The sequence below is a fragment of the Arthrobacter sp. ISL-72 genome (assembly GCF_018613755.1).
Lineage (GTDB): Bacteria > Actinomycetota > Actinomycetes > Actinomycetales > Micrococcaceae > Arthrobacter.
Genome location: NZ_JAGGPP010000006.1, coordinates 276,557 through 454,876 on the forward strand (window position 1 = coordinate 276,557; position 178,320 = coordinate 454,876).

181 protein-coding genes, 1 tRNA gene, 4 pseudogenes and 2 riboswitches are annotated in these 178,320 nt (G+C 65.0%); of the genes and pseudogenes, 87 read left to right on the plus strand and 99 right to left on the minus strand.

Translation table 11 applies throughout. The features are described 5' to 3' along the window. Positions 1-534 precede the first annotated feature (534 nt). Both J7I92_RS23765 and J7I92_RS24525 read left to right on the plus strand, forming a co-directional pair. Positions 535-741, plus strand: a pseudogene (locus tag J7I92_RS23765) (ATP-binding protein); the annotation flags it as partial. 36 nt (positions 742-777) lie between these two features. Further along, positions 778-963 carry a hypothetical protein gene (locus tag J7I92_RS24525; RefSeq protein ID WP_396020359.1) on the plus strand — a complete coding sequence of 62 codons (186 nt, stop codon included), beginning with the start codon at positions 778-780 and terminating at the stop codon, positions 961-963. 109 nt (positions 964-1,072) lie between these two features. Here the strand turns inward: J7I92_RS24525 and J7I92_RS06655 are convergent, their stop codons facing one another. The 4 genes and pseudogenes from J7I92_RS06655 to J7I92_RS06670 all read right to left on the minus strand — a co-directional run. Beyond that, positions 1,073-2,047: an ABC transporter substrate-binding protein gene (locus J7I92_RS06655; protein ID WP_214838717.1), complete on the minus strand. Its 975-nt coding sequence runs from the start codon at positions 2,045-2,047 to the stop codon at positions 1,073-1,075. Continuing rightward, positions 2,044-4,128: a proline/glycine betaine ABC transporter permease gene (locus J7I92_RS06660; RefSeq protein WP_214838719.1), complete on the minus strand. Its 2,085-nt coding sequence runs from the start codon at positions 4,126-4,128 to the stop codon at positions 2,044-2,046. The genes J7I92_RS06655 and J7I92_RS06660 overlap by 4 nt, the downstream gene beginning before the upstream one ends. Continuing rightward, on the minus strand, positions 4,125-5,159 hold the full coding sequence (locus tag J7I92_RS06665) for a glycine betaine/L-proline ABC transporter ATP-binding protein (protein WP_214838721.1): 1,035 nt from the start codon (positions 5,157-5,159) through the stop codon (positions 4,125-4,127). Before J7I92_RS06665 ends, J7I92_RS06660 begins: the two co-directional genes overlap by 4 nt. 455 nt (positions 5,160-5,614) lie before the next feature. Further along, positions 5,615-6,405: pseudogene (locus tag J7I92_RS06670) on the minus strand (VIT1/CCC1 family protein); the annotation flags it as partial. A 760-nt stretch (positions 6,406-7,165) separates the two neighbouring features. Here J7I92_RS06670 and J7I92_RS06675 point away from each other — a divergent pair. Further along, on the plus strand, positions 7,166-7,369 hold the full coding sequence (locus J7I92_RS06675; RefSeq protein ID WP_214838723.1) for a cold-shock protein: 204 nt from the start codon (positions 7,166-7,168) through the stop codon (positions 7,367-7,369). Between the two features lie 24 nt (positions 7,370-7,393). Here J7I92_RS06675 and J7I92_RS06680 read toward each other — a convergent pair whose 3' ends face one another. Next, the gene (locus J7I92_RS06680; RefSeq protein ID WP_251039536.1) at positions 7,394-7,663 is read right to left on the minus strand and encodes a hypothetical protein; all 270 of its coding nucleotides are present in this window, start codon (positions 7,661-7,663) and stop codon (positions 7,394-7,396) included. Positions 7,664-8,391: 728 nt separating this feature from the next. On the opposite strand from J7I92_RS06680, the gene J7I92_RS06685 reads away from it, so the two are divergent. Continuing rightward, complete coding sequence (locus J7I92_RS06685) at positions 8,392-8,643, plus strand: hypothetical protein (protein WP_214838725.1); 252 nt, start codon at positions 8,392-8,394, stop codon at positions 8,641-8,643. A gap of 152 nt (positions 8,644-8,795) precedes the next feature. Next, on the plus strand, positions 8,796-9,170 hold the full coding sequence (locus J7I92_RS06690) for a hypothetical protein (RefSeq protein WP_214838727.1): 375 nt from the start codon (positions 8,796-8,798) through the stop codon (positions 9,168-9,170). Between the two features lie 6 nt (positions 9,171-9,176). Here the strand turns inward: J7I92_RS06690 and J7I92_RS06695 are convergent, their stop codons facing one another. From J7I92_RS06695 to J7I92_RS06735, 9 genes are all read right to left on the minus strand, one after another. Then, a complete protein-coding gene (locus J7I92_RS06695) occupies positions 9,177-9,593 on the minus strand; it encodes an MFS transporter (protein WP_214838729.1) in 417 nt (138 codons plus the stop codon). Continuing rightward, positions 9,547-10,428: an MFS transporter gene (locus tag J7I92_RS06700; RefSeq protein WP_214838731.1), complete on the minus strand. Its 882-nt coding sequence runs from the start codon at positions 10,426-10,428 to the stop codon at positions 9,547-9,549. The genes J7I92_RS06695 and J7I92_RS06700 overlap by 47 nt, the downstream gene beginning before the upstream one ends. A gap of 20 nt (positions 10,429-10,448) precedes the next feature. Continuing rightward, positions 10,449-10,826 carry a CrcB family protein gene (locus J7I92_RS06705; RefSeq protein ID WP_214838733.1) on the minus strand — a complete coding sequence of 126 codons (378 nt, stop codon included), beginning with the start codon at positions 10,824-10,826 and terminating at the stop codon, positions 10,449-10,451. After that, complete coding sequence (locus J7I92_RS06710) at positions 10,823-11,431, minus strand: CrcB family protein (RefSeq protein ID WP_214838734.1); 609 nt, start codon at positions 11,429-11,431, stop codon at positions 10,823-10,825. The genes J7I92_RS06705 and J7I92_RS06710 overlap by 4 nt, the downstream gene beginning before the upstream one ends. Further along, entirely contained in the window at positions 11,431-11,982 is a 552-nt protein-coding gene (locus tag J7I92_RS06715; RefSeq protein WP_214838735.1) for a universal stress protein, read from the minus strand. The genes J7I92_RS06710 and J7I92_RS06715 overlap by 1 nt, the downstream gene beginning before the upstream one ends. Positions 11,983-11,993: 11 nt before the next feature. Further along, positions 11,994-13,292, minus strand: coding sequence for a phosphopyruvate hydratase (gene eno, locus J7I92_RS06720; RefSeq protein WP_311380180.1), 1,299 nt, complete (start codon positions 13,290-13,292; stop codon positions 11,994-11,996). A 20-nt stretch (positions 13,293-13,312) separates the two neighbouring features. Then, complete coding sequence (locus tag J7I92_RS06725; RefSeq protein ID WP_214838736.1) at positions 13,313-14,068, minus strand: 2,3-bisphosphoglycerate-dependent phosphoglycerate mutase; 756 nt, start codon at positions 14,066-14,068, stop codon at positions 13,313-13,315. A gap of 21 nt (positions 14,069-14,089) precedes the next feature. Beyond that, positions 14,090-14,180, minus strand: a riboswitch (Fluoride riboswitch). Between the two features lie 42 nt (positions 14,181-14,222). After that, the gene (locus J7I92_RS06730; RefSeq protein ID WP_214838737.1) at positions 14,223-14,381 is read right to left on the minus strand and encodes a hypothetical protein; all 159 of its coding nucleotides are present in this window, start codon (positions 14,379-14,381) and stop codon (positions 14,223-14,225) included. A gap of 8 nt (positions 14,382-14,389) precedes the next feature. Further along, positions 14,390-15,091, minus strand: coding sequence for a hypothetical protein (locus J7I92_RS06735; protein WP_214838738.1), 702 nt, complete (start codon positions 15,089-15,091; stop codon positions 14,390-14,392). A gap of 13 nt (positions 15,092-15,104) precedes the next feature. Beyond that, a riboswitch (Fluoride riboswitch) is annotated at positions 15,105-15,187 on the minus strand. 179 nt (positions 15,188-15,366) lie between these two features. Between J7I92_RS06735 and J7I92_RS06740 the strand changes: the two genes are divergently transcribed. Then, the gene (locus tag J7I92_RS06740; RefSeq protein ID WP_214838740.1) at positions 15,367-15,990 is read left to right on the plus strand and encodes a hypothetical protein; all 624 of its coding nucleotides are present in this window, start codon (positions 15,367-15,369) and stop codon (positions 15,988-15,990) included. A gap of 442 nt (positions 15,991-16,432) precedes the next feature. On the opposite strand, the gene J7I92_RS06745 is transcribed toward J7I92_RS06740, so the two are convergent. Further along, the gene (locus tag J7I92_RS06745) at positions 16,433-16,855 is read right to left on the minus strand and encodes a GNAT family N-acetyltransferase (protein ID WP_214838742.1); all 423 of its coding nucleotides are present in this window, start codon (positions 16,853-16,855) and stop codon (positions 16,433-16,435) included. A 164-nt stretch (positions 16,856-17,019) separates the two neighbouring features. Next, a complete protein-coding gene (locus J7I92_RS06750) occupies positions 17,020-17,442 on the minus strand; it encodes a DUF3592 domain-containing protein (RefSeq protein ID WP_311380191.1) in 423 nt (140 codons plus the stop codon). 1,466 nt (positions 17,443-18,908) lie between these two features. On the opposite strand from J7I92_RS06750, the gene J7I92_RS06755 reads away from it, so the two are divergent. Beyond that, entirely contained in the window at positions 18,909-19,136 is a 228-nt protein-coding gene (locus J7I92_RS06755) for a hypothetical protein (protein ID WP_214838746.1), read from the plus strand. A gap of 487 nt (positions 19,137-19,623) precedes the next feature. Here the strand turns inward: J7I92_RS06755 and J7I92_RS23775 are convergent, their stop codons facing one another. The 3 genes from J7I92_RS23775 to J7I92_RS06770 all read right to left on the minus strand — a co-directional run bounded on the left by J7I92_RS23775 (position 19,624) and on the right by J7I92_RS06770 (position 21,639). After that, entirely contained in the window at positions 19,624-19,908 is a 285-nt protein-coding gene (locus J7I92_RS23775; RefSeq protein ID WP_251039537.1) for a hypothetical protein, read from the minus strand. A gap of 480 nt (positions 19,909-20,388) precedes the next feature. Beyond that, entirely contained in the window at positions 20,389-21,180 is a 792-nt protein-coding gene (locus J7I92_RS06765; protein ID WP_214838747.1) for a hypothetical protein, read from the minus strand. 45 nt (positions 21,181-21,225) lie between these two features. Next, positions 21,226-21,639, minus strand: a complete 414-nt coding sequence (locus J7I92_RS06770) for a hypothetical protein (protein WP_214838748.1) — start codon at positions 21,637-21,639, stop codon at positions 21,226-21,228. Positions 21,640-21,732: 93 nt separating this feature from the next. Between J7I92_RS06770 and J7I92_RS06775 the strand changes: the two genes are divergently transcribed. The 4 genes from J7I92_RS06775 (at position 21,733) to holA (ending at position 24,155) form a co-directional block, all read left to right on the plus strand. Further along, positions 21,733-22,011 carry a hypothetical protein gene (locus J7I92_RS06775; protein ID WP_214838749.1) on the plus strand — a complete coding sequence of 93 codons (279 nt, stop codon included), beginning with the start codon at positions 21,733-21,735 and terminating at the stop codon, positions 22,009-22,011. Between the two features lie 9 nt (positions 22,012-22,020). Continuing rightward, positions 22,021-22,188, plus strand: a complete 168-nt coding sequence (locus J7I92_RS24530; RefSeq protein ID WP_396020360.1) for a hypothetical protein — start codon at positions 22,021-22,023, stop codon at positions 22,186-22,188. Positions 22,189-22,482: 294 nt separating this feature from the next. Continuing rightward, positions 22,483-23,205, plus strand: a complete 723-nt coding sequence (locus J7I92_RS06780) for a ComEC/Rec2 family competence protein (protein ID WP_311380181.1) — start codon at positions 22,483-22,485, stop codon at positions 23,203-23,205. Continuing rightward, positions 23,139-24,155, plus strand: a complete 1,017-nt coding sequence (holA, locus tag J7I92_RS06785; RefSeq protein ID WP_214838750.1) for a DNA polymerase III subunit delta — start codon at positions 23,139-23,141, stop codon at positions 24,153-24,155. The genes J7I92_RS06780 and holA overlap by 67 nt, the downstream gene beginning before the upstream one ends. Positions 24,156-24,304: 149 nt before the next feature. Here holA and rpsT read toward each other — a convergent pair whose 3' ends face one another. Further along, complete coding sequence (gene rpsT, locus J7I92_RS06790) at positions 24,305-24,565, minus strand: 30S ribosomal protein S20 (protein WP_011692086.1); 261 nt, start codon at positions 24,563-24,565, stop codon at positions 24,305-24,307. A gap of 202 nt (positions 24,566-24,767) precedes the next feature. Beyond that, positions 24,768-25,355, minus strand: coding sequence for a type II toxin-antitoxin system PemK/MazF family toxin (locus tag J7I92_RS06795; protein ID WP_214838751.1), 588 nt, complete (start codon positions 25,353-25,355; stop codon positions 24,768-24,770). A 195-nt stretch (positions 25,356-25,550) separates the two neighbouring features. Here J7I92_RS06795 and lepA point away from each other — a divergent pair, with 195 nt between their 5' ends. Next, on the plus strand, positions 25,551-27,404 hold the full coding sequence (lepA, locus tag J7I92_RS06800; protein WP_214838753.1) for a translation elongation factor 4: 1,854 nt from the start codon (positions 25,551-25,553) through the stop codon (positions 27,402-27,404). Between the two features lie 36 nt (positions 27,405-27,440). Beyond that, complete coding sequence (hemW, locus tag J7I92_RS06805; protein WP_214838755.1) at positions 27,441-28,670, plus strand: radical SAM family heme chaperone HemW; 1,230 nt, start codon at positions 27,441-27,443, stop codon at positions 28,668-28,670. Between the two features lie 52 nt (positions 28,671-28,722). Here hemW and J7I92_RS06810 read toward each other — a convergent pair whose 3' ends face one another. Both J7I92_RS06810 and J7I92_RS06815 read right to left on the minus strand, forming a co-directional pair. Then, the gene (locus J7I92_RS06810; protein WP_214838758.1) at positions 28,723-29,142 is read right to left on the minus strand and encodes a DUF4870 domain-containing protein; all 420 of its coding nucleotides are present in this window, start codon (positions 29,140-29,142) and stop codon (positions 28,723-28,725) included. Between the two features lie 133 nt (positions 29,143-29,275). Next, positions 29,276-30,127, minus strand: a complete 852-nt coding sequence (locus J7I92_RS06815; protein WP_214838760.1) for a DUF3097 domain-containing protein — start codon at positions 30,125-30,127, stop codon at positions 29,276-29,278. A gap of 233 nt (positions 30,128-30,360) precedes the next feature. Between J7I92_RS06815 and hrcA the strand changes: the two genes are divergently transcribed. The 3 genes from hrcA to J7I92_RS06830 all read left to right on the plus strand — a co-directional run bounded on the left by hrcA (position 30,361) and on the right by J7I92_RS06830 (position 33,369). Further along, entirely contained in the window at positions 30,361-31,374 is a 1,014-nt protein-coding gene (gene hrcA / locus J7I92_RS06820; protein WP_214838762.1) for a heat-inducible transcriptional repressor HrcA, read from the plus strand. Between the two features lie 94 nt (positions 31,375-31,468). After that, positions 31,469-32,596 (plus strand): molecular chaperone DnaJ, encoded by a 1,128-nt coding sequence (gene dnaJ, locus J7I92_RS06825; protein WP_214839079.1) that lies wholly within the window; start codon positions 31,469-31,471, stop codon positions 32,594-32,596. 2 nt (positions 32,597-32,598) lie between these two features. Beyond that, entirely contained in the window at positions 32,599-33,369 is a 771-nt protein-coding gene (locus tag J7I92_RS06830) for a 16S rRNA (uracil(1498)-N(3))-methyltransferase (protein ID WP_214838765.1), read from the plus strand. A 41-nt stretch (positions 33,370-33,410) separates the two neighbouring features. Here the strand turns inward: J7I92_RS06830 and J7I92_RS06835 are convergent, their stop codons facing one another. Then, entirely contained in the window at positions 33,411-34,373 is a 963-nt protein-coding gene (locus J7I92_RS06835; RefSeq protein WP_214838767.1) for a GerMN domain-containing protein, read from the minus strand. A gap of 385 nt (positions 34,374-34,758) precedes the next feature. Here J7I92_RS06835 and J7I92_RS06840 point away from each other — a divergent pair, with 385 nt between their 5' ends. From J7I92_RS06840 to J7I92_RS06865, 6 genes are all read left to right on the plus strand, one after another. Further along, on the plus strand, positions 34,759-35,847 hold the full coding sequence (locus J7I92_RS06840; RefSeq protein WP_214838769.1) for a PhoH family protein: 1,089 nt from the start codon (positions 34,759-34,761) through the stop codon (positions 35,845-35,847). Next, a complete protein-coding gene (gene ybeY, locus J7I92_RS06845; protein WP_214838771.1) occupies positions 35,844-36,317 on the plus strand; it encodes an rRNA maturation RNase YbeY in 474 nt (157 codons plus the stop codon). Before J7I92_RS06840 ends, ybeY begins: the two co-directional genes overlap by 4 nt. Further along, on the plus strand, positions 36,314-37,657 hold the full coding sequence (locus J7I92_RS06850; protein WP_214838782.1) for a hemolysin family protein: 1,344 nt from the start codon (positions 36,314-36,316) through the stop codon (positions 37,655-37,657). Before ybeY ends, J7I92_RS06850 begins: the two co-directional genes overlap by 4 nt. Next, positions 37,641-38,600 carry a GTPase Era gene (gene era / locus J7I92_RS06855; RefSeq protein WP_214838784.1) on the plus strand — a complete coding sequence of 320 codons (960 nt, stop codon included), beginning with the start codon at positions 37,641-37,643 and terminating at the stop codon, positions 38,598-38,600. The genes J7I92_RS06850 and era overlap by 17 nt, the downstream gene beginning before the upstream one ends. 232 nt (positions 38,601-38,832) lie before the next feature. Beyond that, positions 38,833-40,407, plus strand: a complete 1,575-nt coding sequence (locus tag J7I92_RS06860; protein ID WP_396020361.1) for an LCP family protein — start codon at positions 38,833-38,835, stop codon at positions 40,405-40,407. Between the two features lie 24 nt (positions 40,408-40,431). Next, entirely contained in the window at positions 40,432-40,962 is a 531-nt protein-coding gene (locus J7I92_RS06865; protein ID WP_214838786.1) for an ATPase, read from the plus strand. 60 nt (positions 40,963-41,022) lie between these two features. Here the strand turns inward: J7I92_RS06865 and J7I92_RS06870 are convergent, their stop codons facing one another. The 3 genes from J7I92_RS06870 to J7I92_RS06880 all read right to left on the minus strand — a co-directional run bounded on the left by J7I92_RS06870 (position 41,023) and on the right by J7I92_RS06880 (position 42,807). Further along, positions 41,023-41,421 carry a nuclear transport factor 2 family protein gene (locus tag J7I92_RS06870; RefSeq protein WP_214838788.1) on the minus strand — a complete coding sequence of 133 codons (399 nt, stop codon included), beginning with the start codon at positions 41,419-41,421 and terminating at the stop codon, positions 41,023-41,025. Positions 41,422-41,542: 121 nt separating this feature from the next. Next, positions 41,543-42,070: a DinB family protein gene (locus J7I92_RS06875; protein WP_214838790.1), complete on the minus strand. Its 528-nt coding sequence runs from the start codon at positions 42,068-42,070 to the stop codon at positions 41,543-41,545. Continuing rightward, on the minus strand, positions 42,067-42,807 hold the full coding sequence (locus J7I92_RS06880; protein ID WP_214839083.1) for an MIP/aquaporin family protein: 741 nt from the start codon (positions 42,805-42,807) through the stop codon (positions 42,067-42,069). Before J7I92_RS06880 ends, J7I92_RS06875 begins: the two co-directional genes overlap by 4 nt. Positions 42,808-42,853: 46 nt before the next feature. On the opposite strand from J7I92_RS06880, the gene J7I92_RS06885 reads away from it, so the two are divergent. Both J7I92_RS06885 and J7I92_RS06890 read left to right on the plus strand, forming a co-directional pair. Beyond that, positions 42,854-43,528 carry an ArsR family transcriptional regulator gene (locus J7I92_RS06885; protein ID WP_214838793.1) on the plus strand — a complete coding sequence of 225 codons (675 nt, stop codon included), beginning with the start codon at positions 42,854-42,856 and terminating at the stop codon, positions 43,526-43,528. A gap of 75 nt (positions 43,529-43,603) precedes the next feature. Further along, positions 43,604-44,026, plus strand: a complete 423-nt coding sequence (locus J7I92_RS06890; RefSeq protein WP_311380182.1) for a low molecular weight phosphatase family protein — start codon at positions 43,604-43,606, stop codon at positions 44,024-44,026. Positions 44,027-44,040: 14 nt separating this feature from the next. Here the strand turns inward: J7I92_RS06890 and J7I92_RS06895 are convergent, their stop codons facing one another. Further along, positions 44,041-45,993, minus strand: coding sequence for a M13-type metalloendopeptidase (locus tag J7I92_RS06895; protein ID WP_214838797.1), 1,953 nt, complete (start codon positions 45,991-45,993; stop codon positions 44,041-44,043). Positions 45,994-46,247: 254 nt separating this feature from the next. Between J7I92_RS06895 and leuA the strand changes: the two genes are divergently transcribed. The 3 genes from leuA (at position 46,248) to J7I92_RS06910 (ending at position 49,713) form a co-directional block, all read left to right on the plus strand. Next, a complete protein-coding gene (leuA, locus tag J7I92_RS06900; RefSeq protein ID WP_214838799.1) occupies positions 46,248-47,987 on the plus strand; it encodes a 2-isopropylmalate synthase in 1,740 nt (579 codons plus the stop codon). 92 nt (positions 47,988-48,079) lie between these two features. Next, complete coding sequence (gene recO / locus J7I92_RS06905; protein ID WP_214838801.1) at positions 48,080-48,835, plus strand: DNA repair protein RecO; 756 nt, start codon at positions 48,080-48,082, stop codon at positions 48,833-48,835. Positions 48,836-48,837: 2 nt separating this feature from the next. Next, positions 48,838-49,713, plus strand: a complete 876-nt coding sequence (locus tag J7I92_RS06910) for an isoprenyl transferase (RefSeq protein WP_214838802.1) — start codon at positions 48,838-48,840, stop codon at positions 49,711-49,713. Between the two features lie 90 nt (positions 49,714-49,803). On the opposite strand, the gene J7I92_RS06915 is transcribed toward J7I92_RS06910, so the two are convergent. After that, positions 49,804-50,814 carry an alpha/beta hydrolase gene (locus tag J7I92_RS06915; RefSeq protein WP_214838804.1) on the minus strand — a complete coding sequence of 337 codons (1,011 nt, stop codon included), beginning with the start codon at positions 50,812-50,814 and terminating at the stop codon, positions 49,804-49,806. A gap of 125 nt (positions 50,815-50,939) precedes the next feature. Here J7I92_RS06915 and J7I92_RS06920 point away from each other — a divergent pair, with 125 nt between their 5' ends. Beyond that, positions 50,940-52,013 (plus strand): quinone-dependent dihydroorotate dehydrogenase, encoded by a 1,074-nt coding sequence (locus tag J7I92_RS06920; RefSeq protein ID WP_214838807.1) that lies wholly within the window; start codon positions 50,940-50,942, stop codon positions 52,011-52,013. Positions 52,014-52,091: 78 nt separating this feature from the next. Here the strand turns inward: J7I92_RS06920 and J7I92_RS06925 are convergent, their stop codons facing one another. Further along, positions 52,092-52,694: a DUF3043 domain-containing protein gene (locus J7I92_RS06925; RefSeq protein ID WP_214838809.1), complete on the minus strand. Its 603-nt coding sequence runs from the start codon at positions 52,692-52,694 to the stop codon at positions 52,092-52,094. Between the two features lie 129 nt (positions 52,695-52,823). Between J7I92_RS06925 and J7I92_RS06930 the strand changes: the two are divergent. The 5 genes and pseudogenes from J7I92_RS06930 (at position 52,824) to J7I92_RS06950 (ending at position 57,994) form a co-directional block, all read left to right on the plus strand. Continuing rightward, positions 52,824-54,253: pseudogene (locus J7I92_RS06930) on the plus strand (dipeptidase). A 163-nt stretch (positions 54,254-54,416) separates the two neighbouring features. Next, positions 54,417-54,800 (plus strand): iron-sulfur cluster assembly accessory protein, encoded by a 384-nt coding sequence (locus J7I92_RS06935; RefSeq protein WP_214838811.1) that lies wholly within the window; start codon positions 54,417-54,419, stop codon positions 54,798-54,800. 185 nt (positions 54,801-54,985) lie between these two features. Then, on the plus strand, positions 54,986-55,858 hold the full coding sequence (gene coxB / locus J7I92_RS06940) for a cytochrome c oxidase subunit II (RefSeq protein ID WP_214838813.1): 873 nt from the start codon (positions 54,986-54,988) through the stop codon (positions 55,856-55,858). A gap of 10 nt (positions 55,859-55,868) precedes the next feature. Continuing rightward, entirely contained in the window at positions 55,869-57,596 is a 1,728-nt protein-coding gene (ctaD, locus tag J7I92_RS06945) for a cytochrome c oxidase subunit I (RefSeq protein ID WP_214838815.1), read from the plus strand. Beyond that, positions 57,593-57,994, plus strand: a complete 402-nt coding sequence (locus J7I92_RS06950; RefSeq protein WP_214838817.1) for a cytochrome c oxidase subunit 4 — start codon at positions 57,593-57,595, stop codon at positions 57,992-57,994. The genes ctaD and J7I92_RS06950 overlap by 4 nt, the downstream gene beginning before the upstream one ends. A gap of 144 nt (positions 57,995-58,138) precedes the next feature. Here J7I92_RS06950 and J7I92_RS06955 read toward each other — a convergent pair whose 3' ends face one another. Then, positions 58,139-58,432, minus strand: a complete 294-nt coding sequence (locus J7I92_RS06955) for an HPr family phosphocarrier protein (protein ID WP_214838819.1) — start codon at positions 58,430-58,432, stop codon at positions 58,139-58,141. Positions 58,433-58,591: 159 nt separating this feature from the next. Between J7I92_RS06955 and J7I92_RS06960 the strand changes: the two genes are divergently transcribed. Then, the gene (locus J7I92_RS06960; RefSeq protein ID WP_214838821.1) at positions 58,592-59,386 is read left to right on the plus strand and encodes a GntR family transcriptional regulator; all 795 of its coding nucleotides are present in this window, start codon (positions 58,592-58,594) and stop codon (positions 59,384-59,386) included. Between the two features lie 66 nt (positions 59,387-59,452). Here the strand turns inward: J7I92_RS06960 and J7I92_RS06965 are convergent, their stop codons facing one another. From J7I92_RS06965 to J7I92_RS06980, 4 genes are all read right to left on the minus strand, one after another. Further along, positions 59,453-61,132: a cytochrome bc complex cytochrome b subunit gene (locus tag J7I92_RS06965; protein ID WP_214838823.1), complete on the minus strand. Its 1,680-nt coding sequence runs from the start codon at positions 61,130-61,132 to the stop codon at positions 59,453-59,455. Beyond that, positions 61,110-62,180: a ubiquinol-cytochrome c reductase iron-sulfur subunit gene (locus J7I92_RS06970; RefSeq protein WP_214838825.1), complete on the minus strand. Its 1,071-nt coding sequence runs from the start codon at positions 62,178-62,180 to the stop codon at positions 61,110-61,112. The genes J7I92_RS06965 and J7I92_RS06970 overlap by 23 nt, the downstream gene beginning before the upstream one ends. A 99-nt stretch (positions 62,181-62,279) precedes the next feature. Beyond that, complete coding sequence (locus tag J7I92_RS06975) at positions 62,280-63,068, minus strand: c-type cytochrome (protein WP_214838827.1); 789 nt, start codon at positions 63,066-63,068, stop codon at positions 62,280-62,282. Positions 63,069-63,155: 87 nt separating this feature from the next. Beyond that, positions 63,156-63,830, minus strand: coding sequence for a heme-copper oxidase subunit III (locus J7I92_RS06980; protein WP_251039540.1), 675 nt, complete (start codon positions 63,828-63,830; stop codon positions 63,156-63,158). Between the two features lie 112 nt (positions 63,831-63,942). Here J7I92_RS06980 and trpD point away from each other — a divergent pair, with 112 nt between their 5' ends. Continuing rightward, positions 63,943-65,001, plus strand: a complete 1,059-nt coding sequence (gene trpD / locus J7I92_RS06985) for an anthranilate phosphoribosyltransferase (RefSeq protein ID WP_214838831.1) — start codon at positions 63,943-63,945, stop codon at positions 64,999-65,001. A gap of 51 nt (positions 65,002-65,052) precedes the next feature. On the opposite strand, the gene J7I92_RS06990 is transcribed toward trpD, so the two are convergent. Beyond that, the gene (locus J7I92_RS06990; RefSeq protein ID WP_028269180.1) at positions 65,053-65,334 is read right to left on the minus strand and encodes an Lrp/AsnC family transcriptional regulator; all 282 of its coding nucleotides are present in this window, start codon (positions 65,332-65,334) and stop codon (positions 65,053-65,055) included. 83 nt (positions 65,335-65,417) lie between these two features. Next, positions 65,418-65,834 carry a DUF3054 domain-containing protein gene (locus tag J7I92_RS06995; RefSeq protein WP_214838833.1) on the minus strand — a complete coding sequence of 139 codons (417 nt, stop codon included), beginning with the start codon at positions 65,832-65,834 and terminating at the stop codon, positions 65,418-65,420. Between the two features lie 123 nt (positions 65,835-65,957). Here J7I92_RS06995 and J7I92_RS23780 point away from each other — a divergent pair, with 123 nt between their 5' ends. Further along, a complete protein-coding gene (locus J7I92_RS23780; protein ID WP_251039541.1) occupies positions 65,958-66,326 on the plus strand; it encodes a VOC family protein in 369 nt (122 codons plus the stop codon). 45 nt (positions 66,327-66,371) lie between these two features. Here J7I92_RS23780 and J7I92_RS07000 read toward each other — a convergent pair. Next, positions 66,372-66,977, minus strand: a pseudogene (locus J7I92_RS07000) (LysE family translocator); the annotation flags it as partial. Positions 66,978-67,165: 188 nt separating this feature from the next. On the opposite strand from J7I92_RS07000, the gene J7I92_RS07005 reads away from it, so the two are divergent. The 4 genes from J7I92_RS07005 to J7I92_RS07020 all read left to right on the plus strand — a co-directional run bounded on the left by J7I92_RS07005 (position 67,166) and on the right by J7I92_RS07020 (position 69,077). After that, complete coding sequence (locus J7I92_RS07005) at positions 67,166-67,642, plus strand: VOC family protein (RefSeq protein WP_311380184.1); 477 nt, start codon at positions 67,166-67,168, stop codon at positions 67,640-67,642. Positions 67,643-67,739: 97 nt separating this feature from the next. Continuing rightward, positions 67,740-68,036, plus strand: coding sequence for a putative quinol monooxygenase (locus tag J7I92_RS07010; protein ID WP_214838837.1), 297 nt, complete (start codon positions 67,740-67,742; stop codon positions 68,034-68,036). Between the two features lie 11 nt (positions 68,037-68,047). After that, positions 68,048-68,368, plus strand: coding sequence for a LysR substrate-binding domain-containing protein (locus tag J7I92_RS07015; RefSeq protein WP_251039616.1), 321 nt, complete (start codon positions 68,048-68,050; stop codon positions 68,366-68,368). Positions 68,369-68,417: 49 nt separating this feature from the next. Continuing rightward, complete coding sequence (locus tag J7I92_RS07020) at positions 68,418-69,077, plus strand: cyclodeaminase/cyclohydrolase family protein (protein ID WP_214838839.1); 660 nt, start codon at positions 68,418-68,420, stop codon at positions 69,075-69,077. Between the two features lie 37 nt (positions 69,078-69,114). On the opposite strand, the gene J7I92_RS07025 is transcribed toward J7I92_RS07020, so the two are convergent. Beyond that, positions 69,115-69,699, minus strand: coding sequence for a 5-formyltetrahydrofolate cyclo-ligase (locus J7I92_RS07025; protein ID WP_214838841.1), 585 nt, complete (start codon positions 69,697-69,699; stop codon positions 69,115-69,117). A gap of 137 nt (positions 69,700-69,836) precedes the next feature. On the opposite strand from J7I92_RS07025, the gene J7I92_RS07030 reads away from it, so the two are divergent. The 3 genes from J7I92_RS07030 to J7I92_RS23790 all read left to right on the plus strand — a co-directional run bounded on the left by J7I92_RS07030 (position 69,837) and on the right by J7I92_RS23790 (position 71,297). Further along, positions 69,837-70,508, plus strand: a complete 672-nt coding sequence (locus J7I92_RS07030; protein WP_214838842.1) for a DNA alkylation repair protein — start codon at positions 69,837-69,839, stop codon at positions 70,506-70,508. Between the two features lie 156 nt (positions 70,509-70,664). Further along, the gene (locus tag J7I92_RS23785; RefSeq protein WP_251039542.1) at positions 70,665-70,970 is read left to right on the plus strand and encodes a hypothetical protein; all 306 of its coding nucleotides are present in this window, start codon (positions 70,665-70,667) and stop codon (positions 70,968-70,970) included. 15 nt (positions 70,971-70,985) lie between these two features. Beyond that, on the plus strand, positions 70,986-71,297 hold the full coding sequence (locus J7I92_RS23790) for a dihydrofolate reductase family protein (protein WP_311380185.1): 312 nt from the start codon (positions 70,986-70,988) through the stop codon (positions 71,295-71,297). A 69-nt stretch (positions 71,298-71,366) separates the two neighbouring features. Here the strand turns inward: J7I92_RS23790 and arr are convergent, their stop codons facing one another. The 3 genes from arr to J7I92_RS07050 form a co-directional block, all read right to left on the minus strand. Next, complete coding sequence (gene arr, locus J7I92_RS07040; RefSeq protein ID WP_214839087.1) at positions 71,367-71,792, minus strand: NAD(+)--rifampin ADP-ribosyltransferase; 426 nt, start codon at positions 71,790-71,792, stop codon at positions 71,367-71,369. Positions 71,793-71,809: 17 nt separating this feature from the next. Then, a complete protein-coding gene (locus J7I92_RS07045; protein ID WP_251039543.1) occupies positions 71,810-73,312 on the minus strand; it encodes an MFS transporter in 1,503 nt (500 codons plus the stop codon). Positions 73,313-73,393: 81 nt separating this feature from the next. Next, a complete protein-coding gene (locus J7I92_RS07050) occupies positions 73,394-73,564 on the minus strand; it encodes a hypothetical protein (protein ID WP_214838843.1) in 171 nt (56 codons plus the stop codon). Between the two features lie 130 nt (positions 73,565-73,694). Between J7I92_RS07050 and J7I92_RS07055 the strand changes: the two genes are divergently transcribed. Continuing rightward, positions 73,695-74,501: a dihydrofolate reductase family protein gene (locus J7I92_RS07055; RefSeq protein WP_251039544.1), complete on the plus strand. Its 807-nt coding sequence runs from the start codon at positions 73,695-73,697 to the stop codon at positions 74,499-74,501. A 33-nt stretch (positions 74,502-74,534) separates the two neighbouring features. Here J7I92_RS07055 and J7I92_RS07060 read toward each other — a convergent pair whose 3' ends face one another. Further along, a complete protein-coding gene (locus J7I92_RS07060) occupies positions 74,535-76,925 on the minus strand; it encodes an excinuclease ABC subunit UvrA (RefSeq protein WP_214838844.1) in 2,391 nt (796 codons plus the stop codon). Positions 76,926-77,085: 160 nt separating this feature from the next. On the opposite strand from J7I92_RS07060, the gene J7I92_RS07065 reads away from it, so the two are divergent. From J7I92_RS07065 to J7I92_RS07075, 3 genes are read left to right on the plus strand one after another with little or no spacing between them, the layout of a single operon-like run. Then, on the plus strand, positions 77,086-78,327 hold the full coding sequence (locus J7I92_RS07065) for a type III polyketide synthase (protein ID WP_214838845.1): 1,242 nt from the start codon (positions 77,086-77,088) through the stop codon (positions 78,325-78,327). Next, positions 78,327-79,037 carry a class I SAM-dependent methyltransferase gene (locus tag J7I92_RS07070; protein WP_214838846.1) on the plus strand — a complete coding sequence of 237 codons (711 nt, stop codon included), beginning with the start codon at positions 78,327-78,329 and terminating at the stop codon, positions 79,035-79,037. The genes J7I92_RS07065 and J7I92_RS07070 overlap by 1 nt, the downstream gene beginning before the upstream one ends. Then, positions 79,030-80,166, plus strand: coding sequence for an NAD(P)/FAD-dependent oxidoreductase (locus J7I92_RS07075; RefSeq protein ID WP_214838848.1), 1,137 nt, complete (start codon positions 79,030-79,032; stop codon positions 80,164-80,166). Before J7I92_RS07070 ends, J7I92_RS07075 begins: the two co-directional genes overlap by 8 nt. A 29-nt stretch (positions 80,167-80,195) precedes the next feature. Here the strand turns inward: J7I92_RS07075 and J7I92_RS07080 are convergent, their stop codons facing one another. Further along, on the minus strand, positions 80,196-80,618 hold the full coding sequence (locus tag J7I92_RS07080) for a nuclear transport factor 2 family protein (protein WP_214838850.1): 423 nt from the start codon (positions 80,616-80,618) through the stop codon (positions 80,196-80,198). Positions 80,619-80,675: 57 nt separating this feature from the next. Between J7I92_RS07080 and J7I92_RS07085 the strand changes: the two genes are divergently transcribed. Further along, on the plus strand, positions 80,676-81,590 hold the full coding sequence (locus J7I92_RS07085; RefSeq protein ID WP_251039545.1) for a hypothetical protein: 915 nt from the start codon (positions 80,676-80,678) through the stop codon (positions 81,588-81,590). 9 nt (positions 81,591-81,599) lie between these two features. Beyond that, complete coding sequence (locus J7I92_RS07090) at positions 81,600-82,274, plus strand: peptide deformylase (protein WP_214838852.1); 675 nt, start codon at positions 81,600-81,602, stop codon at positions 82,272-82,274. Here J7I92_RS07090 and J7I92_RS07095 read toward each other — a convergent pair. After that, a complete protein-coding gene (locus J7I92_RS07095) occupies positions 82,271-84,328 on the minus strand; it encodes a S9 family peptidase (protein WP_214838854.1) in 2,058 nt (685 codons plus the stop codon). The genes J7I92_RS07090 and J7I92_RS07095 overlap by 4 nt on opposite strands. Before the next feature lie 130 nt (positions 84,329-84,458). Here J7I92_RS07095 and J7I92_RS07100 point away from each other — a divergent pair, with 130 nt between their 5' ends. From J7I92_RS07100 to J7I92_RS07115, 4 genes are all read left to right on the plus strand, one after another. Continuing rightward, complete coding sequence (locus J7I92_RS07100) at positions 84,459-85,310, plus strand: methyltransferase domain-containing protein (protein WP_214838856.1); 852 nt, start codon at positions 84,459-84,461, stop codon at positions 85,308-85,310. A gap of 122 nt (positions 85,311-85,432) precedes the next feature. Next, entirely contained in the window at positions 85,433-85,894 is a 462-nt protein-coding gene (locus J7I92_RS07105) for an NfeD family protein (RefSeq protein WP_214838859.1), read from the plus strand. Positions 85,895-85,991: 97 nt separating this feature from the next. Continuing rightward, positions 85,992-86,987 carry an SPFH domain-containing protein gene (locus tag J7I92_RS07110; RefSeq protein WP_251039546.1) on the plus strand — a complete coding sequence of 332 codons (996 nt, stop codon included), beginning with the start codon at positions 85,992-85,994 and terminating at the stop codon, positions 86,985-86,987. Positions 86,988-87,286: 299 nt separating this feature from the next. Further along, the gene (locus J7I92_RS07115; protein ID WP_011692034.1) at positions 87,287-87,634 is read left to right on the plus strand and encodes an RNA polymerase-binding protein RbpA; all 348 of its coding nucleotides are present in this window, start codon (positions 87,287-87,289) and stop codon (positions 87,632-87,634) included. 109 nt (positions 87,635-87,743) lie between these two features. Here the strand turns inward: J7I92_RS07115 and J7I92_RS07120 are convergent, their stop codons facing one another. The 18 genes from J7I92_RS07120 to J7I92_RS07205 all read right to left on the minus strand — a co-directional run bounded on the left by J7I92_RS07120 (position 87,744) and on the right by J7I92_RS07205 (position 108,637). Continuing rightward, positions 87,744-88,484 (minus strand): polyprenol monophosphomannose synthase, encoded by a 741-nt coding sequence (locus J7I92_RS07120; protein ID WP_214838861.1) that lies wholly within the window; start codon positions 88,482-88,484, stop codon positions 87,744-87,746. A 420-nt stretch (positions 88,485-88,904) separates the two neighbouring features. Continuing rightward, positions 88,905-90,575, minus strand: a complete 1,671-nt coding sequence (locus J7I92_RS07125; RefSeq protein WP_214838863.1) for an amidohydrolase — start codon at positions 90,573-90,575, stop codon at positions 88,905-88,907. Between the two features lie 68 nt (positions 90,576-90,643). Next, positions 90,644-93,541, minus strand: coding sequence for an RNA helicase (locus J7I92_RS07130; RefSeq protein ID WP_214838865.1), 2,898 nt, complete (start codon positions 93,539-93,541; stop codon positions 90,644-90,646). A 24-nt stretch (positions 93,542-93,565) separates the two neighbouring features. Continuing rightward, a complete protein-coding gene (tatC, locus tag J7I92_RS07135) occupies positions 93,566-94,360 on the minus strand; it encodes a twin-arginine translocase subunit TatC (RefSeq protein WP_214839090.1) in 795 nt (264 codons plus the stop codon). A gap of 48 nt (positions 94,361-94,408) precedes the next feature. Next, positions 94,409-94,705, minus strand: coding sequence for a Sec-independent protein translocase subunit TatA (tatA, locus tag J7I92_RS07140; protein WP_214838867.1), 297 nt, complete (start codon positions 94,703-94,705; stop codon positions 94,409-94,411). Between the two features lie 32 nt (positions 94,706-94,737). After that, entirely contained in the window at positions 94,738-95,115 is a 378-nt protein-coding gene (locus tag J7I92_RS07145; protein ID WP_214838869.1) for a hypothetical protein, read from the minus strand. Between the two features lie 10 nt (positions 95,116-95,125). Further along, positions 95,126-97,105, minus strand: a complete 1,980-nt coding sequence (locus J7I92_RS07150) for a YafY family protein (RefSeq protein WP_214838871.1) — start codon at positions 97,103-97,105, stop codon at positions 95,126-95,128. Positions 97,106-97,229: 124 nt separating this feature from the next. Beyond that, entirely contained in the window at positions 97,230-97,625 is a 396-nt protein-coding gene (locus tag J7I92_RS07155) for an FKBP-type peptidyl-prolyl cis-trans isomerase (protein WP_214838874.1), read from the minus strand. A gap of 51 nt (positions 97,626-97,676) precedes the next feature. Further along, positions 97,677-98,609, minus strand: coding sequence for an FKBP-type peptidyl-prolyl cis-trans isomerase (locus J7I92_RS07160; RefSeq protein ID WP_214838875.1), 933 nt, complete (start codon positions 98,607-98,609; stop codon positions 97,677-97,679). A gap of 112 nt (positions 98,610-98,721) precedes the next feature. After that, complete coding sequence (gene pafA / locus J7I92_RS07165) at positions 98,722-100,086, minus strand: Pup--protein ligase (RefSeq protein WP_214838877.1); 1,365 nt, start codon at positions 100,084-100,086, stop codon at positions 98,722-98,724. Position 100,087: 1 nt separating this feature from the next. Continuing rightward, positions 100,088-100,795, minus strand: coding sequence for a proteasome subunit alpha (gene prcA, locus J7I92_RS07170; RefSeq protein ID WP_214838879.1), 708 nt, complete (start codon positions 100,793-100,795; stop codon positions 100,088-100,090). Between the two features lies 1 nt (position 100,796). Next, a complete protein-coding gene (gene prcB / locus J7I92_RS07175) occupies positions 100,797-101,624 on the minus strand; it encodes a proteasome subunit beta (protein ID WP_214838881.1) in 828 nt (275 codons plus the stop codon). Between the two features lie 85 nt (positions 101,625-101,709). Next, a complete protein-coding gene (locus tag J7I92_RS07180; RefSeq protein WP_214838883.1) occupies positions 101,710-101,913 on the minus strand; it encodes a ubiquitin-like protein Pup in 204 nt (67 codons plus the stop codon). 85 nt (positions 101,914-101,998) lie between these two features. After that, on the minus strand, positions 101,999-103,672 hold the full coding sequence (dop, locus tag J7I92_RS07185; protein WP_396020362.1) for a depupylase/deamidase Dop: 1,674 nt from the start codon (positions 103,670-103,672) through the stop codon (positions 101,999-102,001). Further along, positions 103,669-105,450 (minus strand): proteasome ATPase, encoded by a 1,782-nt coding sequence (gene arc, locus J7I92_RS07190; RefSeq protein ID WP_214838886.1) that lies wholly within the window; start codon positions 105,448-105,450, stop codon positions 103,669-103,671. Before arc ends, dop begins: the two co-directional genes overlap by 4 nt. An 82-nt stretch (positions 105,451-105,532) precedes the next feature. Beyond that, positions 105,533-106,603, minus strand: coding sequence for a tRNA (adenine-N1)-methyltransferase (locus J7I92_RS07195; RefSeq protein ID WP_251039547.1), 1,071 nt, complete (start codon positions 106,601-106,603; stop codon positions 105,533-105,535). Positions 106,604-106,707: 104 nt separating this feature from the next. After that, complete coding sequence (locus J7I92_RS07200) at positions 106,708-107,895, minus strand: site-2 protease family protein (RefSeq protein WP_214838888.1); 1,188 nt, start codon at positions 107,893-107,895, stop codon at positions 106,708-106,710. Further along, entirely contained in the window at positions 107,888-108,637 is a 750-nt protein-coding gene (locus tag J7I92_RS07205; protein WP_214838890.1) for an HAD family phosphatase, read from the minus strand. Before J7I92_RS07205 ends, J7I92_RS07200 begins: the two co-directional genes overlap by 8 nt. Positions 108,638-108,788: 151 nt before the next feature. On the opposite strand from J7I92_RS07205, the gene J7I92_RS07210 reads away from it, so the two are divergent. Beyond that, positions 108,789-109,694 (plus strand): PAC2 family protein, encoded by a 906-nt coding sequence (locus tag J7I92_RS07210; RefSeq protein WP_214838892.1) that lies wholly within the window; start codon positions 108,789-108,791, stop codon positions 109,692-109,694. Between the two features lie 71 nt (positions 109,695-109,765). Here J7I92_RS07210 and mshC read toward each other — a convergent pair whose 3' ends face one another. Then, entirely contained in the window at positions 109,766-111,043 is a 1,278-nt protein-coding gene (gene mshC / locus J7I92_RS07215; protein WP_214838894.1) for a cysteine--1-D-myo-inosityl 2-amino-2-deoxy-alpha-D-glucopyranoside ligase, read from the minus strand. Positions 111,044-111,058: 15 nt separating this feature from the next. Then, positions 111,059-111,892 carry an undecaprenyl-diphosphate phosphatase gene (locus tag J7I92_RS07220; protein ID WP_214838896.1) on the minus strand — a complete coding sequence of 278 codons (834 nt, stop codon included), beginning with the start codon at positions 111,890-111,892 and terminating at the stop codon, positions 111,059-111,061. A gap of 52 nt (positions 111,893-111,944) precedes the next feature. On the opposite strand from J7I92_RS07220, the gene J7I92_RS07225 reads away from it, so the two are divergent. Further along, positions 111,945-112,880 (plus strand): aldo/keto reductase, encoded by a 936-nt coding sequence (locus J7I92_RS07225; protein ID WP_214838898.1) that lies wholly within the window; start codon positions 111,945-111,947, stop codon positions 112,878-112,880. 43 nt (positions 112,881-112,923) lie between these two features. On the opposite strand, the gene J7I92_RS07230 is transcribed toward J7I92_RS07225, so the two are convergent. After that, the gene (locus tag J7I92_RS07230) at positions 112,924-113,193 is read right to left on the minus strand and encodes a hypothetical protein (protein WP_214838900.1); all 270 of its coding nucleotides are present in this window, start codon (positions 113,191-113,193) and stop codon (positions 112,924-112,926) included. A 39-nt stretch (positions 113,194-113,232) separates the two neighbouring features. On the opposite strand from J7I92_RS07230, the gene J7I92_RS07235 reads away from it, so the two are divergent. Further along, complete coding sequence (locus tag J7I92_RS07235; protein WP_011692010.1) at positions 113,233-113,466, plus strand: DUF5703 family protein; 234 nt, start codon at positions 113,233-113,235, stop codon at positions 113,464-113,466. A 59-nt stretch (positions 113,467-113,525) separates the two neighbouring features. Here the strand turns inward: J7I92_RS07235 and J7I92_RS07240 are convergent, their stop codons facing one another. Together J7I92_RS07240 and J7I92_RS07245 are read right to left on the minus strand one after the other, a co-directional pair. Beyond that, the gene (locus J7I92_RS07240; protein WP_214838901.1) at positions 113,526-114,689 is read right to left on the minus strand and encodes an acyl-CoA dehydrogenase family protein; all 1,164 of its coding nucleotides are present in this window, start codon (positions 114,687-114,689) and stop codon (positions 113,526-113,528) included. 36 nt (positions 114,690-114,725) lie between these two features. Further along, the gene (locus J7I92_RS07245; protein ID WP_214838903.1) at positions 114,726-116,030 is read right to left on the minus strand and encodes a M20/M25/M40 family metallo-hydrolase; all 1,305 of its coding nucleotides are present in this window, start codon (positions 116,028-116,030) and stop codon (positions 114,726-114,728) included. A gap of 165 nt (positions 116,031-116,195) precedes the next feature. On the opposite strand from J7I92_RS07245, the gene J7I92_RS07250 reads away from it, so the two are divergent. Together J7I92_RS07250 and J7I92_RS07255 are read left to right on the plus strand one after the other, a co-directional pair. Next, positions 116,196-116,278, plus strand: a tRNA-Leu gene (locus J7I92_RS07250). 219 nt (positions 116,279-116,497) lie between these two features. Further along, positions 116,498-117,103, plus strand: coding sequence for a hypothetical protein (locus J7I92_RS07255; RefSeq protein WP_214838905.1), 606 nt, complete (start codon positions 116,498-116,500; stop codon positions 117,101-117,103). 73 nt (positions 117,104-117,176) lie between these two features. On the opposite strand, the gene J7I92_RS07260 is transcribed toward J7I92_RS07255, so the two are convergent. Both J7I92_RS07260 and J7I92_RS07265 read right to left on the minus strand, forming a co-directional pair. After that, positions 117,177-117,929 carry an HNH endonuclease family protein gene (locus J7I92_RS07260; RefSeq protein WP_214839093.1) on the minus strand — a complete coding sequence of 251 codons (753 nt, stop codon included), beginning with the start codon at positions 117,927-117,929 and terminating at the stop codon, positions 117,177-117,179. A gap of 160 nt (positions 117,930-118,089) precedes the next feature. Beyond that, on the minus strand, positions 118,090-118,662 hold the full coding sequence (locus tag J7I92_RS07265) for a hypothetical protein (RefSeq protein WP_214838906.1): 573 nt from the start codon (positions 118,660-118,662) through the stop codon (positions 118,090-118,092). 114 nt (positions 118,663-118,776) lie between these two features. Between J7I92_RS07265 and J7I92_RS07270 the strand changes: the two genes are divergently transcribed. Genes J7I92_RS07270 through J7I92_RS07280 form a run of 3 tightly spaced genes read left to right on the plus strand, consistent with a single transcriptional unit; the run spans position 118,777 to position 119,869 of the window. Then, positions 118,777-119,250 (plus strand): hypothetical protein, encoded by a 474-nt coding sequence (locus tag J7I92_RS07270; protein WP_214838908.1) that lies wholly within the window; start codon positions 118,777-118,779, stop codon positions 119,248-119,250. After that, a complete protein-coding gene (locus tag J7I92_RS07275; protein ID WP_214838911.1) occupies positions 119,247-119,438 on the plus strand; it encodes a hypothetical protein in 192 nt (63 codons plus the stop codon). The genes J7I92_RS07270 and J7I92_RS07275 overlap by 4 nt, the downstream gene beginning before the upstream one ends. Before the next feature lie 53 nt (positions 119,439-119,491). Further along, positions 119,492-119,869 carry a VOC family protein gene (locus J7I92_RS07280; protein WP_214838913.1) on the plus strand — a complete coding sequence of 126 codons (378 nt, stop codon included), beginning with the start codon at positions 119,492-119,494 and terminating at the stop codon, positions 119,867-119,869. 92 nt (positions 119,870-119,961) lie between these two features. On the opposite strand, the gene J7I92_RS07285 is transcribed toward J7I92_RS07280, so the two are convergent. Next, the gene (locus tag J7I92_RS07285; protein WP_214838915.1) at positions 119,962-120,144 is read right to left on the minus strand and encodes a hypothetical protein; all 183 of its coding nucleotides are present in this window, start codon (positions 120,142-120,144) and stop codon (positions 119,962-119,964) included. A gap of 225 nt (positions 120,145-120,369) precedes the next feature. Here J7I92_RS07285 and J7I92_RS07290 point away from each other — a divergent pair, with 225 nt between their 5' ends. Continuing rightward, positions 120,370-121,671 carry a class I SAM-dependent methyltransferase gene (locus J7I92_RS07290; protein WP_214838916.1) on the plus strand — a complete coding sequence of 434 codons (1,302 nt, stop codon included), beginning with the start codon at positions 120,370-120,372 and terminating at the stop codon, positions 121,669-121,671. 19 nt (positions 121,672-121,690) lie between these two features. Then, positions 121,691-122,533, plus strand: coding sequence for an HNH endonuclease (locus tag J7I92_RS07295; protein ID WP_214838918.1), 843 nt, complete (start codon positions 121,691-121,693; stop codon positions 122,531-122,533). A gap of 22 nt (positions 122,534-122,555) precedes the next feature. Here J7I92_RS07295 and malQ read toward each other — a convergent pair whose 3' ends face one another. Continuing rightward, entirely contained in the window at positions 122,556-124,709 is a 2,154-nt protein-coding gene (gene malQ, locus J7I92_RS07300; RefSeq protein WP_214838920.1) for a 4-alpha-glucanotransferase, read from the minus strand. Between the two features lie 101 nt (positions 124,710-124,810). On the opposite strand from malQ, the gene J7I92_RS07305 reads away from it, so the two are divergent. Genes J7I92_RS07305 through J7I92_RS07325 form a run of 5 tightly spaced genes read left to right on the plus strand, consistent with a single transcriptional unit; the run spans position 124,811 to position 129,358 of the window. Next, complete coding sequence (locus tag J7I92_RS07305; protein WP_214838923.1) at positions 124,811-125,176, plus strand: TraR/DksA family transcriptional regulator; 366 nt, start codon at positions 124,811-124,813, stop codon at positions 125,174-125,176. Then, entirely contained in the window at positions 125,173-125,922 is a 750-nt protein-coding gene (locus J7I92_RS07310) for a M50 family metallopeptidase (protein ID WP_214838925.1), read from the plus strand. Before J7I92_RS07305 ends, J7I92_RS07310 begins: the two co-directional genes overlap by 4 nt. Positions 125,923-125,931: 9 nt before the next feature. Next, positions 125,932-127,014, plus strand: coding sequence for a glutathione S-transferase family protein (locus tag J7I92_RS07315; protein ID WP_214838927.1), 1,083 nt, complete (start codon positions 125,932-125,934; stop codon positions 127,012-127,014). Positions 127,015-127,050: 36 nt separating this feature from the next. Next, positions 127,051-128,187: a serine hydrolase domain-containing protein gene (locus tag J7I92_RS07320; protein ID WP_214838929.1), complete on the plus strand. Its 1,137-nt coding sequence runs from the start codon at positions 127,051-127,053 to the stop codon at positions 128,185-128,187. A 52-nt stretch (positions 128,188-128,239) separates the two neighbouring features. Then, the gene (locus J7I92_RS07325; protein ID WP_214838931.1) at positions 128,240-129,358 is read left to right on the plus strand and encodes an aromatic acid exporter family protein; all 1,119 of its coding nucleotides are present in this window, start codon (positions 128,240-128,242) and stop codon (positions 129,356-129,358) included. A gap of 135 nt (positions 129,359-129,493) precedes the next feature. On the opposite strand, the gene J7I92_RS07330 is transcribed toward J7I92_RS07325, so the two are convergent. The 3 genes from J7I92_RS07330 to J7I92_RS07340 are packed head-to-tail and all read right to left on the minus strand — an operon-like array spanning position 129,494 to position 133,119. Beyond that, entirely contained in the window at positions 129,494-130,405 is a 912-nt protein-coding gene (locus J7I92_RS07330) for a MaoC/PaaZ C-terminal domain-containing protein (protein WP_214838933.1), read from the minus strand. After that, on the minus strand, positions 130,402-131,742 hold the full coding sequence (locus J7I92_RS07335; RefSeq protein WP_214838935.1) for a 3-oxoacyl-ACP reductase: 1,341 nt from the start codon (positions 131,740-131,742) through the stop codon (positions 130,402-130,404). Before J7I92_RS07335 ends, J7I92_RS07330 begins: the two co-directional genes overlap by 4 nt. 9 nt (positions 131,743-131,751) lie before the next feature. Continuing rightward, entirely contained in the window at positions 131,752-133,119 is a 1,368-nt protein-coding gene (locus tag J7I92_RS07340; protein WP_214838937.1) for an acetyl-CoA C-acetyltransferase, read from the minus strand. 63 nt (positions 133,120-133,182) lie between these two features. Between J7I92_RS07340 and J7I92_RS07345 the strand changes: the two genes are divergently transcribed. Together J7I92_RS07345 and J7I92_RS07350 are read left to right on the plus strand one after the other, a co-directional pair. After that, entirely contained in the window at positions 133,183-133,893 is a 711-nt protein-coding gene (locus tag J7I92_RS07345) for a TetR/AcrR family transcriptional regulator (RefSeq protein WP_311380187.1), read from the plus strand. 105 nt (positions 133,894-133,998) lie between these two features. Then, complete coding sequence (locus J7I92_RS07350; protein WP_214838939.1) at positions 133,999-136,110, plus strand: acyl-CoA dehydrogenase; 2,112 nt, start codon at positions 133,999-134,001, stop codon at positions 136,108-136,110. A gap of 97 nt (positions 136,111-136,207) precedes the next feature. Here J7I92_RS07350 and glgA read toward each other — a convergent pair whose 3' ends face one another. Then, positions 136,208-137,404 (minus strand): glycogen synthase, encoded by a 1,197-nt coding sequence (gene glgA, locus J7I92_RS07355; protein ID WP_214838941.1) that lies wholly within the window; start codon positions 137,402-137,404, stop codon positions 136,208-136,210. 95 nt (positions 137,405-137,499) lie between these two features. Between glgA and glgC the strand changes: the two genes are divergently transcribed. Together glgC and J7I92_RS07365 are read left to right on the plus strand one after the other, a co-directional pair. Continuing rightward, positions 137,500-138,927 carry a glucose-1-phosphate adenylyltransferase gene (gene glgC / locus J7I92_RS07360; RefSeq protein ID WP_311380192.1) on the plus strand — a complete coding sequence of 476 codons (1,428 nt, stop codon included), beginning with the start codon at positions 137,500-137,502 and terminating at the stop codon, positions 138,925-138,927. Between the two features lie 61 nt (positions 138,928-138,988). Beyond that, entirely contained in the window at positions 138,989-140,440 is a 1,452-nt protein-coding gene (locus J7I92_RS07365) for an SDR family NAD(P)-dependent oxidoreductase (protein WP_214838945.1), read from the plus strand. 95 nt (positions 140,441-140,535) lie between these two features. Here J7I92_RS07365 and J7I92_RS07370 read toward each other — a convergent pair whose 3' ends face one another. After that, complete coding sequence (locus J7I92_RS07370; protein ID WP_214838947.1) at positions 140,536-140,979, minus strand: universal stress protein; 444 nt, start codon at positions 140,977-140,979, stop codon at positions 140,536-140,538. A gap of 268 nt (positions 140,980-141,247) precedes the next feature. Here J7I92_RS07370 and J7I92_RS07375 point away from each other — a divergent pair, with 268 nt between their 5' ends. After that, positions 141,248-142,009, plus strand: coding sequence for a response regulator transcription factor (locus J7I92_RS07375; RefSeq protein ID WP_285290074.1), 762 nt, complete (start codon positions 141,248-141,250; stop codon positions 142,007-142,009). Here the strand turns inward: J7I92_RS07375 and J7I92_RS07380 are convergent. From J7I92_RS07380 to J7I92_RS07395, 4 genes are all read right to left on the minus strand, one after another. Continuing rightward, on the minus strand, positions 142,006-143,706 hold the full coding sequence (locus tag J7I92_RS07380) for a GAF domain-containing sensor histidine kinase (protein ID WP_214839096.1): 1,701 nt from the start codon (positions 143,704-143,706) through the stop codon (positions 142,006-142,008). The genes J7I92_RS07375 and J7I92_RS07380 overlap by 4 nt on opposite strands. Positions 143,707-143,922: 216 nt before the next feature. Then, the gene (locus J7I92_RS07385) at positions 143,923-144,774 is read right to left on the minus strand and encodes a transglutaminase family protein (RefSeq protein ID WP_214838949.1); all 852 of its coding nucleotides are present in this window, start codon (positions 144,772-144,774) and stop codon (positions 143,923-143,925) included. Continuing rightward, complete coding sequence (locus J7I92_RS07390; protein WP_214838951.1) at positions 144,771-145,697, minus strand: alpha-E domain-containing protein; 927 nt, start codon at positions 145,695-145,697, stop codon at positions 144,771-144,773. The genes J7I92_RS07385 and J7I92_RS07390 overlap by 4 nt, the downstream gene beginning before the upstream one ends. A gap of 81 nt (positions 145,698-145,778) precedes the next feature. Further along, complete coding sequence (locus J7I92_RS07395) at positions 145,779-147,335, minus strand: circularly permuted type 2 ATP-grasp protein (protein WP_214838953.1); 1,557 nt, start codon at positions 147,333-147,335, stop codon at positions 145,779-145,781. A gap of 120 nt (positions 147,336-147,455) precedes the next feature. On the opposite strand from J7I92_RS07395, the gene J7I92_RS07400 reads away from it, so the two are divergent. Further along, positions 147,456-148,601: a YeiH family protein gene (locus J7I92_RS07400; RefSeq protein ID WP_214839097.1), complete on the plus strand. Its 1,146-nt coding sequence runs from the start codon at positions 147,456-147,458 to the stop codon at positions 148,599-148,601. Between the two features lie 12 nt (positions 148,602-148,613). After that, complete coding sequence (pepN, locus tag J7I92_RS07405) at positions 148,614-151,235, plus strand: aminopeptidase N (RefSeq protein WP_214838955.1); 2,622 nt, start codon at positions 148,614-148,616, stop codon at positions 151,233-151,235. A 21-nt stretch (positions 151,236-151,256) separates the two neighbouring features. Here the strand turns inward: pepN and J7I92_RS07410 are convergent, their stop codons facing one another. The 5 genes from J7I92_RS07410 to J7I92_RS07430 all read right to left on the minus strand — a co-directional run bounded on the left by J7I92_RS07410 (position 151,257) and on the right by J7I92_RS07430 (position 155,362). Beyond that, positions 151,257-152,366: a biotin/lipoate A/B protein ligase family protein gene (locus J7I92_RS07410; RefSeq protein WP_214838957.1), complete on the minus strand. Its 1,110-nt coding sequence runs from the start codon at positions 152,364-152,366 to the stop codon at positions 151,257-151,259. Between the two features lie 91 nt (positions 152,367-152,457). Continuing rightward, positions 152,458-152,715 (minus strand): type B 50S ribosomal protein L31, encoded by a 258-nt coding sequence (locus J7I92_RS07415; protein WP_028267311.1) that lies wholly within the window; start codon positions 152,713-152,715, stop codon positions 152,458-152,460. Between the two features lie 195 nt (positions 152,716-152,910). Next, a complete protein-coding gene (locus tag J7I92_RS07420; protein ID WP_214838959.1) occupies positions 152,911-153,720 on the minus strand; it encodes an RNA methyltransferase in 810 nt (269 codons plus the stop codon). 53 nt (positions 153,721-153,773) lie between these two features. Beyond that, a complete protein-coding gene (locus tag J7I92_RS07425) occupies positions 153,774-154,559 on the minus strand; it encodes a sulfite exporter TauE/SafE family protein (protein WP_214838961.1) in 786 nt (261 codons plus the stop codon). A 17-nt stretch (positions 154,560-154,576) separates the two neighbouring features. After that, positions 154,577-155,362: an ABC transporter ATP-binding protein gene (locus tag J7I92_RS07430; RefSeq protein WP_214838963.1), complete on the minus strand. Its 786-nt coding sequence runs from the start codon at positions 155,360-155,362 to the stop codon at positions 154,577-154,579. Between the two features lie 121 nt (positions 155,363-155,483). Between J7I92_RS07430 and serB the strand changes: the two genes are divergently transcribed. Beyond that, entirely contained in the window at positions 155,484-156,377 is an 894-nt protein-coding gene (gene serB / locus J7I92_RS07435; protein WP_214838965.1) for a phosphoserine phosphatase SerB, read from the plus strand. Between the two features lie 95 nt (positions 156,378-156,472). Here the strand turns inward: serB and J7I92_RS07440 are convergent, their stop codons facing one another. The 3 genes from J7I92_RS07440 to fabG form a co-directional block, all read right to left on the minus strand. Next, positions 156,473-157,234 (minus strand): SDR family oxidoreductase, encoded by a 762-nt coding sequence (locus J7I92_RS07440; RefSeq protein ID WP_214838967.1) that lies wholly within the window; start codon positions 157,232-157,234, stop codon positions 156,473-156,475. A 162-nt stretch (positions 157,235-157,396) separates the two neighbouring features. Continuing rightward, positions 157,397-157,813 carry an Hsp20/alpha crystallin family protein gene (locus J7I92_RS07445; RefSeq protein ID WP_214838969.1) on the minus strand — a complete coding sequence of 139 codons (417 nt, stop codon included), beginning with the start codon at positions 157,811-157,813 and terminating at the stop codon, positions 157,397-157,399. Between the two features lie 152 nt (positions 157,814-157,965). Beyond that, complete coding sequence (fabG, locus tag J7I92_RS07450) at positions 157,966-158,691, minus strand: 3-oxoacyl-ACP reductase FabG (RefSeq protein WP_214838979.1); 726 nt, start codon at positions 158,689-158,691, stop codon at positions 157,966-157,968. A gap of 140 nt (positions 158,692-158,831) precedes the next feature. On the opposite strand from fabG, the gene J7I92_RS07455 reads away from it, so the two are divergent. Genes J7I92_RS07455 through J7I92_RS07470 form a run of 4 tightly spaced genes read left to right on the plus strand, consistent with a single transcriptional unit; the run spans position 158,832 to position 160,870 of the window. Further along, on the plus strand, positions 158,832-159,263 hold the full coding sequence (locus J7I92_RS07455; RefSeq protein WP_214838980.1) for a DUF3099 domain-containing protein: 432 nt from the start codon (positions 158,832-158,834) through the stop codon (positions 159,261-159,263). Then, on the plus strand, positions 159,260-159,520 hold the full coding sequence (locus tag J7I92_RS07460) for a hypothetical protein (protein ID WP_214838981.1): 261 nt from the start codon (positions 159,260-159,262) through the stop codon (positions 159,518-159,520). Before J7I92_RS07455 ends, J7I92_RS07460 begins: the two co-directional genes overlap by 4 nt. Beyond that, entirely contained in the window at positions 159,521-160,387 is an 867-nt protein-coding gene (locus tag J7I92_RS07465; RefSeq protein WP_214838982.1) for an SURF1 family protein, read from the plus strand. Positions 160,388-160,390: 3 nt separating this feature from the next. Continuing rightward, the gene (locus tag J7I92_RS07470; protein WP_311380188.1) at positions 160,391-160,870 is read left to right on the plus strand and encodes a YbaK/EbsC family protein; all 480 of its coding nucleotides are present in this window, start codon (positions 160,391-160,393) and stop codon (positions 160,868-160,870) included. A 3-nt stretch (positions 160,871-160,873) separates the two neighbouring features. Here the strand turns inward: J7I92_RS07470 and J7I92_RS07475 are convergent, their stop codons facing one another. After that, positions 160,874-162,472: an ABC-F family ATP-binding cassette domain-containing protein gene (locus J7I92_RS07475; RefSeq protein WP_214838983.1), complete on the minus strand. Its 1,599-nt coding sequence runs from the start codon at positions 162,470-162,472 to the stop codon at positions 160,874-160,876. A gap of 344 nt (positions 162,473-162,816) precedes the next feature. On the opposite strand from J7I92_RS07475, the gene J7I92_RS07480 reads away from it, so the two are divergent. The 3 genes from J7I92_RS07480 to J7I92_RS07490 are packed head-to-tail and all read left to right on the plus strand — an operon-like array spanning position 162,817 to position 164,913. Then, positions 162,817-163,482, plus strand: a complete 666-nt coding sequence (locus tag J7I92_RS07480; protein ID WP_214838984.1) for a biotin transporter BioY — start codon at positions 162,817-162,819, stop codon at positions 163,480-163,482. A gap of 1 nt (position 163,483) precedes the next feature. Then, on the plus strand, positions 163,484-164,248 hold the full coding sequence (locus tag J7I92_RS07485; protein WP_214838986.1) for an energy-coupling factor ABC transporter ATP-binding protein: 765 nt from the start codon (positions 163,484-163,486) through the stop codon (positions 164,246-164,248). Next, positions 164,245-164,913, plus strand: coding sequence for an energy-coupling factor transporter transmembrane protein EcfT (locus tag J7I92_RS07490; RefSeq protein WP_214838988.1), 669 nt, complete (start codon positions 164,245-164,247; stop codon positions 164,911-164,913). Before J7I92_RS07485 ends, J7I92_RS07490 begins: the two co-directional genes overlap by 4 nt. Here the strand turns inward: J7I92_RS07490 and J7I92_RS07495 are convergent. Continuing rightward, complete coding sequence (locus J7I92_RS07495; RefSeq protein WP_251039550.1) at positions 164,910-166,166, minus strand: thiolase family protein; 1,257 nt, start codon at positions 166,164-166,166, stop codon at positions 164,910-164,912. The two genes, J7I92_RS07490 and J7I92_RS07495, sit on opposite strands and share 4 nt — an antisense overlap. Next, positions 166,159-167,631 carry a class I adenylate-forming enzyme family protein gene (locus J7I92_RS07500; protein ID WP_214838994.1) on the minus strand — a complete coding sequence of 491 codons (1,473 nt, stop codon included), beginning with the start codon at positions 167,629-167,631 and terminating at the stop codon, positions 166,159-166,161. The genes J7I92_RS07495 and J7I92_RS07500 overlap by 8 nt, the downstream gene beginning before the upstream one ends. Positions 167,632-167,691: 60 nt before the next feature. Between J7I92_RS07500 and J7I92_RS07505 the strand changes: the two genes are divergently transcribed. Further along, positions 167,692-168,573 (plus strand): neutral zinc metallopeptidase, encoded by an 882-nt coding sequence (locus J7I92_RS07505; protein WP_214838996.1) that lies wholly within the window; start codon positions 167,692-167,694, stop codon positions 168,571-168,573. A gap of 105 nt (positions 168,574-168,678) precedes the next feature. Here the strand turns inward: J7I92_RS07505 and J7I92_RS07510 are convergent, their stop codons facing one another. The 6 genes from J7I92_RS07510 to J7I92_RS07535 are packed head-to-tail and all read right to left on the minus strand — an operon-like array spanning position 168,679 to position 173,846. Further along, the gene (locus J7I92_RS07510; protein ID WP_214838998.1) at positions 168,679-169,011 is read right to left on the minus strand and encodes a metal-sulfur cluster assembly factor; all 333 of its coding nucleotides are present in this window, start codon (positions 169,009-169,011) and stop codon (positions 168,679-168,681) included. A gap of 13 nt (positions 169,012-169,024) precedes the next feature. Further along, on the minus strand, positions 169,025-169,810 hold the full coding sequence (sufC, locus tag J7I92_RS07515) for a Fe-S cluster assembly ATPase SufC (RefSeq protein WP_214838999.1): 786 nt from the start codon (positions 169,808-169,810) through the stop codon (positions 169,025-169,027). A 43-nt stretch (positions 169,811-169,853) separates the two neighbouring features. Continuing rightward, positions 169,854-170,210, minus strand: a complete 357-nt coding sequence (locus tag J7I92_RS07520) for a non-heme iron oxygenase ferredoxin subunit (RefSeq protein ID WP_214839001.1) — start codon at positions 170,208-170,210, stop codon at positions 169,854-169,856. Positions 170,211-170,230: 20 nt separating this feature from the next. Continuing rightward, positions 170,231-171,517 carry a Fe-S cluster assembly protein SufD gene (gene sufD, locus J7I92_RS07525; RefSeq protein WP_214839003.1) on the minus strand — a complete coding sequence of 429 codons (1,287 nt, stop codon included), beginning with the start codon at positions 171,515-171,517 and terminating at the stop codon, positions 170,231-170,233. Then, positions 171,517-172,980 (minus strand): Fe-S cluster assembly protein SufB, encoded by a 1,464-nt coding sequence (sufB, locus tag J7I92_RS07530; RefSeq protein WP_214839005.1) that lies wholly within the window; start codon positions 172,978-172,980, stop codon positions 171,517-171,519. The genes sufD and sufB overlap by 1 nt, the downstream gene beginning before the upstream one ends. Beyond that, positions 172,980-173,846 carry a metalloregulator ArsR/SmtB family transcription factor gene (locus J7I92_RS07535; RefSeq protein WP_214839007.1) on the minus strand — a complete coding sequence of 289 codons (867 nt, stop codon included), beginning with the start codon at positions 173,844-173,846 and terminating at the stop codon, positions 172,980-172,982. Before J7I92_RS07535 ends, sufB begins: the two co-directional genes overlap by 1 nt. A 114-nt stretch (positions 173,847-173,960) precedes the next feature. Here J7I92_RS07535 and J7I92_RS07540 point away from each other — a divergent pair, with 114 nt between their 5' ends. The 3 genes from J7I92_RS07540 to J7I92_RS07550 are packed head-to-tail and all read left to right on the plus strand — an operon-like array spanning position 173,961 to position 176,636. Continuing rightward, entirely contained in the window at positions 173,961-174,929 is a 969-nt protein-coding gene (locus J7I92_RS07540; protein ID WP_214839009.1) for an ABC transporter ATP-binding protein, read from the plus strand. Then, a complete protein-coding gene (locus J7I92_RS07545) occupies positions 174,926-175,684 on the plus strand; it encodes an ABC transporter permease (RefSeq protein ID WP_214839010.1) in 759 nt (252 codons plus the stop codon). Before J7I92_RS07540 ends, J7I92_RS07545 begins: the two co-directional genes overlap by 4 nt. A gap of 7 nt (positions 175,685-175,691) precedes the next feature. Next, complete coding sequence (locus J7I92_RS07550; protein WP_214839011.1) at positions 175,692-176,636, plus strand: COX15/CtaA family protein; 945 nt, start codon at positions 175,692-175,694, stop codon at positions 176,634-176,636. Between the two features lie 253 nt (positions 176,637-176,889). Here J7I92_RS07550 and J7I92_RS07555 read toward each other — a convergent pair whose 3' ends face one another. Further along, entirely contained in the window at positions 176,890-177,849 is a 960-nt protein-coding gene (locus tag J7I92_RS07555; RefSeq protein WP_214839012.1) for a heme o synthase, read from the minus strand. Between the last annotated feature and the right edge of the window lie 471 nt (positions 177,850-178,320).

The window sequence follows — 178,320 nt, forward strand, 5'->3', positions numbered from 1 at the left end:
GGCGGGCGGGCGATTTCTATCGTGCCCTTGCATATGAGGACGCCGCAACCTTCTTCAAGAAGCCCCTGTGATGCCCTTCTACGGGCTTCGGCAGTGCCATCTGAGTAACCCCCGTTCGGGATCAGCCCAGCCCTCGAAGCTTCAACATGCCTCGAGGTGACAGGGAAGGCCATGGGCAACGGGAAGCGAACCCTCAGTACAAGCACATCGCGGAACGCTGCCTTGAGGCACGTATGGCTGGGACTAGGCAAGCAGGGGAGATCCTGCCTAAGAAGGACCCACCTCCCAAGTGAACAATCACTGGCGAAAGTTGGGGGATGGGTGTCGCAGCCCCGCCGCGACGCATGCCGAAGCAAAGCGGCTGTTCAGCGGGGGCTTTCGCCACCCACCGCTGAGTTAAGAGTTGGTGCGGACTTTGACGATCTTCAGGCCGTGCTTATGCATCACGGGTGAGATGGGTTCACGACTCCAGGACCAGCGGTTCACCAGGTCACGGCCAAACCACGTGGCCGTCTACGACGTCGCGAATGCCGTCGGACCCTAGACCGCCACTGGAAACGCCTTGGAAGGACGCTGGACCCAGAGGACTTCACCGATGCCCAAGCCATTGCAGCAATCGAGCGGATAACCCGCGGCAACTTCCGGCTCCTCGAGCGACTGTTCCCCCAGATCACCCGCGTCCTCAAAATAAACCAGCTCGAAACCATCACCGACGACGTCATCGAAGCAGCCGCCAGCATCACCTGCACCGTCCTCACGACAACCGCGCAGGACTCATTGGGACACGTCCATGACAGATCCCCGGTGATCATCCCGCGGGACATGGTGGATCTTGGCTGGACCCGGGAACCACGGACCGTTCCGATATTCAGCAGCTCCTGGACGCCATGCCCGACCCTGCCCTCGCCCCGCGAAAAGTCAGCGACAGGGTCAACAACGTCCGCAACGATGGCCCCGCACTGATCGATCCCGCGTGACCCGGAGGCCCGTTCCCCGGCCCTGACACGCTCCGGACAGCACTGCGGGCATATCCTCCAAAGGATATGCCCGCAGTAGAGCGATTCGGGAAAGGCTACTGGAGCCAGGCCTGCACCTGCTGGGAGTGTGTGTCCACCCACTTCTTGGCGGCTTCTTCGGGTTTCATGCCGTTCTGGATGTCGGTGGCAACCGCATCCTGGTCGTCATTGGTCCAGGTGAAAGCCTTCGCCAGCTTGGCGGCCGGGGAACCACTGTCGGCAAACTTCTTGGAGATGATCTTGTTCAGCTTGTAGTCGGGATAGTCACAGGCCACTTTCTCCGGGTCTGAGTCACAGCCGGGCGTCCACTTCGGCAGATTGACTTTCACCAGCGGAACTTCGGAGAGGAACCACTGCGGCTCGTAGAAATAGCCCAACAGCGGCGTCTTGTTCTTTTCAGCCGAACGGAATGATTGGATGAGGGCCGCTTCTGACCCGGAAAAGACCACCTTGTAGTCGAGCCCTAGGTTCTTGACCAGGGCTTCGTCATTGGTGACGAAGGCCGGGTCGCCATCAAGCACCTGCCCCTTTCCGCCGGACTCCGACGTGGCCAGCAGCGAGGCGTACTTGTTCAGGTTCTTGCTGTCGGTGATGTCCGGGTACTTCTCTGCCATCCATGGTGGTACGTACCATCCGATATGACCTTCGTTGCCGGTTGGACCGGCGTCGACTGCCACCGCCTGATCAGTGATGTATTGCTTGACCAGGTCCTCATGGCCCCAATTCTCGATGATGACGTCAACCTCGCCGGAACCGAAGCCCTGCCAGGAAATCTGCTCCGAGAGATCCTTTTGGACCACTGAGCAGCCGAGCTTCTCCTTGGCGACGTAGCTGTAAACAGCGGCATTGGCGGTGTATCCCACCCACGCATTCATGGCCACGTTGACAGTTCCACATGAAGCATTGCTTGCGCCTGCGGCGGCCGCCTGATTGACCGAGGCACCGCCGCAACCTGCCAGCAGCAAGGCGCCGGCAACGGCTCCAGCGAGTGTCGGAATAGTTCGTTTTAGGATGAGTCCGGCTTTTGTCATGGTTGGAGCTCCTTGTTGTTGGGGGATGTCGCGGAGTCGGGGCGGCTTGTACGTGTCGTTTTTGCTGTGGGGGTTTTCCTGGCAGGGGTGGCGGCGGCAGCCTGTGTCATGCGGTCGAGCAGGATTCCCAGAAAGACGATGGCCAGACCGGCAGCAAGGCCTTTGCCAAAGAGTGAGCTCTGCACAAAGCCGGCTACGACGTCGTATCCCAGGCCACCGGCTCCTACCAAGGCACCCACCACCACCATGGCCAGGACGTAGATTAAGCCCTGGTTGGCAGCCAGCGCCAAAGACTTCCTGGCCATAGGGAGCTGAACCTTGGTGATCACCTGCCAAGGGGTTGAGCCGCTGGCTACGGCGGCTTCGACGACTGTCAGAGATATGCCGGCTATGCCATCAGCGATGATTTTGATGGCCACGGGTGCCGCGTAAATGATGCCGGCGACGATGGCGGTGAAACGGGTGGCGCCGAAGAGTCCCAGGAACGGGACCAGGTAAACGAAGGCCGGCATGGTTTGGCCGGCATCCAGCAACGGCCGCATGAACTGGTCCATCCTGCTGGAACGTCCCATGGCCACCCCGAAGACGACGCCGAGGACCATCACGATTGCGGTGGCAACCAGCGTGCTGGCCAGCGTGACCATGGCGTCGCCCCACAGCCCGAGGTAGACGATCACCGCCAGGCAGAAGGTAGTTAGGGCAGCCAGTTTCCAGCCGCCGAGCGCGTAGGCGGCCAGCGCGATAACGGCGGCCAGGACAACTAATGGCGTTTCTGTGAAGAGCAACTGGAACGGGTTGAGGAAGCCGGTGGTCATTGTTTCGCGGAATGACACCGTGACCAGGAACAGGTGGGTCTGCAGCCACTCGCTTGCCCCGGCTACGCCTCTGACAATGTCTGGCCCGATATTCAGTTCCTTGGGGAATGCGGCCGCCCAGAGCATAGTTCGTGAAACGTGAATCAGGGCCACCGTCAGGACCAGGGTGGCGGAGACCAGGACCAGTCGCGTCCGGCGGGAGGTCTTGCTTCGCCGATGGGCTCCCGGTTCTGCCCTTCTGCTTGCGGCCGTCGTGACTCTGTCCAGCACAATGGCCATGAGAACTATTGACAGTCCGGCATTAACCGCAGTCCCGACGTCGAGGGACTGCAGCGCCCGAACCACCGTTTGGCCCAGGCCGGGTGCGGCGATCAGCGCGGCTATGGTGACCATCGACAGGGCGGCCATCGTAGTCTGGTTGATGCCCATCACGATGGTGCGCCGTGCCATTGGCAGTTGAAGCGTGAAGAGCCGCTGCAGCCCGGTGGTTCCCAGGGAATCAGATGCTTCCCGGGTGTTCTCGGGGATGCCCCTGATCCCATGTGCCGTCAAGCGGATGACCGGCGGGGCCGCGTAAATCAAGGTGGCGATGACGGCGGAGGCCGGGCCGATCAGGAAGATCAACGCCAAGGGGGCCAGATACACGAACGTGGGGAGCGTCTGCATAAAATCCAGGACAGGAGTGACGGCCTTTGCCACGTGCGCGTTGATCCCGGCCAGGACTCCCATCGGGATGCCGATGAGCAGGGTCAGCAACACTGCCGTGGCCATCAGGGCGAAAGTGTAGGAGGCCTCGACGAAGAGGCCCTGCAGGCCAAAGAACGTGAACACTGCGGCCGTGAGCAGGGCCACCCTCGCATTTCCCACGGCATAAGCGGTCCAGCTCAGTAGGGCGACAGTTCCCAACCAGCCGATCTCGGGCAGCCGAAGGCCTGTTGAACTCGCCGCGAATACCGTGATGAACAGGCTGGCAACAGCATCGACGGCGGCCCGCAGGGGCGAGAGCACGTACAGGAAGATTGGGTTGTCGCTGCGGTTTGAAGCAACCCACGCGTTGAATTGGTTGAGTGATCGGTGCAGGTCAGTCAATTCCGATGAGGGCAGCGCCAAGGTACCGAATCCATGGAGGAAGACGAAGCCCAAGAGCCAGACGGCCGCTGCACCCCCCAGCATTATCGTGCGCCGGCTCGGCCTGCGGCGGGCGGCGCGAAGGGGGTCGCCGCCGGTCTGGACCGCCGCTCTTTCACGAAGGAGTGTGGAGGTCATACCGCAGCTGCCTCCCTATGGAGCACGGACAGGATGCTGTCACGATCGACCTGTCCGATGATTTTGCCCCCGTCTTCGACGAGCACGGGGCAGGAGGACTGGATCACAGCCGAAATTGCGTCCCGGATGACCGTGCCGGAGCTGAGGACGGGTGCATCGGGAGGAGTGTCGATCCCCACGGGACGAATGATCCATTTGAGCGTCAGGACTTCAGCGCGGGGCACTTCAGAAACGAAGTCCGCTATGTACTCGTTGGCGGGCGATCCTACAAGCTCATCGCCGGTGCCACATTGGACCGCCTGGCCATTGCGCATGATCAGGATGCGGTCGCCAAGTTTGAGCGCCTCGGAAAGATCGTGGGTGACGAAGACCATTGTCTTGCCCATGTCCCTATGCAGCCTGATGACTTCCGCCTGCATATCGCGCCGAATTAGCGGGTCCAGTGCGGAGAATGGCTCGTCGAACAGGATGGTATCCGGGTCTCCCGCCAGTGCCCTGCCCAGGCCGACTCGCTGTTGCATACCGCCGGACAGTTGGTCCGGAAAATGTTGTTCGTAACCCTTTAGGCCGACGAGCTCGATGATTTCGCGCGACTTGGCGTAGCGGTCATTCTTCGCGGTGCCGCGGATTTGCAGTCCATAGGAGACGTTGTCAAGAACGGTGCGATGCGGCAGGAGGCCAAAGTGCTGGAAGACCATCGACATCTTCCGTCGGCGCAGTTCGCGCAGCTCGGTTGTTCCTGCCTCCAGCACGTCCTGGCCATCCACCAGGATGCGACCCGATGTCGGTTCGATCAGGCGCGTAAGGCAGCGGATCAAGGTGGATTTTCCGGATCCGGAAAGTCCCATGATCACGAACACTTCGCCCTTTGCCACGTCGAAGCTCATGTCGCGCACAGCCGCCACGCACCCTGTCTGCTCCAGTAGCTCGCCAGGGGCCAATCCAGCAAGCTGCTGATCCTTGGGGACCTTTTCGCCGCCTTGCCCGAACACTTTCCATAAATTGCGTACTGATATCTCGGGGCTGTGCATCTGGTAAACCTCATCTCCGACGCGGAGGATGCATCGGGTAGTTGTCTTATGATCAACCGTGATCGCATTACGCAACACTGTGAGGTAAGTCACTGTTGCTTGTCAAGACTTAATTTTTCCCCCGCGAAGCTGTTGACAGGCCTTAGCGGATAAGTCCCTCGTTTCACCTAGTGACGCGAGTTGCGTGTTGCGCACTCAGAAGGTTTTGTTACGATCCAGCTACTGTCCTTGATTAGTACAGCTTGCTGCACGGGCCGGTGCCGAGGATGGCAAGGCCAGCCAGGTCACCGTCTTCGAAGTCCCGAACATTGGAGGCTTCGCCGTACATCAGTTGGTGCGGGTCTTTGACGTGGTCGAGTCCCCAGCAGGTGGCCCAGTTCGTGCATGATGACCGCCGCGGCCACCTGCCTTCCACCACGCTCGGCCAGAACCTCCCCAAACTGCGGTGCATCCCAGGGATCGCAGTCGCAGCTGTAGAGGCCCATGCGTTCGGCTGCCCGGTGCTCGGCGACTTCGCGCGTCATTCCGCGAGCCAGGTACACGAGCACCAGTTCGCTGTGATCGATGTCCAGTGACGGCGCCGCGGACAACGTAGCCTGCGTGGGCCGGGTGGCGCTCAGGAGTTCCCGCTGGGAGCGGACCGAGACGTACTCGCCGGCGCCCATGGAAAGCGCGCCCGCCAGCAGGCCGGCTATGCCACTGAGCAGGACGACGGGACTGGGGACACGTGGCGGCCATGCCCATGACGAGGGAAAGGTTGCTGACCAGTCCGTCGTTTGCCCCGAAGACGGCGGCCGGAACGTGCCGGACAAGCGGTTGCGGCCCCTCGTGGCCAGTCCACGGACGACTTCCTCATGGATCTGCTCATCTGCTGCCATGGCCGGTGTTGCCGCCGGGTCATTGGCTTAGGGGGAAAGGCCTTCGGCACGGTGCGCCAGAGCGAGTACAAAGACCGAACCGAAGTGCCGGGCCAGAAACCCCAGGAACTGGCTCCGGAGTGAGGCGGGGCGGGGCTTGCCGCCTCAGCGCCGTGCAGCCGAAGCCCATGTGCTTCGTGGCGCCCCTCGGCTTCGACCAGTGCCAGCAGGATGTCCCGTTCTTCGCCGTCGCGTCGCTGGGCCAGTTCCCGGTACACAGCGGCTTCGGCCCGTTCATCCGCCAGGTATTGCCGCCAACGCTTGATGTCAGTTGCAGAGGGGTCCGTCCGGCCCGCGTCATGTGGGGGATGGCTGCTGTGCCTATGCATCACGGGGTCAGAGGGGTTCACGACTCCAGGCCCACCCGGTCACCAGGTCGCGGCCATTCCGGGTGTCGTATGCCGTCGCCTCTACCGGCACTTCGATCGGGACCTCCCCAAGGAGTATTACCTGCGCGAGAGGTCTGGCTGCCGCCGAGCAAGTCCGACGGCGGAAGCTGAAGCAGGACCGCCGGCGTGACTTCCCGCTTTAAGCAAGAGTGGCCCCCGTCCAGTGGGCGGCGGCCTGCGTGTTCTTGTGAGCATGGAACCTGGGACTTCCTGACTCAGTTGCCGAGCGGCGAAGGGCCACATGATCATCGGTCCGGCATCAAGATCACGGTGCCGAGGCCAGGACCCGGATACGCCGACGGAATAGCTGCAGCTGCAGCCGCCGTAGACGGCGGCCGCCTCCCGGGCAGCGGGTAGTTCATCGTCCAGCGAGCAGAGCAATGGCTCTTCAACGTGGCCGGCCCGCTCGAGCAGAGCGATCCCCCAGGGGTGGGTGAGAGACGACCGTCGCACCCTTGAGTGGGGTCGGTGACTTGGGTGATCCGGGGGTCATAGCAGTTCGTTGCGGTAGCTGTTGGAGACGATTGGATTGGTCAAGGTCCCCAGCTTTTCCACTTCGACTTCCACGACGTCTCCGGGGCGCTGGCTCTTGTGCCGATACGCAGGGAACCGTAGTTTTGGGACCAGCGGGAGAGCACTTCCGTGCCGCCGGTGCCGTAAAGCCCGCGGGAGAGATGAAAAGTTCCAAGGGGCAGCGGGCATGGCAACAGGCACAGTGAAATGGTTCAACTCCGAAAAAGGCTTCGGTTTCATAGCCCCTGATGATGGGTCCGCAGATGTCTTTGCCCATTACTCCGCGATCGCTTCCAGCGGTTACCGCTCCCTGGAGGAGAACCAGAAAGTCCAGTTCGAGGTAGCCCAGGGCCCGAAGGGTCCCCAGGCGGAAAACATCCGCCCTATGTGAACGCCGGTCCGGACCGGAATCGGGCTAGATGCCTTCTCCGGGCTGGACTGCGTCGAAGAACCGATGCTCCGGCGGGGTTGTTTGTGCTCCTTCCGCCTTGGCCCGGATGAAATCCAGGTCCTGCTGGGAGAGCATTGCCTGGCCGTGCTCGTCACGGTCAGCCCTTACGCCGGTTTCCTGGCAGATCTCTTCCGTCATGGTGCGCGGCAGGATAAGGCATCCGGGGTTGTCGGTGAGCCACCGCTGCGTCGCGGGGCTGAGCCGGTCCCAGTGGTCCTTGATTCTCATCTCCATTGATGATGCCTTTCTTAGCTTCTGAGTTCGCCCGGAGGGACGAGTGCGGTCCCGGTCCGGTACTCGGAGTGTGCTCAGGGTATGCCAGGCGATCGGAGAAAGAGAGGGCGATGCCGCACGCCAGAGGGCAAGCGAGATCGCTGGGCAGGTGTCCGGGATGATGGAGCACCTCGGGCAGCAGCTGACGGCGCTCGTTGAAGAGCTGCGCACGGTTGGTGATCCCGAGGCCACGGAGGCGCAAATCGAGTCGGTGGCAAGCGAGGCCGCCGAGCAGGTCGCCGACCAGGTCGCCGGCGCGAATGTGCGGGCCACCCCCGTGCGGAGCAGGCTCAGCGCCGGGCCGAGGCCGAAAGGGACGAGGCGGACGCTGCGGCCGAGGAGGCAACAGGGAAGAGTGAAGAACTGGCCGAGGACTTGGTCGTCCTCCAAGCCGAGCTGGAGACCGCACGCCAGAGCGGTGAGCAGCTTGCGTCGGAGCTGTCCCAGGTTCAGGCGGCTGCTGCGGCTGACCGAGAGCATGCTCAGGCCGAAGTTGCGGAGCTGAGGGCGGACATTGAGTCCGCGCGGGTGCAGCTGGGGCAGCTCCAGCAGGAGCGTGATGCAGGGGCCAAACAGGCCGAGGCGGAGGAGCAGGCCCCTGCCGAGGCGGAACGGCTGCCGGCGCGGCCGAGAGCCGCGCCCAGGCAGAGGCGGAGCGTGCCGGCCGAGGTGAGGCCGCGATCGGGGAGATGCAGGGTCAGCTTGCGACTGCCCGGGCCGGCCTGGAGCGCGCCCGTGAGGAGGCTGCCGGCCTGCGCGGCGACTTGGCTACGCTGACTGCCGAGCGCGAGGCCGCCCGAGCAATCGTGGAGCTTGAACGCTCCCATGGGGAGCAGCGCGTCAAGGACCTCCATGACACATACGGGCGTCGGATTGAACAACTGCGCCACGAGATAGCCCAGCCCCGTGAGACACCAAGAGGGATGAAAATGGCCGGCTGATTGTGTCAATTCGATCGGAGCCCACTAGGACGGCCCGAACGGTACCCACCTGAGCGACTTGCCGAACCGGCTACGCTGGCATCAACAGTCCACCCGACTCGGCGGATGTGAGGTCAATGGGGCATGCCATGTATTTCCTTGAAGGGTCGGGGATGAACCCGGTTAATTTTCTGGCTGTCGCTGTCGGGGCAGTTGCAGGTGCCACGCTCCGTTTCATCCTGTACCGCAGTCCCGGTTCGGTTGATGGGTCCCGGCGGTCGTGGATCATGGAAGCTGTCCTTGCGTTCGGGTTGGGCCTGCTGGCCGGGGTTGTCCTTGTTACCGGTTCCGGACCCGACCTGTCGCCGGTAGGGCTTGGTGCGCTTACCGCGATGGCAGCGTATGCCGGGACGGCGTTCGCCGTGTCCTGGATGCGGCAGAAAAACGTGGAACAGGCACCCGTCGTGCCCGCAATGCATCTGCTGGTAACGCTGCTCGTTTCACTTGCAGGAGCCACCATCGTGATGGCGATGGCAGGGCCGTTCTAGCCGATACTAGATGGCCCGGCCTTGCGCGGGAGCATGTTTGAGAATGGGGATGAAGGCGATCAGCGCGGCAAGCTGGGTCCCGACAGTGAAGATGGCGAGCCCGGTGAGGGACTCTGAGTAGAGGGCGCCGATGATGGTGGACCCTGCCAACCACGCGAGGCCGTAGATCGCGGTGAAGATCCCGTATCCGGTACCCCGCCGGGCGGCCGGGACAAGGTCGGCGACTGCGGCGCGGAGCGTGGATTCGTGGATTCCCAGGGCTGCACCCCAGACCACCGCGCCGGCCCAGACCAGGCCGGGAGTGGTGGTGAAGGACAGGAACGGGACGGCAGCGGTCAGCGGCAATGCGATGAGCAGACCACGCAGACCGATCCGGTCATAAAGCGCCCCGGAGGCCAGGGCCGCCAAGGCGGCCGCGCCCATGGAAACGGCATATGTGACCGGGATCAGCGCCGAGGGCATCACCCTTCTGCAGTTCCAGGTGATAGGAGATCACACCAAAGGTGGAGAACCCGAACATCGATACGCCGGTGAACGCGCTGTACCACCAGAACCTGGCCGGCAAAGGGGCCCGCGCCCTGATCTGGCCGGGCACGGACACGGGCTCCCTGACAGCCTGGACAGCCTGTGTGTCATAGCGTGCCGGATCCGGCGCAGCCCAGCGCAACAGGAGCACTGCAACAAGGGCCGCCGCCCCTGGGATGGCAAGGACACCGAATCCGAGCTGGTACCCGGAGACTGTGATCATGAGCCCGACAATCAGCGGCCCCAGGAGCGCGCCCGACTGGTCGAGGGCTTCGTGGATCGCGAAGGCCTTCCCGCGCCCCATATCTGCCCCCGCGTGGGAGAGCATGGTGTCCCGGGCCGGGGTGCGGACGGCTTTGCCGAACCGCTCCATGATGATCAGAGCCGAGGCCTGCCACAGGGAGCTCACCAGGGCCAGCAGCGGGACAGCGATCACGGTCAGAGCGTACCCGGCAATGGTTAGCGGCCAATATTTACGGGTCCTATCGGCCAGAGGCCCGGTCCCCAGCCGCATGACCAGGGCAACGGCTTCGCCGAACCCGGTAATGAAGCCGACCATGACCGCCGTCGCGCCGAGGGTGGCCAGATACGGGCCGGTGATGGACCGGGCACCTTCGTAGACGACGTCGGCGAGCATGCTGACCACACCAAACGTCAGCACGAACCCCATGGGTCCGAGCCGGTTCTCCCGGGCAGGATCTGCCTGGGCGTTGGGCAGTCGTGGGTCGTTCATGTCCGGCATGGGGATCGCTCTTATAGGAGGCTTGCCAGGGCCAGCCCGGCCGCCGCCGCGGCCACCGCGGCGGCGGCGGTGCCGACGCTGTTCAGGAGGGCAAGTCCGGTGCGGCGGGACTGGATGAGCCGGACGGTCTCGAAGCTGGCGGTGCTGAACGTAGTGTAGCCGCCCAGGAAGCCAGTGCCGGCGATGGCCTGCAGCTCGACGGGTGCCGCGTGGCCGATCACGGCTCCGGCCACCAGTCCCAGCAGGAAGGATCCGGTGATGTTGATGGCGATGGTGCCCACGGGCAGGGCGGTGCGGAACCGGGACCGGACGAGCCCGTCGATGACGAATCGGGTTCCGGCACCGAGTCCTCCGGCGAGGCCGAGGAACAGGATGGTGAGAGGGTTCATCGGGTGCTCTCCTCTCGGTCGGGGCGGAGGGTCGCTTCCCGCCTCCGGGCAGTCATCCGGCTGTGGTGCCCGGCGGCGACCCGGATCCCGACCACTGTTGCCACCGCGCCGCCGATCACCGTGGCGGCAACATAGATCACCGCGTCCGTGGCCCGTCCGGTCCCGAGCAAGGTGTTGGTTTCCAGGGCCAGGGTGCTGTAGGTGGTGAAAGCGCCCATGAACCCGGTCCCGGCGAGAAGCCGGATGAACCTCAGGCGTCCGGCGTCCGGACCACGACGGACCAGTGCCTCCAGCAGGACGCCGAGCAGCAGCGCCCCGGCCAGGTTGATGATCAGGGTCGGCAGCGGCCACCCGCCCGGGGACGGCAGGGCGCTGCTGAGCCCATAACGGGCCAGGGCGCCGAAGACACCTCCGGTAATGACGACCAGCACGAACCCCGGGTGCAGGTGAACGGGACGGTGGGCGCGGGCCTCGCCGAGCGTGCCCGCGTCCGTGTCCTCTTCGCTGGTTCCTGCCGGGTCACTGTCGATGGGCAGGTGACTGCTCGGGTCGGTTCGTTCCGGAGGTCCGGTAGCTGCCGTGGCCTCGGGGGTGGGCGGTTCCATTAGTGGCCCTCCTGCCGGTGGTGCCTGGTGTGGGGGGCGAGCGGGACGACCAGGACGGGCCGGTGCTGGCGGTGCGTGAGGTGTACCGCGACCGACCCGACGAGCAGTTCCTCGAACCGGGCCCCGAGGCCGCGTTCGCGGGTGCCCACGACGATGATGGAGGCATCCGCCGACTCGGCCAGCCGCCCCAGGGCTCGGGCGGGGTCCCCGGCGAGGGTCACGAACGACCAGCGGACCCCGCTCCCGTCAAGGGCCTCCTGCAGGCGTTCGCGGATGCCGGCGCTGATGCCTTCGATGTCGTCGTCGATCCCGTCCGGATCAATCGGCAGGGTCTCGACCCGGCCGTCGGGTTCTTCGGCCAGGTAACTGGCGACATCCACGTACGCGCAGATCAGTTTGACGTTCAGGCTGTGGGCCAGCTCCGCGGCCCGGTGCGCGACAGCCAAGGGCTGGCCGGGCACGACGCCCATCAGCACAGGCCCGGTGATCCGGCGCGGAACATACGGTGTCGGCCCGGTAGCGGGCCGGGTCTCGTTCTCTGGCTCATTCATGGGCGCTCCTGTCATCTGGCGTTGGCGTCGTTGAGGTAGGTTCCGGTGGGCCCGTAAGGCAGGGAGGGGTCCTCGTCGGTGATTTCCAGGAGCCGGTTGTATTTGGCGACGCGTTCCCCGCGGGCCGGGGCCCCGGATTTCAGCTGCCCGCAGCCTGATCCGACAACGAGGTCAGCGACGAACGTATCATCGGTTTCCCCGGAGCGGTGGGAGACCATCGCGCCAAAGCCACCCTCGGAGGCGGCCGTGAGCGTGTCGAATGTTTCGCTCACTGTTCCGGCCTGGTTGGGTTTGATCAGCACCGCTGTCGCGGACCGGTTCCGGATGCCGTCCCGTACCCGGGCCGCGGAGGTGACGTAAAGGTCATCCCCGACGACCTGTACCCGGTCCCCGAGGGCCGCGGTGAGGGCAGGCCACCCGTCGGCGTCGGTCTCGGCCAACGGGTCCTCCAGGCTCCAGATCGGATAATCGGTTATGAGCCTGTCGTAGTAGGAGATCATCTGCTCCGGGGTGTGGGCCTTGCCGGCGACCGTATAGGTCCCGTCGGCGTAGACGGAGTTCGCAGCCGGATCCAGGGCGATCGCGACCCCGTGCCAGCCCGGGGTGTAGCCGGCGTCCTCGATAGCGGCGACAATCAGATCCAGTGCCTCCTCGGGGCGGGCGATGTCCGGGGCATATCCACCTTCATCACCCAAACCGGTCGCAAGGCCCTCTTTATGCAGGCGCCGGGACAGGGCATGGTAGACCTCCGATCCCCAGCGCACCGCGTCCGGGAACGTCGGCGCACCGGCCGGGGCGATCATGAATTCCTGGAATTCCAGCGGGTTCGCGGCGTGCTGGCCGCCGTTGAGGACATTGAAGTGCGGAACCGGCAGCCGCCCGCCCCGGCCCAGCGTCTGAGCGATCCAGACATGAAGGGGCGTCCCGGCGGCCGTCGCAAAGGCCCTGGCAGCGGCCATCGACACCGCGACGATCGCGTTGGCCCCGAGCCGGGACCTGCCCGGGGTTCCGTCGAGCCCGACCAGCGCCTGGTCCAGGTCCGCCAGATTCCGCCAACTCCGGGAGGTGAGCAGCTCGGCCATTTCCGTCCTGACATTGGTGACGGCTTTCTGCACGCCCCGGCCGGAGTACTCCTGGCCGCCGTCGCGCAGCTCGACCGCCTCATGCGCACCGGTGGATGCCCCCGACGGCGCCGACGCAACCGACACCGTGCCGTCCGATGTCGTGAGCCAGACTTTCACCGTGGGGTAGCCCCGGGAGTCCAGGATCTGCAGGGCGCGCACCCCGGTGATCTGAAGGTCATTCATCATGATGTTCTCCGTTCCTTGTCTCAGGTCCCGCCGGCGGCAGCGACCAAGGCAGCGGCAGCCCGCGCCGCCAGCGGATTCAGATACTCCCCGCCCCGCACCGCCGGCACCAGGCCAGGGGTGAAGCGATAGGCCAGCGGGTGCCCGGTGGGGATGTTCAGGGCCTCGACCTCGGCATGGGAGAGCCCGTCCAGGACAAGGCACAGCGCCCGCAGCGAATTGCCGTGCCCGTTCACCAGCACATCCTCTCCCGCGCGGATCCTGGGGCGAAGGTGCTGGTGCCAGAAGATCCGGACGCGTTTGACCACCCCGCACAGCGATTCGGTGGGCAGGACCGCTTCGGGAGGCAGCCCCGCGAACGCCCGGGTGCGCCGGATCGCGCCCAGCGCGGCGCGTGACATCGGTGGCGGTGCCCCGTAGTAGGAGCGGCGCCAGAAACGAAAGACATCCGGCCCGAGCTCGCTGAGCAGTTCGCTCCTGGCCCTGCCCGTCAGGGAGCCGTAACTGCGCTCGTTCAGCTCCCACGCCGCAAGAACCGGCACGTCAGGGGCGTCAAGGATGTCCAGGACGATGCGGGCGGTGGCCCGGGTGCGCGTCAGCGTGGAGGTGTAGACCGTGCCGGGGGAAAAAGATGAGTGGACCAGCAGGGCCCCGGCGCGGGCCGCTTCGTCTTCCCCGAGCGGGGTCAGGGGCGGGCCGAGCAGGCCGGTGAACCGGTCCTGGGCGTTCAGGACGCTCTGGCCATGGCGGAGCAGGAGAAGTGTGCCGGGTGCGGGCATGAGTTACCTACCTTCGGATCAGCAAAGGTAGGAACCATTAGCCAGGAGGCGGTTCGAACGCCCCGCGCCTTACGCGCGGGCTGTTCCGGCGGGATCCATCACCGTGAACAGAGACTACAGGCACGGCGGCGCCAACCGCCACACTATGACGCAGTCACTCACCTTGGTCAGCGCCTTGGCTGCCTGGTTTGGGCCAGGCCTCCTCCGGGTCGGTCGCCAGGTACAGGGGCAGACCCCAGCCCGCGAAAAAGCCGATGGCCTCGATCCAGGACGTGTTCTCTATGGCCCCCACCGGGGCCCCGTAGTCCGTCATGGACTCGGTCAGCTGCCGTATCCGGCCCCGGATCTCCCGCAGACGTGCAGCCACCGCGTGGCGGAGCCGATCGGCAGAGAACGCCGTGCCGCCAGGTGGAAACAGCACAGAAACACCCAATCACCGGTTCCCTCCGCCGTACCGGGATCACAGTCCGGGCAGACCCTGTCCCGCCAGAGGGCCACGGTTTCAAGGCACCAAGTTGTGGTGTGGACCATGGCATTTGCCTCAGCGGTGAGGGCTTCGGTGTTGGAGTTCGCGTAGCCCATCCGCAGACCCGGCAGATCCGGGGAGGCCATATCCTGGCAGATCCGGCACGGTCCGACAGGGAGAAGCGCCTCCTCCGGATGCCGGTGCAACAGTGAACTCTTCCGGTCCAGCCCGTCCGCGACATGTTCAAGGAGATCCTCATACAGGATCGTGACGTCAAAGGGCTGGTGCCCTCCGCGGGCGCCCGCGCCTGCCTGCCACAGCTCAACCTCCACGACCGCGTAGGCCCAGGTGTGCCGGGGACACAACCCGAGGGAGGCGCGCAGCAACCGGCGCATGCTCCCGTCCATGATGTCTCCGTGGATGAACGACCAGAGTTGGCGCACTTCCTCCACGGATAGTTCCAAGGGGCGGACGGGCACCAGGACGCCGGTGAGCCTATCCCTGTCCGGCGTTGCCGGGATGCCCGGCCCGCTCCGGGTTCCAGCCCTGGCGACCATCCTGCCCTTCACAGTCGGGGCAGGAACCATCAGCCAGGTCGGCGGTCCGAACCGGCAAATCAACCGGTCCCGGTGGGATCCATCACCGTTACAACAAGGCTAAACCCGCCGGCTTCGTCCGGCATCACGTCAGGGTGGCATTCTTCTTCCCGCCGCCGCGGTCCTGGCACCGGTCGACGCGGCAGGTCAATCAGCCGCCGTTCGGAGCGCACGACGTGAGTCTCTATGGCGAGGTGTACCCGCTGCCGCAGGGCAAGACGCTGTGATACATCACCATGCCCTCTGTCGGGAACATGAAGCTGTTCTCCCTCAGCACGGACAACCCTGGTCCGCTGCCACCGGCCCCTGCCGCCCAGTCCATCGCCTCTGCCGTCAACAACGTGGCTGTATCCGATGACTCCAACCCCGGAGCCGGCGATTTCGACGGCTCAGGCAACAGCTACTCCGCAGGCGCGTTGGCCAAGTACGGCATCACCGCCGGCGGCAAGGTCACCGTCGAGGGGGCACAACTCACGTTCCCGTCCCAGAGTCCAGGCACAGCCAACGCTGTGGCATCGCAGGGCCAGACGCTCAGCGTCGACGACTCCGGACACAAGATCACACTGCTCACGGCATCCAACGACGGCGACATCCTGGGCTTCCTTCGGGTCAACTACACCGATGGCACCAGCGAGCAGTTCCCGATCGAAGTCGCCGACTGGTTCAGCAGCAACCCCGCGCCCGGTGGAAGCCTGGTGGCCAGCACCGCATGGAACCAGCGGCCGGGGAACAACTCACCCCACGCCGTCGGCCTCTACGGACTGACCGTCGACACCGGAGCATCCAACGCGAAGACCATCGCGTCCATCACCCTCCCGAGTGATGGCCGACTAAAGGTGTTCTCCGCCGCAGTGCACTAAGAACACTCCGGGAGCCACAGCCCACCTGCCACGCGCAACGTGTGACTTCCGGATATGCCAGTGAGGTCCCCTTGGTCAGCCAAGGGGACCTCTGGTTGTTTCAGATGGATCCGGTGCGGGATCTTCCAGATGCAGCTGTCGCCGACAGGTCACCGGTCCCGAGTTTCGCCCCGGGCGTCACGATTTTGGTACTGGCGGGTAATGCTTGTGTCCGGGTTTTCCGGTGCTGGTCCACGTACATGTTGGGGTGTGTTGTTGATGGCCCGGCGTCCGGCGCCTGGGTAGCGCACCGAATGTTCCTCCACATGAGCCAGTGCGCTTGTCTGCTGCTTCCCCGGCAGCGGGTCTTTGCGGGGCCGGTCAAGCAGCCGGCCGGCCCCGTAATCTCCGTTGTATTCGTAGCGATCACCGCCGTAATCGCCATTGCGTCACTGTTTTCGATCTAGCTGTTCGTGCTCTCAATCGACCGGAACATGCCAGTCATATCCCCCGATGTAAAGCCCTCCCGCTGGTACAGGGCCACGGCGGCATCGGTGGCGAACAGCCCGACGAACGCAGTTGCCGGCGCTGTGCGTGCCACATACTCCATAAGCCGGCTAAGCAGTGCTGAGCCGATTCCGTGGCCTTGATAGGCGGGCAGGACAGCCACGTCTTGCATGTAGAAATACTTGACACCGTCCCCGACCAAGCGCGCCATGCCGATGACCTCATCGTCGTCAATGGCGATGACTCCTGCCAAAGATCCATCCAGGGAAGAAGGCAAGGTCTCCCAGTCAAAGGCATGGGTCCAGCCGACCGCTTCGGCCAATCGGCGGTGTTCAGCGGCGGTGGGGAGACGATCAAGAAGTGTGAAGGGATCATCCATGTTGACGATCCTGTCATCAGCCGGTGTCTCACAACAAGGATGGAGACACGACCTGAGCCGTTAGATGGAGCCGTGCAGCAATAGACCCCTGGTTGTCAATGCTCCAGGCTGTCGGGCCACCTACGATCCTGGTGACGTCCAAAGGGTTGTTTCCCCGGTACGGATCAGTCCAGCGGGAAGAGGCCAATGAACCAGAAGGAGACCACCGCAAAGACCGCGAAGAACGGAATCAGGCAGCCAAGCACTTGTTTGGATGGGGACGCGACCTGGAACGACTGGCCGGGATCGTTGGGGTTATAGGCCACCTCCAGCGGCGAGCCGGTAACAGGTTGTTCGGCGTAGGAGACTTCGGATTCTCCTGAGTGAAGGTCTCCCTCCGGGCCAGCAAACTGGTACGTGGGCCAGTAGCGCCGGCTGCGGGTGGTGTTGCCGGCGCTGCTGGTCCAGCCCGCCCGGCTGCCCGTGACAGTGGCCTGCACCTTCGGCCAGGCATCGATCAACCGTTCCCGGCGCTTCGTCTTCCGTACAGCGTGGCTGCAGGCTGCGGTGGCAGCCACGACGAACAGCGACCAGATGATGTACAGCACGATTTTCAAGACGTCCCCCAATTCCACTCATCAAGCAGTATGTCAGCTCACCCCTGCACGGCCGGACAGCCTTCGCGGATTCAGGTAGAGGACCGGAAGACACAGCGTGCAAAGCACGGCTCCGGCCGGTTGTAACTCCCCTGGTTGCCGCACACGCTGCATATGGATGAGACGGTGTGATCAAGAACTGAGTGCATAAGCAACCTATCCAAAGGGCACCAACGCGACCGGATCACCCTCCGTGACGAAGATGCGTTCCAGCCCCGAGTCCAGCAGAATCCAAATTGTTTATGCGTCCGGCGTACGCTCACGGACGATTCCGGTGCGGCTGTAGTTCCCGTTGTGGATCACCTCGATGCGATCGCCCGGCTGGAAAACTCACCATAACCGGGCCTGCCCTGTCGGCTTCACGGGCTCGTCGTAGAGGCGCCTGCGGGCGGCAGGACGATTCTACGCTGGTGCTTTCCGGCCCTTCAGTATGTGGCTTTTGACGATCATGAGGGTCCTCCAACTGTGAATCATCGGGTCAAATGACGAACCCAGAGGACTGCCTTGAGCAGCGGCATCCGTTGCCTTCTCCCTGGGCGGGTCAGGGACCTTACCGGCGCAGGAAGATTTCGTGACGCGGTGGGTGGGCGCAGCGGTGGGGGAGCGGCATTTCAATATCCACTCTGCGTCCGCGCGTCACGATTCCGCGTTGCGCTCGTAAGGAAGGTGTCCGATTGGAATCCGGCACCTGGAACCGTTCCCCAGCGACGAGTACGAAGGGTCCGCCGATTCAGCTCCGGACTGTGGGTCACGCGCACGACACCCCCCGTGGAGCGTGGAACACGAACCGTGGCCGGCCGGACCCTGACCGGCCGGCCACAACCAAAACCCACCCCTTATCGTTCTTTGCGGCCCGTAAGCGCGTCCCTTTGCAGAATGGAGGAGAGAACATCTCAATTGCAATCAACGGGATCGTGCCGGGAAGCCTTCTCACACCTGAGAGCGTCGAGGTCCAGGTTCTATTCATGCTTGCCGTTGGCGCCCTCGTTGATGTGTGTCTCCTGGGTGGGGTACTCCTCATTCTGCTGATGGGGTCGCTGATTGCGGTCGCGGCATCGCGTGGAAAACGGAAAGGCGGACGGGCAATGCAACCGACAACCGGCCAGCCATGCGCTCTCTGCCCCCACAAAAAATTTCCGAGACCGTCTAACGCTCAGCACAGAGACCTTGGCCGGACCGCCCCGCATGGAGCGCGGATGAATCGGGACGGCCTTCACAGAACAGAAAGGACACTCCCATGCGGACTCAAAGATCTCCGAGCCCCAGATACGAGCTACCCTCCGGCGTGAGGGCCAGGGCAAACGTTCTGCCGGCACCTGGAGATGATCTCCTGGAACTGCCTGGCGTCAGTGAATCCCGTCTTGACAAGAAGCTGATCGCAAGAATTCTCGTGGACAACCACGGGGACTACATGAGCCTTGGCCTCTTCGGCTGCCTCATCCGTAGCCAGGCACCATCAAGCGCGGGAAGACCGCGTTGTTCTGCTGTACCTCGGACATCTGCTCGCCGAGGGTTACGTCACGATCGGTGACGTCTACGACGGCGAATTCCTTTCCTGGAACTGCGGTGTCGCCGAAGCATTGTCCTGGGTGTCCGGGACTAATCCATTTGGGACATGGCCGCTGCGCCTGCCCCAGTCGCTGTAACCACACCGAGATACCACCTGTTCACGTACGACAGGAGCTCTGCGGGAGACTTGTCAGGATGAATCGTCGCAAACGCTCAATGTTATCGACCGCTAATGGTTGCTGAACGTCCAGGGCCTTCTTGAGGCCTGCTTTGACAAGGGCCTTGCTGTCGAACTTCTTGTTTTCTGCCACTAGTTGATTATGGCTGTGAGTCACCGTGTTTTCGGAAGGTGACAAAAAGGGATCTCAAGACGCCTGCAAACACACCCAGCCCGGATACGGCCCGCAGGTCAAGACCAAGCCGCGCTCATACCAGCGCATCGGCTCAGACGCGAGCGCCCAGGTTCGCCCGTGATACTCAAAGCTCACCGGAACACCGGCGGCCGAGATTTCCACTAAAACCTGTTCCACCCCTCAATTTTACGGCCCTGGATACAACAGGCCATGCCGGTAATCCAGGCTGGAACGGCGGGGGAGTGGAGGGGTGAGAAGGGGCGGATGGATCTCAATTCTTGACGGCCTCTGCGATCTGCAGTGCGGCCTGTGCTGGCGTGAGATGTGTCGTGTCGACGACTTCGGCTTCGTCGTGCAGCCACGTGCGGGCGGCCTCAGCGTAGGGCTCAAGGTATTTGAGACGGAACGGGGAGTTGGGGCCAAGAACATTGTCCCCCGCGATGCGCCCGCGGAGGGTGTCCTGGTCGGCGTGGAGGACGAAGTGGCGTACGGGAATGGCATGTTCGGCAAAGCCCGCGCCGATCTCGCGCCAATACTCCTCGACCAGGACCGTCATGGGCATCACCAAAGTGCCACCGGTGAAGTCGAGTACACGGCCAGTGCTGGAAGTTGTCCGTTTCGGGCAGCCCAGGCGTGATGTCCAGGAGCGTCTCACCGACCTTCTCAGCGTCAAACACCCGAGAATCAGGGATCAGCTGCTGCACGAATGCGCTGGTCGTCGTTTTCCCTGCGCCGTGCGTGCCATTGAGCCATATGATCATCGGACTCAATGGTAGCGCCGCGCTGCCCATAGAACCTGGCGGGTCTGGTGGTGGGTCCGTCAGTCAGTGGTACTCAAAACGCAGCGGCACACCCTCCGCCGACGTCTCCACCAGAACCTGTTCCACCCGTCAATTGCCCGGCCCCGGCTCCGGGAGGTCATCCCGGTAAGCCAAGCTGGAACGACGGGGGAGGGGAGGGGCGAGACGGGCCTCCGGCGGTCCTCCCCCTGGGGAAGGTGGCACACCCGCATAGGATGACCCCGAACCCGTACAGGTCATTGACCGTCGGCGAGTTCAAGGACGCGGCCAACGGCAGTGTTGTAGACGCCGTGTTCAGACGCTGGCAGGCCATTGAGACCGTCCGTCACGAGCCTAAACAGCAAAGCGCGGATAAGGTACTGAGGAAAGTCCAGCGCCGGGCTGATCGTTTCGAGCAGAGACAGCGGCGCACCCTCGAAGCAGACGGCGTCAATGGCGATCACGGCAATTGAGTAGTTCAGGGGACGCCAGTAGAGGGTCAAATCGATGACGGCGGGTGGAAGAACGGGGTCGAACAAGACATTTCCGGTGAGATCGCCATGAACGATGCCAGGGGGATCGAACACCTGCCGCCGTGTGCTCACGAGGTCTGCGATGTAGGGAGCCGTGATGGGCGGACCGTCATATTCTCCCCAGGCGAAACGGTCAGCCTTGGCCCAGGCGTGGGTTCGCTTATCGACAAAGTCAGGGCGCTGTACTTGAGCGAAAAGCGCGCTGAAGTCACGCGCGATTTTTGCCAGTTCCGTCCATCTGCCGGGCTGGTGCTCGCCGGTGAGGTAGGGAAATGCCGTCCAGCCGTCGACAATGAGCTTGCCTGACCGGCTTCTGATCGGAAGGCTCAGGCGCAGCTCATTGCCGGCGCTGTGTTCGCGCGCGACTTCGTCCAACCAGAGCAACTCTTCGGGAAGCACATCAAGAGGCTTCAGCGTCACGTGGCCGACTCTCCAGGCCGTTCCTCGGCCGCCCTCCAGCTTGAACAGGGTCCCGGCGGCCCGGAATTCAGCTTGGGTTTCGATCGGAGGATGCACCTGATCACTATACGAGGCGAGCAGGGAACGGCGGTCTCACTTGCCCTAGTTTCTAGGAACAATGAGGTCAGGGCGGAGTCGCGTTTTATCCGAAGCGAAGAAGTTGTCCTCTTCATCCATCCAGCTAGGCCAAAGCGCCCTGTGACCTTCTCCGTCCCGCTTCATGCCGCGTTGCAGACGCTCTTCCTTTGGAGCCTCCACCCATACCGCGAATGCAATCCTGCCAATGCTCTCTTTTCTGGTGCACGTGACGCCTTCGATGAGCACCACCGGACTCCAGTTCACCGTTGTCTGTCCCAGGGAATCACCGAACTCGTCCCCCTCCCAATCCCTTTGCTGGTAGGGGGCCGGGTGCCCATTTAGCAGTGGATCCAGGACCTGTTGCTCGAACCTGGGCCACCATCCGGCAAAGTTGTTCCAGGAAAAAGCCTTCTGCGTGCAGTTCGTTGATTTCTTCATTCCGAACCATTCCGCGCTATTCAAATGCGATCGTCATGCTGAACAGCATTGCAGATGCCGCCGCCTGCCGACCGCCCCGGCTAATGTAGGCAGATGCCAGACATCACCATGACGATCAGACGTGCCTCCATCAACGATGCTGATAACGTGTGGCTTCTTGTTCATGATTTCGCGCGCACGTTCGCGCCGAAGCGGGAACCCTTTGGCCTAACACTCCGTTCGTTGCTCCAAGCGCCCCAGACGCTTGTCCTGGTAGCCGAGCAGGGTGACGGATCCGTCGTCGGCTACCTTCTAGCCCATTGCCGAGCCACCTTTCTTGCCAACGGCCCTGCTGCCTGGGTCGAAGAGGTAATGGTGGCCGAGCGGGTATGACGGCAAGGTGTGGGACAGGCTTTGATGGCTGAGGTCGAATCGTGGGCTCAGGCGCAAGGCGTCGCATATATCTCCCTAGCGAGCCGGCGGGCGGGCGATTTCTATCGGCAGTGCCATCTGAGTAACCCCCGTTCGGGATCAGCCCAGCCCTCGAAGCTTCAACATGCCTCGAGGTGACAGGGAAGGCCATGGGCAACGGGAAGCGAACCCTCAGTACAAGCACATCGCGGAACGCTGCCTTGAGGCACGTATGGCTGGGACTAGGCAAGCAGGGGAGATCCTGCCTAAGAAGGACCCACCTCCCAAGTCAACAATCACTGGCGCGAACTGCAGCCTAATCCTAGGTGCGCTGTTGCTTGCCGCCCGAAGTGCCCGCCTGCCGCGGGCAACCGCGGCAGCGGCTGCGCTTACCGGGCTCGCCCTGTTCGTCGTGATGGTGGCCTGGATGCCAGTGTCCTCCGGGCCGCGCTGATGGGAGCGATCGGGCTGGTATCGCTTGCCGGCGGCCGTGCCGGACGCGGACTCAGCTTCCTCTGCCTTGCGGTGATCGGGCTCCTGCTGGCCGATCCCGCGCTGGGGACCAGCTTCAGCTTCCTCCTGTCCGTACTGGCCACGCTAGGCATCGTGCTGGCCGGCCCGCGGATCATGGAATGGCTACCGGCGGTCGTTCCGCGCTGGTTGGCCGCCGGCCTCGCCGTTCCGCTTTCCGCGCAGCTGTTCTGCGGGCCGGTGATCGTTCTGCTGCAGCCGCAGTTTTCGTCGTACGCGCTGCTGGCCAACATGGTGGCGGCCCCGCTGGTGGCACCTGTCACCATCCTCGGCACCGCTGCGGTCCCGCTGGTGGCCCTGGCCCCCTGGGCAGCCGTCGTACCGATGGCGGTTGCGGGTGCCGGCCTGCCGTGGCCTGAGGGGCCGTTCGGTGCCCTCACCATGGTGTCTTTGTCAGCCTGTAAGCTGCTGGCACTGTGGCTGGTCCTTCACCCCGCCGGTACGTGGAGGCTGGTCCTGGGTAGCCATCGAAGCGTCGTCAACGTGCTGGACCTCTGGACGGTCTTCGCTGGCTTGGAAGCGCGACGCCACCGTGGGAGTCTTAGAGGTATTAGTCCGAAGTCCGGGAGGAAACCAGAGTGGCTGCTGCGCCCAAAGCACGATCCAAACCGGCGACCTCGGCGACGGCCACCTGGCGGGACGTGACTCCGGCCCGGGTTGTCCTGATCGGCGGCCCCGAAGAATATCTGGGCATCAGGGCCATGGATCACATCAGGTCGCAGGTCCGCGCAGCGCAGCCCGACGTGGAAATCAGCAAGCTCAACGCCGGAAGCTACGAACCCGGGTCCCTGGCCATGAACGTCAGCCCTTCACTCTTCGGGGAATCCAAGCTGATTGAAGTCGAGTCGGCGGAATCGATGAACGATGCCTTCCTCGCAGATGCGCTCAAGTATCTGGCAGACCCTGAGCCGGACGCCGTTCTGGTGATTCGGCACGGCGGCGGAGTGCGTGGCAAGAAGCTGCTCGATGCGATCAAGGCCGCCGGCTGGCCCGTGGTCGACTGCCAGCCGCTGAAGAAAGACGCCGACAAGTCCGCCTTCGTCGCCGCCGAATTCAAGGCGGCCTCGCGGCGCATCCAACCCGAGGCTGTCCATGCCCTGGTAAACGCGGTCGGCGCCAACCTGTCCGAACTCGCCGCCGCCTGCAGCCAGCTCATCGCGGACGCGGCCACAGCTGTTGATACGGACATGGTGGACCGCTATTACGGCGGCCGGATCGAGGCGACTGCCTTCAAAGTGGCTGACGCCGCCCTGGCCGGCAACGGACCACTGGCGCTGTCCACGCTCCGCCACGCCCTTGCAACGGGAGCGGACCCCGTGCCGCTGGTCGCAGCCCTGGCCGCCAAACTCCGTACGGTCGCCAAGGTGGCAGGCGCCCAGGGGTCCTCGGCCCAGATCGCGCGGCAGCTCGGCATGCAGCCGTGGCTGGTGGAACAGGCACAGCGGGACGTACGCCGCTGGACGCCCGAAGGGCTGGTCCGGTCTATCCAGGTGACCGCCGAAGCGGACGCCCAGGTCAAGGGCCTCGCCCGCGATCCGGTCTATGCAGTGGAGCACGCCGTCACCGTCATCGCGACCTCGGTCCGCCGCAACTAAGGGCCGCAGGCAGCCACTTCGCGGCCGCCTCCGGAGGACGGTCGGCGTGGAAGCCGCCCGCAAGGCCGCAAGAGAGCGGCTTAAACGGATGTGGCCGGCACCCCTGAGGGCGCCGGCCACAATCATCAGTTCAGTTGAACTGGAAAACCTTAGAGTGCGTTGACCTTCTTGGAGATCGCCGACTTGCGGTTTGCAGCGTTGTTCTTGTGAAGAACGCCCTTGCTGACAGCCTTATCCAGCTTACGGCTTGCAGCAACCAGCGCAGCAGCAGCGGCATCCTTGTCGGTGGACTCAACGGCGGTGTTGACGGCGCGGATGGCCGTCTTCAGCTCGGACTTGACTGCGTTGTTGCGCAGGCGAGCCTTCTCGTTGGTGAGGATGCGCTTCTTCTGGGACTTGATATTAGCCACGTGTGAACTCTCTTTTTAATGCGGAAATGGTCTAGAGGGCTTTCAGATTGGCCATTGACTGAGCGGCGTGGGGATACCTATGGCGGCCAACCATCAGTGGCCGTCGACCTGCACGGACACACAGCTGTCAATAATAGCAGACGGACTGCAGCGTGGTTTGCCAGCCGCAGACTCCTGCGGGTCGGTCTCCCGCCCGCGCAGGTCAGTTCCAGCCGTGAACCTCACGGAGGGCCGTGGCGACCGCGTCGAATCGCTTCTTGTCCAGGATGGCGCCTTCCCTGCGGATGTCAGCCGGGCTGATCTGCAGGATGCGGTCCAGCTTCGCTTCACTGGGACGGCCCTGCCGGTCCCACATGCCGGTCCCGATGTCCACGTAGTTGGCTCCGCCGCGGTCGTCCTGGTCGTGGTCTCTGCTGGTGAGCATGAGTCCCAGCAGATAGCGCCCGCGGCTTCCGATCAGGAGCACCGGCCGGTCCTTGCCCTGCGAATGGTCTTCTTCATAGGGGACCCAGGTCCATACGATCTCGCCCGGTTCCGGCTTGCCGTTGGGGGCCGGGGCGTACTTGGCACTCGCGGCGCCCGTGAAGTCGCCCGGGTATTTTCCACTGACTCCTCCTGCTGTACGTGCCGGAGCTGCTGTACCTGCCGGAGCTGCGCTGCGGGGCGCACTCGGACGGCCCGGGGCTGGGCGGGGAGCGGTCGGCCGGGGGCGGCCAGCGGCGGGACGCCGTTCCAAGAACCGGATAGCGGTGCGGACAGCCTTGCCGAGTGAGTGGAGGTTCAATGCCATCCTGCAACGATACTGCGCACCGCGGGGGCAGATCTTGTGCGGCCATGTGCGCCCGACCAGCAAACGGCGGTCCCGCAAACAATGCACCGAGTGGGGGCAGGACGTGGGACACTAGAAGTTCACGTGCGGCAGGTCCCGCGGTGGCCACGGCCATCCTGACCACAGCCGCGGAAATGCCAACAGTAAGGACCCTGCGTGTCTCCCATGGCCCGCACCGCCCCGGTGCCCGCCGCAACAGATCCGGCCATCATCCGGAACTTCTGCATTATTGCGCACATTGACCACGGTAAATCCACTCTGGCTGACCGCATGCTGCAGTACACCGGCGTCGTTCAGTCCCGTGACATGAAGGCCCAGTATCTGGACCGCATGGACATTGAACGTGAGCGCGGCATCACCATCAAGTCCCAGGCCGTCCGCATGCCGTGGGAGGTCGACGGCACCAGCTACGCGTTGAACATGATCGACACCCCCGGCCACGTGGACTTCACCTACGAGGTCTCCCGTTCCCTCGCGGCCTGCGAAGGCGCAGTGCTGCTGGTGGACGCCGCCCAGGGCATCGAGGCCCAGACCCTCGCCAACCTGTACCTGGCGATGGAAAACAACCTCACCATCATCCCGGTCCTGAACAAGATCGACCTTCCCGCGGCCCAGCCCGAGAAGTACGCCGAGGAGCTCGCCAACCTGATCGGCGGCGATCCCGACGACGTGCTGCGTGTCTCCGGCAAGACCGGCGCCGGCGTCGAGGTCCTGCTGGACAAGATCGTCCGCGATCTGCCCGCCCCGGTGGGCGACCCGAACGCCCCTGCCCGCGCCATGATCTTCGACTCGGTCTACGACACCTACCGCGGCGTGGTCACCTACGTCCGGGTGGTTGACGGCATGCTGCACCCGCGGGAGCGGATCCAGATGATGTCCACCCGAGCCACCCACGAACTGCTCGAGATCGGTGTGAGCTCCCCGGAGCCCACGCCGTCCAAGGGCCTGGGCGTCGGCGAAGTGGGCTACCTGATCACCGGCGTGAAGGACGTCCGCCAGTCCAAGGTCGGCGACACCGTAACCAACATGGCCAAGCCCGCCGCGCAGTCGCTGGCCGGCTATGCTGACGCCAAGCCCATGGTGTTCTCCGGCCTGTACCCGCTGGACGGCACCGACTATCCGGTGCTCCGCGACGCGTTGGAAAAGCTGATGCTCAACGACGCCGCCCTGATCTATGAGCCGGAAACCTCGGCCGCGCTGGGCTTCGGCTTCCGCGTTGGCTTTTTGGGGCTGCTGCACTTGGAGATCACCCGCGAACGCCTCGAACGTGAATACAAGCTGGACCTGATCTCCACTGCCCCCAACGTGGAGTACGAGGTGACACTCGAGGACAAGAAGGTTGTCCACGTCACGAACCCCAGTGAATACCCCACCGGCAAAGTGTCCGAAGTCCGCGAGCCCATGGTGTCCGCCACCATCCTGGCGCCGAACGAGTTCGTCGGGGCCATCATGGAGTTGTGCCAGAGCCGCCGTGGCGTCATGGGCGGCATGGATTACCTCTCCGAGGACCGGGTGGAAATCCGGTACCGCCTGCCGCTTGCCGAAATCGTTTTCGATTTCTTCGACATCCTCAAGTCCAAGACCCGCGGCTACGGCTCGCTTGACTGGAAGGCCGACGGCGATCAGGTCGCCGACCTTGTCAAGGTGGACATCATGCTCCAGGGCGAACAGGTGGATGCCTTCAGCGCCATCACGCACCGCGACAAGGCCTACGCCTACGGCGTGATGATGACAGGCAAGCTCCGTGAACTCATTCCCAGGCAGCAGTTCGAGGTGCCCATCCAGGCGGCCATCGGTTCCCGGATCATCGCCCGCGAAAGCATCCGCGCCATCCGCAAGGACGTCCTTGCCAAGTGCTACGGCGGTGACATCACCCGTAAGCGCAAACTGCTGGAGAAGCAGAAGGAAGGCAAGAAGCGCATGAAAATGGTGGGCCGCGTGGAAGTGCCGCAGGAGGCGTTCATCGCAGCTCTCACCACCGACGAGTCCAAGGACAAGGCCAAGAAGTAGTGATGACCGTGGCCGGAACCTCCGGAGGCCGCAGCAATGCCTAGCGTTCTGCCTTTGGGCGACCCCGCGCCGTCGGACGGCCTGCTTCCAGCGCAGGCTGCTGACGGCGCCGCCCGGCGGGCATTCGGGCTGTATGTCCACATCCCCTTCTGCGCCGTCCGCTGCGGTTACTGCGACTTCAACACGTACACCGCGACGGAGCTGGGCGGCGGGGCGTCCCAGGACGCCTACGCCTCCACCGCCATTTCAGAGGTGGAATTCGCGGCCAAGGCGCTCAAAGGCAGCGGACTGCCCGACCGCCCCCTGGGAACTGTCTTTTTCGGCGGCGGCACGCCCACGCTGCTGCCCGCCCAGGACCTGGCCCGCATCCTCACTGCCGCAATAGGGCAATGGGGATTGGCGCCCGGCGCCGAAGTCACCACCGAAGCCAACCCGGATTCCGTCACCCCCGAATCGCTGCGGCTGCTGGCGCACGCCGGCTTCACCCGGATCTCCTTCGGCATGCAGTCGGCCGTCCCGCACGTGCTGAAGGTCCTCGACCGTACGCACACACCCAGCAGGGTGCCGCAGGTGGTGCAGTGGGCCAGGGAAGCCGGCCTGGCCGTCAGCCTGGACCTCATTTACGGCACCCCGGGGGAGTCCCTTGAGGACTGGCGGTACTCCTTGGAGACTGCACTCTCCTACGGACCGGACCACATCAGCGCCTACGCGCTGATCGTGGAGGACGGCACCAAGCTGGCCGCCCAGATCCGGCGGGGTGAAGTGCCGCAAATCGACGACGACGACCATGCCGCAAAGTATGAGCTCGCCGACGAACTCATCACCGCTGCTGGCCTGGGCTGGTATGAGGTCAGCAACTGGTCGCGCACGCCCGGGCAGGCGTGCCGGCACAATCTGGCCTACTGGCGCGGGGACGACTGGTGGGGGATCGGCCCCGGCGCACACTCACACGTCGGCGGCGTCCGCTGGTGGAACGTGAAACACCCCACCGCTTATGCGGGAAGGCTGGCCAACGGTGTTTCGCCGGCGGCAGGCCGGGAAACGCTCGACGCCGAAACCCGAAACGTTGAGCGGATCATGCTGGAAGCAAGACTGAGCAGCGGACTCGAGGTTGCCGGCCTGGGAGCGTCCGGGCGGCACGCGGTGGCCGGGCTTATCGCTGACGGCCTGGTGGATCCCGCCCCTGCGTTCCAGGGGAGGCTCGTCCTCACCCTGAAGGGCAGGCTCCTTGCCGATGCCGTGGTCAGAAGGATCCTGCCGGACTGAATTGTCCACCCCCGGCGGCTCCTCCGGCCTGCCCGTCCAGCGGTGCCGGCGGCTACTTCACCCAGCGCAGGTTGAATTCGTAGCGGTGCGGCTGGCCGCGGTTGACGTGGATGCCGGCTGCCACCGAGAAGCAGGTTACGGCGATCCAAATCAACGTCGCAAGAACCGCGAAGATGTTTCCGATGACGGGCAGCAGCACCAAGATGTTGCAGATGACGGCGGCGATGGTGGGCGGCAGCGTGAAGTTCAGCGCTTCCTTGGATTCCTGCGCCGTGAAGGGCCCGCGCTCCTTGAAAATCAGGTAGATCAATAGCGACGGCACGCACCCCAGGATGCCGCCGAAGTGGGCGAGCGTGGCCCACTGCCGGTCCTCGTTGGCCGTCAGCGGCAGTGCATTGGCGGGGACACCATGATACTGGGGCTGGCCATGGCCGGCCTGGTTGTCCCTTTGTTCACGTGCGTCTTCTGCCACAGTGTTGTCCTTCGGATTGCAGTGGTGCGGTGGTTCCCGGAAAGCGGAGGCTGCCACAACAGCAACCGCCTTATCAAGAATACTGGGTGTGGCGGGCATTCGAAGAGTCCAACAGCCTGATCCGGCAAGGAAACTAGGGGACGGTGAGGAAGTCGATGACCTCTTCCACCCGGCCCAGCAGGGACGGTTCCAGGTCCGCGTAACTGCGGACGGCGCCCAGCAGCTTCTGCCAGCCCAGGCCGATGTCTTCCTTCGTCTCGTGCGGCCAGCCGAAGGCCGTCAGGATGCCGGTCTTCCAGTCCACGCCCCGGGGAATCACCGGCCACGCGTCAATCCCAAGAACGGCGGGCCGGATCGCCTGCCACACGTCAACGTAGGGATGGCCCACGATCAGGACGTTGCCGGCGGCGCCTGGGGATGCCATCACGGCGTCGGCAATCCGCGATTCCTTCGAGTCCGCAATCAGGTGGTCCACCAGCACTCCGAGCCGGCGGCCCGGCCCGGGCCGGAACGCGGCAACGGCCGCCGTGAGATCGTCGATGCCGTGCAAAGGCTCGACGACGATGCCCTCCACCCGGAGGTCGTCGCCCCAGACCTTTTCCACGAGTTCGGCGTCGTGCTTGCCTTCCACCCAGATGCGGCTGGCCTTGGCCACCTGGGCGCGCTGGCCTGCGACACGCACGGAGCCCGATGCTGTCCTGTTGGAACCCGGGGCCGCAGCCTGGGTGCGGGGAGCCGGAGGCATCAGCCGGATCGGCAGGCCCTCGAGCAGGAATCCGTAGCCAAGGCGGAAAGTGCGTGACTTGCCGCGGCGGTCCTCCAACGCCACAACGTGCATCCCGCCGGACTTTTCCACCCTGGTGACAGCGCCCACCCAGCCGGACTGCACGTCTTCCAGCACCATGCCGCGTTCAACCGGGACCTCGGGAAGCTCGGACTTCCGGGGAGCCGTGATGTCCTGCGGGCCCCAGTTTTGGTACGACATCGGATAGACACAGCCTTGCGCTAGACAAAATAAACAGGAGAGGTGAAACGGGGCGGCCGTGGCTTCATTCCCCGGCACATCCTGTTCCGCGCCGGAGTTTCGCCCGGAGCGGTACCAATGCTAACAACGCGGCGACTCATATTAGACTGGTTAGCACTTAGACATGACGAGTGCTAACGGGCCCCGGGTGCAACCACGGGCCAAGGCCCGGCAGAGCCGATCGGAGGTGGAGAATGAGCGAACCACGCAAGCTTGAAGTACTGCGCGCCATCGTGGAGGACTACGTCCATTCCCGTGAACCCGTAGGCTCCAAGGCCCTGGTGGAGCGGCACCACCTGGGAGTCTCCAGTGCAACCATCCGCAATGACATGGCCGCCCTGGAAGACGAAGGCCTGATCACGGCGCCGCACACGAGCGCGGGCAGGATACCGACGGACAAGGGCTACCGGCTCTTCGTCGACCAGATTTCCGCCGTGAAGCCGTTGTCGCAGGCGGAGCGGCGGGCCATCCAGAACCTTCTGGAAGGATCCGAGGACCTGGATGATGTCCTGGAGCGCACGGTGCGGCTGCTCTCGCAGTTGACCAACCAGGTTGCAGTGGTGCAGTATCCCCACCTGAGCCGCGCGATGGTGCGGCACATCGAATTCGTGCTGCTGGCCCCGCGCCAGGTCCTGACGGTGCTCATTGCGGACACCGGTAAGGTTGAACAGCGCGTTATCGACGTCGGGCAGGAACTCGGCGACGACGCCCTTGCCGGCCTTCGCACCCTGTTCCTGAAGAGCCTGGCCGGGACGCGGCTGAGCCTGCTCCCGCAGGCGCTGCCCGCCGTCGTCGCCGCCTGTGAACCCTCACTCCGGCACGCCGCCCAGTCGCTGGCCCGTGGACTGGACGCCCTTGCCAGCAGCACCCGCGAAGAGCGGATGGTGATGGCCGGAACCGCCAACCTCGCACGGTCCAATGTTGACTTCCCGCTGAGCATCGGCCCGGTCCTCGAGGCCCTTGAGGAACAGGTGGTAATGCTCCGCCTGCTCAGCGAGATGGCACAGGACCCCCGCGGGGTTACCGTCAGCATCGGCCGCGAGAATCCGTACGACGGACTCGCGGAAGCGTCGGTGGTGGCCACGGGCTACGGCCCCGGGTCCAGCGCCAAGGTGGGCGTCCTCGGCCCCACCCGGATGGACTACCCCACCACCATGGCCGCGGTCCGCGCCGTGGCCCGCTACCTTTCCAGGATCCTTGGACCGTGACCGGTCCCCAATAACCAACCAGGCCCTCCGCGACCCGGCTTCCGGGATGCGGCAGCAGCATCACAGGCAGTACAACCAGGAAGAGATACGAACTTTGAGCAGCCACTACGACGTTCTTGGAGTCTCACCCGAAGCGACGGGCGAAGAGATCAAGAAGGCCTACCGAAAGCTTGCGCGAACCTTGCACCCGGACGTCAATCCCGGTGCCGATGCCTCGGAGCGCTTCAAGGCTGTCACGCACGCCTACGAAGTGCTGTCCGACCCGCAAAAGCGCCGAGTGTACGACACCACGGGCAACGAGAACGGTACCGACAACGGGTTCGGCGGTGCAGGCTACTCGGGCCAGGGCTTTGCCTTCCAGGACATCTTCGACACGTTCTTCGGCGCCGGCGGCTCATCCGGTCCCGCCTCCCGGGTGCGCCGCGGCCAGGACGCCCTCATCAGCGTCCGGATCGACCTTCGGGACGCCGTGTTCGGCGTCAACAAGAAACTTGAAGTGGACACCGCCGTCACCTGCCCCACCTGCGAAGGCTCCTGCTGCCAGGCGGGCACGCACCCCGAGCGCTGCGACATCTGCGGCGGCAGCGGCCAGGTCCAGCGGGCCGTCCGCTCCATCCTCGGCCAGGTCATGACCGCCGCGCCCTGCGGCTCCTGCGAAGGCTTCGGCACCATCATCAAGGACCCCTGCAACGAGTGCAACGGGCAGGGCCGCATCCGCAGCCGCCGCTCGCTGACGGTCAAGGTGCCCGCCGGCGTTGCCACCGGAACGCGCATCCAGCTTGGCGGCCAGGGTGAGGCCGGCCCGGCCGGCGGCCCCTCCGGCGACCTGTACGTGGAGATCCGGGTCAACAACGACCCCACGTACGTGCGGGACGGCGATGACCTGCACGCCACCCTGAACATCCCGATGACCGCTGCCGCACTGGGCACCGAGCTCAGCCTGGACACCTTCGACGGCCAGCAGGAAATCGACGTCAAGGCTGGCACGCAGTCCGGTGAAGTCATCACCCTGCGCGGGCTCGGCGTCACCCACCTCCGGGGTTACGGCCGCGGCGACCTTAAAGTCCATCTGCAGGTCGAGACCCCTGCCAAGCTCGATGCCGCGCAGGAGGACCTCCTGCGGCAGCTGGCCAAGCTGCGCGGCGAGCAGTACACCGAGGGAAAACTCGCCGCCAGCGGCGGCGTCTTCGCCAAGCTGCGGGACCGGCTCGGTAACCTGTAGCGGTGAGCAACCCGGTCTTTTTCGCAACCCCTGGGGCGCTGGACCAGCAGGTTCCCGGTTCGCGTTATGTCCTGCAGGGTCCCGAAGCGCGGCACGCCGTCACCGTCAAGCGGATTTCGGTGGGGGAGTCCGTGGACATCGCCGACGGCGCGGGGAAGCGGCTTACCGGTAAGGTTTCCGCCGTAGGCCAGGGGGAGCTGACGGTGGAGTGTTCGGCCCTCGAAACGGAGGAGCGCCCGGACCTCCGACTGGTCCTGGTCCAGGCTCTGGCCAAAGGGGACCGTGACGAACTTGCCGCTGAAACGGCCACGGAACTGGGGATTGACGCCGTCGTGCCGTGGCAGTCGGAACGATCGATTGTCCGGTGGAAAGGCGAGCGCGCAGCGAAGGCCCATGCCAAATGGCAGTCCGTGGTGACCGCCGCGGCGAAACAGGCCCGGCGGGCGTGGATTCCCGAAGTGCGTGCCGCCGTCGACGGCTCCGGTCTGGCGGCCGCCGTAGCCGCTGCGGACCTGGCCATCATCCTCCACGAGGATGCCGTCCGGCCGCTTCGCACCGTGCTGGAATCGTGGCGCGACAGCGGCGGGCGGGGGCCGGGGCCGTGCGAGATCCTCCTGATTGTGGGGCCGGAAGGCGGCATCGGTCCGCGGGAAATCACCAAGCTTTGCAGCGCGGGCGCCGTGACAGCCCTCCTGGGGCACCACGTGCTGCGGTCTTCGACGGCAGGGCCTGCCGCCACGGTCCTGGCCAGCGACATTCTGGGCCGCTGGTAGCGGCATAGCCGGCTTCAGGGTTCTCCTGAAATGCAGGCGCGCTATTCGACCTTGAAACCGCGGGTGTCCACATTCATTTCCCGGTCGGGCTGCCCGGGATCAATCTGGGAGACGCGGACTTCGTAGTTCCCCGGGGCGAGGTTGACGTTCAGGGAGAAGAGCCCTGACTGGCTCTGTTCGGTCGACGTCGTGACGTCACCGCTCAAATAGGCAGTCTTGTCGCTGCCGCCTTCAACCTTCAAAATCTTCCAGCGGAGTTTTCCCCCGGGGAGCGTGCTCCGCCCGCTGATCTTGACACTGCCGTCCGCAACGCCCACGCCCTCCTGTGGATCGATGATCCAGACGGGCGCCACCATGCCCACGCCGCGGGGAGTGGGAGAGCCCAGCCTGACGTGATTGAAGGCAAGGTAATCCGTATGTCCATCAACCAGGATGACCACCTGGATCTGCTGGCCGGAGTCAACCAGCCCTGAACTGGCCCCTGCGGCAGTTGCCGTGTACACCAGCTGTTGGACAGCCCGCTTTGCCATGTCCTCGTCAAGGTTGCTATTGAAGGCGTCCGGTGAGACGTCCACTGTGATCACGTTCTTGCCGGAGATCGACGTGGCGAGCTTCTTCGGGTTCTGCCAGGGGGTGAAGAAATCGGGATCCAGGGGTTTTTCGGACATCATCGAACGCAGCGCCCGGGTGACCGGATTTTCCTGCTCGGGAACGTCGCGGAATTCACGATAAAGAAAGACGTTATCGTTGCTGCGCCCGATCCAGTACACGGGGGCCTTGTTGGAGGCCTGGGTGGTTTCCAGCGGTGCGCTGGTGCTGGGCGCGCCCGAGGTGGCGGATTCGTTGACCGGCTGCGGCGTGCTCGCTACGGTGCTCGCGGAAGGCTGGGGCGTGGCGACACAGGCGGAAAGCATCATGGCGGCGGGCAGCACAAACGCGAGCAGGGCGGAACGTGTCCGCCGGCTTGCCGTTGTCCTCCGGCGTCGTGGATAGCTGATCTCCATAGTGCCTGTCGGTTCCTCCGCCCTTCCTTGTGCACTTCCGTGCGTTGTCTTTGTGGTCGTCTGTGGCCCGCGCAAGCCGGACCGGATTTCCAGCATTGCATAGACACCATGGCCCCCAGCGGCGTTTCCTGACGGTCGGGCGAACTGCAACGGGAACGATATGAGGCCGATACGAAGTTGATACCTAATGACGGGAACCTGCAACGAAACGGTTGCGGCGGAAAGCAGGACCACCTTCCTCCGCGGCCTCGCCGCGGCGTACTGGCGTAAGATATAAGGACTCGGCCCGGCACGGAGCCCGACGCTGCTGCAGCGGGGGCGAACGGATCGGTCGGAGCGACCGATTTCCTAACTGGAGGGGACCAGAGGCCCGCAGGCCGGCACCATGACTGAAGCAACAAACGGAAGGCCCCGGCTCAGCGCCGGAGAGCGCACCACAGGTGAATTTCCCCATAGTCTTCCCGGTGTCCGGACGGAGGTGGTCATCTTCGACAACTCCGAACAGATGGTTCAGTCCCTCGGCAGCCACGACGAAGCCCTCCGTTTCATCGAGGAGCAGTTCCCGGCGGTGGACTTCCACGTCCGCGGCAACGAACTGGCCATCAGCGGCCCCGCCGCGGATGTTCCCCGCATCATGCGGCTGATCCATGAAGTGCGCGGCCTCGTTGAGCGGGGAACGGTCATTACCCCCGCAGTGCTCCAGCAGCTCGCGGCCCTGCTCCGGAGCCAATCGCTCCAGAACCCCGTTGAAGTGCTGACCTACAACATCCTGTCCAGCCGCGGCAAGACGATCCGTCCCAAGACGCTGAACCAGAAGAACTATGTGGACGCCATTGATGCCAACACAGTGATCTTCGGAATCGGACCCGCAGGTACGGGCAAGACCTTCCTTGCGATGGCCAAGGCTGTCCAGGCCCTGCAGCAGAAGGAAGTCAGCCGGATCATCCTTACCCGGCCCGCCGTCGAGGCCGGTGAACGGCTGGGCTTCCTGCCGGGAACCCTCAGCGACAAGATCGACCCGTACCTCCGTCCGCTCTATGATGCGCTCCACGACATGATGGATCCGGAGTCCATTCCACGCCTGATGGCGGCGGGAACCATTGAAGTGGCTCCGCTGGCCTACATGCGCGGCCGCACCCTGAATGACGCCTTCATCATCCTCGACGAAGCCCAGAACACCACGCCCGAACAGATGAAGATGTTCCTGACGCGGCTCGGATTCGGCTCCAAAATGGTGGTCACCGGTGACGTCACCCAGGTCGACCTGCCCTTCGGAACCCGTTCCGGCCTCCGGATCGTGGAGGAAATCCTCCAAGGCATCGACGACGTGAATTTCAGCGTGCTGGATGCCTCGGACGTGGTCCGACACCGGCTGGTCGGCGACATTGTCAATGCGTACGGCATCTGGGACGAGGCACAGAGGAACCGGGTGAAGCATTCCGTGGCCCGGGAGAAGCGGGGAGAGCACGCATGAGCATCGAAGTAAACAACGAATCCGGCGTCCGCGTGGACGAAGCCCAGCTCGTTTCCCTGGCCCGGTACGTGTTCGAACGCTTGTACATCCATCCGCAGGCCGAGCTGTCCATCCTGCTGGTGGACGAACCTGCCATGGAAAAGCTGCACATCGAACTCATGGATGAGCCCGGCGCCACTGACGTCCTGTCCGTTCCCATGGACGAACTCACTCCGGGCACTCCGGACAAGCCCACACCACAAGGCATGCTCGGCGATATCGCCGTGTGCCCGCAGGTCGCGGAAGTCCAGGCCAGGAACGCCGGGCATTCCACCCAGGACGAGATGCTGCTGCTCACCACCCACGGCATTCTGCACCTCCTGGGCTATGACCACGCCGAGCCGGAGGAAAAAGAGGAGATGTTCGGTCTCCAGCGGGAGCTGCTTGAGGGCTTCACCGGTAAAGAAGCCCCGTCAGAGACGATTCAGTGACCCCACTGATCCTTGTTGGCATGGCGCTGGTTTTCCTCAGTTTTGCCGCCGTGCTGACCGCGGCCGAGGCCGCTTTTAATTTCCTGCCGCGCCACGACGCCGAGGAGGCCGTTCTTCGAAGCGACGGGCGGGCCCTGAAGGGCATCCTGGACCAGCCGGTGGCGCACATGCGCTCACTGCGGTTCTGGCGGATCTGGTTTGAGATGGCGTCGGCAGTGTCCGTTGCCGTCCTCCTGCACAGCCTCCTGGACAGTGTATGGCTCGCCGGGCTTGCCGCCACCGGAATCATGGCCCTCGTCGGCTTTGTAATCGTCGGGGTGTCGCCGCGGCAGCTGGGGCGTGCCCACGCCGCCGGCGTCGTCCGGTTCACCGCGCCGCTCATCCGTTTCCTATGCTGGGTATTGGGCCCCATTCCGGGGTGGCTCGTCGCCCTGGGCAGCGCCGTGGCACCGGGTGCGCGCGGCGGCGACGATGGCTCGTTCAGTGAGGAAGAATTCCGGGAACTGGTGGACCGCGCCACGGAATCGGACATGATCGAGGACAACGAGGCCGAGCTGATCCAGTCGGTGTTCGACTTCGGGGACACCCTGGTCCGGGCCGTGATGGTGCCCCGCACGGACATCCTCAGCATTGATGCCGGGTCCAGCCTGCACCGGGCAATGTCCCTGTTCCTGCGGTCCGGATACTCCCGGATGCCCGTCATCCGCGACAACACGGACAAGATTCTGGGCATCGTGTACCTCAAGGACGTTGCCGCCGCACTGCACGGCCTGGGTCCGGGCGAAGAACCGCCCCTTGTGGATGAACTGGCCCGCGAAGTGCGCTATGTCCCGGAGTCCAAGCCGGTCAGTGACCTGCTCCGGGAACTGCAGAAGGAATCCACGCATGTGGCCATCGTGATCGACGAGTACGGCGGAACGGCCGGCCTGGTCACCCTCGAGGACCTCATCGAGGAGATTGTCGGCGAGATCGTGGATGAATACGACACCGAGAGCGCCGAAGCCGTCGCACTTGGTGACGGCAGTTACCGGGTCAGTGCGCGGATGAGCATTGACGACCTCGGTGAGCTCTTCGACCGGGAGCTCGACGACGACGAAGTGGACACCGTGGGCGGCCTGCTGGCCAAAGCCCTCGGCAGGGTTCCCATCGTGGGCAGCACCGTCGAAGTGCACGGGATCTCGCTGCGGGCCGACCGCCTGGAGGGCCGCCGCAACAGGGTGAGCCATATCGTCGCGGCGCCCGTTGCAAAGGGCGCCCTAGCAGAACAGACTGACCTTGAAGACCTTGTCGACGAGGCCGAAACAACGCAACAGGGAGTTCCACGTGAGCAAGCAGAATAAAGCGGACGGCAGCGAGGCGTTTGGCGGCTTCCGGGCCGGATTTTCGATCCTCGTGGGCAGGCCCAACGCCGGAAAGTCCACGTTGACCAACGCCCTGGTGGGCCAAAAAGTCGCGATCACTTCGGCCAAGCCGCAGACAACGCGGCACACCATCCGGGGAATCGTCCACCGTGACGACGCCCAGCTGATCCTTGTCGATACGCCGGGCCTGCACCGGCCGCGGACACTGCTCGGCAAGCGCCTCAACGATCTCGTGGCCGACACCTTGTCCGAAGTGGACGCCATCGGCTTCTGCCTCCCGGCCAACGAAAAGATCGGACCGGGCGACCGCTTCATCGCCACGCAGCTGGCAGGGGTCGGGAAGAAGCCCATCATCGCCATTGTGACCAAGGCCGACCTCGTGGACCGGCAGGCACTGACGGAACAGCTGCTGGCCGTCGCCGCCCTGGGCCGTGAAGTCCTCGGCGAAGAGGGATGGAAGGACATCGTGCCCGTGTCGGCCACTGACGGTTTCCAGGTGGGCACGGTGGCAGATGTCCTGATCAGCCACATGCCGCCGTCGCCGCCGCTTTATCCGGACGGCCACCTCACCGACGAGCCCGAGGCCGTCATGGTGGCCGAGCTTATCCGCGAAGCAGCGCTGGAGGGTGTCCGGGACGAGCTTCCGCACTCCCTGGCCGTGGTGGTGGAGGAGATTGTGCCCCGCGAGGGCCGGCCCGAGGACAGCCCGTTCCTTGACGTCAGGGTGAACCTCTACGTCGAGCGGCCGTCCCAGAAGGCCATCATCATCGGAAAGGGCGGCGCCCGGCTGCGGGAAGTCGGCACCAACGCGCGCAAGGGAATCGAAGCGCTGCTCGGAACACGGGTCTACCTGGACCTGCACGTGAAGGTCGCCAAGGACTGGCAACGGGATCCAAAGCAGCTGGTCAAGCTTGGTTTCTAGGCGCCGCCGTTTTTCCTGAGGACCCGGGGCTCGTCCCCGGGTCGCCGCCGCCAGCCTGCCCGCCGCCAGCCTGCCCGGTCGCCGCCGCCAGCCTGCCCGCCGTCAGCCTGCCGGCCGTCTGCCTGCCCGCCGTCAGCCTGCCCGCCTGCGGCGGCTTCGGCGCATCGGGCATTTTCCCAGTCTCGGCCACTAAAATGGTCCGAACCGTGTTTTTTAGAGGAAGGTACACTTCGTGGTGCGACGCCGAGACACCCCCGGACAAGGCGCTGGTTCGCCAGTCTCCGACGCCGCAGCCCGGCACTCGGATAACAAGGCGATGGGCCCTGCCCGGCATCTGGGCGTTATGCACGGCAGGCCGGCGTGGCTGAAAATGACCACCGCCGCCCTCGCCATCCTGCTGGTGGGCGGCCTTGCCTTCGCCGCTTTCTGGGTTGTTCGTCTACAGATGAACATCAGCAAGGCACCCCTTGGCGCCGGCAGCAGCCGGACCGAGGACCCGGTCAATGACTCCACCGACCGGATGCAGATCCTGATCCTCGGCTCGGACACCCGGGACGGCAAGAACTCCGAATACGGTGAAGCCGATCTGTCCTCGGGATACGGCCAGTCGGACGTCATGATGATGATGGACATCTCCGCGGACAACAAGCGCGTCAGCGTCATCAGCTTCCCTCGGGATCTCCTGGTGGACATCCCCGAATGCACGGACCAGAAGACGGGCCAGGTGTTTCCGGCGCAGAGCGGCGTGATGATTAACGAGGCCATGAAGCAAGCCGGCATCGGCTGCGCCGTTGACACCGTCAACAAACTGACAGGCCTTGAGATCGACCACTTCATGATGGCGGATTTCAATGCCGTCAAGGAGCTCTCCAACGCCGTAGGCGGGGTGGAAGTCTGCATCAGCGACGCCGTCTACGACCCCGATTCCCGGCTCCGTCTTCCGGCCGGATCCTCCCAGGTCCAGGGCGAACAGGCCCTTGCCTTCCTGCGGACCCGGCATGCCTTCGCCGACGGCGGGGACCTCGGCCGGATCAAGGCGCAGCAGGGTTTCCTGTCGTCGCTGACCCGGAAAATCAAGGATGACGGAACGCTGTCCGATCCCCAGAAGATGCTCAAAATTGCCGATGTGGTCACGCAGAATCTGACCGTCGACGACGGACTGGCCTCGGTTCCTTCCCTGCTGACCATCGGCAACCGCCTCAAGAACATCGATATCAGTAAGGTGGCGTTCGTGGCCGTACCCACGACGCCGGCGCCCACCGACCCGAACAGGCTCGCCGTTGCCGAGCCGGCAGCGTCCCAGCTTTTCGCGGCGCTGCAGAAGGACGTCGACCTCACCGACCCGACGGCGCCGCCGAGCCCTAGCCCGGAGCCAACGGAATCCGCACCAGCGCCCTCACCTTCGACGCCGGTCGAAACTGCGCCACCCGCCTATGATAAAGCGCTGCAACCGGTGACGGTTGCGAACGGAACAGGCGTTGAGACGCGTGCGCAGGAGATAGCCCAGGCCGTTATTGGCGGCGGCTTCAGCCAGGTGGCCCAGCTGGTGGCGCAGCCGGTTCAGAAGACTGCCGTGTACTACGGTCCCGGCTTCGAGAAAGTCGCGGCGGACGTAGCGGCGTTACTTGAGATCCCGGCTACCCAGGTTCTTCCCGAACCCAGCGTCAGCGGTGTCCAGGTCTTTGCGGGAGCGGACTTTACATCCGGCGCCAAGATGGGCGCGGTGGCTCTGCCAAGCGACATCGTCAACCAGACGGCCGGGGACACCGTGTGCCAGCAGGCCAACCCTGACCTGATCACCTACTAGCAGGGCGGCGTGCTGAAGAGCGAAGTGACTGACTCAAGCGAAGCCCTGTTCATAGGTGGCCGCTCCGGGGTGGGTAAGTCGAGTGCTGCCTATGAACTTCACTCCCAGCTGTCAAGCAGGGACGTCCGGCATTGCCTGATTGAGGGCGACAACCTGGATATGGCCCATCCGCTCCCCTGGGTGCATGGGCTGGCCGAGAAGAACCTGGCCGCCATGTGGAAGAACTATCGTGAGCTTGGCTACCGACGCCTGATCTACACCAACACGGTCAGCGTCCGGCTGACGCAGCAACTTGCAACTGCAATGGGGGACAAGCCCAAGATCATCGCTGTATTGCTCACGGCCAACGATAAGACCGCCTACAACAGGCTTGCAGGTCGGGAAACCGGGTCGGAACTGGACGCCCACTATGGCCGAAGCCAAACGGCCGCCCGGGACCTCGATCTTCACACGCCTCCATGGGTGCATCGCGTCAGCACTGACGGCCGCTCGCCCACAGACGTCGCAGCTACGATTTTGGCCCTGACAGGCTGGACACACAGGCTCCCGGCATGAGAGTCAAGAGCACGCTCGGTTCCATCCTCCACGGACACTCCCCACGCTGCTCCTGGCACGTCACTCCGTCACAGTATCGGCATGGCGATGGGCCACTCTCCATTCGCCGCCCTCACGGCGATACACCTGGGTTGCGCGGAGGATAAAAGTGCGAGGCTTGCCGTCGACGGAGGTCGAGATGTGCTCCAAGCCGGCGGTGTAGGCCACAGAACCTGCCACGTCATTCGTTTGGAGATCGAACGCATACGATGTGCAGTCGGAGAAACTCTTTTCGAGGAACGTGAAAGTTTCGTCCACCTCGTGCTGGCCGTCGGCGTTGCGCCACGCACCCAGGATGCTGACGGGCTCGTTACGTGACCAGATTTCCCGACGCGGGGCGGCGTCACCATTGTGAAGGGCGAGCTCTGCCTGATACAGCCCGGTCTTGACCCAAGTGAGAAAGTCATCGCGGTCGGACATCCCGCCAACCTACTCGCCGTTCAACGGCCGGTGCAATGGGGTTGGACTCTGTCTCCGGTCCGGGCACCGCCCCTATCGAGCCGGTGACCACGGGCAGACGACCGCCACGGATTCGCGGTGCTTACCGAGGGGGGAGGCTTAGCTGTTTGGCATGGAAGTCAAAGTGCAGCGTGGGGTAGACGTAGACATCGGCTAGCGTCATCCTTTCGGCGAAGAAGGGGTCCCAGCGTGTCGGGAAGGCCATGGTCAGGGCCAGTGACCTATCGGATTCGCGTGCGAGATGCCGGGCAAGGGCGTCGGTGACGCGCTCGAGTTTCCGCAGCATGCGGTTTCGGTTAAAGACCAGGGAGGCCGCGCGCGATCCCCAGTAGTTCACGACATCAAAGGGCCGTGCGCAGGCGTTCAGGAGCCGGGCAAATCCCTTCCCCAGAACGGGTGGGAGGTGGCCGAAGAGCTTCACCATGGGGAGCAGTGCCAGGACGACCATGTAGCCGAAGACCATGTGGAACAGGAGTTGTTCATTCGTCCAGCGGGTTCCTGAACTGCGTCGGCGGAGGTCCTCATCGCGGGCGTGGGCGAGGGTCTCGCGCAGTGTTGAGCAGGCGCGGCTGTATTCGCTGATGATCTGTTCGCGGCCGGTGTCCGTCATGAGTCGGCCGTATCGGCGTGGTGGGGGATGACGACGTCGTCGGCGGCCCGGCCCGCGGACGGGAACAGGACTAGGAGGAGACCCACCCCTGCGGCGGCGCCGGCCAGCTGTGCCACGATGAAGCCGGGCACTGAGCCGGGGGCGATTCCGGCGAAGGTGTCACTGAAGATCCGCCCAACCGTCACGGCCGGGTTCGCGAACGATGTGGAGGACGTGAACCAGTAGGCGGCCCCGATGTATGCGCCGACGGCCGGCGCGGCCAGGACGCCGCGGGAGGTCCGGGCCAGGGCGAAGATCAGCAGGATCAGCCCGGCGGTCGCGACGATCTCGCCCACAACATGCCCGCCCGTCAGGCGCTCCTTTACGGAAATCGAGGTTTCGACGTCGAACATCGCGTTGGCCAGGACGCTTCCCCCGATGCCCCCGGTGACTTGGGCAACCACGTAGGTGCCGAGTTCGGGAAGGGTCAGCCCGGCGCCGCTGCGCCGCCCGAGCGCCCAGTCGGCCAGGGAGACCACGGGATTGAAATGGGCTCCGCTGACCGGCCCCAACATCAGGATCAGCACGGTCAGGCCCAACACCGTCGCGGTGCTGTTCTCCAGCAACTGCAGGCCGACGTCACCGGGGGACAGCTGCTCTGCCGCGATGCCCGAGCCGACCACGATGGACACGAGAAGGCAGGTGCCGAGCAGCTCCGCGATGGCACGCCGCCACAACGGCGGCTGGGGTGAATTCATGCTCACCAGCTCGACCGAGGAAATTAACTCAGTCAAACTTGAGCCAATGGAATCTGAGCTAAGTGGCGCTTTCCGGGGACGGGTCGCCAAACATGCAGCCTTGGCCGACGCGGGCCGCCTGCGCATAGTCGACCTCCTGACCTTGGGGGACCTTTCTCCCTCCGAGCTCCAAGCGGAGCTGGGAATGCCCTCAAACCTGCTCTCCCACCACCTGCGCACCCTGGAAGAGGCCGGCCTGGTGGCCCGGCACCGTTCCGAAGCCGACAGGCGGCGCAGCTACATCCGGCTCGCCTTCGGCGCACTGGAAGGCGTCGTTCCCGGCGCTGAACAGGGCGCCCGGCGCGTCCTGTTCGTCTGCACACGCAACAGTGCCCGCTCACAGCTGGCCGCCGCGCTCTGGCAGCAGGCCAGTGAAATCCCTGCAGCCTCCGCCGGAACGCATCCGGCAGAACGGATCGCCCGCGGTGCCCTCGAAGTCGCCGGCCGCCACGGCCTCAACCTGGCCGACGCCGCCCCGCGCCGCCTCGACCAGGTCCTGGGGGAAGCGGACTTCGTGGTCACTGTGTGCGACAACGCCCACGAGGAACTTACCGGCCTGGATGCAGTCCACTGGTCCATACCCGACCCCGTTCGCCTGGGCACGCCTGAAGCGTTCGAGCACGCCTATGAGGACATCTCCCACCGCGTCAACGACCTCGCACCCCGCCTCCTGGCAGCATGAATGCAGCCTGCTCTCCAGGGAGAGCCGCATTACCAGCAACACCGAATCGTCATCAACATCAACCCAGGAGAAAACGTGGGCACCGAAACTGCTAAGAAGCCAGCCGTCCTGTTCGTCTGCAGCAAGAACGGCGGCAAGTCCCAGCTCGCCGTCGGGCTCATGCGGCAACTGGCCGCCGGCAGCGTCGACGTATACTCGGCAGGCACCAAACCCGGCAAGGACCTGAACCCCCTTGCCGTGGAATCCCTGACCGAACTCGGCATCGACGTCACTGGCGAACACCCCAAACCTGTCACCGATGACGTCATCGACGCTGTTGACGTCGTCGTTGTCCTGGGCACCGAAGCGAAGCTCGAACCCCGCGACGGAACCCGGTTCGAACTCTGGGAAACCGATGAACCGTCGGAACGGGGCATCGAAGGCATGGAGCGCATGCGGCTCGTCCGCGATGACATCAAAAGCCGCGTCCAGCAGCTCTACTCCACCCTCGCCCGATAGCGGCTTTCCCCCGACTACCAGATGCTGACGCGCTCCTCCGCGGGCATCCACATTCCGTCCGTCTCCGCCACGCCGAATGCTTCGTGGAAGGCATCCAGGTTCTTGGAAATGGCATTGGTCCGGAACTCGTTGGGGGAGTGGGGGTCCGTGGCGAGCCGCCGGATGGCCTCCTCGGTCCGGATCACCTGCCGCCAGCCTGCAGCCCAGGATGCGAAGAACCGCTGCTGTCCGGTCAGTCCGTCCAGTACCGGCGGCTCCGCACCGTCGAGGCTGATCAGGTAGGCCTTGTAGGCGATGGTGAGCCCGCCCAAGTCGCCGATGTTTTCACCGAGGGTGAGCTTGCCGTTGACGTGGTGGCCGGAGGCTGCAGTGGGCGAGAGCGCGTCGAACTGGGCCACCAGCTTCGAGGTCAGGGCTTCGAAAGCCGTCCGGTCTTCTTCGGTCCACCAGTTGCGGAGGGCACCGCCGCCGTCGAACTGGGAGCCCTGGTCATCGAAACCATGCCCAATCTCGTGTCCGATGACGGCGCCGATGCCGCCGTAGTTGACGGCGTCATCCGCGTCTGCCGTGAAGAACGGTGCCTGGAGGATTGCCGCCGGGAACACAATCTCGTTAAGCAGCGGGTGGTAATAGGCGTTGACTGTCTGCGGCGTCATGAGCCACTTGTTCTTGTCTACCGGCTTGCCGACCTCGTCGAGGTGCCGGTCGACGTCGGCGTTGTGGGCCCGCTCCACGTTGCCGAGGAGATCGGCAGGGTCGATCTCCACAGCGGAGTAGTCGATCCACTCGTCGGGGTAGCCGATTTTGGCGCGGAAGGCTTCGAGCTTTTTGAGGGCTTCGACCTTCGTGTCCTCGCCCATCCACGCGAGCCCGGTGATGCTCTGCCGGTAGGCCTCGATCAGGTTCGCCACCAAGGTCTGCATCCGGGCCTTGTGGGATTCGGGAAAGTGCCGGGAAACGTAGATCTGGCCGACCGCCTCGCCCAGGGAGGCTTCGACGACGGCGACGCCGCGCTTCCAGCGGTCCTTGTTCCGGGGGGTGCCGCTAATGGTGGTGCCGTAAAAGGCGAAGTTTGCATCCACAAATTCGGCGGAGAGATAGGGGGCAGCGGAGCTCACAACGCGCATGGCCAGCCACTCCTGCCACGCCGCCAGCGGCTCGGAATCGAGGAGGCCGGCAGCCCCGACGAAGAAATCAGGGGTGCTGACCACCAGCTCTTCACGTTTTTCCGGACTGATGCCGGCGGCCTCGAACCAGGTGTCCAGGAGCGGGAACAGCTCCACGGCCTCAGCGGCGGACTTCAGGTTGTATGTTTTCTGCGGATCCCGGAGGGTTACGTTGTCCCAGTGGTGCGCAGCCAAGGCGGTCTCCAGCCCGACAACGCGTCCGGCCGCACCCTCCGGATCCGCGATGCCTGCCAGCCCGAACATGGTCCGGACGTGGCCGCGGTACGCCTCCACCATCGGAGCGAACTTCTCTTCGCGGTAGTAGGACTCGTCCGGCAGTCCGAGCCCGCCCTGGCCGGTGTACAGCAGGATCCGGTCCGGGTTGCCGGCGTCAGGGGCCGGGTAGATGTAGAAGAGCCCGGATACGTCTGAACGGAAAAGCCTTCCGGTAAGTTCGATGACGTCCCGGACCGACTCCGTCGCGAAGACTGCGGCAAGCCGTTCCCGTATGGGGTCCAGGCCCTTGGCTTCCACCGTGGCTTCATCCATGAAGCTGTTGTAGAGGTCGCCCACCTTCCGTTCGATGCCCGTGGCATCTTCGCCCCGGCCGGCGGCTTCTTCGATGATTTCCCTGACCGCCAGCTCGGAACCGTCCCGCAGAGCCGTGAAGGCTCCTTCGAGGGGGCGGTCGTCCGGAATGATCGTGCTCTTCAGCCACGCGCCGTTAATGTGCTGGTACAGGTCATCCTGCGGCCGCACGGTGTGGTCGATGTTGGACAGGTCGATCCCCGAGTTTGGCACAAGTGCTCCTTCAGGTGAGGGCTGCCTCCGGCGCTGGCACCGGTGGCAGCGTCTGCATGGTGGACGTTGCTGGAGGTGTTGCTCCTTCATCTTACGCACCCGTGTTACTGTGAAATGGTGCGCGCAGAACTGCTTCTTCTTAGCTGCCGCGGCGAGGCCTCAGACGCGATTTAGCGCAAGGCCAATCCTCGTCGCGGAGTTTGTGTTGCCCGGCCACCTTTCAAACAGGAACCACAGAAAAGGCCCCGATAGTAATGCGAAACGCACAGAAGCCCTCCGGAATGCCCGTCCACCGCTACATCCCGTTCCAGGACCAGATCAACGTTGACCTGCCGGACCGGACGTGGCCGGACAAAGTCATCACCAAGGCCCCGCGCTGGTGCGCCGTGGACCTCAGGGACGGCAACCAGGCCCTGATCGACCCCATGAGCCCGGCCCGCAAGATGAAGATGTTCGACCTGCTGGTCCGCATGGGCTACAAGGAAATCGAGGTCGGCTTCCCGTCCGCCTCGCAGACCGACTTCGACTTCGTCCGGCAGCTGATCGAAGGCAACCACATCCCGGACGACGTCACCATTCAGGTGCTGACGCAGGCCCGCGAGCACCTGATCGAGCGGACCTACGAATCCCTGGTCGGCGCCAAGCAGGCCATCGTCCACCTGTACAACTCGACGTCGGTCCTGCAGCGCCGCGTGGTGTTCAACCAGGACGAGGACGGCATCCTGGACATCGCGCTCCAGGGCGCACGCCTGTGCAAGAAGTACGAGGAAACGCTGGCGGACACGCACATCACCTACGAGTACTCGCCGGAATCCTTCACCGGCACCGAACTCGAATACGCCGTGCGCGTCTGCAATGCCGTGGCCGATGTCTTCCAAGCCTCCGCGGACAGCCAGGTCATCATCAACCTCCCGGCCACGGTGGAAATGGCCACGCCCAACGTCTACGCGGATTCCATCGAGTGGATGAGCCGCCACCTGCACCCCCGGGAAGGCATCATCCTCTCCCTGCACCCGCACAACGACCGCGGCACCGGCGTCGCCGCCGCCGAGTTGGGATACCTCGCCGGCGCGGACCGGATCGAAGGCTGCCTGTTCGGAAACGGCGAGCGGACCGGCAACGTGGATCTGGTCACCCTCGGACTGAACATGTTTGTCCAGGGCATCGACCCCATGATCGATTTCTCCGATATCGACGACGTCCGCCGCACCGTGGAGTACTGCAACCAGTTGCCGGTGGCTGAGCGCTCACCCTACGGCGGCGACCTCGTCTTCACGGCGTTTTCCGGCTCCCACCAGGACGCCATCAAGAAGGGCTTCGACGCGCTCGAGAAGGACGCCGCGGCCGCCGGCAAGGACGTCTCGGACTACACCTGGCAGGTTCCTTACCTGCCGGTTGACCCCAAGGACCTCGGCCGCAGCTACGAAGCCGTCATCCGGGTCAACTCGCAGTCCGGCAAGGGCGGCGTGGCCTACCTGCTGAAGAGCGAACACAGCCTGGACCTGCCGCGCCGCGCCCAGATCGAGTTCTCCGGCGTGATCCAGAAGCGGACCGACACCGTGGGCGGCGAGGTCAGCGGCTCCCAGCTGTGGCAGATCTTCCAGGACGAATACCTGCCGTCGAGCCAGGCTGACGGTCAGTGGGGCCGCTACTCGCTGGGTTCGTTCAGCACCGAAACGGACGACGACGGCACCATGACCCTGCACGCGACCGTCACCGTGGACGGGGTGCAGGTTCGCCGCACTGGCACCGGTAACGGGCCCATCGCTGCACTGCTGGGCGTCCTCGGCCAGGACGGCGTGGACGTCCGGGTCCTGGACTACAGCGAGCATGCGCTCTCTGAAGGCGGAAACGCCCGTGCTGCCGCCTACGTCGAGTGTGCGGTAGGCGAGCGTGTCTTGTGGGGTGTCGGCATCGATTCGAACACCACCACGTCTTCGCTCAAGGCAGTCATTTCCGCTGTCAACCGGGCCATCCGGGACGCGCAGGCCTAGACACATCATCGGAGCCGCTGACCTGCTGCGCCCCGGAGCAATCCGGAGGCGCAGCAGCCGCGTTTCCCGGAAGGTCAGTGCGAAGATTAACTGTGGCCCAACCATCCTCCTTCTCTGCGCGCGCGTACCGCGATGACGCCGTGGTGCTGCGCACCCACAAGCTGGGCGAAGCGGACCGCATCATCACCCTCCTCACCAAGCACCACGGCCAGGTCCGTGCGGTTGCCAAGGGCGTTCGCCGCACCAGCAGCCGTTTCGGCGCCCGCCTGGAACCCTTTATGGTGGCGGACCTTCAGCTGATTTCCGGACGGACACTGGACATCGTCACGCAGGCGGTGGCCAAGGGTGCCTACGGCGGCAACATCGCCGCGGACTACGGCCGCTACACGGTGGCGGCGGCCATGACCGAGACGGCCGAAAAGCTCACGGATGTGGACGGCGAGGCAGGCACCGCACAGTACAACCTCCTGGTGGGGGCCCTCGCCTCTTTGAGCCGCGGCGAGCACACCCCGGAACTGATCCTCGACTCGTATCTGCTGCGCGCCCTGGCCACCGGCGGATGGGCGCCAAGCTTCACCTCCTGTGCCCGCTGCGGCGCAGCTGGCCCGCACACGGCCTTCTCGGCACCGCTCGGCGGCATGGTGTGCCATAACTGCCGTCCGCCCGGATCGCCGGCACCGGCCGCCGAGACAGTGTTCCTCCTCGGTGCACTGCTGACCGGGGACTGGACGACGGCGGACGCCTCCCAGGCGGTCCACCGGCGGGAGGCTGCCGGTTTGGTGGCCAGCTATCTGCAATGGCATCTTGAACGGGTGCTGAAATCACTCAAACATGTGGAGCGTAGCTGACAGTGGCCCTTGGAAAAAAGAAACCCTCCGCACGGCAGCGGACGGCGCCGGTGACGGCACCGTACCCGCACAGTTCCGGGGCAGTGCCTCCGGCCATTCCCGGCCAGTTCATCCCGCAGCACGTGGCGATCGTGATGGACGGCAACGGCCGCTGGGCCAACCAGCGGGGGCTGGCAAGGATTGAGGGACACAAAGCGGGCGAGCCGGCCCTGCTGGATGTTATTGCGGGCGCCATTGAGTTGGGCATCAAATATGTGACTGTCTACGCCTTCTCGACTGAGAACTGGAGGCGTTCCCCGGAGGAGGTGCGCTTCCTGATGGGTTTTAACAAGGACGTGCTACGCCGCCAGCGGAACCAGCTGGATGAGTGGGGCGTGCGGATCCGCTGGTCAGGACGCAGGCCCAGGTTGTGGGGTTCGGTGATCCGGGAGCTGGAAGAGGCCGAGGACTACACCAGGGGCAACAGCACCTGCACGTTGACCATGTGTGTTAATTACGGTGGCAGGGCCGAAATAGCCGACGCGGTTTCGGCCATCGCCGAAGACGTCGCGGCCGGGCGGCTGAAGCCCGGTGCCATCACGGAACGCACCATCCAGAAGTACCTGGACGAACCGGATCTTCCCGACGTGGACCTCTTCCTCCGGAGCTCCGGCGAACAGCGGCTGTCCAACTTCATGCTGTGGCAGTCCGCTTATGCGGAGTTTGTGTTCATGGATACCCTCTGGCCGGACGTGGACCGCCGCACCCTCTGGGACGCAGTGGAAATCTATGCGCAGCGGGACCGCCGGTACGGCGGTGCCGTGGACGCGGCACAGGCGGTTGATGCGGCACCGGCCATCACGGATGATTCGGCATCCCGCGCCGAACAGCACGGATAGCCGCTCAGCCCGGGTAGGAATGCAGCCACGCCACCAAGTCCCGGTATGCTTCCTGGCGCAGCCACTCCTGCGCGCCCTGCGCCGGCGCGCTCACTCGTTCCCGCCGTCGTCCTGGACGTATCCGTGGATCCAGCGGCTCAGCCGGGCGTAAGCGTCCGCCCGGACGCGGGGCGGTGAGAGGAAGACGTCGTGGAGGGCGCCGTCGATCCTTTCCAGGGTGACCGAGCGGCCCAGTGTCATGGCCCGGACCGCGATGGTGTTCACGTCCAGCACCGCGTCGGACCGCCGCATTGCCTCGTTCCAGACCATGCCGTTCTCGCTGGCTCCGGAGAGCAGGACCAGGATGGGGATGTCGATCCCCAGCCCGCGGGCCACCCGGGAATGCCCGGCCAGCACCGCGCTGAGCCATCCTGCCCTTACCGGGAACGCCATGGGCGGCCGGTACTTGTTGTCCAGCGTCCACTCGCCTTCCGCCTCGCTGCTGATACTGCGCCAGTAGAAGCCGCGTTCCGGCAGGCGCAGCACCGCCTCGGGCCGGTACTTGGCCAGCGGACCGACCATCGACCTGGCCGCCCGCCGGACCAGGGAGCTTCCCTGCATTTCCAGCCACGGGCTGTTAAGAACCAGCTGGGCGGCCGTTCCCGGATGGCGGTTGACATACAAAGCGGCAATCAGGCCGCCGGTCGAGTGACCCATCAAGGTCAGCGAGGGCGTGCCGGCCTGCTCCGGCCAAAGCGAGCCGATGATTCCGATTGCCTTGCTGATTTCGGCGTCGTAGTCCTCAAGGTCGGCCACGTAGCCCCCGTGGGTATCAGGCTGCAGGCTCCGTCCGTGGTTATGCATGTCCAGTGCGAAGAACTCGAAGCCCTTGTCCGTCCAGAACCTGGCCAGCTCCACATTGAAGAAGTAGTCGCTCCAACCGTGCAGGAAGAGGACGGCGCGCCGGGGGAGTGGCCGGTGTCCGGAATCGTTCGCCCCTTCCGTTGACGCTTGCGGCACATGCCGCACCAGCGTTGCAGTGCGGTCCACACCGTCGTTGCCCGCGGCCGTGTAGGAACAGGCTAAGAAATCGTGCCCCAGGATATCTGTCTGCCAGTTCATTTCATCAGCCTAGACAACACATGCCCGAGCGGCGACGCAACCGGGCCGCCTGCCGGATTCGTCACACCGCTGAGTGGCGTGCGCGCCGGTTTGGTCTCCGGAGCCTGAACCGGAAAACTGGAGGCATGCGCGTATACCCCACCTTCTTTCGCCTGGCCTTTTCCTGGATGGACGCCGAACGCGCCCACAAGATCGGCTTTCGTGCCATCAGGCTGGCCCACAGTTCAAGGGCGGGCAGGGTGCTCGCCAAATTCACGGCCCCCGCGCCGTCCCTTCAGACCTCCGCTTTCGGCGTGACCTTTCCTTCTCCGTTCGGCCTCGCCGCGGGTTTTGACAAGGAGGGGCATGGCATCGAGGCGATGACCGAACTCGGGTTCGGCCACGTGGAGGTCGGCACCATCACCGGGCAGGCCCAGCCGGGCAACGAAAAGCCCCGGCTGTTCCGCCTCGTCGAGGACAGGGCCGTCATCAACCGGATGGGGTTCAACAACGACGGCGCCACCGCCGTGGCGCCCCGGCTCAAGGCAGCACGGGCTGCCCTCCAGCGCCGGCACCCGGGGGTCCGCCCGGTGATCGGTGTCAACATCGGCAAGAGCAAGGTGGTGGAGCTCGAAGACGCAGTCAGCGATTATCTCGTCAGCGCCAGGAGCCTGGCGCCCGCAGCCGACTACCTCGTGGTCAATGTCAGTTCCCCCAACACACCGGGGCTTCGCCTGCTCCAGAACGTCGAGACCCTCCGCCCGCTGCTCAAAGCAGTCGGTGAGGAAGCGGACCGGGCCGCCGGGAGGCACGTCCCGTTGCTGGTGAAAATCGCCCCGGACCTGACCGACGAGGATATCGACGACGTCGCACGGCTAGCGCTGGACCTCAAACTGGACGGGATCATCGCCACGAACACCACCATCGGACGGGAGGGACTTACCTCCAGCCCGGCAAAGATCCAGGAGTGCGGTCCGGGGGGCCTGTCCGGCGCACCGCTGAAAGCCCGGTCGCTGGAAGTCCTGCGGCGCCTGCGGGATGCCACCGGCGGCTCCCTCACCCTGGTGTCGGTTGGAGGCGTCGAGACGGCCCGGGACGTCCAGGAACGGCTCGATGCCGGGGCCACCCTGGTGCAGGGGTACACGGCCTTCCTCTACGAAGGTCCCTTCTGGGCAGCCCACATCAACCGGCAGCTGGCCAAGCACCCCGCACGCCGCTAGGCCGCTCCTCCGGCCAAGCCGCCCGCATACGAAAAAGCCCCCGGCAGTCGTCCGACTGCCGGGGGCTTTGTGCCTGAATCAGGCGGGGAATTCTCCGCGCTTGACCAGCGGCTTGGGAAGGCGCAGGCGGCGGAACTGAAGGGAGCGCATGGCGCCGTACCAGACGGTGCCGCGTTCCACCTCGCCGAACTTTTCGGCGAGGCGCTTGCGGAGCTTCCGGGACAGGATGAAAACGTCAACGAAGACGGCAAGGAACATGACCCAGAAGGCGCCCAGCACGTAGATCATCATCTCGCTGGTGGACGGAACCAGCAGCGAAACGATCACGAACACGAGGGCACCAAACATCAGGTATTCGCCCAGGCTAAAACGGGCATCCACGTAATCGCGGGCATAGCGCTTCTGCGGTCCCTTGTCCCGAAGGGGCAGGAATTTTTCGTCGCCGGTGTCCAGCGCCTGGCGCATCTTGATGCGCTGTTCCTGGACAGCGGCCCGCTCCGCTGCTTTGGAGGCCTTCCGGTCTTCCGGCACCAACGGCCGCCTCCGTGCCGCTTCCTGTTCCTTGCGCTTGGGCGTGGGCGCACCCTTGCCAAGGGCGGCATCCTGCCGGGCCAAAGCCTCGGCTGCCTGCTGGTCAACTACGTCCTGCGCCGTCGGCGCTTCCTTTTTACGTCCAAACACCCCTCAAGAATACCTTGCACCCACTGGCGGAATGTCACCTGCAGGGCCAGGCAGGCGGCTGATGAAGGCGCCGCCGCGCGGGGCCTTGGAGTGTTTGCTGTGGTCTCGGACGCAGGTAGGGTTTTGGCCATGACTTCATCACCGGCCAAGACCCCGCAAAACTCGGCGCAGGATACGGCGTGATCGACGTCGAGGCCCTGCGCGGGGCCGTCCATGAGTCCTTTGACGCCACCGTTGAAAACCTGAAGGATCTCGTTGAGGTGCCCGGCATCGCCTGGCCCAGCTTCGACCCTGCCCCGCTGGACGCCAGCGCAGAGGCGGTCGCAGAACTGGTGCGCGCTGCCGGGATCGAGGATGTCAGGATCCTGCGCTGCAATAAGAAGGACGGCTCGCCCGGTGGACCGGCCGTAGTGGCGCGCCGCCCGGCCGCTGCGGGAAAGCCGACGATCCTGTTGTACGCCCACCACGACGTACAGCCGATCGGGGACCCGGAACTGTGGGACACATCGCCGTTCATAGCAGTCGAATACGGCGGCCGGCTTTACGGACGAGGGGCGGCCGACGATAAAGCCGGCGTCATGGCCCACATAGCTGCTTACACCGCCGTCATGCAGGTGCTGGGAGACGAGCTGGGCCTCGGCGTGACCTTTTTCATCGAAGGCGAGGAGGAGGCCGGTTCGCCGACGTTCCGCACTTTCCTGGAAACCCACCGGGACCTGCTGCGCGCCGACGTAATCGTCGTGGCCGACTCCAGCAACTGGAAAGTCGGCATTCCAGCCCTGACCACCAGCCTGCGCGGCCTTGTTGACGGCACGATTGAAGTCCAGGTCCTGGAACACGCCGTCCACTCCGGGATGTTTGGCGGGGCAGTCCTGGATGCTCCCACACTGCTTTCACGCCTTATTGCCACGCTGCATGACGACGACGGCAGCGTCGCCGTGAAGGGCCTCGTCAGCAGGGACGACGTTTCTGTCGACCTCACGGAAGAGGAGTACCGCGCCGACGCGTCAGTGCTGGAGGGCGTGCAGCTGGCGGGAACCGGAAGCATCGCCTCCCGGCTGTGGACCAAACCGGCACTCTCGATCATCGGCTTCGACGCTCCCGCCGTGAACGTGGCCTCCAACACCCTGTTGCCCCGGGCCCGCGCCAAGTACAGCCTGCGCCTCGCACCCGGGCAGGACCCCGCCGACGCCATGGCCGCCATGCGGAACCACGTCGAGTCCAACGCGCCGTTCGGGGCGAAGGTGATATTTACCCCGGGGGAGAGCGGAAACGCGTTCCTCACTGACACGGGTTCCCCCGCCGCCGGGATGGCAATGTGGGCGCTGGGTGAATCCTGGGGCGTTCCTGCGGTGGAGATGGGCATCGGCGGTTCGATCCCCTTTATTGCTGACCTGATGGAGGTCTACCCGGAGGTACAGATCCTGGTGACCGGCGTTGAGGATCCCGATTCACGGGCGCACAGCGCCAACGAGTCGCTTCACTTGGCGGACTTCCGCAATGCCGTGGTGGCGGAAGCACTGCTGCTGGCACGGCTCAATGATGAGGGCCTTGGCTAACGGACCGCTGCAACAGGGAACATCCAGCGCACGGCCACGGTTACGTCAGGAGTTAGAGCTACAGGCAGGATCGACGTAGCATGTAGCTATAGCCCATACCGTTTCCGTAGGGGCGGGCAACGCGCAAGCGGAGTCGCCACCACCGTCGTAAGAAGGTAGGCCAATGAGCACTACAACCAATGAAAACAGCATCGACGCCACCGCCAGCGAGGAGCTGGCCACCCACGAGGTCCAGCTGACCGATGTTGCCGCCGGCAAGGTCCGCAGCCTGCTGGAGCAGGAAGGCCGCACCGATCTGCGACTGCGCGTTGCTGTCCAGCCGGGCGGTTGCTCGGGGCTGATTTACCAGCTCTACTTCGACGAGCGGCTGCTCGACGGGGATGCCGTGCGTGATTACGACGGAGTCGAGGTCGTAGTGGATAAGATGAGCGTTCCGTATCTCAGCGGCGCCAGCATCGACTTCGAGGACACCATCTCGAAGCAGGGTTTCACCATTGACAATCCCAACGCCGGCGGCTCCTGCGCGTGCGGAGATTCTTTCCACTAACCTGGCTCTTTGCCCCATATCAGCTTGCAGTCGGCACCGGTGCGAACCGGTGCCGACGCACTGTGCCGACATGTGAGCGAAAACCCCCGGGGAGCGGTAAGCTCTACATCGAGTAGTAAAACTTTTAGTGTGCCCGGGGAGCCATCTACGGCCCGGGCAACAGCAACAAGTAGGAAGGGCCGTCTGTGAGTTCGCAGAACCGAACCGGCAGCCGACGCAAACAGATCACTACGATCACTGGCTTGGCACTAGCCGGCGCGTTGGCTTTGACTGGATGTTCACCAGAGGTACAGAGAGGCTGGTTGCCCACCGAGCGTGGCACCACCAATCACACTGACCGCATCATGGACCTCTGGGTCAACTCGTGGATTGCCGCACTGGTCGTCGGCATCATCACCTGGGGGCTGATGGTCTGGTGCATCGTCGCCTACCGCCGCCGCAAAGGCACCGTCGGTTTCCCGCGGCAGACCAGCTTCAACCTTCCCCTTGAGGTTTTCTACCTCACCATCCCGCTGTTCATGGTGCTGGTGTTCTTCTACTTCACCGACCGCGACCAGCAGGCGATCGACAACCGCTCCCAGCCGGCCGACGTCGTTGTTGACGTCCGCGGCAAGCAGTGGGCCTGGGACTTCAACTACAAGCAGGGCGACGTCATCACCGGTGATGTGCATGAAGCCGGCGTCCAGGCGCACCTCACCGGCGCTGAGATCGACAAGGACAAGCTGCCCACGCTGTACCTTCCCGTGAACAAGTCGGTGGACCTGGAGCTCAACTCCCGCGACGTCATCCACTCGTTCTGGGTTCCCGCCTTCCTGCAGAAGCGCGACATGATTCCCGGCAAGACGAACTACATCAGGTTCACCCCCACCAAGGAGGGCACCTATGACGGTAAGTGTGCCGAACTCTGCGGCGAATACCACTCCGAAATGCTGTTCCGCGTGAAGGTCGTCTCCGAATCGGAGTTCCAGGCGCACCTGGAGCAGCTGCGCCAGGACGGCAACTCCGGCCTGCTCGGCGAAGAGTACGACCGCAACCCGAACCTGAACGAAATTAAGTAAGGGGAGCGACGTGGCTACTTACACTCAATCCGCACCTGTCGGGACCCTTGAGGCGCCCGTAGTACCGAAGTCCAAGGGACGCATCGTCGTCAACTGGATCACTTCCACCGACCACAAGACCATCGGGTACATGTACCTGATCGCGTCCTTCGTGTTCTTCTGCTTCGGCGGCGTCATGGCGCTGCTGATCCGCGCCGAGCTGTTCGAACCCGGGATGCAGATCCTGCAGACCAAGGAGCAGTACAACCAGCTGTTCACCATGCACGGCACCGTCATGCTGCTGATGTTCGCGACCCCGCTGTTCGCCGGGTTCGCCAACGTCATCATGCCGCTCCAGATTGGTGCACCTGACGTCGCGTTCCCGCGGCTGAACGCGCTGGCCTTCTGGTTCTTCCTCTTCGGCTCCACGATCGCAGTCTCCGGCTTCATCACCCCGCAGGGTGCGGCGTCGTTCGGCTGGTTTGCGTATGCGCCGCTGTCCAACACGACGTTCAGCCCCGGCGTCGGCGGTGACCTCTGGGTCTTCGGCCTCGCGCTCTCCGGTTTCGGCACCATCCTGGGTGCGGTCAACTTCATCACCACCATCATCTGCATGCGTGCCCCGGGCATGACCATGTGGCGCATGCCGATCTTCACCTGGAACACGCTGGTTACCGCCATCCTGGTCCTGATGGCCTTCCCGCCGCTGGCAGCAGCGCTGTTCGCCCTCGGCGCGGACCGCCGCTTCGGTGCCCACATCTTCGACCCAGAGAACGGCGGTGCCGTCCTCTGGCAGCACCTGTTCTGGTTCTTCGGGCACCCCGAGGTGTACATCATCGCGCTGCCGTTCTTCGGCATCGTCTCCGAGATCTTCCCGGTCTTCAGCCGCAAGCCGATCTTCGGTTACAAGGGCCTCGTCTACGCAACCATCGCCATCGCGGCGCTTTCCGTGACCGTGTGGGCGCACCACATGTACGTCACCGGCTCGGTTCTGCTGCCGTTCTTCTCCTTCATGACGATGCTGATCGCCGTGCCCACCGGCGTGAAGTTCTTCAACTGGATCGGCACCATGTGGAGGGGTTCAATCACCTTCGAAACCCCCATGCTCTGGAGCATCGGCTTCCTGGCCACCTTCCTCTTCGGCGGCCTGACGGGCATCATCCTCGCTTCACCGCCGCTTGACTTCCACGTCTCGGACTCCTATTTCGTGGTGGCCCACTTCCACTACGTGGTGTTCGGCACCGTCGTGTTCGCCATGTTCGCGGGCTTCTACTTCTGGTGGCCGAAGTGGACCGGCAAGATGCTCAACGAGCGCCTGGGCAAGATCCACTTCTGGCTCCTGTTCCTCGGCTTCCACGGCACCTTCCTGATCCAGCACTGGCTGGGCGTCGAGGGCATGCCCCGCCGCTACGCGGACTACCTGGTGGAGGACAACTTCACCTGGATGAACCAGTTCTCCACCATCTCCTCGTTCGTGCTGGGTGCCTCCCTGATCCCGTTCTTCTGGAACGTGTACATCACCTGGCGCAGCAACGAAAGGGTGGAAGTGGACGACCCGTGGGGCTTCGGTGCTTCGCTGGAGTGGGCCACGTCCTGCCCGCCGCCGCGCCACAACTTCACCTCGCTGCCCCGGATCCGTTCGGAGCGGCCCGCCCTGGACCTGCACCACCCTGAACTTCGCCAGGTCCACACCGTTGAGTCACCCGCTCCCGTAGCCAAGGCACTTGGGAACGCCGACCAGAAGGACACTGCAGAGTGAAAATCGAATCCTGGATTTTTGGAGCCGGAGTTTTCTTCTTCGTGCCTGTTTCCCTCGTTTACGGCTTCCTGACCAGCTGGTCTGAATGGGTCGGCATCCTTGGCATCCTGCTGGTGGGCGGCCTCGCCGGCATGATCGGCGCCTACCTCGGCTTCACGGGCAAGCGCGTCGGCCTGCGTCCTGAGGACCGCAGCGACGCCGAGGTCCACGAGGGCGCCGGCGAGCAGGGCCACTTCAGCCCCTGGAGCTGGTGGCCGCTGGTCCTGGGCCTGTCCTGCGCAGCGGGCTTCCTGGGCCTGGCAGTCGGCTTCTGGATCGTCTTCATCGCAGGCGGCCTGGCCGCAGTGGCATTGGTTGGCTGGGTCTTCGAGTACAGCCGGGGCGACCACGCCCACTAGCCTGACCGGCTTTGAGAACAACGACGGCGGGGCCTCACCGAAAGGTGAGGCCCCGCCGTCGTTGTTATGCTTTAAAGTCCTGTCCGGCTGGGAAGGGAAGAAGACCTGAGGGTAGCTAGGGCGACGGGGTACGCCCCGACCGCCTCAGGCGGCTGCTCCTGACTCCAGCAGCAGCGTAAGGCCTTCCAGTGCCGCCTCCGCGGATTCGAGGCTGTACCGGGCAGGCAGCGCCTCGGCTTCAACCGACAGCTCCACCTCACACCCGCAGTAAAAGTCAGCGGTCATCACCTCGAGCAGGGAGCGTGCATCCACGGGCAGGATTCCCTCTTTGCCGATTCTGACCGGCAGCCCGGACTCGGTGACAGCCCGGACAAAGACTGCCGCGGGCCGCGCGTGCAGGCCGATGGGTGATTGAACGATTGCCTTGCGAACTGGCAACGGGACTCCTTTGTTCCGACGGGACTCGGCCGTCATGATTCATGCTTGAACAAGCGTAATCGCGGCGTGTCCAGACGCGGAAACCGGCGCCGCCGTGGTCTAGACCTGACCTCACGTTGCCCTACGCTTAAACCATGAATCTTGATGTGGAACGTTGTTATGGCTGCCTCTGACGCGAGCAGGATGCTGGGGGAAATCGACCGCACCAGCGGGACGCCCATCTACGTCCAGCTGCGGGAACTCCTGCGGGAGCACATCGTGGCTTCGTGCCCGCCCGGGTCCGCGCTGCCGTCCGAACGCGACCTCGCGGAAAGGTTCGGCCTCGCCCGCATGACCGTCCGCCAGGCCATCGACGCGCTGGTGGGCGAGGAAGTCATCGAACGGGTTGTGGGTCTGGGCACTTTCGTCCGGAAGCCCAAGCTTGACCTTCAGGTGAAGCTGACGTCGTACAGCGAGGAAATGCAGCGGCGTGGCATGGTGCCGGCTGCCAAGGTGCTGAGCTTTGAACAGATCAGCGCTAGTGCGTTCCTGGCCCGTGAGCTGCAGCTGGACGAGGGAACGCCCCTGGTACGCTTCCGGCGCCTCCTGCTGGCTGACAACGAACCCATGAGCGTCGACGAGAACTTCATCCCCGCCCATCGCGTTCCAGGCCTGCTGGACGGCGAACCGCCGACGTCGCTGTACAACGTCCTGAGTGAACGCTTCGGACTGGTGATGGAGTGGGGCGAAGACATGATCGAGGCCACTGCTGCCTCGCCGTCCACCGCCAGGCTGCTCAACGTCGACGTCGGATCCCCGCTGCTCAAGATCCAGCGGCATGCCTTTGTTGCCCGCCAGATGGTGGACTATTCCGTGTCGTACTACCGCGCCGACCGCTACAAGCTCTGGGTGCCGCTGCAGCGTCCCGGCGTCCGGCCCACACGCAACTACGCCTCCGGCTACAGGAACCAGTAAGAAGCAACAGAAGAGGCCCGGTCCTTATCGGACCGGGCCTCTTCTGTTTATGCGGTGAAGTTCGAACTAGTGGCTGAGCGTCCTCTGTGCCTCAGCTGATTCGACGGCCTCGTGCTGGCCGTGGTGGCCATGGGCCGCCTCGAGTTCAGCAGGCGCTGCGGGGGCAACGCGGTCCTCGAAGAACCAGCGGGAGAGCGCTGCCCGGCGCTTTTCCTTGCGCGTAACGATGCCGTGTTCGTTGGGAACCGCGGGCAGCGGTACCGGGGACTCAAAGCCGACCAGCTTATAGCGCTTGTACTCGTCCAGCGGGGCGTGTACCTCGATGAACTCACCGTGCGGCAGGCGGACGATGCGGCCGGTCTCACGGCCGTGCAGTGCGATTTCGCGGTCCTTGCGCTGCAGGGCCAGAGCCACGCGCTTGGTCACGGCGAACGCGATGAACGGGCCCACGAAGAACAGTGCGCGCAGCCAGTACGTGACGTCGTTCAGTGCAACGTGGAAGTGCGTTGCAATGAGGTCCGAGCCAGCGGCTGCCCACATGACGCAGTACCAGGTGAAGCCGGCTACACCGATGGCAGTACGCGTCGGAGCGTTCCGCGGGCGGTCCAGGACATGGTGCTCACGGTCGTCCTTGGTGATCCAGCGTTCAATCCACGGGTAGGTGAACAGCACGGTAAAGATGATGCCGGCCGGAACGAGCGCCGGAAGCAGCACGTTCAGTGTGAGGACTTGCCCGAAGATGATGTATTCGAAGTGGAAATCGCTAATGACACCCGGCATCAGGCGCAAGGCGCCGTCCACAAACCCGATGTACCAGTCCGGCTGGGTTCCAGCGGAAACCGGCGAGGGGTCGTAAGGTCCGTAGTTCCAGATCGGGTTGATCGTAAAGAAGGCAGCCATTAGGGCCACGACGCCGAACACGATGAAGAAGAAGCCGCCAGCCTTGGCCGCGTAGACCGGACCGAGGGGGTAGCCGACGACGTTGCCGTCGTTGCGTCCGGGGCCGGGGTACTGGGTGTGCTTGTGCACAACCACCATGAACAGGTGAAGGACGATCATCAGCAGGATGAGTGCCGGCACCAGGAGGATGTGCAGCATGTACAGGCGGCCGATGATCACGGAGCCCGGGAATTCCCCGCCGAACAGGAAGAACGAAATGTACGTTCCAATAACCGGGATGGACTTGATGACACCGTCGATGATGCGCAGGCCGTTGCCGGAGAGCAGGTCATCGGGGAGCGAGTAACCGGTGAAGCCTGCGGCCATGGAGAGGATAAGCAGGACGCCGCCCACCACCCAGTTCATTTCGCGGGGCTTGCGGAAAGCGCCCGTGAAAAATACGCGGAGCATGTGCACCGAGAGCGAGGCAACGAACAACAGTGCCGACCAGTGGTGAACCTGGCGCATGAACAGGCCGCCGCGGACATCGAAGGAGATGTCCAGCGATGAGCTATAGGCGACCGACATTTCGACATTCTTTAAGGGCGTGTAGGAGCCCGCATAGTGCGTTTCCGCCATGGACGGATCGAAGAAGAACGTCAGGAAGGTGCCGGAGAGCAGCAGGATGACGAAGGAGTAGAGGGCAACTTCGCCGAACATGAACGACCAGTGGTCCGGGAAGACCTTCCGGCCGAATTCGCGGAGGATCCCTGAACCGCCGACGCGCTGGTCAACGAAGTCGGTAATGCGGCCGCCTTTGGTTTTGGCGACGAAGGCGGGGGCATTAGCTGTTGATGTTGCGCTCATGCTCATCACGCTCCCAGTAACTCGGTCCTACGGGTTCTTTGAAGTCGCTGGTGGCGACCAGGTAGCCCTCGGCGTCAACTGCGATGGGCAGCTGGGGGAGAGGCCGGCTGGCCGGGCCAAAGATAACCTTGCATTCCTGGGTCAGGTCGAAGGTTGACTGGTGGCACGGGCACAGCAGGTGGTGGGTCTGTTGCTCGTACAGGGCAACAGGGCAACCAACGTGGGTGCAGATCTTCGAGTAGGCAACAATGCCGTTGTAGCTCCAGTCCTCGCGTCCCGCGGAGGGCTTGAGGGACTCGGGGTTGAGGCGCATGAGCAGAACAACGGCCTTGGCCTTTTCGTTCAGCTTGCCTTCATGCAGTTCGTTGAGGCCTTCCGGAATCACGTGGAAAGCCGAACCGATAGTGACGTCCGAAGCCTTGATCGGCGTGCCATCGGGGTCGCGGGTGAGGCGCTTGAGCTTGCCTTCCTGCGGAGCCCACATGGTGTGCGCCAGTGTGTTGTCCGGACGGGGACCGAGGTCGCCGAAGACGGCCAGTGCCGGCAGGGGAGCCAGTGCTACTGCGCCGAGGAGGGTGTTGCGGATCAGCGGCCGGCGCTTGATTCCGGTTTCCTCCACGATGTCATCCACGATGCGGACGGCCGCCTGACGGTCATCCTCCGTGCGGATGGCATGGCGCTCTTCCGAAACCTCGTGGTCCGGCATCAGGGCCTTGGCCCAGTGGACGATGCCGGTGCCGATGCCGAGCATGGCAAAGGCGGTGCCGATCCCCAGCAGGGCATTCTGCAGCCGGATAGTGGCGATCGTGGAGTCAGGTCCAAGATCGATGGCGAAGTACGCCACCAGGAAGATCACGGTGCCCACAACTGAGCTGCCGAAGAGAACGGCAACCTGCCGTTCTGCACGCTTTGCGGCCTTCGGGTCCGTGTCAGCCAGGCGCAAACGATGCGGAGGAAGTCCAGGATCCTGGAACTTCTCCACCTCATTCTGACCAGCCGTAGCTACGGTGCCCGAGTGGTTCGGACTGCCGTCACTATGGTTGCCCATAATTCGCCTCATCCTTCTCTCGTCCCGGCCAACGCCGGGTTAGTTTTCAATTCCATACTGCTGACTCGTCAGCAGGAGTTCTTACAGTTGCGGACGCTGCTAGGAGGTCCGGGAGGTCAGCCAGATCGTGAAGGCGATGATCACGCCCAGGCCGGCGATCCAGACAAACAGACCTTCGGAGACCGGACCCAGCGCACCGAGGTCGGCACCGCCTGGCGAACCGTTGGCTTCGATCTGCTTGAGGAAGGTGATGATGTCGCGCTTGCCTTCAGGGGAGACGTTGGCGTCGTTGAAGACCGGCATGTTCTGCGGGCCGGTGACCATCGCTTCGTAGATGTGCTTCTCGGAAACATCCGCAAGGGCCGGGGCAAACTTGCCGCGCGTCAGTGCACCGCCGGCAGCAGCTGCGTTGTGGCACATGGCACAGTTCACGCGGAAGAGCTCGCCGCCTTCGGCAGCATTCCCCTGTGCGTCCAGAAGTTCCTCGGAGGGGATGGACGGGCCAGGCCCGAGCGAAGCGACATAAGAGGAGAGCTGGTGGGTCTGTTCCTCGTTGAACTGTCCGGGCTTCTTGTAAGCCTGCGGGCCGTTCATCTGCATGGGCATACGCCCGGTGCCCACCTGGAAGTCAACGGCAGCAGCGCCGACGCCTACAAGTGAAGGTCCGTCCTTGGTTCCGCTTGCACCCATGCCGTGGCAGGTGGCGCAGTTGGCGGCGAAAAGCTTACCGCCCTCTTCAGTGTCGTTTGCACTGAAGCTGGTGGTGGAAGCCTTGGCCTCGTTGACGGTGGTGGCAACGGCGTACAGCCCACCAGTGATGAGGAGGCCCATCAGCAGCAGCGCAATGGCTGCCAGGGGGTGTCGTCGCTTCTGCGAGAGTGCCTTCACGTGGTGGTTCCTTTATTCGATCCTGCGTCGGCTCCTGGAGCCGCTTCTTGAAATTCTGCCTCTTGTAGAAAAAGAGTCAAGTCAGGGCTACCTGAGGACGTAGATGACCAGGAAAAGGCCGATCCACACAACGTCGACGAAGTGCCAGTAGTACGAGGTGACAATCGCGGAGGTGGCTTCGAAGTGACCAAACTTCTTGGCGGCGAACGAACGGCCGATGATGAAGAGGAAGGCGATGAGGCCGCCGATGACGTGCAGGCCGTGGAAGCCCGTGGTCATGTAGAAGGCGGAGCCGTAAGCGTTCGACGACAGCGACACATGCTCCGAAACCAGCATGGCGTATTCAGTGGCCTGGCCGGCTACGAAGAATGAGCCCATCAGGAAGGTTAGGGCGAACCATTGGTTCATTCCCCAACGCGTGAATGCAAGGGGGCCGCCGGTGCGGCGCGGCTGGAGCCGCTCAGCGGCGAATACGCCCATCTGGCAAGTGAATGAACTTGCCACGAGGACGATGGTGTTTACGAGCGCAAAGGGGAAGTTGAGCTTTGCTGTCTCCTCGGCCCACATCTGTCCGGAAGTCGAACGGAGTGTGAAGTACATGGCGAAGAGACCGGCGAAGAACATCAACTCACTGGACAGCCACACAACGGTTCCTACGGAAACCATATTCGGGCGGTTCAGCGTCGGGTGCGCCGGGGTACTGGGGGCATGGGTCGCAGATGTCACATAGACATTATGTCTGTAAAAGTTCCTCCTGCCCAATGCAAACCGCCTTTTGCGGGGACTTTTTCTACAAAGACGCGAAATCGCGCGGAAAAGTTCCCGGACCGGTTCATATTGGTCATCCGGGTGCACGCCTCGATAGCATCAGGAGGTGACTTCACAGGCATCAGCACAGGCAGCCGGCAACACTTGGCCGCGGATCATTTCGGCCTTGATCAACGGTAGCGACCTCACGGCTGACAACACGGAGTGGGCGATGGACACGATCATGTCCGGCGAAGCCACGCCTGCACAGATTGCCGGATTCCTGGTGGCCTTGAGGGCCAAGGGGGAAACGGTTGACGAGATCGCCGGCCTCGTCGAGGCCATGCTCGCGCACGCGAATCCCGTCGAAATCGGCGGTGAGAAGCTGGACATCGTGGGCACCGGCGGCGACCAGCTGAACACCGTCAACATCTCCACCATGGCCGCGCTCGTCTGCGCCGGAGCCGGGGCGAAGGTGGTCAAGCACGGCAACAGGGCTGCCTCCTCGTCGTCGGGCTCGGCCGATGTGCTGGAAGCGCTCGGGGTCAGGCTGGACCTCCCCATCGACCGCGTGGCCCGGAACGCCGAAGAGGCCGGAATCACATTCTGCTTCGCGCAGGTGTTCCACCCGTCCTTCCGGCACACGGCCGTACCCCGCCGGGAACTCGCCATCCCCACGGCATTCAACTTCCTCGGTCCGCTGACCAACCCCGCCCGTGTCCAGGCGTCCGCGGTTGGTGTTGCCAACGCACGCATGGCCCCGTTGGTTGCCGGGGTCCTCGCAAAGCGGGGCAGCCGCGGGCTGGTGTTCCGGGGAAGCGACGGGCTGGACGAACTGACCACCACCGGTCCGTCCACTGTCTGGGAGATCCGCCGCGGCGAAGTGACTGAGCAGACTTTCGATCCGAAGGATCTGGGCATCCGTCCCGCGACGGTGGAGGAACTCCGTGGCGGAGACGCCGCCGCCAATGCCGCCGTCGTGCGCGATGTCCTGTCCGGGGGAGCCGGCCCGGCCCGGGACGCTGTCTTGCTCAATGCCGCGGCGGGCCTTGTGGCGTTCGACGTCGACGCCGAAGGGCCGCTAACCGGCCGCATGGCAGCGGCGCTGAAGCGGGCGGAGCAGTCCATCGATTCAGGCGCCGCGGCGTCGGTGCTGGAGAAGTGGGTGGCCCTGACCCAGGGCTAAGGCCGTCCTGTCGCGTTACTGTTCAAAGCCCGGTTACTGCTCAACGCCTGGTTACTGCTCGAAGCCCAGCGCGAAGGCTGCATCCAGGTCGTGCTGCGAGTAGGCGCGGAACGCAATGTGCGTTGTGGTGTGCACAACGGCGGGAACCTTGGACAGCTTGTCCGCGATGACGTCCGCCAGTTCATCGTGCTTTGCCACGCGCGCCACAGCAATCAGGTCCCATTCCCCTGTGACTGAGTAGACCTCGCTGATGCCCGGAATTGCGGAAATTTCCTCTGCCGTTTCCGGAATGCGCGAGGCGTCTGTCTTGATCAGGACGAATGCGGTGATCACTCTTGACCTTTCGGATCGGGGGCGCCGTTGCGGGAACGGCAGGCGTTGCTGTGTGTTGCCAGCCTAGTACATCCGGGCATGCATCAGCGGCGCCGCCGGCGGCCTGCGAGCCGATGGATTCCGGCAAGGATGAGCCGGTAGCCGACGAGGAAAATGCCAAGGCTCAGCAGGGCAACAATAACGAACGGCAGGACCACTGTTTGCCCGGTCAATGCCCGCAGCAGCATGCCCAAGGCAACGGTTCCGATCCACACGGCAACACCCGCGGGCCACACGCTCAGCGGTGCCCGCCACAGCCGCAGAACCAGCCACGCAATTGCTGCTCCGGCCAGAAACGGCCAGGCGGTCAGGAGGACGCCGGCTATCACGTCTCCGCGCTGATGGGCGTCCCGGCCGATGGCGGCGAACGTCAGGATCAGTGCTGCGTCTGCGGTGGCGGCAACGGCGGCCGATGTTTTGGCGGAAGCGGGGGCGGGGGCGGTGTTCGTGCGGGAAGGCATATCCCCACAGTAGTTCCGGATGAAGGCCCGCACGACCTGCCGCCTCCATTGGGGGCGGGCCGTACACTGTGTCCGCGGGCTGATTGTCCCCGCGTCACGTCCCAGCCGCATCGGGAGAACAGTATGAGACTTGTTCAGATCGCCCAACATGCCAGCAACCTTCGGCGCGCGGCCGAATTCTATTCGGCGCTCCTAGGTACCGAGGCCCTTGCCCTCTTCGATCCGCCGGGGCTGCTGTTTTTTGACCTCGACGGTGTCCGGCTGCTGCTTGAGGCCGGGGCGCCGTCGTCGCTGCTTTACCTGTCCGTGCCCGACGTCCGGACATCAGTCCAGGAGCTCAGGGGCAGGGGAGTGGAGATCGTGGCCGAGCCGCACGTGATCTTCAGCCACACAGATGGCCACCTGGGGCCGGCCGGAACGGACGAATGGATGGCCTTCATCCGCGACAGCGAAGGCAATACAGTGGGTCTGGTCAGCCAGTTGCCGGGCTGAGTGGGTGCACCGAAAGCCCGTCCAGTTCTTGCTGGCCGCGATCTTGGCAGCAAAGGCAACGAGTACGACGCCGGCAGTGCGGTCGGTGGCCGTGCTCACCGACGGGGATTGGAGCCAGCGGCGGGCATATTGCGTGGCCAGGATGATTCCGGCGAACCAGAGCATGCCTTCCACGTTGTGCACCAGCGGGAGCAGGATCCCCATGAGGAGGGGCGGGACGTCCTGTGGCAGGAACTGCGGGATCATGGCCATGTAGAAAACGCCCACTTTGGGATTGAGCAGACTGGTGGTCACGCCGGTCAGGTACGCTCCACGTGCGTTCCCGCCGGCCGGCTGTATTTTCGCCCTTGCCGGGGCGCTTTTGAATGTGCCGATGAACATTGAGATGCCCAGCCATGCCATGTAGCAGGCGCCACCGACCTTCAGCACAGTAAAGGCTGCCTCCGAGGCAGCGAGCAGCGCCGATGCCCCTACTGCGGCAGCCACGCCCCAGGCGACGGTGCCCGTGCAGATCCCGGCCGCCGTCGAAAAGGCGGGGCGCCTTCCACGGCTGATAGCCGTTCTGAGCACCAGCACGGTGTCGAGTCCGGGAATGACAGTCAGGAGAGCCGCGACGAGGGCGAACTGCAGCAAGGATTCCGAAACGCTCACAGTCGATGGTAACCGGAGACGGATCCTGGCTGCCGGGGCAGGCCCGCGGCGGTTCAGCCCTCCCGCAAGGGCAGCGCGCCTTGCCGGGCGGCATTGTGCCCGGCATCACCCGGGGCTAGGCTCGCAAACGCAACCGAAGCACCGCCGTCGGACGTCCCTTCCGGCGCACCAGGGAGATGAGGAATCAAGTGAGCCAGAAGATCACAACCTGCCTGTGGTTCGATACCCAGGCCGAGGAAGCGGCTGAATTCTATGTCTCGGTGTTCGACGGCTCCAGGATCCTCAACGTGGCACGTTACGGCGACGGCGGGCCGGGTCCCGCCGGTCAGGTCATGACGGTCGAATTCGAAATCGAGGGCCGGAAATTCATGGGGCTGAACGGAGGACCGGCCTTCAGGTTCAACGAGGCTGTTTCCTTTGTGATCGACTGCTCCTCCCAGGAAGAAGTGGACCGCTACTGGTCGGCACTGACGGCGGAGGGAGAAGAAAGCCAGTGCGGCTGGTTGAAGGACAAGTTCGGAGTGTCATGGCAGGTTGTGCCGTCAGTCATGAGCCGCTTGCTGGGCGGCCCGGACCGCGAAGGGGCGCAGCGGGCCATGCAGGCAATGCTCGGCATGCGGAAGCTGCAGATCAGCGAACTCCAGGCCGCCTACGACGGATCCTGAGGGGGAGGAACCACATGCCAACTGGCCCTACCCTGCCAAGGTCAACCGGACGATAATCGGGACTACTTACCCTGACCATGGTTTGGAGGCGCTTGCGATGTCTGTTTACACGCTTGGGATCTGGTTGGTGAAGCCCGGCCGGGAGAACGACTTTCTGCAGGCCTGGCGCGAGCTGGCCAGAAAGACCCAGGAGGAGTTTCCAGAGGCCAAGGCGGTGCTGATGCACGACCGTGATGTTCCCAACAGGTTCATCAGCACCGGTCCGTGGGAATCGCCCGAACAGGTCGAACGCTGGCGGGCCTCGGGTGCCTTCACCCAGGCCTATGAGGGCATGCGAGAAATGCTGGAGCACTTTGAGCCGCACACCCTGGATGAGGCAGCGACCATCGGCTGACTGTCCTAGTTCTGTTTGGTGCCCGTCCCGCTGGCCGGGGGCCCGCGGCGTGCCGCCAGGCCGGCTTAAGCCCCGAGGCCCAGCACTACGCCAATTCCATCAACTCCCAGTTGGCGATGGTCAGCTGCGGGCTCGGAGTGACACTCGCTCCCGAATCCTCGGTCAGGCAGCAGCCGCGTGGACGTGTGTGGCGGGAGCTGCGGAAACGCGTCGACTTGGTTGAGCCCTCCGTGGTGGTGCGTTTGGGTAGCCAGGAGCCGCTCGTCGAACACTTCGTCGCGTGTGCCGTCCCCGGGCAGGGCGTGGACAACGACGTGGTCGGGCTGCTCTGAAGCGGGTGTCCGGTCGCAGATGAAGCACCTTAAGGGCACACTGGGTGTCATGGATGATCCGGAGGCGATTACAACCCAGCGTTCGACGGTCGAGGATTGGACGCGGGCTTTGGCGGAGTCCGTCGGTTCGCCGGGCGGCGGCGCCGGGACAGGAGTGATGCTTGCCGTCGCCGCATCACTGACCTCGATGGTTGCCGGATATACAGAAGCGGGCGACGGCGAGCGCAACGAACTAGCCAGTGTTCAAGCCCGGGCACGTTCGCTGCGGGAAGTCGCTCTTCAACTGGCCGACGACGATGCGTCGGCGTCCAAAGCCTTCGGGGCCGCGTTTCGGCTGGAACCGGGGGCGGAGCGGGAGGATGCGATCCGGCGGGCATCCGTGGATGCAGCCCGGGCATCAGCCGTCCTCGGCGAGCGCGCCATGGACGCCATTGGCGATCTGGGATGGCTTGCTGCCAACGGCAACCCTGCGCTCATTGCCGATATCGTCGTCGCGTTCGGTGCCCTGAGGGCAGCGGTGACCGGGGCGCGGACCAACGTGAGTTTCGATCTGGCGGCGCTCACCTCGGCAGGCGCCACACTCGAACAGGTCCGGGAGGAGCATCCGGAGTTGTGGTCCACGGTTGAGGATCTCAACACCGCACTGGACCGGATTGACAGGCTGACTGCCGGGATAGATCATCGCGCCGCGCCAACCGACGCCGCCTGATAGCACGCGCAACTTCCGGGCGGTGAGCAGCGGAGGGTCAGAATTCATGGATCCGGCTGGGCGTGACAACCCCAACGACAGGCTTGTCGTGGCTCTCACGCGGGACCGATTCAACCAGCTCGTCGTCGTAGACCAGCGCGAACACCGGTGGCTGTTCCTCCAGCGACGCCAGGGCCCGGTCAAAGTACCCTCGGCCCCAACCCATCCTCATTCCGGAATCGTCCACCGCGGCCGCCGGAATAAGCAGCAGATCGACACTCTGGAACACGGCCGCTTCCACCACTTCGCCGACCATTTCCGAAATGCCGAACAGGCCGGGCTGTTCGGCACCGCCACGGGCATGCACCCAGTCCAGGAGCCCGTCCCGTCTGCTCACCGGAACGAGAACATCCACGCCGTTGGCGGCAGCCCAGCTCAGGAACGGCCGCGTGTTGGGTTCATCTGCCCCTGACAGGTAGCAGCCCAGCAAGGCAGGTCCCCGGCGACGGACCAGTGCGATCAGATTCTCCGTCAGGGCCCCCGTCGCTGTCTCCCGTACGCTTGCGCTCCGCGCCCGACGACGCCGGCGAACCTCAGCGCGAAGGTTCGCCTTCGCATTCCTTGCCAGAGCGTCAGTCACCATGCCACGACATTAGCTGTAGTTCCGGTGGCGCGCACGGTTTCGGGCGACGGGCGGATGGACATCAGCGCCCGAAGCGACCAAGTCGTCCCCGAGCGCCCGTACACTTCACCCCGTAGGCGAGTGACCAGGAGGTAGCCATGTCGGAGGCGACGTTAGAGGCGGTGATGGCCGAGCTGGCCGCGCTGGACGAACCGAAGATGCGCGAGGCAAACGAGAAGCGCGGGGACGACCACGGCGTGAACCTCTCCAAGTTGCGCGCGGTAGCGAAGCGGCTAAAGACGCAGCAGGAACTGGCCCGCGAATTGTGGGGCACGGGCGACACAGCGGCGCGGCTGCTGGCACTGTTGGTCTGCCGGCCGAAGGCGTTCCAACGCGACGAGCTGGACGCCATGCTCCGTCAGGCTCGCGCGCCCAAGGTGCATGACTGGCTGGTGAACTATGTGGTCAAGAAGAGCCCGCACGCCGAACAGCTGCGCGTGGCGTGGACCGCGGATCCTGACCAGGTGGTCGCCAGTGCCGGCTGGGCGCTGACCACTGAACGGGTTGTGAAGAAGCCTGCGGGACTCGACCTGTCCGGGCTGCTGGACACGATAGAGGCGGAGATGAAGGACGCCCCGGACCGCCTGCAGTGGGCGATGAACCACACGCTGGCACAGATCGGGATCGAGCATGCAGAGCACAGGGCGCGCGCGATCGACATCGGCGAACGCCTGGAGGTGCTCAAGGACTATCCGACCCCGCCGAACTGCACGTCCCCGTTCGCGCCGGTCTGGATCAAAAAAATGGTGAGCAGGCAACCCGGGGCCTGATGGCCGCCGCCCCTTTTTCGGCAGCTGGACCGCACCAAGCCCGGGGCGCATAGGGGAGTGGGTGGCCCTCGCGCGGCTCCCGCAAGTGTGCTTGTGTGTACCATGTAGCGCGGATCCAGGAGGGGCCGCGGCCGTTGTTCGACGAGGTGGCACAACATGAGGTTGACGACCACGACCAACGTCTCAGTGGATGGCGTCATGCAGGGGTTGGGCGGACCTGACGAGGATCGGAGCGGCGGCTTCGACCGCGGCGGGTGGGCCATACCGCTTCTCGACACCGAAACCGGGGATTATCTCAACCAGGTCTACGGCCGCGCAGCTGCGTTCCTCTTCGGCCGGCGGACGTATGAGATCTTCGCCGGGTACTGGGGAGCGATGGCCGATCCCACCACCAACCCTATTGCCGCCGCGCTGAACAGCAGACTCAAGTACTTGGTATCGACCACTCTCGGCGACCCGTAGTGGGCCGGCACAACTGTGCTGCATGGCGACCTCGCAACTGCCGTCGGTGATCTGAAGGCGAATCACGACGGCGAACTGCTGGTGCCCGGCAGCGGTGCCCTCGTCCGGTGGCTGCTCGCCAACGGACTGGTCGACCAGCTCGACCTGGTCACGTATCCGGTCGTCGTCGGCCAAGGCACACGGCTGTTCCCCGATTCCGGTCCCGACATGGCGCTCGAGCTAATCAGCTCGCGGAGCACGTCCGGGGGCATCATCATTCAGACGTATCGGCCTCTCGGGCGTCCGGAGTATGCAGCGTCCACTGTCGAGCCAGACCAAGTGTTTTAGCTGCCGCTGGCCAGACATCGCCGCGCAGCGTCTCAGGCAATCCTCGTGCGGGGTCGTTCATTGGTGCATTCAGTCGTTGATTGCCTCGATGCCCAGCCGCTTGAGCTCGTCGAGATGGTCCCGCATGGCTTGGAGTACATCAGGGGGGTGGCCTTCCCAGTCCAGGACTTCGCTGACTACTCGCAGTGCCTGCCGGGTGCGGTAAGACTTCGTCGGGTTGCCCGGGAATCTCTTGTCCGTCAGGTTGGGGTCGTCCTCGATGGCGCCTGTGGGTTCCACACAGTAGATCCTGCCGGGGCCTTTGTCCGCAGCCAATTCCGCTCCCCAGATGGCCGCATCCAGGGTTGCCGTCAAGTAGATGAAGTTCGCTATCCTCTGCCCGCCGTAATTGGAGGTGTGGCCCGGTTCCAGGAGGTCTCCGGGATTAAGGTCAGCTCTAGTGCCGTGGTAGTAGGGTCCGGAGTCACGGTTGTCAGCATTGGTGGCAAGGTTCATCTGCTGAGTCTGCACGATCAAGAGGTTTTCCGCACCGGCCCATCCGGCACCTCTGCAGCCGACTGCGCATACGACGCCGAGACCCGGTGGTAGACCGGGGTCAGGAAGGCCAGCAGTGCGGCGGCGATCATGATGATCCCGGCGACCAGGAATACCAGGGCGATGCCGCGGGAAGTGCCCTCGCCCAGCAGGGGGGCAAGCTGGGCGGCTCCTTCGGCGGACCGCGCGTACGGGATGATCCAGAATTGGGCGACCGGCGCGATGAGGAACGCAGTGATTGGCGCTGCCGCAGACTCGAATGCCATGGCGAAACCAAAGACCCTGCCCTGGCGGGGCAGGGGCACAACCTGCTGGATGACAGTCTGCTCGGCGGCCTCCACGAAGGGTATCAGGACCAGGTACAGCCAGATGCCGGCGACGTACAGCCAGGCCCACTCCCGCAGCGTGAACACCGCACCGAGGAACCCCATGACGATCACGGCGATAAGCATGGTGCGAAGGGGGTTGGCGCCGAGCCCGAATTTGCCGATCAGCGCGCCGCCCACGATGAACCCGGTGGAGCCGAGTGCGAAGACGGCCCCCCACATCTCCACGGAGAACATCTCCAGGCCGTACGGATCCATCAGCGCCATGTAGACGCCGCCGATGAAGTTGTTGAACGTGGAAAACAGGATGAGCGCGAACAATCCGGCTATGGCAAGCACGGCAGCGACGGAGCCGCGAAGGTCGAAACCGCCGTGAGCGTCCGTGGAGGCCGCGCGGACCTCCTCAGGCACACGCAGGGCGAGCAAGTGCGCGAATGCCAGCGTCGTGAGCACCACGGCGACGACGATGGTCCAGCCCATGCCCAGCAATCCGACCGACAGGCCGGAGAGCAGTGAGGTGACGATGAACATCAGGCCCTGCACCATGCCTACCAGCCCGTTGGCGTTGGCCCGCCGGTCAGGCTCAATGAGGATGGTGACCATCGTGGACAACGCGATGTTGCGCATGTTCTCCACCACGGCACCGACCAGGATGATCAGCATGAAGACCCAAAACCACGGCTTTGTAAGATCCAGCAGTCGGGCGGCCGGTGTCAGTAGGAACATCACCCCGGACAGCGCGAACATCACCAGAGTGAAGCCAGCAGCGAAGCGCATCACCGCGAGTTTGCGGTAGCGGTCCACGAACGTGCCGAAGCTGATGCTCGAAAGGGCGATCAACAGCATGTAAGCGCCGCCTACCACCCCGGTGGCTATGACATTGCGTGTCTGCAGGTACACCCAAAACGTGAGTGCGAACCACAGATAGCTGGTCGTAACATTGGCGAAGGCGGTGTTCACCAAAATCCCGGCGAAGGTGCGGGACCGTTGTGCCGGACTGCGCAAGGACGTGTCGACGCCCTCGGGATCAGACAGGAGCGCAGCCTCGCCCTCCTCGACCGCCCCGGAGCTGACGGCCGCGTCCTTGGGGAAGCCCGCGCTGTCGCCGGCAGCTGCAGCAGCGGCCCTGGGCAGGGCCGGTTCCTGCTCGGTCATGCGTCCCAGTGTACTGACAATTTGTAAGCGCGGACACGATGACTGCCGGGTCAAAAAGTCGCAAAGATGCCAATAGCCGTACTAACCCATCCCGGCAGGCCCGGCCCACGTTCCGGGGGCGCCGGTCCCGGCGCCACCGCGATCGTCATCTTTGCCGCAGCGCAGACAGCGCTTGTAGAGGCTGCCGTCTTCGGTGTGTTCGACATGCCATTCGTGTCGGATGTTCAGCTTGCACAGCAGGACCCTAAGCATGATCTTCTCCGATCTGTGAGTCCACAACCCACGTTGGCAACTCAATGATGGCCCGCGTGCCGTCGCCAGGGAAGATGAATCCGGTCTACTTGAAATCATGGCAGGGCGATGGCCTGCAATAGAAGGCGTATTGCCGCAGGTCGACGAAGAACGCGATAGCAGCAGCGAGGTCCTCCACCACGACAACATCGCCGCGGGGGAGGACGGCGGTCTCAGCTTCGTGTCAGGGGAGCCCCTTTCCGAGACCACCAACCCTGCGTTCAAGGCAAGTGTGATGGGTTTCATCGACTCGGTCGACACGATGATGCTCGGGGCAAATACCTACGTCCAGTCCGTAGGCTACTGGCCGTACGCCGACGAGGAGGGGGAGTACGGCGAGAAGCTCAACAACCTCACCAAGTTCGTCGCCTCGTCGAAGCTGGATGACGCGCCCTGGGGCGACTTTCCCGCCGTGGTCCTAGCGCGCGACCCGGCGGCCACCATCCTGGAGCTCAAGGAGCAGAGCGGCAAGGACATCTGGCTGTGGGGGAGCCTGAGACTCATGCATTCCCTGATGGACGCCGGCGCCGTCGACGAAGTCCGGATGCTGGTCTGCCCCGCGTCACGTGGCAAGGGAACGCGCATTTTCGAGGACCGGCAAATCCTGAAGCTGGCCGCGGCCACCCCGTTCGAGAACGGCGTGGTACTTCTGCGCTACGAGATCAAGAAATACGCGGAAAGTCCGCACTGCGAAGGGCGTCATTGCAACACTCACGGAGGGCGGCCCCGAGACTCGGCGAATGGCATGTCAGCTTGGGAGCCTATGTGGCCGGTTGGGGCGGGCCCCTCTTCCTTTACTTTACATAATGTAGATTATCGGCGTTCTAGCAGGGTGGCCGGAAGGGGATGCGGGAGCCGCTTCCTGTTGTGTGCGAACGGACACTTGCGGCCCTGTTGAAAGGGCCCCAAGTGTCCGTTCGCGCCGAGTCACTCAGGGATTGACGTACGCCGCCAGATGCTCGCCGGTGAGCGTCGCACGCCCAGCGACGAGATCGGACGGCGGGCCCTCGAAAACGATGCGTCCGCCGTCATGACCTGCGCCGGGACCAAGATCAATGATCCAGTCCGCATGCGCCATAACGGCCTGGTGATGCTCGATCACAATCACTGACTTGCCGGAGTCGACCAGCCGGTCCAGCAAACCCAGCAACTGCTCAACGTCAGCCAGGTGCAGGCCTGTGGTCGGCTCGTCCAGGACGTAGACGTCGCCCTTGTCAGCCATCTGGGCGGCCAGCTTCAGCCGCTGCCGCTCGCCGCCGGACAACGTCGTGAGCGGCTGCCCCAGGCTCAGGTAGCCAAGCCCGACGTCCATCAGGCGGGTAAGAATCTTGTGGGCTGCCGGCGTCTTAGCGTCACCGTCAGCAAAGAACACGGCGGCGTCGGTGAGCGGCATGGCGAGCACCTCGGCAATGTTGCGGCCGCCCAGCGTGTATTCCAGGACCGACGCCTGGAACCGCTTTCCTTCGCAGTCTTCGCAGGTGGACTCTACGGTGGCCATAACGCCGAGGTCGGTGTAGATCACGCCCGCGCCGTTGCACGTGGGGCAGGCACCTTCTGAGTTGGAGCTGAACAGTGCCGGCTTCACGCCGTTGGCCTTCGCGAACGCTTTGCGGACCGGCTCGAGCAGCCCTGTGTACGTCGCCGGATTGCTGCGCCGCGAGCCCCGGATCGCGCCCTGGTCAATCACCACCACGCCGTCCCGGCCCGCAACTGAGCCGTGAATCAGCGAACTTTTGCCCGAACCAGCCACGCCTGTGAGCACGCACAGCACCCCGAGAGGAATGTCGACGTCGACATCGCGGAGGTTGTTGGTCGACGCGCCCCGGACCTCCAGCACGATCGAAGAGGAACGCACCGAGTCCTTGAGCCTCGCCCGGTAGTCAAAATGGCGGCCGGTGACGGTGCCGCTCCCCCGCAGCCCGTCCACGGTTCCTTCGAAGCACACCGTGCCGCCGCCGGTGCCCGCGCCGGGGCCGAGATCGACGACGTGGTCCGCGATGGAGATGGTCTCGGGCTTGTGCTCCACCACGAGGACGGTGTTGCCCTTGTCCCGCAGCTGGAGCAGCAGGTTGTTCATCCGCTGGATGTCGTGCGGGTGAAGGCCGATAGTGGGTTCGTCGAAGACATACGTAACGTCGGTAAGCGACGAGCCGAGGTGGCGGATCATCTTGGTGCGCTGCGCCTCTCCCCCGGACAGCGTGCCGGCCGGCCGGTCGAGTGACAGGTAGCCCAGACCGATTTCGGCGAACGAGTCGAGCAGGTGCTGCAGGCCTTTGAGCAGCGGCGCGACCGAAGGCTCGCTGAGCTCGCGGACCCACGCGGCCAGGTCGCTGATCTGCATCTTGCACAGGTCGGCGATGTTCTTGCCCTCGATCTTCGAGGACCTGGCCTCCGGGCTGAGCCGGGTGCCGTCACACTCGGGGCAGGCCTGGAACGTGATGGCGCGTTCCACGAAAGCCCGGATGTGGGGCTGCATCGCGTCGACGTCCTTGGAGAGTATCGATTTCTGGATCTTCGGGATGAGGCCTTCGTACGTGAGGTTGATGCCCTCGACCTTGATCTTGGTTGGCTCCTTGTAGAGAAGGTCTTGCATTTCCCTTTTGGTGAACTTAGCGATGGGCTTGTCCATGTTGAAGCCGGCACCGCTGAAGATTCGGCCGTACCAGCCGTCCATGCTGTAACCCGGCACCGTCAGGGCACCTTCTCCGAGCGATTTGCTGTCGTCGTACAGCGCAGTGAGGTCGAAGTCGGAGACCGTACCCATACCCTCGCAGCGCGGACACATGCCGCCCAGGTAGACCGCGTTCTGCACCACGCTCTTTTCGACCCTGCCGCTCTTCTCGGTGCTCATCACCCCGCTGGCCTTTCGCGTGGGGACGTTGAAAGAGAATGCCGTGGGCGGGCCGACGTGCGGCTGGCCCAGCCGACTAAAGAGGATGCGCAGCATCGCGTTGGCGTCAGTGGCGGTCCCGACGGTAGAGCGGGGGTTGGCGCCCATCCGCTCCTGGTCCACGATGATCGCTGTCGTGAGGCCTTCAAGAAGGTCGACGTCGGGCCGGGCCAGGTTGGGCATGAAACCCTGCACAAAGGCGCTGTAAGTTTCGTTGATCATCCGCTGCGACTCAGCGGCGATTGTGCTGAACACCAATGAGCTCTTGCCGGAGCCGGAGACGCCCGTGAATACCGTCAGCCGGCGCTTAGGGATCTCCAGGCTGACGTCTTTGAGGTTGTTCTCGCGGGCGCCCTGCACGCGGATCAGGTCGTGGCTGTCGGCGAGGTGCTCCGCTTGTAATTGCGAGTCCGTCTGGGTGGCCATGCTCATCGTGTCTCCATTTCTAGGTCGGGGGCAGCCTGCCGTCATGCCGTCGGCATCGTCTGGCTCCATCTAACCAGCCCCGGGGTCCCGGCGCGGCCCGGACGAAGTTTTCTACTGTTCGGTAGCCCCCATTGTCTTAAACAGCAAAGCTCACTGAGAATGAACCATGACGGTCTACCTGAGGTCCCTGGAAACTGCTGTCCCGCCCACCGTACTCATTCAGTCTGAAGCCCGCGACGTCTTCGCGGCCCAGCCCGGCCTGACCAGGCTGGGTTCCCGGCTGGTTCAGACGTGTTTCGATTCCGCAGCCATCGACACGAGGTATACGGCTGTCGCCGAACTCACCAAGGATAGCCGCGCGGATGCTCCGCAGTTCTTTGATCCGGATACGGGCCTGGTGCTGAGTCCCAGCACCAAGGTCCGGAACGACATCTTCGGCCGCGAAGCCACCAAGCTCTTTGTGGAGTCCGCCAAGGCCGCGCTGGATGCCTGCCCCGGCATCGAGGAAGCTGACATAACGCATCTGGTAACGGTTTCCTGCACCGGCTTCTTCAACCCCGGCCCGGACTACAAAATCGTCCGGGCCCTCGGATTGAATCCGGCCGTGCAGCGCTACCACCTCGGATTCATGGGCTGCTACGCGGCCTTTCCGGCACTGCGTGCCGCCAAGTCCTTTTGTGAGGCGGACCCCGACGCCGTTGTCCTGGTGGTCTGCGCCGAGCTGTGCTCCCTCCATGTCCGCACCTCCAACGACCCGGACACCATCATGGGCTCGGCCCTTTTTGCCGACGGCGCCGCAGCCGCAGTCGTCTCCGCCAGGGACATTCCGGAAGGAACCCCGTTGCTGCAGCTGGACCACTTCGAGACCGTGCTCACGCCCGTCGGCGAGGAATCCATGGCATGGAACATCGGCGACGAGGGCTTCGAAATGGTGCTGGGCAACTACGTCCCGCACATCATTGACGAGCACATCATCGGCGCACTCGAACCGCTGCTCTCCCGTGAGGAATCGCTGCGCGGACTCCCCTACCGGGACATCACCCACTGGGCCATCCACCCCGGCGGGCGGAGCATCCTGGACAAGGTGCAGTCCCGGCTGGACCTCACGGACGAGCAGTTGGTGCCCGCCCGTGAAACCCTCCGTAACTTCGGCAACATGAGCAGCGCCACCGTGCTCTTTGTCCTCAAGCACATTGCAGGACTCCCGCCGCGTGACGGCGACGAACGCATCTGTTCGATGGCGTTCGGCCCAGGCCTCACGGTGGAGACGGCGATGTTCACCAAGGTGCGTGCACCGCTGACGGAACCATCAAACGCAGACACCCGGTCGGCTGCCCGGAACGGCGCCGGAACGAACGACCCCGGAAACCAGGAGGCCGCGGCACGGACTGAGGCGTCACTCATCTGATGACCGCCCTGGGACTCCTGCGCCAACGTGACGTCCATGCGGTTGAGGAAATGGACCGTCCTGAGTGCGATCCGGCGCGCCTGAACCGGACGTACGCGCAGTTTCCGGTGGTCAACAGGGCCGTGTCCGGATGGCGCGGAATCTACCGGACGCTCCTCAGGCCCGCACTGTCGGCCACCAAGGTGACCACCCTGCTCGATATCGGCTGTGGCGGCGGCGACGTGCCGGTCCTGCTGGCTGCGTGGGCGGCCCGGGACAGGCTGAGGCTGGAAATCACCGCCATTGACCCGGACCCGCGCGCCTTCCGGTTCGCGGTGCGCCACAGGAAGGCCAAGGGAGTGACATTCCGGCAGGCGTCCACGGCCGACCTGGCAGCGGAAGGGCGGCGCTACGACATCGTGATGTCCAACCATGTCCTGCACCATCTGGGCACGGCAGAGCTGCCGCAGTTCCTCGCCGAATCAGCCCTCCTGTCGCGCGGCACCGTCATCCACAACGACATCCGCCGCAGCCCCGCCGCCTACGCCCTGTTCTACGCCGCGTCCTGGCCGTTCCCCGGTTCCTACATCAGGGAAGACGGGCTCACCTCCATCCGCCGAAGCTACACCACCGCGGAACTACAGGCCGCCGCTCCCCCGGGCTGGGCCGTTGCGCGCCGCTCCCCCTTCCGGAACCTGCTCACTCTGGACAGGACTGGACTCGGTGATTGACGTCGTCGTGGTGGGCGGCGGACCCGTTGGTCTGTTCATGGCGGCCCTCCTGCTGCAGCACGGCGTATCGGTCCGTGTCCTGGAACAGCGCGCCGAGCCGAACCCGCACTCCCGCGCGATCGGAATCCATCCGCCGTCGCTGGAAGCACTCGACGGCGTCGGGGTGGCGGCCGCCCTGACCGCCGGGGGCGTTCAGATCCGGCGCGGCCTTGCCATCGGGGGCGGCGCGGAAGTGGCGGCGATGTCCTTCGATGGCGTGTCCGGCCGCTACCCGTTCGTGCTGTCGCTTCCGCAGGCGCGTACGGAAGCCGTCCTGGAGCGGCGCGTCATGGAGCTTGACAGCGGCTCGTTGCAGCGCGGAGTCACCGTGACAGGACTGCACGACGACGGCGGCACGGTGGCGGTCGACGTCGTCACCGCCGGCCAGGAAGCCCGGATTTACGCCGCACTGGCCGTGGCCGCGGACGGTGTCCGCTCTACAGTGCGGCAGTTGCTGGGCGTCCCGGCCACGTTCCGTGAATATCCCGACGCATACCTGATGGGAGACTTCGCCGACAGCACCGCCTTCGGCGCCGACGCAGCGCTGTTCCTGGAACGCCCGGGGATCGTGGAGTCCTTCCCGCTGCCGGGAGGAGTGCGGCGCTGGGTGGCGAGACTGCCGGCAGCCGGGACGGAGCCGCCGACGGCCGCTTCCCTGGCGAATATGGTCGGGGAACGGACCGGAATAGCCGTTGATGCCGGCAGCAACTCGATGCTGAGCATGTTCGGCGTCCGCTCACGCCTGGCCCAACGCATGGTCCGCGGGCGAACAGCGCTCATCGGTGACGCCGCCCATGAAATCAGCCCCATCGGCGGCCAGGGAATGAACCTGGGTTGGCTGGATGCCGCTGAACTGGCGCCGCTCATCCTCAGCCGGTTGGGACAGCGTGCCACGGAGCGGGACCTGGCCTGCTTTGAAAGTCACCGGCTGCAGGCCGCCGCGAGGGCTTCCCGGCAGGCCGAAATCAACATGGCGCTGGGCCGGCCGCTGCCCACGCCGCTCTGGCATGTCCGGAACCGGCTGATCGGATTCGCAGGCGGCACGCCGGCCATCAATTCACGCGTGGCGGCCCGGTTCACCATGCATTAGGGTCACCAAGCACCGGCTTCGCCGGTGAACTAGTCGCCGGTGAAGTAGCAGTCGTAACTGTCCTGGCTGGCGATGCGGCCGTCCCGGACCTCGAAGACGGAGGTGGTACGGGCCCGGATGGTTTCGCCGGCGTCCCAATAGCGCAGATTCACCAGCAGCGTGGCGGACCAGTCCACTTCCAGCACCACGCGGCCGCCTTCGCAGGTGGTCCGCCTAATGTCGAAGCGCTGATCGGACACCACCTGCCTGCTCTGATCGGCGCCCGCCAGCACCTGCTGGCGGCTGCGCGTGGACCCTTCCGGAGCAAGCAGGTGCGGCGCTTCGACCAGGGTGAAGTCCTCGGCAAGGAAGCTCTCCACTTCAGCGGCCCCGCCGCCGGCCTCGATGGCGCGTACAAATCCCAGGACACAGTCCAGCGGTGCCGGTTCAGTGATGGAAGCCTGTTCAGTCATGGAAAGAGGGTAGCCCACTGCCCATGCGCGGCCGTGCCATGGCTTTAGACTGCTGGCATGAACGGCGTCCTGCTGATGAGGCGACGGCGGCCCGCCGCGGCCGTCGTCGTCCTGGCGGTACTGGCGGCCGGCGCAGCGGTGCAGGGCTGCGGCGCCGATTCACAGGCGCCCGTCCCGCTTACTGCCGAACTCAATCAGTTCAGGGACAACTACAGCACGCAGATCATCGAGATCCAGTTGAGCAACACCTCGGCCGCTCCGGTCACGGTGCTCAGCGCCGAAGTGTCGAGCCCCCTGTTCCCGGCAGGGATTGCCTGGCAGACGGAGCAGGCGGGAACTGAGGTGCCGCCCGGTCAGGCCAAGAGCCTGCCCGCAAAGCTGCCTGCCCCCTCCTGCGATGATCCCGGGGTTGCAACCGGACCCGGCGAAACCGGGGCGGGCCCGGCACCGGCCGAGGTGAAGGTCTCCGTCCGCCGCGACTCAACACTCAGCGAGGAGCACCTGACCGCACCCGACCCCTACGGAGTGCTGACACGGAACCACTCCGAGCTCTGCCTGGCCCAGGAGACGGAGCAGGTTGCCGTCATCGGCCTGGCCCCGGAACTTGAGGTTGCCGCGGACGGCCGCACCGCCGTCGTACGCCTGCAGGTCAGGCCCCTCGATACCGGCACCGGAACACCCCGCTCGCTGACCATCGAAAGCATCGACGGAACCACCCTTCTTGCCGAAGCGCCGGAAGCCCCCTGGCCGCGCGGGGTTACGGTTGTTGCCGGCGGGGACGACCAGGAGGTGCGTCTTCGCATCCGTCCCGCGCGGTGCGATCCGCATGCCGTGGCCGAAGACAAGGTGGGCACGCTGCTGCCGCTGCGCCTTGAGGTGGGCGAACGCAATGGTGTGCTTAAAGTTGCCGCCGGCCCCGAACTGAAGGGCCGGCTGTACCAGTTCGTCACGGCGGCCTGCAGAGCGCACTAGGCTTTTCCCATGCTTCATGCCGCAAAACCCACGCCGTTCAGCGCCGCCCGGATCCAGGAAACAGTCCGGGAAATCCTGGCCGCCGGCACGCTTCCCCCCATTGTCCAGGCGGGCCATCCCGTGCTGCGCCAGCGGGCGGCCCTGTACGACGGACAGCTGGAAACCGTCGAGCTTGACGCGCTGATCGCACTGATGCGGGCGGTGATGCACGACGCGCCGGGAGTCGGCCTGGCGGCCCCCCAGCTGGGCATCTCCCTGCAGCTGGCCGTCCTTGAGGACCAGTACGACGTCGACGCCGAAACGTCCGCCGTCAGATCACGGTCTCCGCTGGAGTTCTTCGCGATCCTCAACCCGTCGTACGCTCCGCTGGGCACCGCAACGGCCGAATTCTACGAAGGCTGCCTGTCGCTCAGCGGACTTCAGGCCGTGGTCTCACGGCACGAGTCCGTGCGGCTCGACTTCACCGACCCGCATGGAACCGCGCGGCAGCGGGAGTTTTCCGGCTGGCAGGCGCGGATCGTGCAGCACGAGACCGACCACCTGCACGGAATCCTCTACATCGACCGGGCCGAGCTGCGCTCGCTGAGCAACAACGCAGAGTACGCGGCCCGGTGGGCACACCCGGACATCGGGCTGGCCCGGCAGGAGCTGGGCTTCCTGCCGGACAAACCGCAAACCAGCTAGCCGTTCCCCGGATTCGCCTTGGAGGGCAGATAGCGGGCCCACCAGCGCAGAATCCCCTCGAAGCGCTGCTTGCGGTGATGGGGCGTGCCGGACCGGGACAGCTCATGGTTCTCGCCCGGAAACACCAGGAAGGCCGCCTCAACTCCCTGCTGCTTCAGCGCTGTGAAGTAGCGCTGGCCCTGTTCCACCGGGCAGCGCAGGTCATCTTCGCTGTGGATGACCAGCGACGGTGTCCTGACGTTCCCGATCGCGGCCATAGGGCTTTGCGCCGCCATCTGTTCGGCCGAGGTGCCGGTGTATTTCCCGCCGAAAAACCAGCCGATATCGGAGGAACCGATGAAGCTCACGGGATCCAGGAAGCCGCGCTCAACAATGGCGGCCTTGAAGCGGTGGTCCTGGCTGATGGTCCACGCGGTGAGATAGCCGCCGTAGGAACCGCCCATGATCCCCAGGGCCTTGCCATCCAGCTCCTGGAACTTGGCCAGGGCGCCGTCCAGGAAGGCCAGCACATCCTGCATGTCCACCGTGCCCATTTTTTCCTTGATGGACCGGCCATGGGCCTGCCCGTACCCGGAGGATCCCCGCGGGTTGCACATGAGCACCGCATAACCTGCGGCGGCGTACACCTGCGCCTCGTCAAACAGGGCCACGGTGTACTGCGAGAACGGGCCGCCGTGGATGTTCAGCAGCACGGGATGCGGCCCTTTCCCGGGCGGCATCACCAGCCAGCCGTGCACCGGGTAGCCGTCCGCCGAATCGAAGGTCAGCTCCCGCGGCTCGACGATCTCGGCCTGAAGCCGCAGTTCGGCGGAGAAATCCGTCAACAGCCGTAGTTGTCCGTCTTCCAGGACGGCAAGATCCCCGGCCGTGGCCGCGTCCGCAAAACTGACCACCAGGGCCCCGCCCGCGGATGCTGCCCCGGTGACCACCCGGTCGCCGTGAACCAGCAGTGAGTGGTCACCGGTGGCACCGAACTGCAGCAGTTCCACCGTGCCCTGTGCGTTGTTGAGCACCAGCACCGAGTCAGGGCCGCGGAGTTCCAGGCTGTCACCGTTTCCGGTGACGTCCATCGTTTCCACGTCGCTGAGGACGGTGGCGTCCCCGCCTTCCGCAGCCATGACGTAGACCGCAGTGTTCTTCGCGACAAAGTCCTGGCCCGACTCGCCAAGATCCTGGGCAGTGAAAAACAGCCATCTTCCATTTGCGGACTGCCGTGCGGCCGTGACCGTCTGCCGCCCGCTGTTGGCGGCCTTGACGGGTTCCGGCGGTCCGCCCGCGGCGGGTACCCGGTAGACGCCGGTTTCCAGGTCGAAATCGCTGTTTTCGTGAAGGGAGGCGATGAAATACACGGAGTGTCCGTCGGCACTGAACGATGCACCGTTGTGGTCTGTCGCTGCGAACGTCAGCTGCCGCGCCGGCGGGAGCAGAGCTGCGGGTGACGCCGCGTCAGAATCCGGATCCTCGCTGCCGGCCTCGGCTTTTCGGGCTTTCAGCGCGCGCCCCGCGGGCGCCACCCGTGGTTCCTCGTCCAGTTCCGGGACCTCCACGATATAGAGCTGGACGGGCTTGTCCGCCGTATATCCGACGCTGTTCATCCTGTACTTGTAGTCCGTGATAAACCGTGCATCCTCCCGGCCGGCGGAGACGCCGTCGAGCGTTCCGTATCTGCCGTCGTCGGGCGTTCTGGCTCCGAAGACTATGTGTCGTGAATCCGGGGACCAGGCAAAGGAGGAGATGCCGAGTTTGGCGTCGGTCAGGAGCTGGGGCTCGCCGCCGGCAGCCTCCACGACGTGAAGCTGCGGGTTCCCGTCCGGGGTTGCCCGCAGAAACGCCAGGACCAGCCCGTCGGGCGAAAAAGCAGGGGCCGTGTCGCGAAAACCGCGGGTGAGCCGGCGCGGCAGCTTGTCCGGCTCCAGCGGGACGTTCCACAGCTGTCCCACATAGCTGTCGGCATCGAAGTCGGGACGGACGACGGACACAACGGCCCGGCTGCCGTCAGGGTGCACGGCCGGGGCGGAAACGGACTTCAGCAGGGGCAGTTGATCAGGTTTCACGCTTGTGAGCCTAACGGCTGCAGCATGGTGTGTGAAACACCTCACGCAGCTCGTGGGGCCCCCCGTCCGGCCAGCACAGCAAGGGCACCGGATTAAGGGCGGCCGGGACGGCGGCCCTAGGATTGGATCCATGCATCCCGACGCCGTCCGTTCCCTGCTGTGCCCCGTGTGCCGGACCAGTCTGACCCTCGGCGCCGACCGGCTGACCTGCCCGGACGGTCACAGCTTTGACGCGGCCCGGCAGGGCTACTTTAACTTTCTGGTGGGCAAGGGAACCGTCTTCGAAGCTGATACCGCGGCCATGGTGGCGGCCCGCTTCGACTTCCTTTCCCGTGGCCACTACCAGCCCCTGGCCGACGCGGTGGCGCAGCTGGCAATGCCTGCTCTCCAGGGACCGCACGCGGCAGTGCTCGACGCCGGAACGGGAACCGGCCACTATCTCAACACTCTGCTGGCGGCGGTTCCCGCGGCCGCCGTCGGACTGGACATTTCCAAGTTCGCGCTGCGCCGCGCTGCCCGCCTGAATCCCGGCGCCGTCAACCTGGTCAGCGATGTATGGCAACCGCTTCCGGTCGCGGACACCGCCGTCGACGTCGTGATGGTGGTTTTCGCCCCGCGGAACGCCGCAGAATTCGCCAGGGTGCTCCGCCCCGGCGGCCGCTTCGTTGTGGTGACCCCGCGTCCGGGCCACCTTGGGGAGATCGCCGGACAGACCGGCATGCTGGGCATTGAACCCGCCAAGGAGGAACGGCTCGCCGCCTCCCTCGAAGGACATTTCACCGCGCATTCCACCCGGGACCTCGACCTGGAGCTGGAACTGGAACCGGTCGACGTCGGCAACCTCGCCCTGATGGGGCCCGCCGGCCACCACCTGGAACGGGACGGGCTGGAGGCCACCATTGCCGGGCTGCCCCCGGCCACCAAGGTCTCGGCCCGGTTCCGGATCAGTGTGTTCGAGCCCGTGAAGCAGCCGTCCGCATAACGACTTGGCTACTTTCAGGGCGTGCCAGACGGCCGCCTCCTGCGCCCCGCAGCTTCGGTCTACGATGGAAGGACACTAAGCGGGGGCCTGCTTCCGCAGCTCCGCGGTCCAAGGGGGAACGCATGTTTGAGTGGCTTGGCGAGAACTGGTGGGCATTGTGGCTCACGGTATTCCTGGCGTTTGCGGTGGTGGAGATGCTGACGCTGGACCTCTTTTTCATCATGCTCGGCGGCGGGGCGCTGGCCGGGCTGCTGGCCGATTTCGCCGGCGCCGAGTTCTGGCTGCAGATCGTGGTCTTCTGTGTTGTCTCCCTGCTGATGGTGGTGTTCGTTCGCCCCGTGGCGCTGAAACACCTGAAGAAAGGCCCCGCGGAACAGCGGAGCAACATCGACCGCCTCATCGGCGAGTCCGCGCTGGTCATGGAGACCGTCAGCACCACCTCGGGCCTGGTCAAAATCGGCGGCGACGTCTGGAGCGCACGCTCGGAGGCCGGAGTCCTCAACGCCGGGCAGCGCGTGGTGGTGTCCGCCATCGACGGAGCCACCGCCGTTGTGGCACCGCAGCCCGAAACGGCCATTCAGTAAGACGCACACTTTGTCCGGCCGCCGCCACTGGCGCCGGACAGGCCGCGGGACACCGCCGCCAACATCGCAAGACACATAACTGGGGAATAGGTGAAGTATGGATATCGCAGTAACAATCGTGCTGCTGGTTCTCGTTGCGTTCGTAATAATCGTGCTGGTCCGGTCGGTGCGGATCGTCCCGCAGGCCCGTGCTGGCGTGGTGGAGCGGCTCGGGAAGTACCAGCGCACGCTGCTCCCCGGCCTCACCATCCTCATTCCCTTCGTGGACAGGCTCCTGCCGCTACTCGACCTCCGCGAACAGGTTGTCTCGTTCCCGCCGCAGCCGGTCATCACCGAGGACAACCTGGTGGTCTCCATTGACACCGTGGTCTATTTCCAGGTCACGGACGCCCGGGCTGCCACCTACGAGATCGCAAACTACATCCAGGCGGTGGAGCAGCTCACCACCACCACGCTCCGCAACGTTGTCGGTGGCCTGAACCTCGAAGAGGCCCTGACCTCCCGTGACCAGATCAACGGCCAACTCCGCGGCGTCCTGGATGAAGCCACGGGCCGCTGGGGCATCCGTGTTTCACGTGTGGAACTGAAAGCCATCGACCCGCCCCACTCCATCCAGGACTCGATGGAGAAGCAGATGCGGGCAGAGCGCGACCGCCGCGCGGCCATCCTCACCGCCGAAGGCACCAAACAGTCGGCCATCCTCACCGCCGAAGGCCAGCGTCAGTCCTCCATCTTGAAAGCCGAAGGTGACGCCAAGGCGGCCATTCTCCGTGCCGACGGCGAAGCCCAGGCCATTCAGAAGGTGTTCGACGCCATCCACAAGGGCAACCCGGACCAGAAGCTGCTGGCCTACCAGTACCTGCAGACCCTGCCCAAACTGGCCGAAGGTTCCTCCAACAAGCTCTGGATCATTCCGAGCGAAGTCGGGGAAGCCCTGAAGGGCATCGGGAACGCCCTCGGCGGCACCAACCCGGATCCCCGCACAGGCGGCCTGTTCGACGCCGGCACGGACGACTCCCAGCCTGACAGCTCCCAGCAGGGAGACAGGCAGGCAAGCGTCCCCCCGGTGAGCGACCCGAGGCAGCCGCTGTAGGACCTACCGGTTCTCGTTGGCGAAGGGGAGGTACCCGCGTTGACCTGGTCCACGTTGCGGGTGCCACCCCTTCCGTTTGCCGCGCGCGCCGCGCGGCGCGGCGGCGGTGCCGGCTTTACGCGCCGCGAACGTAACCCGTATAATGGGATGTTTGTCCGGGTGGTTCAGACCAGTTGGAACAATAAGGCTTGGCAAAGCGTTGCATCTATTGATGCAGGCAGTGCAAACAGTAGTCCGTGGCGTGAGCTGCCCCGGCTAGCGCGGAGCCTGACTCCGTGAACCGACCAAAGGGAGAAATCATGAGCGATCGCAGCCTTCGGGGCATGCGTCTTGGCGCACAGAGCATGGAGACCGAATCCGGCGTTGAGCCGGCTCCACGCCAGCGGGTTGAGTACCGTTGCGAGGACGGCGAGCAGGTCTTCGTTACCTTCTCCTCCGAAGCCGAGATCCCCCCGGTATGGGTTTCGAAGACCGGCAAGGAAGCCTTGCTTGTTGACGGCGAACGCCCCATCAACAGCAACGAAAAAGCGGTCCGCACGCACTGGGACATGCTGCTGGAACGCCGTTCCCTGCCTGAGCTCGAGCAGATTCTCGAAGACCGGCTGACCATCCTTCGCGAACGCCGCGGCGAACGGCGCTCGGCTTAGTCCGGATGCGCCTGGCGGCACCCTGCAACTGCAGAGCGTGCCGGTCTGACAGCATAAAGGGCCGGGCCCGTACCCTCCATGGGAGGCTACGGGTCCGGCCCTTTGCGCACTAGGAGGCGGCGGAACCCCGGCCCGTGAGCTTCTGCCAGCGCGCGGTAAGTCCCCACTTGGTCACGTTGATCATGGCTTCCACCACGATGTTGCCGCTCATCTTGGAAGCGCCCAGTTCGCGCTCGACGAAGGTGATGGGGCGCTCCACGATCTTCAGCCCCATCTTGGCCACCCGCCAGGCGAGGTCCACCTGGAACCCGTAGCCTACGGAGTCCACCTGGTCGAGGTTGAGTTTCTCCAGGGTGGTCCGGCGGAAGGCGCGGTACCCGCCGGTGACGTCCTTGATCTGGAGGCCCAGCATCAGCCGTGCATAGGTGCTGCCGATCCGGGAGATTGCCTGCCGGTACAGCGGCCAGTTGACCACACTGCCGCCGGAAACCCAGCGCGAACCCATGGCTAGGTCAGCGCCTTCTTCCACGGCGTCCAGGAGCTGCTGCAGCTGCTCGGGCTGGTGTGAGCCATCGGCGTCCATTTCCACGAGGACCTCGTACCCGGCTTCCAGGCCCCACTTGAAACCGGCGATGTAGGCGGCTCCCAGTCCGGCCTTGCCTTCGCGGTGGAGTACGTGGACCTGGCCATCCTCTGCAGCGATGCCGTCCGCCAGGCTTCCGGTGCCGTCCGGGCTGTTGTCGTCCACCACCAGGACGTCGGAAGCCGGGACGGCCGCACGCAGGCGTGCGAGGGTCTTGGGCAACGATTCCAGCTCGTTGTAGGTGGGGATGATGGTGAGGACACGCACAGCGAGGCCCTTTCCTTGATGGGAGCGGTCACGCGCCGGGAAGCTCAGCAGAACTGCGGGCTAAAAGGCGCAAGTCACCATTATAGGGAGTTTGCGCTTTCCGGGCGCGTCACACGGGCATGCCGCGGGCAGGTCCACAAGCCGCGGGCCAGTTTCAGTCAGATGCGCTGTGCACCGGTGGAACTGTTTTCTGCTGCTAAATGGACCTGCCCCTCGTACTGCCACGGTTCTCCCGCCAGCAGGACCGGGCTGGGTTTCCTGCTGACGGGGGACGCGGCCAGACGGAGCCCTCAAAAGCGGAGTCCGTCCGTTGCCACTCAATGCTACGGACAGCCCCTGCACTGTCAACCCGCGTTTGACGTGCGGTTTTAGGTGTAACCGCAGGTCAGGGAAATACGGCGCGCCGGTTGCTTTTCCGGTCTATGACCGCAGCGAACCGTTTGTGAACAACTCTTTCCCGTCGCGGACGGTCTGAAGGCACATGGGATCGCTGCCGGTGTCCAAGGCCGGGAGCAGCGGTGTGCGGGCCCGGGGGTCCGTGCTCCAGGACTGGACCCGTCCATCGGCAACCTGGACCATAAGTTCCTCCACCTCCCAGACCGCGAAGCTGGCGGGGGCGCCCGGAACGAGCTGGCCGGCCATCGGGTTGCTGTACTTGGCGGCCCGCCAGCCGGCCCGGGTGTGGCCGAGGAAGGCGGCACGTGCGGAGATGCGCTGGTCCGGGTTGCTGTGCTCCAGGCAGGCGCGGACGCTGGCCCACGGGTTCAGCGGAGTCACCGGGCTGTCGCTGCCAAAGCAGATGGGCACGCCGGCGGCGTAGAAGGAAGCGAAGGCGTTCATCTGGCGCTCCCGGTCCCCCAGCCGCTCCTGGTAGAGGCGCCCCGGCCCGCCCCAGGCGGCGTCGAATCCCGGCTGCACGCTGACTGTCACCGAATACCCCGCAAGGCGGCCGATGGCCTCGGCGTCGGCCATTTCCACATGTTCGAACCGGTGGCCGGCTGCCCTGACCCGCTGCTCCCCCACTTCCGCAGCCGCCCGGTCCAGTGCGTCCAGGGCCGCATCCAGTCCGGCGTCGCCGATGACGTGGAACCCGGCCTGGATGCCCAGCAGCGAACACGCCGCCAGGTGGGCGGCCGCCTGGTCCACCGACAGGTAGAGGGTGCCGCGCTCGTCCGGTGCGTCGCTGTAATCGTCCCGGAGTGCGGCGGTGCGGGAGCCGATGGAGCCGTCAATGTTCAGGTCGCCGGCGAGGCCCCGCACGTTTGCTCCCAGTCCGTGAAGAATGCCTTGCGCGTCCTCAGCCGAGCCGGCCAGCTGACCCCAGTACGGGAGTACCTCAGGCATGGGCTGTCCGGAGCCATCCTGGATGTTCCACGCTGCCGCAAGGCGCAAGTCGGCGGGGCCACCGATATGCGGTGCCGCCATCTCCGCGACGGCCACGTAACCGTTTGCGGCAGCTTCAGTCAGGGCGCGCGACTGGAAGTTCCGCAGCGCGTGGTCCGGCAGCTGCCGGGCCGTACGCCTGGCAGCTGTGTGGGCATGGCGCTTCACCTGGCTTCCGCCGGCGTAGCCGTCCAGGCCGGCCAGCCCCGCTGCTTCCGCGAGTGAGGACGACACGAGGGCGGAATGCGCATCCACCCGTGAAAGGTACACGCGCCGGCCTCCTGCCGCACGCTGCAGTTCCTCCCGGCTCGGCAAAGCCTGCTCGGCCCAGTTGCTTTCGTCCCAGCCGTGGCCCAGGACGGCTGCATCCGCGGGGGTACCTGCGGCAGCGGCAGCCACGGCATCCAGGACTTCAGCCGCGGAACGCACGTCCGCCAGCTGGAGTGAGTCCAGGGCGATGCCCGTTTCGGTCAGGTGCACGTGTGAATCGACAAAGCCGGGCGCCAGCAGGGCACCCTGCAGGTCGATGACCTCCATCGACGCATCCGCGATGGACGTTGCCGCTTGCTCTGAGCCGACCCAGGCCACGGTGTCACCGTCCACCAGCAATGCGGTCGCAAAAGGATCCGCAGCGGTGTAGACGGAACCGTTGCGGTACAGCGTCACTTTGCGTTTTCCGGCCGGCAGGTCCGCCCGTGCGTCAATCATATTGTGTGGTGCTCCTAAGCAGCCGTGAAGGTGATGGTCGGGGTGCGGGGCGAGGCGGGATCAGAGGGTCACACCACGGTGGAGTAGGCCACAACGCCGCGCCGCACCAGGATGATGGCCTCGGAGCAGAGCCGCGAAAGCCGCGGATCCAGGCCGGGGATCTTTGCCAGCTGGTCGAGGAGGTCAATGACCTGTTTGACCCACCGGACAAAGTCGCCGGCCGCGAGGTCGGTGCCGCTCAGCACTTCCTGGAGGTGCCGGCCCTTCGACCACTTGAAGATGGGCCAGATGAGACCGAGTTCAGGCTCCCCGGTCAGCGGCAGTTTGTTCTCTTCCTCGGCGTCTTCCAGGATGGACCATTCCCTGACGACGATGTCGACGGCGGTTTCCAGGGACACACTGGGCATCCTGGGCCGCAGCCCGCGCTCTTCGCGCTTTGCCTGGTACACCAGCACGCTGGCGAGTGCGGCGACTTCGGCGGCATCGAGGTCACTGAACGCGCCTTGCCTCAGCGACTGGGAAATAAGGAGGTCCTTTTCACCGTAGATCCGGCGCAGCTTCTGGCCGTCGGCGTTGATCGTCACCTTTCCCGATTCGGAGGTTTCGAGGTAGCCGTAGCTGGAGAGGAGGCCGCAGACCCTGTCGAACGTCTTGGCGATAGTGTTGGTACGGCCCTGGATTTCGCGGATCAGGCCGTCCGTTTCGCGCCGCAGTTTCCACCAGCGCTCCGACCACCGCGCGTGGTCCTCGCGTTCGCTGCAGCCGTGGCAGGGGTGGGACCGCAAGGCGAGCCGCAGTTCGGCGATCCGCTTTTCCTGGTCAGGCAGGGCCGCGGCCCGGCCGAAATCCGTGTTCCGGGTGCTGGCCGGAGACGGCGGGCGGTTTTCCCGGATGGCTTTCCGGGCCGAGGAGGCCAGGTCCTTGCGCGACTTGGGCACCTTTGCGTCGAACGATTTGGGAATCCGGACGCGGGTCACCGGCGTGATGGGTCCTTCGAGGTCCTGGAGGCCTATCCTGCGAAGCTGGTTGTCCAGTGTCAGCACCGCCGGCCGCGGCTCACGGGAGTTGTGGTCGGAGCCCAGCACCACCGCGTAGCCGGGTGCCCTGCCCGAGGGCACATCCACCACATCGCCGGGAAGCAACCTGCTCAGCGAGTCCTCGGTGATGGACTTGCGTGCCCGCGAGGTGCTGCGGGAGGCGGCGTTTTCCGTGTCCGACAGTTCCCGGCGCAGCCGTGAGTACTCGGTGAAATCGCCCAAATGGCACGTCATTGACTTCTGGTAGCCAGCCAGGGATTCTTCCCGGCTCCGGACCTGCTTGGCCAAGCCGACCACTGACCGGTCGGCCTGGAACTGGGCAAAGGAGGATTCCAGGATTTCCCGGGCCCGCGGCCTGCCGAACTGGGCCAGGAGGTTGATGCTCATGTTGTACGTGGGACGGAAGCTGGAGTTCAACGGGTACGTGCGCCGGGACGCCAAACCTGCGACGGCGGTCGGGTCGGTTCCTGGCTGCCACAGGACCACGGCATGGCCTTCGACGTCGATGCCGCGCCGGCCGGCCCGGCCGGTGAGCTGCGTGTATTCGCCGGCGGTGATGCCCACGTGCGCTTCACCGTTGAACTTGTCCAGCTTTTCGAGCACCACCGAACGTGCGGGCATGTTGACGCCCAGTGCGAGGGTTTCGGTGGCGAACACTGCCTTGACCAGGCCTTCGGCGAAAAGCTTCTCCACCACTTCCTTGAAGGTGGGCAGCATGCCTGCGTGGTGGGCAGCGAGCCCGCGCAGGAGCCCGTCCCGCCAGTTCCAGAAACCGAGCACGTCAAGGTCATCCGGCGGGATGTCCTGGGCGGCTTCATCAACGCGGCGGGCAATAACCTGTTGTTCGCGCTCCGTGGTCAGCCACAAGCCGGCGGACACGCACTGCGCCACGGCAGCGTCACAGCCGGCACGGGAAAAGATGAACGTGATGGACGGCAGCAGGTCCTGCTTGTCCAGGCTCGCGATCACCTGGGGGCGGCTGGCCTTCCGGACGGCGCCCTGCTGGCCTCCCTGGGCGCCGCGGTTGTCCCCGCCGCGCTGGTTCTGCTGGCGCCGCTGGCTGCGTCCGCCGTGGCCAAAGCGGGCCCGTGAATTCATCTGGCTCTCGGTGCGTGCCATCGCCAGCAGGTCCGGGTTAACCTCGAAGCCCCGTTCAAGGGCGGCGCTGACCATGGACGCCGTCGCGGCAGGATCCGACTCCCCCTCGGGTGCAATCTCATCAAACGTCGTTTCGCCGGCGAACAGATCCACGATCTCCCGGCCCACCATGACGTGCTGCCAGAGCGGCACCGGCCGGTGCTCGGAAACGATCACGTCCGTGTGGCCGCGGACGGTGTCCAGCCAGGCGCCGAATTCCTCGGCGTTGGAAACAGTGGCGCTCAGCGACGCCACCTGGACTTCGCTGGGCAGATGGATGATGACTTCTTCCCAGACCGCGCCGCGGAACCGGTCGGCGAGGTAGTGCACCTCGTCCATGACCACGTAGCCGAGGTCGTCCAAAGTGTCCGAGTCCGCATAGAGCATGTTCCGCAGGACTTCGGTAGTCATCACGACCACCGGGGCGTCGCCGTTGATGCTGGTGTCCCCCGTGAGGAGGCCGACGTTTTTGGGGCCGTATTTGTCCGCCAGCTCAGAATACTTCTGGTTGCTCAGTGCCTTAATGGGCGTGGTGTAAAAGGCCTTAAGGCCGCGCTGGAGCGCCAGGTAGATGGCGAACTCCCCCACGATGGTCTTGCCGGCTCCGGTGGGTGCCGCAACCAGCACACCCCTTCCCTGCTGCAGGGATTTGCAGGCCTGGCGCTGGAAATCGTCGAGTTCGAAATTCAGCGTCCGGACGAATGCGCCAAGGTAGGTGTTTGCTTCTGCGGTCCGTTCAGCACTGGCCCGATAACGTTCAGACGGTGACTGTGGCCCGGTTATGGAGGACATACTTCCAGCCTAATGGGCGAGGGGCTACAGTTTCCCCAGTTCGGAGCCGGGGGTTGCGACGTCGGCGGTCGCTTCAGTTTCGGCGGCGATCTTCGCGGTCCTCCGGTCCCGGCGCCGGTCGTTGAAGATACAGAGCCCGATCGCGGCAAAAAACAGTGCAAGCAGCGGACCTGCGAGCAGGAACATGGACAGCGCATCGGCGCCCGGAGCGGCAACGGCGGCCAGCACGAACACCAGGAACACCGTGATCCGCCAGGCCTTCAGGATGGTTTCTCCCCTGATGATGCCGGCCATGTTGACGCCCACCAGGACCACAGGGACCAGGAACGCGAGGCCAAGGAACAGGACCATCCGCGTGACGAAATCAACGTAGTCACGGGCATCGATGAGGTTGGAGAAGCCGGCAGGCGTGAACTGGGTCAACGCGCGCACCACCTGGGGTGTGACCATCCACCCCACCCACACACCGGCAAGGAACAGCGGCACGGCGGCGGCCATGTAGCCGAGCGTGTAGTGCCGCTCCTTTTTGGTGAGGCCGGGCGTGATGAAGGCCCACAGCTGGTAGATCCAGATGGGGCTCGAGATCACGGCGCCGATCAACAGCGAGAGCTGGAGCTTGAAGTCAAAAGGCGATGCAATGCTGGAGAAGTTGACCGAGGATGTGCCGCCGGTCGTCTCGGCAATCCGGTCAACGGGTTCCTTGAGGGCGCTCAGTACCGGGTCGTAGAGAATCCAGCCCCCGATGCCGCCAATGACCAGACCGATGGCTGACTTAATGAGCCGGTTCTTAAGCTCCTTAAGGTGGTCCATCAGGGCCATCCGACCCTCAGGGTTGGCTTTACGGCCCTTCGTCAGTGCCACTTCAGGTCAAACGCGGTTCGACGGCGGAACGTCCGTGCCGTCGGCGCTGCCGGTGCCGCTGGTGGGTTCACCGTTCTGCGGTCGGGACTGCGGGTGGTTGACGATTTTGCCCTCGACCGGGCCCGTGCCGTCGTTGGCTTCGGGCTTGCCGTCGTTCTTCATTTCCTTGACCTCGGATTTGATGATCCGCATCGACTGGCCGAGGCTGCGGGCCATCGCCGGAAGCTTGGGGGCGGCAAAAAGCAGCAGAGCCACGATGATAATAATGACGATGGGCCAAGGGCCATCAAAGAGTCGTCCCACTGGAAGTCCTTTCCTCGAAATACATCCTACGTCTAACTGAATTCGATGTCGCGCAGCGCCTGGGGCTGCCCGCGGTCGGCTTTGCGCTGAACGCGGCGCCGGCGGCGCTCTTCCCTGCGGGAGGATTTGGACGCGGAGTAATCATGTCTCATCTGCATCGGCGAGGCAAAAACTGCAGATCCCTGCACCGCCCGCCGTTCCGCAGACCGCTTCTCGTCACTGGCCATTTCCCACTGCGGAGCCGGGTCGGTGAGATCGGCAAGGGGTGCACCGAACCGTTCACCGGCGGCGCCGAGGTCCTTCACCGTGGCCATGAACTTCCTGAACAGCCTGATCCCCAACAGCACATAAAAGAGCAGGGAAACGGCTACGAGTGCTATCCAGATCAGGATCCAAGACCACCAAGGCATGCTGAGTAGTCTAGCCGCCGTAACGGGCCAGGGCTGCGGCGACCCATTCCCGGGCCGCCTCGGCCACATCCGCCGGCTCAAGGATACGCACTGCCCCGCCATGCTGGGCGACGAACATGGGCAGCCACGCGGTGCTGCCAAACCTGATTTCGGCCAGGAGCCCGCCACCGGGCAGCGGAGCTGTCCGTTCGGCGTAGTAGTCGTCAGCGAGCCCGAGGCCCTCCGGCGCAAGTTCCACCGTGACCAGGGCGTCGTCGTCGTTCGGGGTGAACAGTTTCACGGGGAAGCCCTCGGCGGGCCTCGCCGCTTCGGTTACGGTCCGGCCGTTCGCGGCCAGGCCCTCGATCCGGTCGAGACGGAAATTCCGGAGGCCGCGCGCACTGTGGCAGTACGCCTCGAAGTACCATGTGTTGTCGAGTGAGTAGAGCCGCAGCGGATCGACGTCCCGTTCGGACATGGAGTCGCGCTGGGCGGAAAAATACGTGAGGTGAAGTTGCATGCCGTCGGCGATCGCCTGCCGGATCGTTGCGAGATGAGCGGAATTCGCCGGACCCACCTCCGGACCGGCGATGGACCCTGCCTTCAGGCCCTCCTCCCCCGCGGCTGCCATCAGTTTCACCGTGACGGACTCCAGCGCACTCCCCTCGGCCAGCTCAGGCAGCCCGTTGAGGGTCTCCAGGCCCGTCAGCAGGGCGCAGGCCTCATCCACGGCGAAGCGGACGGGACGGGTGAGGTCGAGGTCCTGGGTGATGAAGACGTGGTCGTCCTCCCACTGGATGTCCAGGAGGTCATCCGGGTATCCCTCGGGCAGGCCGGAGCAGATCAGGATCAGCAGATCGTCTTCCAGCTCCTTCCGGGTCACGCCGAAGCTGGCCGCGACTTCGCTGATGTGCAGGCCCTGGTTGTGGACCAGGAACGGCACGAGCTGAAGCATCCTCTTGAGCTGGTCCTCGGACGTTCGCTTGCGCGCGCGCTTGGCCGGGACGGACCCCGTAAAGTCGATGGCCGGAGCGGGTGACGCGGCAAAGTCCGCAGCCGCCTGCAGCCTTCGCCTGACGGCGGACACCAGTTCGGCCGGCTCCGCGACCAGCGCGTTCGGCCCGTAGGACGCCAGTTCTTCGCCCAGCACCTCAGCGTCCCGGAAGGGGATGCTGAGCCGGTCCCAGCCGCCGTCGGGCGTGTTGCCGTTCGCTGTTCCGCTGGCGCGCTTGCGCAGGCCCAGCACCTTGCCCGGTGCAACATCCACCAAGGCCGTCTGTACCGGCAGTTCGGGCAGTGAATCCAGTTCCGTGCGGACGTTGAATCCGGCCGGAGGCGTGTAAGGGTCCTTCTCCAGGACGGTTACGGCGGACGTGAAGCGCGACAGGCGGAAGAAGCGCTTCGCGTCTCGCGCCCGGTCGAAGCCCACCAGGTACCACTGGCCAAAGCGGCTGCCCAGGCCCCACGGCTCAACAGTCCTGACTTCATCCCGGCCGGTGCTTCCTGCCAGGTAACGGAAGCTGACCGGATGCTGGGCATGCATCGCCGTGACCAGGTCTTCGAAGGCCTGGCCGGCGGGCTTGATCCGCGGCTGAACCTCCGGCGGCAATTCGGCTTCCACGAGTCCGCCCGCAGCCTGCAACTTGCGCATGGCGTTCTGCGCTGCCGACCCCAATGCCGCCTGCTCCCAGAGCTGTGCCGCCAGCATGAGCACGGTGCATTCGGCGGACGTGAGACTGACGTCCGGCAGCCGGTTGGACTCCTTGCCGATGCGGTAGCGCGCGGTGGCCGGATCATCGGACCCCCAGCCGTGGTCCATGACTGTTTCGACCTCGAATCCGTACTGCCGGAGATCCTTCTTGTCCCGTTCGAACATCCGCCCGAAGGCAACCTCACTGCTGCTGGTGTCGTGATAGACCTTGTCGCGCAGTTCGCTGCGCCGCAGCCCGTAGCGGGTGTTCAGCAGCGCTATGAGCAGGTTCAGGAGGCGTTCTGTACGTGAGGCGGACACCTTGGCTACGTTACTAAAGCCGCTGCGGCTTAACACCGAAAGCGCGGCAACAAACGGAAATTACCTTCCGATTTGTTACCGCGCTTCCTGGAGCTTGTCCGGCTGTCGCCGGTCAGTCATCCGTTCAGCGGACTCCGACGAGGTCCACAACGAAGATCAGTGCTTCGTTAGGGCCGATTGCTCCGCCGGCACCGCGGGAACCGTAAGCGAGCTCCGAGGGGATCTCGAGACGGCGGCGGCCGCCGACCTTCATGCCCAGCAGGCCCTGGTCCCAGCCCTGGATGACCTGGCCCACGCCAACCCGGAAGTCCAGCGGGGCACCGCGGCCCCAGGAGGCGTCAAACTCTTCGCCCGTGGACCATGCGACGCCGACGTAGTGGGTGGAGACGGTGTCGCCGGCCTTGGCCTCGGGTCCGTCACCTTCGATGAGGTCGGTGATGACCAGCTCGGTGGGAACCTCGCCTTCGGGGAAATCGATCTCCGGCTTCTGGCGGTCGAAATTGCGCTGTCCAAATGACATGGTTGCTCCTTTTTTTCTAGGTTTGGGTGGCGTGCTTGACGCCGGGTTTGCTTACTTGACGCCGAGGATGTCGACGACGAACACCAGGTCGCCCTTGGCCTCGCCCTGGCCGGCATCACCGTAGGCGAGGTCCTTCGGGATGACCAGGAGGACGCGTGAGCCCACCGTCTTGCCGGCGAGGCCCTGCGTCCAGCCCTTGATGACGCCGGTGAGCGGGAAGCTGGCCTTTTCGCCGCGGTCGAAGCTGGAGTCGAACTTCGTGCCACCGTTGAGGGTGACGCCGACGTAGTTGACGGTCAAGGTGTCGCTTTCCTTGACAGCGGGGCCGGTGCCCTTGATCAGGTCCTGGGAGACAAGGGCCGTGGGCGCCTTGACGCCCTCAACCGAGATCTCCGGGATTCCCTTGTCGTTTTCCTTGACGGTCGGCAGTCCCGCGGGCGGCGTGACTGTTTCGCCTTCCGGCTTGTCCAGCACCTTCGGCGCGTCCTTGGCGGACAGGACCTTGACCACAAGAAGCTGCGTGGGACCGGCCTCGGCGCCTTCCTGTGCGGCCTGGCCGGGAACGGCGAGGGCCAGCTGGGAGCCAATCTTTGCGCCCACAAAGGCGTTGTAGACCACGGCGTTGCCGGTCTTGAGGGCGTCGTTCAGCTCAAGGGGTTCAGGGTCCTTGGCGAACGTGTCCTCGAGGGTGGAGCCGTCCTTGCCGCTGACCGCAAGGATCGAGATGTCAGCGACCTGGTTGGCCTTGAGGCGCTCTCCGTCACCCTCGGTAACCACCTTGACAGTGGGTTCCTTTACATCGAGGGGTTTGTCGAATTCGACTCCGGGTGCCTTCTTGTCTCCGTTGTCCGTAAGCTTCAGAGAGTCGAGCTTGGCGGTCTCGCCAGCAGACTGACTGGTGGGCTCCGGGGCTGCAGGCGATCCGCCGCCGCAGCCGGTGATCAGCAGCAGTCCGGGAATGAGAATTGCTAGTAGTCGGCGCACGTAAGAACTTTCGTCGGGGCAAGATGGATGCGTTGGCGCCGGTGGTGCACGCGGCAACGCAGTCGGCGGCCGAATAAACGGCCCCATCCAGAATAGCGCCTGAAGCTGGATGTCAGCCCATAGAGTCCAGGAGGGCGTCGACGCGCTCATCCACGTTGCGGAACGGATCCTTGCACAGGATCGTCTGGTGGGCGCGGTCATTCAGCTTCAGATGCACCCAGTCCACGGTGTAGTCGCGGCCCAGTTCCTGGGCTCGCCGGACAAAATCACCGCGGAGTTTCGCCCGCGTTGTCTGTGGCGGCGCGTCCACGGCGTCCTTGACCGTGGTGTCATCCACCACCCGGCGGACTGCTCCCCTGGACTGCAGCAGATAATAGAGACCGCGCGACCGGGAAATGTCGTGGTACGTGAGGTCAAGCTGGGCGATCCTTGGTGAATCCAGGCCCAGGCCGTGCCGGTTCCGGTAACTGTCCATCAGCTTTTTCTTGATGGCCCAGTCGATCTCGGTCTCGATCGTGCTGGTGTTGCCGCTCTCAATGGCATCAAGGGTCCGTTCCCAGAGATCCAGGATGAGGGGCACATGGTGGTTGTGGGCACCGTTTTCGGCCACGAAGGACGTGACCTTGTTCAGGTATTCGCGCTGGATCTCCAGGGCCGTCAGCTGCCGGCCGTTGGCGAGCCGGATCAGCGCGCGTCCGCTGAGGTCGTGCGAGATTTCGCGGATGCTGCGGATCGGGTTCTCCATCCGCATGTCCCGCATGATCACGCCTGCCTCGATCATGCGGAGGATGAGGTCCACCGTGCCGATCTTCATCATGGCCGTCGTTTCGGACATGTTGGAATCGCCCACAATCACGTGGAGCCGGCGGTAGAACTCGGCATCCGCATGCGGTTCATCCCGCGTGTTGATGATGGGACGCGACCTGGTGGTCGCGGAGGAGACACCTTCCCAGATGTGGTCCGCGCGCTGGGAAAACGCAAAAGTAGCGCCGTGCGGAGTCTTGAGGATCTTGCCGGCTCCGGCGATGAGCTGGCGTGTCACCAGGAACGGAATCAGGATTTCGGCGAGCCGTGAAAATTCGCCGCGGCGCGGGATGAGGTAGTTCTCGTGGCTGCCGTACGAATTGCCTGCCGAGTCCGTGTTGTTCTTGAACAGGTACACGGTGCCGTTAAAGCCCTCCGCAGCCAGCCTTTCCTGTGCCTCGTCCACGAGGTCGTCCAGGATCAGTTCGCCGGCGCGGTCATGGGCGATCAGCTGTCCCAGATCGTCACATTCGGCCGTGGCGTACTCGGGATGCGAGCCGACGTCGAGGTACAGCCGCGAACCGTTGGTCAGGAATACGTTCGATGAGCGTCCCCAGCTGACCACCTTGCGGAAGAGGTAGCGTGCCACCTCCTCCGGGGCGAGAGGACGCGAGTCGGGACTCGAATACGAGATGCCGAACTCGGTTTCGATGCCGAAAATTCGCTTATCCATTTCAGTTCTCCTCAGACAGCAGGGCGGCGATCTCGTCGTCGCCAAGGCGCCGGAAAGCCCGCCGGGATCCCCGGGTGCCTTCCGAACCGCGGTCCAGTACTGCCACTTCAAGTGCTGAAGCCGGCAGTTCGCCGGCTTCCTTATCGGTGACCAGCCCTTTCATTGCGAGCCTGATGGCACCGGCGAAGTTCAGTTCCCGCTGCCACCCGCCTTCCACGGTCTCGGCCACTTTATCGGCCTGGCCGCCCATCACAATGAATCCCTTTTCGTCAGCGATGGAACCGTCGAACGTCAGGCGGTACAGGTGGTCGTCAGCCTGGCTGCTTCCCACCTCCGCCACCGCGAGTTCCACTTCGAACGGTTTCTGTTCCGCCGTGAACACGGCACCGAGGCTTTGAGCGTAAACGCTGGCCAGTCCCCTGGCCGTGACGTCTTCCCGGTCGTACGAGTAGCCGCGGATGTCCGCGTACCGCACACCGGCTTGGCGGAGGCTCTCGAACTCGTTGTACTTCCCGACGGCGGCGAAGGCGATCTTGTCGTAGATTTCACCGATCTTGTGCAGCGACGGCGACGGATTCTCAGCAACCAGGGCAATACCTTCCTCGCAGCTGATCACCACCACGGAGCGGCCCCGGGCAATTCCTTTCCGTGCGAAATCCGCACGGTCCTTCATCAGCTGTTCGGGCGACACATAAAACTGTTGAGTCATATCAGGCCTCCCGCCGCGCTGAGGTTCTGGCCTCGATGATGGTCCCGGCTACCGCGGCCAGGTCATGGTCCGGTACCCGCCTGGCGCCGCTCCGGTCCACGGTGTAGACAACCGGCCACAGCTGCCGGACCGGGTCCGGTCCGCCCGTTGCCGAGTCGTCGTCCGCTGCGTCGTAGAGGGCTTCAACCGCTACGGCTACTGATTCTTCCCGGCTGAGTCCGGGCCGCCAGAGCTTCTTGAGTGATCCGCGGGCGAACACGGAACCCGAACCGACGGCGTGGTGTTCCTGTTCCTCGTACCGTCCCCCGGTGACATCGTAGGAAAACAGTCGGCCCACGCCTGCCGGCAGGTCGAATCCGGCGAACAGCGGCACCACGGCCAGGCCCTGCATGGCCATGGGCAGGTTGCCGCGGATCATGGCCCCGAGCCGGTTGGCCTTGCCTTCCAGGCTCAGCATGGTTGCCTCGATCTTTTCGTAGTGTTCCAGCTCTACCTGGAACAGCCGGGTGAGGTCGATGGCGATGCCTGCGGTGCCGGCGATTCCCAGCACCGAATACCGGTCGGCCGGAAAGACCTTCTCGATGTGCCTGCTGGCAATCACGTTCCCCATGGTGGCGCGGCGGTCACCGGCCATCAGGACACCGCCGTCGTAAGTCAGCGAAACGATGGTCGTGGCGTGGGGCGCCTGTAGCGGCTGTGAACCGGTGCCGGCAAGCGCTGCCGGGAACGGCTGATTGTAAGGAAGTAAACCCGGCCTGTTGCGTTGGAGGTGTTCAGTGAATGATGACGTCGCGTTGGCAGCTACCTGGTTGGCTGTTGTGTCCTGCACTGATGCACTCCTTCAACGTGGTGGGTCAACGTCTCTTCGGGCGTCGCGGCTGCCGTGCTCCATTCAGGCGATGGCAGCCTGGGCCTTACTGACCGCCCTTTTGGACGAAGGCCCGGACGAATTCTTCGGCGTTCGATTCGAGCACGCCGTCGATTTCATCCAGAAGGTCGTCCACACCCTGGGTGGCTGCCGATGCCTGGGCGTCCCCGGATGCGGGCGGCGTTGCGGGGGCGTCGTCTTCGAATTCGCTGTCCCGTGACTGCGGCTGCTGCTGCTCCTGGCCTGCCATTTCCTTCTCCTTCTATCCGTCCCCGCTGTGAGAGGGGACATCCTGTAAGCCCATATTGCCACGCCTTAAGCCGCGGTGGGGTGCTTTATGCCGGTGGCGGAGGCGGAGTTTGTCCCAGCAGTTCACCAAGGAATGATCCGGCGTCCTTGTGCCTGGCAAACAGGCCCCCGGTGAGGGCTTCCGTCCCCCTCAGGGGCTCGCGCGTGGGGACCCGTTGCAACCGTCCGTGGCCTGGGACGTCAAAGATGACCGAGTCCCAGCTGGCGCCGACCACGTCCTTGCTGAAGCTGCTCACGCAGCGGCCGCGGAAGTAGGCGCGGGTGTCCGACGGCGGTTCCGTCACCGCCCGCGCGATGGTTTCGTCGCCGACGATCCGCTCCATCCGGTCCCGGGCAAGCAAACGGTAATACAGACCCTTTTCCGGCCGAACGTCCGCCCACTGGAGGTCCACCAGGCCCAGCCGGGCGTCGTTCCATTCCAGCCCGTCCCGCTGCCGGTAACCCTCCAGCAGGGACAGCTTGGCCAGCCACTCCACCGAGGAGGCGGCGGCGGTCCGGCTGCTGTCGAGGTCCGTCAGCGTCGCCGCCCAGCGTTCCAGCAAGGCATGGGTGTGTCCGTCACCGTCCACGGCATCGCCCACCCCCGTGTCCTGGGCGAGCTTGGCGGCTGCCTCGTGGTACATCCATTGCAGGTCCAGCGCCCTCACCCGGCGGCCGTCGACAAGGCGGAGCGTGGCCGTCAGCGACGTGTCATGGCTGACGGCCTGCAGCGCAGCCACGGGCTCGTGCACTTCAATGCGCGGGGCCAGGCCGGCTTCAATCAGGCTGAGAACCATGGCCGTGGTCCCGAACTTCAGGTAGTTGGATGCCTGGCTGAGGTTCGCGTCCCCGATGATCACGTGCAGCCGGCGGTACTTGTCGGCCGTGGCGTGCGGCTCGTCGCGGGTGTTGATGATCGGCCGCCGGATGGTTGTTTCCAGGCCGACCTCAGCCTCGAAGAAATCAGCGCGCTGGCTGATCTGGTACCCCGGCCGGGAGTTGTCCTGGCCCAGCCCAACCCGGCCGGCACCGCACATGATCTGCCGCGTGATGAAAAACGGCGTCAGACCGCGGACGATGTCGCCGAAGGGCACCGCGCGGGGCATGAGGTAGTTCTCGTGCGAGCCGTAGGAGACCGATTTGTTGTCCGTGTTGTTCTTGTACAGGTTCACGGGCGGAAGCTGCGGATCCGCCGCCATCCTGCGAACCGCGGACAGTGCCACCACGTCGCCGGCAGCGTCCCACGCGACGGCGGCGCGCGGATTGGTGACTTCCGGGCTCGAATACTCCGGATGCGCATGGTCCACGTAGAGGCGTGCACCGTTGCCCAGCACCATGTTCATCAGGAGCGAGCCGGTCTCGTCCTCGCCGTCCTGCTCCAGTTCCTCCCGCCCGTACGCCAGGGCCACGGCCTCGGCGTCCAGGACCGGGGGCTGGTCGGTCAGCTGGCTCGGATCCGCTTGGCTCCGCTCCAAGGTCCACCCGCGGGCATCGTGAAGGGGCTCCTCATCCGTGTAGTCCCAGCGTGTTTCCGCACCGCCGGCGGCGCGCTGGCGGGTCAGCTGCGCATAGGCCTGGATCACCCGGGCGGACATCATGGTGGCGTTGGCAGTGGGTGCCGACGGCGCGTGGATGCCGTACTCGGTTTCGGATCCCATGACCCGCATGACGCCGCCGGCGGGAAGCGGACCGCCGGGTGCGACTTCGCTGCGCGGCGTCACAGGTACTGGCCCGTGTTGGGCATTGTCTCGATGGACTTCCCGGGTTCCTGCCCTGCCTTGCCCTGCACAATCGTGCGGATGTACGTGATGCGTTCGCCTTTCTTGCCGGAAATGCGGGCCCAGTCATCGGGATTGGTGGTGTTGGGCATGTCCTCGTGTTCGCGGAACTCATCCACGACCGCCCGCAGCAGGTGGTCGATCCGAATCCCCTTTTGCTGCGTGGTCAGGAGGTCCTTGATGGCGTACTTCTTGGCACGGTCCACCACGTTCTGCACCACAGCGCCGGAGTTGAAGTCCTTGAAGTACAGCATCTCGGTGTCCCCGTTGGCGTAGGTCACTTCGAGGTACTCGTTGGATTTCTCGGTGGAGTACATCGCCTCAACGGTGCGCTGGATCATGGCGTCGACCGTCGCCTGCACGTCGCCGCCGTGTTCCGCGAGATCGGACTCGTGGAACGGGAGGTCCGTGGTGATGTACTTGTAGAAGATATCGGCCGCGGCCTCTGCATCCGGCCGCTGGATCTTTACCTTGACGTCCAGCCGGCCCGGGCGCAGGATGGCCGGGTCAATCATGTCCTCGCGGTTTGACGCGCCAATGACTATGACGTTATCCAGGCGCTCAACGCCGTCGATCTCGCTGAGGAGCTGGGGCACGATGGTCGTTTCGACGTCGGAGGAGATGCCGGTGCCGCGGGTGCGGAACAGCGAATCCATTTCGTCAAAGAACACCACAACGGGGCTGCCGTCAGAGGCCTTTTCGCGTGCCCGCGAGAAGATCAGGCGGATGTGCCGCTCCGTCTCGCCGACGTACTTGTCCAGGAGCTCGGGGCCCTTGATGTTCAGGAAGTAGCTCTTCAGGTCAATGTTTCCGGTGCGCTCCGCGGCGCGGGCAGCCAGGGAATTGGCCACCGCCTTGGCGATCAGCGTCTTGCCGCAGCCCGGCGGGCCGTAGAGCAGGATGCCCTTGGGCGCTTTGAGGCCGTGTTCGCGGTAGAGGTCGGGGTGCAGGAACGGGAGCTCCACGGCATCCCTGATCTGTTCAATCTGCGGACCGAGGCCACCGATGTCCTCATAGGTGATGTCCGGGACCTCTTCGAGAACCAGGTTCTCCACCTCGGAGCGCGGAATCTTCTCCAGGGCATAGCCGGTTCGCGAGTCGATGGAGAGGGCATCGCCCACGCGGAGCTTCTCCGACATCAGGGCTCCCGAGAGCCGGATGACGCGTTCCTCGTCCGCGCGCCCCACTACCAGGACCCGGTCAGCGCCCAGCATTTCCTTGAGCGTGACGAGTTCCCCCGCGCGCTCGTAGCCGAGCCCCGCCACCACCAGCAGTGCCTCGTTGAGGAGCACTTCCTGCCCCACGGCAAGCTGGCTCATATTCACCAGCGGGCTCACTCCAACGCGCATCTTGCGGCCGGCGTTGAAGATGTCCACCGACTCTTCCGTGGCTGCCTGCCCGCTGTTGCCGGCGCTGGGTTGCCGTTTGGGGTTCAGCTGCAGAATCGTGCCAAAGCTGTAGGGTGGCTGGCCCTCCTGATCCAAGGCGTTCTTGAGACGCAGGATTTCCGCCTTGGCGGTTTCCAGCATGCCCACAAGCTTCGAATTGTTCTGCGTCGCGGCGGCAAGCTGGCGGTCAATGTGCCGCAGTTTGTCCCGGAGGATGTTCACCTGCCGGTCCGCAACGGAGAGTTCGTTGGCCACGTACCGTGCGTTCTCAGGTTCCACTGCCCCTGCAGCCTCGTCCGGTGTCCGTGAGGAGTCGTTGTTCGGAGTGTCCATGATCCATCAGCCCCTTCCTGCGCTTCTATTAAGACCATAGCCCCAAGAAGCCGGGTACTGCTGGAGACATCCGAAATACGGACTAGTTCGTGACCTCCGGGTCGTCCTTGACGTTGGTTCCGGCGACTGCATCGCGTGCAGCGCGGCGGAGTTTCTTGTCCGAGACGAGCCGCTCGCCTACGGCGCCGGGAGTCCAGGCGTTGACGTCCTCTTCGTTGAACTCCGTTTTGGACGGCCGGCGCTTCACCGAGATTCCGGTGACGCCGTCCGCGAGCCTGCGCGTGACCAGCAGGAAGCCCGTGTGGGCCACCATGCGGTGGTCCGGCCTGACGGCCAAGCCTTCAAGGTGCCAGCCGCGGACCATGGATTCCCAGGCGTCGGGCTCGGTGAAGCGGCCGTCGGCGCGGATGGCTTCTGCCGTCCTGGACAGCTGCGTGACGGTTGCCACGTAGTTGATCCATACCCCGCCGGGGGCCAGGACGGTGGCTACGGCGTCGAGGCATTCCCAGGGGGCGAGCATGTCCAGCACCACCCGGTCCACGGAGCCGGGAGCTTCGCTGCGGACCACTTCTTCCTGGAAGTCCCCGAGGGAAATCTTCCAGGCGGGATGCGGGCCGCCGAAGATGGTTTCCACGTTGCCGCGGGCAATGTCCGCGAATTCCTCGCGCCGTTCAAAGGAGTGCAGGTAGCCGTTGTCGCCCACCGCGCGCAGCAGCGAGATGGACAAGGCGCCGGAACCTACGCCGGCCTCGACCACGCGGGCGCCGGGGAAGATGTCCGCCATGGTGACAATCTGGCCGGCGTCCTTGGGGTAGACCACCGCCGCGCCGCGGGGCATGGACAGCACGAAGTCCGAGAGCAGCGGACGGAGCGTCTGGTACTGCTGGCCAACGTTGTTGGTGACAACGGACCCGTCCACCTTGCCGATGATTTCGTCATGGTTCAGGAAGCCGCGGTGGGTATGGAAGGCTCCCCCGGCTTCCAGGGTGATCGTGTTCATCCGGCCGCGCTCGTCAGTCAGCTGTACCCGCTCGCCCTCCCGGAACGGTCCGCGGCGACGGGCTGCGCCCACAGGCTGTCCCCCGGCTGCGACTGAGCTGTCCGCGGTGTCGGCCGGCATGTTCGTATTCTTGGCGGCAGTTTCGCTGCTCATGGGTTATTCCTCGCTGTTGTAAACCTGTGTGGCCGTGCCTGACGGCGGCCGGTCACCAAGCCGCCGGCCCGGGGCGCGCCGATATTCACGGCCGGCAGGTAACTCTACCGGTTCTGGACCTTCGCGCGCCCGCTGCGGCGCATTTCTTTGCCTGTAATGGCGCTCACCACGGCTGACTGCCGGAGCAGGCCGGTGACTTTTCCGTTGTGATCAACCACTGCGTACTCGTGCCCTTCGAGCTGGGCAAGGTACTGCACCAGCTCCTGGCCCCGGGACCACTCCGGCACGTAGGCTCCTGCGCTCAGGGCGTGCGACACCGCGGTGGCAGGCGTTGTTGCTGCGGCCCAGGCGGGAACGGAGCCGACGGCGGCTACGTCCACGATGCCTGCCGGCCGCCCTTCCGGCCCACACAGAATGACGGCAGGCGTGCCCTGCGGGGAAAGCCGGCGGATATCGGCCACTGTTGACGATTCGGGGATCCCGACGGCGGGTTCAGCGAGGGCGTCGGCGTTGACAAGGTGCAGCCGGCTGCGGAGCCGCGCGTGCTGGATGGAGGCCGAGGCTCCCATCCAGAGGAAGCTGCCCACAAGCACGGTGATGAGCATCAGCGAAACGTCGGGGCGATCGCCGCGCACCAGCGGGAGCAGGACGAACCAGATGGCCAGTGCGACGACGATGATCCTGCCTGCCCAGCCCGCGGCAACGGTGCCCTTTTCCTGGCTTCCGGTGGCTTTCCAGACGGCGGACTCCACCAGGCGCCCGCCGTCGAGGGGAAGCCCCGGCAGGACGTTGAAGATGCCGATCAGGAAGTTCGCCCAGACAAAGATATTGGACAGGATCCCCGGCACCCCGGAAGGGTCCGCGGCCAGGATGAACAGCCAGCCTGCACCGGCCAGAACGAAGTTGGCGGCGGGGCCGGCCATCGCCACAAGTACTGAACGGCCGGGCGTGGCGGTGAACCCTTCGAACTGGGTGTGGCCGCCCCAGAGATTCAACACGATCTTCTCGGTGGGCCAATTGAAAATCTTGGCGGTCAGGGCATGTGCGAGTTCGTGCACCAGAACGGAGACCAGCAGGAGCAGGGCATAGGCGAAGGCTACGTAGTAGGCCACGATGCCCATGTTCGGAAACTGGCCCTCAAGCACCGGCCCGTAAACAATCACCGTGAACGCCGCAATGACGAACCACGAATATGCGAGGACCACCCGGATGCCGGCGATGCGGCCCAGTGATATGCCTTCCCTGCGGTTGTTGGGGACCTTGGTGGCCGTGCCGCCAGCTGGTTCAGTCAAGGGCGTGGCTCCGGACTTCTGCGTCCTCAAGTCCGGCGTCCCCTGCCGGGAATTCGCTGCGACGGGCCACCAATTGCTGCAGCTCGGCGACCGTGCGGCCTTCAAGGGAGTGCCAGGTGGCCCGGGCGGGATCGGCGGGCAGCGGAACGATGTGCGGGATGGCCACGGTTATCACTCCAGAGGCCATGGCCGCAGCCACGCCCGGCGCCGAATCCTCGAGCGCAACGCATTCGTGGATGGTGAGGTCCGGGTCCGCCTGCTGCAGGAGTTCCACCGCATTAAGGTAGGCCTCGGGGTGGGGCTTGCCGTTGGTAACGGTGTCCCCGGTTACCAGGAATTCGAAGTAGGGCTTCGGCAGGCTGGCGACGATCTCGCGCGCAAGCGGCCCTTCGGACATTGTCACCAGCGCGCATCGGACGCCTGCTTCGTGGAGCTGGTCGAGCAGTTCCCGCGCACCGGGCCGCCACGGCACGGACTTGCGGACCTTGCTGATGACCTGGGCCGTCAGGGTGTCGATGATTTCGCGCTTTTCAAGCTTCACCCCGGCGTTCTGCAGGATCCCGGCCGAGAAAACCAGGGACTGTCCCACCAGCTGCATGGCCTGGGCATGGGACCACTGTCCGCCGTGGGCTGCAACGAGCGCGTGCTCTGCCTCAATCCAGTACGGCTCGGTGTCGACAATCGTGCCATCCATGTCCCATAAAGCGGCTTTGAGAAGTGGCTGGGAAGCTGAGGATCGCATAGCCCCAAGTCTACGGTGCGGCAATCCCGCGCAGCCTGCAGTACGCCCTTGGCGAATATCCTGCAGGATTCCCTGCGTTGCTGCGGCTCGGCGAACAATCATGGCGCTTCAATTCATGCACCCGGCGGGGTCTTGGACGTAGGGTGAAGAAATGAATAGCTTCGACGGAGACACCAGCGAACCGGGTGCCACGCCCGAGCCCGAGCGGCTGCTGCAGCCTGTGCCAGAGGGCCAGCGCATTACCGTGATGCTCGCTGCATTTGAAGGCTGGAACGATGCCGGCGAAGCAGCGAGTGACGCCCTTCGTTACCTGAACAAACTGTGGGGCGGCAAGAAGGTGGCCTCGGTTGACGCCGACGAATACTACGACTTCCAGTTCACCAGGCCCACCATCCGCAGGACCTCGTCCGGGGAGCGGAAGATCAAATGGCCTTCCACACGGATCTTCAAGGCCAGCGCCCCCGACGCGAATGTCGATGTGATCTTTGTCCAGGGCACGGAGCCGTCCTATAAGTGGCGCGCCTACACCGCCGAACTTCTGGTCCATGCCGAGGCCCTGAACGTTGACTACGTCATCCTCGTGGGTGCGCTGCTCGCAGATGTGCCCCACAGCCGGCCCATCCCCGTCAGTACCTCCACGGACGACAGCGCACTCCGGGAACGGATGAACCTGGAAGCATCCCAGTACGAGGGGCCGGTGGGGATCGTCGGGGTGCTCTCGGAAGTGGCCCTGCTGGCGGGACTGCCCTCGATTTCCCTCTGGGCGGCCGTACCGCATTATGTTGCGCAGGCTCCCTCGCCCAAGGCCCAGCTTGCCCTTCTTCATCGGATCGAGGAACTGCTGCAGGTACCCCTCGACACCCACGAACTGGCGGAGGAAGCCGACGCCTGGGAGCGCGGGGTGGATGAACTCGCCACGGAGGACCCGGAGATCGCGGCCTACGTTCGGCAACTGGAAGAAGCGAAGGACACCGCCGATCTTCCCGAAGCGAGCGGAGAGTCCATCGCCCGCGAGTTCGAGCGGTACCTCAAACGCCGCGGCAAGGACAAACAGTAATAACGGCTGTACCAGAAAAGCTGAGGTGCCCGGCGCAGTTGGCCGGGCACCTCAGCTTTTTCCAGTGGAAGTTAGAGTTCGACGCCGAGCAGGGAGTTCACGGCGTCGCTGACGAGCGCCTGGTCCATCGCCGAGGCCGCCACCGCCTGCTCCCGTGTGTTGGCGGCCCAGCGGTCCACAGCCGCGAGGGCGCCGGGAGCATCGAGATCGTTGGCCAGTTCCTTGCGCATCTCGGCTATGAGGGCCGCTGCCGAACCCTCCGGCGCCATGGACAGCGCTGCGCGCCAGCCGTCCAGCCTAGCTTTGGCTTCCGCGAAGCCGGCTTCCGTCCAGGACCAGTCACTGCGGTAGTGGTGGGCAAGGATCGCGAGGCGGATGGCAGCAGGTTCTTCGCCGTCGGCCCGCAGTTTGGACACAAGCACCAGGTTTCCCTTGGACTTGCTCATCTTTTCGCCGTCCAGGCCCACCATTCCGGCGTGGGCAAAGTGCCGTGCCAGCGGCATACCGGAAAGCGAATACGCGTGGCCGGCACCCATTTCGTGGTGCGGGAAGATGAGGTCGGAACCGCCGCCCTGGACCGTGAACGGGGCTGGCAAATATTTCTGGGCGATGACTGTGCACTCAATGTGCCAACCAGGCCGGCCCTCCCCCAGTTCGCCTCCGGGCCAGCTGGGTTCACCTGCGCGCGCTACGCGCCAAAGAAGCGGGTCAAGGGCCTGGCGCTTGCCGCCCCGGCCCGGGTCGCCGCCGCGCTCCGCGAACAGTTCCAGCATTTCGGTTTCGGACAGGCCGGACACTGAGCCCAGGGTCCACGCCCCGGCGTCCGCTGCCTGCTTGCCGGCGGCCTCGACGTCGTAATAGATGTCGCCGTCGGGCTCACCGGTAGCGCCGGCCACACGGTAGGCCAGCCCGGCATGCAGGAGGCGCTCGATTGCGGGAACAATTTCCGGGATGGATTCGACCGCCCCGATGTAGTGGTCCGGGGCGAGAACATTGAGGGCTGACATGTCGGTCTGGAACAGTTCGATCTGGCTTGCAGCAAGCTCGCGCCAGTCCACGCCGGTGGCCGTTGCCCGTTCGAGGAGAGGATCATCGACGTCGGTCACGTTCTGGACGTAGGCAACGCGCTGGCCGCCGTCCCGCCAGGCGCGGTTCAGCAAGTCGAAGGCGACATAGCTCGCCGCGTGCCCCATGTGGGTTGCGTCGTAAGGGGTGATTCCGCAGACGTACAGGGACTGTTCACCCGTGGCCTCAAGGGTGCTGTAGTCCCCCTCGACGGTGTCGAAAAGTCGGACGGCGGCCATGCGGCCCGGAAGCTGAGGGACGGGGCGGGAGATCCAGGATTTCACAGAGCAAGCCTAGTGCTAGGCGCTGATGACATTGAAACCGAGCAGCAAGTAGAGCGCCAGGCCGAGGAAGATGCGGTACCAGACGAAGAGCCGGTAGCTGCGGGTGGAGACGAATTTCAGGAACCAGCCGATGATGACGTATCCGACAACGAAAGCGATGACAGTTGCCAGGGCCGTTTCCGGCAAGCCGTAGGGGCCCGTGATGCCGTCGTTGGAGACGACTTTGTACAGCTGGTACACGCCGCTGCCGAAAACTGCGGGGATGGCGAGGAGGAAGGAGTACCGGGCCGCGGCTTCGCGGGTGTACCCCATCAGCAGGCCGGCCGTGATGGTTCCGCCGGACCGCGATACCCCGGGGATGAGTGCCATGGCCTGCGCCAGGCCGTAGAGGATGCCGTGCTTGTAGGTCAGCTTGGCCAGGTCGCGCTGCTGGCAACCCACTGCATCTGCCACGGCGAGGATCAGCCCGAAGACGATAAGCATCGTCGCCACGATCCAAAGGCTGCGCAGCACGGACTCGATCTGGTCCTGGAACGCCAGGCCAAGGACGATGATGGGAAGACTGCCGAGGATGACCAGCCAGCCCATGCGGGCATCGGGGTCGTCCGACGGCACGCGCCGCCTCAACGACCCGGACCAGGCCTTGATAATTCGCACAATGTCCCGCCAGAAGTAGGCGATGACTGCGGTCTCGGTTCCGAGCTGGGTGATGGCGGTAAAGGCCGCTCCCGGGTCCGCGGCATTCGGCAGGAACGAACCGACGATGCGCAGGTGGGCGCTAGAGGAAATCGGGAGGAATTCAGTCAGCCCTTGGACAAGACCCAGCAGGGCCACTTCAAACCAGTTCACGTTTATAGACCCTACGTCATCAAGCCTGATGAATCCCCGTAAGCTAACTGCTATGCAGCAGCGTTATGTCGGCAACAGTGGGTTGCGCGTGTCCTCACTCTCCCTGGGCACCATGTCGTGGGCACGGGAAACGGATGAACAGGATGCCACGGAACTGTTGCACTCATTTGTCGACGCCGGTGGAACCCTTATAGATACTGCCGCCTCATATGCAGAGGGTCAGGCTGAAGCCCTCCTGGGATCGATGCTGGGTGACGTTGTCTCACGCTCGGAGGTGGTGATTTCCACCAAAGCCGGGATTTCGACGTCGGACGGCCGGCGGAGCATCGATACGTCCCGTAACGCCATGCTGTCCGGCCTCGATGCCAGCCTTGCCCGGCTCGGCACGGATTATGTCGACATCTGGTTCGCCCAGGCCTGGGATGCCAACGTCCCGCTCGAGGAGACCCTGTCAGCCCTCGAGTTCGCCGTACGCACGGGCCGCGCCCGCTATGCCGGTATATCGAATTTCGCGGGGTGGCAGACGGCCAAGGCGGCGGCGGTGGCAGGCTTCCCGCTGGTGGCGAGCCAGTCCGAATACTCGTTGCTGCAGCGGAGGTCCGAAACCGAACTCATTCCGGCCATCGAAGATGCCGGCCTCGGCCTGTTCGCCTGGGCTCCCCTGGGCCGCGGCGTGCTGACCGGCAAATACCGCGGGCACATACCGGCCGATTCGCGGGCGGCGCAGAAACGCCTGGCAAGCTCCGTGGAACCGTACCTGGACCAGCCTTCGTCCCGGATCGTGGAGGCCGTCGCGATGGCGGCGCGGGGACTTGGCCGGTCATCAATTGATGTCGCCCTGAGCTGGCTGCTGTCGCAGCACGGCGTGGCTACGGCCATCGTGGGTGCGCGATCCCCCGTGCAGCTCAAGGAAATACTGGATTCGCAGCTGACGCAGCTGCCCGCGGAAATCGCACGCGCACTGGAAGACGTTTCAGCAGCGGAATAAGCAGTTAGGAGCGGACCCGGCAGTCCGGAGCTAGGGAGCCGGTTCAGTCGTCGACGATCTCCAGGTCTTCGTCTTCCTCGACGCCCTCTTCGTCTTCGTCGACTTCCTCCACGTCGTCGATGACCTCCAGGGGAGTCACCTCGCCGTAGGCCTCGTAAAGTGAATCGTCATAGACTTCGAAGGCATCAGCAACGGCAAAGAACGCCGCTTCGACCGTTGGGTCTCCTTCGCCCCGCCGTGCGGAGGCTGCGATCAGGTGTTCTTCCAGGGCTGTGGTCAGGGACTGAAGCGCGACACGCGGATCGATGCTCATGACTTCACGTTAGCCGGAAAAGGACGAAAATGGAGAGCAATGAAAGAACATTTTCTGAGCAGTTCAGTCCAGCGGGAGCGGGACTACGCGAGGCAGTACGAGTACCTCGTACTGACGGTCGGCCCTGAGGATTCGCTGCCTGAGGCCCGCCGCCGGCTGGTTGAGCATTCCGAATACGGGAAATGGGAACTGGAGCGGAGCCGGCTGTATGTAGGCGGGGGCAGGCGCTTCTGGCTGCGCCGGAAAGTCATCCAGGTCCAGCGCACCGTCTGAGGCTGCATGCTCTCAGGAAGCCGCCTGAGGCTCCGTGGTCTCAGGGGCCTGCCGGATAGCTAAGGGGTCTCGAGCGGCCCCAGCCACGCGTTGGCTACCGTGTTGTGGGCTGACTCGTCATCCGAAGGGTGGAACATCCCGGCGAGCACGTCCCGGTACAGCCGTTCCAGCTCCGAACCCCTGAAGTAGCTCGATCCGCCGGACACCCGGATTGCCAGGTCCACCACAGTACGCGCGGTTTCCGTCGCCCGGACTTTCAGTCCCACGAGCCTGGGAAACCACTGGTTCCCGTGATCCACCAACGCGTCCACGTCCCGCGACAGTTCCGCCAGCTGGGGATACAGGGCGTCCATGGCCATGGCGGCCTCTGCCACCTTCCACCGGATGTCCGGGTCCTGGGCGTAGCTGCGCCCGTCGTTCTTGAACGATGTCCTGCGCTTGGCCGCCTCCACTCCCAGGCCCAGCGCCCGCTCGCCGACGCCGGTATAGACAGCGGCCAGCAGTGTCTCGAAGCAGGCGAAGATCGCGAAGATCAAGGGGTCGGCGTTGGGCCCCACCGGAAGTTTCCGGAAGACGCGGTCCGGCGGCACCACGGCTCCGTCCAGCACCGTGGTGTTCGACTGGCTGGCCCGCATGCCCAGGGTGTCCCAGTCGTCGAGGATTTCGTACCCGGCGGTGTCCCTGCGGATGAAGCCATGGACCAGTTCGCCGTCGCCTCCCCGGGCGGCGCTGTCCTTCCCGAAGATCCCCAGCCGGGTCCACGCCGGAGAGAGGCTGGTGAAGATCTTCCGGCCGGTGAAGCTGTAGCTGCCGTCGGGGTGCGGCATGGCGACGGTCCGTGAATCGAAAAGCACCGAGTCGTTGCCGGCCTCTGAGTTTCCGAACGCGAAGATCTCGCCCTGGGCGGCCTCCCGGAGGACAAAGTCCAGCGAGGCGTCGCCCCGGGCGGCCAGGACATGGGCGACGCCGGTCCACACCAAATGCATGTTGACCGCCAGCGCTGTGGCCGGGGCCGCCGTCGCCAGCCTTCTTTGCAGCTGCGCCGCCGCTGCAAGCCCGAGGCCAAGCCCGCCGTCGATGGCCGGCACAAAAATCTTGAGGTACCCCGCAGCGGCGAGTTCCTCCAGATCCTCGGTGAAGAACACGTTGTCCTGGTCGTACCGGGCGGCACGGTCCCGGATGCGTTCCAGGAGGGGGTCCGTGAGGATCTGGTCCGGTGTCATGGCCTGGCTTTCGTGGTCTTCGGGAAACTGGTGGGCTCAGTAGTTGGTCAGCAGCCTGTCCAGCACCCTTGCACCGAACTTGAGGGAATCCGCCGGCACCCGCTCGTCCACGCCATGGAACATGCCCGTGAAATCGAGCTCGTCCGGGAGCTGGAGCGGCGCGAAGCCGTACCCGGTGATGCCCAGCCTGCTCAGCGACTTGTTGTCCGTGCCGCCGGACAATGTGTAGGGCAGGACCTTGGCGCCCGGGTCCTCGGCGTGCAGGGCATCGATCATGGAGTCCACCAGGTTGCCCGCGAACGGCACCTCAAGGGACACGTCGTTGTGGACGTAGGAAACGTCGACGCCGGTGCCCGCGAGCTCCCTGACGATCTCCAGCACCTGCTGCTCCTGGCCGGGCAGCGTCCTGCAGTCCACCAGGGCCTCGGCGGACTCAGGAATGACGTTGTGCTTGTAGCCGCCCTTGAGGAGGGTGGGGTTGGTGGTGTTCTGCAGCGTGGCTCCCACGAACCGTGCCACGGTTCCGAGTTCCTTGAGCAGCTTCTCGGGGTCGTCCGGATCGAACTCTACGCCCGTGAGTTCCGTCACGCCGTCAAGGAACTGCCGGGTGGTGGGCGTCAGCTCCACCGGCCACTGGTACTCGCCGATGCGGGAGACGGCGCTGGCGAGGCGTGTGACGGCGTTGTCCGTGTTGATCTGGGAGCCGTGGCCTGCGCGGCCGTGCGCCACCAGCCGCAGCCAGGAGAGCCCCTTTTCGGCGGTCTGCAGGAGGTAGGTCCGCTGCCCGCCGATGGTGGCTGAGAAGCCGCCGACTTCCGAGATTGCCTCTGTGGCGCCGTCGAAAAGTTCCCGCCGGTTGTCGACGGCGTAGCGGGCCCCGTACGTTCCGCCGGCCTCCTCGTCCGCGAAGAAGGCGAAGATCAGGTCCCGCTTGGGTTTGCGTCCGGTCCGGGCGAAGTTCCGCATCACGGCGAGGATCATGGCGTCCATGTCCTTCATGTCCACGGCGCCGCGGCCCCAGATCAGGCCGTCCTTGAGTTCTGCGCCGAACGGGTCAACTGACCACTGCTCCTTGAGGGCCGGCACAACGTCCAGGTGGCCGTGCACCACCAATGCGCTGGCCGAGGGGTCCTCCCCTGCCATCCGCGTTATGACATTCGCCCGCCCCGGCGCCGATTCGAAAATCTCTGCGTCCAGCCCGACTTCGGTGATGAGGCCTGCTGTGTATTCCGCGGCCGCCCGTTCCCCCGGCCCTGAACCGTCACCGTAGTTCGAAGTGTCGATCCGGATCAGTTCCTGGCAGATCCTGACTACTTCATCCTCGGGGCGTACTTCAGTCATGTTTCACTCCTCGTGGGGGCCGCTTGATTGCTGGCTTCAGCCTACCCACAAGCCCCCTGCGAGCCCCGATTATTTGTTTCCCGAAAAGTCGTGCTAGAGTCTTTCTCGCTGCTTCGGAGAAATCCAAAACGCTGAAAGGCGAAGAGGATCCCCGAAATACCACCTGCGCGGGTGGCGGAATGGCAGACGCGCTAGCTTGAGGTGCTAGTCCTCGAAAGGGGGTGGGGGTTCAAGTCCCCCTCCGCGCACAAGGGAAAACCCCTGGAATCCAAGGATTCCAGGGGTTTTTTTCTGTTTCCGCCTGTGCACTACGGGACCTGTGCGATGGCAACGGGCTCACGTACACTCGGACCAGAAGTGCCGACAGGGGGAAAGGTCTTCATGGCAAAGTTCACACACTGCAGAGCCGCAGCGGCCCGGAAGAAGGGGCCAACCCGCCGTCCAGGCCGACGCGTTGAGGTGGCATCATGACGTTCTTCCAGGACCTGCCGGACCCTCCTGAGCGTCCCCGGACTCCCCGCCACGTGCCGGTGTGGGCTGGTCCGCCCCTAAATGAACTGCCGGTGACCATCCATGTGGGAAAGTTCCTGCACCGGACGCCGGGCCTCGTCGTGGCGGTTACGAGCGCAGAAGTCTTTTCAACCGGTTGTGCGGTCCATGTGGTCTGGACGGTCCGGCGCACCGACGAACCGGACCGGCAGTGGGCCGCGGTGAACGAGCGGTTTTTCCGGCAGCCTCCCCCGGGCCCGGGATTCCAGGTCGATCCTGATTCCGGACTCCTCTTCGGTATCGAGTTTCCCGACGGCCAAAAAACCACGTCGGCGCACGTCCGTCCGGGCATGTTTGACGGGAGCGAAGCAGTCGCCGGGCCGGTCCTCATGGTCAACGGCCAAGGCGGGAGCGGCGGAGATGACCAGCTGACGGGTTCGGCGCGGCTGTGGATCTGGCCGCTTCCCGAGAAGGGCGGCCTTCGGCTCGTGGCCCAGTGGAAGGACGCCGGGATGCCGGAGCAGTCCATCCGCTTGGACGGTGACCTCATCGCTGATGCTGTCACGAACGTCCAGGCCTACTGAGCGTCCAGCCGCGACAGTGCGAAAGGGCCCGCTCACGCCATTCGAGGGCCACTGCAGTGCTGGAGGACGCTGGTCAGATGCAGGAAGTCAGGACGCCTTCGATCGCGTCATGCTCCGGCCGCGTGACCCACAGCTTGTACTTGGCCTTTACTGCTGTCATCCGGGCAGCGTATTCGCACCGGAAGGCCTTGTTCGGCGGCAGCCAGGTGGCGGCATCCTTGTCTGATTTGGCCGTGTTTGTCGGGCCGTCCGCGGCCATGAGGTTCAGCGGGTCGTTGGCCAGCTGCTTTCGCTGCTCTTCGCTGATCTGCTGCGCTCCGGTCTGCCAAGCCAGCGACAAGGGAATGATGTGATCTATCTGGACAGCTGAGCTGGTGCTTGCGCCGCGGACAAATTGAATCGTCTTGCCGGTGTACTTGTCGGCCAACGTCCCCGAAGCGACCACGCAGTTGTGAGTGCCGGGCTTGAAAGTCTCGCCGGTGAGGTCGCGGGCCAGGATGTCGTTGCGTGTATCGCAGCCGTTGTGGTCCACATCAGCCCAGGCGGGGCCGAACCTGTCGCGGCTGTAACCGGTCTGCGGGGCACGCCCCTTCACGGGAATCGCTGCGAGCATGGTTATTGCGGCGGAGACCTCGGCCGGGCCGGCGTCCTGACTGGCGGTGGGGCCGTGCGCGGCATCCGATGGACCGGCGGTGCGGAGGGCCTCGGCGATGACAGTACCGGCGGAGGAAACGGCCTCGCATCCGGCAAGGCCTCCAGCCAGCAGAGCGGCGGTCACAATGGTCACTACTTTGGAACTGCGGGGTGAGATGGTCTTGTCCTTCACTAGTGCGGCGGTACCGATCAGGCTATCCTCGACGCCGGCACCGGTGCCGCAGGGCACAGAGTGGCGCCGGTCACACGAAGTCGGTGACACGAGCGTCGATGACACGAAAGTCGGGGCCACCTGGGCAATGCTGCGCTGAGGCGGCAGCACCTGGCTGCAGCTAGGACGTGCCGTACTCGGACCTGGCCCCATACAGATAGGCGAGGTCATTGAGCGTCTGCAGCGTTAGCTCCTCCGCCTGGGCAATAAGTGCCTGCCGCTGAGGGGAACGGCCTCCATCACCCCGCCCGGGCGGGAGCGGCGACGTCATGGCCGATTCGTGGCCATAGAGCGCCTTGAGGTGCTCCAACTGCAGGCGCCCGCGCACGCCGTCGGCCTTTGCGTGAACGCCCATCACCGCCAGAAGTGCAAAGGCGACATGCCTGCGTTCCCACCAAAGGCCCGCCCTGAGGGCCAACCTGAAGAGGCCCTCCAGTTCCTGCCCGGCGGGAGCCTTTGCCTTGCCTACATATAGTTCGGCCAGTGCACCCGTCCTGGACTCCGCCCAGCGAAAGCCGACGGGCACCGTGCGTCCGTTTTTTGACCGATACAGCGCCGAAGCAGTCAAAAGCAGCTCCCCGCCGCGTGCGGCTGCATATCCCAAGGTGATGTCGCTCAATTTCTCATGGCGGCAGGCAGCAATGAACTCCTGCACGTCCTTGTCCCACAGCCGGTCTGTTACGCCGTTTTCCATATCCAGGCACCCCCAAAATAACGGTACCGGTCCGAGGCCCGCCGCCTCCGGAGACTCGCTGCCGCGCGTTCGCAAATGCCGCTCCAGGAGGCACCGAAGGCCTAGGCTGGGTCTGTGAAGTTGTCCCCTGCCCCGTTAGAAGTTGCAGTTTCGGCCCCTGCGGAATGGTGGGAGATCGTGGCCGCGCTTGGGCCCCTGGCGGTTCTGGCCGGTGCCGTCCTCGCCGCCTTCATCGGCTGGCGGACCCTGCGGCAAAAAGCGGCGGCAGACACACAGGCGCTCATACAAAAAACGAGGGCCGACGACCGCGCCGAGTGGTGGAAACGGACGCAGTGGGCACTGGACAAGGCGCTGGCAGCAGATGGAGACGCCCAGGCCCTCGGGTTGGCGTCACTTGCGGTCCTGGCGCGGAGCGATCTGGCACGCGAAGAAGAGCTGGAACTGCTGGACATCGCCTGGCAATCGGTGGCGGATGCCGACGGCGACGGCGTCGGGTGGGACGAGGAAGCCGAGGCCGTGGACTCCGAGGAGCCAATCGGCGAGAATGGAACCACGAGCACGCGCCGAACGGAGGAGGGAAGGCCATGAGCACCAGCACACCGGAACAAAAGAAATCCCGGACGCCCCGCCACGTCTCCACGTCCCGCGGCAAGCAGCTGACCCCTTCCGAGCACAGGGTTCAGGTTGCCGCAGCCAAGTTGCGTGTGGCCCTTGATGAACGGCTGGGCCGCCCTACCCCGGCTGAGACCAAGGAACTCTCCAAGGAAGATCTTTAACTCGTCCGGGTGTCGACTGCCTCCGCACAGGGCGTATCGGTACGATGAGCTTCATGGCATCCCGTATCAGCGAACTGGTCCTCAGCTGTGCCGACCCCGAACGCCTCGCGCAGTTCTGGAGCGACGTCCTCGGCTACGTCGAGCTTGACCGGGAGGACGGTGCGATCGAGATCGGCCCGCCCGACGCCGGTTTCGGCGGGCTGCAGCCAACCATCATCCTGAGCCCCAGCAGCGATCCGCGGACCGGAAAGCTCCCCCTCCACATCGACGTCAACCCCGTCGACCGGGACCAGGACGCCGAGCTGGAACGGTTGCTCGCCCTCGGCGCCCGACCCGCCGACGTCGGGCAGACCGGCGACGAGAAATGGCACGTCCTCGCCGACCCTGAGGGCAACGAGTTCTGCCTCCTGCGCAAGCGGCTGCAGCCCTGATCCCAGTCATGGTTGTTCGTCGACCGGGCTAAGAACGCACGAAGAAGGCCCCGCGTAGCGGGGCCTTCTTCGTTTCCCTTGTAAAAGGTCCTTTAGACCTTCTCGGGAGTGCGGTCCACTACCGGTTCCGAACCCGTGAACTCGCGTTCCCGGCGGGGGAAAGCCCAGAACTTGAAGTCCTTCGCTTCCACCCGGGGCTCCGGCTGCTTCTCAGGTTCCCGTGATTCCTCTTTCCGAATGTCCCTCCGGAAATCCTTGCTATACGGATAGCACATCACTGACCTCCTCATAGTGAATGCTCTTTAATCCTCCTCCCAAATTGTCTTCCGGTCGACAGGTTTATGGTCGGCAGGTTTGGGGTGTCGTTCGACCCAAGACACCGGGCGGGGTTGCACCATAGATTGAACAGTCAAAGGTGCGTGGGGATGGGTACAGGGCTCCCGCAGCAATGGATCGGGATTTGGCAGGCAGCAGTTCCAGTTCGATGAAAGGCAGTGCACATGGCGAAGACAACTGGTGTGGCACCACGGCTGGCAGAAGGGCTGGCCATCGTCCTGGGAACGAAAGGCATCCCGCTCAGGCTGCGGGCCTGGGACGGCTCGGAGGCAGGGCCGGAGGACGCCCCGGTACTCGAGTTCCGCTCCCGGCGGGCACTGCGGCGCATCCTTTGGTCGCCTGGACAACTGGGCCTCAGCAGGGCCTACGTGGCCGGGGAAATCGATGCGCCCGGCGACGTCTTCGCCAGCTTCGCCGCACTGAGCTCCACCGGTAAGTTTGCAGAGCCCGGACCATTTCCCCCGCTGACAGTCCGGGAAAAGTGGACGCTGCTCAAAACCGCCCTTCGGGTCGGAGCGATTGGGCCTAATCCGGCCCCGCCGCCCGAGGAATCCAAGGTCCACCGCCACGGCGGGCGTCACTCAAAGAGCCGCGATGCCGCGGCGATCTCGCATCATTACGACGTCGGCAATGACTTCTATGCCCTTGTCCTCGGTCCGTCGATGGTCTATTCGTGTGCTGTCTGGAGCGACCAAAGCAACGGACATGACGTGCCGGACAGCCTGGAAGCCGCGCAGGAGGCCAAGATCGACCTGGTCTGCCGAAAGTTGGGGCTGAAGCCCGGCATGCGGGTACTCGACGTCGGCTGCGGCTGGGGCAGCTTCGCCCTGCACGCCGCCCAGCGCTACGGTGTGGAGGTCGTCGGGGTCACCCTTTCCAACGAGCAGGCGGGGCTGGCGCGCAAACGCGTGGCCGACGCCGGGTTGACGGATCGCGTCGACATCCGGGTCCAGGACTACCGCGATGTGGACGACGGGCCGTTCGATGCGATCAGCTCCATCGGCATGTCGGAGCACGTGGGCAGTGAAGAGATTACCCGCTATGTCTCCCAGCTCCACGGCCTGCTACGTCCCGGCGCCAGGCTGCTGAACCATGCGATTTCCTGGAATGCGGGACCCACCAGCCCGGATCCGGATTCCTTCATCCCCCGCTACGTTTTCCCCGACGGCGAAATGCTCAGCCTCGCCGCCATGATCGGCGCGCTGGAGTCCGGCGGATTCGAAGTGCTTGACGTCGAAGCGCTGCGGCGGCACTACGCCCTCACCCTCCGCGCCTGGGTGCGCAACCTGGAGGAGCACTGGGATGAGGCCGTCAGCGCCAGCAGCCCCGGGCGGGCACGCGTATGGCGGCTCTACATGGCCGCCAGTGCGTTGGGCTTTGAAGGCGGCCTGACGGGTGTCAACCAGGTGCTCGTGCAACGACCGGGCGGCGGCGAACCGCCGCTGAGGCGGACGGGATGGATGTGAGCGGGGCAGACTGGAGCACATGACAGCCATCTTCCTGGTGTGGAACCCGGACCGCTGGAACGACTGGAACTATGCTTCCGTCGTCGAACACGTCCGCGAGACCGGGCAGTTCCACGGCATGTGGAACGTCGGCGCTTCAGCGGCTGTCCACGCCGGCGCGGACGCGTGGCTGCTGTTGCGGGGCAAGCACGGGCGGGGCCTGCTGGGGCACGGCGTGGTGACCTCAGCTCCCGCATTGGCCACGCAACTGACTGTCGCCTTCGATTCGCTCCTGCCCCTCGGTGACCAGATAGCGGCAGACGTCCTCAGGGAGAACGTTCCGGAGGTGCGCTGGGACGTCGTCCGGAGCGGACAGGCCTGCAAGCCGTCCGCGGAGGCCAGGATCCGTGGCCTATGGCGTCTGGAGGGCCCGCCCCCGCCCGTGGAGTCTGCCCTGCCGGCGCCCGGAACCTACCCCGCCTGGGCCGTCAGCACAGTTGCGATGAACCGCTACGAACGGGACCCGGAGGCCCGGCGTGTCTGCATTGCCCACTACGGAACCAGCTGTGCGGCCTGCGGCTTCTCTTTCGAAATCGCTTATGGCGAGGCCGGCAGGGACTTCATCGATGTCCACCACACCGTGCCCGTTTCACTGCTCGACAGCAGCTACCGCCTGGATCCGATCACTGATCTGGTGCCGCTGTGCGCGAACTGCCACGCCATGGCGCACGTCGGAGTGGCTACCCCGCGGTCGCTTCAGGAACTGCGTGAGCTTTTGGCCGGCGCCGGCTTCATACGCGGTCACACGGTACGGCCCGGGGAACTGGAAGCCCAGCAGGAGGCCCTGCGAATCCTCGGCACCGGCCAGGCTGAGCCGGGGTAGCCGCCCGGCTCCCATCCGGCAGTCAACCGGACGTCTTCAGGGCCTCCCGGACGATGCCTACCAGGGAATTGAACCGGCCGTCCCGGGGCAGGTCATCGATAAGGACGGGTCCTTCCGGCCCGGCGAGCGGAATGCGCCAGTTGGGGTGTTCCGTGTCAGTTCCGGGCTGGTTCTGGGTTCGCGTTTCCCCGACGGCGTCCACGAGGGCCACCCCCAGCAGCGCGGACGGCGTCAGGGCGGTGAAGGCGTACAGCGCCTCAACCGTGCGCTGAACATCTCCTGATGACTCAGGAAGCAGCCCGCGTTCGCGGACCAGCGCCAATACAGCTTCCTGCTCCGCCGCGGCCTGCGCACGCTCCTCCTCAACCGGACGCAGCAGCAGGCCCAGTGATTCGCGGAGCGTGACGTGCTCCCCGGCAAGATAGCCCGCCGTCGGGGGCAGGTCGTGGGTGTTGACGCTGGTCAGGCACTGCTGCCGGTATTCCTCGGGTGAAAGCGGGCCCGACGCGCCGTGTTCAAACCACAGGATGGAGGTGCCCAGGATGCCGCGCTCTGTCAGGTAATCCCGGACCCAGGGTTCGAACACTCCAAGATCCTCGCCGACCACTGTCGCACCGGCCCGCTGGGCCTCAAGGGCAAGGATGCCGATGAGGGCCTCATGGTCGTAGTAGACATACGTGCCCTGGTCCGGTCCGGCGCCCTCCGGAATCCACCACAGCCGGAAGAGACCCAGGATATGGTCGACGCGGATGCCCCCCGCATGGCGGAGTACCGTCCGGAGCATGTCCCGGTAGGGCTTGTACCCTGCTGCCGCCAACCGTCCGGGATGCCAGGGCGGCTGGGTCCAGTTCTGGCCCTGCTGGTTGAAGACGTCCGGCGGGGCGCCGACAGTGACCCCCCGGGCGAGGACGCCTTGGAGCATCCACGCATCGGCTCCCACCGTTTTGACGCCCACCGCCAGGTCATGGACGACGCCGATGGCCATCCCGCACGCTTTCGCGGTCCGCTGCGCTGTAGCAAGTTGCTCGTCGCAGATCCACTGCATCCAGCGGTAGAACTGCAACCTGTCCGCCTGCTCCTCCCGGACCGCGTCGCAGTACGGCGTGTCCGGTGACGCGGCGTCGTCGGACCATTCAGGCGCTGACGGGGCAAGCCGCTCGGCCAGGACGCACCACAGGGCGAAATCGTCCAAGCCCTTGCCTTCCGCCGCGCAGAAATTTTCAAAGAGTCGGACGCGGCCGGGACTCCGGGGGACTGTGAAGATGAGTTCGAGAGCCCGGAGCTTGGCTCCGTAACTGGAATTCCGGTCGAGCAGGCCGTCGGCTGTATTGGCAACGTGCAGTACAGCCGCGTTCTTCTCTATTTCGGCCCGGGACTCCGGGTCCAGGTACCCATACTCCGGCACGTCCTCAACCCGGATGTAGAGCGGATTGAAGAAACGGCGGGTCGTCGGCAGATAGGGCGAATCTTCAATTGGTGGCCGGGGTTCCCCCGCGTGCAAGGGGTTCACCAGGACAAAACCCGCACCGTCCTTTCCCGCGATGGCGGCCAGGTCAACCAGATCCGAGAAGTCGCCAATCCCCCATGACCTGGAAGACCGCACCGAATACAGCTGGGCTGTAAGGCCCCAGTGTCGCTCCGCTGTGAGGCGCCGGGTGGTCTCGAGCCGTTCGGGGGTGATGACCAGCGTGCATTCCGCCAGTTCCCCGCCGGCGTCGGCGTAAAGCGTGTGCCAGCCCAGGGGCAGATCGGCGGGAAGGGCGAAAGACGCCTGTCCCTTGAGGACGCCGTGCACTTCCCTCGGCTCCGTCCAGTTATCGCGCTGCCGGGCGTCCACGCGGTTCCCGTCTTCGGTCACCGCCCACACGCTGACGCCAGTGCCGTGCGGGACATGGACCGCGACGTGGATTTCCCGTCCCTTCCTCGAGACGACCGAAGCCGGGAGCAGACGGTGCCATGCCTCGAGTTCCGCCTCGCGCAAGGCACTTTGCAGCTCATCCGTGGTCCCGGTGCTGTCCCCCAGCGCCGCCAACACGCCCTGCAGTGTGCTTGCCGCAACGGGATGTTCAACGCCGTCCCAGCCCCGGAAGGATGTACTCACGCCGCGGGCTGCCGCCAGTTTCCGGAGCAGTCCGTCGGCTGTGTCTGTGTGGTCCTGTCCCATTTCATCAGCCATGGCCCCACTCTATTGGCTTGCCCGGCCGCGGCGGCGGCAGGACCGGCCACAAATTTTTTCGCTTTCGACTCGACTCCGGGACCCGGCTAGCCTTGGACACTATGGTCGACGTCGAGAAGTTCAGGGTCCTGCTGGAATCGGAGCGGGCCCGCAGAACAGTTTTGCTGCCGGCACTCCGCGAGGACATCAGCTCTGCCAACGCGGCGCGCCAGAACTCGAACGTCGACGACGAACATGACCCCGAAGGCGCCACCATCGCCTTTGAACTCTCCCAGGCCGCGGCACTGATGCAGCAGAGCAGCGCCACACTGGCGCAGGTCGAAGCAGCGATGGCGCGGATCGCAGAGGGACGCTACGGCTACTGCGAAGTCTGCGGGGCACCCATTGCCGAGGGGAGGCTCGAGGCCCGGCCCTGGACGCCCTATTGCATTGACCACGCCGGCGGCAAGGCGGGCTCAAAACCATGACGGATGTTGCCGGTTCCTTGTGGCAGCGAATCCTTGCGGGGTTTGCACAGTCCCCGACCCCACAAGTGACCACCCTGGAATTAATGATCGTGATTGCGTTGGCCACTGCGTTGTCCCTCCCCCGGGTCTCCTGGCGGTACTTTGGCCTGCTGGCCACTGTCACCCACGAATTGGGGCACGCCTTCGCGGCCCTCATGACAGGGCAGCGGCTCGGCGGCATCAGGCTCAGCCTCGACCACTCCGGAACAACAACCACCTACAGCCGGGGCCGCTTCCCGGCAGTCTGGTCCACGTTCTGGGGTTATCCCGTTCCAGGCGTGGTGGGAGCGGTCATGGTCTGGTGCGGTTTCAACGGCTGGGGACCAGCAGCGATGTCCGTCGGCACCCTGACCCTGCTGGCCTCGTTCCTGTTCATCCGCAACGCCATGGGGCTCCTCATCACATCTGCGGCGGTCCTGGGCTGTGCGCTCCTGGTCCTCTTCGTCCCGCCTGAGTTCACCGGCCATGTGGTCATTTCCCTAGGCCTCGCGCTGCTGGTGGCCGCCGTCCGCGACCTAGCCAAGCTGTCCAACGTCCACCTGCGGCGCCGCGACAGGCTGCCCACGTCCGACGCCCATCTCCTCTACCGGGCAACCTCCGTGCCGTCCGCCGTCTGGATCCTGCTCTTCGCAGCCGTCGTCGCCGGGTCCTGGTGGGCAGCGTGGCAGCCCATGGCACAAGTACTGGCAGCAGGCAGGACGCAATAGGGTGGAAGCATGACTTCCGATTCCAGCACTGCGGCCCAGGATACTTCGGGGCCCGGGTTCAGCACCCGCGGGTCCTATGTCACCGGCGGAGAAGAATTCACCCGGGACACCAACTACATCGAGGACCGGATCACCCGCGACGGCGCGCCCGGCCGCAACGGGGAACCGGGCTGGCCGGTGGAGGCCGGCCGGTACCGCCTCATCGCCGCCCGCGCCTGCCCCTGGGCCAACAGAACCGTAATCGTCCGGAGACTGCTGGGGCTTGAGGACGCCATCTCCCTGGGGCAGCCCGGTCCCACGCATGACGCACGGTCCTGGACCTTCGACCTGGACCCGGACGGCGTTGATCCCGTGCTCGGCATCGAACGGATCCAGGACGCCTATTTCCGTAGGTTCCCCGGTTATCCCCGTGGAATCACCGTCCCGGCCATCGTGGACATACCCTCAGGCGGAGTGGTCACCAACAACTTCCCGCAGATCACGCTGGACTTCTCAACCGAATGGACGGCGTTCCACCGGCCGGGTGCCCCGGACCTCTATCCCGAGCATCTCAGGGCGGAGATCGACGCAGTGAACAAGAGAGTGTTCACGGAAGTGAACAACGGCGTGTACCGTTGCGGTTTCGCCGGATCACAGCAGGCCTATGACGCCGCCTATGCCCGCCTCTGGACCGCACTGGACTGGCTTGAAGAACGGCTGGCCGGCCAGCGCTACCTGGTGGGCGACACCATCACCGAAGCCGACGTTCGCCTGTTCACCACCCTGGCCCGGTTCGACGCCGTCTACCACGGCCATTTCAAATGCAACCGGCAGAAACTCAGTGAAATGCCGGCGCTGTGGGCCTACGCCCGTGACCTGTTCCAGACGCCCGGATTCGGCGACACCATCGACTTTGTGCAGATCAAGCAGCACTATTACATCGTCCACGAGGACATCAACCCCACGGGCATCGTGCCGCAGGGACCGGATGTGGCGGGGTGGCTGACCCGGCACGGCAGGGAAGCCCTGGGCGGCCGTCCATTTGGAGACGGCACTCCCCCGGGCCCGGTCCGCAGCGGCGAGGAAGTTGCCCCGGGGCACGGCGCGCACTGATCCGCAGGCATCCCGGGGCGCCGCTAAGGTTGTCCCATGCCAGTCTCGTCCGGATTTGCCTCGCCCCAATACCAATCGGTCCGGGATCTCTTTGATTCGTTCCTCGCGGAGGACACCGGGTACAGCGCCCAGGTGGCTGCCTACCACTCCGGCGTCAAAGTGGTGGACCTGAGCGGCGGCCCGCACCTGGCTGCGGATTCGATCACGGGCGCCTATTCCTGCTCCAAGGGCGTGGCGGCCTTCGTCATCGCCCTCCTGGTCCAGGACGGCGTACTGGATCCCGACTTCACCGTGGCGCATTACTGGCCGGAGTTCGGTGCACAGGGCAAGGAAGCGATCACCGTCCGGCAGTCGCTCTCGCACCAGGCCGGACTGCTCGGGGTGGAAGGCGGATTCGCCCTCAGTGAATTTACGACGGCGGAGGCGGCGGGGAGGCTCGCTGCTGCGGCACCGCTGTGGCGGCCCGGCGGCACCTTTGGGTATCACGCGCTGACCATAGGCATCATCATGGAGGAGCTCTGCCGCCGCGTCACCGGCACCGCCCTGCAGGAACTGTACGATGACCGCATCAGGCTGCCCTTCGGCGTCGACTTCTTCCTGGGCCTGCCGGAGGACCAGGAGCCCCGTTACCGCGACGTGCTGTATGACACCGATCCCGTCCAGCCGTGGCTTGACCCGCTCGGCCTCGAGGGCCTCAACGGCAACGCACCGGTAAGCACGGTCATGGAACTCCCCAACCACCGGATCATCCGCAAACACGGCATGAGCAGCGCCGGCGGCGTGGGCTCCGCGGCCGGACTGGCCCGGCTCTATGCTGCCGCCACCACGGGCCTTGACGGCAGTCCGGCCTTCCTGTGCCCGGAAACCATCCGGATCATGTCCGAGGAACAAGTGTGGGGGCTGGACCGCGCCTCCGGTCTCGACAACGCCTTCGCCATTGTGTTTATGAAGCCGCACCCGAGCCGCAACTTCGGCAGCCACCGCGCGTTCGGCCACGAAGGAGCCAATGCCGCACTTGGCTTCGCGGACCCCGCGTACGACCTCGCCTACGGCTACATCCCCGGCCGGCAGGAGGAGGGCCGGACAGCCGGCCGTGCCCACCTGCTGGCACATGCGGTGCGGCAGGCGGTGGCCTCCGTCAGGCAGTCACTCGGGGCCGCCGCCTGCCCGTAGGAAAGGTTTATCCACTTGTCGCACCGTCGGGACACCCCTAGGGTGAGGCCAAATGACAATCTCAAAACAGCAGGATGAGTCCGCTCCGTCGCGGGCCGGCAAAGCTTGGCATTCCGTGGCCGGCAGCGTGGCAACCGCGCTGTCCGTCCCCCGGCTTCAGCTGGCCTCCAAGGCGGGCCTGGCCGCGGGTCTCGCCTTCCTCATCGCACCGATGATGCCCGGCGCCGCTGCCCACTATCCCTACTACGCTCCGCTCGGCGCCCTCGTGGCAATGTACGAGAATGTTTCGGGCTCGGTAAAACAAGGCGTCCAGACGTTGGTGGGGCTGGGACTGGGCATTGGCCTGGCGTTCCTGCTGGTGAGTTTCACCGACCCGAATCCGGTGACTGTCGCCGTCGTGATGGGGCTGGGCGTTCTGCTCGCGGGGTTGCCGCGCCTTGGGGCCGGCCGCGACTGGATTCCGACGGCGGCGCTCCTGGTCCTGCTGGTCGGCGGGAACAACCCTGACGATTTCTCCTTTGGCTACCTGTTGCAGATGGGCGTGGGAGTCGTGGTGGGCATAGCCGTCAACATGCTGGTTTTCCCGCCCCTGCACTTCAAGGCCGCAGCACTCAGCCTTGCCGAACTCCGCTGGGCCCTCGCCAAGCAGCTCTCAGACATGGGTGAAGCGATGCGGGAAAAATGGCCGCCCGAACACGAGGACTGGGCACTGCGGTCCGAGGAGCTCGCCCAATCGGCACGTGCCGTCAGGGCCGCCGTGCAGAAGGCGGATGCCAGCCGGCAGGCGAACCCGCGCCGACGCCTCCATCCCCGGGACATGGACCAGGATTACAAGGATCTGCGTGGCCTCGAGCGGGTGACGTTCCATATCCAGGACATGACCGAAGTCCTGTCGGATGTCATTTGGGACAAGAACGTGCCTTTCGTGATTCCGCTCCCCTACAGCGGGCCGCTGGCCGACGCCCTGGCTGCGGTGAGCGCGGTCCTGCGGTCCATGGAAGACGAGGAGCCCGACCGGCAAAACGAGCTGCTCGCGGCCGCCGCTGCCGCAGTGGACACCCTCGCCGACCGCATGGCTTCCGACGAAGTCAACCCGGAGGCCCCCAGTGCAGCCGAATCGATTGTGCTCAGCCTGCACCGGATTCTCCGCGTGGTTAAAGCGCGTGGCTAAAGCGGTTAAAGCGGTTAAAGAAGGACAGCCACTGACCGGCCGAACATTGCCGCATTGTCAATGACGACGCCGGACGGCACCTTCGGAAGGTGAAGTCCGGCGTCGTGATTTCAGTTTTTGGGCGAGTCGGAGGCGTTACAGCGCAGCAACGGCACCGCTGAAGTGCCGACGCCCGGATCGCGGATTCCAGGCAACATAGCCTGAGTGATGCCAGGCACCAGCGGGAGAATGGACAGAAGTGATGTCCAATGCCACCCGTGCGGGCAGTAACACCGGTGCGTCAAAGGCCACGTCCCAGCGGAACGACTCCCCCCGGACGGCGCCGACGTCGGCCAGCGCACGGGACGCAAGGTACATACCGTGCGCGATGGAGCGCCGCATGCCCAAAGCCTTGGCCGAGAGCACACTCAGATGAATGGGGTTGAAGTCACCCGAGACCGCCGCGTACGCCCTTCCGGTGTCAACGCCCAGCTGCCAGAGCGCGGTGGGATCAGGCGCGGAGAACGTTGTAGACGGTGCGGTTGCCGAGGGCTTGTCGATCCCCGGCAGGAAAACGCCCTTGGCCAGGTACGTCGAGGTTCCCTTCCAACGGGCACCTGGCTCGCCTGTGCGGCGGACCTCGGCCACGATGTCCACCTGCGTCCCCGCGCGGTGCCCGCGCAGGTTCTCCGCCCATGACGTGATGTCCAGTGCCTCGGTGAACAGCACGGCCCCGTGTTGCTCCACCTTGTTGGCCAGGTGCACCATTCCCAGCAGCGGCAGCGGGAAGTCGTCGCGGTTCATCACGCTCATTGACACCGGAAATGCCAGGGCGTGAATGAACCCGGCAGGCAGGATGTCGCTTGCCGTCTCGCCCACAAGGTGCTGGTACGCCGTCAGGTTTCCCACGTCAGCCTGGACTCCCCTGACTTCATGCCCGCAAGGCGGCAGTGTGGTCCCTGCGTCAGTTCCAAGCACGCGGCGCCGCGCTGCCGTGGCGGCCGCGTTGACGTACAGCTTGGACAGGGAGGGCATGCCCCCGAGGATCACGGGCTGGGCGGCGGTCATGCGCCCACCAGATTCTGCCCGCAGACGCGCAGCACCTCCCCGCTGATGCCCCCCGCGGCGTCGCTGGCGAGGAATGCAATCGCTTCGGCGACGTCACCTGGCTGCCCTCCCTGCTGCAGAGAGTTGAGCCGTCGGGCTATTTCACGCGTGGCAAACGGAATCCGGGCGGTCATTTCAGTTTCGATAAAGCCCGGGGCCACTGCATTGATGGAACCATGGTGGTCCGCCAGGAGCGGGGCTGTGGCGCGCACCATCCCCATCACACCGCCTTTGGACGCCGCATAGTTCGTTTGTCCGCGGTTGCCGGCGATCCCGCTGGTGGATGCCACCGAAACGATCCGCGGGGACTTGCGGAAGTGTTCGGACGCCAGCAGCGCCTCATTGATGCGGAGCTGGGCCTCGATGTTTACGCCGATGACGGAGCTCCAGCGGCCCTGATCCATGTTGGCCAGGAGCTTGTCCCGGGTGATCCCTGCATTGTGCACCACGATATCCAGCCGCCCGTGCCTCGCCACCGCATGGTCGATGATGCGCCGGCCGGCGTCCTCACGGGTGATGTCGAGTTGGAGTGCGGTCCCTTTGACCTCGTTGGCCACCGCGGCCAGGTGGTCGCCGGCAGCCGGCACATCGACGACGACGAGAATGGCGCCGTCCCGGTGGAGCGTCCGGGCGATGGCGGCGCCGATACCGCGCGCCGCGCCCGTGACAACAGCAACTTTTCCGGCCAGCGGCTTTTCGGGATCGGCCGGCAGTTTTCCTTCGTCCGACGTGACCGTGAGGAGCTGTCCGTCGACAAACGCCGAGCGGCCGGACAGGAAGAAGCGCAGGGCGGCCAGCGTACTGGGACTCGTTGTGGTCACCCCGTCCGCCAGCATGATGCCGTTTGCCGTGGCTCCCGCGCGCAGCTCCTTGGCGAGGGAGCGCAGCAGTCCATCCACGCCTTGGCGAGCTGCCGCAGCCGCCGGACCAGGTGCACTGGCCGGTGTGAGGGACACCGTGACCACGCGGGCGCCGGTGGCAAGGTCACGGACAGATGCTGCTGCGGCAAGAACCGGCCGCTCAAGATCCTCCGGTCCGTCCAGTTCGTCCAGGACCAGGATGATGGCGCCCAACTTCTCCCGAGGCACCGCATGCCGGCGGACGTCGAGGTCCCAGGACAGGAGGGCGGGAGCCAGTTCGTCAGCACCGGTGCTGGTGCCCTGGACCAGGACCGGCCCGGGAACGAGCGGCTGCCCCGGCTGGTAGCGCCTGAGCACTGCCGGCTGCGGCAGCCCGAGCTTCCGGGCAACGTCCTTGCCGATTCCGCGGCTTACGAATTGTGTGTATTTGTCCGTCACAGCGGCCTCCTACAGTGCTTCAAGAATGGCGACGACGCCTTGGCCGCCGGCGGCGCAAATGGATATCAGGCCACGCGCCGGGCGTCCGTCCACCTGACCCTTTTCGCAAAGCATCTTGGCCAGGGTGGCCACGATCCGCCCTCCGGTGGCGGCGAACGGATGCCCCGCAGCCAGCGAGGAACCGTTCACGTTCAGTTTGGACCGGTCGATGCTGCCCAATGCGCCCTCCAGGCCAAGCCGGGTGCGTCCGAATTCCTCGTCTTCCCAGGCGGCCAGGGTGCTGAGGACGGTGCCTGCGAAGGCCTCATGGATCTCGAAGAAGTCGATGTCGTCCAGCGTCAGCCCGTTGCGTGCCAGGAGGCGCGGCACCGCGAACGCCGGAGCCATCAGCAATCCGTCCTTGCCGTGGACGAAGTCCACAGCGGCCGCTTCACCGTCGATTACCGCTGCCAGCTTGGGCAGTTCGTGGGCATCCGCCCATTCCTCCGAGGCCAGCAGCACGGTGGACGCCCCGTCGGTGAGCGGTGTGGAATTGCCCGCCGTCATGGTTGCTTCGGCGCCAAGGTTCTTGCCGAACACCGGCTTGAGCGTTGCCAGCTTTTCAAGCGTCGTATCCGCGCGCAGATTCGAATCCCGGCTCAGGCCCCGGTACGGGGTCAACAGATCATCGAAGAAGCCGGCGTCGTAGGCGGCGGCAAGGTTGCGGTGGCTGTTGTACGCCAACTCGTCCTGGGCTTCCCGGGTGATCTTCCACTGCGCCGTGGTGAGGGCCTGGTGTTCGCCCATCGAAAGGCCGGTCCGGGGTTCACCGGTGTTGGGCGCATCCGGTGCCAGGTCCTTCGGGCGGAGGCGGCTCAGGACCCGAAGCCGCTGGGGCAGGGTCTTGGCACGGTTAAGGTCCAGCAGAACTTCGCGGAGGCCCTCGCTTACGGCAATCGGTGCATCGGAGGCGGAATCCACCCCTCCGGCAATGGCTGAATCGATCTGGCCCAGCCTGATCTTGTTACTTAGGCCGAGGACCGTTTCCAACCCCGTGGCGCAGGCCTGCTGGAGATCGTAGGCGGGCGTTTCCGCGGAGAGGGCCGAGCCCAGCACCGCTTCGCGCGTGAGGTTGAAGTCGCGCGAATGCTTGAGCACGGCGCCTGCTGCAACCTCGCCGATGCGTTCGTCCTGGAGACCAAAACGGGCGATGAGGCCATCCAGCGCTGTAGTCAGCATGTCCTGGTTGGAGGACTTGGTGTAGGCGCCGCCGGTGCGGGCAAACGGAATCCGGTTTCCACCCACCACTACAGCCCTGCGCAGACCTCGCTGGGACGCGGCTGCTGGGCGGGCGGTTGATTCCTCTGGTCCGGTTGCGGACTGTCCGGTGAAGGACATGTGCTGTCTCCTTTTGCTCAACGCTGGTTACCGATACCCAGCGTACCTGATACGCTGGGTATCGTGAACATCCCCCATGCCGGTTTTTCCGCGCCCATCTCCGCCGCCGGCCCCGCGGTCGATGGCCGGGCGGCGCGCTGGCAGTCGCACCGGGAGGAGCGCCGCCGCGAACTCATCAAGTCCACGCGGAAAGCGGTCCACACGCTGGGCAGCGACGCTTCCATGGAGGACATAGCCGCCGCTGCGGGGACGTCCAAATCAGTGTTTTACCGCTATTTTGGCGACAAGGCGGGGTTGCAGCAGGCAGTGGGTGAGGTGGTCCTCGGCCAGATGCAGCGCCGCATCCAGGAGGCCGCCCAGAGTGCCCAGACGCCCAGGGAGGGGCTGCTGGCCATGGTGTCCGCGTACCTGCAGATGGCCGAAACCAGCCCGAATGTCTACACGTTCGTCACCGCGCACCCAGCCGGGGAGTCCGGCACGGCCACCGGCGGCATCGCAGCGGCCGGCGCCCTTGGCCACTTCTTCGAGGAAGTCCGCGACATGATCGAGCGGCCCATGCGCGCGCACCTCGGCACCGGCAAGGAGGCCGTGGTCGGTTACTGGCCCACCGCTGCGATTGGACTCGTCCGGAATGCCGGAGAGCAGTGGCTGGGCACTCCGGAGTCTCCTGGCAAACCCGATCAGGAGACCATGGCCCGCCAGATCACCGATTGGCTGTGCTTCGGGATTGCCCCGGAACTGGAAACCGTGGCAGCAAACAACCCCGTCGTCTAGCAACAAACAGCCGTGACGTGCGGCTCCTCCGCATCGTGAGTTCCCCGTTAGTGCACACGGAATCACCGCGTTACAAGAATTGTCCGAACCAAAGAAGGAATCGACATGACTGATGTAGTTGACCGCCCTGCCGGCCAGGCGGGCCGCTCCGCGGGCCGCGACCAGCAACCTGCCGGCGGTACGACCGCCGTCGACGTCGCCGCGCTGGGCGAGCAGTTGCTGGGCAAGTGGGCGGACATCCGACGGCACTCCCGCCAGCTGTCCGGCCGACCCGAGCTGCATAAGACCGAGGGTCTCACCCATACCGAACACCGGAAGCGTGCTTTCGGGCAGCTCAGGTACCTGGTTGAGAACGGCGCCGTCCACCGTGCTTTTCCCGCCTCCCTGGGCGGATCGGACGATCACGGCGGCAACATCGCCGGGTTCGAGGAACTCGTCACCGCCGATCCTTCGCTCCAGATCAAGGCCGGTGTCCAGTGGGGGCTCTTCGGTTCAGCCGTGCTGCACCTGGGTACCGCGGAGCACCACGCCAAGTGGCTGCCCGGCATCATGAACATGGACATCCCCGGCTGCTTCGCGATGACTGAAACGGGGCACGGGTCCGATGTCGCGAGCATTGCCACCACGGCAACCTTCGACCCGGCGGCTCAGGAATTCGTGCTGAACACCCCCGTCCGTGCCGCCTGGAAGGACTACATCGGCAACGCGGCGATCGACGGGCTCGGCGCCGTCGTGTTCGCCCAGCTCGTGACGAACGGCGTCAACCACGGGGTGCACGCGTTCTACGTGGACCTGCGCGATCCGGAAACCAAGGACTTCCTTCCCGGCATCGGCGGTGAAGACGACGGCGTCAAGGGCGGACTGAACGGCATCGACAACGGACGGCTGCATTTCAGTAATGTCCGCATTCCGCGCACGAACCTGCTCAACCGCTACGGCAACGTTGACGCCGACGGCACCTACACCTCGCCCATCTCCAGCCCGGGCCGCCGCTTCTTCACCATGCTGGGCACGCTGGTCCAGGGCCGCGTGTCCCTGGACGGCGCCGCGGTGGCCGCCAGCAAGCTCGCCCTCAAGACCGCCATTCAGTACGCCACCGAGCGCCGCCAGTTCAATGCCTCCTCGCACACGGAGGAAGAAGTGCTGCTGGACTACCAGCGCCATCAGCGCCGGCTGTTCACCCGGCTTGCCACCACCTATGCCGCCGGCTTCGCCCACGAGCAACTGCTGCAGAAGTTCGACGACGTCTTCTCCGGGGCGCATGACACGGACGAAGACCGCCAGGATTTGGAAACACTGGCCGCCGCGCTCAAGCCGCTCAGCACCTGGCACGCCCTTGATACTCTCCAGGAGTGCCGTGAAGCATGCGGCGGGGCAGGGTTCCTGATTGAAAACCGCTTCGCATCCCTCCGGGCGGACTTGGACGTTTATGTCACGTTCGAAGGCGACAACACCGTCCTGCTCCAGCTTGTGGCCAAGCGTCTCCTCGCGGATTACGCAAAGGAATTCCGCAGCCTCGACGTCGGCGTGCTGGCCCGCTACGTGGTAAGCCAGGCAGCCGGCGCCGCAGTTCACCGGACCGGACTTCGCCAGGTTGCCCAGTTCATGGCCGACACCGGGTCGGTTCAGAAGGCGGCCATCGCGCTCCGGGACGAGGACACCCAGCGGCTGCTGCTGACCGACCGGGTACAGACCATGATTGCCGAAGTCGGCGGGGCCCTCAAGGGAACCAACAGGCTGCCGCAGCAGCAGGCAGCAGCACTCTTCAACCAGCATCAGCATGAACTGATCGAAGCAGCGCAGGCGCACGCGGAGTTGCTGCAGTGGGAAGCCTTCACGGAAGCCTTGGCAAATGTGAACGACCCAGGCACGAAGCGTGTCCTGACGTGGCTCCGGGACCTGTTCGGCCTTTCGCTCATTGAGAAGAACCTGTCCTGGTACCTCATGAACGGGCGCCTGTCGATGCAGCGCGGGCGCACGGTGGGCGAGTACATCAACCGCCTCCTGGTCAAGATCCGCCCGCACGCCCTCGATCTGGTGGATGCCTTCGGCTACGGACCCGAACACGTCCGTGCGGCGATTGCCACCGGTGCCGAACGGACCCGGCAGGACGAGGCCCGGGCGTATTTCCGCAGCCAGCGCGCCGACGGCAAGGCCCCCGTGGACGAAAAAGTCCTGCTGGCAAAGCAGGCGGCAGCCAAGGCGTCGCGGCGCTAGGCTCCGACGGAGGCCAAGCAACCCGGGAACCACGACGGCGCCGCTCCCCCTGAGCGGGAGCGGCGCCGTCGTCCTCCATTCAGCTTCGGATTAGGGGTCAGGAAAGCACCGAACGGTACACCTCGAGGGTGGTCTGGGTAATGGACTCCCAGGAGAAGTGCTCCTCCGCCCGGCGTCGGCCGGCCTCCCCCATGGCACGGGCGCGCTCCGGATCGGACACCACCTCGGTGAGTGCCGTGGCAAACTCGTGGACGAACTTCTCGGGGTCCAGCGGTGTTCCGGTGCCGTCGGTCACCTGTTCCAGTTCCACCAGCAGTCCCGTTTCGCCGTGCTGGACAACCTCGGGGATGCCTCCGGTGGCGCTGGCCACCACCGCCGCGCCGCAGGCCATGGCCTCCAGGTTGACGATGCCGAGCGGCTCGTAGATGGACGGGCACGCGAAGGCTGTTGCATGGCTGAGCACCTGAATCAGCTCGTGGCGGGGCAGCATCCGCTCAATGAGTACGACGCCGGTGCGCTGGCTCTGGAGCTCCTCGATCAGGCGGGCGGTTTCCGCTGCCAGCTCCGGGGTGTCCGCCGCGCCAAGGCAGAGGACGAGCTGGACGTCGGCCGGCAGCTTGGCGGCGGCACGAAGCAGGTACGGAACGCCCTTCTGGCGGGTGTTGCGGCCCACGAAGACCACGCTGGGCAGATCAGGGTCGATGCCCAGGGCGCGGATGGCGTCATCGCCCTCGTCGCGCTGCCAAAGCTCGACGTCGATGCCGTTGTGCACCACGCGGACCTTGGCCGGATCGACCTTGGGGTAGCTGCGGAGGATGTCCTGGCGCATCCCTTCGGACACGGCGATGATGGCCGCGGCGGCCTCATACGCGGTTTTTTCCACCCAGGAGGACAGGGCGTAGCCGCCGCCGAGCTGTTCTGCCTTCCACGGCCGAAGCGGCTCAAGGCTGTGGGCGCTCAGCACATGCGGGATGCCGTGCAGCAGCGAGGCCAGGTGGCCGGCCATGTTGGCGTACCACGTGTGCGAATGCACCAGGTCGGCACCGGCGATGTCGGGGACGATGCGCAGGTCCACTCCGAGGGTCTGGACGGCCGCGTTGGCGGCACCCAGGTCCTCCGGAACCGAATAGGACGTCACCTTCGCCCCGTGGTAATCGGGATCCCGGGGCGCCCCGAAGGCCCGCACCTGCAAATCCACATGGTTGGCCAGCACACGGCTCAATTCAGCCACATGGACCCCGGCGCCGCCGTAAATCTCAGGCGGGAACTCTTTAGTCACAATGTCTATTCGCACGATACCCAAGGTAGTCCTTACGGCGTATCTGTTCTAGTGTGAAGGAATCCGGGCGTGCCGGATCTTTGGGGAGTTACGAAGGCGTACAGGGAGTTATCACCATGCCGTTGAATAAGAAAGTCCTGGCTATTGTCCTCGCGGGCGGCGAGGGAAACCGTCTAATGCCATTGACGGCTGACAGGGCCAAACCCGGCGTGCCCTTTGCCGGGAGCTACCGGCTAATTGACTTTGCGCTGTCCAACCTCGTCAATTCGCGCTACTTACAGATCGTGGTGCTTACGCAATACAAATCCCATAGCTTGGACCGGCATATTTCCGAAACGTGGCGAATGTCCACGCAGCTGGGAAACTACGTCGCGTCCGTCCCCGCCCAGCAGCGCGTGGGCAAGAGCTGGTTCCTGGGCAGCGCCAACGCCATCTACCAGTCGCTGAACCTGATCCATGACGCCAACCCCGACATCGTTGTTGTGGTCGGTGCGGACCACGTCTACCGGATGGACTTCGCCCAGATGGTGGAGCAGCACGTTCTGAGCGGTGCCAAGGCCACCGTTGCTGCCGTGCGCCAGCCGCTGAACATGGCCAACCAGTTCGGCGTCATCGAGGTTGACCAGCAGGATCCGCAGAAGATCGCAGCTTTCGTGGAGAAGCCTGCCTCGACTCCCGGACTGGCCGCGGATCCCACCCAGTTCCTCGCCTCGATGGGCAATTATGTTTTCGACGCCGATGCCCTGGTGGATGCGCTGCACGTTGACGCCGAGCGCCTCGACACCAAGCACGACATGGGCGGCGACATCATTCCGTACTTCGTCAACAAGGGTGAGGCAGGTGTCTACGACTTCACGCTCAACGACATTCCGGGCTCCACCGAGCGGGACCGCACATACTGGCGTGACGTCGGTACCATCGACTCCTTCTACGACGCCCATATGGACCTGATCTCGCCCCTCCCGGTGTTCAACCTGTACAACTCCGAATGGCCCATCTATACGCGGCAGAGCATCTCCCCGCCCGCCAAGTTCGTCCGCGGCGACAACAACACTGTGGGAACGGCCCTTGACTCGATCGTTGCCAGCGGCGTGGTCATCTCTGGCGGCATCGTGGAGGGCTCGGTCCTGTCCAACGATGTCTACGTCCGAACGGCAAGCCGCGTCGTGGATTCGGTCCTGATGGATAAGGTCCAGATCGGCGAGGGTGCTGTGGTGAATCGCGCCATCATCGACAAGAACGTCAAGGTGCCCGCGGGTGCTGCGATCGGCCTGGATCCGGAACGTGACCGCGCACGTGGATTCAAGGTGACGGACTCGGGCATCACCGTGCTGTCCAAGGGCCAGGAGGTCCCTGAGCCCGACGAAGCCGAGCGCGCGCTGTCAGCTGCCAACCTGCACCTGGTCCCCAACGCGGTGAAGGCGGCAACGCAGAACTGGCCGGAGGCCCGGGATTCCATGGAGAAGGTGGGCGAAGCTCAGGCCGCGGCCGTGGGTGTGACTGTCCCCGACAAGGAGTCCATCACGACGACCCCCTGAGCCCAGACTGCAGTGAACCCTGAGGCGGGCCGGAGGATCCGCAGGCTGTAAAATTGGAACAATGAACTCCCCCGATTTGACGCCTGAGGACATCCAGGCCTGCCTCAAGGTTCTTAACACCATCCACGCCTACGACGAGGAACACCCTGACTACGTCTCGGTACGCCGCGCCACCGGCAAGATGTTCAAGGCCGTCAAGCGCCATCGCCGGGTCACCAAGCGTGACCTGATCGCCGAAGCGGACCGTGCAATCATCGCGCAGACTGCCACCGCAGCTCCGGACCGGATCGATGACGAAACCCGGGGAAACAAGCTGGAACCATCCGCCACGGGCAACGTTGCCGGGCACCTGATCCGGTCCCGCCCGTGCTATATCTGCAAGAAGCACTACACCCAGGTGGACGCCTTCTACCACCAACTGTGCCCTGAATGTGCTGCATTCAGCCACAGCAAGCGCGACGCCCGCACAGATCTCACGGGCCGCCGTGCATTGCTCACGGGCGGCCGGGCCAAAATCGGCATGTACATCGCCCTGCGTCTGCTCCGGGACGGTGCGCACACCACCATCACCACGCGTTTTCCGAAGGATGCGGCCCGACGGTTCGCGGCCATGGAGGACAGCGGTGACTGGCTCCATCGGCTCAGGATTGTGGGCATCGATCTCCGTGATCCGTCCCAGGTAATGGCTCTGACTGATTCCCTTGACGCTGCAGGCCCGCTGGACATCATCATCAACAATGCGGCCCAGACTGTCCGCCGGTCCGGCAACGCCTACAAGCCGCTGGTTGACGCCGAGGATGAGCCCCTGCCCGCAGCCCTTGAAGCAGTGAACGGCGGCCCGGAGCTGGTGACGTTTGGCCACGCCCATGACAAACATCCCCTGGCCCTGGCCAGCAGCGTCATGGAGCACCCCGTCCTCGCCGGAGATGCCATCACCTCCCTCGCCCTGTCCACGGGGTCCGCGTCGCTGGAGCGGATTGCCTCGGGCACGGCCATTGACGCCGGCGGCCTGGTTCCGGACCTCGCAACCATCAACAGCTGGACGCAGGTGGTGGACGAAGTGGATCCACTGGAGATGCTTGAAGTGCAGCTCTGCAACGTGACGGCGCCTTTCCTGCTGGTGAGCCGGCTGCGTGCTGCCATGAAGCGGTCCACCGCGCACCGGAAGTACATCGTGAACGTCTCCGCTATGGAGGGCCAGTTTTCCCGGGCCTACAAGGGCCCCGGTCACCCGCACACGAACATGGCCAAGGCTGCGCTGAACATGATGACCCGGACAAGTGCGCAGGAAATGCTCGATTCCGACGGCATCCTCATGACCGCGGTGGACACCGGGTGGATCACCGATGAGCGGCCGCACTTCACAAAGGTCCGGCTCATGGAAGAAGGATTCCATGCGCCGCTGGACCTCGTGGACGGCGCCGCCAGGGTTTACGATCCGATCGTCATGGGCGAAAAAGGCGAAGACCAGTACGGTGTCTTCCTCAAGGACTACAAGCCGAGTCCCTGGTAGGCGACGCGCGGCATCGGGTAGACGGGCAGCCTTCGTGAAGAGATCGGCCGGAGAACAGCCTGGATCAGTGCTTTTCCGGCGTGTGCACCACTGGATCAGTGCTTTTCCGGCGTGTGCACCACGAGTACGGGGCAATGGGCGTGGGCCACGCAGGCAGAACTCACTGAGCCCAGCAGCAGCCCGCCGAAGCCTCCGTGGCCGCGTCTGCCCACCACCAGCATGTCGGCGGTCCTGCTGGCATCAATGAGGGTATGCCGGGGGCGTCCCTGTACCAGCCGGGTTTCCACGTTCGGGGGCGTCTGCGCGCCAAAGGCCTTCGCTATTGATTCCAGGAGGATTTCGCCGGCACGCACGTCGAAGTCGTCGATCCCCATGGCCACGTAGCCGTCGTGCACGGGCGGGTAATCCCAGCACGCCAGCGCCACAAGCTGCGCTCCGAGGTGCACCGCCAGCCCTTGGGCCTGCTTCAGCGCTTCCACCGAGGTATCGGAACCATCCACGCCGACAACAATCGTCCGGATGTCCCTGGCCCCGTTCATGTCTTCCCCTTTCGCGGGCGATCTTGACGGGAGCCCAACGGCCAAGCCGCCAAGTGTACTTCAAGGATGTGTGCCGGGACGGGGCTCGGGTAGGGTCGAAAGACACGCGCGCTTGGTCCAAGGAGCCTTGTTGCCCGCAAAACGGTCTACCAGAATTGCAGGGCCGGGCGACGGAAACTGGGCGTGGGGAGACATAATGGGAATTGTCCGCACCAGCCTGATGGCTGCGGACCGATATTGGCAGCTCCGGCCGCCGGACAGGAGGAGCATGATTGCCAGGGCAAACCCGGGTTCCTCCGCCGAGGGCGTAGACACTGACCTGATCAGCGTCTTCATCCTGGATGACCACGAACTTGTCCGGCGGGGGCTGCAGGAGCTCCTTGAAGGCGAGGGCTTCCAAGTGGTGGGCAGTTCCGGTTCCGCCGTTGAGGCGACCCGGCACATTCCGGCGCTGCACCCCGATGTCAGCGTGCTCGATGCCCGCCTTCCGGACGGTACGGGCATCGAGGTCTGCCGGGACGTCCGGTCTGTGGACCGGAACCTGAACTGCCTGATCCTCACCAGCTTCGACGACGAGCAGGCGCTGCGCGCTGCCGTCCTCGCCGGCGCGCGAGGCTATGTCCTGAAGGAAATCGGCGGCACCGACCTTATTGGGGCGCTTCGCCGAGCGGCCGCCGGCGACTCACTGTTCGACGACGGCGTGGCCGCCAGCGTAGTGGAGAGCCTGGTCACGCCCCCGCAGGTGGACCCCAGGATTGCAGGACTGACACCGCAGGAGCGGCGTGTGCTGGAGCTGGTGGGGGGCGGGCTCACCAACCGGCAGATCGCGGCCGAAATGTTCCTGGCGGAGAAGACCGTCAAGAACTACGTGTCGTCGCTGCTGGCCAAATTGGGCTTTGAACGGCGAACGCAGGCGGCTGTCTATATCGCCAACAATGCGATGCCTGCCCCCTCCGCCGCTGGGACCACCGGCGCGGCCCATTCCGCCGCCTACTCACCGGGCCACGACACCGACGGGCGCCGGGGCTAAAGCGGAATTGACCACTCCAGGCTTGTTCCGGCGTCGGGAGCGCTCGTGATGGTGCAGGTGCCGTCCAGCATCCTGGCACGTTCCTCCATGTTGTTCAGTCCGTTGCGCTTTGCCGAGCCCTTCAGGCCGCCGCCGTTGTCAGTGACCAGGATGGTCATCCTGCCGTTCAGGGCTGAGACTGACACGTCGATGGAGTCCGCCCCCGAGTGGCGGATGGCGTTGCTGAGGCCCTCCGAAACCACCGCCACCACATGGTTGGCCTTGTCCGGGAGGACGGCGTCGACCGGGCCTTCCAGGCTCAGCCCGGGGGTGAACGTCATCGACTTGGCAGCGTTCCTCGTGACGCGCCGGAGGCGGCCGCTGAGCAGCTCGGTATCCCCATTGCCGGTCCTGAGCGAGTAGATGGTGTCGCGGAGGCTGCGGATGGCCTCATCCAGTTCCCCGGTGACGGCGCGGATCCGCGCCAGGGCCAGGTCTTCCTGAGTGAAGCGGTTCAGGCTTTGGACGCTCAGGCCCGCGGCGAAGAGCCGCTGGATGACGAGGTCATGGAGATCGCGCGCAATACGGTCCCGGTCGGTAAAGACCAGGAGCTCTTCCCGCAGCCGGTGCACCCTGGCGAGCTCAAGCGCCAAGGCCACATGGGAGCCGAAAACCGCGCCCATCTCGACGTCAGTCCGGCTGTAGGGTCCGGCGCCGGAGTCCCGCACCAGCAGGAGTACTCCGTGGTGCGCACCCTGGGTGCTCAGCGCCACGGCGAGGAGCGGACCGGCCAGGGTCCCCTCCAGGACTCCCAGGACGTCAGCGGCGTTATCCACGAGCAGCGGTTCACCGCCGGCAAGTACACCCTTAAGTTCCTGCGATTCCAGGGACAACGGGAGGCCGGAAAACAGCTCGGAGTCTTTCCCGCTGGCCCCGGCAACCACATAGCCGACACCGTCAGCGGACGGTTCCACGATCAACGCCAGCCGGGAAACGGATTCCCGAAGGGCCCTTCCGGCAATTGGGTCGAGGCCGCCGGAGGACGAGGCCGGATCACGTCCCAGCATCAGTCCGGACACGTCCATGCAGGCTTCCAGCCACTGTGCCCGGCGCCTGGCGTCATCGTAAAGCCTCGCGTTTTCAATGGCCACACCGGCAGCGGCCGCAAGGGCAACGGCGAGTTCCTCATCTTCCACCGTAAAATCACCGCCGCCCTCCTTTTCAGTCAGATACAGGTTTCCGAAGACAACATCGCGTACACGGACCGGAACCCCGAGGAATGACTGCATGGGCGGGTGGTGTTCGGGAAAGCCGTACGCTTCCGGATGGCGACGCAGGTCATGGAGCCGCAGCGGACGCGGATCCGAGATCAACAGTCCCAGTACGCCGTGGCCCGTGGGAAGAGGACCAATCCGATGGGCGAGTTCGTCGTTAATCCCGACTGTAATGAATGGGCTGAGGGCGCGGTCATCCCCGATGACCCCCAGTGCCCCGTAGCGTGCATGCAGCAATTGGCAGGCGGACTGGACCACACGCTCCAGGACTGCGTCGAGGCTCAGATCCTCCGCAACAGCCACCACCGCTTCGAGAAGCCCGCCCATGCGTTCCTGGAACTGGAGGAGTTCACCGGCCCGGGAGACGAAATCCTTGAGCAGGTCTTCGATCCTCTGGCCGCTCGCTGCCGTGTATCGCTCGGGACCGTCGCCACTGGCGTGCATGTTCACAACCCAACTCCTGACCGCATCCGTCCGCACCGGCGGTGTGAGGCAAGAATACCGTTAAGGCTTTCTGCGGGGCGGAGCCGGCCATATCTGCCCCTGCAGGCCGAAAACCGGCCGGGTCAGAAAACCTTGACAGCCCTGACCACGGAACGCACTCCCCCGCTGACCTGGTGGACACCGCTCGACGACACCACCCGGTCAGCGTACGAATAACTACGCCAGGCGTGTGATTTCCACGCTCACGTTAAGTGCCGATCCCCCGCCGCCTGACAGGATTCCCTTCAGCGGCGGCACATCGCGGTAGTCGCGGCCACGTGCCACTGTGACGTGGAAGTCACCGGCCGGTTTGTGGTTGGTGGGATCCCAGCTGCGCCATGCACCGTCCCACCACTCAAGCCACGCGTGGGACTGCCCGGCAACCGTCTCGCCGATGTCCGCCGTCGAACGCGGGTGAAGGTAACCGGAAACATACCGCGCGGGGATCCCGCAGCTGCGAAGCGCGCCGACGGCGAGTTGCGCCAGGTCCTGGCAGACGCCCTGGCGCTGGCCCCATGCCTGGGCAGCGTTGGTTGTGACCCCGGTGGAGCCCGTCATGTAGGTCATCTCCCCGCGCATCCACTCGAAGATGGCCATGGCGGCCTCGTGCGGGTTCTTGCCTTCGACGACGCCGGGAATGATGCCGAGGACTTCGTCACCCGGGCCGCTGAGCCGGGACTGCGGGATCCAGTCGCTGAACTGGTTGAGTGTCTCAGGCGCCTGCAGCAGGTCCCAGGAGACGATGTCGCCCTCCGCCGGGATACGTTCGGCGCGGTGGACTTCGACCGTGGTGGTGGCAACCACCTCGAGGTACTCGTGCGGCATCTGCATGTCGAAGGCGGTGACCCTGGTTCCCCAGTAGTCGCGGTAGCTGCTGATGGCGGCCTGCGACGGCGCAACCTTCATGGACGATTCCAGGACCACCTGCTGCGGATCCGTCAGCGGCGTCATGCGGGCCTCGTTGTACGAGAGCGTGACGCGCTTGTTGTATTTGTAGCCGGTCTTGTGGATGATGCTCAGCCGGGTCATGAAACTTCTCCCACCCAGGCCAGTTCGTCCGCCTGATTGAAGTACTTACGGGAAATGGCGTCGGAAGCCTGCGACACAGCCTTCTGGACGCGCTCCATGTGCTCCGGCAGTTCGGACATGAGGTCGTCCGTGCGGTGGAACTCCAGGAAGGTGCGCGCCTGGCCCACGATCCGGCGCGCGTCATTAATGAAGCCGACGCGCTGGGCGGAGGGATCAAGTTTCGCCAGGCAATCATCGGCATCCCGAAGTGCATAGACAATGGACCGCGGGAACAGCCGGTCCAGCAGCAGGAACTCGGCGGCATGCTGGTCACCGAAGGCAGCCCGGCGGGTCCGCAGGAAGGATTCATACGCGCCCGCGCAGCGGAGCATGTTCACCCACGACATGCCCGCGGAAAGCACATCGCGGGTCGAGAGCATCCGGGCCGTCATGTCGGCGCGTTCGAGGGAGCGTCCGAGCGCCAGGAACAGCCAGCTGTCGTCATGGCTGACCGTGGTGTCCGCCAGGCCGCTCACCATGGCAGTCCGTTCCAGCACCCAGTGGCAGAACCGGTATGTGCCCACCACGTCCTTGCGGTGCTGGTTCAGGCCGTAGTACGTGGTGTTCAGGCTCTCCCAGAGGCCGGAGGAAACCGTTTCGCGGGCACGGCGTGCGTTCTCGCGGGCAGCACCCAGCGAGCCGGCGATGGACGTGGCGCTCTGCTTGTCATAGGCGAGGGCGTGCAGCAGCTCCTCGAGGCCGAATTCTTCACTGTCGGGCCGGGCTCCCATGACCGCCAGGAGTTCCCGCGCAACACTGTCACGCTCCTCCGTGGGCAGGTGGTTGAGCCGCTCAAGGTGGACATCCAGGATGCGGGCGGTGCCATCCGCCCGCTCGACATAGCGGCCGATCCAAAAAAGGGACTCGGCAATACGGCTAAGCATGTGCGGCTACCTCCTGCGGGTCCGAAATCTGCACAAACATAAAAGACGAAATTGATGCGGGCTGCACCGGGGACCGGCGGGTCACTGCTGCTGCTCCGTCTGGCGGTCGCGCCAGTTGCTTTCGACCGGCCAGACCGAGACCCGTTCGCGGACCGTGATCGAGGGCCTCGGCAGGGCTTCGACCGGAACCTGCAGCGAGTCCGACAGCACCCAGGTGTCCTTGGAACCGCCGCCCTGGCTGGAATTCACGATCAGCGAGCCCTCCTTGAGGGCGACGCGGGTCAGTCCCCCCGGAAGCACCCACACGTCGTCGCCGTCGTTGACGGCGAACGGCCGCAGGTCAACGTGCCGAGGGCCAAACTTATCACCGCTAAGGGTGGGAACCGTAGACAGCTGCAGGACCGGCTGGGCAATCCAGCCGCGGGGATCGGCAATGACGCGCTTACGCAGCGCCCCCAGTTCGTCCTTGGACGCATCGGGCCCGATGACCAGGCCCTTGCCGCCGGAGCCGTCCACGGGTTTGACCACGAGCTCATCGAGCCGGTCCAGGACGTGCTCACGCGCTTCCTTTTCCTCCAGCCGGAACGTGTCCACGTTCGCGATCACAGGTTCCTCGTTGAGGTAGTAGCGGATCAGGTCAGGCACATAGCTGTAGACGAGCTTGTCGTCCGCCACACCGTTGCCTACCGCGTTGGCGATGGTGACGCCGCCCGCGCGGGCGGCATTCACCAGGCCGGGGCAGCCGAGCATGGAATCAGCCCGGAACTGCAGCGGATCGAGGAACTCGTCGTCGATCCGCTTGTAAATGACGTCAACGCGCTGTTCGCCGGCGGTGGTCCGCATGTAGACCCTGTTCCCGCGGCAGATAAGGTCGCGGCCCTCCACGAGCTCCACGCCCATGAGGCCGGCCAGCAGGGTGTGCTCGAAGTATGCACTGTTGAACACGCCGGGAGTGAGCACCACCACCGTGGGGTCGTCGACGCCGGACGGTGCGGTCTTGCGGAGCGCGGAAAGCAGCCGCCGGGGGTACTCCTCGACGGGACGGATCAGTTGCTGGCCGAAGGCTTCGGGCAGGCCCTTGGCCATGGCCCGACGGTTTTCCAGCACATAGCTCACGCCCGAGGGCACGCGCACGTTGTCTTCCAGCACGCGGAAGGTTCCCGCGGCGTCACGGACGACGTCGATCCCGGAGATGTGGACGCGCACGCCGCCCGCCGGCTGGAAGCCGTGCACCGCGCGGTGGAAGTGGGCGCTCGTCGTGACGAGCTGGCGCGGGATGACGCCGTCGGCAACCACCGTCATCTTGTCGTAGACGTCGTTGAGGAAGGCTTCCAGCGCGCGCACCCGCTGCGCAACTCCTTGTTCGAGGACGCTCCACTCATCGGCAGGGATCACCCGGGGCACGATGTCCAGCGGGAACGGCCGCTCTTCCCCGGCGAAGTCGAAGGTGACGCCGCGGTCCAGGAACGTCCGCGCCATCGAGTCGGCGCGGGCACTGACGTCAGCGAGGGACAGCTCACGGAGCGCCCCTGCGACCTGTCCGTAGGACTTCCTGGCTTTCTGGCCGGGGGCAAACATCTCGTCGTAGGCGCCTGTGCGGCCGGCGGCCTCGGAGTAATCCTGGAATAGGTCAGACATGGTCATTAGCCAACCACCTTTTTGTTTCGAATTCATTACTGGCACCCATTGTGGCGTGTTGGAAGCACCACTCCCGGTTCGTGTTTTGCAGCACTGTTCCGGCAAGGTAGGTGAGTGCCACTGCCCAGATTCCCCGCCGTCCCCAAGGGACGGATCTTCGTGCCGGTTCCACCCCAGGTGCCGGGACTGCTCACGGCGGTTTTCGCCGTCGGGGTGGCCTTTACCGTACACGCATTGGTGCCGGTCCTGCCTGCCATGACCGTCGCCGTCGGGCTGGGGCTGCTCGCCGCGAACCTGCCCGGCACCGCAACCTGGGCAGCGGGAGGGGCACGGGTCGGGCTCGACTTCGCCGGGAAGCACATGATGCGGGCAGGCATCGTGGTCCTGGGGCTCAAAGTCAGCGTCATGGATGTCCTGGGCCTCGGCTGGCAGGCGCTGCTGCTGATCACCGCGGTAGTGCTGGCGAGCTTCGCAGGAACCTACGGGATAGCCCGGATGTTCCGCCTGACCCGCGACGCCTCGCTGCTCATCGCCACCGGGTTCTCCATCTGCGGCGCCTCCGCCATAGGTGCGATGGCCGCAGTCCGCAGGATCCGCCACGTGGACACCGTCCTGCCCGTGGCACTGGTTACCCTCTGCGGGACCCTGGCCATCGGCGTGCTGCCCCTGCTGCTGCACCCGTTGCAGCTCACCCCGGAAGTATTCGGCGCCTGGACCGGCGCATCGGTGCATGACGTCGGCCAGGTTGTGGCCACCGCGCAGACGGCCGGAACCGGCGCCCTGGCGATCGCCGTCGTCGTGAAGCTGACCCGGGTGATCCTCCTGGCGCCCATGGTGGCGGCCGCGGGCCTCCACCAGCGGGCGGTGATGGGCCGGAGCCCCCGCACCGGTCCCGGCGAAGCCGGATCTGGCCCGAGCAGATCCGGGCCGCACCGTCCCGGGCCGACTGAATTGCCTGTGCCGGCACCGGAAGCCGACGGCGCGGAGCTGCGGCTGCCGCCCGTCGTTCCGCTGTTCGTGATCGGCTTTATGGCCATGGTGGCGTTGCGCTCCACCGGCTGGCTGTCCGCAGGCTGGCTGGAGGCGGCTGCCGCGGTGCAGGACCTGCTCCTGGGTATCGCGCTCTTCGGCCTGGGCTCGGCTGCGCGCGTGCAGACGCTGCTCCACACCGGCGCCAGGGAACTCCTGGCGGCACTCGCGGCGTGGCTGCTCATCGCCGTACTGGGCCTTGGCGCCGCCGTCCTGATCATCGCCCCGGGCCCATGATTAAATAGCTTGGTGTCGAATGAGAACCTGCAACGCGATGAAGCGTCCGATCGCTCAGCCCTGATCACCACCCACAGCTACGACGTTTCACTCGACGTGCGCCAGGCACCGAATCCGGACGTCCCCGGATACACGAGCCGCAGCGTCATCGACTTTTCGGCGCGGGAACCCGGCGGGTCCACGTTCCTGGACTTCATCGGCAGCGAAGTCCACAGCGTTTTCCTCAACGGCAAAGGGCTGTCTGTCGCGGACGTTGCGGACGGAGCACGGATCAGGCTGGACAACTTGCAGGCCGAAAACCAGGTAACCGTCACCGGGACGGCCCTCTACAGCACCTCGGGCGAAGGCATGCACCGCTTCTTCGATCCCGCGGACGGCAAGTGCTACCTGTACACCCAGTACGAGCCTGCGGATGCCCGGCGGGTGTTCGCGAACTTTGAACAGCCGGACCTGAAGGCGGAGTTCACGTTCCACGTCATGGCGCCCTCGGACTGGCAGGTCGCCTCGAACAGCGCGGAGGCCGGCCGCACCCAATTGACCAGCGATCCCGCGACGAGCCGCTGGGACTTTGCCCCGACGGGCCGGATGTCCACCTACATCACCACGGTCCTGGCGGGCCCGTACTTCAAGGCGGAGGACCAATGGAGCGGAACGCTGGACGACGGTACTGCGCTGAACGTGCCGCTGGCGCTGTACTGCCGTGCTTCCATGGCCGGATCCTTTGACACTGAGCGTCTGTTCCAGCTCACCAAGCAAGGGCTCGGATTCTTCAACAACCTCTTCGACTACCCGTACCCCTGGGGCAAATACGACCAGGCCTTCGTGCCCGAATACAACCTGGGCGCCATGGAAAACCCCGGACTGGTCACCTTCACCGAGAACTACGTGTTCACGTCCCGGGCCGCCGACTCGCAGTACCAGGGCCGAGCCAACACGCTGCTGCACGAGATGGCGCACATGTGGTTTGGCGACCTTGTGACCATGCATTGGTGGGATGACCTCTGGCTCAAGGAGTCCTTCGCCGACTACATGGGAACCCTGGGCGTGGACCGCGCTACGGACTGGGACACGGCCTGGGTGAACTTCGCCAACAACCGCAAGGCGTGGGCCTACGTCCAAGACCAGCTGCCCACCACGCACCCGATCGTCGCCGACATCCCGGACCTTGAGGCGGCCAAGCAGAACTTCGACGGCATCACCTATGCCAAGGGCGCCTCCGTGCTCAAGCAGCTGGTGGCGTACGTCGGTTTTGACGCGTTCATCGCCGGCTCCCGCAAGTATTTCCGCGACCACGAGTACGGCAACACCACCTTGGCCGACCTGCTGGACGCCCTGGGCGCCGCCTCCGGCCGTGACCTTGCGCTCTGGGCACGGCAATGGCTGCAGACCTCGGGGATCTCCACCATCAGCGCCGAAATTGAGGAGCACGACGGCGTGCTCGGCAAAGTGGCCCTCGTCCAGGATGCCGTGGACCCCGCCACGGGACGCCTGGAACTCCGGCCGCACCGGCTCCGGATCGGGCTCTATGATTTCGATGCCGACGGCGCGCTGGTCCGGGTGGACAGCGTTGAAACGGACCTGGCCGGCGGACGTAGTGTCGTCGCGGAGCTCGAGGGCAAGCCCGCACCGGCGCTCCTTTTGGTCAACGACGAGGACCTCAGCTACGCGAAGGTGCGGTTTGACCCCCGCTCGGAAGAGACGGCCCGCGCGTCCCTCAGCGCATTGCCGGATCCGATGGCACGGGCGCTCTGCTGGACGGCGCTCTGGGATGCAGCACGCGATGCCGTGGCGCCGGCTGAGCGCTACGTTGCGGCGGTGGAGAAGTTCGGCCCGGCTGAAACGGGCATCGGTGTCCTGCTGAACGTGCTGGGGAACGCCTCGACTGCCATCGAACGCTACGTCCCGGCTGCGGAACGGGCTGCCGTCCGGGACGGGTTCCTGGCGGTGGCCGCCCGCGAATTCAGCGCGGCCAAGCCCGGCTCCGACCACCAACTGGCCTGGGCGAGGACACTCGCCACCACCAGCAGGCGGGCCCCAGGAAGGCTTGACCTGGTGCGCGGGATCCTGGACGGCACAACGGTGATCGAAGGGCTTGCCGTCGACCCGGAGCTGCGCTGGAGCCTGTGGCACGCCCTGGCGGCCCACGGGCAGGCAGCGGAGGCCGAACTGGACGCCGAACTTGCACGCGACACCACCGCTTCCGGCCGTGCGGGCCACGCCACTGCCCTCGCAGCCCGTCCCGATGCCGCCGTCAAAGCAGCTGCCTGGGACGCGGCCGTCAAAGGCACCTCACTCTCCAACCAGCTGCTCAGCGCCATGATCGCCGGCTTCAACACGGCCCCGGACGGACTGCTGGACCCGTTTGTGGACCCGTACTTCAACTGCCTGGAAGAGGTCTGGGCGGAGCGCAGCATCGAGATCGCCAGCCGCATTGTCCGCGGCCTGTTCCCCGCGGCCCAGGACCTCGGCACCGGCCTGCCTGAGGAACACCCGGTCCTTGTCCGCGCCGACGATTGGCTTGCCGGCCACCCGGAGGCACCGCGGGCGCTCCGCCGCATCATCATCGAGCAGCGGAGCCACCTGCACCGTGCCCTGAACGCACAAGCGCTGAATTCACAACCGCTGGACGCATAGGCCCCCGGGGGTAGAAGTTCCCTAAGGCACCCGGTGCAACCACTCCTCGGTCCCGAACTTTGCCGCCACCCGGTCGCGGGCCGCGGCTAGTTCCACGTCGCTCAGGACCGAAGGTGTCGCCCCATACCGGCTGATGAAGACCTCCATCATGGCCTCGACGATTTCCGCCCTGGCCAGTCCGGTCTGCCGGCGCAACGGATCCACGCGCTTCTTGGCGCTGGTGGTGCCCTTGTCGGAGAGCTTTTCCTTGCCGATGCGCAGGACTTCCACCATCTTGTCGGCGTCGATGTCATAGCTCATGGTGACGTGGTGCAGCATGCCGCCATTGGCCAGGCGCTTCTGGGCCGCCCCGCCGATCTTGCCCTGGTCCGTGGCAATGTCATTGAGCGGGACGTAGAAGGCGGAAATTCCCAGTTTCTCCAACGCGGCCATGACCCAGGCGTCCAGGAACGCGTAGGAGTCGGCGAAACTGATGCCGTCCACCAGCGTCTGGGGCAGATACAGCGAGTAAGTGATGCAGTTGCCCGCCTCCATGAACATCGCTCCCCCGCCGCTGATCCTGCGCACCACGCTGATGCCGTGCCGGGCGACGCCCTCCGGGTGGATCTCGTTCCGGACAGACTGGAAGCTGCCGATCACCACCGACGGTTCCTCCCAGTCCCAGAACCTCAGGGTGGGATTGCGCCGTCCGGCACCGACCTCCTCGGTGAGGACCTCGTCCAAGGCAACGTTGAGGTGGGTCGGCAGCACGGACGGGGCGATGACATTCCAGTGGTGGTCCGCCCACCCGGTGGCCTTCGCGAGGGCCCTGCGGACGGCGACGGCGACGGCGTCCGCCGAGAACCCGAACAGCACGGCGTCTTCGGGGAGCGAGTCGGTCACGGCGGCGGAGATGTCCGCCGCGGCCGTTGTCTCCGGGAGGCCTGTCAGCGCACGGTTGATGTCCAGCAGCGCCTCGTCCGGTTCCAGGAAGAAGTCACCGCTGACGGAAACGTGTGCAAACCGGCCGCCGACGACGTCGAAATCCACCACAACAAGCTTGCCGCCCGGGACCTTGTACTCACCGTGGCGCCGACCGCCGCCGTCGTGCGTTCCGTCCACGGAACCGGGCTCAAAGGGAGGGAGTGTCATGCTTCCCATCCTGCCCCATCAACGCAAAAGCCCGCACCTTCCGGAAGTTCGGAAGGTGCGGGCTTTTCCAATTGACCTTGGGGAGAAGTTGTTACTTCTTGCCGCCGAAGCCCTTGAAGCGAGCGTTGAAGCGCTCGACGCGGCCTGCGGAGTCCATGATGCGCTGCTTGCCCGTGTAGAACGGGTGGGACTCGGAGGAGATTTCGACGTCGATGACCGGGTAGGTGTTTCCGTCTTCCCACTCGATGGTCTTCTTGGAAGACACGGTGGACTTGGTCAGGAACTTGACGCCGGAAGCCAGGTCGTTGAAAACAACAGCTTCGTACTTCGGGTGGATATCAGACTTCATAATGGGACCTTTGTTCGCACAGCTGGATTTTGCCAGCTGCCAGGTATGAATGGGATGCGGCCGCGGAAAACCGAAGTGAAACGCAGTGACAGCGAAATGCGGTAACAGTGAATCGCCGGGTGTCCAGACCAACACTCAATCCTAGCCTAATCCGCGCGCCGGCACGAACCGGAGGGCGCCCCGGCGCAAACGGCCTCAGTCCCGCGGGCGGAGCTCCCAGAAGGCGACGGCGGAGGCCGCCGCGACGTTGAGCGAGTCGACGCCCCGCCGCATGGGGATCTTGACGGCGAGGTCGACGGCGGCGAGCGTCTCCGGGCTCATCCCGGCGCCCTCGGTTCCCAGCACCAGGGCGAGCTTGTCCGGATTCCGGCCGGCCAGGTCGTCGAGGTCCACGGCGTCGCTGGTGAGCTCCATCGCCGCCACGGTGAAACCCTGCTCCCGGAGGGCCCCCAGATCGTCCGGCCAGGACTCCAGGCGTGCCCACGGAACCTGGAAGACGGTGCCCATGCTCACCCGGACGCTGCGCCGGTAGAGCGGGTCGCCGCAGCGGGGTGAGACCAGGACGGCATCCACGCCCAGGGCAGCCGCGGAGCGGAAGATGGCGCCGACATTCGTATGGTCCACGATGTCTTCGAGGACAGCTACCCGGCGGGCCCCTGCAAGGAGCTCCGGGAGCGGAACCGGCGCCGGACGGTGCATCGCCGCCATGGCGCCGCGGTGCAGGTGGAATCCGGTGATGTCTTCCAGCAGGGCAGCGCTGCCGATGTAGGCCGGCACCTCCGGGAACTGCTCAAAGACATCGGCCAGGTCGTCCAGCCATTTCTCGGCAAGGAAGAAGGACCGCGGCCGGTGTCCGGCTGCCAGGGCCCGGCGGAGGACACGCGATGATTCCGCGATGTACATGCCCTCGGCGGGCTCCCGGACCTTGCGGAGGTGGACGTCCGTCAGCCTGGTGTAGTCGGACACCCTCGGGTCATCGGCGGATTGGAGGTAGTGGAAAGTCACTGGCAGTCATTTCAACGGGATTGCAAAGGGCAGATGGCTCGTCATGGCAGCGGTCATTTGAACAGGTTCGCGATCATGACACCCAGCGCTACGAGGCCGAGCGCGAAAATGATGCCCCGCAGGACCGGCGGAGAGAGCCGGCGGCCCACTTTGGAACCGACCACACCACCGATGAGGGAACTCACCGCGATGATGGCCACCACCGTCCAGTTGATACGGCCGAACGCGAACAGCAGGTAGGACGCCGCTGCCACTATGTTCACGCCCAGGACGAGGATGTTCTTCATGGCGTTGGCGTTCTGGATGGTGCCTGTCATGAACACGCCCAGGATGCCCACCAGCAGGATGCCCTGGGCCGCCACGAAATAACCGCCGTAGACACCGGCCAGGTAGACCAGCACGATCAGGAGAAGCCCGTGGCGTTTGTCCTTGATGGCATGCTCCGGGTTTTCCTCCCTGTTGCGCACCCACTGCTGGAGGCGCGGCTGGAACACGACCATCAGCAGGGCCAGCACAATCAGGACGGGCGCGGCGTAGTGGAACACCCTTTCGGGAAGGTGGAGCAGCAGCCAGGCACCGCTGATGCCTCCCAGCAGCGAGGCAGGCAGCAGCCTGAGCAGCTGGCTGCCCCGGCCCGCGAGTTCCTTCCGGTACCCCCACGCGCCGGCGGCATTGCCGGCCACCAGCCCCATGGCGTTGCTGATGGAGGCGGTTACCGGGGCAACACCGAGGGCGATGAGGACAGGAAAGGTGACCAGGGTGCCTGAGCCCACCACACTGTTGATGGTTCCGGCCCATAGCCCGGCAAAAAAGATGAGGACGCCGCTGAGTAACTCCACGCTCGCGAAGCCGCCGGTCAGCGGCGTGCGGTGGCGGTGTAGCGTCCCGCGTTGACGGTCACATCAAGGGGCAGGCCGAAGGTTTCGCTGAGGTTCCCGGACGTCAGGACTTCGGTGATGGGGCCGGCTGCAACAACCTGGGCATCCCGCATCAGCATCGCGTGGGTGAAGCCCGGGGGAACTTCCTCAAGGTGGTGGGTCACGAGCACAATGGCGGGGGCAGCTTCGTCGCGGGCCAGTTCGCTGAGCCGGTGCACCAGGTCTTCACGGCCGCCCAGGTCCAGCCCTGCCGCGGGTTCGTCCAGCAGGAGCAGTTCAGGGTCCGTCATCAGGGCGCGGGCGATCTGGACGCGCTTGCGTTCCCCTTCGGAGAGGGAAGCGAACGTACGATTCAGGAGCGGACCCATCCCCCAGTCGTTCAGGAGCCCGAAGGCACGGCGTTCGTCGTCCTTCTCGTAGCCCTCGCGCCACCTACCGGTCACACCGTAGGCGGCAGTGACAACAACGTTGAGCACTTTCTCGTGCTCGGGGATCTGGTTGGCCAGTGCGGCCGAGGACAGGCCGATGCGGGGCCGGAGTTCGAAGACGTCAACGGCGCCCAGAGTTTCTTCCAGGATGCCTGCCATGCCGCTCGTCGGGTGTAGCCGGGCGGCCGCGATCTGGAGCAGAGTGGTCTTGCCGGCACCGTTGGGACCGAGTATTACCCAACGCTCGCCCTCTGTGACCTGCCAGTCAACCTTGTTGAGGAGCGTTTTGGCTCCGCGGACAACGCTGACGGCAGCCATTTCAAGAACTTCACTCATAGGAGTAGACACTAGGACAAAACGCGGGCCGACTGATAACTGAACCACCGGGGGCGAAGCCTCGCGCCGGCGGGACGCAACGAATTCGGGCACCGGGAGCCCGCTGGCTAAGATTGCAGCCATGAGTTCGAACGTGACTGCGGTCAGCTACGGCGTGAAATTATCCCCCTCGGAACTGGAGCACCTCCGGTCCCTGCTGACCGGATCGGGGGCGTCCTTCACCGCCGAATCCCGTACTGGCGATCAGCGCTTCGAGGTGTATACCGCGGATCTGTCCGTGACGTCCGGCACCGCCGCCGAGATCACCGCGCTGCGTCATGAGGTGGCTGCCGCAGGCTTCACCGGAATGGACACGGCCATCGTTCCGGCGTCGCTCCGGGACGCACCCCGCAAATTCCTCATCATGGATGTTGACTCGACTCTGATCCAGCAGGAAGTCATTGAACTCCTGGCGGCCTACGCCGGGAAGCGCGAGGAGGTCACGGCCGTCACCGAGGCGGCCATGCGCGGGGAACTCGACTTCGCACAGAGCCTCCACGCCCGGGTTGCTGTCCTCGCCGGGCTGCCGGCCGACGTCGTCGATTCCGTCCGGGCTGAGGTGAAGCTCAGTGAAGGGGCCGCGGACCTCGTCGCCGCGTTCAAGGCCGCGGGCCATGCCGTGGCAGTCGTATCCGGCGGTTTCAACCAGATCCTGCGTCCCATTGCCGAGGACCTCGGGATGGACTACTGGATCGCCAACGAACTGGAAATCGTCGACGGCGCGCTGACCGGCAAGGTGCTTGGTGCGGTGATCGACCGTGCGGCGAAGGAGAAGTACCTTCGCGAGTGGGCTGCCGCTGAAGGCATCCCCATGGAGCACACCATCGCCGTGGGCGACGGCGCCAATGACCTGGATATGCTCAGCGCCGCGGGGATCGGCGTCGCCTTCAACGCGAAGCCGGCTGTCCGTGCTGCCGCCGATGCAGCCGTGAATCTTCGGTATCTGGACGCCGTGCGGTTCATCGCCGCGGTCTGAGGCGCCGGCGGCGCTAGCCCGAAGGCGGCGCAAGCCAAAAAAGGAAGGCCGGTACCCGGCCTTCCTTTTTTGTTGCTGTTTTTCGCCTGGGAGCGTCAGCTGTCCTGGCCGGCGCCCTTGCCGAAGTAGTCGGCACCGCCGGCGTATTCGGTGTGGCCGGTCTCGACGTCGGCAGTCACCATCTTGGCGATCTCTGCGGCGAACTCCGCCACGGAATACAGCTTGCCCGCCTCGGCGCGGCGTGCCTCGATGGCGCCGGGGTTGGACCGGTCAAGCAGCGTGGCGGTAACAGTTCCTTCGATCATGTCGCCGGAAACCACCACGAAGCTGATGCCCTTTTCTGCGAGGTTGGGTACGAGGGCGCGCAGGGCATCCTCACCGGCACGCTTGCTGCGTGCCACCGGCTCGTATTCAGGCATGGTGGGAACGGAATCAATGAAGTGGGCCTGGTGGCTGGTGACGAACACCACGCGGGAGCCTTCACGCATCAGGGGCACGGCGGCGTTCAGCATGTTGACCTGGGCGTCCCGGTTCAGCTTCAGGGCGTAGCCCTCTTCCATACCCGTTTCCATGCCGCCCGAAGCGTTCAGCACCAGAACGTCCAGCGAACCGAAGTTCTCCATGGCTGCGCTGGCCAGCGCCTGGACGCCTTCCTGCGTGGTGAGGTCGGCTCCGACCGCAGCGGCGCGGCCGCCTGCTGCCTCGATTTCAGCCACCACCTTATTGGCCCGCGGGGCCTTCTGGCGGTAGTTCACCACAACTGCAGCACCTTCGGCGGCGAGCAGCTTGGCAACGTCCGCGCCGATTCCCCTCGACGAACCGGTCACGACGGCAGTCTTGTTGTCCAGCAATCCCATTCGAGCTCCTTTGTTCCAAACGTCCAAAATCTGTGGGTCCGCCATCCATCATGCCAGCGGACAGGAAGATTTTAGTTGTTTGACGTCAACAAAGAAGCTGGTCCGGGCTAGTCCCGGTGCAGGGAGTCGGGGTTGAACCGGCCTGCAGTGGTTATGCCCGGCTTAGCTGGGATCGATCCGGATCTTGCGCTTCTCAGTGGTTGGCGGCTGTTCCGGCGCCGGAGCGCGGACCTCCAGGACACCGTCCTTGTACGTTGCCGTCACGTCTTCCTCGCGGGCGCCGGGCGGAAGCGCAACGCTACGTGAGAACGAGCCGTAGCGGAACTCCGAGCGGTATCCGGTCTTGCCCTTGTGTTCGGATTTCTCCTCGCGCTCGGTTTTGATGTGAAGCATGCCGTCCGCAACGGAAACGTCAACGTCCTTCTCAGGATCAAGGCCAGGCACTTCCGCGCGCACGACGAGGGCGTTTCCGTCCATGAACTGCTCCACGCGCATTGAGGACATTGTGGGATCTCCTTCGAGTAAACGCCGAAACGGCTCCAGTACGTCCGATGGCATCCACTTATTGAGATCGGCCATGACAGCTCCTAGTGTTGTTTCCCGCAATTTATGGCCGGCGCGGACACGGGACCCGCCGGTATGCCCATTACACACCGGAGCTAAGGGCGTGTAATGGGCATTAGGTCCCCCTTTTGCGGGGAGACCCCGGCGGGCCGAAAATCAGGAAAAGGTCAGTGCCCCATGCCCAAACCGCCGTCGACGGGGATCACCGCGCCGGAGATGTAGGACGCTTCCTCGCTGGAGATCCAGCGGACCACATTCGCCACTTCAGCGGCCTCGGCGAACCGTCCCGCCGGGACCTTCGCCAGGTAGTCCTTCTGCGTGGCTTCGGGCAGCTCCGCCGTCATGTCGGTGTTGATGAAGCCGGGAGCCACGACGTTCGCGGTGATGCCGCGTCCGCCCAGTTCGCGGGTCAGCGAGCGGGCGATCCCCACCAAGCCGGCCTTGGAGGCGGAGTAGTTGATCTGCCCGGGTGCGCCGTAGAGACCGGAAACAGAGGAAATCAGCACAACCCGCCCCTTGCGCAGGCGGATCATTCCCTTGGAGGCCCGCTTGATGACCCGGAAGGCGCCGGTCAGGTTCGTGTCGATGACGGACGTGAAGTCATCTTCGCTCATGCGAAGCAGCAGCGTGTCCTTGGTGATCCCGGCGTTGGCAACCAGCACCTCAACCGGGCCGTGCGCAGCTTCAACTTCCTTGAAGGCGGCGTCCACGGAAGCCTCATCGGTCACGTCGGCCTTGACGCCCAGGATTCCTTCCGGCAGCTTTGACTCGCTGCGGAAGGTCACAGCAACCTTGTCACCGTTGGCCAGGAAGGCCTCGGCGATGGCGAGGCCGATGCCTCGGTTGCCGCCGGTAATCAGGACGCTGCGGCCCGTTGATGCTGCTTCAGTCATAGTTTGCTCCGGGATTCTGCGGCATGGGGCACCGCGGTGAGGGGCGGGATTTTTACTGCCTCCGATCTTAGCCTCCGTTTGGGCGGCACTGTGGAGGGTGAGAGAATTGGAGTAAGCCTTGGGAGCGTGATCAAACAGCCGTGACACTTGCAAAACGACCCGGACATTCGGTGCCCGGTGAGCCGGACGCAGGATCCGGTAACGCCCAGGTGCACAGCATCACGGACGCCGCTACAGCGCACTCCGAAGAAATGCGTGAGCGGATGATCAAATACTCCGTGGCAATGGGCATCCGCATGGTTTGCCTGATCCTCGTGTTTGTCGTTGATGGCTGGTTCAAGGTGCTGCCGATTGCCGGCGCGGTGTTCCTGCCATGGATTGCTGTGGTCATCGCGAACGGAAGTGACAAAGCAGAGATTCACAGCGACTACCTGCTGGACTCCGCTCCCCTCGCAGAACTCGAAGCGCCGGAAGAACCTGCGGCCGCCGAGGACGAGGGGCCAACAGTTCTCCAGGGCGAACTCATTGAGGATGAAGACGATAACGACGGCCAGGAACGGGCAGCTTCATGAACATTTTTGACCTCGCCGGAGGCGGGGCCGGGCCCGCGGAAACAGCAGCAGCCGTGTGCTCCAGGAAGGGCTGCAGGTCCGGGGCGGCCTGGCAGCTGCTATGGAACAACCCCAAGATCCACACACCTGAGCGCCGCAAGATCTGGCTTGCCTGCGACGACCACCGGCTGTGGCTGGAAGACTACTTGCAGACCCGGGCCCTATGGAAAGAGACCGTCCCGTTGGATCTTGCCGCTGCGCCGGGCAGGGACAGCTGAATGTACCGTTTCCTCTTCTCCAGCAAATGGCTGGGCTATTTGTTGCTGGCTGCGATCTTTGCCACCGCCTGCGTGTTCCTGGGCCGCTGGCAGATGGACCGCAGGGCAGAGACCCTGGCGGAAATCAACCGCGTCACGTCAAACTACTCCGCCACTCCCTTGCCTTTCGCTGCTGCCGAAGCGCAGTTTTCCCGGCTGGATGCCGACAAGGAGTGGACCCAGGTTGAATTGAAGGGCCGCTACGACGTCAACGGACAGCGCATCGTGCGCAACCGTCCCCTCAACGGCCAGCCGGGCTACGAAGTGGTTGTTCCCTTCAAACTCAATTCCGGGCAGACGGTTGTGGTTGACCGCGGCTGGTTGCCGATCGGGAACAACACCCCTGGACGCCCGGACTCCATTCCGGAACCGCCCTCGGGTGAAGTCGCTGTGGTGGTGCGCCTGAAGCCGGGCGAACCCGAGCTCCAGCGCGGCGCCCCCGACGGGCAGCTGGCGTCCATCGACCTTCCGGCCTACGCCGCCCAGCTTGGTTATCCCGTGCTGACCGGAGCGTACGGGCAGCTCGCCTCCGAGACGCCGGCCGCCGCGACGATGCCGTACCCGTTCCCGAAGCCCTCCGTGGAAGAAGGAACTCACCTCTCCTATTCACTGCAGTGGTTTGCTTTTGGTGTGTTGATGTTCGTGGGCTTTGGCTACGCGGCGCGGCAACAGGCGCGCAACGCGGAAATCGACGCCCAGGACGCCGCGGAGGACAGTACGCCCGAATACGCGGTGGCGGCCAACCGCCGTCGTCCGGCTCCCCGGAAGCGGAAGCAGCCGACGGCGGAGGAAGAGGAAGACGCGATCCTGGACGCCCAGGGGTACTGACCGGTGAGTCTGGATGCCGTTCCTGCACCGGTGAAAAACGTGAAGCGCGCCCTCATCGCTTTGGGCGCCGAGGACACCGTGACCGTGTTCGAATCGAAAGTCCCGACGGCGGCCGCGGCAGCCGCGACCCTCGGCTGCGACGTCGCGGCGATCACCAACAGTCTGGTGTTCGACCTCGACGGCACCCCGCTGCTCATCCTGGCCAGCGGCGCCGCCAAAGTGGATGTCCGCAAAGTTGCCGAGCAGCTGGGCACCGGCAAAATCCGCCGGGCTTCCCCCGAGTTCGTCCTGGAACACACAGGCCAGGAAGTAGGAGGCGTAGCCCCGGTAGGACACCCGGCAAAAATCCGAACCCTGCTGGACGAGTCACTACAGGACCACGAAGTCCTCTGGGCAGGAGCAGGAGACCACAACTCGATGTTCAGCATCAGCTACGAAGACCTCAGCAGGATCACAGAAGCTAAGGAGATGCCCGTCCGCTAGGGCCTACGCCAGCGTAATCAAGTCCAGGTAGTCTTCGTTCCAGTGGTCCTCGACGCCATCGGGCAGGAGTACAACGCGCTCAGGATTCAGGGCTTCGACGGCGCCCTCATCGTGGCTCACCAGGACGACGGCGCCGGTGTAGTTGCGCAGGGCGCCCAGGATCTCGGAGCGGCTGGCGGGGTCAAGGTTGTTAGTTGGCTCATCGAGCAGCAGCACGTTCGCGCTCGACGCCACGATGGTCGCCAGGGCGAGGCGGGTCTTCTCGCCGCCGGACAGCACGCCGGCAGGTTTGTCGACGTCGTCGCCGGAGAACAGGAACGAGCCAAGGATGCCGCGCACTTCCGAATCGTTCATGTCCGGCGCGGCGGAGCGCATGTTCTGCAGGACAGTGCGGTCGACGTCGAGCGTTTCGTGTTCCTGGGCGTAGTAGCCCACCTTCAGGCCGTGACCCGGGATGACTTCGCCGGTGTCCGGCTTGTCGACACCGGCCAGCATCCGCAGCAGGGTGGTCTTTCCGGCACCGTTCAGGCCCAGGATGACAACCTTGGAGCCGCGGTCGATGGCAAGGTCAACGTCCGTGAAGATCTCCAGCGAGCCGTAGGACTTGCTGAGGCCGTCCGCGGTGAGCGGGGTCTTGCCACAGGGCGAGGGATCCGGGAAGCGCAGGGCTGCCACGCGGTCGTTTTCCCGTACGGCCTCCAGCCCGCTGAGCAGGCGTTCGGCGCGCTTGGCCATGTTCTGCGCAGCAACGGCCTTGGTGGCCTTGGCCCGCATTTTGTTGGCTTGGTCGAACAAGACCTGGGCCTTCTTTTCGGCATTGGCGCGTTCGCGCTTGCGGGCGCGTTCGTCCGTTTCGCGCTGCTGGAGGTAGCGCTTCCAGTCCATGTTGTAGAAGTCGATCTGGGCGCGGTTGGCGTCCAGCAGGAAGACCTTGTTGACGGTCGCTTCTAGCAGTTCGGTGTCGTGGCTGATCACAATCAGTCCGCCCTGGTGGTTCTTCAGGAAGTCACGCAGCCAGGCGATGGAATCGGCGTCGAGGTGGTTGGTGGGCTCGTCGAGGAGCATGGTCTCGGCGTCCGAGTACAGGATGCGGGCCAGCTCCACACGGCGCCGCTGCCCGCCGGACAGGGTTTTGAGCGGCTGGTTCAGCAGGCGGTCCGGCAGGGCAAGGTTCGAGCAGATTGCCGCGGCCTCGGCTTCGGCAGCGTAGCCGCCGGCCGCCAAAAACTCAGATTCCAGCCGGTCGTAGCGGTTCATCGCCTTGCGCTGGACCGCGGCGTCCTCGCTGGCCATCTCTTCGTGGGCCACGCGGAGCTTGCCGACGGCGATGTCCAGGCCGCGAACGGAGAGGATCCGGTCCCGCGCGAGCTGCTCCATGTCCGGGGTGCGCGGATCCTGCGGGAGGTAGCCGATTTCGCCGGTGCGGGCTACCTTGCCGGCAGCGGGCAGGCCTTCTCCTGCGAGCACCCGCGTCAGCGTGGTTTTGCCTGCACCGTTCCGGCCCACGAGGCCGATCTTGTCTCCCTTGTCGATCCGGAAGCTCACCTGGTCCATAAGGAGGCGGGCGCCGGCGCGCAGTTCGAGATCCTGGACGGTAATCAAAGCAGGTGAGGCCTTTCAACAGGGAACGCTGCGGCACAACGGAGGGAAGCTGGGCGGGGCCGGAGCAGTGCGGCCGAGAGCACGACCTTTACCAGTCTACCGGCCCATCCCCTGCCTTATTAACCGCTCAAATAACCGGCCTCACTAGTCCTGTCGCCAAGGCGTCTGCTGCAACGGCGTCCGGCCTTTTGTCCGGACCGTCCAGAGGCATCCCTCTCCCTTAGTCGATCTCCTACAAAATAGGGCCCATCCGAGGGAAGTATCGTCGAAATTGGGAAAGGCCGCCTTTAGGCAGCGGCTCATCCCCATAGCACCGCACTTGCACTCACTGACAGGACCGCCCCATGACAAAGACTGACAACGCCGTCACCAGCCAGGCCGCCCCGCGCCGGAACCGCTGGAACGCCACGGATCTCGGCCTCATCGCCGTCTTTGCCGCCCTTGTGGCCGGCTCCGCACTCATTGCCGCCATTCCGGTGGGAGGCCTGGGCGTTCCCATCACCCTGCAGACGCTCGCCGTCATGCTGGCCGGCCTGGCGTTGGGCCCCGGCCGGGCGTTCGCCGCCGTCGGTCTCTACACTTTGCTGGGACTGGCCGGGCTGCCCATCTTCAGCGGGGGCCGCAGCGGACTGGGAATCCTCGCGGGGCCCTCCGCGGGCTACATCATCGCCTTCCCGTTGGCTGCCGCCGCCGTGGGCTGGCTGACCACCATCGTGCTTCGCCGCACCTTGAAGTACCGCGGTCTGCTCCTCTTCGCCGCGGCCATGGCCACGAGCATCGTACTGGTCCACGGCCTGGGCGTACTGGGCATGATGCTCAACGCCAAGCTGGACCTCTCGAAGGCCTTCCTCCTGGACCTCGCCTACTACCCCGGCGACATCATCAAGAACGTCCTGGCCGTCACCATCGCCCTGGCCCTGCACAAGGCGTTCCCGGATCTCCTGATCCGTCGCACCGCCGCTGCCAAGACAGGTGTCCGGAACCCCGGGGCGGGCCAGGCAGGAAGCTAGCATGGGCGGCATCGTTCTGGACGGAGTTACAGTCCGGGTGGCCGTGGACGGCCGTCCGCAGCCCAGGACGCTCCTGGACGGCATTTCCCTGGACCTTAACGAACAGCGGATCGGTGTGATCGGAGCCAACGGATCCGGGAAGTCCACCCTCCTGCGGCTCCTCAACGGCCTCGTGGCGCCGAGCCTTGGAACCGTCACGGTTGACGGCGCAGATACCGTCAGGTCCGTGCGCGCCGTGCGGCGGCAGGTGGGTTTTGTGTTCACGGACCCGCTCTCCCAGCTGGTGATGCCCACCGGCCGGGAGGACGTGGAGCTGTCCCTGCGGCGTTCGGTCCGGAATTCGAAGGTGCGCCGGGACGCTGCCGAGGCGGTCCTTAACCGCTTTGGGCTCCTGCCTCTGGCAGACCAAAGCATCTACGAGCTCTCGGGCGGCGAACGGCAGCTGATGGCCCTTGCCGCCGTCCTGGCGGTGGAACCGGCGGTACTGGTCCTGGACGAGCCGTCCACGCTGTTGGACCTTCGCAACCGTGAGCTGCTGCGCCGGACCATCGCCGGCCTTGGCCAGCGGGTCGTGATGTCCACCCACGACCTGGAGCTGGTCCGCGACATGGACCGCGTCCTGGTGGTGGAGTCCGGGCAGGTGGTGTTCGACGGCGGTGCGGACGCCGCCGTCGAACACTACCGGGCGCTGACCGCAGGCATACCCGCGGGCACAACTGTTGCTCGCGGCGCCACAGTTCCGCAGGGCCAGCCGGAGGAAGCGTGAGCGGCCACGGGTTCCTGCTGGTCAACTACGTGCCGGGCACGTCGCTGATCCACCGGGCGCCGCTCTGGCTTAAGTTCCTGGTGGTAGTGGGCTGCGGCATGGGCTCCTTCCTGGTGGTGGACTGGGTGGTTGCCGCGGCTGTACTGGGCCTGATGTGCGCGCTCTTCCTCCTCAGCGGTGCCGGGGTACGGCGGCTGTACCAGGCGGTCCGGCCGATCCTTCCCGTGCTGCTGGCCATCGGGCTGTTCCAGTGGTGGCAACTGGGCGGTCCTGTCGCCGCCCGGATCGTCCTTAACATCCTGGTCTGCGTGGTGGCCGCTTCACTGCTGACCGCCACCACGCCGATGCAACGGCTTCTCGACGGCGTCGTCTCGCTGGCGGTGCCTTTCCGCCGCTTCGGCGCGGACCCGGAACGCTTCGCCCTGACCATCGCGATCATGCTCCGCAGCATCCCGTTCATTGCCGGCGCCTACGCAGACGTCAGGGATTCAGCCCGGGCACGCGGACTCGAACGCAACCCCCGGGCATTGGTCCTGCCCGTGTTCATCACGACCGTGGCCTATGCCCGCCAGACCGGGGATGCCCTGACCGCCCGCGGCCTGGGTGAACCCGATGACGATGACCACCCCGATAACGCAGGCGACGACGGGCAGGGCACCCGCTAGCTGCTGCCCGCGGCTTGGTCCAGCCGTTCGTACCCCAGCCGTTCGTACCTAAACAAAGCGGCCGTGCCCATGCCCCCGGCGATGCTGATCATGGCCAGCGCCAGCCGCCCTGCCTGGGCACTACCACTCCGCGCCTGTGCGAGGAGCCGCGTCACGAGGACAGCGCCGGAGGCCCCGTACGCATGGCCCAACGCCAGCGCACCGCCGTCGAGGTTTGCCCGCTCAGCGTCGATGCCGAGCTCGTCCAGGCAGGCGAGCGTCTGCGAGGCGAACGCCTCATTGAATTCCACCAGGTCCACGTCCGCAGCGGCAACGCCGTGCTCCGCGAGGAGCCGGCGGGCCGCGGCGGCGGCACCCATGCCCAGAACGCGCGGGTCCACCCCCGCGGTGTCGGTGCCGAGCACCAGGAGCCCGTCCGCTGCCCCCAGTTCCCGCGCCCGCTGCAGGGAGGTAATCACGACGGCGGACGCACCGTCCGCATCGAAGCAGGAGTTCCCGGCGGTAACCGTCCCGCCTTCCGCGAACGCCGGCGGGAACCGTCCCATCAGGGCGGCGGACAAGCTGGCGCGGGGGCCGTCGTCGGACGCGACCTCACCGGCTGCGGTCTCCAACGGCACGATTTCGCCGGCATAGCGTCCTGCCGTCGCGGCGGCCAGGGACCGCCGGTGGCTCTGCAACGCGAACAGGTCCTGCCGGCCGCGGCTGATGCCGAATTCCGCGGCCACGTTCTCCGCCGCGGTCCCCATGTCCGGATCGCCGTAGCCCAGCGGGACGAACTGCGCGCGGCGGAAAAACTCGGGGCAGCCGTCGGCCCCCCTGTTCGCCCGCAGCGGGGCTGTGCTGATGCTCTCGACCCCGCCCGCAAGGTACGTGCCGTTGCCTCCGGCTGCCACCAGCCGCGCCGCGAGCACGATGGCGTCCAGCCCGGAGCCGCACTGCCGGTCCACGGTGACACCGGGGACGCTGACGGGCAGTCCGGCCGCGAGGGCTGCCAGGCGCGCAACATTGCCGCCGGCACCCACGGCATTGCCGATCACGACGTCGGTGACGCCGGCTGAGGGCAGGCCGGACTCCGCCAGCAGGCCGCCCAGGACGGGCGCCAGGAGTTCATGCGCGCGAAGCTCCCTGAACGCGCCGTTGACGCGCCGGATGGGAGTGCGCAGGGCAGCGATGACCACCGGCTGGCGGTCATCCGGCAGCGCTCCCCCGGTGCCCTGCGGGCCCGGCAACTGCTCTGCGGTGGACTTAGCCAAGGCGTCGGATCCTGGTATCGCCGGCCTCGATCCAGTCCAGCAGCAGCTGCCTGCTGACCTTCCCGCGGTCCGTCACCGGCAGCTCCGTCAGGGCAAAGTACTGCAGCGGCCGCTTATCCCGGGGCAGGACATCATCCAGTCCGGCCTTGAGCTGTGTTGCCGTGATGCCGCCGTGGGACGGAACCACTCCCGCAACCACCCGCTGGCCTCGGACGTCGTCGGACATGCCCGAGGCGACGGCAGCGGCCACTCCGGGGACGGAGGCAAGGGCGAGTTCCACCTCATGCGGGTACACGTTCTTGCCGGCCGTGATGATCATGTCCGACCGCCGGCCCAGGATGTGCAGCTCACCGTCCCGCAGGTACCCCTGGTCACCCACGGTGTACCAGCCGTCAAAGCTGCGGAGGGCCTGGCCGTCGTCGCCCCAGAGGTAGCCGTTGCTGACCATGCCGCTGCGGACGCAGATGTTGCCGTCCGTGCCGTCCGGAAGCTGCGAGCCGTCGTCGTCGAGGATCCTGACGTCGACGCCGGGGAACGGCTTTCCGATTCCCGTTCCGCCGGCGTCCAGCGGCGCTCCGGAGCGCAGTCCCGCGCCGGAAACGAAGCTCAGCTCGGAGGCGCCGTAGTATTCGAAGATGGTGGCCCTGGGCGCCCAGCGGCGGGCTGCCTCCAGAGTGCGGGCATCCAGCTTGGACCCGGCGCAGATGATGGACGTGATACCCGAGGCATCCACGCACCCGGCCAGCCCGCGCTCGCTCAGCAGCCGCAGCATGGTGGGGACCAGCACCAGCCTGGTGATGCCGTCGTGGGTGATGGCGGTGTGCACGTCGCCAACGTCGAACGACTCCAGGGTATGGAATTCGGAGCCGGCATACAGGCATTCGGAGAGCGCGTACAGGTTGAGGCTGGCGGCCAGCGGGCCCGGGGCAAGGGTCTTGTCCCGCTGCGTCAGGCCGAAGAACTCGATGGACGCGTCAAAGGACAGCTGCCACGAACGCCGCGACCGAGTGAACGCCTTGGGCACGGACGTGGTGCCGGAGGTCAGCCCGATCAGGAAGGGCGACTCCGGGCTGCCGTCCCGGAGTTCGGTGTCCTGCAGTTCGCTGTCTCGCAGTTCGCCGTCCCGCGGTTCGCCGGGTCCATGCTGGTTTGGCCGGTGCTGGTTTGGCCGTTGCTGCGCCCCCACGGCGGAGGTCAGCCGGGCCGTAATGTCTGCCTGCAACGGCCCGGGCCAGGTGGGATCGAGGACGGCACACTGCCGGTCGCCGGCCACCGCGCCCGCGAAGGACACGGCAAAGTCCACTGAGTTCGGTTGGGCCAGAACCGTCACGGCGCCGGACTCCGCCGTCCGCGCCTCCGCGGCGTCCCGTAGCGCGGCCCAGCTAAGGTGCCGGCCCGCCACGACGACGGCGGTGTCGTCGGGGCGGTCATCGGCCCATTGTTGAAGTCTGTTGAGGAAAGGCATCGGATCAACTTTACCGGCGCTGACGGGTCCAGCGCGGGGTGCTCCCGCTATTGTGACACTATGAGTTTCAACGACAATGTCCAGCTGGATCCGTCGCAGGTCCAGGACCGGCGCGGCATGGGCCGCGGAACCAAGATCGGCGGCGGCATCGGGGGCGGAATCATCCTCCTGCTGGCCGCCCTGTTCGGTGTCAACCCGCAACTGCTGGAAGGCTTGACGGGCACGACGCAGGAGCCGCAGAGCCAGGGAAGCGCGCCGGCCTGCGAGTCCGGGGCCGACGCTGATGCACGCCTCGACTGCCGCATCACCGGCACCGTCAACAGCCTCAATGCTTTCTGGCCCGCGTACCTTGCGCAGTACAACAGGGAATATCCGCGCCCCGGCACGGTGATCTTCAGCGGCGGAACCGACACGGGCTGCGGCGCTGCCACCAGTGCGGTGGGCCCGTTCTATTGCCCGGCGGACAGTACGGCGTACTTCGATCCCGGCTTCTTCCAGGAGCTCGTGGACCGCTTTGGATCTTCCGGCGGCCCGCTGGCGCAGGAATACGTGGTGGCCCACGAATTCGGCCATCACATCCAGAACGTGCTGGGCAACCTCGACCGCGCCCAGCAGGATCCGCAGGGACCGGAATCGGGCGCCGTCCGTGTAGAACTGCAGGCTGACTGCTATGCGGGGCTCTGGGTCCGGTACGCCAGCACCCAGCAGGACCCTAAGACGGGCCAGCCGTTCCTTGAGCCGCTTACCCAGCAGGACCTGAACGACGCCCTGTCCGCGGCGTCAGCCGTGGGTGATGACCGCATCCAGGAGGCCGCGACCGGACGGGTGTCGCCGGAAGCCTGGACGCACGGTTCCAGCGCACAGCGGCAGAAGTGGTTCTACCAGGGCTACCAGACCGGCGACATCAACCAGTGCGATACGTTTAGCGCCGGCACGCTTTAGATCCGCACCGCCCCGGCCGGGACCGCGGCTTAAATTACGACGGCGGCGGGTCACCTTCCCGGGAAGGTGACCCGCCGTCGTCGTTATTTCAAAGCCTGACTACACTCAGATGTTGAAGCCGAGGGCCCTCATCTGGTCGCGTCCGTCTTCGGTGATCCGCTCCGGACCCCATGGCGGCATCCAGACCCAGTTCAGCCGCCAGTCATCCACGATGCCGTCGAGGGCCTTGCCGACCTGCTCCTCGATGACGTCCGTGAGCGGGCAGGCCGCCGTGGTGAGCGTCATGTCGATCAGCAGCGCGCCGTCGTCGTCCGAGTACTTCAGCCCGTAGAGCAGGCCGAGGTCAACAATGTTGACTCCAAGCTCCGGGTCGATGACGTCCTTCAGTGCCTCTTCGACATCCTCGAGGCCCGTGCGGGCCGCATTGATTTCGGTCATGGCGTTGTCCTAACTAGGCCTGTGCGGGGGCGATGGCCGCTGCGCCTGCACCCTTGGCGTAACGGTCGTAGCCTTCTTCTTCGAGGCGGTCGGCGAGTTCCGGGCCGCCCTCCTCGACAACCTGGCCGTCAACGAACACGTGCACGAAGTCCGGCTTGATGTAGCGCAGGATCCGGGTGTAGTGCGTGATGAGCAGGGTGCCCATGTTGCCGGTCGAGTGGGCGCGGTTGACGCCCTCGGAGACGACCTTGAGCGCGTCAACGTCCAGGCCGGAGTCCGTCTCGTCCAGGACGGCGAACCTCGGCTTGAAGAGTTCCAGCTGCAGGATCTCCACGCGCTTCTTCTCGCCGCCGGAGAAGCCCTCGTTGACGTTGCGCTGGGCGAAGTCGGCGTCGATGCGCAGCTGCTGCATGGCATCCTTGACGTCCTTGGTCCAGGTCCGCAGCTTGGGTGCCTCGCCGTCGATGGCCGTCTTGGCGGTCCGCAGGAAGTTGGTCATGGTGACGCCGGGAACCTCGACGGGGTACTGCATGGCCAGGAAGACACCGGCCCGGGCGCGCTCGTCGACGCTCATGGCCAGTACGTCTTCGCCGTCCAGCGTGATGGTGCCGCTGGTGACGTTATAGCGCGGGTGGCCGGCGATGGTGGAGGCCAGGGTGGACTTGCCGGAGCCGTTGGGGCCCATGATGGCGTGGGTCTCACCGGTCCTGATGGTCAGGCTGACGCCCTTCAGGATCTCCTTGGTGCCCTGCTCCGTCTCAATGCTGACGTGCAGGTCCTTGATTTCAAGAGTTGACATGCTCTTCTTTCTTTTCGTTCGTAAGTCTTGTGAAGCCGGGCGCTCAGTACGTGTCGACCGAGGCGCCGTTCAGAACATTGGTCACGTCCACGTAGACGTCGTCGCCATGAATGGCCACGGCAAAAACAGGCACCGGATCGTAGGCTGGCAACTGGAGCGGCTGGCCGCTGCGGAGGTCGAACTGGGAGCCGTGGCCCCAGCATTCGATCTTGCAGCCCTCGATCTCCCCTTCGGAGAGTGAGATGTCCGCGTGCGAGCACGTGTCACCGATGGCATGGATTTCGCCCATGGAGTCCTTCACGACGGCTACGGGGTAGTCGTCAATCAGGATCCGCAACGCCTGCTTGAGTTGAATCTCGCTGGCGTTGCAGACAAGCTCGCCTTTTGGCTGGTCAGTCATCTGGTGTAGTCCTGTGCTGTCTAGTTGTTGGTTGCCGCGAGTTCGCGCTCAACGGATGCGGTGAGGCGCTCTTCGATAGCCGGCACCTTGATGTGCTGGATGATCTCGTGCAGGAAGCCACGGACCACAAGGCGGCGGGCCACATCTTCCGGGATGCCGCGGGCCATCAGGTAGAACAGGTGCTCGTCGTCCAGGCGGCCGGTGGCGCTGGCGTGGCCGGCACCCTTGATCAGGCCGGTCTCGATCTCGAGGTTCGGAACGGAGTCAGCACGTGCGCCGTCGGTGAGCAGCAGGTTGCGGTTCGCCTCGTAGCTGTCGGTGCCTTCTGCCTCCTTGCGGATCAGGACGTCACCAACCCACACGGCGTGGGCGTTGCGGCCCTGGAGTGCGCCCTTGTAGAGGACGTTTGATTTGCAGTTGGCCACTGCGTGGTCAACGAACAGGCGCTGCTCAAGGTGCTGGCCGGCGTCGGCGAAGTACAGGCCGAGCAGTTCGACTTCGCCCCCGGGGGCGGTGAACCGGGCCGAAGGGGTGACGCGGACCAAGTCGCCGCCGAGGCTGACCACGATGTGCTTGAACTTGGCATCGCGGCCGATTTTAGCCTGCTGCGACGAGGCGTGGACGGCGTCGTCGTTCCATTCCTGGAGCGAGATGACGGAGAGTTCGGCGCCGTCCTCCACCACGATTTCCACGTTTTCGGAAACGACTGCGCTGCCCTGGTGGTCCAGGACAACAACGGACTTGGAAAACTTCTGCGCCACGATCACGAGGTGCTGCGCGGAGGCGTCCGTTCCCTGGCCGGTCAGGACAACGTTGATTTCGCCCTCGGCCTGGACCTCGGCGGGCACGGTGATCACCGTGGCTTCGCTGAAGTTCTCCCAGGCGTTGGCGGACACGCGGTCCTCGGGGATCGCGGCGGAACCGATGCGCTGGTCATCGCGTCCCACAGTCTCAACCTTGACGGAGTCAGGCGCGATCACGCTGACGGCCGGGGCCGTGCCGTTGAGCACTGCGGTGTGGAGTCCGCGTAGGCGCTTCAGCGGGGTGAACCGCCAGTCTTCCTCCATGCCGGTCAGCGGCTTGAAGTCCGCCAGCTTGTAGGAGGTCAGGCGGCCGGCGCGTGAGCTGTCCGGAATGCCTACGCCGCCGCCGTGGGAGTGGCTCTTGACGGCCTCTCCCGCGAGCGGTGCCTTCGACTCGGCAACGTTGATGGGTGAGAGGCTTTCGCCTTCCTCCGTGAAACCGTTGATGAACGGCTGGGCTGAGGGCGCGCCGATGCGGGCCTTTTCAGTAGTGATGTCAGTCATTAACCGACCGATCCTTCCATCTGCAGTTCAATCAGGCGGTTCAGCTCGAGGGCGTATTCCATCGGCAGTTCACGGGCAATCGGCTCGATGAAGCCGCGGACGATCATCGCCATGGCCTCGTCTTCGCGCATGCCGCGGGACATCAGGTAGAACAGCTGCTCTTCGCTGACGCGTGAAACAGTTGCCTCGTGTCCCATCACCACGTCATCTTCGCGGATGTCGATGTACGGGTAGGTGTCAGAACGGCTGATCGTGTCCACCAGGAGGGCGTCGCACCGGACCGTGTTGGCCGAGTGCTTGGCGCCTTCGCGGACCTGGACCAGGCCGCGGTACGCTGCACGGCCGCCGCCGCGGGCCACGGACTTGGAGATGATGGAGCTCTTCGTGTTCGGTGCGATGTGCACCATCTTGGAGCCCGTGTCCTGGTGCTGGCCTTCGCCGGCGAACGCGATTGACAGGGTTTCACCCTTGGCGTGCTCGCCCACGAGGTAGACGGCCGGGTACTTCATGGTGACCTTGGAGCCGATGTTGCCATCGATCCATTCCATGGTGGCGCCCTCTTCGCAGATGGCGCGCTTGGTGACCAGGTTGTAGACGTTGGTGGACCAGTTCTGGATGGTCGTGTAGCGGACGCGCGCGCCCTTCTTCACGATGATTTCCACAACGGCGGAGTGCAGCGAGTCCGAGGTGTAGATCGGTGCCGTGCAGCCCTCGATGTAGTGGACGTAGGAGTCCTCGTCGGCGATGATCAGCGTGCGCTCGAACTGGCCCATGTTTTCCGTGTTGATACGGAAGTAGGCCTGCAGCGGAATATCCACGTGGACGCCCTTGGGGACGTACACGAAGGAACCGCCGGACCATACGGCCGTGTTCAGCGACGCAAACTTGTTGTCGCCCACCGGGATGATGGTGCCGAAGTACTCCTGGAAGATCTCCGGGTGTTCGCGCAGTGCGGTGTCGGTGTCCAGGAAGATGACGCCCTGGGCTTCGAGGTCCTCGCGGATCTGGTGGTACACAACCTCGGATTCATACTGGGCTGCCACGCCGGAAACAAGGCGGCTGCGCTCGGCTTCCGGGATGCCCAGCTTCTCGTAGGTGTTCCGGATGTCCTCGGGGAGGTCTTCCCAGGTTGCTGCCTGCTTCTCAGTGGAGCGCACGAAGTACTTGATGTTGTCGAAGTCGATGCCGGAGAGGTCTGCACCCCAGGTGGGCATGGGCTTGCGGTCGAAGTACTTCAGGCCCTTCAGGCGCAGGTCGAGCATCCATTCCGGCTCGTTCTTCTTGGCCGAGATGTCACGGACGACCTCGTCGTTGATGCCGCGGCGGGCATTCGCGCCGACATCGTTCTTGTCGGCCCAGCCGTACTCGTAGGTGCCAATACCGTGGAGCTCGGGATTCTTCTCCAGAATCTCCGAAATCACAGTAGTGTCAGCAACCTTTTTCTCTGATAGTTGGTCCGTCATCACGGCCTTTCTTGCAGATGGTTGGATACTTCGCCCAGGCTGTCCGTAGTGTGTCCGGGACCATCGGGCCCCTTGGCGGCCGGACGGCCTGTAGGTATGTGGGTGGTGCAGACGTGCCCGCCGCGTGCGAGCGTGGACAGCCTGCGCACGTCGACGCCGACGAGCCGGGAGAATACTTCGGTTTCGACGTCGCAGAACACCGGGAACTTGGTGGCCAGCTGCTGGATGGGGCAGTGCCCCTGGCACAGCTGGACGCTGGAGAGCGCCGCGGGAAGGGGCGCTTTGGCTTCAATGGAGGCTGCCGAGGCCACGAACCCGTCACGGCTCAACGCTGCGGACAGTGCTTGCGCCCGCGCAGTGATATCCGGTCCGGCGGCGTCGATCTCCGGGGCGTAGCGGCGCTCCATGTCGGTAAAGCGCTCGACGGCGAAGTCGCGCACCGCCTCGGGTCCGGCAATTTCGCCCAGGCGCTGCAGTGCCAGGCCGGCGATGCCGAGGTAATCGTCGCCGAGGATGGACTGTCCCTGCGAGCTCAGGACGTAGCGGCGGGCCGGCCGGCCGGCGCCGGCGCCGGCTTTTGCAACGCGCTTGACTTCGATGACCCCGCTGCGGGACAGGTGGTCCAGGTGGCGGCGCACGGCTGCCGGGGTGAAGCCCAGGAGGTCGCCGAGCTCGGCAGCGCTGACGGGACCGTGCTCCAGCACGGCATTCAATACGCGGTCACGGGTGCGGTCTTCCGAGTCGACGGCCGGCGCGGGCGCCGCCGGGGTGTGGCGTGCTGCGGGCGCAGAGGTCCCGGGCCGCAGCGGGCCGGCGCCTGCTGGCGCGTCGGACCCGGTCCGGGGCGCAGAAAGTCGAGTGGTCATGGAATACACAACACAATCATGTCGTAATTTACTCCCCTGTTCTAGTAAGGTGAGGCTGACCTACGGCCGGCATCCGGTCGGGGTGCCGCGTACTACATCCCGTAGAATGCTTTGGTGCGATCTCCCGATTCTCCCGTCCTTTCCATCACAGGACTCATTAAGGACGTAGGCCCGCTGGCCTCCCTTGATGGCAAAATGCTCCGGGTGGTCAGCGGAGTGTCCCTTACTGCCGAACGCGGCCAGGTTACAGCGCTGCTGGGAGCCAACGGCGCCGGCAAAACAACCACCATCGAATGCGCACAGGGGCTCCAGCGACGGTCCGGGGGAACGGTCTCACTGCTGGGCCAGGACCCGGATACAGCCGGTGCCTCCCTGCGTTCCCGTGTAGGCGTCATGCTGCAGGACGGCGGACTGCCGCCGTCGGCCCGTCCCATCCCCCTCCTGAAGCATATCGCCGGAATGTACCGGGAGCCATGGCCTGTGGATAAGCTGATCGAACGGCTGGGCATCGACACGTTTAGCCGGACCACGGTCCGGCGCCTGTCCGGCGGGCAGCGGCAGCGCCTTGCCCTTGCAGCAGCCCTGGCCGGGAACCCCGAAGTCCTCTTCCTGGACGAGCCCAGCGCGGGCCTGGACCCGCAGTCGCGGCAGCTGGTGTTCCAGCTGATTTCCGAACTCCGGGATGCCGGCATGGGGATCGTCCTGACGACGCACCTGATGGACGACGCCCAGCGGCTGGCGGACTACGTGTACATCATCGACGCCGGACGCAACGTGGCCGAAGGCACGGTGGCACAGCTGCTGCAGCGGAACGTCCCGGCGGATGCCGCCCAGGAACACGTCCGGACCCTGCTCTTCGAGGCGCGGCCCGGCCTTGACTTCACGGGCGTCCTGCCGCCCGCCGTCGAGGTCAGCGAGACCCGAGCCGGAAGCTATTCCGTCACCGGGGCACTGGTGCCGGAGGACTTGGCTGCCCTGACGGCCTGGTGGGCTGCGCAGGGGATCATGCCCGGTTCCATGAGCCTGGAAGCCCGTAGCCTTGAGGACGTATTTTTGGACATTTCGGGAAGGGAGATCCGATGAGCCGGGTCCTTGGCAGCGCTCCTGCCCCGCTTCTTCGCCGCATTATGCTGCAGGGGAAATATGAGGCGCTCACGATGCTTCGGAACGGCGAGCAGCTCATCCTGGCGATCGTCCTGCCCCTCCTTGCCCTGGTGGGCCTGACTGTCACTCCCCTGCTGGACGGCCTGGGCGGAAGCCGCGTTGACGTTGCGGTGCCCGGCATCCTTGCGCTGTGCGCCATGTCCACCGCCTTCACAGGCCAGGGCATCTCCACCGGATTCGACCGGCGTTACGGGGTGCTGCGTTTCCTGTCCACCACTCCCCTGGGCCGCACCGGCCTGATCGCGGGCAAGATCCTGGCCGTGCTCGCCGTGCTGGCCCTTCAGGTAATTGTGGTGGCCGCGGTCGCATTCGTACTCGGCTGGCAGCCGACGACGGCGGGCTGGCTTCCGGCGCTGGCTCTGCTGGTTTTGGGGGCGGCCGCTTTCACCGCCCTGGGACTTTTGGTCGCCGGCACGGTCCGGCCGGAAGCCACCCTGGCCATCACCAACCTCCTGTGGATCCTCCTCGGAGCCCTCGGCGGCATCGTTCTCCCGGCCGAGCGGCTGCCCGGCGGTGCCCGGGAGATGGTTCACTTCCTGCCCTCCGGGGCCCTGGGCGAGGCCCTTCGCGATGCTTTCCTTGAAGGCACCTTCAATGCGGGTGCCGCCCTTATCCTGCTGCTCTGGACGGCACTTGCCGGCACAGCGGCCATCCGTTGGTTCAAGTGGAATTGAGAAAACCGTGAGTACGGCATCGCGCCTCCCCCAGATTCTCGGACGAATGACGTCCAAGCTGCCCGTCACGGTCGATCGGACTGTCCGTCGGCTGGCCGTCCTGTCGCTGATCGGACAGACGGTGCTTGTGGTGACCGGCGGGGCCGTCCGCCTGACCGCTTCCGGGCTCGGCTGCCCCACCTGGCCGCGCTGCACCGATGCGTCCCTGGTCAACACTCCGGAGATGGGCATCCATGGCTTCATCGAATTCGGAAACCGGCTTCTGACTTTCGCGCTGGCGGCAATCGCAGTCCTCATGCTCGTGTACCTGTGGAACCTTCGTAGGGAGCACAGGGACCTTTTCCTGCTGGCTCTCGGCCTGCTGGCCAGCATTCCGGCGCAGGCAATCATCGGCGGCATCACGGTCCTCACCCAGCTCAACCCCTGGGTTGTGGGACTCCACTTCCTGGTCTCCATGGCCCTGGTTGTTTTTGCGACGCTGCTCGTCAACAGGGCTTACGGGCGGACGGGACGGTTCGCCGCCGTCGTGCTTCCCTCCCTTCCGGGAGCAGCACGGCCGGTGATGGCCGCCGTCGCGCTGTTTTCCGCCGTCGCCGTGATGCTCGGCGTGGTGGTAACCGGTGCGGGACCGCATGCGGGTGATGCCGATGCTCCTCGGAACGGCCTCGACTGGGACCTGTTCTCCCACATCCATGCCGTGCCCGCGTACCTGGTGACGGCCGGGGCACTGTTCGGCGTGTTCATCGTTTTCCGGTACCGGGTCACGGGACCGTTCCGCACCGCCGTCGTGCTGCTGCTCGGAGTCACGCTGCTCCAGGCGGCCATCGGCTTCACGCAGTATTACAACGGCATACCCGCATTGCTGGTGGGCGCGCACATGCTGGGAGCCGCACTGCTCATGAGCGCCGCCACCAACGCTGCAGACATTGCGCGGTTCAGCCCCGTCAAGTAGTACCCGCCTGAGTAGTACCGCCCCGCGTGGGGATCCAGGCGCGGCAAGCGATATTTCCCCGGGAAGCACCCGGGCCTGAAGAGGCCGGGGTGCTCTTCTTTCCCCCTACCGACGCTCTCTCACATCCTGCGGGGTTTTTCCCGACGCTCTCTCACCTCCGCACCTAAAGCAGAATGCTCCCTCACAGACGTGAGCGAGCATTGCTGGATTTGCTGCAGGAAGTGAGAGAGCGTACGGGGCGGGACCGGGGTTGTTAGCCCATGATGGCCGAACCCACGAAGGGGTCGACGGCCAGGGCGATGAAGAGCAGGGTCAGGTAGCTGATTGAGCCGTGGAAGACCTTCATGGCGCCTTTGTTGGAGACGTCACCGCCCTGGGCGCGGTTATACAGGGCGTGCGATTCATACAGGAACCAGGCGCCGGCAACCACTGCGGTGATGGTGTACACCCAGCCGGCCCCTCCTGCGGGAACCATCAGCAGCGAGCAGGCAACCATGGCCCAGGCGTAGAGAACCACTTGCACGGAGACTACCTTCGCGCCCGCAATCGCACCGAGCATCGGGACGTTGGCGTTCCGGTAGTCCTCGCCGTAACGCATGGACAGCGGCCAGTAGTGCGGCGGGGTCCACAGGAAAATCACCATGAAGAGGACGATGGCCGGCCACTCTACGGTGTTGGTGACGGCGGCCCAGGCGATGAGCACGGGGAAGCATCCTGCCGCTCCGCCCCAAACGATGTTCTGGGCTGTCCGCCGCTTGAGGATCATTGTGTAAATGACGACGTAAAAGACGATGGCACCGAGGCCGAGCCAGGCCGAGAGCGGGTTGGCGCCGAACCAGAGGATTGCGATGGCGGCGGCACCCAGCAGCCACGAGAACACGAGAGCTTCGCGGGGAGTCACTTCACCGGTGACCAGCGGCCGGTTCTCCGTCCGGTGCATCAGCTTGTCGATGTCGCGGTCGATGTAGCAGTTGAAGGCCCCGGCACTGCCCGCAGCGAATGCTCCGCCCACGAGAGTCGCAAGGATCAACCCGATGGACGGGAATCCGCGTTCGGCGTAGATCATGGTGGGCAGGGTGCTCACGAGCAGAAGTTCGATGACCCGCGGTTTCGTGAGGGCAAGGTACGCCTTGGCTTTGCGTGCTACCCCGATCTTTCCGGGAAGCCGGGAGGCGGTCAGCGGCGTATCTGTTGTGCTCACGGTGGCAGTCACTCTGTTCTGTCTGGCTGTTCAGTCCGGCGGGTTCTCGCAGCGGCGGCGGCCCCAAACGGGCCCGATCCTTCCGGCGGTGGCCTCCGAATATCATACCGTGGCTCCCGGAACTCCAAAGCCTCCGCAATTCCGGGAGGTTAACCGCTCCTCACGGCCGCGTCCGGCCTCGGTGATTCATATAAAGAAAATTCAGTCCACTTAGTGAGATATACGCTGACCAGCCTTTGGAATGGGGCTAAGCTGTCTGCAGATCAGCACGCAAGGAATCGCTATGGAATGCGCATTCCCGGAGACTCAAACGCGACTGAATGAAGATCAACGTTTCGATGGTGAACGGCTGGTACAAACCGCAGCGGGCGCCATGATGTGTGTCCCGCTCCGGCCTGTCCGTACCATCTGCCGTCAGCACAGAGAGGGGCCCGGTTTTCGTGCCACATTTGGAAGAGCAAGAACTGTCATGGACCGATTTGG

Coding starts and splice junctions, on each gene's coding strand:
- J7I92_RS06655 (WP_214838717.1), bottom strand. CDS start 2,047: ATGACAAAAGCCGGACTCATCCTAAAACGAACTATTCCGACACTCGCT.
- J7I92_RS06660 (WP_214838719.1), bottom strand. CDS start 4,128: ATGACCTCCACACTCCTTCGTGAAAGAGCGGCGGTCCAGACCGGCGGC.
- J7I92_RS06665 (WP_214838721.1), bottom strand. CDS start 5,159: ATGCACAGCCCCGAGATATCAGTACGCAATTTATGGAAAGTGTTCGGG.
- J7I92_RS06675 (WP_214838723.1), top strand. CDS start 7,166: ATGGCAACAGGCACAGTGAAATGGTTCAACTCCGAAAAAGGCTTCGGT.
- J7I92_RS06680 (WP_251039536.1), bottom strand. CDS start 7,663: ATGGAGATGAGAATCAAGGACCACTGGGACCGGCTCAGCCCCGCGACG.
- J7I92_RS06685 (WP_214838725.1), top strand. CDS start 8,392: ATGCAGGGTCAGCTTGCGACTGCCCGGGCCGGCCTGGAGCGCGCCCGT.
- J7I92_RS06690 (WP_214838727.1), top strand. CDS start 8,796: ATGAACCCGGTTAATTTTCTGGCTGTCGCTGTCGGGGCAGTTGCAGGT.
- J7I92_RS06695 (WP_214838729.1), bottom strand. CDS start 9,593: ATGGGCGCGGCCGCCTTGGCGGCCCTGGCCTCCGGGGCGCTTTATGAC.
- J7I92_RS06700 (WP_214838731.1), bottom strand. CDS start 10,428: ATGAACGACCCACGACTGCCCAACGCCCAGGCAGATCCTGCCCGGGAG.
- J7I92_RS06705 (WP_214838733.1), bottom strand. CDS start 10,826: ATGAACCCTCTCACCATCCTGTTCCTCGGCCTCGCCGGAGGACTCGGT.
- J7I92_RS06710 (WP_214838734.1), bottom strand. CDS start 11,431: ATGGAACCGCCCACCCCCGAGGCCACGGCAGCTACCGGACCTCCGGAA.
- J7I92_RS06715 (WP_214838735.1), bottom strand. CDS start 11,982: ATGAATGAGCCAGAGAACGAGACCCGGCCCGCTACCGGGCCGACACCG.
- eno (WP_311380180.1), bottom strand. CDS start 13,292: ATGATGAATGACCTTCAGATCACCGGGGTGCGCGCCCTGCAGATCCTG.
- J7I92_RS06725 (WP_214838736.1), bottom strand. CDS start 14,068: ATGCCCGCACCCGGCACACTTCTCCTGCTCCGCCATGGCCAGAGCGTC.
- J7I92_RS06730 (WP_214838737.1), bottom strand. CDS start 14,381: ATGACGGACTACGGGGCCCCGGTGGGGGCCATAGAGAACACGTCCTGG.
- J7I92_RS06735 (WP_214838738.1), bottom strand. CDS start 15,091: ATGGTCGCCAGGGCTGGAACCCGGAGCGGGCCGGGCATCCCGGCAACG.
- J7I92_RS06740 (WP_214838740.1), top strand. CDS start 15,367: ATGCCCTCTGTCGGGAACATGAAGCTGTTCTCCCTCAGCACGGACAAC.
- J7I92_RS06745 (WP_214838742.1), bottom strand. CDS start 16,855: ATGGATGATCCCTTCACACTTCTTGATCGTCTCCCCACCGCCGCTGAA.
- J7I92_RS23775 (WP_251039537.1), bottom strand. CDS start 19,908: ATGACGGTCCTGGTCGAGGAGTATTGGCGCGAGATCGGCGCGGGCTTT.
- J7I92_RS06770 (WP_214838748.1), bottom strand. CDS start 21,639: ATGAAGAAATCAACGAACTGCACGCAGAAGGCTTTTTCCTGGAACAAC.
- J7I92_RS06775 (WP_214838749.1), top strand. CDS start 21,733: ATGCCAGACATCACCATGACGATCAGACGTGCCTCCATCAACGATGCT.
- J7I92_RS06780 (WP_311380181.1), top strand. CDS start 22,483: ATGGGAGCGATCGGGCTGGTATCGCTTGCCGGCGGCCGTGCCGGACGC.
- J7I92_RS06795 (WP_214838751.1), bottom strand. CDS start 25,355: ATGGCATTGAACCTCCACTCACTCGGCAAGGCTGTCCGCACCGCTATC.
- hemW (WP_214838755.1), top strand. CDS start 27,441: ATGCCTAGCGTTCTGCCTTTGGGCGACCCCGCGCCGTCGGACGGCCTG.
- J7I92_RS06815 (WP_214838760.1), bottom strand. CDS start 30,127: ATGTCGTACCAAAACTGGGGCCCGCAGGACATCACGGCTCCCCGGAAG.
- hrcA (WP_214838762.1), top strand. CDS start 30,361: ATGAGCGAACCACGCAAGCTTGAAGTACTGCGCGCCATCGTGGAGGAC.
- J7I92_RS06835 (WP_214838767.1), bottom strand. CDS start 34,373: ATGGAGATCAGCTATCCACGACGCCGGAGGACAACGGCAAGCCGGCGG.
- J7I92_RS06840 (WP_214838769.1), top strand. CDS start 34,759: ATGACTGAAGCAACAAACGGAAGGCCCCGGCTCAGCGCCGGAGAGCGC.
- ybeY (WP_214838771.1), top strand. CDS start 35,844: ATGAGCATCGAAGTAAACAACGAATCCGGCGTCCGCGTGGACGAAGCC.
- J7I92_RS06870 (WP_214838788.1), bottom strand. CDS start 41,421: ATGTCCGACCGCGATGACTTTCTCACTTGGGTCAAGACCGGGCTGTAT.
- J7I92_RS06875 (WP_214838790.1), bottom strand. CDS start 42,070: ATGACGGACACCGGCCGCGAACAGATCATCAGCGAATACAGCCGCGCC.
- J7I92_RS06880 (WP_214839083.1), bottom strand. CDS start 42,807: ATGAATTCACCCCAGCCGCCGTTGTGGCGGCGTGCCATCGCGGAGCTG.
- J7I92_RS06885 (WP_214838793.1), top strand. CDS start 42,854: ATGGAATCTGAGCTAAGTGGCGCTTTCCGGGGACGGGTCGCCAAACAT.
- leuA (WP_214838799.1), top strand. CDS start 46,248: ATGCGAAACGCACAGAAGCCCTCCGGAATGCCCGTCCACCGCTACATC.
- J7I92_RS06915 (WP_214838804.1), bottom strand. CDS start 50,814: ATGAACTGGCAGACAGATATCCTGGGGCACGATTTCTTAGCCTGTTCC.
- J7I92_RS06920 (WP_214838807.1), top strand. CDS start 50,940: ATGCGCGTATACCCCACCTTCTTTCGCCTGGCCTTTTCCTGGATGGAC.
- J7I92_RS06935 (WP_214838811.1), top strand. CDS start 54,417: ATGAGCACTACAACCAATGAAAACAGCATCGACGCCACCGCCAGCGAG.
- J7I92_RS06960 (WP_214838821.1), top strand. CDS start 58,592: ATGGCTGCCTCTGACGCGAGCAGGATGCTGGGGGAAATCGACCGCACC.
- J7I92_RS06965 (WP_214838823.1), bottom strand. CDS start 61,132: ATGAGCGCAACATCAACAGCTAATGCCCCCGCCTTCGTCGCCAAAACC.
- J7I92_RS06970 (WP_214838825.1), bottom strand. CDS start 62,180: ATGGGCAACCATAGTGACGGCAGTCCGAACCACTCGGGCACCGTAGCT.
- J7I92_RS06995 (WP_214838833.1), bottom strand. CDS start 65,834: ATGCCTTCCCGCACGAACACCGCCCCCGCCCCCGCTTCCGCCAAAACA.
- J7I92_RS23780 (WP_251039541.1), top strand. CDS start 65,958: ATGAGACTTGTTCAGATCGCCCAACATGCCAGCAACCTTCGGCGCGCG.
- J7I92_RS07010 (WP_214838837.1), top strand. CDS start 67,740: ATGTCTGTTTACACGCTTGGGATCTGGTTGGTGAAGCCCGGCCGGGAG.
- J7I92_RS07020 (WP_214838839.1), top strand. CDS start 68,418: ATGGATGATCCGGAGGCGATTACAACCCAGCGTTCGACGGTCGAGGAT.
- J7I92_RS07025 (WP_214838841.1), bottom strand. CDS start 69,699: ATGGTGACTGACGCTCTGGCAAGGAATGCGAAGGCGAACCTTCGCGCT.
- J7I92_RS07030 (WP_214838842.1), top strand. CDS start 69,837: ATGTCGGAGGCGACGTTAGAGGCGGTGATGGCCGAGCTGGCCGCGCTG.
- J7I92_RS23785 (WP_251039542.1), top strand. CDS start 70,665: ATGAGGTTGACGACCACGACCAACGTCTCAGTGGATGGCGTCATGCAG.
- arr (WP_214839087.1), bottom strand. CDS start 71,792: ATGAACCTTGCCACCAATGCTGACAACCGTGACTCCGGACCCTACTAC.
- J7I92_RS07045 (WP_251039543.1), bottom strand. CDS start 73,312: ATGACCGAGCAGGAACCGGCCCTGCCCAGGGCCGCTGCTGCAGCTGCC.
- J7I92_RS07050 (WP_214838843.1), bottom strand. CDS start 73,564: ATGCTTAGGGTCCTGCTGTGCAAGCTGAACATCCGACACGAATGGCAT.
- J7I92_RS07060 (WP_214838844.1), bottom strand. CDS start 76,925: ATGAGCATGGCCACCCAGACGGACTCGCAATTACAAGCGGAGCACCTC.
- J7I92_RS07065 (WP_214838845.1), top strand. CDS start 77,086: ATGACGGTCTACCTGAGGTCCCTGGAAACTGCTGTCCCGCCCACCGTA.
- J7I92_RS07070 (WP_214838846.1), top strand. CDS start 78,327: ATGACCGCCCTGGGACTCCTGCGCCAACGTGACGTCCATGCGGTTGAG.
- J7I92_RS07080 (WP_214838850.1), bottom strand. CDS start 80,618: ATGACTGAACAGGCTTCCATCACTGAACCGGCACCGCTGGACTGTGTC.
- J7I92_RS07085 (WP_251039545.1), top strand. CDS start 80,676: ATGAACGGCGTCCTGCTGATGAGGCGACGGCGGCCCGCCGCGGCCGTC.
- J7I92_RS07090 (WP_214838852.1), top strand. CDS start 81,600: ATGCTTCATGCCGCAAAACCCACGCCGTTCAGCGCCGCCCGGATCCAG.
- J7I92_RS07100 (WP_214838856.1), top strand. CDS start 84,459: ATGCATCCCGACGCCGTCCGTTCCCTGCTGTGCCCCGTGTGCCGGACC.
- J7I92_RS07105 (WP_214838859.1), top strand. CDS start 85,433: ATGTTTGAGTGGCTTGGCGAGAACTGGTGGGCATTGTGGCTCACGGTA.
- J7I92_RS07110 (WP_251039546.1), top strand. CDS start 85,992: ATGGATATCGCAGTAACAATCGTGCTGCTGGTTCTCGTTGCGTTCGTA.
- J7I92_RS07115 (WP_011692034.1), top strand. CDS start 87,287: ATGAGCGATCGCAGCCTTCGGGGCATGCGTCTTGGCGCACAGAGCATG.
- J7I92_RS07125 (WP_214838863.1), bottom strand. CDS start 90,575: ATGATTGACGCACGGGCGGACCTGCCGGCCGGAAAACGCAAAGTGACG.
- J7I92_RS07130 (WP_214838865.1), bottom strand. CDS start 93,541: ATGTCCTCCATAACCGGGCCACAGTCACCGTCTGAACGTTATCGGGCC.
- tatC (WP_214839090.1), bottom strand. CDS start 94,360: ATGGCCCTGATGGACCACCTTAAGGAGCTTAAGAACCGGCTCATTAAG.
- J7I92_RS07145 (WP_214838869.1), bottom strand. CDS start 95,115: ATGCCTTGGTGGTCTTGGATCCTGATCTGGATAGCACTCGTAGCCGTT.
- J7I92_RS07155 (WP_214838874.1), bottom strand. CDS start 97,625: ATGTCATTTGGACAGCGCAATTTCGACCGCCAGAAGCCGGAGATCGAT.
- pafA (WP_214838877.1), bottom strand. CDS start 100,086: ATGGATAAGCGAATTTTCGGCATCGAAACCGAGTTCGGCATCTCGTAT.
- prcA (WP_214838879.1), bottom strand. CDS start 100,795: ATGACTCAACAGTTTTATGTGTCGCCCGAACAGCTGATGAAGGACCGT.
- J7I92_RS07180 (WP_214838883.1), bottom strand. CDS start 101,913: ATGGCAGGCCAGGAGCAGCAGCAGCCGCAGTCACGGGACAGCGAATTC.
- arc (WP_214838886.1), bottom strand. CDS start 105,450: ATGGACACTCCGAACAACGACTCCTCACGGACACCGGACGAGGCTGCA.
- J7I92_RS07195 (WP_251039547.1), bottom strand. CDS start 106,603: ATGAGCAGCGAAACTGCCGCCAAGAATACGAACATGCCGGCCGACACC.
- J7I92_RS07205 (WP_214838890.1), bottom strand. CDS start 108,637: ATGCGATCCTCAGCTTCCCAGCCACTTCTCAAAGCCGCTTTATGGGAC.
- J7I92_RS07210 (WP_214838892.1), top strand. CDS start 108,789: ATGAATAGCTTCGACGGAGACACCAGCGAACCGGGTGCCACGCCCGAG.
- J7I92_RS07225 (WP_214838898.1), top strand. CDS start 111,945: ATGCAGCAGCGTTATGTCGGCAACAGTGGGTTGCGCGTGTCCTCACTC.
- J7I92_RS07230 (WP_214838900.1), bottom strand. CDS start 113,193: ATGAGCATCGATCCGCGTGTCGCGCTTCAGTCCCTGACCACAGCCCTG.
- J7I92_RS07235 (WP_011692010.1), top strand. CDS start 113,233: ATGAAAGAACATTTTCTGAGCAGTTCAGTCCAGCGGGAGCGGGACTAC.
- J7I92_RS07240 (WP_214838901.1), bottom strand. CDS start 114,689: ATGACACCGGACCAGATCCTCACGGACCCCCTCCTGGAACGCATCCGG.
- J7I92_RS07245 (WP_214838903.1), bottom strand. CDS start 116,030: ATGACTGAAGTACGCCCCGAGGATGAAGTAGTCAGGATCTGCCAGGAA.
- J7I92_RS07255 (WP_214838905.1), top strand. CDS start 116,498: ATGACGTTCTTCCAGGACCTGCCGGACCCTCCTGAGCGTCCCCGGACT.
- J7I92_RS07265 (WP_214838906.1), bottom strand. CDS start 118,662: ATGGAAAACGGCGTAACAGACCGGCTGTGGGACAAGGACGTGCAGGAG.
- J7I92_RS07275 (WP_214838911.1), top strand. CDS start 119,247: ATGAGCACCAGCACACCGGAACAAAAGAAATCCCGGACGCCCCGCCAC.
- J7I92_RS07280 (WP_214838913.1), top strand. CDS start 119,492: ATGGCATCCCGTATCAGCGAACTGGTCCTCAGCTGTGCCGACCCCGAA.
- J7I92_RS07285 (WP_214838915.1), bottom strand. CDS start 120,144: ATGTGCTATCCGTATAGCAAGGATTTCCGGAGGGACATTCGGAAAGAG.
- J7I92_RS07290 (WP_214838916.1), top strand. CDS start 120,370: ATGGCGAAGACAACTGGTGTGGCACCACGGCTGGCAGAAGGGCTGGCC.
- J7I92_RS07295 (WP_214838918.1), top strand. CDS start 121,691: ATGACAGCCATCTTCCTGGTGTGGAACCCGGACCGCTGGAACGACTGG.
- malQ (WP_214838920.1), bottom strand. CDS start 124,709: ATGGCTGATGAAATGGGACAGGACCACACAGACACAGCCGACGGACTG.
- J7I92_RS07305 (WP_214838923.1), top strand. CDS start 124,811: ATGGTCGACGTCGAGAAGTTCAGGGTCCTGCTGGAATCGGAGCGGGCC.
- J7I92_RS07310 (WP_214838925.1), top strand. CDS start 125,173: ATGACGGATGTTGCCGGTTCCTTGTGGCAGCGAATCCTTGCGGGGTTT.
- J7I92_RS07315 (WP_214838927.1), top strand. CDS start 125,932: ATGACTTCCGATTCCAGCACTGCGGCCCAGGATACTTCGGGGCCCGGG.
- J7I92_RS07320 (WP_214838929.1), top strand. CDS start 127,051: ATGCCAGTCTCGTCCGGATTTGCCTCGCCCCAATACCAATCGGTCCGG.
- J7I92_RS07325 (WP_214838931.1), top strand. CDS start 128,240: ATGACAATCTCAAAACAGCAGGATGAGTCCGCTCCGTCGCGGGCCGGC.
- J7I92_RS07330 (WP_214838933.1), bottom strand. CDS start 130,405: ATGACCGCCGCCCAGCCCGTGATCCTCGGGGGCATGCCCTCCCTGTCC.
- J7I92_RS07340 (WP_214838937.1), bottom strand. CDS start 133,119: ATGTCCTTCACCGGACAGTCCGCAACCGGACCAGAGGAATCAACCGCC.
- J7I92_RS07350 (WP_214838939.1), top strand. CDS start 133,999: ATGACTGATGTAGTTGACCGCCCTGCCGGCCAGGCGGGCCGCTCCGCG.
- J7I92_RS07365 (WP_214838945.1), top strand. CDS start 138,989: ATGAACTCCCCCGATTTGACGCCTGAGGACATCCAGGCCTGCCTCAAG.
- J7I92_RS07370 (WP_214838947.1), bottom strand. CDS start 140,979: ATGAACGGGGCCAGGGACATCCGGACGATTGTTGTCGGCGTGGATGGT.
- J7I92_RS07375 (WP_285290074.1), top strand. CDS start 141,248: ATGATTGCCAGGGCAAACCCGGGTTCCTCCGCCGAGGGCGTAGACACT.
- J7I92_RS07380 (WP_214839096.1), bottom strand. CDS start 143,706: ATGCACGCCAGTGGCGACGGTCCCGAGCGATACACGGCAGCGAGCGGC.
- J7I92_RS07385 (WP_214838949.1), bottom strand. CDS start 144,774: ATGACCCGGCTGAGCATCATCCACAAGACCGGCTACAAATACAACAAG.
- J7I92_RS07390 (WP_214838951.1), bottom strand. CDS start 145,697: ATGCTTAGCCGTATTGCCGAGTCCCTTTTTTGGATCGGCCGCTATGTC.
- J7I92_RS07395 (WP_214838953.1), bottom strand. CDS start 147,335: ATGTCTGACCTATTCCAGGATTACTCCGAGGCCGCCGGCCGCACAGGC.
- J7I92_RS07410 (WP_214838957.1), bottom strand. CDS start 152,366: ATGACACTCCCTCCCTTTGAGCCCGGTTCCGTGGACGGAACGCACGAC.
- J7I92_RS07415 (WP_028267311.1), bottom strand. CDS start 152,715: ATGAAGTCTGATATCCACCCGAAGTACGAAGCTGTTGTTTTCAACGAC.
- J7I92_RS07430 (WP_214838963.1), bottom strand. CDS start 155,362: ATGAGTGAAGTTCTTGAAATGGCTGCCGTCAGCGTTGTCCGCGGAGCC.
- serB (WP_214838965.1), top strand. CDS start 155,484: ATGAGTTCGAACGTGACTGCGGTCAGCTACGGCGTGAAATTATCCCCC.
- J7I92_RS07440 (WP_214838967.1), bottom strand. CDS start 157,234: ATGGGATTGCTGGACAACAAGACTGCCGTCGTGACCGGTTCGTCGAGG.
- J7I92_RS07445 (WP_214838969.1), bottom strand. CDS start 157,813: ATGGCCGATCTCAATAAGTGGATGCCATCGGACGTACTGGAGCCGTTT.
- fabG (WP_214838979.1), bottom strand. CDS start 158,691: ATGACTGAAGCAGCATCAACGGGCCGCAGCGTCCTGATTACCGGCGGC.
- J7I92_RS07460 (WP_214838981.1), top strand. CDS start 159,260: ATGAACATTTTTGACCTCGCCGGAGGCGGGGCCGGGCCCGCGGAAACA.
- J7I92_RS07465 (WP_214838982.1), top strand. CDS start 159,521: ATGTACCGTTTCCTCTTCTCCAGCAAATGGCTGGGCTATTTGTTGCTG.
- J7I92_RS07480 (WP_214838984.1), top strand. CDS start 162,817: ATGACAAAGACTGACAACGCCGTCACCAGCCAGGCCGCCCCGCGCCGG.
- J7I92_RS07485 (WP_214838986.1), top strand. CDS start 163,484: ATGGGCGGCATCGTTCTGGACGGAGTTACAGTCCGGGTGGCCGTGGAC.
- J7I92_RS07500 (WP_214838994.1), bottom strand. CDS start 167,631: ATGCCTTTCCTCAACAGACTTCAACAATGGGCCGATGACCGCCCCGAC.
- J7I92_RS07505 (WP_214838996.1), top strand. CDS start 167,692: ATGAGTTTCAACGACAATGTCCAGCTGGATCCGTCGCAGGTCCAGGAC.
- J7I92_RS07510 (WP_214838998.1), bottom strand. CDS start 169,011: ATGACCGAAATCAATGCGGCCCGCACGGGCCTCGAGGATGTCGAAGAG.
- sufC (WP_214838999.1), bottom strand. CDS start 169,810: ATGTCAACTCTTGAAATCAAGGACCTGCACGTCAGCATTGAGACGGAG.
- J7I92_RS07520 (WP_214839001.1), bottom strand. CDS start 170,210: ATGACTGACCAGCCAAAAGGCGAGCTTGTCTGCAACGCCAGCGAGATT.
- sufD (WP_214839003.1), bottom strand. CDS start 171,517: ATGACTGACATCACTACTGAAAAGGCCCGCATCGGCGCGCCCTCAGCC.
- sufB (WP_214839005.1), bottom strand. CDS start 172,980: ATGACGGACCAACTATCAGAGAAAAAGGTTGCTGACACTACTGTGATT.
- J7I92_RS07535 (WP_214839007.1), bottom strand. CDS start 173,846: ATGACCACTCGACTTTCTGCGCCCCGGACCGGGTCCGACGCGCCAGCA.
- J7I92_RS07545 (WP_214839010.1), top strand. CDS start 174,926: ATGAGCCGGGTCCTTGGCAGCGCTCCTGCCCCGCTTCTTCGCCGCATT.